Source organism: Mycobacteroides sp. LB1 (assembly GCF_013449725.1).
In the GTDB taxonomy this organism is placed as follows: Bacteria; Actinomycetota; Actinomycetes; order Mycobacteriales; family Mycobacteriaceae; genus Mycobacterium.
Genome location: NZ_JACCFF010000001.1, coordinates 1,652,075 through 1,882,760, shown reverse-complemented (window position 1 = coordinate 1,882,760; position 230,686 = coordinate 1,652,075). Strand labels below are relative to the sequence as shown.

Annotated in this window: 214 protein-coding genes, 1 tRNA gene and 3 pseudogenes (2 of these 218 cut by a window edge); 107 read left to right on the top strand and 111 right to left on the bottom strand. The window is 64.0% G+C overall.

The window, feature by feature from the left end; genetic code table 11:
• On the top strand, positions 1-1,049 hold the 3' portion of the coding sequence (locus tag MLB1_RS09130; protein WP_180749318.1) for a M1 family metallopeptidase. The gene continues 436 nt to the left of window position 1, outside the view; the window shows 1,049 of its 1,485 coding nt (coding positions 437-1,485); its start codon lies off the left edge, out of view; the stop codon is at positions 1,047-1,049.
• On the opposite strand, the gene MLB1_RS09125 is transcribed toward MLB1_RS09130, so the two are convergent.
• On the bottom strand, positions 1,050-2,015 hold the full coding sequence (locus MLB1_RS09125) for a sigma-70 family RNA polymerase sigma factor (RefSeq protein ID WP_180749317.1): 966 nt from the start codon (positions 2,013-2,015) through the stop codon (positions 1,050-1,052).
• 33 nt (positions 2,016-2,048) lie between these two features.
• On the bottom strand, positions 2,049-3,728 hold the full coding sequence (locus tag MLB1_RS09120) for a DUF3556 domain-containing protein (RefSeq protein ID WP_180749316.1): 1,680 nt from the start codon (positions 3,726-3,728) through the stop codon (positions 2,049-2,051).
• A gap of 127 nt (positions 3,729-3,855) precedes the next feature.
• On the opposite strand from MLB1_RS09120, the gene MLB1_RS09115 reads away from it, so the two are divergent.
• The 3 genes from MLB1_RS09115 to MLB1_RS09105 all read left to right on the top strand — a co-directional run bounded on the left by MLB1_RS09115 (position 3,856) and on the right by MLB1_RS09105 (position 6,130).
• Complete coding sequence (locus MLB1_RS09115; protein ID WP_180749791.1) at positions 3,856-4,674, top strand: alpha/beta hydrolase; 819 nt, start codon at positions 3,856-3,858, stop codon at positions 4,672-4,674.
• Positions 4,675-4,880: 206 nt separating this feature from the next.
• Positions 4,881-5,633: a DUF2786 domain-containing protein gene (locus MLB1_RS09110; RefSeq protein WP_180749315.1), complete on the top strand. Its 753-nt coding sequence runs from the start codon at positions 4,881-4,883 to the stop codon at positions 5,631-5,633.
• Positions 5,630-6,130: a TIGR04338 family metallohydrolase gene (locus MLB1_RS09105; protein ID WP_180749790.1), complete on the top strand. Its 501-nt coding sequence runs from the start codon at positions 5,630-5,632 to the stop codon at positions 6,128-6,130. The genes MLB1_RS09110 and MLB1_RS09105 overlap by 4 nt, the downstream gene beginning before the upstream one ends.
• Here the strand turns inward: MLB1_RS09105 and MLB1_RS09100 are convergent.
• Positions 6,127-6,771 carry an O-methyltransferase gene (locus MLB1_RS09100; protein ID WP_180749314.1) on the bottom strand — a complete coding sequence of 215 codons (645 nt, stop codon included), beginning with the start codon at positions 6,769-6,771 and terminating at the stop codon, positions 6,127-6,129. The genes MLB1_RS09105 and MLB1_RS09100 overlap by 4 nt on opposite strands.
• Positions 6,772-6,873: 102 nt before the next feature.
• On the opposite strand from MLB1_RS09100, the gene MLB1_RS09095 reads away from it, so the two are divergent.
• Complete coding sequence (locus tag MLB1_RS09095; RefSeq protein WP_180749313.1) at positions 6,874-7,317, top strand: hypothetical protein; 444 nt, start codon at positions 6,874-6,876, stop codon at positions 7,315-7,317.
• 4 nt (positions 7,318-7,321) lie between these two features.
• Here MLB1_RS09095 and MLB1_RS09090 read toward each other — a convergent pair whose 3' ends face one another.
• A complete protein-coding gene (locus MLB1_RS09090) occupies positions 7,322-9,028 on the bottom strand; it encodes an aldehyde dehydrogenase family protein (RefSeq protein WP_180749312.1) in 1,707 nt (568 codons plus the stop codon).
• 169 nt (positions 9,029-9,197) lie between these two features.
• Between MLB1_RS09090 and MLB1_RS09085 the strand changes: the two genes are divergently transcribed.
• Complete coding sequence (locus MLB1_RS09085; protein WP_371750578.1) at positions 9,198-9,929, top strand: TetR/AcrR family transcriptional regulator; 732 nt, start codon at positions 9,198-9,200, stop codon at positions 9,927-9,929.
• Here the strand turns inward: MLB1_RS09085 and ilvD are convergent.
• Complete coding sequence (gene ilvD / locus MLB1_RS09080) at positions 9,926-11,629, bottom strand: dihydroxy-acid dehydratase (RefSeq protein ID WP_180749310.1); 1,704 nt, start codon at positions 11,627-11,629, stop codon at positions 9,926-9,928. The two genes, MLB1_RS09085 and ilvD, sit on opposite strands and share 4 nt — an antisense overlap.
• Positions 11,630-11,739: 110 nt before the next feature.
• Between ilvD and MLB1_RS09075 the strand changes: the two genes are divergently transcribed.
• The 3 genes from MLB1_RS09075 to MLB1_RS09065 all read left to right on the top strand — a co-directional run bounded on the left by MLB1_RS09075 (position 11,740) and on the right by MLB1_RS09065 (position 14,131).
• Complete coding sequence (locus MLB1_RS09075; RefSeq protein ID WP_180749789.1) at positions 11,740-13,125, top strand: wax ester/triacylglycerol synthase family O-acyltransferase; 1,386 nt, start codon at positions 11,740-11,742, stop codon at positions 13,123-13,125.
• A 74-nt stretch (positions 13,126-13,199) separates the two neighbouring features.
• Entirely contained in the window at positions 13,200-13,823 is a 624-nt protein-coding gene (locus MLB1_RS09070; protein WP_180749309.1) for a DUF305 domain-containing protein, read from the top strand.
• A gap of 5 nt (positions 13,824-13,828) precedes the next feature.
• Positions 13,829-14,131: a metal-sensitive transcriptional regulator gene (locus MLB1_RS09065; RefSeq protein ID WP_180749308.1), complete on the top strand. Its 303-nt coding sequence runs from the start codon at positions 13,829-13,831 to the stop codon at positions 14,129-14,131.
• 36 nt (positions 14,132-14,167) lie between these two features.
• Here the strand turns inward: MLB1_RS09065 and MLB1_RS09060 are convergent, their stop codons facing one another.
• Positions 14,168-14,770, bottom strand: coding sequence for a TetR family transcriptional regulator (locus tag MLB1_RS09060; RefSeq protein ID WP_180749307.1), 603 nt, complete (start codon positions 14,768-14,770; stop codon positions 14,168-14,170).
• A gap of 100 nt (positions 14,771-14,870) precedes the next feature.
• On the opposite strand from MLB1_RS09060, the gene MLB1_RS09055 reads away from it, so the two are divergent.
• The 4 genes from MLB1_RS09055 (at position 14,871) to MLB1_RS09040 (ending at position 20,800) form a co-directional block, all read left to right on the top strand.
• On the top strand, positions 14,871-16,448 hold the full coding sequence (locus MLB1_RS09055; RefSeq protein ID WP_180749306.1) for a carboxyl transferase domain-containing protein: 1,578 nt from the start codon (positions 14,871-14,873) through the stop codon (positions 16,446-16,448).
• A gap of 4 nt (positions 16,449-16,452) precedes the next feature.
• The gene (locus tag MLB1_RS09050; RefSeq protein ID WP_180749305.1) at positions 16,453-18,414 is read left to right on the top strand and encodes a biotin carboxylase N-terminal domain-containing protein; all 1,962 of its coding nucleotides are present in this window, start codon (positions 16,453-16,455) and stop codon (positions 18,412-18,414) included.
• Positions 18,411-19,571: an acyl-CoA dehydrogenase family protein gene (locus MLB1_RS09045; protein WP_180749304.1), complete on the top strand. Its 1,161-nt coding sequence runs from the start codon at positions 18,411-18,413 to the stop codon at positions 19,569-19,571. Before MLB1_RS09050 ends, MLB1_RS09045 begins: the two co-directional genes overlap by 4 nt.
• Positions 19,572-19,795: 224 nt before the next feature.
• On the top strand, positions 19,796-20,800 hold the full coding sequence (locus MLB1_RS09040; RefSeq protein WP_180749303.1) for a L,D-transpeptidase family protein: 1,005 nt from the start codon (positions 19,796-19,798) through the stop codon (positions 20,798-20,800).
• Positions 20,801-20,858: 58 nt separating this feature from the next.
• Here the strand turns inward: MLB1_RS09040 and MLB1_RS09035 are convergent, their stop codons facing one another.
• A complete protein-coding gene (locus tag MLB1_RS09035; protein WP_180749302.1) occupies positions 20,859-22,874 on the bottom strand; it encodes a M13 family metallopeptidase in 2,016 nt (671 codons plus the stop codon).
• 111 nt (positions 22,875-22,985) lie between these two features.
• On the opposite strand from MLB1_RS09035, the gene MLB1_RS09030 reads away from it, so the two are divergent.
• Positions 22,986-23,465: a hypothetical protein gene (locus MLB1_RS09030; protein WP_180749788.1), complete on the top strand. Its 480-nt coding sequence runs from the start codon at positions 22,986-22,988 to the stop codon at positions 23,463-23,465.
• A 68-nt stretch (positions 23,466-23,533) separates the two neighbouring features.
• On the top strand, positions 23,534-24,187 hold the full coding sequence (locus tag MLB1_RS09025; RefSeq protein ID WP_180749787.1) for a hypothetical protein: 654 nt from the start codon (positions 23,534-23,536) through the stop codon (positions 24,185-24,187).
• Here MLB1_RS09025 and MLB1_RS09020 read toward each other — a convergent pair.
• The gene (locus tag MLB1_RS09020) at positions 24,184-24,603 is read right to left on the bottom strand and encodes a CoA-binding protein (protein WP_180749301.1); all 420 of its coding nucleotides are present in this window, start codon (positions 24,601-24,603) and stop codon (positions 24,184-24,186) included. The two genes, MLB1_RS09025 and MLB1_RS09020, sit on opposite strands and share 4 nt — an antisense overlap.
• A 79-nt stretch (positions 24,604-24,682) precedes the next feature.
• On the opposite strand from MLB1_RS09020, the gene MLB1_RS09015 reads away from it, so the two are divergent.
• Complete coding sequence (locus MLB1_RS09015) at positions 24,683-25,918, top strand: GNAT family N-acetyltransferase (protein WP_180749300.1); 1,236 nt, start codon at positions 24,683-24,685, stop codon at positions 25,916-25,918.
• On the opposite strand, the gene MLB1_RS09010 is transcribed toward MLB1_RS09015, so the two are convergent.
• The 3 genes from MLB1_RS09010 to MLB1_RS09000 form a co-directional block, all read right to left on the bottom strand.
• Positions 25,919-26,356, bottom strand: coding sequence for a CD225/dispanin family protein (locus MLB1_RS09010; protein ID WP_180749299.1), 438 nt, complete (start codon positions 26,354-26,356; stop codon positions 25,919-25,921).
• 112 nt (positions 26,357-26,468) lie between these two features.
• Positions 26,469-26,990, bottom strand: a complete 522-nt coding sequence (locus MLB1_RS09005; protein WP_180749298.1) for a helix-turn-helix transcriptional regulator — start codon at positions 26,988-26,990, stop codon at positions 26,469-26,471.
• Positions 26,987-29,767, bottom strand: a complete 2,781-nt coding sequence (locus MLB1_RS09000; protein ID WP_180749786.1) for an MMPL family transporter — start codon at positions 29,765-29,767, stop codon at positions 26,987-26,989. The genes MLB1_RS09005 and MLB1_RS09000 overlap by 4 nt, the downstream gene beginning before the upstream one ends.
• A gap of 354 nt (positions 29,768-30,121) precedes the next feature.
• Between MLB1_RS09000 and MLB1_RS08995 the strand changes: the two genes are divergently transcribed.
• On the top strand, positions 30,122-30,862 hold the full coding sequence (locus tag MLB1_RS08995; RefSeq protein WP_180749297.1) for a hemophore-related protein: 741 nt from the start codon (positions 30,122-30,124) through the stop codon (positions 30,860-30,862).
• A gap of 73 nt (positions 30,863-30,935) precedes the next feature.
• On the opposite strand, the gene MLB1_RS24045 is transcribed toward MLB1_RS08995, so the two are convergent.
• From MLB1_RS24045 to MLB1_RS08975, 5 genes are all read right to left on the bottom strand, one after another.
• On the bottom strand, positions 30,936-31,061 hold the full coding sequence (locus MLB1_RS24045; protein WP_255485624.1) for a hypothetical protein: 126 nt from the start codon (positions 31,059-31,061) through the stop codon (positions 30,936-30,938).
• A gap of 66 nt (positions 31,062-31,127) precedes the next feature.
• The gene (locus tag MLB1_RS08990; RefSeq protein WP_180749296.1) at positions 31,128-31,541 is read right to left on the bottom strand and encodes a DUF3054 domain-containing protein; all 414 of its coding nucleotides are present in this window, start codon (positions 31,539-31,541) and stop codon (positions 31,128-31,130) included.
• Between the two features lie 30 nt (positions 31,542-31,571).
• Positions 31,572-32,111 (bottom strand): YceI family protein, encoded by a 540-nt coding sequence (locus MLB1_RS08985; protein WP_180749295.1) that lies wholly within the window; start codon positions 32,109-32,111, stop codon positions 31,572-31,574.
• A gap of 55 nt (positions 32,112-32,166) precedes the next feature.
• Positions 32,167-33,378, bottom strand: coding sequence for a YbhN family protein (locus tag MLB1_RS08980; protein ID WP_180749294.1), 1,212 nt, complete (start codon positions 33,376-33,378; stop codon positions 32,167-32,169).
• A 27-nt stretch (positions 33,379-33,405) separates the two neighbouring features.
• Complete coding sequence (locus MLB1_RS08975; protein ID WP_180749293.1) at positions 33,406-34,929, bottom strand: adenylate/guanylate cyclase domain-containing protein; 1,524 nt, start codon at positions 34,927-34,929, stop codon at positions 33,406-33,408.
• Between the two features lie 156 nt (positions 34,930-35,085).
• Between MLB1_RS08975 and MLB1_RS08970 the strand changes: the two genes are divergently transcribed.
• The 4 genes from MLB1_RS08970 (at position 35,086) to MLB1_RS08955 (ending at position 39,128) form a co-directional block, all read left to right on the top strand.
• Positions 35,086-35,964, top strand: a complete 879-nt coding sequence (locus tag MLB1_RS08970) for an alpha/beta fold hydrolase (protein ID WP_180749292.1) — start codon at positions 35,086-35,088, stop codon at positions 35,962-35,964.
• A gap of 42 nt (positions 35,965-36,006) precedes the next feature.
• The gene (locus MLB1_RS08965; RefSeq protein ID WP_180749291.1) at positions 36,007-37,206 is read left to right on the top strand and encodes an AI-2E family transporter; all 1,200 of its coding nucleotides are present in this window, start codon (positions 36,007-36,009) and stop codon (positions 37,204-37,206) included.
• A gap of 105 nt (positions 37,207-37,311) precedes the next feature.
• A complete protein-coding gene (macS, locus tag MLB1_RS08960; protein WP_180749785.1) occupies positions 37,312-38,454 on the top strand; it encodes a MacS family sensor histidine kinase in 1,143 nt (380 codons plus the stop codon).
• A 41-nt stretch (positions 38,455-38,495) separates the two neighbouring features.
• Complete coding sequence (locus tag MLB1_RS08955) at positions 38,496-39,128, top strand: response regulator transcription factor (RefSeq protein ID WP_180749784.1); 633 nt, start codon at positions 38,496-38,498, stop codon at positions 39,126-39,128.
• Between the two features lie 5 nt (positions 39,129-39,133).
• Here the strand turns inward: MLB1_RS08955 and MLB1_RS08950 are convergent, their stop codons facing one another.
• Positions 39,134-39,322 carry a hypothetical protein gene (locus tag MLB1_RS08950; protein ID WP_180749290.1) on the bottom strand — a complete coding sequence of 63 codons (189 nt, stop codon included), beginning with the start codon at positions 39,320-39,322 and terminating at the stop codon, positions 39,134-39,136.
• Between the two features lie 464 nt (positions 39,323-39,786).
• On the opposite strand from MLB1_RS08950, the gene MLB1_RS08945 reads away from it, so the two are divergent.
• The 10 genes from MLB1_RS08945 to MLB1_RS08900 are packed head-to-tail and all read left to right on the top strand — an operon-like array spanning position 39,787 to position 51,277.
• Complete coding sequence (locus MLB1_RS08945; protein ID WP_180749783.1) at positions 39,787-40,644, top strand: ABC transporter permease; 858 nt, start codon at positions 39,787-39,789, stop codon at positions 40,642-40,644.
• 1 nt (position 40,645) lies between these two features.
• The gene (locus MLB1_RS08940) at positions 40,646-41,503 is read left to right on the top strand and encodes an ABC transporter permease (protein ID WP_180749289.1); all 858 of its coding nucleotides are present in this window, start codon (positions 40,646-40,648) and stop codon (positions 41,501-41,503) included.
• Positions 41,503-43,002, top strand: a complete 1,500-nt coding sequence (locus MLB1_RS08935) for an MCE family protein (RefSeq protein WP_180749288.1) — start codon at positions 41,503-41,505, stop codon at positions 43,000-43,002. The genes MLB1_RS08940 and MLB1_RS08935 overlap by 1 nt, the downstream gene beginning before the upstream one ends.
• A complete protein-coding gene (locus tag MLB1_RS08930) occupies positions 42,999-44,066 on the top strand; it encodes an MlaD family protein (RefSeq protein ID WP_180749287.1) in 1,068 nt (355 codons plus the stop codon). The genes MLB1_RS08935 and MLB1_RS08930 overlap by 4 nt, the downstream gene beginning before the upstream one ends.
• Positions 44,059-45,105 carry an MlaD family protein gene (locus MLB1_RS08925; protein ID WP_180749286.1) on the top strand — a complete coding sequence of 349 codons (1,047 nt, stop codon included), beginning with the start codon at positions 44,059-44,061 and terminating at the stop codon, positions 45,103-45,105. Before MLB1_RS08930 ends, MLB1_RS08925 begins: the two co-directional genes overlap by 8 nt.
• A gap of 29 nt (positions 45,106-45,134) precedes the next feature.
• Positions 45,135-46,229, top strand: a complete 1,095-nt coding sequence (locus tag MLB1_RS08920; protein WP_358146130.1) for an MCE family protein — start codon at positions 45,135-45,137, stop codon at positions 46,227-46,229.
• Entirely contained in the window at positions 46,229-47,422 is a 1,194-nt protein-coding gene (locus tag MLB1_RS08915; protein WP_180749781.1) for an MlaD family protein, read from the top strand. The genes MLB1_RS08920 and MLB1_RS08915 overlap by 1 nt, the downstream gene beginning before the upstream one ends.
• Positions 47,419-48,669: an MlaD family protein gene (locus tag MLB1_RS08910; protein ID WP_180749285.1), complete on the top strand. Its 1,251-nt coding sequence runs from the start codon at positions 47,419-47,421 to the stop codon at positions 48,667-48,669. The genes MLB1_RS08915 and MLB1_RS08910 overlap by 4 nt, the downstream gene beginning before the upstream one ends.
• A 29-nt stretch (positions 48,670-48,698) precedes the next feature.
• Positions 48,699-49,358, top strand: coding sequence for a TetR/AcrR family transcriptional regulator (locus tag MLB1_RS08905; RefSeq protein ID WP_180749284.1), 660 nt, complete (start codon positions 48,699-48,701; stop codon positions 49,356-49,358).
• 47 nt (positions 49,359-49,405) lie between these two features.
• Positions 49,406-51,277 carry a DUF2339 domain-containing protein gene (locus tag MLB1_RS08900; RefSeq protein ID WP_180749283.1) on the top strand — a complete coding sequence of 624 codons (1,872 nt, stop codon included), beginning with the start codon at positions 49,406-49,408 and terminating at the stop codon, positions 51,275-51,277.
• Positions 51,278-51,316: 39 nt separating this feature from the next.
• Here the strand turns inward: MLB1_RS08900 and MLB1_RS08895 are convergent, their stop codons facing one another.
• The 3 genes from MLB1_RS08895 to trmB are packed head-to-tail and all read right to left on the bottom strand — an operon-like array spanning position 51,317 to position 55,876.
• The gene (locus tag MLB1_RS08895) at positions 51,317-54,346 is read right to left on the bottom strand and encodes an MMPL family transporter (RefSeq protein ID WP_180749282.1); all 3,030 of its coding nucleotides are present in this window, start codon (positions 54,344-54,346) and stop codon (positions 51,317-51,319) included.
• A 37-nt stretch (positions 54,347-54,383) separates the two neighbouring features.
• Entirely contained in the window at positions 54,384-55,064 is a 681-nt protein-coding gene (locus MLB1_RS08890; protein ID WP_180749281.1) for an NYN domain-containing protein, read from the bottom strand.
• Positions 55,061-55,876 (bottom strand): tRNA (guanosine(46)-N7)-methyltransferase TrmB, encoded by an 816-nt coding sequence (gene trmB / locus MLB1_RS08885; protein ID WP_371750597.1) that lies wholly within the window; start codon positions 55,874-55,876, stop codon positions 55,061-55,063. The genes MLB1_RS08890 and trmB overlap by 4 nt, the downstream gene beginning before the upstream one ends.
• A 124-nt stretch (positions 55,877-56,000) precedes the next feature.
• Here trmB and MLB1_RS08880 point away from each other — a divergent pair, with 124 nt between their 5' ends.
• From MLB1_RS08880 to MLB1_RS08860, 5 genes are all read left to right on the top strand, one after another.
• Positions 56,001-57,080 (top strand): hypothetical protein, encoded by a 1,080-nt coding sequence (locus MLB1_RS08880; RefSeq protein WP_180749279.1) that lies wholly within the window; start codon positions 56,001-56,003, stop codon positions 57,078-57,080.
• Positions 57,077-58,582, top strand: coding sequence for a hypothetical protein (locus MLB1_RS08875; RefSeq protein WP_371750577.1), 1,506 nt, complete (start codon positions 57,077-57,079; stop codon positions 58,580-58,582). The genes MLB1_RS08880 and MLB1_RS08875 overlap by 4 nt, the downstream gene beginning before the upstream one ends.
• Positions 58,579-58,935 (top strand): DUF6802 family protein, encoded by a 357-nt coding sequence (locus tag MLB1_RS08870; protein WP_180749278.1) that lies wholly within the window; start codon positions 58,579-58,581, stop codon positions 58,933-58,935. Before MLB1_RS08875 ends, MLB1_RS08870 begins: the two co-directional genes overlap by 4 nt.
• A 169-nt stretch (positions 58,936-59,104) precedes the next feature.
• The gene (locus MLB1_RS08865) at positions 59,105-60,925 is read left to right on the top strand and encodes a phosphoenolpyruvate carboxykinase (GTP) (RefSeq protein WP_180749277.1); all 1,821 of its coding nucleotides are present in this window, start codon (positions 59,105-59,107) and stop codon (positions 60,923-60,925) included.
• A 56-nt stretch (positions 60,926-60,981) separates the two neighbouring features.
• The gene (locus tag MLB1_RS08860; RefSeq protein ID WP_180749276.1) at positions 60,982-61,815 is read left to right on the top strand and encodes an LLM class F420-dependent oxidoreductase; all 834 of its coding nucleotides are present in this window, start codon (positions 60,982-60,984) and stop codon (positions 61,813-61,815) included.
• Between the two features lie 69 nt (positions 61,816-61,884).
• On the opposite strand, the gene MLB1_RS08855 is transcribed toward MLB1_RS08860, so the two are convergent.
• A complete protein-coding gene (locus tag MLB1_RS08855) occupies positions 61,885-62,109 on the bottom strand; it encodes a hypothetical protein (protein ID WP_180749275.1) in 225 nt (74 codons plus the stop codon).
• A 145-nt stretch (positions 62,110-62,254) separates the two neighbouring features.
• Between MLB1_RS08855 and MLB1_RS08850 the strand changes: the two genes are divergently transcribed.
• Positions 62,255-63,205 (top strand): cytochrome c oxidase assembly protein, encoded by a 951-nt coding sequence (locus tag MLB1_RS08850; RefSeq protein WP_371750576.1) that lies wholly within the window; start codon positions 62,255-62,257, stop codon positions 63,203-63,205.
• Here MLB1_RS08850 and mmsB read toward each other — a convergent pair.
• From mmsB to MLB1_RS08820, 6 genes are all read right to left on the bottom strand, one after another.
• On the bottom strand, positions 63,193-64,104 hold the full coding sequence (gene mmsB / locus MLB1_RS08845) for a 3-hydroxyisobutyrate dehydrogenase (protein WP_180749273.1): 912 nt from the start codon (positions 64,102-64,104) through the stop codon (positions 63,193-63,195). The genes MLB1_RS08850 and mmsB overlap by 13 nt on opposite strands.
• Before the next feature lie 4 nt (positions 64,105-64,108).
• Entirely contained in the window at positions 64,109-65,494 is a 1,386-nt protein-coding gene (locus MLB1_RS08840) for an MFS transporter (protein ID WP_180749272.1), read from the bottom strand.
• Positions 65,495-65,573: 79 nt separating this feature from the next.
• Positions 65,574-67,034 carry an aldehyde dehydrogenase gene (locus MLB1_RS08835; RefSeq protein WP_180749271.1) on the bottom strand — a complete coding sequence of 487 codons (1,461 nt, stop codon included), beginning with the start codon at positions 67,032-67,034 and terminating at the stop codon, positions 65,574-65,576.
• Complete coding sequence (locus MLB1_RS08830; RefSeq protein WP_180749270.1) at positions 67,031-68,158, bottom strand: hypothetical protein; 1,128 nt, start codon at positions 68,156-68,158, stop codon at positions 67,031-67,033. Before MLB1_RS08830 ends, MLB1_RS08835 begins: the two co-directional genes overlap by 4 nt.
• On the bottom strand, positions 68,155-69,315 hold the full coding sequence (locus MLB1_RS08825; protein WP_180749269.1) for a phosphotransferase family protein: 1,161 nt from the start codon (positions 69,313-69,315) through the stop codon (positions 68,155-68,157). The genes MLB1_RS08830 and MLB1_RS08825 overlap by 4 nt, the downstream gene beginning before the upstream one ends.
• 95 nt (positions 69,316-69,410) lie before the next feature.
• Positions 69,411-70,181: a class I SAM-dependent methyltransferase gene (locus tag MLB1_RS08820; protein WP_180749268.1), complete on the bottom strand. Its 771-nt coding sequence runs from the start codon at positions 70,179-70,181 to the stop codon at positions 69,411-69,413.
• A gap of 80 nt (positions 70,182-70,261) precedes the next feature.
• Between MLB1_RS08820 and MLB1_RS08815 the strand changes: the two genes are divergently transcribed.
• Positions 70,262-71,494 (top strand): glycosyltransferase family 4 protein, encoded by a 1,233-nt coding sequence (locus tag MLB1_RS08815; RefSeq protein WP_371750575.1) that lies wholly within the window; start codon positions 70,262-70,264, stop codon positions 71,492-71,494.
• An 85-nt stretch (positions 71,495-71,579) separates the two neighbouring features.
• On the opposite strand, the gene MLB1_RS08810 is transcribed toward MLB1_RS08815, so the two are convergent.
• Positions 71,580-73,247 (bottom strand): hypothetical protein, encoded by a 1,668-nt coding sequence (locus MLB1_RS08810; protein ID WP_180749780.1) that lies wholly within the window; start codon positions 73,245-73,247, stop codon positions 71,580-71,582.
• A gap of 85 nt (positions 73,248-73,332) precedes the next feature.
• Entirely contained in the window at positions 73,333-74,514 is a 1,182-nt protein-coding gene (locus MLB1_RS08805; RefSeq protein ID WP_180749266.1) for a DUF3068 domain-containing protein, read from the bottom strand.
• A gap of 214 nt (positions 74,515-74,728) precedes the next feature.
• Here MLB1_RS08805 and MLB1_RS08800 point away from each other — a divergent pair.
• A pseudogene (locus MLB1_RS08800) lies at positions 74,729-75,853 on the top strand (acyltransferase family protein); the annotation flags it as partial.
• On the opposite strand, the gene MLB1_RS08795 reads toward MLB1_RS08800, so the two are convergent.
• Positions 75,799-80,085, bottom strand: coding sequence for an alpha-(1->3)-arabinofuranosyltransferase (locus MLB1_RS08795; RefSeq protein ID WP_180749265.1), 4,287 nt, complete (start codon positions 80,083-80,085; stop codon positions 75,799-75,801). The pseudogene MLB1_RS08800 and the gene MLB1_RS08795 overlap by 55 nt on opposite strands.
• Positions 80,086-80,128: 43 nt before the next feature.
• Positions 80,129-80,302 (bottom strand): DUF2613 domain-containing protein, encoded by a 174-nt coding sequence (locus MLB1_RS08790; RefSeq protein WP_078360726.1) that lies wholly within the window; start codon positions 80,300-80,302, stop codon positions 80,129-80,131.
• Positions 80,303-80,577: 275 nt separating this feature from the next.
• Here MLB1_RS08790 and MLB1_RS08785 point away from each other — a divergent pair, with 275 nt between their 5' ends.
• Entirely contained in the window at positions 80,578-81,579 is a 1,002-nt protein-coding gene (locus MLB1_RS08785; protein ID WP_358145684.1) for a hypothetical protein, read from the top strand.
• A 68-nt stretch (positions 81,580-81,647) separates the two neighbouring features.
• Entirely contained in the window at positions 81,648-83,324 is a 1,677-nt protein-coding gene (locus MLB1_RS08780) for a sulfatase-like hydrolase/transferase (RefSeq protein WP_180749264.1), read from the top strand.
• Between the two features lie 18 nt (positions 83,325-83,342).
• On the opposite strand, the gene MLB1_RS08775 is transcribed toward MLB1_RS08780, so the two are convergent.
• Positions 83,343-83,675, bottom strand: coding sequence for a TfoX/Sxy family protein (locus MLB1_RS08775; RefSeq protein WP_180749263.1), 333 nt, complete (start codon positions 83,673-83,675; stop codon positions 83,343-83,345).
• Between the two features lie 87 nt (positions 83,676-83,762).
• On the opposite strand from MLB1_RS08775, the gene MLB1_RS08770 reads away from it, so the two are divergent.
• Positions 83,763-84,989 (top strand): RNA polymerase sigma factor, encoded by a 1,227-nt coding sequence (locus MLB1_RS08770; protein ID WP_180749262.1) that lies wholly within the window; start codon positions 83,763-83,765, stop codon positions 84,987-84,989.
• Here MLB1_RS08770 and MLB1_RS08765 read toward each other — a convergent pair.
• Positions 84,986-85,789 (bottom strand): alpha/beta fold hydrolase, encoded by an 804-nt coding sequence (locus MLB1_RS08765; RefSeq protein ID WP_180749261.1) that lies wholly within the window; start codon positions 85,787-85,789, stop codon positions 84,986-84,988. The genes MLB1_RS08770 and MLB1_RS08765 overlap by 4 nt on opposite strands.
• Before the next feature lie 170 nt (positions 85,790-85,959).
• On the opposite strand from MLB1_RS08765, the gene MLB1_RS08760 reads away from it, so the two are divergent.
• A complete protein-coding gene (locus tag MLB1_RS08760; RefSeq protein WP_180749779.1) occupies positions 85,960-87,096 on the top strand; it encodes a glycoside hydrolase family 3 N-terminal domain-containing protein in 1,137 nt (378 codons plus the stop codon).
• Here the strand turns inward: MLB1_RS08760 and MLB1_RS08755 are convergent.
• Both MLB1_RS08755 and MLB1_RS08750 read right to left on the bottom strand, forming a co-directional pair.
• A complete protein-coding gene (locus tag MLB1_RS08755) occupies positions 87,093-88,385 on the bottom strand; it encodes a cytochrome P450 (RefSeq protein ID WP_180749260.1) in 1,293 nt (430 codons plus the stop codon). The genes MLB1_RS08760 and MLB1_RS08755 overlap by 4 nt on opposite strands.
• Positions 88,386-88,443: 58 nt before the next feature.
• Complete coding sequence (locus MLB1_RS08750; RefSeq protein WP_180749259.1) at positions 88,444-89,784, bottom strand: cytochrome P450; 1,341 nt, start codon at positions 89,782-89,784, stop codon at positions 88,444-88,446.
• A 361-nt stretch (positions 89,785-90,145) separates the two neighbouring features.
• Between MLB1_RS08750 and MLB1_RS08745 the strand changes: the two genes are divergently transcribed.
• The 3 genes from MLB1_RS08745 to MLB1_RS08735 all read left to right on the top strand — a co-directional run bounded on the left by MLB1_RS08745 (position 90,146) and on the right by MLB1_RS08735 (position 92,836).
• Positions 90,146-91,981 carry a fatty acyl-AMP ligase gene (locus tag MLB1_RS08745; RefSeq protein ID WP_180749258.1) on the top strand — a complete coding sequence of 612 codons (1,836 nt, stop codon included), beginning with the start codon at positions 90,146-90,148 and terminating at the stop codon, positions 91,979-91,981.
• 134 nt (positions 91,982-92,115) lie between these two features.
• Positions 92,116-92,472: a YciI family protein gene (locus MLB1_RS08740; protein WP_180749257.1), complete on the top strand. Its 357-nt coding sequence runs from the start codon at positions 92,116-92,118 to the stop codon at positions 92,470-92,472.
• 1 nt (position 92,473) lies between these two features.
• Entirely contained in the window at positions 92,474-92,836 is a 363-nt protein-coding gene (locus MLB1_RS08735) for a YciI family protein (RefSeq protein ID WP_180749256.1), read from the top strand.
• Positions 92,837-92,838: 2 nt separating this feature from the next.
• Here the strand turns inward: MLB1_RS08735 and MLB1_RS08730 are convergent, their stop codons facing one another.
• The gene (locus MLB1_RS08730) at positions 92,839-93,579 is read right to left on the bottom strand and encodes a MerR family transcriptional regulator (protein WP_180749255.1); all 741 of its coding nucleotides are present in this window, start codon (positions 93,577-93,579) and stop codon (positions 92,839-92,841) included.
• Positions 93,580-93,659: 80 nt separating this feature from the next.
• On the opposite strand from MLB1_RS08730, the gene MLB1_RS08725 reads away from it, so the two are divergent.
• Together MLB1_RS08725 and MLB1_RS08720 are read left to right on the top strand one after the other, a co-directional pair.
• Positions 93,660-94,550 (top strand): metal-dependent hydrolase, encoded by an 891-nt coding sequence (locus MLB1_RS08725; protein ID WP_180749254.1) that lies wholly within the window; start codon positions 93,660-93,662, stop codon positions 94,548-94,550.
• Positions 94,551-94,556: 6 nt separating this feature from the next.
• On the top strand, positions 94,557-95,852 hold the full coding sequence (locus MLB1_RS08720; protein ID WP_255485621.1) for a cytochrome P450: 1,296 nt from the start codon (positions 94,557-94,559) through the stop codon (positions 95,850-95,852).
• Here MLB1_RS08720 and MLB1_RS08715 read toward each other — a convergent pair.
• Positions 95,849-96,736, bottom strand: coding sequence for a TerC family protein (locus tag MLB1_RS08715; RefSeq protein WP_180749253.1), 888 nt, complete (start codon positions 96,734-96,736; stop codon positions 95,849-95,851). The genes MLB1_RS08720 and MLB1_RS08715 overlap by 4 nt on opposite strands.
• Before the next feature lie 176 nt (positions 96,737-96,912).
• On the opposite strand from MLB1_RS08715, the gene MLB1_RS08710 reads away from it, so the two are divergent.
• The gene (locus MLB1_RS08710) at positions 96,913-97,554 is read left to right on the top strand and encodes a TetR/AcrR family transcriptional regulator (RefSeq protein WP_180749252.1); all 642 of its coding nucleotides are present in this window, start codon (positions 96,913-96,915) and stop codon (positions 97,552-97,554) included.
• A 4-nt stretch (positions 97,555-97,558) separates the two neighbouring features.
• Here the strand turns inward: MLB1_RS08710 and MLB1_RS08705 are convergent, their stop codons facing one another.
• The 5 genes from MLB1_RS08705 to MLB1_RS08685 all read right to left on the bottom strand — a co-directional run bounded on the left by MLB1_RS08705 (position 97,559) and on the right by MLB1_RS08685 (position 103,490).
• On the bottom strand, positions 97,559-99,349 hold the full coding sequence (locus MLB1_RS08705) for a SulP family inorganic anion transporter (RefSeq protein ID WP_180749251.1): 1,791 nt from the start codon (positions 99,347-99,349) through the stop codon (positions 97,559-97,561).
• Positions 99,350-100,468: a sulfate ABC transporter substrate-binding protein gene (locus MLB1_RS08700; protein WP_180749250.1), complete on the bottom strand. Its 1,119-nt coding sequence runs from the start codon at positions 100,466-100,468 to the stop codon at positions 99,350-99,352. It abuts the gene before it with no gap.
• 98 nt (positions 100,469-100,566) lie between these two features.
• Positions 100,567-101,127, bottom strand: coding sequence for a TIGR03086 family metal-binding protein (locus MLB1_RS08695; RefSeq protein ID WP_180749249.1), 561 nt, complete (start codon positions 101,125-101,127; stop codon positions 100,567-100,569).
• Between the two features lie 157 nt (positions 101,128-101,284).
• A complete protein-coding gene (locus MLB1_RS08690; RefSeq protein ID WP_180749248.1) occupies positions 101,285-102,127 on the bottom strand; it encodes a MaoC/PaaZ C-terminal domain-containing protein in 843 nt (280 codons plus the stop codon).
• Positions 102,128-102,131: 4 nt separating this feature from the next.
• Positions 102,132-103,490, bottom strand: a complete 1,359-nt coding sequence (locus MLB1_RS08685) for a 3-oxoacyl-ACP reductase (protein WP_180749247.1) — start codon at positions 103,488-103,490, stop codon at positions 102,132-102,134.
• A gap of 110 nt (positions 103,491-103,600) precedes the next feature.
• Between MLB1_RS08685 and MLB1_RS08680 the strand changes: the two genes are divergently transcribed.
• Positions 103,601-104,926, top strand: a complete 1,326-nt coding sequence (locus MLB1_RS08680) for an acetyl-CoA C-acetyltransferase (RefSeq protein WP_180749246.1) — start codon at positions 103,601-103,603, stop codon at positions 104,924-104,926.
• 204 nt (positions 104,927-105,130) lie between these two features.
• On the opposite strand, the gene MLB1_RS08675 is transcribed toward MLB1_RS08680, so the two are convergent.
• A complete protein-coding gene (locus tag MLB1_RS08675) occupies positions 105,131-106,645 on the bottom strand; it encodes a molybdopterin-dependent oxidoreductase (RefSeq protein ID WP_180749245.1) in 1,515 nt (504 codons plus the stop codon).
• 66 nt (positions 106,646-106,711) lie between these two features.
• On the opposite strand from MLB1_RS08675, the gene MLB1_RS08670 reads away from it, so the two are divergent.
• Complete coding sequence (locus MLB1_RS08670) at positions 106,712-107,167, top strand: AAA family ATPase (protein ID WP_180749244.1); 456 nt, start codon at positions 106,712-106,714, stop codon at positions 107,165-107,167.
• Between the two features lie 17 nt (positions 107,168-107,184).
• On the opposite strand, the pseudogene MLB1_RS08665 reads toward MLB1_RS08670, so the two are convergent.
• The 3 genes and pseudogenes from MLB1_RS08665 to MLB1_RS08655 all read right to left on the bottom strand — a co-directional run.
• Positions 107,185-107,826, bottom strand: a pseudogene (locus MLB1_RS08665) (DUF1361 domain-containing protein); the annotation flags it as partial.
• 32 nt (positions 107,827-107,858) lie between these two features.
• On the bottom strand, positions 107,859-108,812 hold the full coding sequence (locus MLB1_RS08660; protein WP_180749243.1) for an alpha/beta fold hydrolase: 954 nt from the start codon (positions 108,810-108,812) through the stop codon (positions 107,859-107,861).
• Positions 108,813-108,893: 81 nt separating this feature from the next.
• On the bottom strand, positions 108,894-110,729 hold the full coding sequence (locus tag MLB1_RS08655; RefSeq protein WP_180749242.1) for an acyl-CoA dehydrogenase: 1,836 nt from the start codon (positions 110,727-110,729) through the stop codon (positions 108,894-108,896).
• A gap of 248 nt (positions 110,730-110,977) precedes the next feature.
• Here MLB1_RS08655 and MLB1_RS08650 point away from each other — a divergent pair, with 248 nt between their 5' ends.
• Positions 110,978-111,553: a DinB family protein gene (locus tag MLB1_RS08650; RefSeq protein ID WP_180749241.1), complete on the top strand. Its 576-nt coding sequence runs from the start codon at positions 110,978-110,980 to the stop codon at positions 111,551-111,553.
• On the opposite strand, the gene MLB1_RS08645 is transcribed toward MLB1_RS08650, so the two are convergent.
• A complete protein-coding gene (locus tag MLB1_RS08645; RefSeq protein WP_180749240.1) occupies positions 111,550-113,316 on the bottom strand; it encodes a serine/threonine-protein kinase in 1,767 nt (588 codons plus the stop codon). The genes MLB1_RS08650 and MLB1_RS08645 overlap by 4 nt on opposite strands.
• Positions 113,317-113,425: 109 nt before the next feature.
• On the opposite strand from MLB1_RS08645, the gene MLB1_RS08640 reads away from it, so the two are divergent.
• Complete coding sequence (locus MLB1_RS08640) at positions 113,426-114,391, top strand: isopenicillin N synthase family oxygenase (RefSeq protein WP_180749777.1); 966 nt, start codon at positions 113,426-113,428, stop codon at positions 114,389-114,391.
• Positions 114,392-114,487: 96 nt separating this feature from the next.
• On the top strand, positions 114,488-114,799 hold the full coding sequence (locus tag MLB1_RS08635; protein WP_180749239.1) for a hypothetical protein: 312 nt from the start codon (positions 114,488-114,490) through the stop codon (positions 114,797-114,799).
• Positions 114,800-114,843: 44 nt separating this feature from the next.
• Here the strand turns inward: MLB1_RS08635 and MLB1_RS08630 are convergent, their stop codons facing one another.
• Both MLB1_RS08630 and MLB1_RS08625 read right to left on the bottom strand, forming a co-directional pair.
• The gene (locus MLB1_RS08630; protein WP_180749238.1) at positions 114,844-115,557 is read right to left on the bottom strand and encodes a hypothetical protein; all 714 of its coding nucleotides are present in this window, start codon (positions 115,555-115,557) and stop codon (positions 114,844-114,846) included.
• 5 nt (positions 115,558-115,562) lie between these two features.
• Complete coding sequence (locus MLB1_RS08625) at positions 115,563-116,360, bottom strand: crotonase/enoyl-CoA hydratase family protein (RefSeq protein WP_180749237.1); 798 nt, start codon at positions 116,358-116,360, stop codon at positions 115,563-115,565.
• A 28-nt stretch (positions 116,361-116,388) separates the two neighbouring features.
• Here MLB1_RS08625 and MLB1_RS08620 point away from each other — a divergent pair, with 28 nt between their 5' ends.
• Complete coding sequence (locus MLB1_RS08620) at positions 116,389-116,877, top strand: flavin reductase family protein (protein WP_180749236.1); 489 nt, start codon at positions 116,389-116,391, stop codon at positions 116,875-116,877.
• Here MLB1_RS08620 and MLB1_RS08615 read toward each other — a convergent pair whose 3' ends face one another.
• Both MLB1_RS08615 and MLB1_RS08610 read right to left on the bottom strand, forming a co-directional pair.
• Entirely contained in the window at positions 116,878-117,312 is a 435-nt protein-coding gene (locus MLB1_RS08615) for a tautomerase family protein (protein ID WP_180749235.1), read from the bottom strand.
• Between the two features lie 35 nt (positions 117,313-117,347).
• Complete coding sequence (locus tag MLB1_RS08610) at positions 117,348-118,043, bottom strand: SDR family oxidoreductase (protein WP_180749234.1); 696 nt, start codon at positions 118,041-118,043, stop codon at positions 117,348-117,350.
• An 89-nt stretch (positions 118,044-118,132) separates the two neighbouring features.
• On the opposite strand from MLB1_RS08610, the gene MLB1_RS08605 reads away from it, so the two are divergent.
• Positions 118,133-118,600 (top strand): helix-turn-helix domain-containing protein, encoded by a 468-nt coding sequence (locus MLB1_RS08605; protein ID WP_180749776.1) that lies wholly within the window; start codon positions 118,133-118,135, stop codon positions 118,598-118,600.
• Here the strand turns inward: MLB1_RS08605 and MLB1_RS08600 are convergent.
• From MLB1_RS08600 to MLB1_RS08550, 11 genes are all read right to left on the bottom strand, one after another.
• Positions 118,597-119,211, bottom strand: coding sequence for a flavodoxin family protein (locus MLB1_RS08600; RefSeq protein WP_180749233.1), 615 nt, complete (start codon positions 119,209-119,211; stop codon positions 118,597-118,599). The two genes, MLB1_RS08605 and MLB1_RS08600, sit on opposite strands and share 4 nt — an antisense overlap.
• A gap of 11 nt (positions 119,212-119,222) precedes the next feature.
• Positions 119,223-119,762: an SRPBCC family protein gene (locus MLB1_RS08595; RefSeq protein ID WP_180749232.1), complete on the bottom strand. Its 540-nt coding sequence runs from the start codon at positions 119,760-119,762 to the stop codon at positions 119,223-119,225.
• Entirely contained in the window at positions 119,759-120,076 is a 318-nt protein-coding gene (locus MLB1_RS08590) for a metalloregulator ArsR/SmtB family transcription factor (protein ID WP_180749231.1), read from the bottom strand. Before MLB1_RS08590 ends, MLB1_RS08595 begins: the two co-directional genes overlap by 4 nt.
• Before the next feature lie 81 nt (positions 120,077-120,157).
• On the bottom strand, positions 120,158-120,313 hold the full coding sequence (locus MLB1_RS08585; RefSeq protein ID WP_180749230.1) for a hypothetical protein: 156 nt from the start codon (positions 120,311-120,313) through the stop codon (positions 120,158-120,160).
• Positions 120,314-120,388: 75 nt separating this feature from the next.
• Positions 120,389-120,997 carry an SRPBCC family protein gene (locus MLB1_RS08580; RefSeq protein WP_180749229.1) on the bottom strand — a complete coding sequence of 203 codons (609 nt, stop codon included), beginning with the start codon at positions 120,995-120,997 and terminating at the stop codon, positions 120,389-120,391.
• An 81-nt stretch (positions 120,998-121,078) separates the two neighbouring features.
• Positions 121,079-121,825, bottom strand: a complete 747-nt coding sequence (locus tag MLB1_RS08575) for a succinate dehydrogenase/fumarate reductase iron-sulfur subunit (RefSeq protein ID WP_180749228.1) — start codon at positions 121,823-121,825, stop codon at positions 121,079-121,081.
• A 1-nt stretch (position 121,826) separates the two neighbouring features.
• Entirely contained in the window at positions 121,827-123,743 is a 1,917-nt protein-coding gene (locus tag MLB1_RS08570) for a fumarate reductase/succinate dehydrogenase flavoprotein subunit (protein ID WP_180749227.1), read from the bottom strand.
• Between the two features lie 32 nt (positions 123,744-123,775).
• A complete protein-coding gene (locus MLB1_RS08565; RefSeq protein WP_180749226.1) occupies positions 123,776-124,585 on the bottom strand; it encodes a hypothetical protein in 810 nt (269 codons plus the stop codon).
• 52 nt (positions 124,586-124,637) lie between these two features.
• On the bottom strand, positions 124,638-124,910 hold the full coding sequence (locus tag MLB1_RS08560; RefSeq protein WP_180749225.1) for a hypothetical protein: 273 nt from the start codon (positions 124,908-124,910) through the stop codon (positions 124,638-124,640).
• Positions 124,911-125,114: 204 nt separating this feature from the next.
• On the bottom strand, positions 125,115-126,170 hold the full coding sequence (locus tag MLB1_RS08555) for an isocitrate/isopropylmalate family dehydrogenase (protein ID WP_180749224.1): 1,056 nt from the start codon (positions 126,168-126,170) through the stop codon (positions 125,115-125,117).
• Complete coding sequence (locus MLB1_RS08550; RefSeq protein ID WP_180749223.1) at positions 126,167-127,630, bottom strand: NAD-dependent succinate-semialdehyde dehydrogenase; 1,464 nt, start codon at positions 127,628-127,630, stop codon at positions 126,167-126,169. Before MLB1_RS08550 ends, MLB1_RS08555 begins: the two co-directional genes overlap by 4 nt.
• A 66-nt stretch (positions 127,631-127,696) precedes the next feature.
• Here MLB1_RS08550 and MLB1_RS08545 point away from each other — a divergent pair, with 66 nt between their 5' ends.
• Entirely contained in the window at positions 127,697-128,941 is a 1,245-nt protein-coding gene (locus MLB1_RS08545) for an aminotransferase class III-fold pyridoxal phosphate-dependent enzyme (protein WP_180749222.1), read from the top strand.
• Positions 128,941-129,438, top strand: coding sequence for a DUF3830 family protein (locus tag MLB1_RS08540; protein WP_180749221.1), 498 nt, complete (start codon positions 128,941-128,943; stop codon positions 129,436-129,438). The genes MLB1_RS08545 and MLB1_RS08540 overlap by 1 nt, the downstream gene beginning before the upstream one ends.
• 1 nt (position 129,439) lies before the next feature.
• Here the strand turns inward: MLB1_RS08540 and MLB1_RS08535 are convergent, their stop codons facing one another.
• Positions 129,440-130,699, bottom strand: a complete 1,260-nt coding sequence (locus MLB1_RS08535) for an oxygenase MpaB family protein (RefSeq protein WP_180749220.1) — start codon at positions 130,697-130,699, stop codon at positions 129,440-129,442.
• A 181-nt stretch (positions 130,700-130,880) separates the two neighbouring features.
• Between MLB1_RS08535 and MLB1_RS08530 the strand changes: the two genes are divergently transcribed.
• Positions 130,881-131,525, top strand: coding sequence for a TetR/AcrR family transcriptional regulator (locus MLB1_RS08530; protein WP_180749219.1), 645 nt, complete (start codon positions 130,881-130,883; stop codon positions 131,523-131,525).
• A gap of 19 nt (positions 131,526-131,544) precedes the next feature.
• On the opposite strand, the gene MLB1_RS08525 is transcribed toward MLB1_RS08530, so the two are convergent.
• Entirely contained in the window at positions 131,545-132,936 is a 1,392-nt protein-coding gene (locus tag MLB1_RS08525; RefSeq protein ID WP_180749218.1) for an amidase, read from the bottom strand.
• Entirely contained in the window at positions 132,929-133,894 is a 966-nt protein-coding gene (locus MLB1_RS08520) for a D-2-hydroxyacid dehydrogenase (RefSeq protein WP_180749217.1), read from the bottom strand. The genes MLB1_RS08525 and MLB1_RS08520 overlap by 8 nt, the downstream gene beginning before the upstream one ends.
• A gap of 123 nt (positions 133,895-134,017) precedes the next feature.
• On the opposite strand from MLB1_RS08520, the gene MLB1_RS08515 reads away from it, so the two are divergent.
• Genes MLB1_RS08515 through MLB1_RS08500 form a run of 4 tightly spaced genes read left to right on the top strand, consistent with a single transcriptional unit; the run spans position 134,018 to position 137,000 of the window.
• Positions 134,018-134,779, top strand: coding sequence for an Asp/Glu/hydantoin racemase (locus MLB1_RS08515; RefSeq protein ID WP_180749216.1), 762 nt, complete (start codon positions 134,018-134,020; stop codon positions 134,777-134,779).
• The gene (locus tag MLB1_RS08510; RefSeq protein WP_180749215.1) at positions 134,772-135,494 is read left to right on the top strand and encodes a maleate cis-trans isomerase; all 723 of its coding nucleotides are present in this window, start codon (positions 134,772-134,774) and stop codon (positions 135,492-135,494) included. Before MLB1_RS08515 ends, MLB1_RS08510 begins: the two co-directional genes overlap by 8 nt.
• 28 nt (positions 135,495-135,522) lie before the next feature.
• On the top strand, positions 135,523-136,215 hold the full coding sequence (locus MLB1_RS08505) for a GntR family transcriptional regulator (RefSeq protein WP_180749214.1): 693 nt from the start codon (positions 135,523-135,525) through the stop codon (positions 136,213-136,215).
• Between the two features lie 29 nt (positions 136,216-136,244).
• Positions 136,245-137,000: an isocitrate lyase/phosphoenolpyruvate mutase family protein gene (locus tag MLB1_RS08500; protein WP_180749213.1), complete on the top strand. Its 756-nt coding sequence runs from the start codon at positions 136,245-136,247 to the stop codon at positions 136,998-137,000.
• On the opposite strand, the gene MLB1_RS08495 is transcribed toward MLB1_RS08500, so the two are convergent.
• On the bottom strand, positions 136,997-137,944 hold the full coding sequence (locus MLB1_RS08495) for a hydrogen peroxide-inducible genes activator (protein ID WP_180749212.1): 948 nt from the start codon (positions 137,942-137,944) through the stop codon (positions 136,997-136,999). The two genes, MLB1_RS08500 and MLB1_RS08495, sit on opposite strands and share 4 nt — an antisense overlap.
• A 97-nt stretch (positions 137,945-138,041) precedes the next feature.
• Between MLB1_RS08495 and MLB1_RS08490 the strand changes: the two genes are divergently transcribed.
• Together MLB1_RS08490 and MLB1_RS08485 are read left to right on the top strand one after the other, a co-directional pair.
• Positions 138,042-138,629: a peroxiredoxin gene (locus MLB1_RS08490; RefSeq protein WP_180749211.1), complete on the top strand. Its 588-nt coding sequence runs from the start codon at positions 138,042-138,044 to the stop codon at positions 138,627-138,629.
• Position 138,630: 1 nt separating this feature from the next.
• The gene (locus MLB1_RS08485; RefSeq protein WP_180749210.1) at positions 138,631-139,158 is read left to right on the top strand and encodes a carboxymuconolactone decarboxylase family protein; all 528 of its coding nucleotides are present in this window, start codon (positions 138,631-138,633) and stop codon (positions 139,156-139,158) included.
• Between the two features lie 61 nt (positions 139,159-139,219).
• On the opposite strand, the gene MLB1_RS08480 is transcribed toward MLB1_RS08485, so the two are convergent.
• The 3 genes from MLB1_RS08480 to MLB1_RS08470 all read right to left on the bottom strand — a co-directional run bounded on the left by MLB1_RS08480 (position 139,220) and on the right by MLB1_RS08470 (position 144,092).
• Complete coding sequence (locus MLB1_RS08480) at positions 139,220-139,948, bottom strand: isochorismatase family protein (RefSeq protein ID WP_180749209.1); 729 nt, start codon at positions 139,946-139,948, stop codon at positions 139,220-139,222.
• An 88-nt stretch (positions 139,949-140,036) separates the two neighbouring features.
• Complete coding sequence (locus MLB1_RS08475; protein WP_180749208.1) at positions 140,037-143,219, bottom strand: cytochrome P450; 3,183 nt, start codon at positions 143,217-143,219, stop codon at positions 140,037-140,039.
• Positions 143,220-143,381: 162 nt separating this feature from the next.
• The gene (locus tag MLB1_RS08470) at positions 143,382-144,092 is read right to left on the bottom strand and encodes a cutinase family protein (RefSeq protein WP_180749207.1); all 711 of its coding nucleotides are present in this window, start codon (positions 144,090-144,092) and stop codon (positions 143,382-143,384) included.
• A gap of 346 nt (positions 144,093-144,438) precedes the next feature.
• On the opposite strand from MLB1_RS08470, the gene MLB1_RS08465 reads away from it, so the two are divergent.
• Positions 144,439-145,407 carry an acyl-ACP desaturase gene (locus MLB1_RS08465; protein WP_180749206.1) on the top strand — a complete coding sequence of 323 codons (969 nt, stop codon included), beginning with the start codon at positions 144,439-144,441 and terminating at the stop codon, positions 145,405-145,407.
• 26 nt (positions 145,408-145,433) lie between these two features.
• Here MLB1_RS08465 and MLB1_RS08460 read toward each other — a convergent pair whose 3' ends face one another.
• Positions 145,434-145,853: an Hsp20/alpha crystallin family protein gene (locus tag MLB1_RS08460; RefSeq protein ID WP_180749205.1), complete on the bottom strand. Its 420-nt coding sequence runs from the start codon at positions 145,851-145,853 to the stop codon at positions 145,434-145,436.
• Positions 145,854-146,001: 148 nt separating this feature from the next.
• On the opposite strand from MLB1_RS08460, the gene MLB1_RS08455 reads away from it, so the two are divergent.
• The 3 genes and pseudogenes from MLB1_RS08455 to MLB1_RS24200 all read left to right on the top strand — a co-directional run.
• Entirely contained in the window at positions 146,002-146,661 is a 660-nt protein-coding gene (locus MLB1_RS08455; RefSeq protein WP_180749204.1) for a VC0807 family protein, read from the top strand.
• 20 nt (positions 146,662-146,681) lie between these two features.
• Positions 146,682-147,362 carry a VC0807 family protein gene (locus MLB1_RS08450; protein ID WP_180749203.1) on the top strand — a complete coding sequence of 227 codons (681 nt, stop codon included), beginning with the start codon at positions 146,682-146,684 and terminating at the stop codon, positions 147,360-147,362.
• Between the two features lie 47 nt (positions 147,363-147,409).
• A pseudogene (locus MLB1_RS24200) lies at positions 147,410-147,982 on the top strand (VC0807 family protein); the annotation flags it as partial.
• Between the two features lie 59 nt (positions 147,983-148,041).
• Here MLB1_RS24200 and MLB1_RS08445 read toward each other — a convergent pair.
• Genes MLB1_RS08445 through MLB1_RS08425 form a run of 5 tightly spaced genes read right to left on the bottom strand, consistent with a single transcriptional unit; the run spans position 148,042 to position 151,903 of the window.
• A complete protein-coding gene (locus MLB1_RS08445) occupies positions 148,042-148,593 on the bottom strand; it encodes a GNAT family N-acetyltransferase (protein ID WP_180749775.1) in 552 nt (183 codons plus the stop codon).
• Between the two features lie 18 nt (positions 148,594-148,611).
• Entirely contained in the window at positions 148,612-149,487 is an 876-nt protein-coding gene (locus tag MLB1_RS08440; RefSeq protein ID WP_180749202.1) for a biotin-dependent carboxyltransferase family protein, read from the bottom strand.
• Complete coding sequence (locus MLB1_RS08435; RefSeq protein ID WP_180749201.1) at positions 149,484-150,119, bottom strand: allophanate hydrolase subunit 1; 636 nt, start codon at positions 150,117-150,119, stop codon at positions 149,484-149,486. The genes MLB1_RS08440 and MLB1_RS08435 overlap by 4 nt, the downstream gene beginning before the upstream one ends.
• 39 nt (positions 150,120-150,158) lie before the next feature.
• Positions 150,159-150,872 (bottom strand): queuosine precursor transporter, encoded by a 714-nt coding sequence (locus MLB1_RS08430; protein WP_180749200.1) that lies wholly within the window; start codon positions 150,870-150,872, stop codon positions 150,159-150,161.
• 56 nt (positions 150,873-150,928) lie between these two features.
• Positions 150,929-151,903 (bottom strand): ABC transporter substrate-binding protein, encoded by a 975-nt coding sequence (locus tag MLB1_RS08425; RefSeq protein ID WP_180749774.1) that lies wholly within the window; start codon positions 151,901-151,903, stop codon positions 150,929-150,931.
• 124 nt (positions 151,904-152,027) lie between these two features.
• Here MLB1_RS08425 and MLB1_RS08420 point away from each other — a divergent pair, with 124 nt between their 5' ends.
• Positions 152,028-153,653, top strand: coding sequence for an AMP-binding protein (locus tag MLB1_RS08420; protein WP_180749773.1), 1,626 nt, complete (start codon positions 152,028-152,030; stop codon positions 153,651-153,653).
• The gene (locus tag MLB1_RS08415) at positions 153,650-155,539 is read left to right on the top strand and encodes an acetoacetate--CoA ligase (protein WP_180749199.1); all 1,890 of its coding nucleotides are present in this window, start codon (positions 153,650-153,652) and stop codon (positions 155,537-155,539) included. Before MLB1_RS08420 ends, MLB1_RS08415 begins: the two co-directional genes overlap by 4 nt.
• Positions 155,540-155,558: 19 nt before the next feature.
• Here the strand turns inward: MLB1_RS08415 and MLB1_RS08410 are convergent, their stop codons facing one another.
• The 4 genes from MLB1_RS08410 to MLB1_RS08395 form a co-directional block, all read right to left on the bottom strand.
• Entirely contained in the window at positions 155,559-156,104 is a 546-nt protein-coding gene (locus tag MLB1_RS08410) for a TetR family transcriptional regulator (RefSeq protein ID WP_180749772.1), read from the bottom strand.
• Between the two features lie 41 nt (positions 156,105-156,145).
• Entirely contained in the window at positions 156,146-157,213 is a 1,068-nt protein-coding gene (locus MLB1_RS08405) for an NAD(P)-dependent alcohol dehydrogenase (protein WP_180749198.1), read from the bottom strand.
• Positions 157,210-157,677 carry a DUF4334 domain-containing protein gene (locus MLB1_RS08400; protein WP_180749197.1) on the bottom strand — a complete coding sequence of 156 codons (468 nt, stop codon included), beginning with the start codon at positions 157,675-157,677 and terminating at the stop codon, positions 157,210-157,212. Before MLB1_RS08400 ends, MLB1_RS08405 begins: the two co-directional genes overlap by 4 nt.
• A gap of 74 nt (positions 157,678-157,751) precedes the next feature.
• A complete protein-coding gene (locus tag MLB1_RS08395) occupies positions 157,752-158,348 on the bottom strand; it encodes a LysE/ArgO family amino acid transporter (protein WP_180749196.1) in 597 nt (198 codons plus the stop codon).
• A 71-nt stretch (positions 158,349-158,419) separates the two neighbouring features.
• Between MLB1_RS08395 and MLB1_RS08390 the strand changes: the two genes are divergently transcribed.
• Positions 158,420-159,292 (top strand): LysR family transcriptional regulator ArgP, encoded by an 873-nt coding sequence (locus tag MLB1_RS08390; protein WP_180749195.1) that lies wholly within the window; start codon positions 158,420-158,422, stop codon positions 159,290-159,292.
• Between the two features lie 37 nt (positions 159,293-159,329).
• Here the strand turns inward: MLB1_RS08390 and MLB1_RS08385 are convergent, their stop codons facing one another.
• Both MLB1_RS08385 and ligD read right to left on the bottom strand, forming a co-directional pair.
• Positions 159,330-159,740, bottom strand: coding sequence for a PPOX class F420-dependent oxidoreductase (locus MLB1_RS08385; protein WP_358145619.1), 411 nt, complete (start codon positions 159,738-159,740; stop codon positions 159,330-159,332).
• A gap of 131 nt (positions 159,741-159,871) precedes the next feature.
• Positions 159,872-161,083: a non-homologous end-joining DNA ligase gene (gene ligD / locus MLB1_RS08380; RefSeq protein ID WP_180749771.1), complete on the bottom strand. Its 1,212-nt coding sequence runs from the start codon at positions 161,081-161,083 to the stop codon at positions 159,872-159,874.
• 120 nt (positions 161,084-161,203) lie between these two features.
• Here ligD and fadD2 point away from each other — a divergent pair, with 120 nt between their 5' ends.
• Positions 161,204-162,874 (top strand): long-chain-fatty-acid--CoA ligase FadD2, encoded by a 1,671-nt coding sequence (gene fadD2 / locus MLB1_RS08375; RefSeq protein ID WP_180749193.1) that lies wholly within the window; start codon positions 161,204-161,206, stop codon positions 162,872-162,874.
• 3 nt (positions 162,875-162,877) lie between these two features.
• Positions 162,878-164,125, top strand: coding sequence for a saccharopine dehydrogenase NADP-binding domain-containing protein (locus MLB1_RS08370; RefSeq protein ID WP_180749192.1), 1,248 nt, complete (start codon positions 162,878-162,880; stop codon positions 164,123-164,125).
• On the opposite strand, the gene MLB1_RS08365 is transcribed toward MLB1_RS08370, so the two are convergent.
• The 6 genes from MLB1_RS08365 to MLB1_RS08340 all read right to left on the bottom strand — a co-directional run bounded on the left by MLB1_RS08365 (position 164,122) and on the right by MLB1_RS08340 (position 170,907).
• Positions 164,122-165,096: an alpha/beta fold hydrolase gene (locus MLB1_RS08365; RefSeq protein ID WP_180749191.1), complete on the bottom strand. Its 975-nt coding sequence runs from the start codon at positions 165,094-165,096 to the stop codon at positions 164,122-164,124. The genes MLB1_RS08370 and MLB1_RS08365 overlap by 4 nt on opposite strands.
• On the bottom strand, positions 165,086-167,269 hold the full coding sequence (locus tag MLB1_RS08360) for an acyl-CoA dehydrogenase (protein WP_180749190.1): 2,184 nt from the start codon (positions 167,267-167,269) through the stop codon (positions 165,086-165,088). The genes MLB1_RS08365 and MLB1_RS08360 overlap by 11 nt, the downstream gene beginning before the upstream one ends.
• Before the next feature lie 28 nt (positions 167,270-167,297).
• On the bottom strand, positions 167,298-168,149 hold the full coding sequence (locus MLB1_RS08355) for an SDR family oxidoreductase (protein ID WP_180749189.1): 852 nt from the start codon (positions 168,147-168,149) through the stop codon (positions 167,298-167,300).
• A gap of 80 nt (positions 168,150-168,229) precedes the next feature.
• Entirely contained in the window at positions 168,230-169,186 is a 957-nt protein-coding gene (locus MLB1_RS08350) for a 2-hydroxyacid dehydrogenase (protein WP_371750574.1), read from the bottom strand.
• A complete protein-coding gene (locus MLB1_RS08345) occupies positions 169,162-170,286 on the bottom strand; it encodes an alpha/beta hydrolase (protein ID WP_180749188.1) in 1,125 nt (374 codons plus the stop codon). Before MLB1_RS08345 ends, MLB1_RS08350 begins: the two co-directional genes overlap by 25 nt.
• Entirely contained in the window at positions 170,287-170,907 is a 621-nt protein-coding gene (locus MLB1_RS08340) for a TetR/AcrR family transcriptional regulator (RefSeq protein ID WP_358145605.1), read from the bottom strand.
• A 177-nt stretch (positions 170,908-171,084) separates the two neighbouring features.
• On the opposite strand from MLB1_RS08340, the gene MLB1_RS08335 reads away from it, so the two are divergent.
• Positions 171,085-171,666, top strand: a complete 582-nt coding sequence (locus MLB1_RS08335; protein ID WP_180749769.1) for a VOC family protein — start codon at positions 171,085-171,087, stop codon at positions 171,664-171,666.
• Here the strand turns inward: MLB1_RS08335 and MLB1_RS08330 are convergent.
• Positions 171,656-172,255, bottom strand: coding sequence for a TetR-like C-terminal domain-containing protein (locus MLB1_RS08330; protein ID WP_180749186.1), 600 nt, complete (start codon positions 172,253-172,255; stop codon positions 171,656-171,658). The genes MLB1_RS08335 and MLB1_RS08330 overlap by 11 nt on opposite strands.
• Before the next feature lie 74 nt (positions 172,256-172,329).
• Here MLB1_RS08330 and MLB1_RS08325 point away from each other — a divergent pair, with 74 nt between their 5' ends.
• From MLB1_RS08325 to MLB1_RS08315, 3 genes are all read left to right on the top strand, one after another.
• Entirely contained in the window at positions 172,330-173,265 is a 936-nt protein-coding gene (locus MLB1_RS08325) for an oxygenase MpaB family protein (RefSeq protein WP_180749185.1), read from the top strand.
• Positions 173,266-173,898: 633 nt separating this feature from the next.
• A complete protein-coding gene (locus MLB1_RS08320; RefSeq protein WP_371750596.1) occupies positions 173,899-175,416 on the top strand; it encodes a sugar transferase in 1,518 nt (505 codons plus the stop codon).
• A gap of 64 nt (positions 175,417-175,480) precedes the next feature.
• Complete coding sequence (locus MLB1_RS08315) at positions 175,481-176,383, top strand: class I SAM-dependent methyltransferase (protein ID WP_180749184.1); 903 nt, start codon at positions 175,481-175,483, stop codon at positions 176,381-176,383.
• Here the strand turns inward: MLB1_RS08315 and MLB1_RS08310 are convergent.
• The gene (locus MLB1_RS08310; protein ID WP_180749183.1) at positions 176,380-177,564 is read right to left on the bottom strand and encodes a prolyl oligopeptidase family serine peptidase; all 1,185 of its coding nucleotides are present in this window, start codon (positions 177,562-177,564) and stop codon (positions 176,380-176,382) included. The genes MLB1_RS08315 and MLB1_RS08310 overlap by 4 nt on opposite strands.
• Before the next feature lie 261 nt (positions 177,565-177,825).
• Here MLB1_RS08310 and MLB1_RS08305 point away from each other — a divergent pair, with 261 nt between their 5' ends.
• From MLB1_RS08305 to MLB1_RS08285, 5 genes are all read left to right on the top strand, one after another.
• A complete protein-coding gene (locus tag MLB1_RS08305; RefSeq protein ID WP_180749182.1) occupies positions 177,826-178,236 on the top strand; it encodes a DUF6188 family protein in 411 nt (136 codons plus the stop codon).
• 104 nt (positions 178,237-178,340) lie between these two features.
• Complete coding sequence (locus tag MLB1_RS08300; RefSeq protein ID WP_180749767.1) at positions 178,341-179,342, top strand: hypothetical protein; 1,002 nt, start codon at positions 178,341-178,343, stop codon at positions 179,340-179,342.
• A 162-nt stretch (positions 179,343-179,504) separates the two neighbouring features.
• Positions 179,505-180,041: a DUF4333 domain-containing protein gene (locus tag MLB1_RS08295; protein WP_180749181.1), complete on the top strand. Its 537-nt coding sequence runs from the start codon at positions 179,505-179,507 to the stop codon at positions 180,039-180,041.
• A gap of 39 nt (positions 180,042-180,080) precedes the next feature.
• Positions 180,081-181,424: a neutral zinc metallopeptidase gene (locus MLB1_RS08290; protein ID WP_255485620.1), complete on the top strand. Its 1,344-nt coding sequence runs from the start codon at positions 180,081-180,083 to the stop codon at positions 181,422-181,424.
• Positions 181,425-181,560: 136 nt separating this feature from the next.
• The gene (locus MLB1_RS08285) at positions 181,561-184,608 is read left to right on the top strand and encodes a BTAD domain-containing putative transcriptional regulator (RefSeq protein WP_180749180.1); all 3,048 of its coding nucleotides are present in this window, start codon (positions 181,561-181,563) and stop codon (positions 184,606-184,608) included.
• Positions 184,609-184,631: 23 nt separating this feature from the next.
• On the opposite strand, the gene MLB1_RS08280 is transcribed toward MLB1_RS08285, so the two are convergent.
• Positions 184,632-185,363, bottom strand: coding sequence for an LpqN/LpqT family lipoprotein (locus MLB1_RS08280; RefSeq protein ID WP_180749179.1), 732 nt, complete (start codon positions 185,361-185,363; stop codon positions 184,632-184,634).
• A gap of 152 nt (positions 185,364-185,515) precedes the next feature.
• On the opposite strand from MLB1_RS08280, the gene MLB1_RS08275 reads away from it, so the two are divergent.
• The 3 genes from MLB1_RS08275 (at position 185,516) to MLB1_RS08265 (ending at position 187,707) form a co-directional block, all read left to right on the top strand.
• The gene (locus MLB1_RS08275) at positions 185,516-185,881 is read left to right on the top strand and encodes a hypothetical protein (RefSeq protein WP_180749178.1); all 366 of its coding nucleotides are present in this window, start codon (positions 185,516-185,518) and stop codon (positions 185,879-185,881) included.
• Positions 185,882-186,529: 648 nt separating this feature from the next.
• A complete protein-coding gene (locus MLB1_RS08270; RefSeq protein ID WP_180749177.1) occupies positions 186,530-187,171 on the top strand; it encodes a DUF5343 domain-containing protein in 642 nt (213 codons plus the stop codon).
• Positions 187,168-187,707, top strand: coding sequence for a hypothetical protein (locus MLB1_RS08265; RefSeq protein WP_180749176.1), 540 nt, complete (start codon positions 187,168-187,170; stop codon positions 187,705-187,707). Before MLB1_RS08270 ends, MLB1_RS08265 begins: the two co-directional genes overlap by 4 nt.
• A 30-nt stretch (positions 187,708-187,737) precedes the next feature.
• Here MLB1_RS08265 and MLB1_RS08260 read toward each other — a convergent pair whose 3' ends face one another.
• The 3 genes from MLB1_RS08260 to MLB1_RS08250 all read right to left on the bottom strand — a co-directional run bounded on the left by MLB1_RS08260 (position 187,738) and on the right by MLB1_RS08250 (position 190,351).
• Positions 187,738-188,745, bottom strand: a complete 1,008-nt coding sequence (locus MLB1_RS08260) for a DUF2971 domain-containing protein (protein WP_180749175.1) — start codon at positions 188,743-188,745, stop codon at positions 187,738-187,740.
• 156 nt (positions 188,746-188,901) lie between these two features.
• Entirely contained in the window at positions 188,902-189,165 is a 264-nt protein-coding gene (locus MLB1_RS08255; RefSeq protein ID WP_180749174.1) for a hypothetical protein, read from the bottom strand.
• 997 nt (positions 189,166-190,162) lie between these two features.
• Positions 190,163-190,351, bottom strand: coding sequence for a hypothetical protein (locus MLB1_RS08250; protein WP_180749173.1), 189 nt, complete (start codon positions 190,349-190,351; stop codon positions 190,163-190,165).
• A 223-nt stretch (positions 190,352-190,574) separates the two neighbouring features.
• Here MLB1_RS08250 and MLB1_RS08245 point away from each other — a divergent pair, with 223 nt between their 5' ends.
• Complete coding sequence (locus MLB1_RS08245; RefSeq protein ID WP_180749172.1) at positions 190,575-190,784, top strand: hypothetical protein; 210 nt, start codon at positions 190,575-190,577, stop codon at positions 190,782-190,784.
• 3 nt (positions 190,785-190,787) lie between these two features.
• Here MLB1_RS08245 and MLB1_RS08240 read toward each other — a convergent pair whose 3' ends face one another.
• From MLB1_RS08240 to MLB1_RS08220, 5 genes are all read right to left on the bottom strand, one after another.
• A complete protein-coding gene (locus MLB1_RS08240) occupies positions 190,788-191,231 on the bottom strand; it encodes a hypothetical protein (protein ID WP_180749765.1) in 444 nt (147 codons plus the stop codon).
• A 56-nt stretch (positions 191,232-191,287) separates the two neighbouring features.
• Positions 191,288-192,385 carry a hypothetical protein gene (locus tag MLB1_RS08235; protein WP_180749171.1) on the bottom strand — a complete coding sequence of 366 codons (1,098 nt, stop codon included), beginning with the start codon at positions 192,383-192,385 and terminating at the stop codon, positions 191,288-191,290.
• Positions 192,382-192,693 (bottom strand): WXG100 family type VII secretion target, encoded by a 312-nt coding sequence (locus MLB1_RS08230; RefSeq protein ID WP_180749170.1) that lies wholly within the window; start codon positions 192,691-192,693, stop codon positions 192,382-192,384. The genes MLB1_RS08235 and MLB1_RS08230 overlap by 4 nt, the downstream gene beginning before the upstream one ends.
• A 499-nt stretch (positions 192,694-193,192) precedes the next feature.
• Positions 193,193-193,438 (bottom strand): hypothetical protein, encoded by a 246-nt coding sequence (locus MLB1_RS08225; protein WP_180749169.1) that lies wholly within the window; start codon positions 193,436-193,438, stop codon positions 193,193-193,195.
• 14 nt (positions 193,439-193,452) lie between these two features.
• Positions 193,453-194,934 carry a hypothetical protein gene (locus MLB1_RS08220; RefSeq protein WP_180749168.1) on the bottom strand — a complete coding sequence of 494 codons (1,482 nt, stop codon included), beginning with the start codon at positions 194,932-194,934 and terminating at the stop codon, positions 193,453-193,455.
• Between the two features lie 251 nt (positions 194,935-195,185).
• On the opposite strand from MLB1_RS08220, the gene MLB1_RS08215 reads away from it, so the two are divergent.
• The gene (locus tag MLB1_RS08215; RefSeq protein ID WP_371750573.1) at positions 195,186-195,335 is read left to right on the top strand and encodes a hypothetical protein; all 150 of its coding nucleotides are present in this window, start codon (positions 195,186-195,188) and stop codon (positions 195,333-195,335) included.
• 83 nt (positions 195,336-195,418) lie between these two features.
• Here MLB1_RS08215 and MLB1_RS08210 read toward each other — a convergent pair.
• Positions 195,419-195,492: transfer RNA gene (locus MLB1_RS08210), tRNA-Gly, on the bottom strand.
• A gap of 437 nt (positions 195,493-195,929) precedes the next feature.
• Here MLB1_RS08210 and MLB1_RS08205 point away from each other — a divergent pair.
• Entirely contained in the window at positions 195,930-197,207 is a 1,278-nt protein-coding gene (locus MLB1_RS08205; RefSeq protein WP_180749764.1) for a trypsin-like peptidase domain-containing protein, read from the top strand.
• Positions 197,208-197,397: 190 nt separating this feature from the next.
• On the top strand, positions 197,398-197,610 hold the full coding sequence (locus MLB1_RS08200) for a CsbD family protein (RefSeq protein WP_180749167.1): 213 nt from the start codon (positions 197,398-197,400) through the stop codon (positions 197,608-197,610).
• Between the two features lie 24 nt (positions 197,611-197,634).
• Here MLB1_RS08200 and MLB1_RS08195 read toward each other — a convergent pair whose 3' ends face one another.
• The 3 genes from MLB1_RS08195 to MLB1_RS08185 form a co-directional block, all read right to left on the bottom strand.
• Complete coding sequence (locus tag MLB1_RS08195) at positions 197,635-198,438, bottom strand: transglutaminase family protein (protein WP_180749166.1); 804 nt, start codon at positions 198,436-198,438, stop codon at positions 197,635-197,637.
• A 117-nt stretch (positions 198,439-198,555) separates the two neighbouring features.
• Complete coding sequence (locus MLB1_RS08190) at positions 198,556-199,443, bottom strand: formylglycine-generating enzyme family protein (protein ID WP_180749165.1); 888 nt, start codon at positions 199,441-199,443, stop codon at positions 198,556-198,558.
• Positions 199,444-199,460: 17 nt separating this feature from the next.
• Positions 199,461-200,825, bottom strand: a complete 1,365-nt coding sequence (locus MLB1_RS08185; protein ID WP_219602595.1) for a DoxX family protein — start codon at positions 200,823-200,825, stop codon at positions 199,461-199,463.
• A gap of 140 nt (positions 200,826-200,965) precedes the next feature.
• Here MLB1_RS08185 and MLB1_RS08180 point away from each other — a divergent pair, with 140 nt between their 5' ends.
• Complete coding sequence (locus MLB1_RS08180; protein ID WP_180749164.1) at positions 200,966-201,385, top strand: MmpS family transport accessory protein; 420 nt, start codon at positions 200,966-200,968, stop codon at positions 201,383-201,385.
• Here MLB1_RS08180 and MLB1_RS08175 read toward each other — a convergent pair.
• Complete coding sequence (locus MLB1_RS08175) at positions 201,378-202,277, bottom strand: alpha/beta fold hydrolase (RefSeq protein ID WP_180749163.1); 900 nt, start codon at positions 202,275-202,277, stop codon at positions 201,378-201,380. The genes MLB1_RS08180 and MLB1_RS08175 overlap by 8 nt on opposite strands.
• An 83-nt stretch (positions 202,278-202,360) precedes the next feature.
• Here MLB1_RS08175 and MLB1_RS08170 point away from each other — a divergent pair, with 83 nt between their 5' ends.
• The 5 genes from MLB1_RS08170 (at position 202,361) to MLB1_RS08150 (ending at position 207,719) form a co-directional block, all read left to right on the top strand.
• The gene (locus tag MLB1_RS08170; protein WP_180749162.1) at positions 202,361-203,017 is read left to right on the top strand and encodes a L,D-transpeptidase family protein; all 657 of its coding nucleotides are present in this window, start codon (positions 202,361-202,363) and stop codon (positions 203,015-203,017) included.
• A gap of 43 nt (positions 203,018-203,060) precedes the next feature.
• Entirely contained in the window at positions 203,061-203,741 is a 681-nt protein-coding gene (locus tag MLB1_RS08165; RefSeq protein ID WP_180749161.1) for a L,D-transpeptidase family protein, read from the top strand.
• Between the two features lie 79 nt (positions 203,742-203,820).
• Positions 203,821-204,390: a dCTP deaminase gene (gene dcd / locus MLB1_RS08160; RefSeq protein ID WP_180749160.1), complete on the top strand. Its 570-nt coding sequence runs from the start codon at positions 203,821-203,823 to the stop codon at positions 204,388-204,390.
• A gap of 113 nt (positions 204,391-204,503) precedes the next feature.
• Positions 204,504-206,270 (top strand): hypothetical protein, encoded by a 1,767-nt coding sequence (locus MLB1_RS08155; RefSeq protein ID WP_180749159.1) that lies wholly within the window; start codon positions 204,504-204,506, stop codon positions 206,268-206,270.
• A gap of 108 nt (positions 206,271-206,378) precedes the next feature.
• Positions 206,379-207,719: a UDP-glucose/GDP-mannose dehydrogenase family protein gene (locus tag MLB1_RS08150; RefSeq protein ID WP_180749158.1), complete on the top strand. Its 1,341-nt coding sequence runs from the start codon at positions 206,379-206,381 to the stop codon at positions 207,717-207,719.
• 18 nt (positions 207,720-207,737) lie between these two features.
• Here the strand turns inward: MLB1_RS08150 and MLB1_RS08145 are convergent, their stop codons facing one another.
• From MLB1_RS08145 to MLB1_RS08130, 4 genes are all read right to left on the bottom strand, one after another.
• A complete protein-coding gene (locus tag MLB1_RS08145; RefSeq protein WP_180749762.1) occupies positions 207,738-209,048 on the bottom strand; it encodes a pyridoxal phosphate-dependent aminotransferase in 1,311 nt (436 codons plus the stop codon).
• A gap of 7 nt (positions 209,049-209,055) precedes the next feature.
• Entirely contained in the window at positions 209,056-212,112 is a 3,057-nt protein-coding gene (locus MLB1_RS08140) for a (Fe-S)-binding protein (RefSeq protein ID WP_180749157.1), read from the bottom strand.
• 157 nt (positions 212,113-212,269) lie between these two features.
• On the bottom strand, positions 212,270-214,708 hold the full coding sequence (gene iniR, locus MLB1_RS08135) for an isoniazid response ATPase/transcriptional regulator IniR (RefSeq protein WP_219602593.1): 2,439 nt from the start codon (positions 214,706-214,708) through the stop codon (positions 212,270-212,272).
• Positions 214,709-214,776: 68 nt separating this feature from the next.
• Positions 214,777-216,630, bottom strand: coding sequence for an Hsp70 family protein (locus MLB1_RS08130; RefSeq protein WP_180749156.1), 1,854 nt, complete (start codon positions 216,628-216,630; stop codon positions 214,777-214,779).
• 181 nt (positions 216,631-216,811) lie between these two features.
• Between MLB1_RS08130 and MLB1_RS08125 the strand changes: the two genes are divergently transcribed.
• The 7 genes from MLB1_RS08125 (at position 216,812) to MLB1_RS08095 (ending at position 224,221) form a co-directional block, all read left to right on the top strand.
• The gene (locus tag MLB1_RS08125; protein WP_180749155.1) at positions 216,812-217,435 is read left to right on the top strand and encodes an IniB N-terminal domain-containing protein; all 624 of its coding nucleotides are present in this window, start codon (positions 216,812-216,814) and stop codon (positions 217,433-217,435) included.
• A 245-nt stretch (positions 217,436-217,680) separates the two neighbouring features.
• Positions 217,681-218,898, top strand: coding sequence for an IniB N-terminal domain-containing protein (locus MLB1_RS08120; RefSeq protein ID WP_180749154.1), 1,218 nt, complete (start codon positions 217,681-217,683; stop codon positions 218,896-218,898).
• Between the two features lie 134 nt (positions 218,899-219,032).
• Positions 219,033-220,925, top strand: a complete 1,893-nt coding sequence (locus tag MLB1_RS08115) for a dynamin-like GTPase family protein (RefSeq protein WP_180749153.1) — start codon at positions 219,033-219,035, stop codon at positions 220,923-220,925.
• Positions 220,922-222,415, top strand: coding sequence for a dynamin family protein (locus tag MLB1_RS08110; protein WP_180749152.1), 1,494 nt, complete (start codon positions 220,922-220,924; stop codon positions 222,413-222,415). The genes MLB1_RS08115 and MLB1_RS08110 overlap by 4 nt, the downstream gene beginning before the upstream one ends.
• Positions 222,416-222,419: 4 nt before the next feature.
• Complete coding sequence (locus MLB1_RS08105; protein WP_180749151.1) at positions 222,420-223,088, top strand: hypothetical protein; 669 nt, start codon at positions 222,420-222,422, stop codon at positions 223,086-223,088.
• Between the two features lie 11 nt (positions 223,089-223,099).
• Positions 223,100-223,759, top strand: coding sequence for a hypothetical protein (locus MLB1_RS08100; RefSeq protein WP_180749150.1), 660 nt, complete (start codon positions 223,100-223,102; stop codon positions 223,757-223,759).
• 78 nt (positions 223,760-223,837) lie between these two features.
• Complete coding sequence (locus MLB1_RS08095; protein ID WP_180749149.1) at positions 223,838-224,221, top strand: hypothetical protein; 384 nt, start codon at positions 223,838-223,840, stop codon at positions 224,219-224,221.
• Here MLB1_RS08095 and MLB1_RS08090 read toward each other — a convergent pair.
• The 3 genes from MLB1_RS08090 to MLB1_RS08080 are packed head-to-tail and all read right to left on the bottom strand — an operon-like array spanning position 224,215 to position 226,185.
• Positions 224,215-224,700, bottom strand: coding sequence for a hypothetical protein (locus tag MLB1_RS08090; RefSeq protein WP_180749760.1), 486 nt, complete (start codon positions 224,698-224,700; stop codon positions 224,215-224,217). The genes MLB1_RS08095 and MLB1_RS08090 overlap by 7 nt on opposite strands.
• Positions 224,701-224,756: 56 nt before the next feature.
• Positions 224,757-225,224, bottom strand: a complete 468-nt coding sequence (locus MLB1_RS08085) for a hypothetical protein (protein ID WP_180749148.1) — start codon at positions 225,222-225,224, stop codon at positions 224,757-224,759.
• 25 nt (positions 225,225-225,249) lie between these two features.
• Positions 225,250-226,185, bottom strand: a complete 936-nt coding sequence (locus MLB1_RS08080; RefSeq protein WP_180749147.1) for an LLM class F420-dependent oxidoreductase — start codon at positions 226,183-226,185, stop codon at positions 225,250-225,252.
• Positions 226,186-226,298: 113 nt separating this feature from the next.
• On the opposite strand from MLB1_RS08080, the gene MLB1_RS08075 reads away from it, so the two are divergent.
• Both MLB1_RS08075 and MLB1_RS08070 read left to right on the top strand, forming a co-directional pair.
• Complete coding sequence (locus MLB1_RS08075; protein WP_180749146.1) at positions 226,299-226,805, top strand: redoxin domain-containing protein; 507 nt, start codon at positions 226,299-226,301, stop codon at positions 226,803-226,805.
• A 16-nt stretch (positions 226,806-226,821) separates the two neighbouring features.
• Positions 226,822-227,673: a cytochrome c biogenesis CcdA family protein gene (locus tag MLB1_RS08070; protein ID WP_180749145.1), complete on the top strand. Its 852-nt coding sequence runs from the start codon at positions 226,822-226,824 to the stop codon at positions 227,671-227,673.
• Between the two features lies 1 nt (position 227,674).
• On the opposite strand, the gene MLB1_RS08065 is transcribed toward MLB1_RS08070, so the two are convergent.
• Positions 227,675-228,391 (bottom strand): MBL fold metallo-hydrolase, encoded by a 717-nt coding sequence (locus MLB1_RS08065; protein ID WP_180749144.1) that lies wholly within the window; start codon positions 228,389-228,391, stop codon positions 227,675-227,677.
• A gap of 17 nt (positions 228,392-228,408) precedes the next feature.
• On the opposite strand from MLB1_RS08065, the gene MLB1_RS08060 reads away from it, so the two are divergent.
• The gene (locus tag MLB1_RS08060; protein ID WP_180747722.1) at positions 228,409-228,780 is read left to right on the top strand and encodes a hypothetical protein; all 372 of its coding nucleotides are present in this window, start codon (positions 228,409-228,411) and stop codon (positions 228,778-228,780) included.
• A 75-nt stretch (positions 228,781-228,855) separates the two neighbouring features.
• Positions 228,856-230,686, top strand: the 5' portion of a protein-coding gene (gene dnaK, locus MLB1_RS08055; protein WP_180749143.1) for a molecular chaperone DnaK. The gene runs 38 nt beyond the window's last position; the window shows 1,831 of its 1,869 coding nt (coding positions 1-1,831); its start codon is at positions 228,856-228,858; its stop codon lies off the right edge, out of view.

Here is a 230,686-nt window from a genome sequence, read left to right as displayed (position 1 = left end):
AGCGTGGGTTGGGCGCGCTGCCCGGTTGGGTGCGCAGCACCAGTGGCGGGTATGCCAAGGGCGGTGAGCCCGATGGTGCCGAGAGCTGGTACCCGTCGAACAACACCCCGGTGAACAAGGCCCCGTTCAAACTCACGGCGACGGTTCCGTCCTCCTGGGTCGCGGTGGGCGGCGGCCGGGAAGGCAAGGCCAGCGAGTCGAACGGCTGGACGACCACCACCTGGAACGAGCCGAACCCGGTTGCCATGTATCTGGTTCCGTTCGCCGTGGATCATTTCTCGGTGTTCCGCTCTACCCTGCCCAGCGGAACTCCCGTGGTGAGCGCGTTTGCGCCCGACGCGGGTTCCGGGAGCGCTGAGGCGCGGCTGCCCGAGGTGCTGAGCTTCCTGGAATCCAAACTCGGCAAGTACCCCCACGTGGCCGCCGGCGGTATCTTCGCCGACCCGATCCGCGAGGACATCGCGTTCAGCGCGTTGGAAACTCAGACCCGTCCGTATTACACGTTCAGCCGGGATGTCGAGGAGGACAAGCGGCTTTCGGTGGTGGTGCACGAGAACACCCACGAGTGGTACGGCGATGTGGTGTCGGTCGAACAGTGGCGCGATATCTGCCTCAACGAGTGCTTCGCTTCTTATCTGCCGTGGATGTGGTCGGAGGAGAAGGACGGCAAGTCCATCGACAAGCACTACCGCGACACCGTCGAGAAGATCTGGGACGAAGACAAAGTGTGGGGAAACCTGCTCTACGACATGTGCCCGGGTGGCGCCGAATGCAGCGCCGAAGAGGTCTTCAATCCGCTGGGTGTGTACGGGAAGGGGCCGTTAGCGCTCCATGCGCTGCGACGCACCATCGGGGACAAGGCGTTCCTGGAGATCTTGCGGTCGTGGCCGACTGCGCATAAGTGGGGCAACGCGACCTGGCCGCAGTTCGAGGCGTACGTGCAGAAGGTCACCGGCAAGGATCTGTCCGGTTTCTTCACCGCCTGGTTCCACAGTACGACCCGCCCGGCTGACCAGTACCTGTTCCCGGGGAGCCTCGCACAGCGGTAGTCAGTCGGTGAGTTCTGAGGGCAGACCGAACTTCTCGAACAGCGAGATATCGAAGAAGCACACCACGTGGGCCACGCCGTCCTGCGTGACGTCCAGGACGTGCATCTGGAAGGGGCGGTGCACCCCGTCGCCCTCGCGCATGTAGAGGCCGATCGCGGGCTGACCGTTGGCGGACGTCTCGACGAGGCGCATATCGCCGGCGTGCTCGGCGGGGCACTGCTCCTTGATGAGCGTGGCGATGCTCTGCCCGCCCTGGTACCAACCGGTGAACGGTGGCATTTCCCAAATGGCTTCGGTGGTAAACATTTTCGCTATGGCGTCGACGTCGTATCGCTCGAACGCGTTGATGTACTGCCGTAGCTGCTCCCGCAGCATCGGATCCTCGGGCTCCAGCAGGGTTTCCTCCTGCGGTGACACCTCCTGCAGCTGTGCGCGGGCGCGTTGCAGCAGACTGTTCACCGCGGCGGTGGTGGAGCCGATGGCCTCGGCGACCTCCTGAGCCTTCCACTGCAGCACCTCACGCAGCACCAGCACCGCGCGCTGTTTGGCGGGCAGATGCTGCAACGCTGCGACAAACGCCAAACGCACCGATTCCCGTGAACCCACGATGCTGGCGGGGTCGGTGGCATCGTCGGGCAGCGGCTCCAGCCAGGGGATCTCGGTGCGCTCGTCCAAATCGTCGAGCGGGTCGGCACTGGGGGCTCCCAATCCGGTCGGCAGCGGCCGACGCTGCTTGCCCTCCAGCGCCGTCAGACAGGTATTGGTGGCGATCCGGTACAGCCAGGTGCGTACCGACGACTTGCCCTCGAAGCGGTCGTAAGCCTTCCAGCCGCGCAGGTAGGTCTCCTGCACCAGGTCTTCGGCATCGTGGATGGACCCCGTCATCCGATAGCAGTGGGCCAGTATCTCGCGCCGATATTGTTCGGTGTGCGAAAGAAATTCATCCTCGATGGCTTGTGCCGTCACGGGCGCGAGGATAGTCGCCCCCACCGACACATGTCAGGTTGTTACTGGGTGTATGTGCACGGGCAGCTCGTCATCCCAAGGTTGGCGGTTCACCATGTCGGAGACCCGTACGTAGCCGCTTTCGAACTCACCGGTGGCAGCGTCCACTAGCCGGTATTGCTGAGTCTGTCGATGGATGGGTTGGGCGTCGAGTAGCACGATGCGCACCTCGCCCGGTTCGAACTGGCAGCGTTCCTGCATCGCGGCGATCAGCTGCTCGTTGTGCATGTGTCCGTCGCCGAAGTTCCAGCCGATAGCGGTGCTGCAGATGCGTTCGCCATCGGTGATGACGTATTCATCTTCGTTCTGCCCGGCCATGGCCCGGTGCGCGAGGGTGAACATGGCGCGCCCATGTGTGTTCATCGCGCGGAATGCGTAGCCGATGTACATGAGCAGCGGTGCTTGTTCGGTGCCGTAGTACCGCTCCATCTGCGCCTGCGGCATGCTCGCGATCGCGACGATGTTCTTGTCGATCTTCTCGCTGGCGGACGGCTTGATGCACCACAGTGTGGTGTCCCAGTTCCCCGCGTAGTACCTCATGCCGGGCAGGAAGGAGATCTTGCGAGGCAACAGGTTTCCGGCAACGACAACTCCGGCGCTCACGGCGAACAAGAGCAGCACGGGCACCGGGTGCTCCATGTTGTGCAGGCCGACGTTCGCATGCGCGACGAAAAGCGACAGCACACCGAAGATCATGAACACATTCCATTCCAACGGCACACCCATCGGGATGGCGGTGAGGATGCCCAGGTGGAAGCACACCATGGCGATAGCCGCGATGGTGGTGACCCACCCGCCATGGCTGAAGAACAGCGCGATGGGCACCAGCATCTCGATGGCGGTGCTCAGATGTGCGACGAGCCGAGACAGTGTTCCTGGACGTAGGTCGTCCGGGAAGTCCTCGAAGAACGCCCGCTTGAGCCGCTTGGCGCGGATGAGCGGGTTATTGGACATCATCGTCGAGATGACAAAAGGAAAGTGGTGGTTGAGCTTTGACGTCGCCGCCCCCATCCAGATGACGACGAAGATGAGTTTGGCGGCGACGATCATGTCGGCCCCGGCGAAGAGGAACGTCACGGTAAGGGCCCCGTACACCTCGCCGCGGGCGGCCAGGAAGATCACCTTGTCGCGCAGGCCGGCGACGGCCAGCAGCCCGAGGATGGTGGCGATCTGCCAGGTGGGTAGCAGCCCCGTCTCCGTGGGGCCGGACAGCAGTGCGTAGAGCGTCGTCACCAGCAGGGCCGCATACAGCGCGATATCGACAGGGGTCCTGGCGGTGCCCTTGGTGAGCGGGACGCGGGGCCAAGGTGGCAGCCGAATAGTGTTGGGGCGCAACCAGTACAAGATCGAACCCAGGGGTGGGAAGAACCTGTTGTTGAGCGGCCCGAAGCCGCAGCCGAGGCCGACGACCTCGAACAGCATGGTGTAGAGCACAACCTTCTGGAAGACGATGGGTTCGGACCAGTCGGAGGTGCCTGTGGCCACCATGGCGAACAACCAGCCGCCCAGGATGTACAGGCCGATTTTCAGCACATAGAACAGGTGCAGGGCGACCGGTGTCCCGAAGCCCACCTCGGCCCAGTGTCGGGCCATCGGTCGGATCTTCTCGGCGCGGGTGCCCTTGCTCCATTCGGCGATATCGACGACGGGCAGCGTGGGCTTGAGGAATCCCATGCGCTCACACTAGAACGTGTTCTAGGGCCGGCGGGCAGGAGCGGAGCGATTAGGGGATTGGCAGATTGATGGTCGGTACTCGCCTGCTCCGAGATTCCGTAGAGTTTCCGGGGTGAGCGGATCTCGGGTGCAGCGCGCCTTCGACGGCGCCGATAACGTGCGAATCGTCTACGACACCTGGACGCCGACGGTGTCACCGCGAGCGGTGGTCGTGCTCTCCCACGGATTCGGCGAACACGCGCGCCGGTACGACCACGTCGCGCAGCGGTTCAATGAGGCCGGATACCTGGTGTACGCCTTGGATCACCGAGGCCACGGCCGTTCCGGTGGCAAGCGCGTGTACCTGAGGGATATCTCGGAGTACACCGACGACTTCGGCACGCTGGTGGACATCGCGGCACGTGAGTACCCGGATCTGAAGCGAATCGTGCTGGGACACAGCATGGGCGGTGGGATCGTCTTCGCATACGGCGTGGACCACCAGGACCGCTACGACTTGATGGTGCTCTCCGGGCCGGCGATCGCCGCGCAGGTGGGGTTGCCGTATGTGCTGACGTTGGTGGCCCCGGTGGTGGGGCGCCTGATGCCCGGGCTGCCGGTCCAGCAGCTCGACGCCAACGGGATCTCCCATGACCCGGCGGTCATCGCCGCGTACAACGCCGACCCGTTGGTGCATCACGGCCGGGTGCCCGCGGGTATCGGCCGAGCGCTGCTGGGCGTGGGGAAGACGATGCGGCAGCGCGCCGCGGGACTGAAGCGTCCGGTGCTGACGATGCACGGCGGGGACGACCGCCTGACGGCGCCCGAAGGCAGCTTGTGGCTCGCCGAATCGGCACCCGATGCGACGTTGAAGATCTGGAAGGGCCTGTACCACGAGATTTTCAACGAGTTCGAAAAGGAACTGGTGCTCGACGAAGTGGTGGGCTGGATCGACGCCCGTCTCTGACGGGCACCTCTGAACCCCGCCCTCTGACGCCGACACGCCGCGTCGTGGCGGTTTCGTATCGCACATGTTCGCCGTAAGGCGGCGTGTCGGTGGCCGGTTGTGGCCATCGAAACACAACCGGAACGACTTGACAACCAAGGTTGTCAGAAATGTGGGGGATGCGGGGGTGCCGCGGCATGTCCCTGCGCTCGCCTAACCTGGCCTTCGTGACAGAGGACAAGCAGCTCTCGCGGATCGCCGCTCTGCTCCGTCAGGCCGAGGGCACCGACAACGCCCACGAGGCCGAGGCCTTCATGGCGGCGGCGCAGCGACTAGCCACCGCGACCTCGATCGACTTGGCGGTCGCTCGTGCGCACTCGGCGAAACGAGACGCCCAGGCGCGGCCCATTCAGCGCACCATCACCATCGGCGAGGCGGGCACCCGTGGCCTGCGGACCTACGTCAACCTGTTCGCATTGATCGCCGGCGCCAACGACGTCACGTGCGATGTAGCGTCCAACTCGACCTACGTGTACGCCTACGGCTTCGCCGAGGACATCGATGCCGTCCACGCCCTCTACGCCAGCCTGGTCGTTCAGATGGTCAGGGCCTCCGACGCCTACATCAGCTCCGGGGCGCACCGCCCGACCCCGACCATCACCGCCCGCCTCAACTTCCAGCTGGCCTTCGGGACGCGGGTGGGACAGCGGCTGACCGATGCTCGGCAGGAGGCGCGCGCCGAGGCTGTCAAAACCGAGAGGCGTGGTACGGGAACCGAACTGGTGTTGCGTGACAAGGACATCGAGTTGCGCGACTTCTACAAGGACACCTCCGTGGCGCGCGGGCGGTGGCGCGCGGTGAATGCTTCTGCAGGGTATTCCTCGCATGCTCGACGGGCGGGTGACCGTGCGGGCCGGCGGGCACGGCTCGGTGCCAGCTCCGAATTGGCTGGTGCCCGTGGCGCATTGGAGCAGACCTGAGCGACCGTCCGCGCGACACCCAGCGCGCCAAGGTGTACGCCGCCGAGGAGTTTGTCCGCGCCATCTTCGAGCGGGCCGCGAGCCACAGTCGGCGCGATATCGACTTCTTCGGGGCCAACCTGACGCTTCCGCCCGAGGCCCGGTTCGCGTCGGTCGAGTCGGTCCAGCGGTATGTCGACGATGTGCTGGCTCTCGTTGGGAGCAGATGGTCCGCTGGACCGCTCACGGTGCGTGCCCGCCGCGGGGCCGCCGCTGCCCACTACGAACGCGACGGAGACCGGGCGGCCATCGCCGTTCCCGACGATCGCAACGGAAGTGTCTGGGCCATGCGTGAACTGGTGATCCTGCACGAGTTGGCGCATCACCTGTGCCCGCAGGACGTTCCGGCGCACGGGCACGAGTTCGTCGCCCTCTATCCCGAGCTGGCGGGGCTGGCGATGGGGCCGGAGGTGGAGTTCATCCTGCGCACCGTCTACGCCCGCGAGGGAGTGCGCTAGCGCACGACGGCGATGGCCAGCCCGTCCCAGCCCTTAACGCCGACTGTCTGCAGCGCGGTGGCATCCAGACGTGGATCAGAACCCAGCCGCTCCAGTGCCTGGCGAGTGCCCTCGGCGTTCGGGCCCTCCTCGGATATCCAGCGAATCACGTTGTCCACCACAATCACTGCCCCGGGCTCTGTTAGTCGCAGCGCCCAATCGAGGTAGCTCGGATTGTTGGACTTGTCGGCGTCGATGAACACCAGATCGAACGGTCCCTCGACCGAGGGAAGTGAATCGAGCGCCGGGCCCACCAAGATCTCCACACGTTCGGCGAGCGCGGCGCGCTCCAGGCTGGACTGAGCGACGGCGGCATGCTTGGGATCGAACTCGAGGGTCACCACTGCACCCTCGGACCCGACCGCCTTGGCGAGCCATGCGGTGCTGTAGCCGCCGAGCGTCCCGATCTCCAGCACGCGGCGGGCCTTGGCGATCGTCGCCAGCAGGTACAGGAATTTGCCCTGCGCGGCCGATACCGCGATATCCGGCAGGCCGCCCTCCTCCTGTGCCTGCCGAATGTGATTCAGCTCGGCGGCGTCAGTAGCGACGGTGCGCTCCAGGTAGTCGTCGGTATCGGTCCACACTGATTGGGAGAGAGTCACTTCCGCGAGGGTACGCCCGATTCCTGAATTTTGAGTTATGCACGCAAACGTCGTGGTATTAACACGTAGCCCGTTCTCGTTGCGGCCAAAAAGGAGCCGGTAATGGCACTTGTCGACTATCGCGACATCTTGGGAAAAGTCATCGTGGGGGTCAGTGTCCCCGCAGTACTCGGCCTAGGCGCGTTAATGGCCAGCCGCTGGGGAAACGCGGTGGCCTACTCTGCCGGCTCCCAGCACATGGCCTTTCTCAACACTTGCCTGTCGATCTTCTTCGTTATCTGTGGAGCGACGGCACTTGTGCTCTTCACGCGAATCGCGTACCGGTACCTCGCCGATTCCACTGGCTCCGCCACATTTGATCCGTGGGATCTGATCCTGCTGGCCATCGGATTGTCACTGCTCGTCGGCGGAATCATGTACTTCATCGACATCTTCACCTACCTGCCGCCACGCCCGCGCACACCAACCCCTACACCCTTCAATTTCCCGCGAATTAGTCCCACGCGGATATTCACCCCGACGACCACCATCAGGTGGCCGTCGTAAATCCTCAGCCCCGCAGCGCGGAGATGAAGATCCGCGGGACTTTCAGCAGGCTGGGCTTACCGGCGAAGTCGACCAGCAGTTGGCCGGTGCTCGCCGCGGTGGCATTGCTCACGAACCACGGCGGCTTCGGGGACAGTGCCCATTCACCGTGCACCACCGACCGCGGGAACGGCCGGAACGGTCCGCGAACCACGGTGCGTTCCGGCTTCTCGACCAGGAAGCCGTTGTGCACCACGCCGATTCCGCTCTGCACATCGTTCAGGGCATGGCCGGGGAATGCGCCCCAGGTGGCGGAGGGGGTCAGGTAACCCACGCCAGTCCAGGCGTTGATGGCGACGGTGCCGTACTGCAGGTCCTCGACCAGGGTGTCGAAATTCGATCCGAGCTGCTCAATGGTGTCGGGGTGCGCGAGGATGTTCACCCCGAGGGTTCCGACGAATTCTTCGTTGGCAACACGTGCGGCCTCCAGCAGGTACTCCGACCCGTCGGAGCTCAGTTCGATGACACCGAGCACCGGCCCGAAATACTCGGTGCGCAGCAGTGCAGTCCGATCCTCGGGATCGACGACCAAGACCCGCGCACCGTTCTGCCCGAGCCGTTCGGCACTGGGATAGGACTGTTGTGCACCTGCCACTCGGTCATCCGAACCGGGGTAGTAGGCGGGACGGGGCGGTGCCTCGTCGACGGCCTTGCGCAGCGCCGCAAGGAATTCCTCGCGCTGCGGCCACGCCCTGGAGAGCACCACGACCTGCGAGGCGATGCAGTTGTACCCGTTGTTGTGCAACCGCTGGGTGGCGACGTGGCGGGCCTGGAACTCGATATCGGAGGAGCTCCATTCGCCGGGCACCACGATTGTTGGCGAAACGCCGCCGAGCTCGCTGGTGATCGCCTTGTCCAGGACCGGTTGATTGGCGGCCTTGCGCTGCGCGCCCTCATCGCCGGTGCCGAACACAATGGCGTCGTGGGTGACCGAGCTGCCGGTCATGTGGACGTGATCCACCAGCTGGTGATGCACCAGGTACGTGCCGACGTCGGCGCCGCCGGTGAGGATCCGCACCGCGCCGATCTCGATGAAGGGCTGAAGTACGGCGGCGAACACCGGTAGCAGCGGGTCGGTGATGGGATTCAGCTTCAGCGCCACCACGCGATTGTTGGCGAACAGTTCGTAAAGGGTGTCCAGCGGCGCGATCGAGGTGATGTTGCCCGCGCCGAGCACCGCGCCCACCCCGTGGGTTTGGCTGGGATCGTGTTGTGCCAGGCCCGCGGTACGCAGCGCCTCGGCCTGGTCCACGCCGGGCTGCAACCACAGCTCGGCACTGAATCCGGACAGCAGCAGGCTGTCGAAGATATTGAGCGGCAATACCGAAACCGTGGTGCGTCCACCGGGGGTGACCCCGAACTTGGCGTCACGCAACGGGCTCTGACCGGCCTGCAGATTCTCGAGGCTTGCGATGAGGGCGGCGATGGCCCCCGCGACGGCGTACGGGCCCGAGATCCATTCCTCGCCGACTAGTGGGGAGTCCGGGTCGAGCTTCTTGATCTGGAACGCCGCGGCCTGCACCCACTGCTCGGCGTTGTCGATCACGCGCTGGCGGGCATCTGCCAGTAGTCGCAACCGTTTTTCCAGAGAGATTTCGGCCCAAGCCTTTTCGCCATCGACCAAGTCTTGCAATGCCTGGTCTACCGGGGATTCGATCTGCACGTCGGTCATATTTGTCTGCTCACGCTCTTGTCGAATTCGAGGAGTGCGTCATGGTCGTTTGACGGTACGGGGTGGGGCCTGGGCTTCTTCCCGGTTCGTCAGGATCGAGCGTACTGCGCACAGGTACGTGGCGTACCAGTGCGCAAATGGTACGCGATGTACCACTTGATTGGCTAGGGTGAGATCCGTGCAGCCAGAGGTGCGGGACGGGGTAGTGAGCAGATGGAGCGGTCAGCGTGAGCGCCGCCGCGTCGAGTTCGTCGACGCCGCTCTCGCCGCCATCGCGGAACACGGCCCGCAGACGTCTACCGAGCAGATCGCGGTGTATGTCGGAGTCACCCGGACCAAGCTGTACCGGCATTTCACCTGTGCCGCGGACCTCCAACGCGCGATCGCGCAGCGCGCCAGCGAGATGATGATTGCCGAGCTCGCACCGGTCTGGCAGCCGCACGGCTCGATGGGGCAGATCATTGAGGCCGGTGTCGGCGCGCACGTGCGCTTCCTCGTTGGGCACCGCAACCTGTACCGCTATCTGGCTCGCTGCTCGCTGGCCGAAGATTCCGACGCCCACGACGCCATCACCGATATCAAGTTCTCGATCGGCACGCAGCTGGGTCAGGTCTTCGGGGTATACGTGGGCGCATTCGGGGTCGAGGCCGATACGGAACTTTCGGCGATGAGCATCGTCGGGATGGTCGAGACCGCCGCGGGGCATTGGCTGGACAACCCGGGCGGCACCTCACAGGAACGCTTGATCGACGATCTGGTCCGCTGGATCTGGCTGCTGATCGATGACACCCTGCGGTCCGGTGGCGTGTACCTCGCTAGGGAGGAACCCCTGTCGGAGCCCGAGGAAATCGCTCGGACCGTGGAGCAATACCGCGATCCGGGGCGAATCGCTCCGGCCTAGCCGCAGACCGCGCCGACGGCGGCCGACTGCACCAGCTTGACGTACTTGGCCAGCACCCCGGTCTTGTACCGCGGCGGGAGCGGCTCGAATCCCTCACGGCGCTTGGCAAGTTCGGCCTCGTCGACGAGTAGGTCGAGATTTCCGTTGGCAACGTCGAGCCGGATCCGGTCGCCGTCCTTGACGAATGCGATGGGTCCGCCGTCCACGGCCTCTGGTGCGATATGTCCGACGCACAGACCGGTGGTGCCGCCGGAGAAGCGTCCGTCGGTCATCAGCAGCACGTCCTTGCCTAGCCCGGCGCCCTTGATGGCGCCGGTGATGGCCAGCATCTCGCGCATGCCGGGGCCGCCCTTGGGACCCTCATAGCGGATGACGACGACGTCGCCATGGGTAATGGTGCCGTCCTCCAGCGCATCGAGCGCTGCCCGTTCCCGCTCGAAAACCCGTGCGGTGCCCTCGAACACATCGGAATCGAAGCCCGCCGACTTGACCACGGCGCCCTCCGGTGCCAGCGAGCCGTGCAGGATGGTGATGCCGCCCGTCGGGTGGATCGGGTTGTTCATCGCGCGCAGCACCTTGCCATCCGGGTCCGGTGGCGCGATGTGCGCGAGATTCTCGGCCATGGTCTGACCCGTGACCGTGAGGCAATCACCGTGCAGCAGGCCGGCATCCAGCAGTGCCTTCATGACCACCGGGACGCCACCGATCTCGTCGACATCCTTCATCACGTGGCGGCCAAAGGGTTTCACATCGGCCAGGTGCGGCACCTTCTTGCCGACGCGGGTGAAATCGTCGAGGGTCAGCTCGACCTCTGCTTCCTTGGCGATGGCCAACAAATGCAACACCGCGTTGGTGGAACCGCCGAACGCCATCACCACGGCGATGGCGTTCTCGAAGGCCTCCTTGGTGAGGATGTCGCGCGCAGTGATGCCTCGCCGCAGCATCTCCACGACAGCGTGGCCGCTGCGGCGAGCGTACTCTTCACGGCGCTTGTCGACTGCGACCGGAGATGCGCTGCCCGGCAATGACATTCCCAGAGCCTCGGCCGCACTGGCCATGGTGTTGGCGGTGTACATACCGCCGCAGGCGCCCTCACCCGGACAGATGGCGCGTTCGATGATGTCGACGTCCGCGCGCGACATCAGACCGCGGGCGCAGGCGCCGACAGCCTCGAAGGCGTCGATGATGGTGACTTCCTTTTCGGTGCCGTCGGTGAGCTTGGCCTTACCCGGCATGATCGAACCGTTGTAGAAGAACACCGAGGCCAGGTCCAAACGTGCTGCAGCCATGAGCATTCCGGGGATCGACTTATCGCATCCGGCCAGCAGCACGGACCCGTCCAGTCGCTCTGCCTGCATCACGGTCTCGACGCTGTCGGCGATCACCTCACGGGACACCAGTGAAAAGTGCATACCCTCATGGCCCATCGAGATGCCGTCGGACACCGAGATTGTGCCGAACTCCAGCGGATAGCCGCCGGCCTCGTGCACACCCTCTTTGACCGACTTCGCGAGCCGCTGCAGCGACATGTTGCAGGGGGTGATCTCGTTCCACGACGAGCCGACGCCGATCTGCGGCTTGGCCCAGTCGTCGTCTCCCATGCCTACCGCGCGCAGCATCCCACGGGCGGCGGTCTTCTCCAGGCCGTCGGTGACGTCGCGGCTTCTGGGCTTGATATCGGGCTGCTGCGGGGCTGACATGGGGTTAAGTATCCCTCGCCGATGCAAGCGCGATTTCTCGGCCGCCGACACGCCGCCTCCTGGCGGAAACGTGCGTTACGAAACCGCCGCAAAACGGCGTGTCGACAGCAATGATGGCGGGTATGCCATTAATGCCGGTCAGTGACTCGATGTTCCTCATCGGGGAAACGCGGGAGCACCCATTCCACGTCGGCAGTCTGCAGCTGTTCAAACCGCCCCCCGATGTCGGCCCCGATTACGCCGAGGTGTTCTACGAACAGCTGATGTCCACCACCGAGGTGTCATCGGATTTCCGCAAACGGCCCGGCCAACCGCTGGCGATCATGGGCAACCTCACCTGGATCATCGACGATGAGATCGACTGGGAGTACCACGTGCGCCGCGAGGCGCTGCCGAGCCCGGCCCGCGTGCGCGAACTGCTGACGGTCACCTCCCGCTGGCACAGCTCCCCGCTCGACAGGCACCGGCCCTTGTGGGAAATGCATGTGGTGGAAGGGCTTTCGGACGGACGCTTGGCCGTCTACACGAAGATGCACCATGCGGTGATCGATGGCGTCGGTGCCTTGCGGATGATGATGCGCTCGCTGACCGATGATCCCGACGCGCGCGACTGCCAGGCCGTGTGGGCCCCGGCGAAACGGCGCGCCAAGAGCAGCATCGTTAGCACCACCAATACCTCGGCGCTGGATCTCGTCAGAGGAGCGGCCGGTGCGATGAAACAGGTCGTCTCGATTCCACCCGGCCTGCTCAAGTACGGACGGCACGCGCTGTCCGACCCCCAGCTGGTCAGGCCGCTGTCGGCACCGCACACGATGCTGAACGTCTCGATCGGGGGAGCGCGACGATTCGCGGCGCAAACCTGGTCGATGACGCGGATCAAGGAGGTCGGTAAGGCGCTGGGCGGCACGGTCAACGATGTGGTGCTGGCCATGTGTGCGGGTGCGCTGCGTACCTACTTGGAGGAGCAGAACGCGCTACCCGATAAGCCGCTGATCGCCATGTGCCCGGTGTCGATCCGGGCGGAGGGTGACCAGAACTCGGGGAACTCGATCACCGCGCTGCTGGCCAATCTGGCGACCGACAAGCCCGATCCGCTGGAGCGGTTCAGTGCGATCCGGGACTCGGTGCAGGCCGCCAAGTCGGTGCTCTCGGAAATGACGCCCATGCAGCGGATGCTGGTCGGCGCCCTCAACGGCGCCCCCGCACTGAGCAGTGCCGTCCCGGGTTTGGTGGACCGGACCACACCTGCGTTCAACGTGATCATTTCCAATGTCCCCGGCCCGCGCACCGATATGTTCTGGAACGGGTTCGAGATGGACGGGTGTTACCCGGCATCCATCCCGATCGACGGAGTGGCGTTGAATATCACCTGCACCAGCAGCGGCTCTTCGATGCATTTCGGGTTGACCGGATGCCGCACGAGTGTGCCGCATCTGCAGCGCATCCTCACTCATCTCGAGGAAGCGCTGACGCAGCTGGAAGAGTCCGTCATCTGAGGGCTAATACCCTCAAGGGGTATGCAAGATCTGAACCTTGTACCCTACGGGGGTATCTGGGTTACGATGGTCGCATGCGAAACCGAACTCGGACGGCCATCATCGCCGGCGTCGCCGCTGCGGCGCTGGTTCTGTCAGCGTGTAGCTCGGATAAAAAGGGCGACGAAACGAAATCCGAGCACTCGGGCCATTCTGGGATGTCCACAACCCTGGACACCAACACCGCATCGGCTCCGGCCTCGGACCACAACGATGCCGACGTGACCTTCGCCCAGCAGATGATCATGCATCACCAGCAGGCCGTCGAGTTGGCCGCGTTCACGGAGGGGCGGACCGCCAACCCCGCGATCCTGGAGCTCGCGAAGAACATCGAGACGGCGCAACAGCCCGAGATCGACACCTTCACCGAATGGCTCAAGAACTGGGGCAAGCCCGTAATGCCCGAGGGGCACGACCCGGCGGGGCATATGCCTGGCATGGTGGACACGCCAGTTTTGGACCGGATGAAGACCCTCAACGGTGAGGCCTTCGACCAGCTGTGGCTGCAGTCGATGATCGCCCATCACCAGGGCGCGGTCGCCATGTCGAATGCGGAACTCTCCGGGGGCCAGTACCCTGCAGCAAAGCAGCTGGCGCAACAGATCATCGATAATCAGCAGCCCGAGATCGATACGATGCAAGGCCTCCTCAAGGGATAATGGACATGACCACCAAGACTTCGACCGGACACGGTTACTCGCTGAAAAAGGATGACTACGCCAAGCGTCTCTTGCGTATCGAGGGACAGGTGCGTGGTATCGCAAAGATGATCGACGATGACAAGTACTGCATCGACGTGCTGACCCAGATCAGCGCCGCACAGAGTGCGCTGCGGTCGGTTGCGCTGGGGCTGCTCGACGAGCATCTCGGTCATTGTGTCTCCAACGCCGTTGCCTCCGGCGGCGCCGATGCCGAGGAGAAGCTGGCCGAGGCCTCCGCGGCGATCGCCCGGTTGGTGCGCAGCTAGAACGGGGTGGGCGCGAGCCCATCTCTCCGCTCGCGCTTAGGAGTTGAGCGCGGCAACCACCATCTGCCGTAACACTGCTCGCGTCTGCGCAGGTGCCGATCGACCGGCGCTGTAGGGCGTTGAGTTCATCAGACCGAAGGCGGCATGTGCCTTGATCCGCGCATCCGATTCATCGAGGTCGTGATCGGTCCGGCAGAGCACCTGGACCCAGACCTCCACGTAGCGGCGCTGGTATTGACGTACCTGACGACGTGCGTTCTCCGGTAGCGAGTCGAGGTCGCGGTCCTGTACCCGGATCAGATCGCTCTCGTTGAGTGCGAAGTCGAGATGGAAGTCGATGAGCCGGGACAGGCTCTCGTGTGCGGTCTCGGCGGTCTCAGCTTCGTTGGTTCCCCCCTCGAGGAGCCGGCGGCTGACATCGGCCAGCAGATCCACCAGCAGAGCCTCTTTATTGGGGAAGTGTCGGTAGATCGCTGGACCGCTGATCCCGACTGCGGAGCCGAGATCTTCCAAGCGCACCCGCGCATATCCCCGCATGGCCACCAAGCGGGCCGCGGCTGCCAGCAGTTGATCTCGCCGATCAGCCTTGGCGCGTTCGCGTTTGTTCGGGGTTTCCGACTCGGGTACCAGGTTGGTCATCAAACCTTCTCAGTGGCTCGATCTAGACAAATCAGTTAACGGAGATTACCTTAGACCAAGTTAATCCTGATTAACTGAAATTTAAACTTCGGAGCTGAGTATGACTCTCGTAGGTGAGCAGAACAGGGCCGAGCATGCCCGTTTGGTCACGGAGTTGCGTGAGCGGCTCGCGCGCGCGGCGCTCGGCGGTAACGAACAGTCCCGGCAGCGGCATGTGGACCGGGGCAAGCTCCTGCCACGCGATCGCGTTGGCGCCCTGCTCGATCCGGGCAGCCCGTTTCTGGAGTTATCGGCGCTTGCGGCCAATGGCATGTACGAGGACGAGGCTCCCGGCGCCAGCATCATTGCCGGTATCGGTCGGGTCTCGGGACGCGAGTGTGTAATCGCAGCCAATGACGCGACCGTCAAGGGCGGCACCTACTACCCGATGACGGTGAAGAAGCATCTACGCGCCCAGGAAGTCGCGCTGCAGAACCGGCTGCCCTGTATCTACCTGGTGGACTCAGGTGGTGCGTTCCTGCCGATGCAGGACGAGGTGTTCCCGGACCGCGAGCACTTCGGCCGGATCTTCTACAACCAGGCCACCATGAGCGCCAAGGGAATTCCTCAGATCGCCGCGGTGCTGGGTAGTTGCACCGCGGGCGGTGCGTACGTGCCGGCGATGAGCGACGAGGCCGTCATTGTGCGCAAGCAAGGCACGATCTTCCTCGGTGGTCCGCCGTTGGTGAAGGCTGCGACGGGTGAGGTGGTGACGGCCGAGGAGCTCGGCGGTGGCGACCTGCATTCCCGTACCTCGGGTGTGACCGATCACCTGGCCACCGACGATAACGACGCTCTACAGACTGTGCGCCGGATCATCTCCACCTTGGCGCCCAAGGCAGAGTCGCCGTGGCCGGTTGTCGAAACGATTGCCCCGGAACGTGATCCGCGCACGCTGTATGACGTGGTGCCCACCGATCCGCGTATCCCGTACGACGTTCACGAGGTGATCGTCCGATTGGTCGACGGCGGCACGTTCACCGAGTTCAAGGCGGAGTACGGAAAATCCGTGGTGACCGGTATTGCGAGGTTGCACGGGCACCCTGTCGGCATCATCGCGAACAATGGTGTGCTTTTCGCCGAAAGCGCCATGAAAGCAGCGCATTTCATCGAGATCTGTGATCAGCGACGGATACCGCTGGTGTTCCTGCAGAATATCTCCGGCTTCATGGTGGGCCGTGATTACGAGGCCGCCGGTATCGCCAAACACGGGGCAAAGATGGTCACCGCCGTTGCGTGCGCGCGGGTGCCGAAGCTGACTGTGGTGATTGGCGGCTCCTACGGAGCCGGCAACTACTCGATGTGCGGTCGGGCCTATGCGCCACGGTTCCTGTGGATGTGGCCGAACGCACGTATCTCGGTGATGGGTGGGGAGCAGGCCGCCTCGGTCCTCGCCACTGTGCGCGCCGATCAGCGCGCGGGCTCAGGACAAGAGCTCACCGAGGCCGAGCAGGAAGCCTTCAAGGCGCCCATCCGCGAACAGTATGAACGCCAAGGTAATCCGTACTACTCCACCGCGCGCCTCTGGGATGACGGGATTATCGATCCCGCCGACACCCGCACGGTGCTCGGGCTGGCGCTAGGAGTCTGCGCCAATGCACCCCTTGAACCGGTTTCCTACGGCATCTTCAGGATGTGACGTGATGACAGTGCGCAGTGTCCTAATCGCGAACCGCGGCGAGATCGCGGTCCGCATCGCGTCAACCCTGCATGCCATGGGAATTCGCTCCATCGCGGTCTATACGGACGGGGACACCGATCACCTCGCTGCCTGCGATACCGCGGTGCGCCTCGGCGCCGATTCCTCGAGCTATCTCGATATCGATTCGATCATCAGTGCCGCCAAGCAGGCGGGGGCCGAGGCCATCCATCCGGGATACGGGTTTGTCTCGGAGAACGCAGATTTCGTGCGGGCATGCCAGTCGGCGGGGATCATCTTCGTCGGGCCGCCCGCAGAGGCGATGGATGCGATGGGTGACAAGATCCGAGCCAAGGACACAGTGGCCGCCGCCGGTGTCCCGGTGGTGCCCGGCAGTGTCGGCGCGCAATCGGATGCCGAACTGATCGCCACGGCGGAGACGATCGGCACCCCGCTGATCATCAAGCCGTCCGCAGGTGGCGGCGGCAAGGGCATGCGGGTGGTGCACGCCCTGGGCGAGCTGCCCGACGCATTGGTCGCCTCCCGGCGCGAGGCTACCGCGATATTCGGTGACGACACCTTGCTTGTCGAGCGCTATCTCGCTCGACCCAGGCATATCGAGGTTCAGGTGTTCGGTGACACCCACGGCAATATGGTGCACCTGGGCGAACGCGAATGCAGTCTGCAGCGCCGACACCAGAAGGTGATCGAGGAAGCGCCGTCGCCGCTGCTGACGCCCGCAATGCGGGCCGCGATGGGCGAGGCGGCCTGTCAGATTGCCCGTAGCGTCGGCTATTTCGGTGCCGGTACCGTTGAATTCATTGTTGACTCGGATGATCCAGAGTCCTTCTACTTCATGGAGATGAACACCCGGCTCCAGGTCGAACATCCCGTCACCGAGATGGTGACGGGAATCGACTTGGTGCAGTGGCAGATTGGTGTGGCGGCCGGTGAGTGCCTGCCGCTCGCGCAAAATCAGATCAGCTTGACCGGCCACGCGGTCGAGGCGCGGGTGTACGCCGAGGACCCCGCTCGTGAGTTCCTGCCGACCGGTGGGAGCGTTGCGCTTGGCCGTTTTTCGAGCAGTGCTCGTACCGATACGGCATTGGCTACCGGATCTGTTGTGGGCTCTCGATTCGATCCGATGCTGGCCAAGGTCATTGTGCACGCTGCCGACCGCGCGTCTGCGCTGGCCGATGCCAACCAGGCGCTGGCCGACACCCGGATACTTGGCGTGGGCACCAATATCGCCTTCCTGCGCGCCTTGTTGACGAATCCTGTTGTGATAGCCGGAGATATCGACACCGCCCTGCTTGACAAGATCGCGGCCGAGTACCACCCGCCCGTCGCGCCACCGTGGGTGTGGGTGGCCGCCGCGGCGCTGTTGGACGGTGCGTCCGCTTCAGACGGTCTTTGGAATGCCAAATCTGGGTGGCGGATTGGCGAACATGCAGCACGTTCGTATCGGCTGCGCATCGGAGAGTCGATCGAGCTGATCCGGCTCTGGAGCGATCCGGTGGCCGGGGTCAGCGTCGGCGACGGCGAGCGGGTTCAGAGCAAGGTGCACAGCACGGCAGGACAGGTGAGCATCGAGTTCGCCGGCCAGCTGTATCGCGCGGATGCCACACGCACAGAGACAGCGGCGTGGATCGCGACCGATGAGGGCACCTGGCACGCGGATATCGCACCTGAACCCCGTCTACGGCATCACGACGGTGAGGACGAGGACGGTGAAATCCGTAGCTCCATGCCGGGAGTTGTGCGTGTCGTGTCGGTGAGCACGGGAACCGTCATAGAGCGCGACGCTCCGGTGGTGGTGGTCGAGGCCATGAAGATGGAACACACCTTGCGCGCACCGCTCGCCGGAACCGTGACCGTTTCGGTGGCCGTCGGCGACCAAGTGGCCGTCGACCAACTCCTCGCCACCATCCACCCGGCTATCGACCCCCAGGAGGGGAGACCATGACGTTCAGCACCGCAGAGCTACCTGACGAGTACGACTCGCTGCGTAAAACCGTTGAGGAATTTGCCAATTCGGTGGTGGCGCCGGTCGCAGCACATCACGATGCGACCAAGACGTTCCCGTATGCGGTGGTGGCACAAATGGGCGAAATGGGGCTGTTCGGTCTGCCGTTCCCCGAGGAGTACGGCGGTATGGGCGGCGACTACTTCGCCCTCTGTCTGACGCTGGAGGAACTGGCCCGGGTGGATCAGAGTGTGGCCATCACCCTTGAGGCCGCGGTCTCGCTTGGCGCCATGCCGATCTATCGATTTGGGAGTGAACAGCAGAAAGAACACTGGCTGCCCGAGCTGGCCTCCGGAAACTCTTTGGCCGCCTTCGGTTTGACCGAGCCCGGTGGTGGTACCGACATCCCGGGATCGATTCGCACGAGGGCCGTCGAAGACGACGGCAGCTGGATTATCAACGGCTCCAAGGCATTCATCACCAACTCAGGGACGGATATCACCGCGGTGGTTGGCGTCGCGGCAGTGACCGGACGCTCCCCGGACGGATCGCCGGAGATCTCCGTAATTCACGTACCCTCCGGCACAACGGGATTCACAGTCGAGCCGAGCTACGACAAGGTCGGATGGCATGCCTCGGACACGCATCCGCTGAGCTTCGACGACGTACGCGTGCCCCACGAAAACCTATTGGGGGAGCGCGGCCGCGGATACGCGGGATTTCTGCGCATCCTCGATGAGGGCCGGATCGCCATCGCGGCGTTGGCAACCGGCGCCGCACAGGGGTGTGTCGACGAAAGCCTGCGGTACGCGCGCAGCCGGCCCGCCTTCGGCAGCGCGATCATCGACTACCAGTCTGTCTCGTTCAAGATCGCCAGGATGCAGGCCCGCGCGCACACCTCGCGACTGGCCTACTACCACGCTGCCGCGCTGCTGCTGGCCGGAAAGCCGTTCAAGACCGAAGCGTCGATCGCCAAACTGATCGCCAGTGAGGCAGCCATGGACAACGCGCGCGATGCCACCCAGATCTTCGGGGGAGCGGGATTCATGAACGAGTCTCCGGTCGCGCGCCAATACCGCGACAGCAAAATCCTGGAGATCGGCGAGGGCACGAGCGAGGTCCAGCTGATGATCATCGCCCGGGCGCTGAGCCGGTAGCCTTGAGTAATACTTAGCTGTATGGGTGACCTGGGGATCCGGTACGACTCCCCAGGTCGTCGGCTATGAACAGATACCCCTGTGGGGTTATCGATGTGACGTTTTCTAATCAACGGCGATAGTGCCTGGTCAAGGACCATTTTCTTGAGCGGGTGAAACACAGTGTCGCCTGGTTGCGACGAACGCTATGACACACTGGATGTGTCGTGTCTACAGGAGTGAGCATGCTTGTCTTAACTCGTTGGTTCCGGCGCACCCTCGTCAGCGGTATCTGTGTCGCAGGACTGTTGGGCGCCGGAGTGGTTCCTGCCCTCGCGGACCCCGATGAACCCGGTGGTCCAGGCATCGAAGAGCCGGGGCCTCCGCCACCGCCCTTCGAGCTACCGCCGCCACCGCCTCCGCCGTGGGAAGTGCCGCCGCCACCGCCGGAGGGTCCGCCTCCCGGCGAGGTTCCGCCGCCTCCGGCGCCGACCACACCGCCGCCTGGGGCGCCTCCCACGGGGGATGTCCCCCCGCTGCCCGTGGGGTTGCTCAAGAACTCGCCCAATAACGGTGATGTCGTCGGTGTGGCCCAGCCGGTGACGATTGTCTTCTCGGCTCCGGTGACGGACAAGAAGGCCGCCGAGGCGGCCGTGAAGATCACCACGTCGAAGCCGGTGCCGGGATACTTCTATTGGTACACCGACCAGCAGCTGCGCTGGAAGCCCACGCAATTCTGGCCCGCGAACACCGATGTGAACGTGAATGCGGGTGGCACGAAGTGGAGCTTTAAGGTCGGTGACGCCTTCGTGTCCACGGTTGACGACGCCACCTACACGATGACCGTGACCCGCAACGGGGTCGTGGAGCGCACCATGCCCATGTCGATGGGTAAGCACGACAAGAAGCACGAGACCAAGAACGGCACGTACTACGTCAGCGAGAAGTTCCAGAAGATGGTGATGGACTCCTCCACCTACGGGGTGCCGGTCAATTCGGCCGAGGGCTACAAGCTCGACGTGTTCTGGGCGACGCGGCTCTCCAACTCGGGCATCTTCGTCCACGGTGCGCCGTGGTCGGTGGGTGCACAAGGTAAGAGCGATACCAGCCACGGCTGCATCAATCTGAGCACCGACAATGCCACCTGGTACTTCAACCAGTCCCACCCCGGTGACCCGGTGATCGTGAAGAACTCACCCGGTGGTCCGTACAAGGACTACGACGGTTACGACGACTGGCAGCGTTTCTGAGATCTGAAGACAACAAGAAAGCCCCCGGCCACGGACCGGGGGCTTTCTTGTTGCGGTGTCAGCTCCAGATGCGTACGCGCTGATCGTCTTCCAGGAACAACTCGTCCTCTGTGGTGAGCGCGAAGGCCTCGTAGAAGGCATCGATATTGCGCACCACGCCATTGCACCGGAATTCCGGCGGCGAGTGCGGATCTACCGAAAGACGCCGGATAGCCTCGGCCTCACGGGCCTTTGTCCGCCACACCTGCGCCCAGCCGTAGAAGACTCGTTGCACACCCGTCAGATTGTCGATCACGGGAGCAGGCTTGCCGCCCAACGAGATCTCGTAGGCGAGCAGAGCGATCGAGAGACCGCCCAAATCGCCGATGTTCTCACCAACGGTGAACGCGCCGTTGACATGCTGATCGGACAGCGCGCGCGGCACGAACTCGTCGTATTGTTTGATCAGCGCCGTCGTACGCACCCCGAATTCGTCGCGGTCGGTGTCGGTCCACCAGTTGACCAGGTTGCCGTCACCGTCGTATTTGGAGCCCTGATCATCGAACCCATGGCCGATCTCGTGACCGATGACGGCGCCGATTCCTCCGTAGTTAGCGGCATCGTCGGCGTCGGCGTCGAAGAAGGGCGGCTGCAAAATGGCTGCGGGGAAAACGATTTCGTTCATGCCCGGGTTGTAGTACGCGTTCACCGTCTGCGGGGTCATGAACCACTCGTCGCGATCGACCGGGCCGGCCAGCTTGGCAAGGCCGCGGTCGCATTCGGCGGCCGTGGCGCGCCGGACATTCCCCAGTAGATCATCGCGGCGGATGGCGATCGTCGAGTAGTCACGCCAGGTGGCCGGGTAGCCGATCTTCGGAGTGAACTTGTCGAGTTTCTGCAGGGCCTTTGTGCGGGTCTCCGGAGTCATCCATTCCAGTTCGGTGATGCTGGCGCGATACGCCTCACGCAAATTATCGACGAGTACCTCCATGCGCGCCTTCGCATTCGGCGGGAAGTGGCGCTCGACGTAGAGCTGTCCGACAGCTTCGCCGAGTAGTGACTCGACCACCGCGACACCGCGCTTCCAGCGGTCGCGGATCTGCTCGGTACCCGACAGTGCGCGCCCATAGAAATCGAAATTCTCGGCCACCAGCGGCTCGGTGAGATACGGCGCGCGGGCACAAACCAGCCGCCAGCCGGCCCACTGCTTCCAGTCATTCAACGGCTCCGAAGCCCAGAGCTCCGCGAAGGTGGTGAGATAGTCGGGCTGCCGTACCACCAATTCGTTGACCTGGCCCGTGGTGGCGCCCAGTCCGGAAATCCAGCCACTCCAATCAAACCCAGGTGCGGTGTGCTCCAGATCGGTGAAGCGCAGCAGGTTGTAGCTCAGCTCGGCGTCCCGCCGCTTGACCACATCCCAATGTGCTGCCGCGATCTTGGTTTCCAGTTCGAGAATCGTTGCGGCGGCGGCATCGTGGTCATCATCGCCGTTGACCAGCGCGAGCATGGCGGCGATATGGGCGCGGTAGTTATCGCGTGTCGCCGCGTGCTGGTCCTCGCGGTAGTACGACTCGTCGGGCAGTCCGAGGCCGGACTGGCTGATGTGCAGTAGGTAGCGCGCGGAATTCTTGGCGTCGGTGTCCACGTAGCAGCCCACGCCGCTGCCGACCCCGGCCCGCTGAAGCGCACCCATGACGGCGGCCAGCGCGGTGGCATTCGGGGCCGAGACGATCCGGTCCAGCTCCTCGTGGAGCGGCGCCAGGCCGATTTCCCCCACGGCTTCGGTGTCCATGAAGCTGGCGAACAGATCGCCGATCTTCTGAGGCTCGGTGCCTTCCGGTGCACCAGAGTTGGCCGCCTCGGTGATGATCCCGCGAACCTGCTCCTCGGCACGGTCGAACAGAGTCCGGAACGCGCCATCGACGGCACGGTCGGCAGGAATGGCGTATTCGGCGAGCCAGTGCCCGTTGACGTGGCCGAACAGGTCATCCTGCGGGCGGATCGATTCGTCGCGATGGCTCAGGTCGATACCGGACTTCGCCGATGAGCCGCTTGCGCGAAGAGCGTCGGGGGAGCTGGTGGTTTCGGTGGTCACCCGTCCATGGTGACATGGGTCGCTAGGGTGAGGCCCGTGAGCAAAGACGACCCGGCGCAGGAAGACGGAGCAGTCTTGTCCCGGTACGGCATGCTGTCCGCTGTTCTCGGAGTGATCGCGGTTGTCGCGCTGGTGTTTTCGATACTCGTCAGCACCGGGCACCGCGGCCAGGTGACCAGTGACCGCTACGATTCGCGTGTTCTCGGCACCGCTGTGAGCTGGGTAAACGCGTTGATCAACATGAACAAGGGCAATGTCGGGCCTAGCGTGCAGGCATTACAGGACGGTGCCGCCGGGAGGCTCAGCGATGAGCTGGGGGCGACCATCGCCGGATTCGTGCAGCTGGCCCGGACCCTCGACACCGATGCCGTGGGCGAGATCGACTCCGTAGCCATTGAAAGAGCGGGACCTCATGACGATGCGGATGTCGGCCTGCCGTCGGCGGAGCGGACTGACCGCGTGATGGTGGTGGCGACCTCGGTGACACGAGCCGCCAACGCGCCCGCGAAGGTCAATCCGTGGTACCTGCGACTTGCGGTGTCCAAGGTGGGCGATCAGCTACTGGTGACGGATCTGAGGGTTATCCAGTGAGCCGGAATGTTTTGCGCGTCATTCTCTTTGATGTGCTGGCACCGTTGGTGGCGTTGCTCGCGATCGTGATGCTCGGTGTAATTCTGGGCTGGCCCACCTGGTGGGTGGCGATAGGCACCGCTGCAGGGCTGCTCATCGCCCAGGGGGTTGCGCTGAACGCCTATCTGGCCAGGCGTGATTCGGTCACCTTCGGCACGGACGACGACGGTCCTGGGTTACGCACCGGGATCGCGGCCCTGGCCGCCGCCGCGGTGGTGGCCGTTGCGGTGGTGGGATACCGAGACTGGACGGTGCCCGATCGTGCGGGAAACGCGGACCGCGCAGCCGTCACCGATGTCGTTGCCACGGTGGCCGAGGCGGTGGTGAACTACAACCCCAGCAGCCCGGACACCTACGTGCACAAGGCCACCGAGCACATGACCCAGGAGCAGGCTCAATCCTTCACGCGTGATTTCGACCGGGCCACCGCCGAGCTGAAGGCCAAGGGGATCTCGCAGAAGGGTGAGGTCATCTCAGTGGGTCTGGAAGCAATCGGTCCGGAGTCCGGAGTGGCAGCCACGCTGGTGCGGCGGACAAGCACCGCGGCGAAGACGCAGTCGGTGGAAGCGGTGCTGGCGCTGCGGATGACGCTTGCCAAACGCGATGGCCGCTGGCTCGTGGACAACATCGCGCCGATCGACCGGGTCGGCGGTCAGTCGCTGAAGGCTAGCGCCGGAAACTAGCGTGAACTGATCCGCGCGAATTCGATTTCGGTGCACCGGTCCATAACGACCTGAAGTCCGGCGTCGGTCGCCTTGTTCGCGGCATCGACGTCAACGAGATCGAGCTGAAACCACAGTGTGCGTGCACCGATGTCGATGGCCTCTTGGGTGATGCCCGCCAGCTCCTCGCGGCGGCGGAACACATCCACCAGATCGGGTGTCTCGGGCAGTGCCTCAAGACTGGGGTAGACGGTCTCGCCGTCGAGCTCGGCGATGGTCGGATTCACCAGGAAGATCCGATAGGAGCTGTGCGAGGCCAGATAGCGATAGACGCCGTGGCTCGGCCGGTCCGGATTGGCTGAAACTCCCACAATCGCAATGCTCTTGGTATCACGCAGAATCTGGGCGATGGTCGCGTTATCGGGGGCAGTCCACACCGAGGTTCCTTTCTGGTAACGCGCAGCACACCGAAAACTCAGGTGACAGGTCTTGGCATGGCACGGTAGACATGGGTATGTGTCTGAGCTGACCCTACGCACCATCCAAGATGAGGACGACTACGAGTCGTACATGACCTCGTCGTATTCCGTGTTCCTGCAGGAGCTACGGAAGGACGAGATCGAGGTCAACCGCAAGTTCACCGAGCTGGACCGGATGATCGGTTTCCACAACGGAAAACGGTGGGTGTCGACGGCGGGTGCCTTCAGCCGTCAGGTGGTGCTGCCGGGCGGTGCCGTCGTCCCGGTCGCCGCTGTCACCGCGGTCACGGTATTGCCGACGCATCGCCGCCGCGGCCTGTTGACGGCCATGATGCGCCATCAGCTCGAGGACATCCGGTCGCGCGGCGAGGCGCTCGCCATGCTGTTCGCCTCGGAAGCGTTGATTTACGGCCGATTTGGCTACGGGGTCGCGACGGAGGCCGCGGACTTGTCCGGGCCGGTGCGCGAGCTGGCATTCCGGCCGGACGTAGACCTTGGCGACGGCACCCTGGAAGAGGTGGATGCGGAGACCTTCCTGGCCTCGGCCCCGGCTGTTTACGATGCCGCTATTGCGGACCTGCCCGGGCAAATGTCCAGAACTCCGGAGTGGTGGGCCTCCTGGACCTTTGACAATGAGGAGCGGCAGAAGGACTCGGGCAAGGTCCGCTTCGTCCTGCACTACGAATCCGATGGAACGGTCAGCGGATTCGCCATCTACCGGCCCAAGTCCGAGTGGAGCGACTCGGGACCCAATAGCGAGCTGCACGTGCAAGAGGTACTCGGCACCAACTCCCGCGCCTACGCCAGAACCTGGCGCTACCTGCTGGATATGGACCTGGTACGCAAGATCAAGTATCACGGTGCATCGGTGCACGAGGAGCTCCGCTACCTGGTGGCCAACCATTCGGCACTGGAATGTGCCGTGGGCGACGCGATTCATGTGCGGCTGCTCGATATTCCACGGGCGCTGTCACAGCGGCGATACGCCGCCGAGGTGGATGTGGTGTTTGAGGTGACCGACCAGTTCCTCCCGGAGAACTCCGGACGCTACCGCCTGCGCGGCGGTCTGACCGATGCCCGTTGTGAAATCACCACGGAGGAAGCCGATATCGCGCTGACCGTGCGTGATCTCGGGTCCGTCTACATGGGTGGGGTGGGTCTGCAGGCGCTGGCCAGTGCCGGCTTGGTCACCGAACTGCGGGCAGGCGCAGTGCGACGGGCCGCCATCGCATTCGGCTGGCCCGTCGCACCCAGTGCGCCCGACGACTTCTAGCTAGTTGTCACGGCCGGGGCGGCCCATTTGTCCGGGGCCGTCCCATCCGTCGTCACTACGTTCCCAGCCGCCGTGTCCGCCGTGGTGGCCCCAGCCACCGCCACCGCCGTGGGTGTGCCACCAGATGGCGCACGCGATACGGAACGCGATGAACAGGAACAGCAGTACCAGGCCGGTCAGCAGGGCGATCTTGCCGAGTAGTTTGGCGCGGTCCGAGGACTCCTGGGCGCGGTCGTACTGGCCGGTGATCCAGAACTGGGTGACGTTCAGCGCGTTCGTGAAGGCGCTGAAGGCCAACGGCCAGAAGAAGACAACGGCGGCCACGGCCCAGCCGACATTCGAGGGCGGGAGCTTTGGTGGTCCCGGGGCGACCGTCGGTGCAGGTGGCGGCGCGGGAGTGGGAGTGGTGGGTTCGTCGGTTTTCGTCTCGTCGGTCATGGCACGAGGTTAGGCCGATTTCAGGAGGGCTGCCATAACGATCCACGGTCTTTCAGGGAACTGGCATTGGTTACGCAGGTACCCGTAAACAATGTCAGCGGAATAGGGATGGCTATCCGCGAGGTCGGGTGCGCCCGAACCGGCGGGCGACTCGGCGCATACGGATCAGCATCGCCACCGAGGGCATGCTCGTACCCGCCAGATATGCGGAGAGCTCACCACTTGAAACACCTATGCGGGAGGCAAACTCGGCCTCGCGTAGACCGGAGGCCTCGAACAACAGGTTGATCTCGTTGGTCGCCTCGCGCCGTTCGGCCTCGGCAAGATCGTCGCGGGCTCGGGTGAGAACTTCCTGCAGTGCGTTTGAAATGCCGTAGAGCTCATCGGAGCCGAGCGCTTCCTCGACCTGGCGTGCGGTTCGTCCGAACGGGTCACGTTTGAGCGCGTGGACGATTTCTTGCCAATCAGACAGGTCGCCGCTTTGCAGGGCACCCAGCATCTCAGCGGTGGTCCAATGAGTGACCGGCTTGCCACCGTGCTGCGGCTGGTCGGAACCAGTGTCCGTGGCGCCGGAACCCGAAGGCTCATCGGGCACTTCGGGGGAGACGGCCGGCGCGTCGCTCGTGACCGTCACCTCGCATCCTCCAACATCGCCACCGCCACGGACAGACACTGTCTGCGCACCGCTGGGCTTTCGATCGTGCCATCGCCGGGCTTCGGGTCAGCGAGCCGGCGCACCAGCTGGCTGGAAACCCACCGCTGATTGGACTGTACACAGTAATGCTGATCGATCCCGGCGAGGACCTTCGCCGCCATCCGTGGTTCCATCAGCGAAGCGAGCCGGGCGAACTCGGTGTAATCGCGTTCGGCATTGCGGCGCATCAATAAAAGTCCCTGCATGCGGAGCGCTTCGGCGTCGGTGGGCACCGCGCATTTCTGTCCGGTCGGCAGCTTGACCTGGGCGATTTCCATCGGTGTGATCCGGGACAGAGGTCCAGGCATTTCGATTGTGTCGGTATGTGTTCCATTTTTGCCGGCCTGCAGGGACTCCAGGGCCACAGTCAAGTTGTCACGCCAGCGGTCCGCGAGCATCGGCTGTGTCTCGGGTACCGCAACAGTGTCATCGGATAGGCGCTTGAGCCTGGCCGCCGAGACGGCAATGGCGTGGTAGTCGATGCGCGGTTCCTCAAATCCGGAACCCTGCAGCCGCAGCGCACTTTCGGTGTGCGGGCCCGGAAGCTCGTCGACACAGGGGGTTTCAAAGTCCACCGTGGGTAGCACCCGATCGAGCCAGCCGGGCAGCCACCAGTTGCGCTTGTTGAACATCGACATCAGCGCTGGTACCAGGACCAGGCGCACCACCGTCGCGTCAACGGCTATCGCCACCGCGCACGCCACGCCCAGCTGCGCCACCAATGGCATTCCGGCGAAGGCGAATCCGATGAACACCGCGATCATGATGAGTGCCGCGCTGGTGATGGTGCGCGCGCTGGTGCGTACCCCGTATGAGACAGCGTCACCGCAGTCGCCGGTACGCAGGTATCGCTCACGTACGCGGGCTAGCAAGAAGATCTCGTAGTCCATGGTGAGACCGAAGGTCAGCGCCAAGGCCAGCGGCGGGATACTGCTGTCGATATTGGCCTGGTGGAAGCCCAAGAATTCCAACCATCCCCACTGGAAGACGATCACCAGGCTGCCGTAGGCGGCGGCGACGGAGAGCACGGTCATCACCACGCCCTTGAGTGCCAGCACCGGCGAGCGCAGGGTAACCAGCAGCATCACGAATGCGAGCACGCAGACGAATGCGAAGACGGCCCAGAGGGAGTGTTCGACCCGATTGTCGTAGTCGAACAGCAGTGCCGTCGGACCGCCGACATTGATCTCGGCTCCCGAATTCTCGAGCGCGTCGGGCACATTCGTGCGCAGCCAGCTGACGGTATCGCGCGCCGCGGTTGCCTCGGGGTCCACCGACAGTACGGCCGAGATGAGTGCGTCGTGACCGTTGGTTGAGAACGCCGGGTCGGAAACCCGCGCGATGTTCGGGGCCTGCGCGATTTTCTCCTTCGCAGTCTCGAGGAACTGTGCGTGCTGAGGATCCTGCGCGTTGCCCTTATCGCCGGTGAAGGTAAGCAGTACCTGCACCGGCCCCAGCGCACCCGGTCCCATGGCTACGGCCGCCGCGTCGATACCTCGGCGGATTTCGTGGGAGGAATCGAATTGGCGCAGCATGCTATTGGAGACGTGCATGTGCAGGCTCGGTGCCGCGAGCGCGAGCAGGAACACCGAAGCGCCCAGCGCGGAAAGCCATGGTCGGCGCATTACCTGCTGGGTCCACTTGCGCCAGAACGGGATCGAATGCTTGCGCAGCGGTGAGACGCGCAACAGCCGGGACTGGTTGGCCGCGGCCTTGCCGAAGATGGCGAGCAGGGCGGGCATCAGCGTGGTGGAGGTGAGAACGGCGATCGCGACGACGATGATGGCGCCGGAGGCCATCGATGCCAGCGCGGGGGTTCCGATCAGGTAGATACCGGCTAGGGCGGCGATCACCGTCAGGCCGGAGAAGGTGACCGTGAGCCCCGAGGTGGCCATGGCCGCGGCTATCGCCTCTTGCCGGTTCTTCCCCGAGTTCAGCTCTTCGCGGTATCGCATGAGGATGAAGAGGGAGTAGTCCACCGCGACGGCGAGACCGATCATCGTCACCGTCGGCAGGGCGAACACCGACATCGTGGTGATGTTCGACAGCGCGAGGACGAGCGCGACGCTCAACGCCACCGTGCACAGACCCAGTAGCAGGGGCAGTGAGGCCGCAGCGAGAGAGCCGAACGCCGCGATCAGCACGATCAGGATGACCGGGATGTTCCATTTCTCGGCCTGCTTGATGTCACCGGCGATCTGTTCGGTCATCGCGGCACCCAGCGCGCCCTGCCCAATCACATACAGGGACACTCGGCCGCCTGCGATCTGCCCCGGCTCGCCGCCGTGCACACCTATCTTCTTGCGGAGCTCCTTGGCGATATCGGTCGCACCGGTGTTGTCGAAGCCGATCCGCAGGGTGACGACGAACGGACGGTCCGGTTGTGGGGTCAGTTGCGGGGGAATCGGCTCGATCGACACCTGAGGAATCTGAGCCGCCACCTGCTTCAGATAGTCGACGGCGGCGGTCATATCGGTGACGCTGGCGTCGGGGCGGGGTGCGGCGACCAGGGCAAGCGGAGAGGCTCCCCGATCGCGGAAGCCGGTCTCCATTGCGTCGTGCACCTTGAGGGACTGCGATCCGGCGACCTCGAAGCCGCCGCCGGTGAGCTTTTCGCCGCGGTCGACTACCAGCCCTACCGCGGCGACAATGAGAATCAGCCAGACAGCGACGGTCAACCAGCGATACCTACGGAGGTAGTCGCTGGTGCGCATCATGACTGACTGCACAGATAGTCCCTGTCGTTCGGTGTGACGCACGCAGTCTCCTGTGGCGTGCTCGTGATGCTACAGCAACGCGACCAACCACGCGTGTTGTCTGTATATATCCCGGCAACCTGCAATGACACGGTTACTAACAGACTGCCTTGGCGAAAAACGAGTGGTGGCTGGACGTGCTCTTCGCGCTCCCTGGCAACGTTGCGTTGGATCGTGAGCGGGATGCGGAATTTCAGAATCTGGCCGACTATAAAGACTCGGTAACTCTCTGGTGACTTGGCGAGTCCGTGTTTCGAAATGCCGCCGAATTTCGATACCTTGGCTGTAATCCCACAAACAAGTAGGAGGAATGTCATGTCAGCCACAACCTCGCGGCGCACGGCCTACGGCTTGCTGAGCGCAGGTGTTCTCGCTGGCGGGCTCGCAATGAGCGCCCTGGCACCCATTGCCGCGGCCGAACCAGTCCCCCCGACTCCCGCTCCGGCTCCCGCGGCCCCCGCCGCACCGGCACCCACCCCGAATGCCGCAGCACCCGCTGCGGCGACGGTGACTCCTGCCACACCCACGCCGGACGGGTGCCAGGCCAGCAAGATGACCAAGACCGTCGGCACCGTGGTGCAGAACGCGGCGGGCTATCTGGAGCAGCATCCAGACGTCGACCAGGCGTTCACCGAGATCAAGGCGGCCCCGCAGGACGAGATCGCCACCAAGACGCAGAGTTACCTGGTGTCGCGGCCCGATGTCGCCGGCTCACTCGGTGGCATCGCTGCACCGCTTAACGACCTGCGCACCAAGTGCGGTCTGCCGCTGGATCTGGCACAGGTTGTCAACGGCGGTGGATTGAACCCCGCCGCTATGGGTGTGAACCCGGCACTGCTGACCGCGCTGTCGCAGAACCCGGCCGCACAGTCGGTGGCGCAGAACCCGGCGGCACAGGCACTCGTGCAGAACCCGGCCGTGCAGTCCGCCATCCAGAACCAGGTGCCGGCTGCCAACTTCCCGCAGGGGCCCGGACCAGTGCCGGGACCCGCTCCAGCCGCTCCCGCTCCGGCCGGCCCGGTCGGAACAGGCCCCGCACCCGGGCCGCGCGTCTAGCCGTAGTCGTTACCAAAAGGCCGTTTGTGCACGACCCTTCTCGGGGTTCGTGCACAAACGGCCTTTTTGGCGTTTAACGCGTCAGGGCTTCGGAGCCTGCTGCCGGGGCGACATCGTCGTGACGATTGAGGTACCGCACAGAGAGCAGTACCGCGGCATAACCGGCGAGGGGAACCAGCACAGCGGCGAGACCTTCCATGCAGCCAGCTTGCGCGGGCCGTGGGCGCGGATCCAAGCGCGCTGACGAGATCCTGACGGTGGCTCTCTACTTTTTTGACGAGCCGTGGGACGTGCGGATCAGTCGTTTCGCGATGACGCGCCACCCGAGCAGGAACAGCGCAGTGACCAGCGATGCGACTATGACAAAGCTGAACGCCACACCCTGATTGCTTAGTCGTCGCAGGATCATCCCGAACAGGACCGTGCAGACCCAGACCGCGATCCCGGTGTGGGCCACCGAGGCCGGGCGGGTCCAGCCCCGGCTGAGGAGCCAGCCGATGCCGGCGCCGGTCAGGAATGGCCACGCCGTCTGCCACACGCCGAGCAGCGTGATGCCTTCGTCGTGACTGCGACGGCCGATGGTGCAGAAGACGAAGATGCCGACGGCATCCAGTACCAGTGAGAACAGTACGGATGCCGCCGGCTTCTGCGTGAGTGAATTCCGTTGCGCGCTGGGCATTCCCCGACCGTAGCGGGTGCCGTGCGGGGATCAGTTGGAGGGTGCCTCCGGGTGACCGGCCTCGATGTTGAAGGTCAGCGTGACCTTCTCGCCGACGAGCCCGGCGCCGCCGGTGACGCCGAAGTCACCGCGGTTGATCTCGGTGCTGGCTTCGAAGCCGGCGACGGTGCCGCCTTGCGCGCCCGGGCCGACACCCTCCAGGGAGAGGTTCAGCGAGACCGGCTGGGTGATGCCGTGCAGGGTCAGCTCGCCGTCGACGACATAGTCGTCACCGTCGGTGCGTACGGAAGTGGATCGGTAGGTGGCGGTGGCGTGGTTGTCGGTGTCGAAGAAGTCGGCTGAGCGCAGGTGAGTATCGCGCTGGTCGTTGCGAGTGCTAACCGAGGCCACGTCGATGGTGGCCGATACCGAGGGGGTGCCGTCTTCGGCGACCACGAGCTCTCCGCTGAAGTCGGTAAATGAGCCACGGACCTTCGAGACGCCCAGATGGCGTACGGAGAAGGTGATATCCGAGTGAACCGAGTCGATAGCCCAGGTTCCGGCGGTGAGTGTGGGGGTGGTCGTGGTCATGAGTGCTCCTCAAAGTCGGGGTGAGACACTCATACCAACCGGACTATGGTCCGGTTTATTTCGGGGGATCCGAAGAATCTTTCGGGGGTTCATCCGGGGGAGGGGCGGCGACGGGTTCGGGCTCCTTGGTTGTGCTGGGGGTGGCGTCGGGGTCGACCTGGCTCTCGTCGCGGAACATGAAGAAGAAGATGACCCAGCCGATCGCGGAGATGAAGATCCAGCTGACTGCCCGATAGATGAGCATCGCGGAGATCGCGTCGGGAAGGGTCATTCCCGAGGACACCAGGCCGGGCACCAGGAACGCCTCGACCACCAGCAGGCCGCCGGGCATGAGCGGAACCGAGCCGGCGGCACGGGCCGCGGCATAGGCCACCATGACGCCGACGAGCGACGGGCGACTGCCAACGGCATAGGCGGCGAAGGCCAAGCACGCCACATCGGCGATCCAGTTGAACAACGACCAGCCGAAGGCCTCCCCGAGGGCCCGCCGGGTCAGGGTCACCGCTTCCATCTGCTTGAGGATCTCGCGCCAGCGGGCCACCCCCATCATCGGGGGCTTGCCACGAACATCGTTGACCCAGCGCAAGACCCGGACACCGATCCCGTCGAGCATCTCCGGCCGAGACGCGACCGCCTGGGCGAGGACCAGGATGGCCAACAGGCCACCGATGCTGAAGATCAACGAGAACGGGTTGGTCTTGGCACCCAACAGGAACGCGCCGCCCAGGCCGAGGATCGCCAGCCCGACCGCCTGCAGCACCCCGGACATCACCAACTGCCAGGACGCGACCACCGGAGTGGCGCCCCATAGCCGCTGCTGCCGATAGATAAAGGTGGCCGAGAGCACGGGACCGCCGGGCAGGGTGGTGCTCAGCGCATTCCCGGCATAGAAGGCCGCCTCGGAGCGCCATTGGCGGATCTTGACGCCCGCCGAACGCAGCAGCGTCCGCTGGATCTGGGCGAAGCTGTGCATCGAGGACATGGCCGCCAGGGCTGCAGCTAGGACCCACCAGGGGTTGGCGGTCGTCAGGCTGCGCCAGGCCGAGGCCAGCTGATCGGACACGAACCCGATCTCCACCGCGAGTACGACCGCGACCACCACGAAGATCGCCCACCGCACCCACCAGTACTTTCCCCGCCGCTTGATGACGGGTTGAGGCGCCGTGGGCGCGTCATCGTCCGGACACGGGCCCGGGATGGAGCCGTCTCGCTCGGGCGGCGTGTTGCCGCCGACAAGAGGCTCACGGTCATCGGGCACGGGCACCACAGTAACGGCGCGAGCCGGTCACATCTTTCAGGTTCCCGCAGGCCACGCCAGGTGTGTCGCCCTGGTGCGGCCCCGGAGCAGCACAGAGTCGCCGTGATCCCAGTGTTTCTGTTCGTCGGGGTCGGCGAAATACAGCGCGTTGGTGGATGCGAGCAGCCGACTGGGCCGGTGTTTGGCGAGTTCGGTAAGCCGCGATGCCTCATTTACCGGATCGCCGATCACCGAATACTCGTAGCGTTCGGGGGCGCCCACGTTCCCGGCCACGGCCAGCCCGGCCGAGACCCCGATCGCGAACTCGAACGGATGCGGGAAATCCGCGGTAAGCCGTTCGCGTAGTTCGCGCGCGGCGGCCAGGCACGCCGTGGTGGCATCCGGGCGGTGCAGCGGTGCGCCGAAGACCGACAGCGCCTCATCGCCGACGAACTTGTTGACGAAGCCTCCCCGGCTGTCGACAACTTCCACCACAATGCGGAAGAAGTCGTTGAGGATCGTCAGCACCTCCTCGGGATCTCGGTCGGCTGCCATCGAGGTTGACCCGATCATGTCGACGAAAAATACTGCGACATAACGGCTTTCGCCGCCTAGGTTGGTGCCTAGCTGCAGTGCCTGGCTAGCCACATCGGCACCCACATGTCTACCGAACAGCTCGCGCAGCTGACGGCGCTCCTCGCCCACCTGCATCATCCGGTTGAACCCGGCCTGCAGGACACCGAGCTCGCTGCCGTCGTAGACATCGACGCGCGTACCGAAATCGCCCTCTGCCACATTGCTGATGGCGGCGCGCAGCTGGCGCACCGGGTCGGCCAACTGCCCGGCGGTCAGCAGGGCCAACCCATAACTTGCGACCAGGGTGGTCGAGACGATGAGTAGGACAGTGAGGGCGAGTCCTCGTGTGGAGGTCAGGTCGTCCGGCTTCCACAGGGCCATACCGCACAGCGCGATGATTCCAATGGCGGGCGCCAACGTGCCGATCCACCAGCTCAGCCGGACCCGTACGAAGACCGAGGGTGCGAAACGTCCGTGGAACTCGCTGGCACTCAAGGCCTTTGCGGCGATAGGGCGCAGGATCCGTTCTCCGAGCAGGTAGGTCAGACCGAAGCTGCCCGTCGCGGACTGCAGACAGCCGATGATGGTGGCCAGGGTCCATTTGGAGTCGTGGGCCGCACCTATGGCAATGAAGACGGCGGCACCGAGTGCCCACCCGCCGAGATGGACCAACGACTGCTGCAGAGGTGCGGTCAACGCGGTGCGCAGCTCCAGGGCTGTCGGTGGCCCGCCCCGGCAGTACCAGCGCGCCAGGCGATGCTCCATGTGCAGTGCCCAGCCGACGCTCGTGACGACCATGAGGCCGAAGAGCGCCCAGAACAAGGGCGGCCCGTTCTCGAAGACCCAGTCATGGGGTGGCTGCTTGAACGGCATCCAGTGGCGCAGGAAGTAGAACAGCAACAGGAGAGTCGCGGAGTTGATGCCGACCATGGACGCCACGAACACCGTCCAGCGTGGGCCCAGCACATGCATGGCCCGAAACCATTCGCGCAGCCGTTCCATCACTCAGGTATTCCGATCGGTCTACTCCCGTTTTACCCCAATTTCTGTGACATCACGAAGCATGCCAGTTCTTCCTGCTCTAGGGCGTGTGTATGCCCTGGACGGACCGGGAAAGGTGGGGGTATCTCGCGGAACCTACTGCGCGGTAGGGTGCCGTGCATGACGCAGCGCAGCATGCCCATCCTGGAGGGCGTGACCCACGAATACGTACAAGCCGGGGACGTGAAGATTCACGTCGCCGTCGCCGGTCCACAGGATGGGCGCCCGGTGGTGCTGCTGCACGGCTGGCCGGAAAACTGGTGGATGTGGCACAACGTCATCCCGGCGCTGGCCGACTCCGGGCACCGGGTGTACGCCATCGATCTGCGTGGCGCGGGCTGGAGCGAGGTCACTCCGAAGGGCTACGAGAAGGAGCAGTTCGCCTCCGATGTGCTCGCCGCGGCGAGTGCGCTGGGGCTGGAGAGCTTCGATTTGGTCGGCCATGACTGGGGCGGCTGGACCGCGCAGCTGGTCGCGCTGAAGGCGCCACAACGCATCCGGCGGCTGGCCATCCTCAACATCCCGCCGGTGTGGCAGGAGCCGGGACGCGTCGCCAGGCACGCCCACAAGCTGGCCTACCAGCTGGTGGTGGGCGCTCCGCTGGTCGGGCCGTTATCGCACCTGTCGCCGACGCTGTGGTGGTTCATCCGCCGCAGCGGCATGCCCAAAGAATCGGTGGACTTCTTCCGGAGCTGCTTCCGGGACCGCGACCGCCGCGTTGCCGGATCCAAGATCTACCGGTCCATGGTCGGCAAGGAGTTCGCCAAGCTGGCGCGGGGACCGTACGACGATCAGAAGCTCGCCATGCCGGTGCGGGTGCTGTTCGGGCTCGACGATGTGGCCGTGCATCCCTCGCTTCTGGAGGGCTTCAGGGATCATGCCGACGATCTGAACATCACCGAGGTGCCCAACTGCGGTCACTTCATCGTCGACGAACAGCCCGAACTTGTGGTGAAGTGGCTGACCGAGGTGCTGGCCGAGCCTGTCGCGCAGGGGTAGATCTACTGCTCTTCGCCTACGTTGCTGGGTTAGGCTCGCCGCATGACGCACGCTGACGCCGCCGAGTCGGTTCATCCATATGTGCGCAAGGGGGCTGCCTGGTCCTGGCGCCTGCTGGTGCTGCTCGCCTTCGGGCTCACATCGCTGTGGTTGTTCTGGCACCTCAAGACGATCACCATCCCACTGCTACTTGCTCTGATGGGCGCGGCACTGTTGGTGCCGACGGTCAACTTCCTTGAACGGCATAAGGTTCCGCGCTCGCTGGCGGTAGTGGTGGTTCTCCTCACCGGTACCGCAGCGGTCGGCGGAATCCTGACGTTCGTGGTGGACCAGTTCATCAAGGGCTTGCCCGACCTGTCGACCCAGCTGACCAACAGCATCGATTCGCTCAAGAACTGGGCCATCAACAGCCGGTTCCACGTCAGCGAAGAACAGATCGGCAAGGCCGGCGATGCGTTGGTCAACAGCATCAAGGACAACCAAGACAAGGTGACCAGCGGGGCGCTGGCCACCGCCACCACGGTCACCGAGATCATCACCGGCCTCGTGCTGACGCTGTTCACGCTGATCTTCTTTCTGTATGGCGGCAAGGAGATCTGGGAGTTCATTACCCGGATATTTCCCACGGATGTGCGGCCGCGGGTGCGCCGTGCCGGTGTTCTGGGCTTCGGCTCGCTGATCGGCTACGTGCGGGCCACCTTCGCAGTGGCGCTCGTCGACGCCGTGGGCATCGGTGTGGGTCTGGCGGTTTTCAGTGTGCCGCTTGCGCTTCCGTTGGCCTCGCTGGTCTTCCTGGGAGCGTTCATCCCGATTATCGGTGCCGCGATATCTGGATTCGTGGCGGTGTTCATCGCGCTCATCACCAACGGGCCCTTCACCGCGGCGATGATCCTGGTGATCGTCATCGTGGTGATGCAGGTGGAAGGCCATGTGCTGCAACCGCTCATCATGGGGCGTGCGGTCCAAATCCATGCCTTGGCGGTGGTGCTGGCCATTGCGACCGGCGGCGTGCTGGGTGGCATCATCGGCGCGCTATTGGCCGTGCCGGTTGTCGCAGTGCTCAACACTGCCATCCGTGCACTGATAGAACGGGACGACTCCGACGATCCGTATCTGATTGAAGGAGAAGAGGAGGCGGAGATCCTCGATCCGGAGATGGTGCCCGACAAGGGCCCGCCGGCGGTCAACGCCGGCCCGGGCAACGGAGTACCGGAATTGGGCCCGGCTCCGCCCAAGGAGTGACGGAGCGTCTGCGATGAACCTCTTGGGTGAAGAGCATCAAATGATGAGCCTCTTGGGTGAAGAGCATTGAGCAGCGCATCCGGACACGGAACCGTCCCACGCTGGGTGAGCGGTAACGATCCGACGGCGTCGCTGTGGCGGGCCGCGCAGGTGTTCCGGCTGGCGAGCTTTGGGTACGCGCTGCTGGCCTCACAGTGGGTGTCCTACACGCACTACGACCGGCAGGCGCTGAGCTGGGCGCTGTACGCTGTCATGGCGATATGGACGGGGTTCGCGGCAGTCGCGCTGTCTCGCAACTGGTTCCGCCGGTGGCAGCTGGTGCTGTGTGACCAGGTGATCGTGATTGCGCTCATGCTCGCCGGACGTCTGGTGGTCGATGTGCAGTGGTACAGCGGGCATCAAGCCCTGCCGACCACGCTGTGGGTGGCCAACGCGGTGGTGTCCGTGGGGCTGCTACGCGGACAGCTGGCCGGTGTCATATCCGGTTTCGTTCTCGCCGCTGTCAGCATCGCGGCGCGTGGACTCCCGGTCAGCGCGCTGTGGCTCGATTCGACCATGCCCGCGTTGGTGGTGGTGGGGCTCGCGATCGGTGCCGCGTCGACTACCGCGAAGCGCACCTTCTACGAACTGCGCCGCGCGGAACGAGCGGCCGCGGCGGCGATCGAACGCGAGCGGTTGTCCCGGCAGGTGCACGACGGAGTGCTGCAAGTGCTGTCCTATGTGAAGCGGCGAGGTACCGAGATCGGTGGCCCGACAGCGGAACTCGCTGCGATCGCCGGTGAACAGGAAGTTGCGCTCCGGGAGCTGATATCGGGTGCGACACAGACCACGCTCGCCGATGACGAATTGGTCGATCTGCGTCCACTCCTGCGCACTCAGGCCAGTACCGCCGTTTCGGTGTCGGCCCCGGGCTCGCCCGTGCTTATCGGTCAGCACATGGGCAGTGAACTGGCCGCCGTGGTGCGTAGCGCACTGTCCAATGTGGCATTGCATGCCGGACCGGAGGCGCACGCGTACGTGCTCATCGAGGATCTGGAGGATTCGGTGGTCGTGACGGTGCGCGATGACGGCAGCGGTATTGCGGACGGCAGGCTGGATCAGGCCGAACGTGAGGGACGGATGGGCGTGTCCCGGTCGATTCTGGGCCGGGTGGCGGATCTTGGCGGCGCGGTCCTGCTGGAGACCGCGCCCGAGGAGGGAACCGAATGGGAGATCACGGTGCCTAAATCTCAGGAGGTGGGGTTATGACCGAGAGTCCCGAAAGCACTGACAACGAGCCTATTTCGGTGATGGTGGTCGATGATCATCCGATGTGGCGCGATGGCGTTTCCCGTGACCTGCAGGCGGCGGGGCTGCGGGTGGTGGCCACTGCCGACGGTGTCGCCTCATCAGGCCGGATCGCGGCGACGGTGAAACCCGATGTGGTGCTGATGGACATGCAGCTGACCGATGGTGATGGCGCACAGGCCACCGCAGCTGTACTGGCGGTTTCCCCGGGCAGCCATATCCTGGTGTTGTCGGCCTCCGCTGAACGCGAGGACGTACTGGAAGCGGTGAAGGCCGGAGCCACGGGGTATCTGGTCAAGAGCGCATCCGCTGTCGAGCTCATCGACGCCGTGAATGCCACGGCCAAGGGCCAAGCGGTATTCACGCCGGGCCTGGCCGGGTTGGTGCTCGGAGAGTTCCGGCGCATGTCGAGCACACCCGCGACGGATACCGATGACACGCCAAGGCTCTCCGACCGGGAAACCGAGGTGCTGCGGCTGGTCGCGAAAGGATTGAGTGCCAAGCAGATTGCGACTCGACTATCGCTGAGCCACCGAACCGTCGAGAATCATGTGCAATCGACCCTGCGTAAGCTCCAGCTGGGCAACCGTGTGGAACTGACCCGGTACGCCATCGAACACGGGCTCGACGAATAGATTATTCAGCCGGTGACGACCTCTGGCGCCGAATGCGCGAATCGATAGTTGTCTAGGCTGAATGTCCTGCTGCGCCAGGCGGTTTCATAGTTGCGATGGGGCGGAGCGTCGTTGTTCTTGTCGAAGTAGTAGCTGTTGACGTGCGCGGAGCTGTCCTGCCAGAAGATCTGTCGATGTCGGCTGTCCGGCAGCACGCGCCTAGCAAATAGTGTCGACATGGGTTTGTGAGGCGTGCGCGATGCGCCCGGCGCTACCTTCTCGGCTATTGCGGGGGAACGGTGAGCGGTAGCGCTGGTGGGGAGTTGGGATCGCGGCATTCCGCTGCCACCGGCCCGATCGACCCCCCGGGCCGAGGTGTAACCCCAAAACTCCCTGATTACTGCATGATTCGTGCCGACAGCGGTGGGTCGATATGGGCCACATTGACTGCGACTACATAATGTGTGATCTGGCGCACAGTAGACCAATCGGTGTGATTTAGGATATGACCGACTATTCAATTAACGATTGATCGTTTATCGTCAACGCTCACTGGCACCGCAGCCCGTGGCTCGTCAGCGAATGCCGGAATCAATGAGGAGTCTGGAATGCGTGGTGCGCCGATCCGTGCGTCACTTCCCGTCGTCGGACGAGAAGTGACGCTGTGTCCAGCTCTGTCGTGACCGCACCTGCCGGACAAGTCGCGGCCGAAGACGGTGCAGCGGTAATCCAGGATTGGGCCACCGGGTATGTCAAGCGGCACCCGCTCGAATCTCTGAGCACGGTCGGTGAGCAGTTCATGCTTGGGGTCCGCACTATCCAGTGGTTCTTCATCGACCTGTTCACCGGACAGTTCCAGTGGCAGGAGTTCGTCAGGCAGGGCGCCTTCCAGGCCTCGACGGCCATCGTTCCGGTCATCCTGGTGACGTTGCCTATCGGTGTCACGCTGTCGATCCAATTCGCCTTGCTGGCAGGCCAAGTGGGTGCGACCTCATTGGCCGGCGCGGCCAGCGGTATCGCGATCATCCGCCAGGCCGCCTCGCTGGTGGCCGCGGTGTTGATGGCTTCGGCCGTGGGATCGGCGATCACCGCGGACCTCGGTTCTCGCACCATGCGCGAGGAGACCGATGCCATGGAGGTCATGGGTGTCTCGGTGATCCGTCGGCTGGTGGTGCCCCGGTTCGCCGCGGCGATCATGATCGCCGTAGCGCTGACGGGTGTGGTGTGCTTCGTAGGATTCCTTGGCGCCTACCTGTTTAACGTTTACTGGCAAGGCGGCGCGCCCGGCAGTTTTGTGTCTACCTTCGCCTCCTTCGCCACCCCTGGCGACATGGTGTTGGCGGTACTGAAGGCAATCATCTACGGAGCCATCGTTGCTGTGGTGTCGTGTCAAAAGGGCCTGTCCACCAAGGGTGGTCCCATTGGTGTTGCCAACTCCGTGAACGCCGCGGTGGTGGAATCGATCCTGTTGTTGATGGTCGTGAATGTCGCCATCAGCCAGCTGTACATCATGTTGTTCCCGCGAACGGGGCTGTGACATGACGGTATCCAGCTATCTGGCGCCAGGGCGTCGGCCGTTCATACTCATCTACAACAGGATTCGTCGACCGCTGATGCGGTTCGGCCACATGGTGGCCTTCTTCTTTCGCACTCTCGGCGCTATCCCGGTGGTGCTGCGGCAGTACCGGAAGGAGTTTCTGCGCCATCTTTCCGATATCGCCTGGGGCAATGGATCATTGGTGGTCGGCGGTGGAACTGCGGGAGTGGCGTTGGTCCTGGGGGTCACTGCAGGCGCACTCGTCGCCATCGAGTCGTACAACTTCCTGGACCTTCTCGGGCTGGGACCCGCCACCGGCATCATCAGCTCGCTGGCCAGTACTCGGGAGCTCGCGCCGATCATGGCCTCCCTGGCATTCGCGATGCAGGCGGGTTGCCGGTTCACCGCACAGCTGGGGTCGATGCGGATCGCCGAGGAGATCGACGCCATGGATTCCGTTGCCATTAGGCCGATCCCGTTCCTGGTGACAACTCGGCTGATGGCGGCGGTTATCGCGGTGATCCCGCTGTATCTGGCCTGCTTGGCGATCAGCTATATGTCCTGCCAGGTCATGGTGGGCATCCTCAGCGGCGGCTCGGTGGGTTCCTATCTGCACTACTTCGGTATTGGTGTCAGCGGTATCGACATCGTGTATTCGATCATCAAAACGGTGGTCTTTGTGTGGATCGCCTCAACGGTCCAGTGCTACTACGGCTTCTACGCCAGCGGTGGGCCCGAGGGCGTGGGAATTGCTGCCGGGCATGCCATGCGTGCCGCCATCACAGTTGTCGTGATGGTGAACATGCTGCTGACCATGGCGCTGTGGAGCGTCGATGCCGGCGCCAGGCTGGGTGGCTGATGCCGAATTCCTTTGAAGTGGATGGGCGCGGCCCTTCCGATAACCAGCTTCTTGCGGTTTCCGTTGTGACAATCGCGGCAATCGCGGCACTCACCGGGACCATGCTGTTGAAGTCTGCGGGGCGGCTCGATGATCACGTCCGAGTGGTGGCCGATCTGGTGAATGTCGGTGACGGGCTGCCGCAGAAGTCGGACGTGAAGTATCGCGGCGTGCTGGTCGGCGAGGTCGACGAGGTCATACCGGCGATCGGCAACAAACCGAACTTCGTACATATCAATCTTAAACCCCAGTACGCCAAGTCAATCGCGGCGACCGCCACCGCCCGCGTGGTGCCGAGCAATGTGTTCGCGGTGTCTTCGGTGCAGCTGGTCGACCGCGGACCCGGTGCCCCCATCCGCGCCGGCGCCCACATCGCCGAGGACCAACAGCTGCCCACCGTGTTGTTCCAGACCACCGTGAGCAAGCTGCGTGATGTCCTCAATGCCACCGGCCGTGGTCGTGAAGACAACTCGGTCGGCATCCTGGCTGCGGTGGGGGCAGCCACCGACAGCCGACGGGTCAAACTGCTCACCGGTGGCGCCCAGCTCAACCGGCTCATCGCCGAGCTGAACGCGATCGTGGCCACCGACGCCGGGCCCTCGACCGCCTCGGCACTGCTCGATGCCACCGAAGGCCTTAAACAAACCGCTCCCGATCTGCTGGACTCACTGCACCAGGCGGTGCGGCCCATGCAGACTCTGGCCGAGAAGCGCGAGCAGCTGACGAGCCTGGTACACGCCGGGCTGACGACAGTGGGCAACACCAGGCAGGCCTTCGACAACCACACCGACCAGCTCATCGGCATCACCACCGGGCTCACCCCTCCGATCGGTGTTTTCGCCAAGAATGCCGACAAGTTTGTTCCGATTTTCCGGAATATGAACAAGCTGTCCCGCAACTGGTTTGAGCAGATGTGGATGGCAGACCGGGACCTCCCGAACATGCCTATCGCCGTGACACTGGCCCCCAGCTACACCTACACCCGTGCCGACTGCCCGCGCTATGGCGAGATAAAGGGGCCGAGCTGCTTCACCGCCCCCGAACAGGTGGTGCGCCCGGATCTTCCCGAGACACTGCTCCCGCAGAACTACAAGCCACCGGCGGATCTGACGCCACCGGCTGGAACGGTAGTGGGTCCCAACGGAAACCTCGTCGCAGTGGGTCCGCCGAATGTCACGCCGCCGGGCGGCCCGAACCTGGTCGACCCCAACCCACCGCTGCCGTGGTGGCAGCCTGTCCCGGCACCTCGCGTGCCCGGCACCTCTGATCCCGAGGACGTGCAACCGCCGACAGCAGCGCCCGCCTCATTTGGCGGGAACGTCGGACCCGTTGGTAGCCGGCGTGAACGGGATCAGCTCGGTGTGCTCACCGGTGGTCCGGCGACTCCCGCCACTCAGCTGCTGCTCGGGCCGGTGGCTCGGGGGACCGCAGTGTCGTTCGTTAAGGAGGTACCGCGGTGAAGTTCCGTGGTCCGTTGATCGCACTGGTGGTCTTCATGACCGTGGCCATGACACTCAGCTGGTTGGTATACGCCACACTGCGCCGCGATGTATCGGGAAGCACCACGGCGTATTCGGCGGTATTCACCGATGTGTATGGCCTGCGTGATGGGGACGATGTGCGCATGGCCGGTGTGCGGGTGGGCCGTGTGCAGAAGATCGAGCTGGTCGACAACGAGCAGGCCAGGGTCGACTTCGTGGTTCAGAACGACCAGAAGCTCTACGGCAACACGATTGCCTCGGTGACGTATCAGAACATCGTGGGCCAGCGTTATCTCGGTCTGTCGCCGGGCAAGTCCGGTGACCCCGCCAGCAGCACAGTGCTCTCCGCAGGGGCGACGATCCCAGTGGAGCGCACCGACCCGTCCTTCGATGTGACGACACTGCTCAACGGTTACGAGCCCTTGTTCAGCACGCTGTCCCCGGAGCAGGCCGACAACCTGACCAAGGGTGTCATTCAGTCGCTCCAGGGGGATAACGCCTCGATTGTCACCCTGGTCAATCAAACCTCGGTTTTGACAAGAACATTCGCGGGCCGCGACCAGGCGCTGGGCAACGTGATCACCAGCATGAACACCGTGACGGGCAATCTCGCCCAGCAGAACGACGGCCTGGACAACATGCTGACCCAGACGCGACAGATGGTGTCGGACCTGGATCGCAAGCGTCCCGAGTTGGTGTCCTCGGTGGGGTCGCTGGCGCAGACCATGCGTCGCCTGTCGAAGATCACCAACGAAGTCAACCCGTCGCTTGACGAGCTGATTACCCGCCAGCCCGGATTCGGCAAGCACGTGGTGAGTATCGAACCTCAATACGCCTTCCTGGGGGACAACCTCCCGATCGTGCTGAAGGGGCTGTCCCGCTTCTACTCCGAGGGTGCGTTCATCAACGTCTACATGTGCGATCTGAACCTCACCGGCTTCTTCCCGGGCCTGAACGACGTGATACCGATCATCGTCAACGCGGCGACACCCGGAAACGTGGCTCAGTACACCCCGCGATGCAGGAACATGGCCAATGGCTGAGCAATCCAGGTGGCAGAGGATCAAGAACCGACCGGTCGAGACCTACAACAAGACCTGGCTGGGGTTCATTGCCATCGCGGTGATCGGAACCCTCGTGGGCGGAATGCTGCTCATCAAGGCCATCGGCCTCGGCTACACGAGCTACACCGCCGAGTTCGCGCAGGCCGCGTCGCTGCGCTCGGGCCAGCCGATCACCGTGGCAGGCATCCCCGTCGGGAACATCACGAGCATGAAGCTGGTCGGCGATCACGTCGAGGCCGGGCTGAGCGTCCGCGACGACATCAAGCTCGGCAAGGACACCAAGGCCTCGATCCGGGTCACCACGATTCTGGGCTCCCGGTACCTGGATTTGCGTCCCAGGGGTGCAGGACCGTTACCCGACAAGACAATTGATCTTGCGCATACCGAGGTTCCCTACGATCTGCAGTCCGCGTTGGCCGGGGCGACGAACACCTTCGATCAGGTCGATTTCGACAAGGTGGCGCAGTCACTGAGCATCCTGGGCAAGCAGCTGCAGGGGCTGCCCGATGTCATTCCACAAGCTATGGCGAACATTCAGACGCTGTCCTCGGTTATTGCCGATCGGCGCGATCAACTTGGCGCCCTGCTTAAGAGCACCGAGAGGATCACCAACACGCTGCGCCGCCAGCAGTCCGGTATCGGCGTTCTGGTCAACCAGGGACAGGATCTACTCGGTCAGTTCGTAATGCGCAGCAGTACCTTCCACACGATGCTGCAGTCGTTCACAAATCTTGTCGAACAACTCAGCAAGGTTGTCGTCAAGGACCGGCCGCAGCTCATCGAGATGCTGAAGACGGCACATGAGCTCTCCGACATGCTGGGTAAACACGATGACCTGCTTCGGAGCCTTTACCCGATTGCACCGGTCTTGTTGCGCGGGATCGCCAATTCCACCGGCACCGGTAACGCCATCGATATCAACCTGACGAACGGTCTGCTGGTCGACTCGTGGATGTGTGCGATCAGCGGTCGGGCAAAGCAATTCGGAATGATCCCGTATTTCAAGGACTGCAAGTGACGAACAAGGGCGACAAAAGAAGTCGGCTGATGGCCATGATCGGCACGTTGGCCGTAATGGCCGCGGCCATTGTTGGTGCCGGCGCGTACTACGTGAAGTCGAAGCTGGATAACATCACGCTGACCGCGCAATTCGAGAATGCCTCGGGCCTTTATGAAGACAATGTGGTTGCGGTGCTGGGCATGCCGGTCGGCAGGATCACGAGGATCACGCCCAAGTCGGGGTACGTGGAGGTGCAGTTCACCGTCGACAAGGACGTGAAGGTGCCCGCCGATGTGCAGGCCGTCACGCTGTCGACGTCGATCTTGACCGACCGCCAGGTGGAGCTGTCCCCGCCCTACCGGGGCGGACCCACACTAAGGGACGGTGACACGATCGGGCTGGGCCACACCAAGACCCCGGTGGAGTTCGATCGGGTGCTGGGCACACTGGACCGGCTTTCGCTGTCCCTCAAGGGAGATGGCAAAGGACAGGGCCCGGTAGCCGATATCATCAACTCCGCCGCCGGAGTCGCCGATGGTAACGGTGAGAAGATCAAGGCCGGGCTGGGGGAGCTGTCCAAGGCGCTGCGGCTGAGCTCGGAGGGTGGGGCGACCACCCGCGAGCAGATGACCACCATCATCAAAAACGTCAGCTCTCTATTCGACGCGGCGGCGGCCAATGACGGCAAACTGCGTGAATTCGCTTCTACCGTGCGTCAACTGAGTCGGATCCTCGATGATGAGGCGTTGGGCACCGGCTCCACCGGCCGCAGGTTCAACGATCTGGTCAAGCAGGCTGGTGACATCGTCGAAGCCAACCGCGGCGACCTCAAACAAACCATCCTCAACTCCAACACCGCCCTCAAGGCGGTGGTCGATAACCAGCGCGAGATCTCCGAGTTCATCGACGTCACCCCGCTGGCGTGGGACAACATGTACAACGTCGTGGACCAGGACAACAAGCGACTGCGCGTCCGGTTCATGACGGATCGGCTGCTGTTCGAGAGTCAGATGGACAAGGAAATCTGCAACATGATGGGACTGCGCCAATTGGGTTGCGGCACAGGAACCCTGCAGGACTATGGGCCTGATTTCGGGCTGACCTACGTCCTGGATGGACTCGCGGCGATGGGACAGAAATGATGGCCGCACGTACGGGGTTGATGGCGTCGGCCGCAGTGGCTGCCACCCTCCTCAGCGGATGCGCGACCAACGGCCTGGGTGACCTGCCGTTGCCCGCTCCCGGGATCGGTGACGGTGGCTATCACCTCACTGCGCTCTTCTCGAATGTCCTGAATCTGCCCGCCAGTGCGAAGGTGAAACTCGCTGGTGCCGATGTGGGGCAGGTCGACGAGATGCGAGTAAGCAACTTCACGGCCATCACCACACTGCGCATCCTCGACGGGGTGCGGCTGCCCAGGGGCAGTACCGCCGAATTACGTTCGGCCACACCGCTGGGTGATGTTTTTGTCTCGATCCGGCCCCCTGCAGGAGTGCCCTCGGACGGACCGGTCCTCAAGGACGGCGATACCATTGGTCTCGACGCGACGACCGCCGCAGCGACGGTGGAGTCGGTGCTGAGCTCGGCCGCGCTCGCCTCCAACGGCGGCGCGGTGCGCAACCTCACCAACATCGTCAATGGATTCGGCAAGGCAACCGGCGATCAGGGCCAGGCGTTCGGCGACTTGATCAAGGACTCCAATCAGCTACTAAGCAAGCTGAATTCACGCTCTGCGCAAATCTCCGAGGCTCTCGCGCAGACCTCGCAGTTGGCCGATAGGCTCGATGCCAAGAACCAGACTGTCGCCGATATCGTGACAGCGGCGGGGCCGGCGACGGAGACTCTGGCCGCCAACACCGCGCAGCTGTCCGAACTCCTGCTCACAGTGGGTGATACGACACGCCAGCTGCAGAAGTTCCCGTCGATCGCCGGTACCGATACCAGCGGTCGCAGCATCATCGCCGATGCCAATACCGTTTCCCGGGCCTGGAACGATGTGGCACAGGATCCCGACACCAGCCTCGCTTCGTTCAACCGAATCCTCCCAACTGCCATCAAAGCAACTGCCGGAAACTCGCTTTCGCTGCAGGCGTCGCTCGACCAGCTGGTCCTGGGGTCAATACCCGATGTCGGCTCGCTCGCCGATATCGGTACCCACGGGCCCAAGCGGTCCAACTGGGCGCAGCTGGCGGGCTCCATCAAATACACGCTCTGGCGCCTGCAGGAGCGCGTCGTGGGCAAGGGTGCGTACGGCCAGGACACTCCGGTGCGCCCCAGCCCCACCGAACCCGGTGTCATCGAGCCTGTTCCGGCGGCCCCAGGTGGTGGACGATGATCAACGCGATCGCCAATCCGCTGGTCGGTGCTGTGCGTGCCGGCCATCGCCAGAAGGTAGCGCTCTCGGGTGTAGCGCTGGCGTTGACCTTGGTTCTGGCAGTGACCTACTTGTTCGCGGGTGCATTGCGGGCCAACCCCTTTGCGTCCACCTATCGTGTCACCGTGAAGCTGCCGGAGTCCGGTGGGCTGCTGCCTCGGCAGGATGTGGCATTGCGGGGAGTCAAGATCGGGACGGTGCAGTCGCTGGAGATTACCCAGCAGGGTGTCGAGGCGACCGCCGAGATCCAGTCGAAGTACACGATCCCCGCGGCGGCCAAGGTTCGAGTGACCGGCCTCTCTGCCGCGGGTGAGCAGTACCTCAACTTCGAAGGCACACCCGATCAACAGGGCCCATTCCTTAAGGACGGCAGTGTGATTGCCGAGGGTGTGCAGGTACCGGTGACGCTGGCCAAGCTGCTCGCTGATGCTGATGGGCTGTTGGCGCAGGTGGACCCCAAGAAGCTGGAGTTGATCAAAAGGGAGCTGAGCCTGAGTAAGGAGGGCCCGCGCAAGCTCACCGAGATCATCGACGGCGGCACCTTCTTGCTCAGTACCTTGGATTCGGTCTTGCCGGAAACCACCAGCATCCTCAAGACCAGCCGGGTGGTGCTGACCTTGGCTGCCGATAAAAACTCCGGTATCAAGGCCACCGCCGACAGTCTGGGCCGCACCCTACGCGGTGTGGACAAGATGCAGAACGGCTACCGCACCCTGGTAGGACAGACGCCCACAACACTGGGCGCGGTGGACAACCTGTTCGCCGATAATTCCGACACCATGGTCACCCTGCTCGCCAGCCTGGCCACCGTTTCGCAGATGCTCTATGTTCGCGCACCTGCCATCAATGCGTTTTTTCCCAACTACCGCGGATCGACGTTCGGCGCGATCGCTGACACCATGCGCGACAACGGCCTCTGGGCCACCGCCGACCTGTATCCACGGTATGCCTGTGATTACGGCACCCCTCGTGTGCCACCGTCTACCGCCGATTTTCCCGAGCCGCCGCTTTATACCCATTGCGTCAGTGATGATCCGGCGGTGTTGATTCGCGGCGCCAAGAACGCACCGCGGCCCGCGGGCGATGACACAGCTGGCCCGCCGCCGGGCGCCGACCTCGGGAAGAGGACCGATCCCACTCCCAAGGGGAGGTTCACCGTCCCGACTCCACAAGGCGGGCCGACGCTGCCCATCGAACCTCCGCGCTGATCGAGATATGCGGTTGGTTGGAGTGCCACATGAGTGACGAGAACAATCCAACCGCACCACGGCAGCGCCTGGCGCGGGGACAGGGGTGGAGGCTGCGGCAGCAGATCGTCGATACGGCGATGGACCTCATCCTCAGGTCCGGCGAGGCCCGCGCTCCCTCGGCCCGCGAATTGACTCGGGAGCTGGGTATCACGGCACCGTCCCTGTACCGGCACTTTTCGAGCACCGATGAGTTGGTGGACGCCTTGTGCTCGAAGTACTTCGAACAACTCGGCGAGGCGCTGCAGCGGGCGACGTTCAACATCTCCACGGCGCTGGAACGACTGCGAGCGCTGGGCCTGGCCTACGTGCGCTTCGCCGCGCAGAACCCGCATTTGTACCGGTTCGCGACCGCACGCCCGCCGCGCCTCGGCAGCGAATCGGACGAGATACTCAGCAGTTCAGCCTTTCTCCACCTCCGCGGCGTTGTTCAAGAACTCGTCGACGAAGAACAGTTCCCGCCGGGTGACACCCTGGAGCCTGCCCTGCAGCTGTGGGCGATCACTCACGGGGTCGCCTCGCTGCTGGTGACGAGGCCACACCTGCCGTGGGGGGAGCAGGAATCCTTTGCATCCCGAACCCTTTACGCCGCGTATCTGGGACATGTAGCGGCAGAAGACCTAGACCGTGCGGGCCCCGGTGATGAGTAGACCTACCTAGCGCGGTGAGAAACCCCTACTCGCGGTAGTAGGTCTACGTGTTCACCTCAGATCGAGTAGCCGTCACGCTGAGAGGCATGACAGATCCACAGTTGCAGCAGATGACCGCGACGTTGGACGAACTCGACGGGCGTGAGCGTGCGCTGCGTGCCGAGCTCGATGCGCTGCGGGGCCGGATGATCGAATGGACCCAGGCCGAATACCATAAGGCTCAGCAGTATTGGGACGAGTGCCGGCGCACTCAAGGCGCCACACCGGCCGCCGCGCCGGTCCCGGTACCACCGGTCCGGATACCCGTGACGGTGCAGGTGCCGGCCGCGCCTAGGACAGCACCTCCTCAGCAGAAACCGTTCTGGGCACGTGAGGGATTCGCCAGCAAGGCGATGGCCTTCGCGGGTGCGGTCGTGACACTCGCCGGGGTGGTCATGCTCCTGGTGCTGGCCGCCAAGAGCGGGTACTTCGGTCCGATACCACGCATGCTCTCCGGTGCCGTCCTCGCGGCCGGTCTCATTGGACTGGGCATCCGGGTGCATTCTCGTCCCGGGGGCCGGATTGGTGGTATTGCCACCGCAGCAACAGGATTCGCGGCCGCATTCTTCGACGTGCTGGCACTGACGGTGATTTACGACAAGATTCCGGTGCTGGCGGGACTGGTTCTCGCGTTGGCTATCGCCGGCGCCGGCCTGGTGCTGGCGCGGAAGTGGAACTCGCAGCCCTTTGCCGTGGGTGTGGTCGCGGCGATCACCTCCTTGGCTCCGTTCCTCACCGATGGGTTCACCGCGGAACTCGCCGCCTTCGCGCTGGTGCTGCTGATCGCGAGCCTGCCCGCTCAGATCGGCCGGAATTGGCCAGTGCTGCACGCCTTCCGGACCGTTGGCGTCACCCTGACGCTCCTCGCGGCCATTCGTGCCGCCGCGGGACATCCGTATGCTCTGCTCATCATGGCGGTGCTGGCACTGCTGGTGACCCTGCTGGGGTCGCTGTGGCTGCTCACCGGCGACCATGCCGGCCAGGGTGACCTGACTTCGTCGGTGATGATCGGTATCGCCTCTATTCCGGTTCTCTACAGTGCCCTGTCCTTCGCGGTGTGGCCGCTCGGAGTGCTGGTACCTGTCGGGGTCGCCGCGGTGATGGGCGCGGTGCTGCTGTTGGTCGGTGGCCTTCCGGTGCATGCGCGCATCACCATGACTGCGGTCGCGGGTCTGGCGCTGCTACAGGCCTCGGTCGAGGGCACACACGCGGCCTTGCTCGCGGTCGTGTTGCTGGCCATTGGGTTGTCCTTCTCCGCCATCGGCTATCAACTGCGGGACCGTATTTCATTGGTAGTGGGTCAGGTGTTCGGCGCGCTGGGCGGTATGGCGTACATCGCGTACGTGCCCCCGGAGCTGCTGACGGACTCGAGCAGCGCCGTGCACGTGGCGGGGCCGCTGTTGATCGTCGCGAGCGTGCTTGCGGCCGTCACAGTCGGCATGGTGATGGCGGCCATGAACCGGGTCGGCTGGGCGAACCCGGAGTCCGCTCCCGTGCGAGGTGTGGTGGCCGGGGTGTCGATGCTGTATTCGGGGACCGCTGCAGTCATTCTGTCGGGCACCGCGCTGCTCGGCAATATCGACGGGTTCCTGCTGGGCCACGGTCTGGCAACGGTGTCTTGGATGGCAGTATCCGTGGCGCTCCTACTCGCCGGACTGCGGCACTACCGCGACCAGAGTTGGGTGACCAGAACGGGATTCGTGCTTGCCGCGATGGCCGTCGCCAAGCTGTTCCTGTTCGACCTGGCCACCCTTGACGGTATCGCACGGATCGGTGCGTTCATCGTCACCGGCCTTCTGCTGCTTGGCGGCGGCACGCTGTACGCGCGTGAATATGCAACTCGCGGTGAACTATCCATAACCGAGCTGCCCGTCAAGTAGCCCATCAGGCTCCGTGAGTGGTGGTGGAGAGGGACGTCGCTAGATGCGGCGTCCCTCTCGGCGCAGCAGATCCTGGGCGCTGACACTGCCACCGCGGCTGCGGCGGGTGGCCTCGTCCGCGTCCTGCTGCTGTTGCGGCGTGCGCTTTTGGTCGCGATCCTGCCCAGGTGCCGGCAGTACCTCCGTCGCATCAGCGGCGGGGGGAGCGGGCTGCGGCGACTGAGGAGGACGCGGAGCCCGAGGTGGACCCTGCCGCGTGGCATCCGGCTTAGCGATCGGCATCGCCGTCGTCGCGTCCTCGCCGGCTGTGCCATTGGCACGGTTCGGCTGTGCCGGTTGCGGTTTGGGCTGAGGCTTGGAGACGGGAATCGCGGTGGTCGCATCTCCCGATTCAGCGGCCGGGCCGGAGCCGGGCTGCTTGGGGCCGCGCAGTTCGCCGAGCCACGACTCGATCTCTCTATCGGCATTGCGGCGGTCCGGGCGATGTGTCCCCGCGACGCTGGTGCGGGCGGTCGGAGCGTCGGGACCGGAAGGGTTCCCACCAGGCACACGGGTAGTGGGCGCATCGGCAGGAGGAACGTTCTTACCGGGTACCGACATCCGTGTCGTCGCGGGTGCGTCCCCACCGTCGTTACCTTGCGACGGCAGGTTGACCGGTGTGGTCGGGGGAGCGGGCGGGGGCGGAGTGGGCCGCGCCGGAGCCGACGGATCGTGCTGGCGCGGTGCGGGTGCCGAGGGCAACCGGGTGCGCTCGGAGGCGATCTGCAGCTTGGTGGTGCGTGCATTGGACCCGACCGGGGATACCGCCGCAGCGATAGCCTGCTCGCGGCCGGTGGGACGCTTGCGCTCGTCGGGGAGGGTGACTTCGCCGAGGCCGAGCTTCACCTGCACACGCTTCATCCACACCGGCGCCCACCAGCAGTCGTCGCCCAGCATCTTCATGACCGCCGGGATGAGCAGCATGCGGACCACGGTGGCGTCCAGGATGAGCGCCGAAATCAGACCGAAGGCCAGGTACTTCATCATCACCAGATCGGAGAAGGCGAAACCGCCCGCCACCACGATGAGGATGAGCGCGGCCGCGGTGATGATTCTGCCGGTGTTAGCGGTGCCCACCCGCACCGCCTCAGCGGTCGACAGCCCTTGCGCTCTCGCCTCAATCATGCGGGACATGAGGAACACTTCGTAGTCGCTGGACAGGCCGTAGATGACGACAATGATCAGGACGATGATCGGCGCTGTCAGGGGTGTCGGCGTGAAGTTGAGCCACTTGGAGAAATGCCCGTCGACGAATATCCATGTCAGGATGCCCATGGTCGAGCCCAGGCCGAGGGCACTCATCACCGCGGCCTTAATGGGCAGCACAAGTGATCCGAATGCCAGGAACATCAGGATCGTGGTAATGCTGATCAGGATCACGATCACGAGCGGCAGCTTGTCGAAGACGCCGTTGATCGAGTCGTATTCGAGTGCCGGGGTGCCGCCGACATACATTGTCACGCCCTTGGGCACGGGCATGTCGCGCAGCGCTTTGACCTTTTCGCCTGCGGTGTTGCGGACGATCAGGGCGTTCTGGATGACCTTGACGCTGGCGTCGCCGTCGGTCGTGACGGCCTTACGTCGCTGCCACATCTGGGTCTTGTCCCCATCGGGCTCCACGAAGCCGGGGACCTTCATGGCTTCGGCACGGATCTGGTTGAGCTGAGAGTCGGTGGCGCCCTTGGTGACGATGGTGATGGTCTCAGTGCGGAAACCGGGGAAGAGCGTATCGAAGTCTTCCTGCGCCATGCGGGTGGAATTAGTTGGCGGCAAGTACTTTTCGCTGAAGCCGCCGAGCTTCAGGTTGCCCAGAGGGATGATGAGTAGCAGCATCACGATGACGATCGGGACGGCGAACGCCACCGGCCGCTTCATCACGAAAACCACTGTGCGGCCCCAGAATCCGTTCTCAAGCTCCTCGCGTGACTTGGTCCGGCTGAACCGCTTGATACTCAGCGCGTCGACATGCCGACCGAGCACGCCCAGACAGGCGGGCAGCACGGTTACGGCCAGAATCGCGGCGAGCAGCACCGAGGCGATACCGGCGTATGTCAGCGACCTTAGGAACTGCTGCGGCACGATCAGCATGGGCATCAGCGCCGCTGCGATAAGGGTGGCCGAGAACATGACGGTGCGGCCCGAGGTGATGACGGTGCGGCGGACCGCGGTCTCGGTGTCGTACCCCTCGGCGATCTCCTCGCGGAAGCGGCTGACGATGAACAGCGAGTAGTCGATGGCGATACCCAAGCCGATGAGCGTGACCACCGGCTGGGCGAAGAAGTGCACCGGAGAAAAGAGGGTGATCAGTCGCATGATGCCCAGGGCGCCGGCGATGGTCAGGCCACCGACCATCATGGGGAGCCCGGCCGCGATCACACCGCCGAAGACGAAGAACAGCACGACGGCCATCACCGGCAGCGACAGCATTTCCATGCGCTGCGTGTCTTTGTCGATGGTTCCGGTGAGCTCACTGGCGACGGGCTGGAGGCCGGCCAGCTGGATATCGACACCGTCGAGCAGGAACTTGTTCTTCGCGGGATCGGGTTTTGTGGCCTTTTCCGGGTTCGCCAGTGCCTTGTAGTTATTGAGGATGGTGTCGTCGTTATCGCCCTTAAGCGCGATCGAGACGAAGGTGTGTTTGCGATCCGGCGTCACCATCCGCATGACGGTGGGGTCTGTCGTCGTCGGCGCGCGCAGCCAGCCGGCCCAGCCGTAGATCTGGTCGGGGTTGTCCTTCTGCAGCTGGTCGAAGTGATCGGTCAGCTTCTTCTGGAAGGCGGGATCATCGACGGTCTTACCGTCGGGAGCCGCGATGACCGCGACAACGTGCGTGGTTCGGTCGCGGCCCAGGGCGTCGTCCGCCATGACCGATGCCTTCACCGATTCGCTGTTGTCGTCGAAGAACCCGCTCTGCGTCACGTGGTCGCCGAGGGTGATACCGAACAGTCCGGAACCCAGGCAGATCGCGACGAACGCGGCAACGACGATGAACCGATACCGGTACACCATTCGACCCCACCAGGCGAACACAGATATCTCCTAACTAGCGACTGTCACGCGCCGGTTTTCATGTCCTGGACGTAAGCAACGCCGACAACGGTCGGAATGGCTGTAACCAGGCGCCTTCGTCGGGGAGCGAATCTAGACCCACCCGCGGCAAGGCTCGGGGGAAAACTCCGGGTATGTCCTCGAGATCGACGAACCCCAGAGTATCCGAGGTTAGCGCCCAACTCGCATGTTCGCGAAATCCCAGCACACTGACGGGGACCCCGTCACCGGCGATCTTCTTCAACGGTTCGCGGAAAGCCTGACCATCTGCCGAGGCCACAAACACCCCGGCCAGGCCTTCATCGGACCGCAGCTCGATATGAGCAAGCATGTCGGCGTCGACGTCACTGTCGTCGTCGATCTTGGGTTTGGCGAATACCGCAAACCCAACGTTACGCAGCGCCTCGACCCATGGGCGTACCACTTCGGCACTCCCCGACGCGATATTGGTAAACACAGTGGCCTCGGGTTCGACGAGGCAATCGGGATGGTCTGCCGAATACTCGGCGGTGCGCTCCAGCAGCCAACGGCCCAGAGCGTCGAACCGCGGTCGGTTCTCCGCCGATGGGCGGCCGCCGATGATGGAGCCCAGTCCCATGTCGAGGTTTGGGGCGTCCCACACCAGCAGCACCCGCAACGACCGGCGGCGGATGGAATCGTCGGCCGTGTTCGGGTCCCGTAAATCTTCGGCGACGCTCACAATCGTTTCCAGACGAAGTCGTTGATCGTGCTGCCGACCGTGTGCGCTTTTCCCTCGAACTTGGTGGTGGGCCGGCGCACCGAGACCGGAACACTCGGATCGTGAACATCGAGTCGGTGCAGTGTCGGCTCCGCGTCCCCGACCTCGGCGATATGTTCCGCGTAATCTGCATGGTCGGTGGCCACATGCAGGGTGCCGCCCGGGCGGAGCCGGTCCGAGAGCAGTGCCACGGTGCCCGCCTGCAGCAGCCGCCGCTTGTGATGGCGGGTCTTCGGCCACGGATCCGGGAAAAACACTCGTGCCGCGGTCAGCGACCCCGATGGCAGCAGATGCTCCAGCACGTCGAGCGCGTCACCGCGGATCAGTCGAACGTTTTCGATGCCCTCACGATCGATCGCCGAGAGCAGCTGAGCGAGCCCTTTGCGGTAGACCTCCACCGCCAGCACGTCGAACTGAGGTTCCTCAAGCGCCATCGCGGCAGTAGACGTTCCTGTGCCGCAACCAATTTCGAGGATTAAGGGGGAGGTTCGTCCGAACCATCTGGCGGGCTCCAGAGGCGGGCAGGAACCGTCGGCTTCGCGGGCGACCCGGCCGTACGTCGACCAGGATTTATCCCAGGCCTTTTGCTGCCCCTCGGAGAGTGACGACCCGCGCGATCGAAAGCTCGACACACGGCGTGTGTGGTGGTGCTGGCCGTCCGCATGGGCACTGGAATCGGCAGTGACGGTGCCCGGGAGCTCGTCGGTGGCTGATCCAGCTACCGCACAGCCCCGCTCCTGGCCGTCACAACGCATCTTTCCATGGTCACCTATAGGAGGCAGATCCCATAATCCCGGCGCGGATTGATACTCAACAGATGCCTACCAGGGTGGAACCTGCCATCGGCGCAGGTGACAATGTGAGCATTTCCGTTGACCGAACGAACTGGAATAGGTGATGACGCGGGGGTTTGAGATCTTCCGGGGAACGCTCGACCGGTTCGCGGCGCGCCCCGAGATTCGGCAGGCACGCGGTGGCCAGCGCATTCACGATGTCGCGGTGCGGGCGGGCGACCCGCTGCGGGTCACGGTTCGGGGCCGCGCCGGTGTGGGTGTCACGAGCGTTATCGGCGCGTTGGGGCGCACCATGCCTGCCGAGGCCGGACCGGGACATGCGCTTATCGAGGTTCCGATCCCCAACCAGGATCCTGCAGATTCCACCGACGCCATGGATGTCCAGATCGTGGTGTTCGCGGAGGTGCTCAAACCCGAAGATCGTGCCGTCCTGGCGGCATCCGCAGCCCCCAAGGTGCTGATCCTCAATAAGGCGGATCTAACCGATCCCGGCGGCGCCCGTGGTCCATGGACCGCCGCGGTGGGGCGCTGTGCCGAATACCGCGCCGAGACGCGGGTTCCGACGCTGCCGTTATCCGCGCACGTCCCGCTGGCCGATCTCGACGAGGGCATCGTCGAGGCCCTCAAGTCGATGGTCGAGCACCCGGCCGACACCAGTTCCGTCGACGCCTTTGTCACCTGCACACATGAGGTGCCGGCAGCAATGCGGCGGCGCTTACTGCATGAGTTGGACCTCTACCCGATGGGCTGCGCGATCGGGGCGCTCCGGCAGGTTCCCGGCCTGGGGGCGCCGGCGCTCACCGCGCTGTTGCGTGACTTGTCGGGTATCGACGCGGTGGTGGACGCCATTCGTGCCGCCATTGCCCAGGGCTGGTATCGCCGGATGCGATCGGTGCTCGCCGAACTTCACCGGATCGGGGTGACGGGTGTCCTGCCTATGCAGGTCGACGCCTTCCTGACCAGCGACGACCTGCTGGTGGCCGCAATGCAGTGCGCAGTGGACGCCGCCACGGCGGCGGGTATACCGGTGGAGTTGAGCGATCATCCCGAGGATCACCGCTACCGCGCCGAGCGCTGGCAGCGATTCGCCGCGGGACCGGTGACCGCCACCTATGCCGCGATGGGCACCGACATCGTGCGTGGGTCGTTGCGGCTGTGGCGCCTGGCCGGAGGTCGAGCGTGAACTTTCCTGTTGATAAACCGGCAGACAAACGGGTCGACGAGTTGGTACTCGCGGTGGACCCCGCGCTCGGCCCGCTGGGCGTGGACCTGCAAGACGTGGTGATGGTGACCGGCGGCTGGCTGGCCGGCGCCTCGACGCTCGCGGGCGGCTTGGCGGGGCGCATGTCCGGAGTGCGCATTGTCGAGCCCGAGGATCTGCAGCACGGGCAGGCGCCGGGAGTGGTCGTGTTCGTGTGCAGCGGGACGGCGCCCTTGACGCCGTCGGATTGCGGTCTGATCCAGCTGGCCGCCGCCAATACCGATGCGCTCATCGCGGTGGTGTCGAAGATCGATGTGCATCAGTCCTGGCGCGAGGTGATGGATCGGAACCGGGAGATCCTGGCCGAGCACGATTCCCGATTCAGCGGTATCACCTGGCTGGGGGTATCGACGCGTGGAGACGCGCCGGGGCTCGACGAACTGGTGCGCGCCGTGCGTAAAGTCCGCGAAGAACCTGCCCGAGATGAGCGAAACAGACTGCGCGCCTGGGCAACTCGCCTGCAGGGCATGTTGAATGTCTCCCCGGAGGCCGGGGAGGGCGCTCGTGCCGATGAACTGCGCAATCAGCGGCAGGCAGCGGTACGACGGACGCGTTCGGGCAAGTCCGAGCGGACCTTGGCGTTGCGCAACCGCGTTGCCCAGGCCCGCATGACGCTGCTGTACTTCGCGCGCAAGCGGGTTGGCTCGGTAGGTGGTGAGCTACGCGAGGACATCGCCGAACTGAAGCGGCGCGATGTGCCGGGGTTTGGTGACCGGGTGCGGCGTCGAATGGCCGAGGTGGTCGCCGAAGTGGAACAGGGCACCGAGGAACACCTTGCTGAGGTTTCCTCCGAGGTGACCCAGCATTGGGTGGCCCCGAGGGCCAGCGCCAACCGCCCGGTGCCGCCTGAGACGAGCGACCCTTCGGTGCGGTCACGCCGTCTGGAGACACGGATGATGGCGCTATTCGGGGTGTTCTTCGGTCTGGGTGCAGCGTTGACGGTGTCGCGGTTGGTGGCGTACGCGCGCCCGGGTCTGGCCCTGGTGGGTTTGGCGGTGGGCCTGGTGGCCGGAGCGTGTATCGCGGTGTGGCTGGTGGCGGTGCGGGGGCTTTTGCACGATCGGGCGGTGCTGGACCGCTGGCTGGGCGACACCATGGGGGAGCTGCGCGGGTACTTGGAGCAGTGGGTGGCTGCGCGGGTGCTGGAGGTGGAGACCAGGCTCAACGCCGATCTGGTCGAGATCGACGAACGCGAGAACGACAAGCTGGCCGCCCGGGTCGGGCAAATAGATACCGCGCTGCGCGAGGCCGCCATGAATACCGCACGGGCAACAGCACTGCGTAACCGTGACCTGCCGTCGGTGCACAAGGCGCTAACCAAAGTCGCCGAACGGCTGGACGCGACCGGCCGAAAAGCTGAGAATAGGTCGATGGGCCGCTTGCGGGGGGCGGGTCAGGCTGAGGAGGATCAGGCGGAGTCATGATCGAAGGTTTTGACCAGGGACTACCTGGGGGACTCGGGGAAGGAGTGCCCGAGCCGGGGCATGCCCTCAGTCCGGACCTGCACGTCGATCACCATATGTACCTGCCCAATGGCGGTGAGCTAATCGACCTGGGGAAAGACCTCATCGACACCGACCACGACGGCATCGGCGACACCGTCGCGCTCCATCCGTCCGACGGGTCGACCGGGCTTTCCATAGTCTCCGATATCGACGAGGACGGTGTGGCGGACAAGGTGACCACGTTTGGCGCGGACGGTACCTACGAGACCTGGGTCCGCGGATCCGGTGCGCACTGGGAGCTCATCGAACACGGTCGCGTCGGGGAAAAGTAGTACCTGCTTCTGGCCGTTGCCTGCTTGCCTTCTATCTGATCTTCGCGCTTTCTGTGACTAACTGTCAGCGACCCCGTTTCACGTCGAACATGGTCGGCGTTAACCTCATATATCAAGGTCCCGCCCGGCGTCGGCGCGGCCCTGCGTACCTACAGAGGAGATGCTCTCGATGACAGCAGCGACCATTCCCGGTCTTGACAACGCTCCCACGAAGCATGCGGGTTTGCTTGCCTGGGTCCGTGAAATCGCTGAGCTGACTCAACCTGATCGAGTGGTGTTCGCTGACGGCTCCGACGAGGAGTTCGCGCGGGTCTCTCAGCAGCTGGTGGACGCCGGTACCTTTCAGCGTCTGAATCCCGAGAAGCACCCCAACTCGTTCCTGGCGCTATCGGATCCGTCGGACGTTGCGCGAGTGGAATCGCGCACCTACATCTGCTCGGAGCGTGAAGAGGACGCCGGCCCCACCAACAACTGGGTGGAGCCCGCCGAGATGCGCGCGACCATGACCGAACTGTTCCGCGGCAGCATGCGCGGACGCACCCTGTGGGTGGTGCCGTTCTGCATGGGCCCGCTCGGCGCCGAGGACCCAAAGCTGGGAGTGGAGCTCACCGATTCGGAGTACGTCGTCGCCTCCATGCGTGTGATGACCCGCATGGGTGCCGCCGCGCTGGAGAAGCTGGGTGATGACGGTTTCTTCGTCAAGGCGCTGCACTCGATCGGTGCGCCCCTGGAGCCTGGCCAGGAAGATGTGCCGTGGCCGTGCAATGACACCAAGTACATAACTCACTTCCCCGAGACGCGTGAAATCTGGTCCTACGGTTCGGGTTACGGCGGTAACGCGCTGCTGGGCAAGAAGTGCTACTCGCTGCGCATCGCCTCGGCGATGGCGCATGACGAGGGCTGGCTCGCCGAGCACATGCTGATCCTGAAGCTCATCTCGCCCGAGAACAAGGCGTACTACGTGGCCGCGGCATTCCCGTCGGCCTGCGGTAAGACCAACCTCGCCATGATCCAGCCGACCATTCCCGGTTGGCGTGCAGAGACTTTGGGTGATGACATCGCCTGGATGCGCTTCGGCGAGGACGGACGCCTGTACGCCGTCAACCCGGAGTTCGGTTTCTTCGGGGTGGCACCGGGCACCAACTGGAGCTCAAACCCCAATGCTATGAAGACCATCGAGGCCGGCAACACCGTCTTCACCAACGTCGCCCGTACCGATGACAACGACGTGTGGTGGGAAGGCCTGGAGGGTGAGCCCGATCACCTGGTCGACTGGAAGGGTAACGACTGGTACATCCGGGACACGGAAAGCAAAGCCGCCCACCCGAACTCGCGTTACTGCACCCCGATGTCGCAGTGCCCCACGCTGGCCCCCGAGTGGGACGACCCGCAGGGTGTGCCGATCTCGGCGATCCTGTTCGGCGGCCGTCGCAAGACAACTGTTCCGCTGGTGACCGAGGCTCGGGACTGGCAGCACGGCGTGTTCATCGGCGGCACGCTGGGTTCGGAGCAGACCGCGGCCGCCGAGGGCAAGGTCGGTGCGGTGCGCCGCGACCCGATGGCGATGCTGCCGTTCATGGGCTACCACGTCGGCGACTACCTGAACCACTGGATCAATGTCGGTAAGCAGGCCGACGAGTCCAAGCTCCCCAAGGTCTTCTTCGTCAACTGGTTCCGTCGCGGCGGCGACGGCCGATTCCTGTGGCCAGGATTCGGCGAGAACAGCCGCGTGCTGAAGTGGATCGTTGATCGGATCGAGCACCGGGCCAACGGTGTTTCCACCCCGATCGGCACCGTCCCAGCCGTCGAGGATCTGGACCTGGCAGGTCTGGACGTCGATGAGGCCGACGTCGCCGAGGCGCTGACCGTGAACGTTGACGAATGGCAGGCCGAGCTGCCGCTTATCGAGGAGTGGTTCGAGTTCATCGGCGACAAGCTGCCGACCGGCGTCAAGGACGAGTTCGACGCCCTTAAACAGCGACTCGGGTAGCGGCTTCCGAACCGATCTGGTCGACGCTCCAGGTACGTGACGCCTAGGGTTGTGGAATGCGCTTCGCGTTCAAGACATCTCCGCAGAACACCACCTGGGACGACATGCTGGCCATCTGGAAGGTGGCCGACGAGATCGAGGTCTTTGAGTCCGGCTGGACCTTTGACCACTTCTATCCGATCTTCTCGGACTCCAGCGGGCCGTGCCTCGAAGGCTGGGTGACCCTCACTGCGCTCGCGCAGGCCACCCGACGGCTGCGTGTCGGGGTGCTGGTAACCGGCATTCACTATCGGCATCCGGCCGTGTTGGCCAATATGGCCTCGGCGCTGGACATCGTGTCCGGTGGCCGCTTGGAACTCGGCATCGGTGCCGGCTGGAACGAGGAAGAATCCGGCGCTTACGGCATCGAGCTGGGCAGCATCAAGGAACGTTTCGACCGGTTCGAAGAGGCCTGCGAGGTGCTCACCGGTCTGCTGAGCCAGGAGACAACGAGCTTCGAGGGCAAGTTCTACCAGCTGAAAGACGCACGCAACGAGCCCAAGGGGCCGCAGAAGCCGCACCCCCCGATCTGCATCGGCGGCAGCGGCGAGAAGCGGACGCTGCGGATCACCGCCAAGTACGCCCAGCACTGGAACTTCGTGGGCGGACCGCCCGAGGAGTTCGCCCGTAAGCGTGATGTGCTGGCCGCGCACTGCGCGGATATCGGCCGCGACCCGGGCGAGATCACGCTCTCCGCCCACATCCGGCTCGGCGAGGATCGCGACTACGCGAAGGTTGTCGACGAGGCCGCCGCGCTGGGCGCGGAGGGTCTGGACTTGGCGATCATCTACCTGCCCCCGCCGTATGACCCCCGTGTGCTGGAGCCGTTGGCCGAGGCGCTTCGTTCCTAACCGCGAGAGCGCAATCAGATACGCAGAATGGCAGTCCCGCGTATCTGATTGCCTTCTCGGCAGGTAGTTCTAGCCGGTCTTGCTCTCCAGGGCCGCCAGCGCCGCGGCGATCGCGAGGTACTTGTTGGTGCCCAGCTCGCGCACGGTTGAGATGTTCAGGGCTTCCTTCAGTGCCGCGTCATGCTTCTCGGTGAGACCGGCGAGAGCCGACGGCGGTGCGTCGAGGACGTCCTTGAGGTCCTTGTTCTCGTAGGCCTTATCGAGTGCCTTCTCGAGATTCACGGATACAGCCATCGTTCCTCCTCTGGTTTGCCCCGCCCGTCGCGCACCCTAGTTAGCGAAGCTGTGAACCAACGCTGTTTGGCTATCCGCGATCCGAATTGCAGGTGAACGGCCCGAATCGGCACCCGGATGGCCATCTAATTCAAATATGCGCATAATGCAATTAATGAATACCCCGGCTGAGCCACCCACAGTCTGGTCTCTGCTGGAGTGGAACCCACCCGCCGTCCCGGTGCTACCGATCGTCGCGGCCCTGCTGGCCGGGTGGTACCTGCTGAGTGTGGTTCGGCTACGCCGGATGGGCCGCAGCTGGCCATGGTGGTCGACGGTGTCCTTCCTATCCGGGTGTCTGATCCTGGCTGCGGTCATGGGACTGTCGATAGAGCGTTACGGATTCCGGTTGTTCAGCGCCTTCATGTTCCAGCAGTTGACGCTGTCGATCCTGGTGCCGCCCTTGTTGGTGCTGGGCTCACCGGGGCGGCTGCTGTTGCGGTCGACACCTCATCAAGGGCCCGGCAGGTGGGTGCTGGCGGCCGCGCTGGCCGGGTTGCGCAGCCGTACTGCCGCGTTTCTACTGCACCCGGCCGTCACCCTTCCGCTGTTCCTATTCAGCTATTACGGTCTGTACTTGTCGCAGCTGTTCGACACCATTGCCGCTACCTGGCTGGGGCACAACGGATTAGAGATCTTCTTCTTGGTCACGGGCATGCTCTTCGTCATCCCGATCCTGTCCACCGACCCTCTGCCGATTCGGCAGACCAACCTCGGCCGGATGTTCGACATCTTCGTGGAGATGCCGCTGCACGTGTTCATCGGCGTCATTCTCATGATGGCGCCCAGGCCTTTGATCGGGATCTTCGCCAACCCGCCCGTCGAGTGGGCCGTTGACCCGGTGCAGGACCAGGCGGTGGCAGGTGCACTGGCCTGGTCGTACGGTGAGCCCATCGCGTTGGCGACCACCCTGATCTTCGCCATCCGGTGGCGGCGCGAGGAACTGGTCGAGACCGAGGTGCGCGAGGCCGATGATGCCCGTCAGGAAGACGAATTAGCTTCGTACAACCGGTTTTTGCGGCAGCTGCACGGTGACCGGCCGGATCAGGGCGCGTAGCCGCGGGCCGATCCGTCGGGGGTTGTGTACTTGACGATCAGCGAGCAGTCCTTGCCGCCCAGTCCTTCGTCGATGAGCTGCTGGAACTGCTCGGTGACCATGGTCGCCGCGGGCAGTTTCACGCCGGTAGCCTCCCCGGCGGCCAATGCCAGCCGGGCGTCCTTGTGTGCCAGGTCCACCGTGAAGGTGGCATCGAAGTTGCGGTTGGCGGCGGCGGATTCGATGATGTCCGGCACCGGGTACCAGGTCTGCTGTGCCCATGACCGTGCCGAGGAGACCGAGCAGATCTCCCAGAACACCTTGGGGTCCAGGCCGAGTCGGTCGGCCAGTTGAGAGCCTTCCGAATTCGCCATCATGTCGATGAACAGCATCATGTTGTTGCAGATCTTGGCCGCCACCCCAGCCCCGCCGTCTCCCGCGTGGATCACGCGTCCGGACATGGGCTTGATGTAATCGGTCGCCTCACCGACGCTTTCCAGGCCGCCGCCGAGCATGAAACATAGCGTGGCTGCGTGCGCGCCGCTGATGCCGCCGGATACCGGGGCGTCGACGAACCGGAATCCGCGCCGTGCCGATTCCGCGTGACAGTACCGAGAGGTTTCGATGTCGACGGTCGAGCTGTCCACCAGAAGCGTTGACGGCGAGGCGTTCTCCCAGATCCCGTAGGGGCCTTCGAACACAGAGCGAACATGCTCGCCCTTGGGCAGCATGGTGAACACGACTTCGGCGCCGGCCAGTGCCTCGGGGATGCTGTCGACCGCGGTCACGCCATGGGCTTCGGCGCCGGCGAGCGCATCACCCGAGAGATCGAAACCGCGCACCGTATGTCCAGCCGCTACCAGGTTGGCAGCCATCGGGCCGCCCATGTTCCCCAAACCGATCCAGCCGTATGTCGCCATCTGTTCAACCTAGCCGTGCGCGATCGGCGGCATCCAGCTCATGCAGTGAACTGCCCTTGGTCTCGGGCAGGGCCCAGACGGCGATCAGGGTGATGGGAGCGACGGCCGCCAGATAGATCGCCACCGGCACCCAGCTGTGGTACCTGCTCAGCAGCGCGGTACCGATGACCGGAGCCAGTGATCCGGCGAAGATCGAAGTCACCTGATAACCCACCGACACCCCCGAGTACCGCATTCGGGTGGGGAACATCTCCGCCATGATCGCCGGCTGCCCGGCGAACATCAGTGAGTGCACCAGCAGCCCGATCACGATGGCCGCCAGGATCACCCAGTCGTTGCGGGTGTTGAACATCGGGAAGGCGATGAAACCCCACCCCGCCGCCAGCAGAGCTCCCAGTGCATACGGTGCGCGTCGCCCGACGATATCGGTGTACCGGCCGACGATCGGAAGTGCGATCGCCTGAACTACGTGACCGATCAAGAGCAGCAACAGGATTCGCTTGGTGTCTATATGCAGCTGGGTCTTCAGATAGGTGATGGAGAAAGTGACAACCATGTAGTAGAGGATGTTCTCGGCCACCCGCAGCCCCATGGCGGTGAACACCCCACGTGGGTACCGGCGGAACACCTCGATGACGCCGTAGGAGGTCGATGAGCCGCTTGCGCGAAGAGAATTCGGCAGGGCCTTGCTCTCTTCCAGTTCTCGGCGGGCTTCCTGGAAGATCGGTGCATCGGATATCCGGGTGCGGATGTAATAGCCGATCGCGACGATGATGACCGACAGCCAGAACCCGACGCGCCAGCCCCAGGACAGGAACGCGGCGTCGGAGAGGGTCCACGACAACATGAGCAGCACGAGGGTCGCCAGCAGGTTGCCGAGCGGTACGGCCGCCTGGGGCCAGCTCGCCCAGAAACCGCGCTCCTTGTCGGGGGAGTGCTCGGCCACCAGCAGCACGGCGCCTCCCCATTCACCGCCGACGGCGAAACCCTGGAGGAACCGCAGGGCGACCAGCAGGATCGGTGCGGCGTAGCCAACCTGGGCGAAGGTCGGCAGACAGCCCATGAGGAAGGTGGCGACGCCGACAAGCACGATGGCGATCTGCAGTAGGTGCTTGCGGCCGTAGCGATCTCCGAAGTGCCCGAACACGATTCCGCCGATGGGTCGGGCGACGAACCCGACCGCGTAGGTGAGGAACGCCTTGATGATGTTGTCGAGGTCGTTACCGGCCGCCGGGAAGAAGACCTTGTTGAAGACGAGGGTGGCGGCGGTGGCGTAGAGGAAGAACTCGTACCACTCGACGACGGTGCCCGCCATGGATGCGGCGACGACCTTACGCAGGCCGGTCGGTGTGGGGTGGGGACCGCCATCGGGCGGGGCGGTCAGCGACATGGCGCCAACCTAGCGGCGACACGCCGTCTCGTGGCGGGATTGTGCGAGACGTATCCGCCAGGAGACGGCGTGTCGGCGGCTAAACGCTTTCGAGGCTGACGCCCATCGGCAGCAGCACGCTCTTGAGCTCGCAGTACTCCTCGATACCCTCGGGCCCGTTCTCCCGGCCGATACCGGACTGCTTGTACCCGCCGAACGGGCAGCTGGGGTCGAACGCATACCAGTTGATGCCGTAGGTGCCGGTGCGGATCTGCGCCGCGACCTCAAGGCCCTTGTGGACATCTGCGGTCCACACGCTGCCCGCCAGGCCGTAGTTGGAGTCGTTCGCGATCTTGATGGCCTCGTCCACCGAGTCGTACGCGATGACGCACAGCACCGGGCCGAAAATCTCCTCCTGCGCGATGGTCATCGAGTTGTCGACATCGGCGAAAATCGTTGGCTGGACGAAGTATCCGGAGTCCAGGCCCTCGGGGCGCTTGCCGCCGAAGGCCAGTCGAGCGCCTTCCTCGATGCCCTTGGCGATGTAGCCCTCGACGCGGTCGCGCTGTTTGGCGGTGATCAGTGGGCCGACCTGGCTCGCCGGATCGGTAGGCAGCCCGACCGTCATGATGGATACGAAGTTCACGATGCCGTCGACGACCTCGTCGTACCGCGACCGCGGCGCCAGGATGCGGGTCTGGTTGACGCAACCCTGCCCGGCATTCATCAAACCGGCGAACACCAGCATCGGCAGGCTGGCGGCCAGATCGGCGTCCTCGAGGACGATGGCCGCGGACTTGCCGCCCAGTTCCAGCGTGACCTTCTTGAGGTTCTTGGCGGCGATGCCGGCGATCTCCTTGCCGACGGCGGTGCTGCCGGTGAAGCTGAACACGTCGATGCCGGGGTGATTGGTGAGGGCGCGGCCGGTCTCGGCCCCGCCCGGCACCACCGACAACACGCCCTCGGGCAGGCCGGCCTCTTCGAACACCTCGGCCAGGATGAAGCTCGACAGCGGCGTCTCGGCGGCGGGTTTGAGAACCACCGGGCAGCCGGCCAGGAACGCAGGGCCAATCTTGTTGAGCGCCAGGAACAGCGGAACATTCCATGCCGCGATGGCGGCCACCACACCGGCCGCTTCGCGGGTCACCAGTGTCTGTCCGTAGGCACCATTGCGCAGCTCACGCCACTTCACGGCGTCGGCGGCGTTGGCGTAGTACTGCAGGGCACCAAATCCGCCCATCCACTGCAGCGTCTCGACAACCGGTGGGGGAGCACCGGTCTCATCGGAGATGACGGCGCAGACCTCGTCCTTGCGCGCCTCCAGCAGCTGCACCACCTTCTGCAGCACCGCCTGGCGCTCGTGTGGGGTCATCCGTGGCCACGGGCCGTCCTCAAAAGCGCGGCGTGCGGCGGCGACTGCGCTATCTACGTCAGCGGCGGTGGCGAGCGGACACTGGCCCACCTTCTCGCCGGTGGCGGGAGAGAAGACCTCAATCACGTCGTCGGTGGCGGGTTCGGTCCAGGCGCCGCCGATGAAGAGCTTGTCGAAGTTGTGCGTCATGAATCGCTGTCTCTCTCTTGGTGTGTATCAATAAATCCAGTGAATCCGGAGGGAGCGTGGGGGCCGATGGGTCCAAATTCGAATAACCCCGTGCCGTGCACCTCGACACCGTTCTCGGTCGCCGTGAACGCGGCCAGGTTGTCCACGGGGCAGAGCATCTTGAGCGTCGGGTCCAGCTCCTTGACGTTGTAGCGCTTCCCTTGGACCACCTGCTCGCCCTGCCACATGCCGTGCCGCCAATCGGGATCCAGGCCGTAGCCGGTACCGAATCCGAAGTAATGCGGCAGGAGGATCTCGGCCTTCACCGTGATATCGCCCAGCTGTAGCGTGGCTTCTGACGCTTCGCGGGTGCCCGGGATCAACGTGATGTCGTGTTCGACGGCGGGCAGCTCCTCGACTTCACGGGACGGGTCCCGCCAGACTCGGCGCGCACCGGACACGACCCGGTCGCCTTTTTCGTTCTCCTGGTTGATCAGGATGATCGAGTACTCGGGGAAATCGATCACGTTGTAGAGCCAGTAGAAGCCGCCCGCCAACGTGGCTCGGCGGCCGGCGGGTTCACCCTCGCCGACCGGACGGATGCCCCAGGAGCGATCGCGGTTACCCGACCAGTTCACACCGTCGAGCTCGTGCCGCTGCCCATCGACTGTCAGATGCCCTGCCCAGGTGCCGGTTTGGGCAAAACGAGAGGTGTCGAACATGACCCGGCCCAGCTGGCGCTGATAGTGCCCCGGCTCCAGGGAGGCGGGGATGTGCCCGGTATAGGTGATATCGAAGCTCAGGTCGTAATCATCGCCCGGCTCCAGAACCACCCGAATCTTCTTGAGGCCTTCCAGCACCTCGATCCGGTAGGGCCCGACGGCGAGGTCGGCGCGGTCGGCCCCGAGCGCGCGGGATGCCCGGAACACCACGATGTCATCGCCGTGGCGCACTGAGGCGAATGCGTCTGTCACCCCGAGATTGGGATAAACCCCGAGCCCGGTGATCAGATAGGGGAGGTCGGCTTGCCCGCCGTGGCAGCCGAAGTAGTAGCGGTCGTAGAAGTTTCGGTCGGAGGTTCCGACATGCCGGATCACATCGGCGATCTGATGGATCGGGTAGTCGTCGAACGCGGAAAGGCTCATGCGCCGATCCCCTCTCCCAGCTGGGACCAGTACGCTCCGTCGAGCATCTTCTCCAGTGTGGCTCTATGCAGGATCAGGTCGTCGGGATCTTTGGGCATTTGTGCCTGTCCGAATGCCATGGCGCGCATCTGGATTCGTGCCATGATGATGGCGTGTTGCAATGCTGCGTAGGCGGTGTAGAAATCCAGGTCGGCGGCGTGGTGTCCGGTGAGCGCGGCGTACTCGGCGGCAATATCCTCGCGCCGGCAGAACGTGGGTAATCCGGCCAGTCCGGCGATTTCAGCCAAGTCCTGGAAGAACCTGTGCAGGAAGATGATCCAGCCCAGATCCAGCTCGCGTGGTCCGATGGTTGCCATCTCCCAGTCGAGCAGTGCCACCGGTTCGAAATCACGGTAGATGACGTTGCCCGGGCGCGAATCGCCCCAACTGACAACATCTTTAGCTCGCAGGGAGTCGTGGGGCCAGTTCTCACGTAGCCAGTCGAAACCGCGATCGATCAGCGGAATGGTCGGCCCGTCACCGCGCACCCACTCGTAGAGCTCCCGGGTGCCGCGCACATGGGCGTCCAAACCGGTCTCGTCCTCGCGGGCGTCATTGAGAAACGCGAAATTCTCCACCGGCGCGGTGTGAATGCGTGCGAGCTGATCCACGGTGAGCCGCTGCATCTTGCGACGGTCGGCCTCGGAGGCCTCGGTCACCCAGGAGCCGAAGGTGTAGGGCATGCGATCGGGCGGTACCTCGCCGTCCACCCGATCCATCACGAAGAACTCACCGCCGAGCACCGCGGTGTCGTCGCAGTACCACCTGACCGGCGGAACCAGGGCCTCGGAGTGCTGGCCGAGTTGGTCCATCACGTCGAACTGGCGGCGCATGTCATAGGTGGGGAAGACCGGGCTCGAGTCGGGCTGAGGTGCCGTTCTGATCACCAGGCGGTGGGCCGCGCGCTCGCCGTTCTCGGTCCATTGCGCATCGGCCAGGATCGTCTCGCTGGACATGCCGTTGGCGCTGGGCAGCTCCGCGTGGTCCACGCTGAGCGCGGCATCGGCCGGCAGTTGGGCTGATATCCAGTCGGTAAGTGCGCCGCGCAAGGTTTCCGGGTCGCGTTGTGATTCCGCGGGGCGTGCAACGTCCTCGTGCGTCGCTGTCTGCTCAGTCAAGGTGTCGTGACTTCCGTTTCATGTCCGCCTCGTTGCGTGACGCACGCAACACTACCGGGCAGTCAGGGGAAGTGGAACCTGTTGCAATTCTGGAATCAGTGGGGGCGCAGGACAAGCACCAGATTACTCACCAGAACCTCCCGCACAGCGGGAACTTTGGCTATCCACCATGCCCATTTGGGGTGGTAGCGGGGAAATGCGGCAACCAATGCGCCTGTTCCGTGGGCCCACTCAAGCCCGTCGCGCGCCGATACCGGGAAAAGTGACGACCCGTAGTTGTTCTTGGGCGGGTGACCGTGCTTGCGGGTGTACCAACGGGCGGCGCGGGCGCCGCCGAAGTAATGGGTCAGGCCCATTTCGTGGCCGCCGAAGGGACCGAGCCAGACGGTGTAGGACAACACCGTCAGCCCTCCGGGTCGAGTGACCCGCAGCATCTCCGCACCGAGCCGCCAGGGCTCCGGTACATGCTCGGCGACGTTCGAGGACAGGCAGATATCAACACTGGCGTCGGCGAGTGGTAGAGCCATGCCGGACGCCCGCAGATATGCGGCGCGCGGGTCCCTTATGCCGTCTCCTGCTGCGTGCATCTCCCGTGGATCGGGTTCGACACCCAGGTACCGGGCTCCGGCGTCGGCGAAGGCCGAGGCGAAGTAGCCGGGCCCGCCGCCGACGTCCAGCACGGTACGGCCCTGCAACCCGTCGCCGGTTGCCTGTTGCCATAAATCGGTGACCAGGTGAACTGTGTCCTGCGCCACGGCACCGTAGAACCGCTCTGGCGCACTCTGCTCGTAGCGAAACGAGGCCAACAGGCTGGCTGAACGCCGAATAGTGGCTCGATGCGCAAACAGATCGGTGATATCCGGCACGGGTTCTCGTTCTGCTCGGTCTTCATTTACGGAACACGGAATTTCTGGAGGCCCACCCTAACGGCCTAGGGTGCTTAGCGGTGTTAAGCGAAGTGTCAGATCAGCCGGGCCTCCCGCGGGAGGTCCTCATGTTGTGCTGGCGTGACACCGACCATCCGCAGGGCGGCGGTAGCGAGACCTACCTGCAGCGCATCGGCGCGGAGCTGGCGGCATCCGGGGTGAAGGTGACATTGCGATGTGCCGCCTACCCCGGCGCGCCCCGCCATGAGGTGGCGAACGGAGTGCATATCTCGCGCGGCGGCGGGCGATTCACGGTGTACCCGCGTGCACTGCTGTCGCTGCTGGCCAGTCGCGTCGGCCTGGGGGCGCTGCGTGATGTGCGCCCCGATGTCGTCATCGATACCCAGAACGGCATCCCCTTTTTTGCCAGCACCGTGGTGACGGCGCCCGTGGTGATGCTGGTACACCACTGCCACCGAGAGCAGTGGCCGGTGGCAGGCCAGCTCATCGGCAGGCTGGGCTGGTGGCTGGAGTCGCGGTTGTCTCCGCGGATGCATCGGCGCAATCAGTACTTGACGGTCTCGCAGCCATCTGCGTCCGACTTGGTGGCGCTCGGTGTGGAACCCGGACGGATTGCAGTGGTGCGCAACGGTATCGATCAGATACCGGATCCGTCGGTGGTCGACTCGCTGGAGGGTGTGCGCAGTGAAACGCCCCGAGTCGTGGTGCTCTCGCGCTTGGTGCCGCATAAGCAGATTGAGCACGCACTGACCACGCTCGCATTGCTGCGTGACCATGTGCCCCATGTGCATCTTGATGTTGTCGGAGATGGCTGGTGGATGGATCCGCTGGTGGGACATGCTGCACGGCTGGGTATTTCAGAGTCCGTGACATTCCACGGGTACCTCGGTGAGGAAGCCAAGCATCGAGTGCTGCAACGTGCCTGGGTGCACCTGATGCCGTCACGCAAGGAGGGCTGGGGCCTGGCGGTCACCGAGGCTGCGCAGCATGGGGTGCCCACTATTGGCTACCGCTCCTCCGGTGGGCTTACCGATTCGGTCACCGACGGCATCACCGGTCTGCTGGCGCGCGACCAGGATGAGTTTGTCCGGCATACTGCGACGCTGTTGGCGGACAACAAGCTTCGTTACCGAATGGGCGAGGCGGCGCGGGCTCGCTGTGCCGATCTATCGTGGCAGCGCAGCGCGGCCGGTGTGTGGACCGTGCTTAAGGCGGCGGTGCTGGGCATCCCGGTGTCGGGGATTGTCGGTGACGAGCCGGTGGTGGCTGCGCCCGTCGAAGTTCCCGCCTGACGTACCGATCAGTCCGCGGAGAGATGCCGGGCTGCGAGGGTAGCCCCGATGCGGGTGCGGACGGTCGATCTCGACGACTACAGCTTCACCTCTGGTGGCGGCGCTCCCGCAGCCCGGTGACGGCCGCGGCGCCGCCCGCCAGCAGGAGCGTGACCCAAACCAGATGTGCGGCGATGACAGCGATGCGGCGGCTCAGGGAGGCCGCAATTGGTGCCCACGGGCCAGGTACTCGGTAAAGCGCGATATCGCCGTCCCGGTACACCGGTTCCAACTGGGCCAGCGTCCTCGACGAAAGCCCTTGTTCACCAGGAGTGTTTGCCTGCACCACTACCCAGCCGATGCCCTCGGCGGACAACTCGCGGGGCGCGGCCCCGGCGCGTAACAGCTCCGCGACGCGACGTCCACGGCCGCCGTCCCCGCGCACATCCTGTCCGTCAACGCGGAGGTCGCCGCTGGTCACCGTGTCCGCGCGGATCCAGCGGGGGAATGGATCCAATACCGGGATCGACGAAGGGCCCCAGGGGTATTGCCGCAAGGTCTCGGGTGGCAGCACGGCTACCGGATGCGGTTCGGCATTGATTTTGGCGGCGATCGCGCCCCATCCTGCGGGGTACGTCACCGACTCCACCCGGCCGCCGACTCCCCACGCCAGATCGGGCAGCGTGAATACCAGTGCCGCGCACGCCAGCCCGGCCGCTACCCACTGAGAGGGTCTTTCGCGCAGCGCGGTCACCGCAGCGGCACCGGCTACTGCGTACGCCGGCATCGCCAATGCCACCCATTTCTGGCCGTCGCGCAGTATGCCCAGCCCGGGCACCTCGGTGATGAGCCAGGTGGTCAGCGTCAAACCCGGCCCCGTCGCCAGCAGTGTTGGAATAACCACGGCCGCAATGGCAATGCCGATCAACCCGAACGCCGTTTGGGTGCGCCACAGGACCGTCACTCCAACCACCACCACGATGAGCAGCACCGCGGAGAAGGCCAGCGCGAACAGTGTCGAGCGTGAGGCGGGTACCGCCGAGGCATTCCACATGCCGCCCAGTGAGGCCAGGCTGCCGAGTGTGCTCAGTCCCGGTTCGGCGCGGGCCGCGAAGGCATGGACACCGGCCTCGTCGCCCGCAGGTATGGCGGTTCCGAGCCCGGATGCCACCAGCCACGGCATCGCGGCCAGAATCGCGACAATGGACACGCTGCCCGCCAATCGTCTACGGGAGCAACCAGTCCCGTTGCCTGGTGCGGCAATAGCAGCCATACCGACGATCAGTGCGAGCACCGTACCGGTGGGTGTCAACCCGGCCAGCGCGATCCAGAACGCGAGTATGCACCATGCCCCGACATCCGTCGCCGAGCGCAGCCGGGTGACCGTCAACGCGATCCACGGCAGGCAGCCGTAGCCGACCAGCAGACTCCAGTGCCCCTGTAGAAGCCGCTCGGCCACAAAGGGATTCCAGACCGCGATGGTGGCCGCTACTAGCTCGCCGGGGACCCCGGCGGCCGGAACCAGGCGGGCCGCCAGGCGCGCCGCTCCCCAACCGGCAAGCCATAAGCCCACCGCGAGAAGGGCCTTGACGAGAACTCCGCCGTCGACAAGCACCGTCATGACCGCGATGAAGAAGTCCTGGGGCACGGCGCGTGGCGCCGCTTCGGTGACCCCCAGTGCCGTATCGGTCAGGTACGACCGCGGTGTCGAGACGGCGTCGCGGATCAGCAGATAACCCGGTGCGGCCAGCGGCGCGGTAATCGACGCCGCCAAGACCAGTGCGTACAGCGGTGCAACGATGACGCGCTTGTGCGAAGAGCGTCTGGTCGAGTGGCCGGTGCGGCGCAAGACGTCCCGGCTAGAGGTGGTTTCGAGGAGACGGGAACTTGTCGGTGTCCGCCTCGCTGGCGGACGGTTTCTCCGGGCCACGACGGCCGAAGAAACCATGGTCGACCGTGTCGAGCCCAGGATCGATCAGCGCCGACTCGGCCCGCAGGCTGAACGAGCCGAGCAGGCCGCCACCGACCAGTGCAACGACGCCCAGGGCGGCGAAGGTGATAGGCAAGATGTTCGACCAGATCGACAGGCTGTCGCGCGTATTGCGAGCCGCCTTCACCTGGTTCTCGACGGTCTCGTCATTAGACTGCACCGTGTAGTCAACCATCGTGACCTCGGGCTTGACCGCATCGCGTGAGTAGTACTGCATCGCATGCTGTTTGCTCTTGACGATGATCCCGCTGACCGGGTCGACCCAGAACTCGCGCTGCGCCGCGTAATAGCGGGTCATGGTGATCTCTTCGTCTTCGTGCTCGGCCTCGACGCCCCACTGCGAAGCGCGGGCCGTCACCTTGCCGTCCTCGTCCTTGTCGTATAGCGACGGGTACGCGACCGGCTCCACCAGCTTGCCGTTGGCGTCGTAGCCCACGTTCTGGGTGAAGTGATACGCGGTGAGTCCGTTGACATCCTCTTCGCCGGTGTAGTTGGCGTCGAACGCCTTCTGCGCGATCACGTCGAAGTACTGATACGTCTTCTTCTCGGTGTCGAAGGGGAACCGATAGCTCAACCCCTCGTGCTTGAGCGCAATGGTGGTCGGCGGTGTCTCGTCCTCGATGGCGCGCGGCTTCTGCACACTGCCACCCGGGTTGTCATCGCTGGCGATGGCCTCGGCGGAGTGACGGTCCACGGTGACGGTGTCGACGGTGGCGAGGATCAGCCCGGCGTCGCCCTGCTTGTCGGTCCGCCTCAGGGTGATACCGGCCTGCAGGCCGACCTTCGTGGCGTCGGCAGGGCTAACGGTGCTGATCTGTTCCTGCAGTGCCAGCGGCCTATCGGGATCCGTCACGAACTTTTGGCCGGACAGCGACGCGGGATCCAGGGCACGGCCCTTGCCCTCGCTCACCAATGTGGCGTCCCAGTCGAGCGGAATCTTCGCAAGCCGGTTGCTGGTGTAGGTACCGAGCAACAGGGCGGCGATGATGAGAGCCGAACCGAGTCCCAGCAGCCCGCACGCTGCGATACGCATCATGACTCCGCGGTTCACGGCTGCTGACCCTCTTTGCGCAAGCGGCTCATCGGTCGCCGAACCCTCCTTAACGTGCAGTAACCCCGTGCTTGACGGCATGTCATGCCCAGGGCAAATCTGTTTGACCCTAACAGCCGCCGCCGCAGGGTGGTCATTTGGCGATCGTACGGATTCAGGGTTCAGGTTCTGGTCAAATGCCGCCGGATCGACTTAGAACCGTACCCTCGGCGGGGTGACAACAGCGCAGTCATCGGCTCCGGCCGGCTCGGCCGTCCATGCGCGGGGCTTCGTACCTGCGTTGGAAGGTATGCGTGCCTGTGCCGCGATGGGGGTTGTGGTCACGCACACCGCGTTCCAGACGGGCCACAACGGTGGCGTCGACGGCCGCATTCTGGGTCGCTTCGACCTGGCTGTGGCCGTGTTCTTCGCGCTATCGGGATTCCTGTTGTGGCGGCCCCATGCACTGGCAGCGCACGGCGGGCCCGCGCCCGCTTCCACCGGCCGGTACTTGGCGTCGCGGTTCGTTCGTATCGTTCCGGCCTACCTGGCCGCTGTTTTCGTGGTCCTGTTGCTGTTGCCGGACGCGGCGGGAGCCCGCGGAATCGTCTGGCTGGCCAACCTGACGCTCACGCAGCTGTATATCCCGCTAACACTGACGGCGGGTCTGACGCAGATGTGGAGCCTGGCGGTGGAGGTCGCGTTCTATCTGGCGCTGCCCATTATCGCGCTCCTCGTGCGGCGGATGCCGGTCCGGTGGCGTGCCCCGGTGCTGCTGATGGCCGGGGTGGCCAGCCTGGGTTGGTCGTTCATCCCCTTCCACACCGCCGTCGGTATCAATCCGCTGACATGGCCGCCCGCCTTCTTCTCGTGGTTCGTCGCGGGCATGCTGCTGGCCGAGTGGAGCGCCGCCCCACCCGCCTGGACACTGCGTTTGGCCCGCCGCCGGGTACTGCTCGCGGGCGTCGCCCTCGTGGCGTTCGCAGTGGCGGCATCACCGCTGGCCGGGCCGGAAGGGCTGATACAGGCACCGCCGCACCAGTACGCCATCAAGATTGCGATGGGTGCGACGCTGGCCTGGGCGCTGCTCATGCCGCTGACCCTGGATGCCCCCGGCACCGGACACCGCGTGCTGGGCAGCCCGCTCATGGTGACCTTGGGACGTTGGTCGTACGGCCTTTTCATCTGGCATCTGGCCGCGTTGAACATGGTCTTCACCGTCATCGGGAGGTTTCCGTTCAGCGGTCACTTCCCGCTGGTGCTGATCCTCACCCTGATATTCGGCTTCGCGATGGCCGCCGTCAGTTATGCGTTGGTCGAATCGCCGTCACGGGAGGCGTTGCGGCGCTTCCAAAAACGGCGCAACGGTACTCGGGAAGGCAACCGTACTGCGGCCACTGACACCGTGGTCACCGAGATGAGCGCCAGTAACTGAATCCACCACGAGTGTCCGGTGTAGCCGCCCACCGATCGCCACGGATGACGTGAGAGAGCCGCCCCCGCCAGCAGGAGGGAGCCGCCCGCGATGTACGCCCCGGCCGCGGTGAGCGCGCGTAGCGATATACGTGTCCACACCTTTACCGCCAGCACCGTCAAGCCCACTGCCGCGCCGGCGATGCCACTGACGGCGGTGAGAGCCGCCAGCACCGCGACACCTGCCGCAGGTCCGGAACGCCATGGAATCACTAAGGGTTTCAGGGGAAGAACGACTTTCCGTCGCACCGGCAAGAAGGCCAACAGCGCGAGGAGTGGAAGCAGGGCCAGCCCGCCCACGAGGCCCATTCGGTACCACGTGTTGAGGCCGAAGGTCAGTGTGATCGGTCCGCCGTCGCCGGCCGGAACAAGCCACCCTTGCTGCCAGCCGTTGACGCGTATCGGTGTGAGCGTGTGCCCGTCCTCATCGCGGGCAACCCACCCGGGGTTGATGCTTTCGGGTACGACAAGTACCCGGTCGCGGGGTGCCGGTTCCGCCGTGACCTCGCGCCGGTCCGGCCCCCACGTACCCTTAGGCGCGGTTGTTGCAGTGGTGGCGGGCGGGATGACGCCGGGGGCGGTGAGTTGCACTCCGTCGACCAGGAACTGCTGGCGCGGGTTGACGGTCACCTCTTGTGGCCCAGCGCCGGTCGCAATCGGGATGGCATCACAGGGCGTGGCCGCAATGACGTTTCCTGCCAACAGATCGCGCACCGTCGTCGTGATGGACATGGGTATGAAGCGCCCCGCGAGCGCCAATACCGGTCCGCGATCGCATCCAATGATGATCGTGCGGTTGCCGTTCGCCTCGGCGTTGGTGGGGGCAATAGGCTGGGCGTTGGTGTCCAGCGCAACCACCTCGGCGATACCGGGCGGCTTGAGCTGATCGAATCCGAGTGCGGTGCGGTCGATGATGTCGGTCCAGTCCATGACCGTGATGGTGATCGTGTCCGTGACGGCCGGATGCAATGCCAGCGTGGTCTCTGAGGCCTTCGGGTCGACGTTCCTTACCTGAGGTCCGTCGCCGAGGTTTATGGCCACCTGTTTAGGGTGCGTGGGTACCTCGGTCCTGCTGGGCTGTAGCCGAATACCGCCGACTGCAACGGGTTTCGGTAACTTGATGATGAGCGAGGGCAGGTGCTGGCGCAGCACCGAATTCTGTGGTGCCGTCCAGACGGTGCCCGGATCGCCGTCGGTGGCCGCGTACGACGAGCCCCGCGGATCGATCACATCAGAGTCCCCGGACGCGACGGTGGTGCCCGGCTGCTGGGTCAGATCACGCAACTGTGGCCCCGGGCGGGACCGCACCCAGACCTTCGGTAGGAGCGAAAGAGGTTGGGGGACTGTCAGTGTCCTGATGAAGGTGCCGGGCTCCTCGGGTGCAAGCGATAGCGTCGCCGCGCAACGCAGCCGCTGCGGTGAGGGGGCGCATCCCGATCGGCCCTCCAGCGGCGAGCCCAGGTCCCAGCCGAGCACACCGGCTCCTGCAGGGGGTGTGGGGATGGTCGCGCTATGGCGGAGATCAACGGAGTGGGCGTACCCGGCGGCATCGTATTGAGTGAGGGATAGCTCGGTGATGCCGAACTGCACCCCGGAGGTGCCGTCGTCGGTCCCGGTGGCGGTGACCTTTACCCAGGTGGTTTCCCCTGGCCGCAGCGCGATATCGAGGGGCTGGCCCGGCTTGTCGTACCGCACCGACGTCGTGCCATTGTCGGTCTCGACCTCCAACCGGCGCACCTGGGCGCCGAGGGCGGTAGCGCTCGGCGTGACGGTGAGGATCGCGTTGGTGATGGGCCGATCCAGGTCTACCCGGATCCATTGCCCCAGAGCGGCTTCGAGGGAGTTGCTGACCCAGCTGGTCGCATTGTCCCTGTCGATGACGGCGGCCGTGCTGGTTCCCGGCGCCACATTGGGCAGGCCCGTCGAATCCGATGCGGAGCTGGATGCCGTGATGGTCCCACCCGTCCAGCTGCCGTTCACGGAGGGAACGCCGGTGGCCGGGTAGTCGGGCACCCGGTTGAAGGTGCGGCGTTTGTCACCGGGTGCGCGGATGGCTGAGGAATGGTCGTCAACACGTCCGTAGTCGGTCTCGCGAGCCAGCGGACTGTCGGTGACCACCGTCGCCCCTGGGCGCAGGCCTGCGTGGGTGGCATCGGTCGCCAGTAACGCGGGTCCCAGCGGTTGTTGGCCGAGCTGACGGCGGCGCTCATTCAACCGAAGCAGCGCCTCCGGTCCGCCCGCGACCAGAGGCATGCTGTTCAGATCGGCGAAATAAGGGTCACCGTAGTGCTGTAGGTAATAGGGCAGGTCTGGATGTCGCCGGCCCTGCGGCTGCACGGCATAGATCTCTATGGCCGGATACTGGGGGCGCAGGTCGCTGTCGGCGACAAAGCCCTCCACCGTTCCGGCGCCGACCGGATCGCCGAACTGGGTGACCTTGGTGAGGCCGGGGGATCCCTCGATGGTGCGGTGCACCAGTATCGGCCGCGCCGAACGGGAGGTGTCGGGGTCAAGATCATTGCGCACCACCAGATAGGAGATGCCCTGCTGTGCCAGGGTGTCGGCCAGCCCGTCCGAGGAGCGACCGGCGGCGAACAACTGCTGCACCGAGTCGATGGCGCGGATTGTCTCCGGCGGTGTCAAAGGAATGGAATCACGTACACCCCAAGGTGTTTGACCCAATACCTGTAGGGGCTCATCACGGGTAAGACCCCAGGTCTGGATGGCAAACGGGGCCCCCGGCACCACAAGTGCTCGCCCGCCGTCGTCATGATCGGCCAGCCAGCGGGCCGTGTCCTTCCAGTAGTTGGGGATCTCGTCGAACCCGCCGCGGGGTACCAACCGGCCCGTCCATGCCAGCGATGTGCTCGCGATGAGTGCGACCAGCAGCGCGATCCCGAAGGCGACCCCCCGGTTGCGTTCTGGACGTGCCAGTGCCGCGAGCCATTCCCGCGCGGAGACGCTGGCGGGCAGTGGTGTTCGTGATAACGCATGAGCCAGGCCGAGAATCAAGGGCAAGCGGATCAGTGGTTCCAGCTTGTGTACGTTGCGCAACGGAGTGCCGCTTGCATCCAGGAAGAATTGAATCTGTTGGGCCACAGGCGATCCCATTGCGCCGGTGTATCCGGCCGTGAGCAGCACCAGACCCACCAGAAGTACAGCGACAAGGCGTCCGCGAGCCGGCATACCCCGCATCGCCAGTCCTGCCATGCCGCCAGCCGCCACCATCGCGGTGGCGATGACCATGGCCGACTGGGTGACCAGCGAGGCACCCGCGGTCGCGTCCGGGGCCACAAACGGCGTCCAACTGTCGGTCCCACGCAGCACCTCGGTGAGTGAGGTCCACTGTGTGGTGACCCCGGAGGACTCGATGAAGTCGAGGAAACGTGGGCTGATCTTGCCGAAGATGAGCAGCGCGACGATCCACCACGAGGTGGCCAGCGCCAGACCGGGAATCCACCATGCCGTGAATCGCCACCAGGTCCGGTTTGGTTTGTGCGCCAGCCACCAGATGACGGCAACGCCACACGCGAGAGCGGTGGCGACGGCATTGACCGCACCCATCAACGCCACCGCGAAAGCCGACAGCGCCGCCGCTCGGCGAGGGGACACCCGGCCCTGGAACGTCAGGATGACCGGTAACAGCACCCACGGGGCCAACATCATGGGCAGCGTCTCGGAGGAGATGGCTCCCAGGGTTGTCAGCACCCGTGGTGAGAGCGCGAATGCGACCGCGGCGAAGATCCGGGAGCCGCGGGTGCCGATACCGAGCGCTTCGGCGACCCGGATGACGCCCCAGAAGCCGGCCACTATAAGTAGCGCCCACCACAGTCGTTGGGTTACCCAGGCCGGCACCCCGAGGAGATGCCCCAGTGAGAACACGGCGCCATGCGGAAAGAGGTATCCGTACGCCTGGTTCTGCGCCTGCCCGAACGGCAGGTCACTGCTCCACAGGTTCAGTGCCCGTGCAGCAAACCGCAGCGGATTGATCGCCAGATCCAGTTTGGTGTCCGGGGATATCTGTCCGGGTGATTGGGTGAAGGTCAGCAGCAGCGCGAGCGCCGAGGCGACCGCGAGCCATCGTCGGCTTAGCGGGGAGGAGTCAAGGCGATGAGTCAAGGCATATCGAATGCGGCGGGGTGTCGTCGGTCGCCGCGGAAGGTCAGCTCCGGTTGCCGTAATCGGGCCGGTTGAGGATTGCCGTCGAGGGATCGATTCCGGTCACGGCCGGCTTCTTGTCCTGCTCGACGGAGAGCGTCACGCCGAAGACGGCGGCGGCGCCCAGCAGCAGACCGATCAGCACGCTCGCGGCGGCCGGCACCACAAATCTGGTCATCGGAGCTCCTCTGGGTCGTGCAGATACCAGCGGCCAAACTAGCACGTTCGATATTGGTCCCGATTATGGCGCGACAACCCGACCTGATACTGCAACGATCAGTTGGGTATCGCAGACGAGGGTAAGAGGATGGCAAATGAGCCTTTCGTGGCCCCCTTTAACCACGTCGATGCGCTACTGCGTACCGGCCCGATCATGGTGAACGGTGAGAGCCTGGCCCGGCGGATGGCCGCATATGGTCGCCGATACCTTTTCGTGCGGAATAATGGGCGCCCATGACCGGTCCATACAACTACGGACCGGCGCCGGACTATGACGCGGAGTTCGCCGCCGCACGCAACCCGGCGCTACCGCAGGATCAGTTGTTGCGGCTGTGGCACACGCGCCCCGATCTACGTGAGGCCCTGGCCCAGCTGCCCGCCTGTCCGCCCCATCTGGCGGCACAGGTGCAGTTCTCCGATCCGTGGCGTGACCCCAATGCACGATCGCATCGCGGCATCGTCATGGCATTCGCGACGTTGGCCGGTCTGTTGGTGATCGTCGGACTCGGTTACGTCGGCTACATGGCAGTACGTCCCACTGGTTCCACCGAGCAGACACACGGGATGCTGCCGCCGGACGACCCGAAGACGACGAGCAGTTCCGCGGTGACCTCCACGACGGCTCCCGCGCCTCCATCGGGCCCCCTCAAGGCGGTCGACGTGTCCACCAATTGCGTTCAGGCTGAGGACGGCACCGACAGCAATGGGGCGAAGTACATCTACGACCCCGCTAAGGCATTCGACAACGATCCGCTCACCGCTTGGCGATGCCAGTGGAAGGAACAAGACGGTCAGTCGATCACGACGAAGTTCGACCATCCCATGCTCGTCACCGCGGTCGGTTTGATTCCCGGTTACGCCAAGACCGATATAGACGGATCCGACCGATTTGCCCAGAATCGCAAGATCACAAGGGTGCGTTGGGAATTCAGTGACGGTAGTTCGGTCAAGCAGCAGGTGCCGGTGAGCCGTGCGCTGGCAAGCATCAAGGTGAATGTGGTGACCGATTCGGTGACCATGGTCATCGAGGCCACCGAACCCGGTGTGTCGATCGTGAACAAGAACGGGCAGCGCCAGGATGCCTTCAACGGTCTGGTGTCGGTGAGCGAGATCGAGATCATGGGCACCCAGCCTCCGGCCGGCCAGGCACCTCCACCGGCACCCGCGCCCCAGCCTGGTCAGGTAGCACCCCCGGCTCAGACGCCACCGCCGAATCCGGCGCCCGCGCAGCCGTAGCGCGGCGTATCCAAAACCGGCTGGGTGCTTAAGGGTTCATTGCCAGGAATTGCGGTTACGTTGGACGCATGGCTGAGCTCAACCGCAGAACTGTGCTGACCGCCGGTGCCATCACCGCAGGAGCTGCCGCGGTCGGTTTCGGAGGATACGAGATGCTCCGCAAGCCGGGACGCAGCGACTCGTCGGCATCCGAAGAGGGTAAACCGAACATCCTGGTGATCGTCGTGGATCAGATGCGGGCCCCGCAGTGGTTCCCTGATATCCAGAAACTCACCAGCATTTTGCCGAATCTCAGCAGATTGCAAAGGGACAGTGTCACTTTCGCATCGCACTACACCGCGTCGAACATGTGCACCCCATCCCGAGGCGCCATGACCACGGGGTTGTATTCGCATCAGACCGGATGCCTGTTCACCGGGGAGGGGCCGAGCGAATCGAGCCTGGCCCCGCAGTTCCCCACCTGGGGCACCATGCTGCGCCAGCAGGGCTATCGAACCTGGTGGTGGGGTAAGTGGCATCTCGGTCACTGGAGCGACAACACGCCCGAAGGTCTTGATGCACACGGCTTCTCCGGCGGAACCTTCCCCTCGCCGAACGGCATGCCGAATCAGGGCCTGCAGAAGGATCCGGGCATCGTCGATCAGTTCGCCGGATGGTTCGACGCCGAGGCAGGCAAGGGCCCCTGGTGCACCACCGTCTCCCTGGTGAACCCGCACGACATCTGCTGGTGGCCGAAAAATCCGCTCCCCGAAGATGTTCCGCACTGGTTCGATGCCGTGCCCGTCAATTTCCAGACGCCCGATGAGCTGCGGGCGCGGCATAAGCCGCAGTTGCAGATCGACTATGCAAATTTCATGTCGCCGATCATGACGGGGGCGATGACATATGCGGGCCCGGATGTCGCTCGCCAATGGGCTCGCTGCCTGGACATGTATCTGTGGCTGCAACAACAGGTGGACGCCCAGATCGGGCGGGTGCTCGAGAAGTTGGCATCGCGTCAGGAGGTGGAGCGCAACACGGTGGTCGTCTTCACCTCCGATCATGGGGAGTACGGCGGTTCACATGGGTTGCGCGGCAAGGGGGCGACGGCGTACGAGGAGGCCATCCGGGTTCCGCTGTACATCCGCGATCCACGTGGTGTGCTCACTCCCAAACCGGGGGAGACGCGCAATCAGTTGACCTCGAGCGTCGACCTCGCACCCCTGCTGCTGACGATCGGTTCCGGTGGCAACGGCTGGCGCTCGGATCCGCGCTACTCGTACCTGGCCGCGCGCGCCGATATCGCCGATATCGCTAAACGCAATGCGGCAGGGCGTAGGTGGATCGCACACGTCACCGACGATATGTCGGTGGAGGAGATGGCCACCCTACTCAAGGATCCCCGGATCCGTGCGGTGATGGGGGAGAACGCTCCCACCGAGATCCCCACCTCGGCGCCGAGTCATATCGTCGCGGTCCGAACCGCAGAAGCCAAGCTGGCCACCTATTCGTACTGGAAACCGGGCGGCATGCAGATCGACACCTCGCGGCCGACGGACCACGAATTCTATGACTACTCAACACCTTCCGGACAGCAGGAAGTCGAGAACCAAGCGGGACGTGGCGGAAGGGAAGCCGAGCTGCAGGCACTTATCGACAACGAGGTGCTGCCCGAGGTGCAGGCCCCTTTGCCGACATTCCTGGGTGCGGCGCAGGAGCAGGGCCTGGCCGATATGCAGAAGCTGATGGTGCTGCGCGGCGGGTAATCCTTGTTCGCCGCGTGCTCATTTGGGTGGAAGCGAACCGGCGTAGACCACGGCACGTTTCACCCACGGTTCCAGCTGCCGCTTGGTGCGCACGCTCTCGGCATCAATGCTCAGCCAGCCGTCCATTTCGCGTCCACCCATCACCATCCGAGTCACATGTGACTTGCTGACCAGTGTGTCGGTGTCGTGGGGGTCGCAGCGTGCCAGCAGACCGTCCCCGCGTTTCGCGGCGACGGTCATATGCCCGTCCACTAGGAACGCCAGCCCACCGAACATCCGTTTCTCGGTGACACCCCTGGTCGTGGCGATCACTTCGCGGATGCGCTCAACAAGGTCCTCGTCATAGGCCATGGGCCAATTGTCCCGCGCTGTCGATTTCGGTACCTGCCGTTCGTGGTACTTGCAGAACTCCCGACACCTGAGAGGCACCATTGGCCCGTGGCGCAAGACGATATCGGCCGGATCTTTCGCGAGGAGTACGGCCGTACCGTGGCGACGTTGATCCGTTACTTCGGCAGCATCGACCTGGCCGAGGACGCCGTGCAGGAGGCGTTCGAGGTGGCCATCGCGAAATGGCCGCAGGATGGCATCCCGCCCAATCCCGGTGCATGGATCACCACGACGGCCCGCAACCGCGGCATCGACAAGCTGCGTCGCGACCAGCGGCGCGACGAACTGTCCGAAGAGGCAACAACTCTCTTGGAACAGTCGCGGGAACAGCCGGAACCGCAGGAGGTGGGTCCGGTGCAGGATGACCGCCTGCGGCTGATCTTCACGTGCTGCCACCCGGCGCTGTCCCCTGAAGCGCAGGTCGCGCTGACACTGCGGTTGCTCGGTGGGCTCACCACGGCGGAGATCGCCAACGCGTATCTGGTGTCGGAATCGACCATGGCAGCGCGTATCACGCGCGCTAAGAAGAAGATCGCATCGGCGGGAATTCCGTACCGGCTGCCCGCGGATCACGATCTGCCGGACCGGCTGTCGTCGGTGCTCGCCGCCCTCTATCTCGTCTATAACGAGGGCTACGCGGCCTCCTCGGGTACCTCACTGACGCGCACGGACCTCTCCGGTGAGGCGATCAGGCTGGTGCGGGTGCTCACAGATCTCATGCCCGACGAACCAGAGGCGGTGGGACTACTGGCATTGGTGCTGCTTACCGAGGCCCGCCGGCCTGCACGTACCGATACCGGTGGAGCGCTCGTGCTGCTCGCCGATCAGGACCGCACTCAGTGGAACCACGAGATGATCGACGAGGGCCATGAACTGGTACGACGCTGTCTGAGGCGCAACGCGCCGGGCCCGTATCAGATCCAGGCCGCCATCAATGCCGTCCATGACGATGCACCCTCGGCCGCGCGTACCGATTGGGGTCAGGTCGTCGCGCTGTATGACCAGCTGACGGTGTTCACCCCCACCACCGTCGTAGCCCTCAATCGTGCGGTGGCCATTGGTGAGCGCGATGGCGCGCAGGCCGGGCTGGATGCGATCGAGTTGCTGCGGCAGGATCTCGATACCTACTACCCGCTGCATGCCGCGCGCGCCGATCTGCTCACCAGACTCAGCCGAAATCGGGAAGCCGCAGACGTCTACCGAAAAGCGTTGGTACTCACGGATAACGAGGTGTTCCGCGGGTACCTCGGTGACCGGCTGGCCCGGCTGGATTAGGCGATGCCCTTACGGTCCAGCCAGGCAAGTGAGTCATCGATGAGCTGTGCTGTTCCGCTGTCCACGATGAGTGAATGCCCGCGATCGACATACGGGAGGTACTCGGTGTCGGCGCTGGATTTCCGGTACTGCTTGAACGTGGAGCGAGTCAGGACATCGGGGACCGTATGGTCCAGCTTCCCGGACATCAACAGCAGTGGGCCGCGCTGGTTGTTCTGCGTGTTGACGGCCGCAGCGGAATTCGGTGTGAAGTTTCCGAGCGCGAGTTGGAACAGTGGGCGTGCGGGGCTCGGAATCGTCCATTGGTCGAATAAGGAGTCGGACTCGTCCTGAGACACCGCATTGGCGAACGCGTACCGGAACTGTTTCCGGTCGAGTGACACCGCGCGGTGCAGGTTCCTCGGGTCACTTAGGAAGGCGATGGTCGATCGGGCCTGTGCCGGTCCGATTGCTTTCACACCTTTGATCTGCCCCGGGCCGATGGCGATTGCCGCTGACCCGAGGTCCTGGCCGAGCAGGTGCTGAACGATGAAACCGCCGACCGAGTGACCGATCAGGATGGGCTTGGCCGGAAGGGTCTTGATCAGGGTCGCGTGATGTGCGGATATCTCCGCCAGCCCGACGCCGGCTTGTGCCTCTGGCTGCCGGCGGGCCGCAGTCAGAGCATCCGGCACCCCGGGCCATTCGGCGAGTATCGGATCGAATCCCGCCGCACTGAAACGGTCGGCCCATAATTCCCAGCTCGTCGAGTGCAGCCACAGGCCATGGACAAAGACGACAGGTGTTCTTGTTGTGCTCATTGACGGCCTCTCCGAGGGTATTTCGGGCTGAGTGGAGTGCACAAGATTCTGGTTACGGGCGTGGCTATAACTTACGGGAAGGCGGCGAGATCCACTGGGAATCCTCAACCGAGCTCGTCTGTGCGGCGGTCAGTCTGACTACGGGTCCATGACACGATGGCCCCATGAGAATGCGTGCAGGGGTAGTACTGACCGGTCTCGTCATCACGGCACTCACGGCCTGTGGTGGCAACACCTCGGAGTCGCCGAAGGATTCCGCGACGCCGTCGTCATCCCCGAAGGCGCAGGCCCCGGCTACGGCCGCACCCGCGGAGGACCTGGCCTGCCTGAGCACCCGCGACAGGTTGGCACAGCTGCTCATGGTGGGCATAAAGGATGCCGACGATGCCCGCAAGCTGGTACGTGACCATCACGTCGGCGGGATCTTCGTCGGCAGCTGGACAAACAAGGAGATGCTGCAGGACGGCTCCCTGCACGACATCATCACCGGGGGCCCGATACCGGCCGCGGTGAGTGTCGACGAGGAGGGCGGCCGGGTGTCGCGGCTCAAGGATCTCATCGGTCCCGCACCGTCCGCCCGCGAACTGGCTGCGACCCAGACACCGGAACAGGTGCAGGCACTGAGCCAGGAGCGCGGACAGAAGATGAAGGACCTCGGCGTCACCATCGACTTCGCCCCCGATGCCGATGTGACCGACGGCGATCCCGACGGTGCGATCGGTGACCGGTCCTACAGCGGTGACCCGGAGAAGGTCACCGAGTACGCCGAGGCCGCCGTGCGCGGATACCAGGCCGGGGGCGTACGTACCGTGGTCAAACACTTCCCGGGTCACGGCCATGCCTCGGGTGACTCGCACACCAACGGCGTAGTGACGCCGCCGCTGGATCAGTTGCAGGACAACGATTTGGTGCCCTACCGCGCGCTGGTGACCAGCGGTGCCGCCGTGATGATCGGTCACATGCAGGTACCCGGGCTCACCGGTGACGACCCGGCCAGCTTGAGCCCCGCCGTCGTCGACTTGCTGCGTAAGGGAACCGGATACGGAGCGCCGGCGTTCGACGGTGTCATCTTCACCGACGACCTATCCTCGATGGCCGCCATCACGGACCTTTTCCCGATCGACGAGGCAGTGCTCAAGGCCATCAAGGCCGGGGTCGACTGGGCGCTGTGGGTGAGTACCGAGAAGGTTGGCGCGGTTCTCGATCGTCTCGAATCGGCCTACAACGCAGGCGAACTGAACGCCGACGCGATCAACGCATCAGTGCGCCGGGTGTTGGCCTTCAAGGGCGTTCCCGCCTGCGGTTAGGCCGGCCCCAGGGAGACCGGAAGACTGGACAGCCCGTGGATACCCATCCCGTCGAAGTACTCCGGCTCGCCGACCAGTGTCAGCTGCGGGAAGCGCTCGAAGAGTGACTGCAGGGCGGTATGTAGTTCGACACGCGCCAGCACCTGACCCAGGCACACGTGAATTCCCGTGCCCAGCGTGATGTTTTCGCGCGCGTTGGGGCGGGTGATATCGAAGACATCCGGGTTATCGAATACCGCAGGATCGCGGTTGGCGCCGCCGAGAAGCAGCAAGGCCGACTGGCCCGCCTCGATGGTGTGTCCCTCGATCTCGACGGTCTCGGTGGCGACGCGGGCTGACCACTGATTCGAGGTGTCATAGCGCATGAGTTCCTCGATGGCATTGGGCCACAGCTCCGGGTCTGCACGAAGCGCCGCCAGCTGCTCGGGGTGGCGTAGCAGTGTGACGATCGCCTTACCCATCAGGTGCGTGGTGGTGACGAATCCCGCCCCCAGGAACACCGCGAGGAACATCTTCAGCTCGAAATGGCTCAGATCGCTGTCGAGGAGTGCTGCGGCCAGCTCACTCTCGGTTCCCTCGCGGCGCAGCCGGGCGACATGGTTCTCAAGGTATTCGTCGATCTCACGTAAAGCCGTTGTGCCGTCCTGGTATTCACGCCAGGACGGTGCGGTGGTCGCGATCAGCCGGATCGCTCGATTCATCTCCGTGTAGAGCAGCGAATAGTCCTGCGGGGGGACGGCGATCATCTCGCCGATCACGGCGATCGGGATCTTCGCGGTGTAATCGGGGATCAGATCCGGATGTGGACGCTGCTTCAGCGCATCAAGGTGGCCGTTCGTCACCTCCTGAATGCGTCCGCGGAGGCTCTCGATGGCACGCGGGGTGAACGGGGCGGCGACAAGACGCCGCAGCCGCCCGTGGTCCGGCGGATCGGTGATCAGGATGGACGGGGGCTCGGCGGGATTGAGCAACTGCGGATCGCTCCACGCGGCCAGCCGCTGAATGAGTGGCGATGAGGATCGATGTTCGGGCTTGAAGGTGACGAACCGGTTGTCGCGAAAGATCGTTCGGACGATCTGTGCGTCCGCGGTGATCCAGCCATCCCCGAACTGCGACATCCTCCCGCGGTTACGGATCCGGTCGATGATGTTGTAAATGTCCGCTGCCCGGGCGGTATCGATCCCCAGCTCCGCGACCGGTTCACCCTGGCGGACAGCCCGTTTCAGGAACGCACGGGCTATCCCGTGCGTCACCGCCCAATGCGTGCGCTGTTTGATCCGGTCCCGCATACGTCCGATCCCCGTGTCGGCTCACTCGATGCCGAACGGACACCGAGCAATATCGAGATTAGCTGCTGGCCCGCACTCGGGCACGGCCGAGGTTCACCGGCAGGCTTCCGAAGCCGTGCAGGTTGACGTGATGACCGGGGGTGGGCTCGGCGGTCAGGGTGAGCTCGGGGAACCTTTCGAAGAGGGACTGCAGCGCCACCGCCCCCTCCATCCGGGCCAGGCTCGCACCCAGGCAGACGTGGATGCCGCTGCCGAAGGCCACGTGCTCACGCGCGTTGGCGCGAGCCACGTCGAAGACATCGGGCTGATCGAAAACGGCCGGGTCGCGGTTGGCTCCACCGAGTAGCAGGATGGCCATGGAGCCGGCGGGCAGTGTGTGCCCTTCGAATTCGACGGTCTCGGTCGCCACCCGCCCGGTGACCTGCACGGGGGAGTCGTAGCGCAGGACCTCTTCGATGGCGTTGGGCCAGCCCTCGGGATTCTCGCGCAGGTAGGCGAGCTGTCCGGGGTTGCGCAGCAGGGCCACGATGCCGTTCCCGATGAGGTTGACCGTCGTCTCGAATCCGGCACCGAGCAGTAACGCCATGGTGGCCTTGAGCTCACGGTCGTCCAGGTCGCCGTCACGCACGATGCTCGCCAGGATGCCGTCGATAGTGGGGTCCTGCGCGAGCTCGCTGCGGAGTCGGATCAGGTGGGCGTCGAAATAGCGGTCGATCTCGATGAGTGCCTGGGTGGCGTCTCGGTAGGCCGACCAGGTCATACCGATATCCAGCAGTGCGGCCCCGTGGTTGCCCCACTGGAGAAGGAAGGGAGCATCGGCGCGCGGTACGCCGAGCATCTCGGCGATGATTGCCACGGGCAGTTGAGAGGCGTAATCGTCGAGCAGGTCGGCGTGCTCTTTCCGTTCCAGGTTCTCGAGCAGTTCGGTGGTCACCTCGCGGACGCGATCCTCCAGCTTGCGCACCGCGCGTGGTGTGAACGCCTTGGAGACCAGCTTGCGGAACCGGGTGTGTTCGGGCGGATCGATGGCCAGCATGGCGGGCGGCTCCACCGGGTTGGGTAGACCGGGTTCTGTTTTGGCGAAGATCCACCGGCTCAGCGCCTGGGGGAGAACCGGGGAGGGAATGTTGTTGGGCGCCAGGGTGATGAAACGGCTGTCCCGCAAGATCTCGCGGGTTTGCATCAGGCCGGTGAAGACGAGACCCGTGGCGCGGGCCGGAGCGATCGGCCCATGAGATCGGATCTCTTCGATGTACCGATAGTGGTTCTCGGCGCGGTCCGGACTGAGGAACAGGGCGGCCAGCGGCATCTTGCCTACCTGGGTCAGTAGTCCAGCGCGACTGATGCCATGCATGGTCACCCACCGCGACCAGTACTTGATTCGATCCCTGGCCCGCATATTTGCCTCCCACGCTGGATGCTATTTGTCACGAGTCTAATAGTGTGCGGGCGGGAAGGGAATGCCGAAAACGCCCGCACCTTCCAGGGAGTCCAGAGTGGGGACGGCCCAGATCTGTTACCGAGGCGCATCAAGGTGGTCGTACTCGTCACATCACTTCGCCGAGGTGTTTAAGGGCACAGTGAACAATTTGCTCCAAGGCCCCTCTCTGCACCGCTTCCTAATGAGACTTCTAGTACCGTTTAGCACTGGTACGTCACGTACCATCTGCGTTCGGTCGGGACCGTAGCAAACCGTGATGCAATGATTCATTGCTGCTTGTTTGACCGGCCATCGTAGTTACGGCTACGCGGAGGTTGCGATGAAGTCACTAGTGGCAGGGTTGCGTGTCGAGGAGTATCTGGACGAGACGGGCGCTATCTCCTTACCGGATGGCTATACCGTCAACCACTATCTCGAGTGCGCTGTTGACGGGGAACACGACACTTTTGCCTACCGTTATGTGGATTTCAGCAACGACCCTGACGGCGAACCGAACGACCTGAACTGGCCGCAGCTTCGTGCCCGCTCCCGCGCGGTCGCGGCGAGGCTGCAGCAAGTGACCAAGCCGGGTGATCGGGTCGCGATTCTGGCCCCGCAGGGCCTTGACTATGTGATCGGCTTCTTCGCCGCTATCGAGGCCGGGAACATTGCAGTACCCCTCTTTGCCCCGGAGCTTCCCGGCCACACCGAGCGGCTCGACGCGGTGCTCACCGATGCCCAGCCGACGGTTGTGCTGACCAACGAGGCGGCCGCCGAATCGGTCAGCAGCTTCGTGCGCAGGCTGCCGCGCGAGCGCCGCCCCCGGATTGTCGCGGTGGATGGCGTGCCCGATTCGGTGGGTGCAACGTATGTCCCGGTGACGCCGGATACCGATGACATCGCGTACTTGCAGTACACATCGGGATCTACGCGGGTGCCTGCCGGGGTGGAAATCACCCATCGCGCGGTGATGACCAACGTGCTGCAGATGGTCATCTCGGTCGGCCTGGATGTGGATGTCCGGGGAGCGAGCTGGCTGCCGCTGTACCACGATATGGGCCTGCTGATGCTCATGTTCCCGCTGTGCGGCGGCCGGATGACGCTGATGTCCCCGATGTCGTTTGTGCGCCGGCCCGGCCGCTGGATCCAAGAGCTAGCGGCCGCAGCCCATCTGGGCCGCACCTTCGGTGCCGCGCCCAACTTCGCCTTCGAGCTCGCCGCCGAGCGGGGTCTGCCCAAGGACGACCAAACCCTGGACCTGAGCAATGTGGCCGGGCTGATCAACGGTTCCGAGCCGGTGAGTATCTCCTCGATCCGTAAGTTCAACGAGGCTTTTGGCCCATATGGACTGCCGCCCACCGCGATCAAGCCCTCCTATGGCATGGCCGAGGCGACGCTGTTCGTCTCCTCCATCGCCCCCGACGCGGAACCCTCGGTCATCTATATGGATCGTGAGCAGTTGGGCGCCGGTCACGCCGCCCGGGTGGATGCCGCTGACGCGAATGCAGTGCCGCAGGTGTCCTGTGGGCAGATCGCGCGCAGCCAGTGGGCGGTCATCGTCCACCCGAACGCCGACAGCGAACTACCCGACGGACAGGTCGGCGAAATCTGGTTACACGGCAACAACATCGGGCGTGGGTACTGGGGCCGCCCGGAGGAGACCGACCTCTCGTTTCGTAACAAGCTGCAGGCACGGCTGGACGAGGGCAGCCACGCGGACGGCACCGAACCGGGGGCCAGCTGGTTCCGCACGGGCGACCTCGGCGTCTATGTGGACGGTGAGCTGTACATCACCGGGCGGGTCAAGGATCTGGTGATCGTGGACGGCCGTAACCACTACCCCCAGGACATCGAAGCCACCGTCGAAGAAGCCTCCCCAGCGGTGCGGCGCGGTTTCGTGGCGGCGTTCTCGGTGCCTGCGGGCTTCGACGCGGGAGATGGGTTCGCCGAGAAGCTGGTCATCGTCGCCGAACGGGCTGCGGGTGCCGGCCGGGCCGAACCCGGGCCCGTCATCGTCGCTATCCGGGCTGCCGTTTCTCGTCGGCACACCTTGCCCATCGCCGATGTCCAACTGGTCCCGGCCGGTGCTATCCCCCGTACCTCCAGCGGAAAAATCGCCCGCCGCGCCTGCCGCCAGGAGTATCTGGACAACAAAATCGGGACGCACGGCTCGTAGATCGGCTGGCAGCAGCGAGGTCTTCCGGCGATCTCTTGCCGATTTTTCGATGAGGTGTCGATTCGGGGGAGGTCTATTCGTGGTGAGGTTGAAGGGCAAGCCGACGGGGCGCCCGCCAACAGATAGGAGACGCCATGAAGCAATACCTGCTCACCGTCCACAGCTACCGAGATAACGCGACCCGGTGGAGTGATGAGGACGCACAGCGGATGTATGCCCAGACCGGTGTGTTCAACGAGAAGCTGCAGGCGGCCGGTGTCTGGGTGTTCGCCAACGGGCTGACCGAACCCTCGGACGCAACGGTGGTCCGCAGTGTGGGTGGCAAGGTGACCACCACTGATGGGCCGTACCTGGAGACCAAGGAACATCTCGGTGGCTTCTGGATCATCAACGTCCCGGACCTCGACGCCGCCCTCAAGTGGGCAGCCGAGGGGTCGGAGGCGTGCGGGGAGCCTGTCGAGGTACGTCCCTTCCATGACGAGGAGGCATGAGATGAGCCGCTACCTGCTGTCGCTCGTTTATGCACCAGGCTCGGTGCCGCCCGACGAATCCGCGCTGGAAACGATCGCTGTGGACGTGCAGGCCGTCACCCGCCGTATGCAGGAGGCGGGGGTGTGGCTGTTCGCGGCGGGACTGCAACCTGCCGATACCGCCACCATGGTGACCGCCAACGCCGGTGGGCATACGGCCACCGACGGGCCGTATTGCGAAACCAAGGAACAACTCGGCGGGTTCAGCATTATCGATGTGCCTACCCTGGCTGAGGCGCAGCGATGGGCCGCCGAGGTGTCCCGCGCTGTGTGGTGCCCCATCGAGGTCCGTGGCTTGGACCGGGGCTGCGGCGAGGTCGACTGAGGCTAGGCCGACGAGGCCGGGCGGTTGTTTTCCAGTACCGCTTCGGCCTCTTTGGCCTGTTGCAGAAGAATCGGGTCGACCGTGTCGTCCAGCGCCCTGGCCAGCATTCGCGAGGCGAGCGTGACAGTCAATTGTTTTGCCTGCGCGGCATTTTCGGCGATCTTTTCCCAGTTCCCGGAGGTGTAGCCGGACTCGGCGAAAGGCTGCCACACGTCGGCCACATAGGCGCCGAGCAGCAGTTGCGCAATCTGGTGTTGCAGCCGGTCGACCTCACGGAGTGTTTCGGACATGCGGGCCAGGGACATTCCGGCTGCCGCTAGTAGCCGGACGGCATCGAGGGTCTCCGCGTCGCGGACCGAGACTGTTTTCTCGTCTACGTCGGAGGCCAGCCCCGCGGCGATCAGCGCCGTATCGGCACCCTCGCCGACCCACATCACCAGCTCCTCTCGGGGCGTGACCACCGGCTCTCCGGTCGCGAATGGGCTGAGGGCCTCGGTGACCATCTTGCGGACGCTGTCCTCCGAGCCGCCGCCCGAGTCGATGACCCGACGGATTACGTCCAGCGGAAAACCCTGGGATTTAAGGGTTTTGACGTGGTTGATGATCGCGACGTGCTCGTCGGAGTAGATGCCGACGCGGCCGCGTTTTTCCGGCGGGGGCACCAGCCCGAGCGTCTGCCACTCGCGGATATTGCGCGCGGTCATCGCCACGCGCTGCGCCAGCTGGTCGATCGTCAGGTCCATCAGGGGAAAAGATTACCCCATTGTCCGTTACGGAAACTTCCGTTACGTTTATGTCCGGAACGTCAACGGAGAGGATTCCCATGACCGTCGCTGCCCAGACGAGCTACCCGAAGACCCGGCGGATTGCCTTCCGCTTCGATGAGTCGGAGTCCGCGAAGCGGTATTTCGCGAACGATGACATGGTCTTCAGTCATGCCGTGGCCTTCCTGTCGGCCGTGTTCCCGCCGGGGGAGGACATCTTTGTGCGGTCAGTGCGCCGGTACCGCGACAAGATCACCGATCCGGACCTCAAGAAGCGGGTGGCCGGATTCATCGGCCAGGAGATGACGCACGGGCTGCATCACCGTGAGCTCAACGAGCAGCTTTCCGGGATGGGTTACCCCACAGCGTGGTTCGACTTTCTGCTGGACAGCACAGAGCGAACCGAGGACTTCCTTGACGCGCAGTTCCCGGACCCCGATCGGCTGCGGCTGATACGGCATCTGCTGCTGGCCTTCACTGCCGGGGCCGAACACTTCACCGCGGTGCTGGCCGAGCACGTGCTGGGCCGCCCGAAGCTTCAGGCCATGATGTCGGACCCGGAGATCAAGAACCTGCTGAACTGGCACGCCATCGAGGAACTGGAGCACAAATCGGTGGCCTTCGACGTCTACCAAGCCGTCGGTGGCTCCGAGCGCATGCGCATAGGCATGATGCACCTGCTCTCCAATATCGCCCTGCCGTTCATCGTGCTGGGCAGCTGGGTGTCCATCGCGACAACTGACGAGACGGCCCGGCGCCAGCCGGTGCGAGTGCTCCGCGAGACGGTGAGGATGGTTCGGGGGCTGCTCTTCCGTGGCTTCTACTCTGCGATGAAGCCATACAAGCGCAAAGGTTTTCATCCCGATGACATCGACACCACTGCCCTGATGGCACAGTGGCAGGGCAGGCTCTTCGGGACCGACGGCGAACTTGTCGGTCACCTTAAGTAGCGCGCCATGACACTCAGGCATGACGCCCGGCTGGTCTATACGACTACCAAACCCGTTGTGCGGTCCCTAATCACCAATGCGGGGACCGAACTTCGGGCCAAGGTGTCCAGCCGCATGTTCCCGGGCGCGCAGGAGACCGACTTCGATCCCATGGATCCGGAGACCGCAGCCAATCCTTACCCCGGATATCGGCGCCTGCTCACCGGCGGACGAGTCCACTACAACCGGAAGCGCAACATCTTCATTCTGTGTCGCTACGAGGATGTGCGGGCGGCTGCACGCAATGACGCGTTGCTGTCCAACCGGGATGGCGTGGTGCGGGCCAGATTCGAGGTGCCGATACTGCTCAACATGGACCGGCCGCGGCATACCGAACTGCGCCGCAAGGCGCTGCCCGGGTTTACTCGCGGAGCTCTCGAGGGTTGGGCGCCGACCGTCGACCGGCTGGCTGCAGAGCTGGTGACCGGGCTCCTCGGCAACCCCGGCGCGGATGTTGTTGAACACCTTGCAGTTCCGTTGCCCATGCGGATGATCGCGCACATTCTCGGCATTCCGCCGGAGGATGAGGCGTTCTTCCGCCATTGGTCCAACGAGTCGGTACGCGTCGCCAACGTTGAGTTCAGTGCCAAGGGGCTGAGGCAGGTTCCGGGGACGCTCAACGGGGTTCGGCATCTGCACGATTACTTCATGACTCAGCTCGGCAAGGGAAATCTGCTGGGGTCCGACACCGTGCTTGGCAGGCTCGTTGCGAATGCGGGCGAGGGGGAGATCAGCCACGACGAGCTGTTCTACTTCGCGTTACTACTCTTGCTAGCCGGTAACGAGACCACTACCAACCTACTGAGCACCATGTTTCTGACGATGTCGGAGAACCCGGACCAGTTCGGGCTCATCAGGTCCGCCCCGCGGCTACTCCCCGGCGCCGTGGAGGAACAGCTGCGTTACTCGTCGCCGATTCAGAACTTCTACCGCACCGCAGCGGCGGACTACCCCGTCGGGGGTGTGGTGATCCCCGCCGGTGCGCGGGTGGCGCTGTTGTGGGGCGGGGCCAACCGCGATCCGCGCGAATTCGATGATCCCGACCGATTTCTCGCTGCCCGTGCGGTCAGTCACCATGTGGCCTTCGGGTCGGGGATACACCTGTGCCTGGGTGCGGGTTTGGCTCGGATGGAGGGACAGGCGGTACTTCGAGAGCTCGTCAATCGTGTCGATCGGATCGAGATCGACGGCACGCCGCGGTGGACGACCAACAGCTCGCTGCGGGGCCTCGAAGAGCTGCGCGTTCGGCTCGTGCCGCGCTAGCCGAGGCCGGCGCGGGTATCGCCTCCCTTTCCGTCCACCGGCTTACGGGACAGGCCCACTGAACCGGCCTCCGGGCTGGTGGACGTGGCCGCCGCTATCGCGACGGACTCGTCGACACCCGGATAACTGGGCCGCAGGGCAACGGGCTGATGAGTCGTGTTGCCTTGCCGGGCCTTCCGTGCCGCGGCAAGCAGGTTGAGTGCCTCGACGAGGATCGCGAACGCCATCGGGCCATAGATCATCGCCTTGTCGATCTTGACGCCGAATCCGTCGGCGATGAGGAAGACGCCGATGAGCAGGAGGAAGGACAGCGCGAGCATTTTGACCGTCGGATGCCGATTCACGAACGCAAAGACGAAGCGGGATGCGAACAGCATGATCGCGAAGGAGAGCACCACGACGGTGACGATGACGATCATATTGCTCGTCATGCCCACGGCGGTGATCACCGAATCGAGAGAGAACACCAGGTCCAGCAGCAGGATCTGAACCAGGACGGATTTGAATGTCGCTGCCCCCGCGGATGATTCGCTCTCGTCTCCCGAGCCTTCGAGCTTGAGATGTATTTCGTGAACGGCCTTGTACACCAGGAACAATCCGCCTGCGATCAGGATGAAGTCCTTGACCGAGAACCCATGGCCGAACAGTTCGAGAACGTCCTCCTTGAGTGTGATGATCCAGCCGGCCAGGAACACCAAGCCAACGCGCATCACCATGGCCAGGGTGAGGCCCAGATTGCGCGCCCGTGCCTGCTGGCCGCTGGGCAGCTTGCTGGCGAGGATCGAGATGAAGATGACGTTGTCGATACCGAGCACTACTTCCAGGACGAACAGGGTGAGGAAGACGGCCACCAGGTCGGGTGTCAGCGCAAGAGTGAAGTCCACGCGCAGGATCGTACGGGGTGGGGGTATCTGGATAGTGACGTTTGCGCGCTACCCTGCGGTCGGAGAAAGAAACTCTTCTTCTTGCCCACGGTTTCCCGGGTGTATGCAATAGTCGAACCACTCAGTAGCTTACTCTGGAGTAAGTTCGCGTGGACGTCCCAACCTCGGAGGCATGCATGGCCGGTGGTACCAAGCGGCTGCCCCGTGCCGTCCGGGAGCAGCAGATGCTGGATGCCGCTGTGCAGGAATTCGCGCTCAACGGCTTCCGGGACACCTCGATGGACGCCATCGCCGCGGCCGCCAAGATCTCCAAACCGATGCTCTATCTGTATTACGGCTCCAAGGAAGACCTCTTCGTCGCGTGCCTGCGCCGCGAACTCGGCCGGTTCGTCGAGGCGGTGCGCGGCGATATCGACCTCACCAAATCGCCTCGAGATGTGCTGAGCACCACGGTCGTATCGTTCCTGAACTACGTCGACACCCACCGGGCCTCCTGGATCGTCATCTACGGGCAGGCCACTAGCACACAGCTTTTCGCCAAGCAGGTGCGTGAGGGACGCGACCGCATCATCGAACTGGTCGCGCGGCTGATCAAGGCCGCCTCGCCGGAGATCGACCCCGACACCGATTACGACGCCATGGCCGTTGCCCTCGTCGGCGGTGGCGAGGCCGTGGCGTCCCGGGTCGCGACCGGTGATATCAAGGTCGAGGACGCCAAGGACACCCTGCTCAACCTGGGTTGGCGCGGTCTGCGCGGCCGTCCCCGGGACGAGGCCCCCGCGAGCGGCAGGGACCCCCAGGTGGCCAAACGCGCCTAAGGCGTCACACCAGGTAGTAAAGCTTTTCCTGGTTCGTCGTCGGGGCCGAAGGTGCTTCATCCAACCGGGTCTGTGCGTACCGAACGGCCTTCAGCGTCGCCGAGAATTCCTGGTCCTCCTCCGGGAAGACCTGCTCTGCCGGGAGCCATTCCGTGAATCCGATGTTGTGCAGCAAGGCAAGTGAATCCGGACGTACCCCGGCGAGCAGGATGGTCACGCCGCGCTCCTGCTGCTCCCTGATGAAGTGTTCGAGACGTTCGATGCAGACGACATCAGGGTGGCGCACCCGTTTCAATCTCAGGATCGCGACCTTCAGATTCTCGTCGCGGATCCTCGTGTGCAGCGCGTCGAGATAGCGGTCGAGTTCCGGTGCCGCGCCGAAGAACAGCTCCCCTTCCAGGTCGTAGATGACGGGGGAAGCGGCGTGGTGGGGATCGCTCGTGCTGGCTGCATCGTCCTGGGGAATCCGCTCGCGGATGACGCCCTCGTCGGTGACGATGAGCTCGGCGGCCGTGAGTTTGGCTGCTCGCGGTACGAACAGCAGGACCGACAGCACCACACCAACCAGTACCGCGGTGTCCAGATTGACGGCCACGCCGACCACCGCTGTGATGATGACCAGCCCGGCGTCATACCGTGACGCCTTCACCGCGTACCTGAGCCGCCGGAAGTCGACCAGCCGCACCGCCGTTACCAGCAGCAGGCCCGCCAGCGCCGCCTGCGGGATATAGCGGAGCAGCGGTGCGAAGAGCAGCAGCGCGATGGTTACCGTTGCCGCACTGACGATCCCGGAGAACCTGGTCGCGGCGCCGGACTGGTAGTTGATGGCCGAGCGGGACAACGAACCAGAACCGGGCAGGCATTGGAAGAAGCCGCCGGCGAGATTGGCCAGGCCCTCGGCAAGGATCTGACGGTTGTAGTCGATCTGCTGCCCGGTGTGGTGGGCGATGGCCTTGGCGATCGACAAGGCCTCGATCAGACCGATGAATGCAATGGCCAGCGCGCCATGGGACAGCTCGCCGAGAGTGCTCACCTGGACGTCGGGAATGTGGAACTCCGGGAGGCTGGCGGGGATCTTGCCGGAGATCTTCACATCGGTATGCCCCGCGCCGTCCGGCACCGTCCAGCCATAGGCGTAGGCGATGACGGCGGTGACGACAAGCACCAACAGCATGTCGATCTGCGGCAGGCCGTAGCGCTGGACCAGTCGACGCAGCAGCACCGCCAACACCACCGCCGAGGCGCTCAAGACCAACGCGTGGTAGTTCACGGCATCGCCGTGGAACAAGGTGAGCCAGGCGCGCTGCAGCACCTGCATGTGTCCGTCTCCCTTGTCCCGCACACCAATTGCGTTGGCGATCTGGCCGATTGCCAGCAGCAGGGCGGCGCTTGCCATGAATCCGATGATGACGGATTCGGAGATGTACCGGGTGAGGTCGCCGAGCTTGAAGACCGCGATGAGGATCTGGATCGCACCCACCAGCACACCTAGTAGGAACAGTGCTTCGAACAGTCCGGTCCGGTTCTCCGGGTCCAGGAATGCCAGCGAGCTGAACACCAGTAGCGAGATCGCGCTGGTGGGTCCGTTGATCAGATGGGACGATGATCCGAATATCGATGCGATGGCCGCGACCACGATCGCGGAGTAGACACCATATTTCGGATCGACCCCAGCGATGAGCGCATAGGCCATGGCCTGGGGCAGCGATATCGCCGCCACCGTCAGACCGGCAATGATGTCGCGACGGGCCTTGATGGCGTCGTAGTTCTCGAATATTCCTAGTGCCGAAGACATCTAGCGTCCTTGTCTGTCGGAGGCGAAGGTGGTGGTGCCCCGGTTGGCGGTGCGCGGGATGGTTTCGTAGATTCCGTTGTCCGAGAAGAACTTCTGGCGCGCGTCATCCCAACTGGACGCGATCGCCGTGATGGGGAACAGGTTTATCGCGGGCAGTGTATTACCGTGGCGAGCAAGGATTTCGGGCTTGAACGGACGGTAGCCGCGTTGCGCCGCGACCTCCTGGGCCTCGTCGGTGAAGAGGTACTCCAGATACGCCTTGGCAATCGCGGTCCGCTTGGGATCGTTCAGGTTGGCGTCCACCCAGGCGACCGCAGGCTCGGCGCGAATGCTCACCGGCGGATAGACGATCTCGAGTTCGCCCTTGTTGGCATCGACCTCGTTGATCGCCTCGTTCTCCCACGTCAGATGCACGTCGCCGAGTCTCTGAACCGAGAACGTGTTGGTGGCTCCGCGTGCTCCGCTGTCGAGTGCTGCGACGTTTCGGAACAGTGACGTGAGATAGGTTCGCGCGTCCGCCTCGGTTCCGCCTCGCGTCACGACCGAGCCCCATGCCGCGAGCACGGAGAGCTGTCCGTTGCCGGAGGTGCGGGGGTTCGGCGTGATGACGGCGACGTTCTCTTTCGCCAGGTCCGGCCAGTCGTGAATGCCGTGCGGGTTGCCCTTGCGGACGACGAACACGATCGTCGACGTGTAGGGAATGGAGTTGTTGGGCAGTCGTTGACGCCAATTGGGCGCGATCAGCCCGCGGAGGCTCAGCGTGTCCACATCACTGACGGATGCCAGCGACACCACGTCGGCGCGCTGGCTGCCGTCCAGGACGCTGCGGGCCTGCCGTCCCGATCCGCCGTTGGTGCGCTTGATCTCGATCGTCTTGCCGGTCTTGTCCTTGTACTGCTTGGTGAAGGTGCCGTCGAGGACGTTGTAGAGCTCACGCGTCGGGTCGTAGGAGACATTGAATAGCCGGTCGGTGCTGTGGTCCGGCAGGTTCTTGACCACCACTAGGGTCGTCGCCACCAGGACGGCGACCACGCCGAGGATGTTCAGCAAGGGGAGCTGTCGCAGCAGCGCCCGCCAATCGACAGGTGGTGCTTCTTGGTGGGCTTCGTCCGCTGACACGACGTACTCCTCGAATTTGCTGCAGGCAAGTGACGAGCGATCTTAACGATCGATTCGCCGAAGTACAGCCGTCGAGATCAGCGTGAGTAATACTCGGGTTAGCTTGCCGGTGACCAGTCGGGGTCGCGGCCGGTGAAGGCGATGAGCTTCACCAGGTTCGGGGAGTCGTCCGAGACGGACACCTCGTCGGCGAAGAAGTCCCCGTCGCGCCTCTCAGGCTGAATGATCATCCGCACCGACTCCAGCGCGCTCGTGGCAAGCGCCTCGGAGGGTGCGAAATCTTGGCCGGTGGACACGGCGTAGTCCCAGGCGTGGACGAGCAACTCCGAGGTGAGGATGCGCACGGCCACCTCAGCCGGGAATTCGCCGATCGGCATGGTCACCATCCCCGCGGTGCCGCGACGCTGCCAGGCATCGACCGCTGTCTGCGCCTGCGGAAGCAGGCGGTCCGCGGCCGAACCCTCGGAAGCGATCTCGATATCGGCACCGGCGGCACCGCCCAACAGTGTGATTGAGTTCTGCAGGTGTTCGGTGAGCTGTGCAACCGTGAACTTGGCGTTCGGGGTCTGTTTGTCGTTATCGGCCGCGGCGAGTCGGCTGACGACCTCATACAGGGCGGAGCGGGCTTCGTCGACGTTCTCGAGCAGTGATGTGGTCATGGTGGCTCCAATCTCAAGGGATTCTCTCTACCCATCAGACGGATAGACCATGCCGGATCCGACATCTCATCGGATGAAAAAACGCGAGTGTGCGTCTAGGCAGAAGATCTCGGAGAAATCTCTGCGTAGACGCACACTCGCGCCAGAAGTACAGGTATCAGAGCGGGGTGATGGTTCCGTTCAGGTGCGGGTCACCCTTCTTCGGGTTGCGAACGGCAATATCCCAGCCGTTGCCATCCTTCTCGATCCACACGCCCACCGAGGCGGGCAGCAGGATCGGCTTGCCGAACTTGATGTCATAGCGCACCGCATCGGGGATCTCGCCCTGGATGTTCCCGAGAACAGCTGCAGCGGTGAACATTCCGTGAGCGATTGCCTTCGGGAAACCCAGCACCTTCGCGCCGATCGAGGAGGTGTGAATCGGGTTGTGGTCGCCGCCGACTGATGCGTACCGACGAATCTGCCCACCGCTGATCCGCAGCGTCGAGTTCGGCGGCGGCAGCTTGACGGCCTTCGGCGGTTCGGACTTGGGCCCGTCGGACAAGCTGGTGCGCTGCTGGCGCAGGAACGTCATGGTCTGCTGCCAGACCGTCTCGGTGCCGATGGTGATATCGGTGAGGACGTCCACCAGTAGACCCTTGCGATGCTCGCGCAGGTTCTGTGTGCGCACCTCGATATCAACGGTGTCGGTCGCGGTGATGGCGCGGTGCTGGGTGATGTGGTTCTCCAGGTGCACCGTGCCGATCGCCGGGAATGGGAAGTCGAATCCCGTGACCAACTCCATCACCGAGGGGAACTGCAGCACGAACGGATAGGTCACCGGCACTTTGTCGGTGAAACTCAGGCCGGTCACCTTGGCATAGGCGGCGACATGCGCGGGGTCGATCCGCACACCGTGTGTCCGAACAGCCCTGCTGGGCAGGGTTGTCGGGCGCGGGATGAATGGCAGTGCACCGACAGCGGCCATGGCCATATTGCGAAGGCCCGAGGGTTGCGTCATGTTGTTACGCCCCCAGCCAGGACTGGCCGCAGACCCGAACCACGTTACCGGTCACCGCGTTCGACGCGGGGCTGGCGAAGTAGGCGATGGTCTCGGCGACGTCCACCGGCTCGCCGCCCTGGTTCAGCGAGTTGATGCGGCGGCCGACCTCGCGGTTGGCCAGCGGGATGGCGGCCGTCATCTTGGTCTCGATGAAGCCCGGCGCGACGGCGTTGATGGTGATGCCCTTCTCTGCCAACGACGGGGCCAGCCCCTGGGTGATACCGATCATGCCGGCCTTGGTGGCGCCGTAGTTGGTCTGTCCGCGGTTACCGGCGATGCCGGCGATGGAGGCCAGGCCGATGATGCGTCCACCGTCGCCGATGGTGCCGTTCTCGATCAGGCCCTCGGTAAGACGCTGCGGAGCAAGCAGATTGACGGCGATCACAGAATCCCAGCGGGCGTCGTCCATGTTGGCCAGCAGCTTGTCGCGGGTGATGCCGGCGTTGTTGACCAGGATGTCGGCCTTACCGCCGTGGTGCTCCTTGAGGTGCGCGGTGATCTGGTCGACGGCGTCGGCCGCGGTGACGTCCAACGCCAACGACGTTCCGCCAACCTTCTGTGCGACGGCAGTGAGGTCGTCCGACGGCATGTCGATCGCGACGACGGCGGCGCCGTCGCGGGCGAACACCTCGGCGATGGTCTCACCGATACCGCGGGCGGCACCGGTGACGATGGCGACCTTGCCGGCCAGCGGCTTGTCCCAATCGGCGGGGGCGGTGGAGTCGTCGGCGCCCACGTAGAACACCTGGCCGTCCACATAGGTGGACTTGGCAGACAGGATGAAGCGCACGGTCGACTCCAGGCCCGTCGCACCGGCCTTGGCATCGGGGTGCACGTAGACCAGCTGCACGGTGGCGCCGTTACCGAACTCCTTGGCCAGCGAGCGGGTGAAGCCTTCCAGCGCGCGCTGGGCGATGCGTTCGTCGGTGGTGGCGGCCTTGTCCGGGGTGGTGCCGATGACCAGCAGGCGGCCCGACTTGCCGACATTGCGCAGCAGCGGGGTGAAGAACTCGTGCAGGCCCTTGAGCTCGACCGCGGTGGTGATGCCGGTGGCGTCGAAGACCAGGGCGCCGAACTTGTCGGCCCAGCGGCCGCCGAGGTTGTTGGAGACCAGCTCGTAGTCCTCGGCCAGGGCGGCGCGCAGCGGCTCGGCGAGGCGGCCCTCGCCGCCGATCAGCACGGGACCGGCCAGTGCGGGCTGGCCCTTCCTGTAGCGGCGCAGATTTTCGGGCTGAGGGATACCCAGGCGACCGGCGAGCAGGTTGCCGGGCCCGGAGTTGACCAGCAGCGCATAGAGGTCGTCAGTGAGCTTGGGGGACATGTGCCGTTCCTTAGTGGTCGCCTGTGATTGGTCTAGGGTGAACTCGACAAAGAACTTACTCCAGAGTAAGAATGCTCGGTAATCCTGCCCCCTTAACAGTGGAGAGACAAGTGGCAACCAGCTCGACACGCAAGTCAACTGCGTCGCAAGGCCGCCGCCGCGTAGCGGTTCTCGGCGGCAACCGCATTCCCTTCGCACGCTCGGACGGCGCTTATGCGAATGCCTCTAACCAGGACATGCTGACGGCCGCTATCACCGGCGCCGCCGACCGCTTCAACCTCAAGGGTGAGCGTCTGGACGCCGTCATCGCCGGCGCAGTCCTCAAACTGAGCCGTGATTTCAATCTCACCCGTGAGTCGGTGCTGGGCAGTCCGCTGTCGCCGTACACCCAGGCCTTCGACCTCCAGCAGGCTTGTGGCACGGGTCTGCAGGCCGCCATCGTCGGTGCCGACGGCATCGCCCTCGGCCGCTATGAGTCTGTGCTGGCCGGTGGCGTGGACACCACCTCCGATGCGCCCATCAACTTCGGCGATGACCTTCGCCACACCCTGCTGGCGATCCGCCGCGCCAAGGACAACGTGACCCGGCTCAAGCTGCTTGGCAAGTTGCCGGCTGCCCTCGGCGTCGACATCCCGCAGAACGGCGAACCGCGCACGGGCCTGTCCATGGGTGAGCACGCCGCCATCACCGCCAAGAAGATGGCCGTCAAGCGCACCGAGCAGGATGCCCTGGCCGCCGCCAGCCACCAGAAGATGGCCGCCGCCTACGACCGCGGTTTCTTCGACGACCTGATCAGCCCATTCCTGGGCCTGTACCGCGATGACAACCTGCGGCCCAAGTCGAGCGTGGAAAAGCTGGCGACGTTGAAGCCGGTCTTCGGCGTCAAGCACGGCGACGCCACCATGACCGCCGGTAACTCGACCCCACTGACCGACGGCGCCTCGGTGGCGCTGCTGTCCAGCGAGGAGTGGGCCGCCGAGCACAACATCCCCGTGCTGGCCTACTTCGTCGATGGCGAGACCGCGGCGGTGGACTACATCAACGGCCCCGACGGTCTGCTGATGGCCCCGACCTACGCGGTGCCGCGCCTGCTGGCTCGCAACGGTCTGACCTTGCAGGACTTCGACTTCTACGAGATCCACGAGGCCTTCGCCTCGGTGGTCCTCGCGACCCTGCAGGCGTGGGAGTCCGCTGACTACTGCAAGGAGCGCCTCGGTCTGGACGCTCCGCTCGGTGCGATTGACCGGTCCAAGCTCAATGTCAACGGCTCCTCGCTGGCGGCCGGACACCCGTTCGCGGCCACCGGTGGCCGCATCGTGGCGCAGCTGGCCAAGCAGCTCGCCGAGAAGAAGGCCGAGACCGGGAAGCCGGTGCGCGGACTCATCTCGGTCTGCGCCGCGGGTGGCCAGGGTGTGACCGCCATCCTCGAAGCCTGAGTGGTCTAGACGGCATTACCGGGACCCCCGGCTGCGGGCACTATGCCTGTGACCGGGGGTTTCGTCTTTTTTGGGGCATGTTCAAAAAATATTCGAAATGTGTGTAACGCTCCCGGAGTGGGTGTCGATACATGGGTAGCCTCGCGCCACCGTCCGACCCCCCGACCCGACGGCGGCGCGAGGCTACCTAATTTCTAGGGTCCGTTACGCGTCGACCCTGACCAATGTTCGTGGCCAGCCGGTCGCTCCATCCGGTGCGGGTGGGGCACTTTCTTCTGTCTGAACTTCACCGGTTCCGTCGGTTGCCCGCGCGGTGATCACGTGCTCGCCCGATGTGGACTGCCCGGATGCGAACTGCAAAGGAATCCACCACTGGCGCCAGGTGTCGATCGAGTACTCCGGGGCTAGTCGTGCCTCTTGCCACGGCTCCTGGTCGACGCGCACCTCCACCTTCGTGATTCCGCGATGCTGGGCCCATGCGGTCCCGGCGATGATCTGAGTGCCCGTGCCCAGGCGACCACCCGCCCGGGGTGCGTCGATGCGGCAGCCGGTCTTGATGGGGCCGCGTGCCGACCAACCGCGGACGGTCCAGTAAGCACGGGCCTTGTCGAAACGTGTGATCTCCCAGTCGACAACCCACTTGGTCGCCGACACGTAGCCGTACAGTCCGGGCACCACCTGCCGTACCGGATATCCGTGCTCAACGGGCAGCGGCGTCCCGTTCATCGCGATGGCGAGGATGGCATCGCGGCCGTCGATAAGCACATCGAGCGGGGTACCTGCCGTCCAGCCATCTGTGCTCGTGGACAGCAACATATCCGCATCGTGGTGAACCCCAACGGATTCGAGGATCGGCTTGATCGGAAAGCCGGTCCACATCGCATTGCCGATCAGATCCCCGCCGATCTCGTTGGAGACGCAGGTCAAGGTGACCGCGCGCTGGGTCGCCGCCATGGCGTTCAGGTCAGTCCATGTCAGGGTGCGTGGACGGTCGACCATGCCGTGGATGTTGAGCTGCCACTCGGCGGTGGTCACCTGGGGCACGCGTAGGGCCGTGTCGATTCGGTAGAAGTCCGCATTACTCGTGATGTAAGGGACCGCTCCCTTGACGTCGATCCCCGCGGGCAGCGGCGCAGTGGGTGCGACGGGTGCGGGCAGCGTGGCCTCCCGACGTTCCTCGGCGACGACGGCGCCCTTGCTCCAGCGGCTGCCGAGCCAATAGGCACCCGCTGATGCGGCCGCGAAAACCGCTGCGGCCCCGAAGAACTTGCGTCGATCCGGTGCATCCTCATGGGCGTCGTCCGAGCGGCCGACTAGTACGCGTAACACCAGCACCCCCGCCACGGCGGCGATCGCAGAGGGCCAGACCCAGGTAAATCCCCCGGTCGGGCGGGTTGCGGCGGCCAATGCTCCGATGACGCCGAGCGCCGCGATGAGGGCCGAACCGTATCGTCGCTCGCGCTCGACGAGACCAGCCGCCGCGGCGAGAGCCGCGATAACCGCGGATAGGCAGGCGAACAGCACCGCCTTGTCCGAGGTGCCGAAAACCCCGATAACCCATTCGCGCACGGCTGCTGGGGTGTGGTCGACGACCATGTTTCCGACCGCGAAAAAGGGCGCGGAATCCGGTGCGACCGCTGCGGCGGTGAGTTGTCCGGCCGCGAGTGCGGCCCCCGCGGCGATAAGACCCGCGATGATCCGTCGTGCTGCCTGCTCCATCGTCACCTCCGTTGGGGTTCACTCTTCTCCTGCTGTCAACGACGCGCCACCGCATATGGTTCAGCTGTGGGACGGGTGTTGGTGACGGGCATGTCGGGAACAGGGAAGACCACGCTGCTGGAGGAGCTGGCGCGTCGTGGCTTTCACACCGTCGACACCGATGACGACGGCTGGACGCTCGCGGATGGCTCCTGGGACGCGATCCGGATGGCGGCGCTACTGGACCGCCATCCCGATGTCATCGTGTCCGGCACCGTGGATAACCAAGTGGACTTCTATGACAGGTTCGGCAACGTGGTGCTGCTCAGTGTGCCGCTGGATATCGCCCTGCAGCGGGTGAGCACCCGCGTCAACAACCCCTACGGTCGAACCGAGCCCGAGAGGATCGAGATCGCGCGGTACACCGAAGAAGTGGAGCCGCTGTTGCGTCAGAGCGCCACGGTGGAATTGGATGGGCGCCTGCCCGTGCCCGAGCTGGCGGATCGAGTCGGAGCTCTGGCAGCTCCCAGTTCCTCACCGTGAGGAGTCGCCTTTTTCTGGTCGGGCGTCTCGTCGGGAGGCGACAGTGACCACACGGTGAGGTAGGCCAGCCCGAAGAATGCGGCGACGGCCACGGCCACACCGGTATGGGCCACAAACGAAAACGGGGAGCTCACCCACTCGAGGGTGCTCGCGGCGACGGCGCCGGGACGGTGAGTGAGATCCCAGGAGTTCCAGCGCTGGAAGCGTCCGATCACCACCCCCACCGCGCACAGGCCAACGGAGATGATGACGGCTATCCAACCGGTGACCCTGCCGAAGTCACGCTGGATTCGCCTGTGCACCAACCGTAGTGACACGACGCCGAGGATGATTCCGGTCCACGCCGCGACCCCGTACTGAAGAACGTGACGCCAGAAGGCGATGCCGTCGATCAGGTGCACCAGATCGGTGACGAGATAGGGCGCGTTGGGCAGGAACACGAGCCACACCAGCCCAATCGGGATCAGCCAAATACGTCGTCGCACAGCCGAAAACGCCAACGCCGCGAAGACGGGGAGCCAGGCCAGGAACAGATTCCAGATGAGGAATCGGGTGGGATAGAACATCGGGGCCGCGGGATCGGTGACGCCGAGCAGGACCGTCAACAGGCTGGTTGCGACCAGTGAGAGAACCAGCACGGCACGTCGGGCTTCGGTCATGCGTCAAGTTTGCCCGAAAGCCGAGCGAGTTGTCAGCCGGCGATGGCCCGGATGAATCCGACGGCCGCGTCCTGTAATTGCTGTAGCCCCGGATCCTCCAGCGGATAGTGCCCGGATCGCTCCAGCGGCACCACTGTCACCGGCACCTTGGTGATGGGATCGAGCACCGGTCGGCTCAGCTCGTAGGGCGTCCAGCGGTCCTCGTCGGGCTGGGTGAGGATGATCGGACACACATCGAAATCGGCGGGTTCGATCGCCGGCGCGTAGCTCATGTACTCGGCCAGGAACTTCACGGTGACCCAGTTCGCCGCGGAGCTGCGGTCCTTCATAAAAACCTTCATCGCCGCGCGGTTGTTCGCGAGTGTGCTCATCTTCGATGCCAGCCACATGGGGTAGCGCACTCGCCGGGCCGGTGTCTTGGCCGCGAGCCGAAGGAAGGGCACGCCGACCCGAGCGGTCAGCAGATCGTGCGCGGTACCGTCGGCCACCTCGCGTACCCGCTGGTCCAGGAAAGTCATGCCGATGATCCCGCGCACCGTGTCACGCGGCGCCTTCGCAGCGACGTGGTAGGCCAGCATGCCGCCGGCGCTGAGCCCGTACAGCACGATCGGCCGCACATCGCGCCGTCGCTCATAGTCCAGGTAGTCGACCACCAGGTCCACCCAGTCGCCGTACCCCGGCACCGATCCAGGTGCCACATCGGTAAGCCCATAGCCCAGGTTGTCGATGGCGATGGTCTCGAAACCCTTGCGCGCCAGGGGTGCACCGAGGATGAGGGACATCTGCCGGCCGTTGGTGCCGACACCGTGAAGCAGCACCACCTTGACTGGTGCCGCGGGATTTGCGTACCGGTCAAGGTGTACCTGATTGCCCCGCCAGTCCCAGAACTCCTCCTGAGGTGCGGTCGAGTCGTCGAGGCGCAGCCGCTCCGGAAGGAACATCTGGAGGTCTTTCCACGCCTGCTGGTCGCGGTAGTAACGAGGCATGCAGCAACCCTATGCCGGGGGAGAAACAGACGAAGCCCCCGGCTCCCAGAAGAGGGAAACGGGGGCTTCGTTGTCAACGAATCAGAATGCGGCTTCGTCGAGCTCCATGATGTCGTTGTCGACGTTGTCGAGGATCGCCCGAGTCGAGGTCAGCTGCGGCAGCATGTTCTTGGCGAAGAACGATGCGACCGCGATCTTGCCCTCGTAGTAGGACTTATCGGCGCCGGTCGCGCCGGCGTCCAATGCCTCGATTGCCACGGCGGCCTGACGCTGCAGCAGCCAGCCGATCAGCAGGTCGCCCACGCTCATCAGGAAGCGCACGGAGGCCGTGCCGACCTTGTAGACCTGGGTGATCTCCTGCTGTGCGGCCATCAGGTTCGTGGTCATGGTCGCGGCCATGCCCTGTACGTCCTCCAAAGCCGTTGCGAGCAGTGCGCGCTCGGCCTTGAGGCGGCCGTTACCGGTCTCGCTATTGACGAACTCATCGATCTTGCCGGAGATGAAGGCCAGCGACTTGCCCTGGTCCTTGACGATCTTCCGGAAGAAGAAGTCCTGGGCCTGGATCGCGGTGGTGCCCTCGTACAGCGAGTCGATCTTGGCGTCGCGGATGTACTGCTCGATCGGGTAGTCCTGCAGGAAGCCGGAGCCACCGAAGGTCTGCAGGCTCTCGGTCAGCTTCTCGTAGGCGCGCTCCGACCCCACACCCTTGATGATTGGCAGCAGCAGATCGTTGAGCTTCACCGCATCCGAGGCCTCGACACCGTTGATGACATCGGCGGTCACGGTGTCCTGGAAGGTGGTGGCGTAGAGGTACAGCGCGCGCAGGCCCTCGGCGTACGCCTTCTGGGTCATCAGTGAGCGGCGCACGTCCGGGTGGTGGGTGATGGTGACGCGCGGCGCGGTCTTATCGGTCAGCTGTGTCATATCGGCGCCCTGCACGCGGGTCTTCGCGTACTCAAGTGCGTTCAGGTAACCGGTCGACAGGGTGGCGATGGCCTTGGTGCCCACCATCATGCGGGCCTGCTCGATGACGTCGAACATCTGCGCGATGCCGTTGTGCACCTCGCCGACCAGCCAGCCCTTGGCGGGAACGCCATGCTGGCCCAGGCTCAGCTCACAGGTGGCCGAAACCTTCAGGCCCATCTTGTGTTCGACGTTGGTGACGAAGACGCCGTTGCGCTCGCCCGGCTCGCCGGTGGTGAAGTCCGGGATGAACTTGGGCACGAAGAACAGCGACAGGCCCTTGGTACCGGGACCGGCGCCCTCGGGGCGGGCCAGCACCAGGTGCAGGATGTTCTCGAACATGTCGTCGGAGTCACCCGAGGTGATGAAGCGCTTCACGCCGTCGATGTGCCAGGAGCCGTCCTCCTGCTTGACGGCCTTGGTGCGGCCGGCACCGACATCCGAACCGGCGTCGGGCTCGGTGAGCACCATGGTGGCGCCCCAGCCGCGCTCGGCGGCGAACTCGGCCCACTTCTTCTGCTCATCGGTGGCCACGTTGTAGAAGATCTGCGCGAAACCGGCACCGCCGCTGTACATCCAGACTGCGGGGTTGGCGCCCAGGATCATCTCCTGGATGGCCCACATCAACGCGCGTGGAACCGGGCTACCGCCGAGTTCCTCGATCAGGCCGAGGCGATCCCAGCCGGCGTCGGTAAGCGCCTTGACGGACTTCTTGAAAGCCTCGGGGATGGACACCGAGTGGGTCTCGGGGTCGAAGACCGGTGGGTTGCGGTCACCCTCGACGAAGGAGTCGGCGAGCGGCCCCTCGGCCAGCGTGCGCATCTCGGAAAGGAAAGTGCGAGCGGTGTCTTCGTCCAGCTCAGGGAAGGTCTCGGATCCGAATACCTGCTGGATTTTGAAGAGCTCGAAGAGGTTGAACTCCAGGTCGCGGACGTTCGACTTGTAGTGGCCCATGTGCGTCGTTGCCTTTTCTCGTGGGGCTGTTCTGATATTCGGTTGGGTTCTTACTGCTGATTAAGTTACCCACCGGTAACAAGTGAACTATACCGCCGACCGCCGTGTGACAAAAGTCCTGGCTTTGTGGTTGTCATCACAATCTGATATCGCAGGTCAGTGGTGGTTTTCCGCTGTTCTCGTGAGTGATGTCGGTGGTGTGGTGTTGGCTTGTGCGTGCCAGCTCACAGCCCTGAGAGGAACGTTGTATGCCTGCCTTAGCTTCGCCGCCGAAACCCAATGATCGTGACGGGTTGATCGGTTTCCTGTCCCAGCAGCAAGACGCGTTTCGGATCGTGGCCTTTGGTTTGACCGATGAGCAGGCCAGGCTGACGCCCACGGTGGGAACGCTGTCGGTCGGTGGCCTGATCAAACACATCACCAATGTTCAGCACTCGTGGACCGACAAGATCATCGCTGCGCCGGGTAGTGGGTCGGCCGGTGAGCGCGCGGCCGACGAGTTCACGCTGCGTGATGAAGAGACGCTCGCGGGCGCCCTGGCGGCGCTGGCCGCGCAGAACGCCGCCACTCTGGCCGCCATCGCCGAGGCCGACCTTGACGCGGCGGTCCCGGTGCCGAGAAGCGCTCCATGGTTTCCCAAGGACCTGGACGCCTGGAATGTGCGCTGGGTGGTGCTGCATCTCATCGAGGAGGTGGCCCGGCATGCCGGGCACGCCGATATCGTTCGCGAGTCCATTGACGGCGCAACGATGTACGAGCTGCTGGCGGCCGCTGAGGGCTGGGAGCCCACGGATTGGCTCACGCCGTGGACGCCGAAGGGCTAACGGCCGTACCGCAGGATCTTCATGGTGGTGGCGAAGTTCAGCGCTGTCGCGCTGAGGGTGCCCGCCGCGTCGTTCCGGTTGGTCGCACCGCTCACCAGGATGTACACGAGTAGTCCGCGCACGACGTTGAACGACACGTGCTGCCGAACACCGTTCGCCCCTGACGGAAACATGAAGCACGATTCCGTTGTGGTGAGCTCCTTTTGGCCATTCTGGGCCGGGGGCGACTCGTCGAACTCGAATGAGCATCGCCAGGTGGTACTCGCGCCGGGGATGGTGTACGCGACGGCGTCGCACTTCTTCAAGGCATCGGATGTGCCGTCTGTGGATAGGGCATCGGATGCCGGGACAACCCTGATCAGGATTTCCCGCTGGGGTTTGTTGCGGTCGTGCAGATAGAGAGTCGAGATCTCCCGGCCTTTGGAACGTAGCGCCCAGATGGGGTCAATGGTGTTGCAGCCCGCGGGAGTTCCACCGATATTGGTGGCAGCACCGGGTGGTACCGCCGGATTGAACTCGCCTGATCTGAAGATCGGTGCCGGGTTCTTCTCCCATCCGTCGGGATAGTCGAATTGTCCGGGCAGCAAGGTGTCGAGGATGCTGTTCGGCTGTCCGGCCAGCGACTCTCCCGGCTTCACCATGGGGGCGCTGGACCCGGACTGCGTAGTGTTTTTTGTTGTGCTGTCATGGCGGGGCCAGATCACGACGGCGACGACAGCCGATGCGACCACCAGCACAGTGGTGCCGACGAGAGCCGCAATCCGCTTGTGCTTACGCAGCATTCGTGCCGAATCCGCTGCGGCAGGGGGAGCGGTGGTCTGCGCGAAGTGCGATGTCGTGGTGGGCACGGGTTGGGTCAATGTCTGCCGGTGCTGGGCTGGGTCCGTCAGGAGATGTTGTGCGGCGAGGGCGAACTCTCCGGCGCTTTGATACCGATCGGCCGGATTCTTGGCCATCGCCTTGGCGATCAACGCATCCATCGACTCGGGGACCGCGGCGAACTGTGAGATGCGGGGCGGAGGCGCCGAGAGGTGTGCGTTGATGATCGCGGGTAGGGAGCCGCCGGAGCCGAATGGTGGTTGGCCCGTCAGCATCCGAAAGAGCGTGCAGCCCAGGGCGTAGACATCGGCGCGGCCGTCGACCGCCGCGCCGGACAGGACTTCCGGTGCGGCGTATCCGATGGTCGCGGTCACGTTTCCCGCGGAGGTGACGGTGTTGCTGTCGTCGAGCGCTCGGGTTACACCGAAGTCACCCAACATGATTCGGCGATCTCCCGCGGAGATCAGAATGTTGGCCGGTTTCACATCGCGGTGTACCAGACCACGGGCATGCAGGTAGTCGAGCGCCTTGGCCACCTCGCTGACGATGTGGATGGCCCGGTTCAGCGTCATGCGGCCATTTACGGACTCGGAGTGCGCATCGCTGCCCTGGACGTACTGCATGGCGATCCACAGATCGCCCTCCGGCGTCTCGCCGCGGTTGTGCACCGTGACGATGTTCGGGTGGTCCAGGGAGGCGGCGAGCGAAGCCTCCCGCATGAACCGTGCCCGGAAGGACGGGTCGCGTGAGGCTTGGGCGTTGAGGATCTTCAGAGCCTCGGGGCGTTGCAGATTCGGATTGGCGGCGAGATACACGGTGCCCATGCCGCCGCGGCCGAGGACGCGCTCCACCTGATATCCGGATACGACCGTCCCCGATGGTAGGTCGCCGGCTTGTGCGCGCTGGCTACCCGGACCCGGTGAGGGCCTCTCCGATGACGTCATTTCCCCTGTGCGTCCCTCTCGCCCGACGGTTTGGCCATCGTACTTGGGATATTTCCTCATGACGGTCAAGACCGTGGCCGCGGTGAGGCCTGCCGAGGACCATGGAGGCATGGGTGAGCTTCCCGTCGTCGACCTATCCGGCGATCCGCACCAGCTACGCGCGAAGCTGCGAGAGGTCACCCATGAGGTCGGGTTCTTTTACCTCACCGGTCACGGTGTTGCGACTCGGCTTGTCGAGGAGGTGCTGTCGGCTGCTCGCAGACTTTTCGCTCTACCGGAGGCGGACAAAGACGCGATCGCCATGGTGCGAAGCCCGCATTTTCGCGGGTTCACCCGGCTCGGTGGAGAGCTGACAGGCGGGCTGACCGATTGGCGTGAGCAGATCGACATCGGGCCGGAACGTCAGGCGAATCTTCACGGGGACGGCGACGACTACATGTGGTTGCAGGGGCCCAACCAGTGGCCGGATGCTGTTCCCGAGCTGCGGACGGCGCTCACGGCCTGGGATGCCGCCCTTGCTGCCGTGGGGCGAAAGCTACTGCAGGAGTGGGCCATTGCCCTTGGTTCGGCGGGCGGCGTGTTTGACGAGGCATTCGGTGCCGAACCCGCGACGCTGATCAAGGTCATCCGGTACCCCGTCAGCGGGACGACCACGCAGGGGGTGGGTGCGCATCGCGACTCCGGTGTGCTGACCCTGCTCCTGGCCGAACCCGATGTCGGAGGTCTTGAGGTCGAGGTGGATGGGACGTGGCTGGAGGCGCCAGGGCGTGCGGGTGCGTTCATCGTGAACATCGGCGAACTGCTCGAACGGGCCAGTGGTGGGTATCTGCGTGCCACCCGTCATCGGGTGAGACTGACGGGGGAGCCCCGCATCTCGGTTGCCTACTTCTTCAATCCCAGGCTTGACGCGCGCATCCCCACGCTGGAGTTGCCACCGGAGTTGGCGGGCCGGGTGCGAGGTGTCACGGTCGATCCCGATGATCCGATTCACGCGACGTACGGCGCCAACGCGTGGAAGAGCCGGCTGCGGGCCCATCCCGATGTGGCCAGCGCGCATGGACACGTAAACACCTAGCCTCCTGGCGATCCTCTGGTTCCGCTCCGCGAACCGCCGATGCGCGTAATACTCGGGCTGTGGCAAACTATCGCCATAAACCGAGGAGGAGGAACCATGCGGACAATCTGTTCGATGGCTGCGGGGATCGGACTGGCGGCGATGATGTTCGCTGCACCCATCGCGTCGGCAAACCCGGGGGAGGGCCCCGTTGCGGTCCAGTGTCAGGTGTATGCCGACAACAACTTCGGCCCACCTGGTTTCGGTCCGGGAAGCATGCCGGGTATGGGCTTCGGCATGAAGCAGTGGGCCGGCGCCGTGATTGGCCGCGGAAGTAACGAGGCCGAGGCGCGACAGGATGCGGAGCGGCAGATGTGGGGCCCGTACGGTATGGCGCCCGAGCTCCGCGACTGCGTGCCTGCAGCGTAGTCAGCGAAACAAGATCACGGCAGACGCGAATTTGTAAGCAACCCTCAGCGGGGGGCGCCGATTCCGTCGCGCAGCTTACGGATCGTGAGTCCTAGTACGCCCTCGCCGGGTCGGGGGTCATCACCCGAGGCGTTCACCGACACCACTCGTCCTTGGACGATGCCGTAGTACGTCAGGTACCGGAAGTCGAAGCTGCCACGGCAGTGCGATTCGACGGCGATGAGATCGTCCGCCGGAACCGGCGGGACCGGCTGGTGTGCGGTATCCGTGCACTTGATGCCTGCACTGTCTTGATCGGGGCATTGCGCGAGCCGGGTGCGGATGGCGGAAAGGTCCTTCCAGGTACCCGCCTCGGCGATCATGATCGTCAGACTCGCCCCACCAGGAGGGCCCATGTTCGAGAGGTGCAGTTGCGCCGGGGTATCTGCGGCAGGTGGCTGCGCGGGCATCGCACCCTCGGGATCGCACGGCGCGGCGGTCGCCTCACCGGGGCTCGCTGTGGTGAATACAAATTCGGCCCGGGCGATCCCGCCGTCGTGGGTGGGCACGGTGAATCCGGGCGGGTACTCGGAGGGGTCGGGCAGATAGGCGGCGAGATCCATCGGCGGTCTCGCGACCGTCGGGCTTGTGGGTGCCTCGCCGGCCACCGGAGCGTGCGCACGCGGCCAGATGAGGGTCACGGCCAAGACGGCGCCGGCGGTGGCCAGCAGCAAGGCAAGGCCGGTCAGCACATGCCGGGTGGGGCTCTGGGCGCTCACGGGCGCTAGATGCTGCGGGCCTTGAACTGGGGCTCGGTCTTGTCGATGCCGGCCTTACGCGCGATAGCGAAGTTGGGTCCGCGCATGAGCCGCAGCTGCAGGCGGCGTTCCAGCCCGAAGGCTCGCCGCGGCACCATGGACCAGGCCTTGTCGAAGAGGGTTTTGGTGGCCGCCACCGAATCGGGGGAGCGGGACAGAATCTGGTCGATGAGTTCCCGCGCATCCGCCTCGGGGTCAGCGCTCACCTGGGTGACGAGTCCGATCTCCTTGGCGTAGAAGCCGTCGAACGTCTCGCCGGTCATCGTCAGCCGCTTCGCGATATCGATCCCGATCAATTGACTCAGCGTGACGCTGCCTGACATATCCGGAATCAGACCCCACTTTGCTTCCAGGATCGAGAACTCGGCGTCGGGGGTGGTGAACCGGAAATCGGCGCCCAGCGCCAGCTGCAGCCCGCCTCCATAGCAACGGCCGTGGATGACGGCGATCACCGGAATGCGCAACCGCCGCCACGCCCAGCACGCTTCCTGAAAACCATTGGTGCCCAGCCAGGGCAGCGGAATGAAGTTCGCGACGATGCGTGCCGGCTCCTTCCCGGCGGCCGCGAAATCCAGCCCGGTGGAAAATGCGTCCCCCTCACCGGACATCACCACCACCCGAATCGAGGTGTCCGCGGCAATATGGCGGGCGACGGCGGTGAGCCCGTTGAGCATGTCGATGGTGAGTCCGTTGAGCTTCTCGGGGCGCGCCAAGGTCACGCGGGCCACCTGGCCATCGACGCGTAGGGTCACATGTGACGTCATGGAGCAAGACTAGAGGTGACAACCATTTATGACGAGCGATACCAGTTTGGACGCGGCCACGCTGCGTGAAGCGTTCGGACACTTCCCGACCGGCGTGGTCGCGATTGCCGCCGAGATCGGCGGGACGCGAACCGGATTGGCAGCCAGCACCTTTGTGCCGGTGTCTCTGGACCCGCCGCTGGTGGCGTTCTGTGTGCAGAATTCCTCGACGACCTGGCCGAACCTGCGGGTGGCCCCACGCCTGGGTATCAGCGTGCTCGGGGAGGCGCATGACGACGCCGCCCGGACGCTGGCTGCCAAGACCGGCGATAGGTTCGCCGGGCTCGACACCTCGACCACCGACACCGGTGCGGTGTTCATCGGCGGCACCACGGCCTGGCTCGAGACGTCCATCGAGTCCGAGGTGCCCGCCGGTGACCATGCGATCGTCATTCTCAACATCCACGGGTTGACCGTGCACTCCGCTGTGGCGCCGATCGTTTTCCACCGCAGCAAGTTCCGTAAGTTGCTCAGCTGATCAGACGTTGACCGGGTAGGGGTCGGATCTGTTGGTTCGAGCCCACTCGCGTTCGGCCTCGGAGTTCATTGGCGGCGGCACCAGCCCGTTGATCATCCAGAGTTCCTCGCTGGTCTCGTCGATATGGAACTCCCAGTGCAGGTCCGCCTTGTCCATATGTGGTGCAAGCACGCTGCCGATGTACTGGGTGATGCGCTCGCGCCCGGCCTTGTCGGGCAGGGTGCGAGCGATGTGATCCACGACGATCCGTACTGCTGTCTCGGTTCGTTCACCGCCAACGTAGAAGTCGGACGGTTCAATCTCCTTGAACACCGTGACCACATAGAACCGTGGGAGCCCCACCGCGACGTATACCTTGGTGATGCTCTTGGCGAGTTCGGATTTCTCGTTGCCGGAAAACACATTTGGCGTGTGATAGATCGTCCACAGCGGCATGGCTTGCTCCTCACTGTCGCTTCCGTAAGTAGTGGTCAGTGGCCGGGGCGGTAGGCGAGGTTCTCGACGGGGCCGGACAGCAGCGACTTGATCTGCGTCGTGAGGTCGTCGGTCAGTACTTCGTTATCGCCCTTGTCCAATGCGTCCATGATTCGTTCGGCGATCACGCGCGGTGGTGTCTTGGGAACGTCGAGCACTGACACCATGTCGGTGTCGATGAACCCGGCATGGACGCCGAGCACGTGGGTGTTCTGCGGTTCCAGCTCCAGGCGCAGCGAGTTCGTCACCGACCAGATGGCGGCCTTCGACGCCCCATAGGCGCCGGATCCGCCCAGCCACGAGAGCACCGAATGGATGTTTACGATGGCTCCGCCACCGTTGGCCTTGAGGATCGGGGCGAATGCCCTGACGATCCGGAGTGGACCGAACACGTTGGTCTGGAAGGTTGCGTCGATGCCGTCGAAGTCACCGGTGAGAAGCGAATCGGGATGGAGCACACCCGCGTTGTTGACCACGATTTCGACGTCGGAGAGGTCGTGGGCCAAGGCGCTTACCGATGCCTCGGAGGTCACCTCGAGTTGTTTGGTCACCACGTTCTCGCGCGGGTCTTCAAAGGGTTCGCGCGCAGTGCTGTAGACCTTGCGCGCTCCGCGGGCCAGCACCTCGTCGACGATCGCCGCGCCCAGACCGCGGCGTCCTCCGGTGACCAGAACTACCTTGCCTTCGATCATGCCTCACTCCTAACTAACGATTACGTTAGTTAGAACGGTAGCGGCCCTAGCTGGATAACGCAAGCGTTAGTTACAATGTGCTGGTGACCATGGAATTCGAGGGAGTGCTGCAGGACCGCTCGCGGTGGAACACCGGCGCGTGTTCGATCGGGAAGGCGCTAGACCTCCTCGGGACCAAAACCGCATTCTTGATCGTCCGCGAATGCTTCTATGGCTCAACCCGATTCGACGATTTTTCGGGACGAATAGGGGTGTCTGCGCCTGCGGTATCCCGCGCACTCAGGCAACTGGAGGCCGCGGGGGTCATCGCGAAGGTGCCCTACCGCGATCCCGGTCAGCGGGAGCGAGACGGGTACGTCCTGACCCAAATGGGTGAGGATCTCCTCCCGGTGCTCATCGCCCTGCTCAAGTGGGGAGACGAGTACTTGCAAGACGGTCACAAGCCGCTGGCCTTGATCGACAAGAAGACCGGTCGGGAAGTCGAGGTGCAGGTGACGTCCCGGCCGGGTCAACAGGTTGCCGCAGGCGGTATCGAGATTCAGTGGGCGGGTCGTTAGACGGCTGCCGCAAGCCGTCCCGCGACCAGCTGCCGCGTCACGGTGGCGACGCGTTCCCCCAGGTGGCGGCAGGTCTGCAGGTCGGCGGGATGGACTTGGTCCGCATTGGCGTCGACATCGGTCTGTGCACCCGCGCCCAGCCAGAAGCCGAGCCGGTTGAGATCGTGCTCGCTGCCGGCGGCGCTGTTCCATCCGGCGCCGAGTCCGAGGCTCACCCAATGCATATGGTGCTGTGCGGCGAATACGGCCAGCGAGGTCAACGCATGCAGCTTGTCCCCGGCCTTGGCGCCGGAATTCACGAATCCCGCAGCCACCTTGTCTTGCCAGGCCCCGGCCTGGCATCGCCGGCCCGTCTTTTCGGCGAAGGCCTGGAAACCCGCGGCCACGTTTCCCATGTAGACGGCGCTGCCGAAAATCAGGGCATCCGCGGAGTCCACGGTGTCCCAGTCGGCGTCCGTCATGGAACCTGCAGAAATCAGTGTTACATCTGCGCCTCCGTCGCGGGCGCCGTCGGCGACGGCATGGGCCAGGGTGGCGGTATGGCCGAAACCGGAGTGGTACACGATGGTGACGCGGGGTCCGTTGTTGCCTGGAAAAGCACTGGGGGACATGGTTATTCCTTTCAGTTCGCCGCGTCTGCGGCAATGAGGGCGGCGATTTCCTGATAGCGCTGTCCCCATTCCGGCATCGGCTCGCCGTCGAGGTAGGCGATGAGGCGGTCGAAGAAGGCATGGGTTCCCGGGCGGAAACCGTTGGCGTGCTGCACGCTCAGACCGCGGTGAGTGAATCGCAGCAAGGTCCCGTCGCCGTCGGCGCTCAGCTCGTATCGGACCACGCTATGCGCGGGTTCTGATCCTCTTCGCGCATGCGGCTCATCGAGGATCGCCTGTTTCCACTCGTGTTCGAGGACGTGCGGCGGCTCCCAGACCAGAACGCGACCGGTAACCCGCTTGGCCTCGGTTGGCAGGGGTGGACCGGACGGGACCATCTGGAATTGCCCGCCCGTGCGGGTCTCCAAGGTGGTCTCGCCGATCCAGGCGCGACGCTGTTCGGGGTCCGCGATTGCCGACCACACCGTCTCCACCGGGTAGGGCAGGCGCCGTTCGAAGGTGAGGGCGGCGCGGTCGCCATCCACGGTGAGTTGTCCGAATCGGTTGTTCACGGTTTCTCCTTGTGGGTGCGCGCCAGGTGCTTTTCCAGTGCGTCGAGGTGGGTGTTCCAGAAGTGGCGGTATTGCTCGATCCATTCGTCGATCTGCACCAGGCCATCGGCGCGCAGTGCGTAGATCCGGCGCTGCGCGTCCGGTCTGACTTCCACCAGGCCCACTTCGCGCAGTACTCGCAGGTGTCGCGAAACGGTGGGTTGGGTGAGGCCGGGCAGTGTCGCGACGAGCTCCCCAGCTGTGCGTTCGCCGGTGGCCAGGGCATCGAGCAGCACGCGTCGGCTTGGTTCGGCGACCGCTTCGAAGACGTCCATGACGCCAATATTACATTTCATCTATATAGATGCAACCGCATACAAAGGGCCTGCGCCGATACATCCCAGGGGCGCTACGGCCTAGGGACGCTTGGCGAGTTCTTCTTGGTATCCGCGGACGCGATCGCGTAGCTCGCGTGAATCATCGGCGCGACCTTCGCGATCGGCGAGATCGGCGCGCAACAAGAGCTCCTTGATGGCAGTGCGAATATCTGCGACGCTCACGGTGTCACCCATATTTCGATGCTGCTCGCATTACCCAGGGGTGAGCATTGGTCGCAGGCCACAAAGTCCCGGGCGACTACTTGGAGCTCAGCGTCCGCCCATGATGGAACTGAGCTTGCCGATCTGCCACTTGGCCACCGGACGAACGAAGGGTGCAGCCCAGCGCAGCGGTAGCCAGCCCACCCACTTCGGGGTGCCGCCCACGTTCCAGGTGAGCCGAGTGCCGCCCTGTCCGTTGGCGGTCACTTCGAAGATCTCGGCGGCCGAATCCAGCACCAGCGGAACGGAAAACCCGGTGATGGTGACACCAAGGCGCTGGTTGGGTTCGTTGACGACGATCTGTTCGGCCAGCACGGCGAAGGTGTTGACGAAGGCCCGCTTGGTTCCGACCTCGCGGGATGCGGTGCCTGCGTAGTCGACACCCTTGGTGAGCGGGACCCAGCTCATGAATCGCTCGTCGAGGAGGGCCTTGAACACCTGGTCGGGCGGGTTGGGGAAGTCGCGTTGCACGGAAATCGCGAATGAGGCCCCTGAGGCGAGGTATTCGGGCAGCTGATCGGCGGACACGGTGGTGAGGTTGAACCGTGCCGCCGAGATACCGCCCGCGGCAAGGACCGCCAATAAGATCAAGCCCGCTATTGCTCCGGCGCCGGCCAGGCACACGGCCGCGATGACAATGACCTGCCAGTTTTCCATGGCACCAAACCTAGCGAACGAGTATGCGGTTACGTGCCGGGTTCGGGGTTGTGATCGGACACCAGATTTTCGCCATCCGCTCTATCGGCGGAACAACTTGTTGCCCAACCATACGATCGGGTCGTACTTACGATCGGCGATGCGTTCCTTCATCGGGATCAGCGCGTTATCGGTGATGTGTATGCCTTCCGGGCATACCTCGGTGCAGCATTTGGTGATATTGCAGTAGCCGAGGCCGAGTTCTTCCTGCGCCGCTTCGCGACGGTCGGCGACGTCGAGGGGGTGCATTTCCAGCTCGGCCACGCGCATCAAATAGCGCGGTCCGGCGAAGGCCTTCTTGTTCTCCTCATGGTCACGCACCACGTGACAGGTGTTCTGGCACAGGAAGCATTCGATGCACTTGCGGAACTCCTGCGACCGCTCCACATCCTCCTGCTGCATCCGGTACTCGCCAGGCTGCAGATCTTTGGGCGGAGTGAATGATTGGATTTCCCTGGCCTTTTGATAGTTGAACGACACGTCGGTGACCAGGTCTCGGATCACGGGGAAAGCGCGCAACGGGGTGACCGTGACGGTATCGGACTCGTCGAATGTCGACATCCTGGTCATGCACAGCAGCCGGGGACGGCCGTTGATCTCCGCCGAGCAGGAGCCACACTTGCCTGCCTTGCAGTTCCAGCGCACCGCCAGGTCCGTGGTCTGAGTCGCTTGCAGGCGATGGATGATGTCGAGCACTACCTCGCCCTCGTTCACGGGGACGGTGTAGTCGACAAGCTCGCCGCCATCGTCGTCGCCCCGCCAGACCCGGAGATGCGCGTCGTAGCTCACGTCAGGATTTCCTCTCGGAGTGTTCTGCCAGTTCTTCGGGCGTGAAGTACTTCTCCAGTTCGGTGATCTCAAAAATGTCCAAAAGATCTGAACGCAAAGGAATTTGGGGCTCCGGGGTGACGAGTACATCGGGAACCGCCGGATCGCCGCCGGTGGTGCTACACACCAGTAGCGTCTTGCGCCAAGTGGCGTCCATGCTTGGGTGGTCGTCGCGGGTGTGCCCGCCGCGGCTCTCGGTGCGCAGCAATGCTGCCTTGGCCACGCATTCGCTGACCAGCAGCATGTTGCGCATGTCGATCGCCAAATGCCAGCCTGGGTTGAACTGCCGATGCCCCTCTACTGCAACGCGTTTGAAGCGTTCCTTGAGTTCGTTCAGCTTGACCAGGGCCTGCTCGACTTCCTCCTCCTTGCGGATGATGCCGACGAGGTCGTTCATCGACTGCTGCAAATCGGTGTGCAGGGTGTACGGGTTTTCGAAGGCGCCGCCGTCGGGGGGGCCGTTGAACGGGACCAGGGCGAGTTGGGCGGCCTTATCGATGTCGGTCTCGGACACCTGTGGGCGAGACGCGAGCGTCTTGACGTACTCGGCGGCACCGAGGCCGGCACGCCTGCCGAACACCAGCAGGTCGGAAAGGGAGTTGCCGCCCAACCGGTTTGAGCCGTGCATGCCACCGGAGCATTCACCGGCCGCGAAGAGGCCGGGCACAGTCGCGGCGCCGCTATCGGGATCGACCTCGATACCGCCCATCACGTAGTGGCAGGTCGGCCCGACTTCCATATCGTCTTTGGTGATGTCGACCTCGGCCAGTTCCTTGAACTGGTGGTACATCGAGGGCAGCCGCTTCTTGATCTCCTCGGTGGGGATACGCGAGGCGATGTCCAGGTAAACGCCGCCGTGCGGGGTGCCGCGGCCGGCCTTGACTTCGGAGTTGATGGCCCGGGCCACCTCGTCACGGGGCAGCAGGTCGGGGGTACGTCGTGCGGAGTCGTTGTCCTTGAGCCACTGGTCGGCTTCTTCCTCGGTTTCGGCGTACTGGCCCTTGAACACCGCGGGGATGTAGTCGAACATGAACCGCTTGCCTTCGGAGTTCTTGAGCACGCCACCGTCACCGCGTACACCCTCGGTGACCAGGATGCCTTTGACCGAGGGCGGCCAGACCATGCCGGTCGGGTGAAACTGGATGAACTCCATGTTGATCAGCGTCCCGCCGGCGCGCAGCGCCAGGGCATGCCCGTCGCCGGTGTACTCCCAGGAGTTCGAGGACACCTTGAATGACTTGCCGATACCGCCCGTTGCCAAAACCACTGCGGGAGCCTCGAACAGGATGAAGCGCCCGCTTTCGCGCCAGTATCCGAACGCGCCGGCGATCCGGTCGCCGTCCTTGAGCAGGTCGGTGATGGTGCATTCGTGGAAGATCTTGATGCGGGCCTCATAGTCGCCGGTTTCGGCGAAATCCTCCTGCTGCAGAGAAACGATCTTCTGTTGCATGGTGCGGATGATCTCCAGGCCGGTGCGGTCACCGACGTGTGCCAGCCGCGGGTAGGTGTGGCCGCCGAAGTTGCGCTGGCTGATCCGGCCGTCCTTGGTCCGGTCAAACAGTGCGCCATAGGTTTCCAGCTCCCAGACCCGGTCCGGCGCCTCCTTGGCGTGCAGCTCTGCCATCCGCCAGTTGTTCAGGAACTTGCCGCCGCGCATGGTGTCGCCGAAGTGCACCTCCCAGCTGTCCTTGGCGTTGGCGTTACCCATTGATGCCGCGCAGCCGCCCTCGGCCATCACGGTGTGCGCCTTGCCGAACAGCGACTTGCAGACCACAGCGACCTTGAAGCCCTGCTCACGTGCCTCGATGACGGCGCGCAGTCCGGCGCCACCGGCACCGATCACGACTACGTCGTATTGGTGCCGTTCGAGTTCAGCCATGGATTAACCCCACTACGTTGTGAATTTGATTGCTAACCAACAAATCTAAGGTCGGAGATGGTTCCGCTGGCCACCAACATGATGTAAAAGTCGGTGAGGATCAGCGTGCTCAGGGTGATCCAGGCGAACAACATGTGCCGGGTGTTGAGCTTGCTGACCTGTGTCCAGATCCAGTACCGGACAGGGTGTTTGGAGAAGTGCTTGAGTCGTCCGCCGGTGACGTGCCTGCAGGAGTGGCACGAGATCGTGTACACCCACAATAGGACGACGTTGGTCACCAAGATCACGTTGCCCAAGCCGAACCCGAAACCGCCGGTCTTCTCGGAGTGGAACGCGACGACGGCGTCGTAGGTGTTGACGATCGAGATGAGTGCCGCGGCGTAGAAGAAGTACCGGTGAATGTTCTGCATGATCAGCGGCAGCTTGGTCTCACCGGAGTACTTGGCGTGCGGCTCGGCCACGGCGCAGGCCGTCGGCGACTGCCAGACCGACCTGTAGTAGGCCTTGCGGTAGTAGTAGCAGGTCAGCCGGAATGCCAGCAAGAACGGCAGCGAGATGAAGGCCATCGGGATGAACCACGGCAGCTCACCTACCCAGTGGCCGAAGTGACTCGACCCCGGTAAGCAGGCGGTACTGACGCAGGGCGAATAGAACGGCGTCAGGTAGTGGTACTGCGGCACCCAGTACGCGCTACCCCAGAACGCCCGCACGGTGGCGTAGACGACGAAGGTCGCCAGGCCGAGGTTGGTGAGTAATGGTGCGAGCCACCATTTGTCGGTGCGCAGCGTGCGCTGCTGAATTTTGGCACGCGAAGGCGAGAAGACCCCGGTGGCTTGGCTCATCTGATTCCTTGCTCTTCGCGCAAGCTGGGGGTACCTCCCGCTAGCGGGGGCCTCATCGATAGCCCCCCACGCCTTCGTCGTCGATATCGCCCCAGAATTCGCGGTCGTATTCGGTATCGGGGATCTGAATCTTCTCGTTGCTGCCATGGCGGTGCTCATGCGGCGCGAGGTCCAGGTCCGCGGCGTCGATGTCCAGCCGCTCTACGTCGTTGACGATCCGGCGTACGGCCGGGAGGTCGCCGTAACGAGATTGCAGGGAATGGACACACCGGCGCAGGCTGCCAAGTGCTTGGTTGAGCTCGGTGAGCTCCGTCTTTGTCGACATCGGACTCCTTGGGCTGAAGGTGTCGTGGATCACAGGCTACGACACCCATCTTGCCAGCAGAGCCGAACGGGAAGTGACACAAGTCACTGATGTCTTGGTTAAATCACGATCACCGCGCGGATTCGGCGATTGCCACCGCATGCCGAGTGTGGGTGCTATGTACGAAAATCGCGCCGAATACGTGCATACCCCCCACGCTCGACGCTAAGGCAGTGCGCGTTCGGCGATTGCAGTGCCGAGCTGTTCGGTGGTGGCGGTTCCTCCGAGGTCGGGGGTGCGGACGCGCCCTTCCGACAACACCTGGTCGACTGCATGGCGGATCTTGTTCGCCGTCTCGGACTCGTGCAGATGATCCAGGAGCATGGCGCCGGCGAGTATCTGCGCGACGGGATTGGCGATGCCCTGTCCGGCGATATCCGGTGCGGAGCCGTGCACCGATTCGAACATCGAGATGGCCGTGCGCTCGGGGTTGATGTTTCCGGATGCTGCAAGCCCGAGTCCTCCAGTGACGGCAGCCGCCAGATCCGAGAGGATGTCGCCAAAAAGATTGGAGGCGACGATGACATCGAGGCTGCCCGGGTCGCTCACCATCCGCGCGGCCAGGGCGTCGACATGTATCGATGTGGACGGTATCTGCGGGTACTCGGCTGCTATCTGGTTGAAGATGCTGTCCCAGTACGGCATTGAATGAATGATGCCGTTCGACTTGGTCGCCGAGCAGACCCGGACACCCGCCGAGGCGGCCAGCTCGAACGCGTACCGGATGATTCGCTCGCATCCGATGCGGGTGAAAATTGATTCCTGTACCGCGAATTCGTTGTGGCTGCCGCGGTTTTGCACGCCGCCGATCGTCGAGTACTCGCCCTCGGTATTCTCGCGCACGATCACCATGGAGAGTGCGTCGGCGGGGACTCCGGCCAAGGGTGAGGCGATACCCGGCAGCAGACGCACCGGTCGCAGGTTCACGTACTGGTTGAAGGCGCGCCGCAGCGGGATCAGCAGGCCCCACAACGACACATCGTCGGGGACTCCTGGATAGCCCACGGCGCCCAGCAGAATCGCGTCGAACGTGGCCAAAATCGCGGGTGCGTCGGCGGGCATCATTGCGCCGGTCTTGGCGTATCTCTCGCAGGAGTAATCGAATTCGGTCCAGTCGATGCGGGCGCCGGTGGCGGCGTCCATCACCTTGACGGCCTCCCGGGTCACGTCGACGCCGATACCGTCGCCGGGGATGCTTGCAACTCTTATCCGGCCGCTCATATGGCTGCTCCTATGTACTTGGTCTCGAGAAACTCCTCGATGCCGGCGAAACCGCCTTCGCGCCCGATCCCGGACTGCTTGACACCCCCGAACGGGGCGGCAGGGGTGGACACCACCCCTCTGTTCAGGCCCACCATGCCGGTCTCCAGTGCCTCGGCCACTCGCCATCCGCGGCGGGTGTCGTTGGTGTACAGGTATGCCACCAAACCGAATTCGGAGTCATTAGCACGGGCGATCACTTCCTCCTCGGTGTCGAAGGTCGCAATGGCCGCGACCGGCGCGAAGATCTCGGTGCGCATCATGTCGCTGTCATCGGGCACATCGGTCAGCACCGACGGAGGATAGAAGTAGCCGATGCGGTCGGGGATATCTCCGCCCAATCGCACAGTGGCGCCGCGGTTCCGGGCATCGGAGACCAGCCGGTCTGCCTTGGCGACGGCATCCAGGTCGATGAGCGGACCCACGTCCACCCCGGATTCGGTGCCGCGTCCCATGTGCAGCGCGGCCATCTTCGCGATGAGTGCCTCGGTGAAGGATTCCGCGATATCGCGCTGCACGTAGATCCTGTTGGCGGCGGTGCAGGCCTGTCCGATGTTGCGCATCTTCGCCGTGAAAGCGCCGCCCGCGGCTTCTTCGGGGTCGGCGTCCGCGAAGACGATGAAAGGCGCGTTGCCGCCGAGTTCCATCGAGGTGCGCCTGACGGTGGGCGCGCACTGCGCCAGCAGGTAGCGACCCACTTCGGTGGATCCCGTGAAGGAGAGCTTGCGTACCCGAGGGTCGGCGAGTAGCGGTGCCATGGTGGCTCCGGGATCATCGGTGGTGATCACCGATACGACTCCGTCGGGGACTCCGGCCTCGCACAGGATGCCCAGCAGCGCGAGGATCGACAGCGGGGTCTGCTCGGCCGGTTTGAGCAGGCAGGTGCAGCCCGCGGCAAGGGCAGGGCCGATCTTGCGGGTCCCCATGGCCAATGGGAAGTTCCACGGGGTGATCAGCAGACACGGTCCCACCGGGCGGTGTGTCACGATCAGCCGCGACCCACCGTCGGGCGCCAGCATCAGGCCCCCGTCCAAACGCACCGCTTCAGCGGCGAACCAGCGGAAGAACTCTGCCGCATAAGCGACTTCGCCACGCGATTCGGCCAGGGGCTTGCCCATCTCCAACGTCATGAGCAGGGCCAGGTCCTCGGTGCGCTCGATCATCAGCGCATACGCGCGCATCAGCACGTCGGAACGCTGCTGCGGTGTCGTTGCGGACCAGGATCGTTGGGCGGCAACGGCATTGTCCAAAGCGGTGAGAGCGACGCCGCCGTCCTGATTGGCGACATCGGCAAGCACTTCCTCGGTGGAGGGGTCGAGCACCGGGAAGGTGGGGCCGCGGCGGGCCTGCTGAGCGACCGCGTTGGCGACCACCGATGTCTCGGTGGTGGACAGGGGGGTAGACACTGTGCCGGGATGCATGCCACCATGCTAGGTAGATTGTCTACAATCGACAATAGTTCCGGACGTATGGAGTTGAGGGGTGTCATGACCGCGTTATCGCCCGTGCTCAAGCAGGCCACCGCGGTGGTGGCGGCGCGAGGCCAGGGTTGCTATCTGTACGACGAAAGTAACCGTGAATACCTGGATTTCACCGCAGGCATCGGGGTGGTGAGCACCGGCCACTGTCACCCGCGCGTGGTGGAGGCCGCGCAGCGCCAGGTGGCCACGCTGATCCACGGGCAATACACCACCGTGATGCACCGCCCGCTGCAGAATCTGGTACGTCGCCTTGGTGACGTGCTGCCCCCGGAACTGGATTCGCTGTTCTTCGCCAACTCCGGCAGTGAGGCCATTGAGGCCTCCGTGCGGTTGGCGCGGCAGGCCACCGGTCGCCCGAATATCGTTGTCTTCCAGGGTGGATTTCATGGACGGACACTGGCCGCCGCCACCATGACAACCTCAGGACCGCGATTCTCCTCGGGAATCGGCCCCCTGATGGCCGGCGTCTACACCGCGCCATTCCCGACGGCGTATCGGTACGGCTGGAGCGAGGCCGAGGCCACCCGATTCGCGTTGCAAGAGCTCGACTACCTGTTCGCGACTGCGACGGCACCTAACCAGGTGGCGGCCATGGTCGTCGAGCCGGTGCTGGGGGAGGGCGGATACATCCCGGCCAATACCGAGTTCCTGACCGGCATAGCAGCGCGGGCTCGGGAGCATGGCATCCTGCTGGTGCTCGACGAGGTGCAGACCGGATTTGGGCGCACCGGAGAATATTTCGGGTATCGGCACTTCGGTGTCATCCCGGATATTCTCGTGATGGCCAAGGGGATTGCGAGCGGATTCCCGATTTCGGGTATTGCGGCCTCGGCCGAGTTGATGGGGCGCGCCTGGCCCGGATCGCAGGGTGGCACCTACGGGGCCAATGCCGTCGCATGCGCGGCGGCGCTGGCCACCCTCGATGTGATCGACGAGGAAGGGCTCGTCGAGAACTCCCGGGCCCGAGGGCAGGAGTTGCTCGACGGTGCGCGAAAGATCGCCGCTGAAAATGGAATTGACGGTGATGTGCGCGGACTCGGTCTCATGGTCGGCGTGGAGTTCAGCAAGGACGCGCAGCCGGCGTCTCAACTCGCTGCGCGCGCGCAGGCCGCCGCCGCCGAGCGGGGTCTGCTCTTGCTCATGTGCGGTCCGCATATGAATGTGGTGCGCATGATCCCACCGTTGGTGGTGACGGCCGATCAGATATCCGATGCCCTCGGCATTTGGACTTCCGTGCTGGCGGGGCTGTGATGGATCGCTACATCTCCATCACGCTGACCCAACGAGGCATCACCTGTCGCGCTCGGCTGCTGGATGCCGAGGCACCGAGAACCTGTGAGACGGTGTGGAATTCGCTACCGTTGACGGGTCAGGCATATCACGCCAAATACGCGCGCAACGAGGTGTACACCCTGCTGCCCCCGCTACTGCCCGCACCCGGCCGTGAGAACCCCACGGTTACCCCGATCCCCGGGGACGTGTGCTTCTTCGGTTTCGAGCCGTGGGAGATCGGGAATCCGGCATACGGTTACGAGCCGGGGTCGGAAGCGCATTCGGCGCAAGGTGCCACCGATCTGGCGATCTTCTACGGTCGGAACAATCTGTTGATCAACGGCGATGCCGGTTGGGTGCCGGGCAATGTGTTCGCGACCATCGAAGAGGGACTGGCCGATATCGCCGCGGCGTGCCAGGACCTGTGGCTTACCGGGGTCCAAGGAGAGCAGCTGGCCTTCGCGCGCGTGATGTGATCTAGTTCGCCACCGCCAGATGCGGGGCATTGGCGGCGACCGCGATATCCCTGGGTTTGGATTCGTCGCGCGTGAATGCGAGATTCGACTGTGTTCGTTCAGCCATCGCCTTGAGTGCCTTACGACGTTGAGCTGCCCCCTTGATCGAGCGACGGCGGGTAGCGCCCGGGGTGATGATGCGTAGGGCATCGGAGAGCAGATTGACGCCCACTATGACAGGCAACACCGCAACGAGGGGGCTTAGTGGCGGTAATCCAAAGGCCTTGCGGTAGAACGGCCCAAACACCATGGTCGCGATATCGGCGTGAATCTGGCGGAAAGCCCATCGTATTGCCGGGGCCAGCGGGCCTGTTGTTGGCAGCCCGTACAGAACGGGTACCGCATCGAGAGCAGCCTTGGTCAATCGTGGCGATGATGCGTCCGGGTCGAACTCAGACCAGATCGCGAGCCAGATGAGGCGCAGCAGCTCGTCGAACGAGGTGATTTGTAGCGCCGGGTGCACGCCCATGACATGGGCCATGTAACGCAGCAAGTGCAGTACCGCATCGTTCTCGCGTGGGGTATGTAGATGGCCAAACAAGAGTGTCAGCAGCGACGACAGCATGATCGGAATCAGCGTCACCGTGTAGTGCGACTGATTGACGGGATGGCCCCACTCTTCGTAGTTCCAATCGTCGAGACTGTTCATTCCAGATCGGATGAAACCGTGAATCAGCCGGACGCGCGCCGTGATCTTGAATCCTTCGCCGAATCGGTCCATGCCGCCCGGCAGTGCGCACTCGCAGAACCACACGTTGGTTTCCGCGAGCCGTGACGGTGCCTTGAGATCGAGGTCCCCTGCCCGTACGAGTACTTGATTCACTCTGGAGGATACGTAGCTGACAGGGAAGGCGATAGAGGTAAGCAGCATCACCTGGGTGCGCATCGGAATCCTCGATACCGTCCGCTGTGCCAGCAAAAGCTTGTCGAAATCGACCCAGAACGGCACGTTCTCAAGCTCTTCGATGAATGCCACGAGCTCCGGAATCGGACTTTCGACAGCCTCGATACCTGATTCCAGGGCCGTCTCGAATTGAGCACGCCCTTCACCCTTGGGCAACTTTTTGATCGCTGCGATCAGCTCGTCGACTATGGGGTCGCTCACTGTCTGGTACTTCCGGAACGCGGCCGCCTGCGCCTTCGTCGGCCTTACCGAGTCGGATCCGAAGATCGCCAGGGCAAGGCGTGCCGGGCTTTTCTTGATGAATGCGGGAGTCTCCATGCGGTCAGAAGATTGCTTTTGCGCCCAGATAACCATTTTTACCTGCACTTTCGTTGTCGTCGGCAAGCGGCCGCAGGGCCAGTTAGGCCCTGCATGAAGAAACATACCGCACAGGCGGGCGGTATATGAAGGCGGAAGTCGAAACATCGACTAGGTCGCGATGACCGGTAGATTTCCTCCGATGCGTGGAGTAACAGACTCGGAAGGTGTCGATTCCACGAGTGCGGGTCGGCGGACTCAGGCGCAGCGTCGCGCTGAGACACGCGCGAAGCTCATCGACGCGGCGATCGCTTCGGTGCTCGAAGTCGGGTATAGCAAGACCACGGTTCGCCGAATCAGCGACCTCGCCGGTGTGTCATCGGGAGGTAGTCGTCACTTTTTCCCCCGGAAGATCGACCTCGTCGTTGAGGCGCTCGAATACTCGATCAGGCAACGCACCGCGGCCGTGCGTGAAAGCCTCGATGTCCTCCCGATAACCGAACCGGAGCGCGCCGAAGCAGTGCTCGACCTCGTGTGGAAGGACTACACGGATCCGCTGTTCGAGTTTGGACTCAAACTCTGGGTGACTGCGGCGGATGATCCGGAGCTTCGTAAACGCCTCTTGCCCGCAACCGAGTTAATCGTCTCGTCCTTTGGCGAGATATTCGTCAAAGCTCTCGGTGAGCAGACGGTCGCGGTCGAAAACATAGCGCTGCGAACATCGCTGGCACTCAATGCGATTAGGGGGATCGTCTTCGCGAGAGCTTTTGAACCCCGGCAGCTTCACATGACCGGCAACGATTGGCCTGCCATACGAGCAGAACTTGTTCAATTACTGCTGCGCTGACGCCAATCGCAGTTCGCGGCTAGCCCGCGAGCACCCGTTCCGCGAAGTGGCCGACCGCCAGCACCAGGTCGTCACTGTGTCGCGGGCCCACGATCTGCATGCCGACCGGCAGCCCCGCGGAGGTCCGGCCCACCGGAATGGAGAGCGCGGGCTGTTGAGTCATGTTGAACGGGTAGGTGAATGGTGTCCATTGGGCCCACCAGCGCATACCGGATTCCGGCGGTACATCGGCTCCCACCGGGAAGGCCGGGATCGGCACCGTCGGAGTGATGAGCACATTGTGCATCTCGTGGAAGTCGCCCATCGCAATACCTAATTGCACACACGTGTTGCGTGCCGCCAGGTAATCGGTGGCGGAGGTCCCTGCTCCTGCGCCCCACATGGCTGCCAGTCCCGGATCGATGCTCGCACCGGCCTCGCCGATGGATCCGTAGTTGTTCAGGCTGGCGGCCGCACCCGCGGCCCATAGGGTTTCGAATGCGTCGATCGGATCGGTAAAGCCTGGGTCGGCGTGTGTGACAGGGAGCCCGGCCGCGTCGAGCGCGTTCACCGCGTCTTCAACCAACCTGGCGACCTCGGGATCGACGTCGACATAACCGAGGGTGGGGGAGTAGGCGATATCCAGCCCGGTGATATCGCGGTATACCTGCGAGCGGTAGGTGGTGAGCGTCGGTGACAGCGAGGTGGGGTCGCGGTGATCCGGCAGGCTGATGATGTCCATCAGCAATGCGGTGTCCTCGACCGTGCGGGTGATCGGACCGCCATGTGCCAGTGGACCAAAGGGGCTGATCGGGTACATCGGGACTCGGCCGTGCGTGGGTTTGAATCCGACCACGCCGCAGAAGCTGGCGGGGATCCGGATGCTGCCCCCGCCGTCGGTGCCGATGGACATCGGTGCCATACCTGCGGCCACGGCGGCCGCGCTGCCTCCGGAGGACCCGCCGGCGGTACGGCGCGGATCGACGGGGTTGTGGGTGGTCCCGCGCTGGTGGCTGTCGGTGACTCCCTTCCACGCAAACTCGGGTGTGGTGGTCTTACCGACCATGACCATGCCGTCGGCCCGGATGCGGTGTACGGCAGGGCTGTCCACCTCCCACGGGCCGGCGGGATCCACCAGATCGGAGCCTCGCAGGGTGGGCCAGTTCTGGGTGAGGAAGACGTCCTTGATGGAGATCGGCACACCGTCGAGTAGGCCGCGGGTGTAGTTGCCGCGCCAGCGTTCTTCGGATTCGGTGGCCGCCGCCAGGGCTGCCTCCTCGTCGACGAGGCAGTAAGCATTGATAGCGCTGTCTGTTTGGGCGATGCGAGACAGCACCGCAGCCGTCGCCTCGACGGGTGACAGTTCCCCCGAGGTGTAGGCGGTCACCAGTTCGAGGGCCGTCATCTCGGTGGGGTCGGTCGGTTCATGCATTGCGGTGCATCCTGTCCTTGTCGACGATGTTCAGGAGTTCCTCGCCGCGGAGGTACCGTTCGAAATTGGCGATGAACTGGTCCTGGAGACGATCGGACCAGCCGTGGACGTCACCGCTGTTATGTGGGGTGATGTGTGTATTCGGTGTGCGCCACAACGGATGCCCGACGGGCAGGGGTTCGGGGTCGGTGACATCCAGCGCGGCTCCGGCGATGGTGCCCTGGTTCAGCGCAGTCACCAGGTCCCAGGAGCCGACCAGCTCACCGCGGCCCACGTTGATCAGCCGAGCGGTAGGACGCATCGCCGTGAGCACCTGTGCGTTGACGATGTAGCGCGTCTGTGCCGTGAGTGGTGCCGCCAGCACCAGATACTCGATATCGCCCACATAGGAAGGTAGGTCAGCGGATTCGGCCCTGCCAATTACCGTGACCTGCATACCGGCGGCGGTCAGTAGTGCGGCGATTGCGCGCCCGATCGGCCCGGTGCCGAGCACCGCGACGGGGACCCCCTCGATGCCTTCTGATTCGAAATGCCGCCAGCTCAGGGCGGCCTGTGCCCGGGTGGAGCGGCGGATGTCCTTGGCGAAGGCCAGGATCTGTGCCAGTACGTACTCTGCGATGGGTCGTTCGAAGATGCCGCGGGAGTTGGTGAGCACCACATCACTCTCGACAAATTCGTCGAACAGCACGGGGTCCACACCCGTCGACGCGATATGCACCCAGCGCAACGAATCGGCAGCGGGCCAGGCCTCACGAAACGCCGAGGACCGAAAGTCGTAGACCAACAGAATCTCGGCTCCAGGCAACGCCGTCGTCAGTTGATCGGATTTCACCAGTCGTAGCTCCGCGGCCTTGGCCACCGGGGCGAGCCTGTCCGGAACGGAGTTGGAGGAGTGCTGCACAGTGACAACTGGTCTTCGCGCAAGCGGCTCATCCCCGACAACTGGACGCGCACTCACGTTGACACCGTATGGAGATATCGTATGATTGTCAACAATCTGAGTTGCGATGATCCGCTTGCGTGAAGGGCGTTGGACGCAGCCTCGGGGGACGAGCGATGCTGCGAGTGTTAGGTCCTGCCGGTGGATTTCACGTCACTTCCCGACTTCGCGGAGTCGGCCGACCAGCGTGGCATCGGGATCATTGCACCCTTTGATCTGGCGCTGGAGCGTGAGCTGTGGCGGTGGGTTCCCGCGGAGGTGTCTTTGCATCTCGCCCGCACCCCGTATGAGCCGGTGCCGGTGAGCCGGGCCATGGCGGAGCTGGTGTCCAATACCAGTCACCTGCAAGCGGCCACCCGCGATGTGTTGCATGTCGAGCCGGAAGTCGTTGCGTATCTGTGTACTTCGGGCAGCTTTATCCGGGGAGTTGAGCACGAACGGTCGTTGGTCGAGGCGATCATGGCGGCCGGCGCCAAGTCCGCCGTCACCACGTCGGGTGCGCTGGCCGAGGCGGTGACGGCACTGAATATCAGCCGGATCAGCGTCATCACCCCCTATGACGCCGAGCTGACCGAACTGCTCGTGAAGTTCCTGGGGGAGTTGGGCGTAACGGTGGTGCGGACAGATCACCTGGGCCTGGGCGGTGGGATCTGGAAGGTCAATTACCGGACCGTGGCCGAGCGGATCTTGGCCGCCGATACCGACGAGGCCGAGGCGATCTTCGTCAGCTGTACCAACCTGCGCACCTATGACGTGATCGAGCCTTTGGAGGGCCTGTTGGGCAAGCCGGTACTGACGGCCAACCAACTGACCATCTGGGCGTGCCTGGACCGGATGAGTCTTCCCATGATGGGACCCGGTAAGTGGCTTCGCGATGTATTCGGAGGAGGTTCGAGTGGCTAATGCACGTCCGACCGTGGGTTTCATCTATCCCGACCACGCCGCGGAATCGGATTACCCGTTGGTGGCGCGGCAGCTCGATATGAACTTCCCCGTCGTGCACATCTACGGCACCGACCTGCACGCCGTGCCCGAGCTGCTCGATCTGGGCAGCCCGGACAGGCTCGCCGAGGGGGCACGGCTGTTGCGGCCGCACGAGCCGAGCGCAGTGGTCTGGGCGTGTACCTCGGGCAGCTTTGTGTACGGGCCGCAGGGTGCGGCCGAGCAGGTGGCAGGGCTCTCGGAGTGCAGCGGAACCCCCGCATCGAGCACCTCCTTCGCATTCGTCAATGCTCTTGCCGCCTTGGGTATTTCACGTGTGGCTGTAGCCGCCAGCTATCCACGGGACATCGCCGAGCTGTTCGTGGCCTTCCTGGCGGCGCATGACATCGAAGTGGCGGCGATGGGTGAGGCGGGTATCGACACCGCTGCCGAGGTGGGCCGGCTCGCCGCAGATCAGGTCGACGAGCTGGCGGACGCCAATGACCACCCTGATGCCCAGGCACTGCTGATCCCGGACACGGCCATGCACACCATCGCGCATGTCGAGCGGCTCGAAGCACGCCTGAGTAAGACGGTCTTGACCGCCAACCAGGTGACGGTGTGGGAAGGTTTGCGATTAATCGACGAGGTGCCCGATATTCCGGGTTTGGGGCGGCTTTTCAGGAGAGAACGATGATGGTCTTCGCGCGAGTGGCTCATCCACGATGACGACGCTGGTACCTGAGGAATTCGCCCCGCTGGAACGGCAATCGACGGCCGAGCTGATTGCCGAGCGGCTGCGGATCGCCATTATGCGGGGTGTGCTCGCGCCGGGCGCGCAGCTGGGCGAGGCCTCGTTGGCGGCGCAATTCGCGGTATCCCGAGGACCGCTGCGCGAGGCCATGCAGCGGCTGGTTTCGGAGGGTCTTTTGCGCAGCGAGCGCAATCGCGGCATCTTCGTCATCGAGCTGACCGATGAAGACGTCCAGGACGTCTACCGGGCGCGGGCCGCCATCGAGCGGGCGGCCTTGGAACGCATCATGTCCGGGGATACCGTCACCACCTATCGTCGGCTGGTCGTGCCGGTGGCAATGATGACCGAGGCTGCCACTCGGGGCGATGTCGTCGCCGTCACCGATGCCGATCAAGAGTTTCATCAGGTGCTGGTCGATTGTTCGGGAAGCCCGCGGCTGCGCCGCGCCATGCGCACTCTGCTGGTGGAGACGCGCATGCTGCTGGGCGAGCTGCAGGGCACGTACGCCGACCTCGGTGAGCAGGTCCGCGAGCATGAAGTCCTCTGCGCGGCGATCGGCGCCGGTGACGCGCCCGCGGCGTATCGATTGATCGAGGAGCATATGCGCGATGCGGTGGCGCGTCTGATGGCGCATCGTGGTTCGGCGGGCGGACCGGTGGAGTAAATCCAGACGAACCGGGGTTGGATGTAGGCATGTCTACTGATCTCGCTGCCAAGGCGTCCCTGCTGAAGTCCCTGCACGTCCCCGGCGATCCGGTGTTTCTGCCTACCGTGTGGGATGCCTGGTCGGCGAAACTCGCTGTGGAGGCCGGTTTCGTGGCCTTGACGGTGGGTTCGCATCCGCTCGCCGATTCGTTGGGAAAGCCCGATGAGGAGGGGATGTCGTTCGAGGACGTACTTACCCGGGTCGCACAGATCACCGCGGCGGTCGACGTGCCGGTATCGGTGGATATCGAGTCCGGTTATGCGCAGACAGCGCAGCGTCTCGTTGAGGGACTGATCGAGGCGGGGGCGGTTGGCCTGAACATCGAGGACACCGTGCACAGTGAGGGCGGCCGGATCCGCGAGCCGCAGGAGCACGCGGATCTCGTTGGCGCACTTCGGCTTGCGGCCGACCAGGCGGGCGTGCCGGTGGTGATCAATGCGCGTACGGATGTCATCCTGCGACAGATCGGGGATGAGTCCGATCGGGTGGATCGCGCCATCGCACGGCTGAAGCTCGCCGCCGAGGCCGGTGCCGACTCGCTGTATCCGGTGGGCAGGCATGCGCCGGATGTGCAGCAGCGCTTGACATCTGAGCTGCCTCTTCCGGTGAATGCCATTGCGGTGCCCGATGTGGATGATCCGGCTTCGTTCGGTCCGCTGGGTGTCGGGCGGATCAGCTTCGGGCCGTTCCTGCAGCGGGCATTGTCGGCGCGGGCCGAGGAGATCCTGGCGCGCTGGCGCTAGACGATCTCTGCCAGCGAGTCGGTGACCGGGTGCACCGCTGAGACGAGCTGGGTCAGCAGGCCGGCTAGCCGTCGATAGGCGTCCTCGCGTCCACTGATCGCGCGGTACACCAAGCCGATCCGGCGACCCGGCACCGGCGCGGCGAAGGTCGCGGTGGCCAGCCCGCCCCTCGCGGTTTCGGCGGTGACGGCGGTACCGGGGATGAGCGTGACCCCGAGTCCGCCCTCGACGCACTGCACGGCGGTGGCCAGGGAGGCAGCGCGGGTGTGGCCCAGATCGGGTCGCACTCCAGCGAGCTGGCACACCTCGAGCGCCTGATCGCGAAGGCAATGGCCCTCGTCCAGCAACAGCAGTGGCATATCGGCCAGGTCGGCGGGCTCGACGTTTTTACTGCCTGCGAGCGGATGTCCGGCCGGGAGGGCGAGAACGAAGTCCTCCCGGTACATGGGTATCTCTGCCATGCCGTGGGTTTGCGCGGGCAGCGCCATCACCGCGACATCCAAGGACCCGTCGGCGAGAGATCGCAGCAGTCGCGAGGTCTGGTCCTCGGTGACCCGCAACGACATCTCGGGGAATTCGCGGGCCAGGCCGCTGAGCACCATGGGCAGCACATACGGGGCCACGGTGGGGATCAGGCCGAGTCGGAGCGTCTGTGCGAAGGGATCGCGCACCCCGCTTGCGGCGGAGGTGAATTCGTCCACCGCATCCAGCGCGGCTGCGGCCTTCTCCAGTAGGGCCTCACCCTCGGGTGTGAGCAACACCTTGCGGGTGTTGCGTTCGATGAGCTGCACCCGCAGCCCCTCTTCGAGCATGGACAGGGCCTGTGAGAGCGAGGGTTGACTCACTCCGAGCTCGGCGGCCGCGCTTCCGAAGTGGCGTTTACGTGCGATAGCCACAAAAGCGCGTAGGCCGACCACCGTCGGCTGATAACTACGATCGGACATACCTATCAATATAGTGCGAACAATCACGTTTTGTTTTGGAAGTATTTCCGGCACGATGGTGCCAGTAAGCAAATCAGCGAATACGTGAAGGAGAATCGTGACTCTGCGGACCATCGGCGATGAATTCCCGGCCTACAACCTGACTGCGGTGATCGGTGGCGATCTGTCAAAGGTGAACGCGCAGCAGCCCGACGACTACTTCACCACCATCACCAGCGACGACCACCCGGGCAAGTGGCGCGTGATCTTCTTCTGGCCCAAGGATTTCACCTTCGTGTGCCCCACTGAGATTGCTGCCTTCGGCCGTCTGAACGACGAGTTCGCCGATCGTGACACTCAGGTGCTGGGCGCCTCGGTGGACAACGAGTTCGTGCACTTCCAGTGGCGCGCCCAGCACGAGGACCTCAAGACTCTGCCGTTCCCGATGCTCAGCGACCTCAAGCGCGACCTGGCCGAGGCCGCCGGAGTGCTGAACTCCGACGGTGTGGCCGACCGTGCCACGTTCATCGTCGATCCCGACAACATCATCCAGTTCGTCTCCGTCACAGCGGGTTCCGTGGGCCGCAATGTCGAAGAGGTGCTCCGCGTGCTCGACGCGTTGCAGTCCGATGAGCTGTGCGCCTGCAACTGGCGTAAGGGCGACCCGACGATCGATGCGGGCGAGCTGATGAGCGCAGGCGTCTGACGTGGGCATTGACAACCTGAAAGAGGCGCTGCCCGAGTACGCCAAGGACCTCAAGCTCAACCTCGGCTCGGTGTCTCGCACTACCGTGCTGTCGCCGAGCCAACTCTGGGGCACCCTCGTGGCGACGGCAGCGGCCACTCGGAACGAGCGGGTGTTCAAGGAGATTCGCGAGGAGGCCGCGGGCGTACTCACTCCCGAGGCCCTCGATGCCGCGCTGGGTGCGGCGTCCATCATGGCGATGACCAACGTGTTCTACCGTGGCCGTGGCTTCCTCGACGGGGCCTACGATGACCTGCGTCCGGGGTTGCGGATGAACATCATCGGCAACCCGGGGGTCGACAAGGCGGAGTTCGAGCTGTGGTCCTTCGCGGTATCGACCATCAACGGCTGTCACTACTGTGTCGGCTCGCATGAGAAGGTGCTGCGTGAGGCCGGTCTGACCCGCGAGCAGGTGCTCGAGGCGCTCAAGATCGCGGCGATTATCGCCGGGGTCGCGCAGGCGCTGGCCACCGCGCCCGCACTCGTCTAAGCAAAGGCAAAGGGCCGCCCGCACGAGTTGTGCAGGCGGCCTTTGTCGTTGCCGTCAACTGCTACGAATTGCCAAGTACTGCTAGCGCTGACCGTGTGGTCATTATTCTCGCCGTCCGCTCCGCGCACCAGGCCAGCGCCTGGTTGTGCAGCGCAGCGGTGTAGTCCGCGACGGCATCGGAGACGATGAATGCCTGGATGTCGTTCTGGACTGCATCGGTGGATGTAGCGGTGATCCCGGAGAAGGCGTAGACGCCGACGATGATCAGCTGGTCCCGGCCGGCATTGTGCATGATTTCCAGGAGATCCGAGCGAAAGAACTCGCTGTACTTCCATTTCGTGAGAACGGTATCCGTTGTGGTCGGCGCGAGAGGGTCGACAATTGCCCGCTCGGCATCATCGTCTGGCATGCCCGGCCCGTAGAGCCTGCCGAAGAGCCCGCGCTGCTCCGCTGTCATGCCTCCTGGCTGAGCGGAGTAGAGCACGGGCACGTCATGTGCGTGCGCCGTGTCGAGCAGGCTCTTGATGTTCTTCAGCACGGTCTCGACGGGATCGGCGTTCGGCTTATAGGCCTTGATGAAATAGTGCTGCATGTCGTGGACCAAGAGCATGGCGCGGCTTGCTTCGAGTGTCCAGGGTGCGCTGGTCGCTGGTACTTCAATTGTGCTGAAGGGGTATGCAATTGAACCGGTCGGCCGAACGTCGGCATGGGCGCTCCCAGAGCCCGTGAGGCCCAGCGCTGCCGTGGACAGTGCCACGGTGCCGGAACCGAGAAATGTGCGTCTACGCATTCAAGGCACTCTCTCACTTGTGACGAGTCGGGGGAACCGCAAGGAAAACACTACGTGTACCGCGCCGGCGACGCGGGCCCCGTAAGCCTTACTCCGTCCAGACATCCTCGACGTAGCGATCGGTCTCGACCAGGTTAATGAGCCAGTCCCGGGCCTGAGAATCGTTGGCGCGGGTGCGTTCCCGGTAGATATGCAGGAACGCCTCACGGACGGCGGGGGCCATCTTGCCGCCATCGCCACAGACGTACACGTGCGTTTGCTTGGCCGGATCGCCAAGCAGATCCCAGACGTCGTCCGCGTCGGCAGCAATCCGGTCTTGCACGTACCTGATGCCGTTCTCAGCTGCGCGGGAGAACGCCGGACGCATGTGCACCACACCCGCCTGCTCCGCCGTCTCGAACTCCTCGCGGAAGAGATAGTCCACTTCCGGGTGTCGAACGCCGAAGAAACAGAGCGCTGGTGCGTACGGCTCGCCGGCACTGTGCGCGGCGACCCGGTCACCGACAAAGCCCCGGAATGGTGCGACGCCGGTACCGGCGCTCACGAGGATGACGTTCCGGGCGGGGTCGGCCCCGGCGCGGAATGCCTGCCGGGCCTGGTCGACCCGTGCCCGGATCTGTTGTCCCGGTATGGCATTGGCGAGATAGTTCGAGGCCACGCCCTGGAAGTCTCCGAATCCAGACCGGGCTGGGGCGTCGAGCACGCTGACCACCAGTTCGACGACTCGCGGACTCTGTCGGGCCGAGGAGGCTATCGAATAGTGCCGCGGCGTCATCGGCTCGAACAGTTCGAGTAGTTCGGCGCGGGACAGCTTGGTGGCGGGGAACTCCAGGAGACAGCCTGCGATACCGAGCGATCGGCTCTCCGGATGTTCGGCGAGTGCCTCCAATGCGGCTCGTTCCGGCGGGCAGGGGTTGGCCGCCGCCAGCCGGAGCAGCTGGGTTCTGGTGGCCGGTTTGCGTAGCTCGAGGAAGTGCGTGAGCAGCTCGCGCACACTCACTTCGCGGTCAAGCGCAATGGCCCGGCGGGTGCTGCGCCGGGTGTTGACGGAGATGCGCCTGTCCAGGATGAGGCCGAGCAGTTCCCCTGCCTTGTCCACGAGCTCCGGCAGGTTATCCGCGAGGACCGTGAGATGGTCCCCGGTGCGGTAGTCGAGGTCTTCGGGCAGCGCGACTCGTACCAGCCTTTTGGCCTGCCCCAGTGAGTTGTCGGCACTGACCAGCTCCCGGTTCTCCAGGACGGTCATCGGTATCACCTCGAACCGGGCATCGATCGCCGCCGTGACCGGTCCGTCGATGGCGCGCAGTTCGTAGAGAGGTCCGTCGGCCGGGGCGGTAGAAATGTCCGGACCGGAAACACCGCCCAACGAAGTCCAGAGGGCTTGCGAGAAGGCCTCGACGGTGCCCGCGAAATCACCGGAGGTGTCTGCCTCACCTCGGGGAAGAATTGGTGTTCCCCCGGCCGCGGCGAGGCGCTCGTCGATCCTCTTCGGCACTGCCTGGTAGGTCTCCGCCCAATTCCGGTCCCCGACTCCGAGTACCGCGTAGCGCAGCCCGCTGCAGGTATCAGCCTCTGCGCTATCGAGCCAGGCGAGAAACTGCCGGGCGTCATCGGTCGGCTGACCGTTGTAGGAGGCCGCAACCACGAGCGTCACGCCCTCGGTGGGTAGCGCTGCGGCCGCATCATCGAGGGGTGCGACGGTTGTCTGATAGCCGAGATCGGCCGCTTCCTCTGCGAGCTGGTGCGCTAATGCCCGGCAGGTGCCGAGATTTGAGCCGTGGAACACGGCCAGTGCCGATCCTGGCGCGGCGGTGGCAGCCGGTTGTCGCGTCTCCTGTGTAGTCGCGGGAGCAGCGGTCAGCTCATGCCGACGGTCCTGGGAAGTGCGCCGCGCCAAACCAATCCGGAAGCCGACTGGTTTCCGAAGGAGATCGCTATGGGTGCGTAGTTGGTAGTGCTCAGAGTCGATAAAGCGGTATCTGTGTACCAGCGTGGCGATCGCCATCGTTGCCTCGTGCAGCGCGAACTGCCGCCCGATGCACGACCGGGCACCGGTGCCGAAGGGTTTGAACAGGTTCACCGGCCGCGCGGATGACCTATCCGGCGAGAACCGGTCGGGGTCGAAGATCTCCACGTTGTCACCCCATTGTGGCTGCCGGTGCAACGCGGTGGTGAGGACGGTGACAACCTCGCCCTTCTGCACTGGATAGCGCCCCGCGAGCAGGGTGTCTTCCGTGGCCATCCGGTCGAATTCCCGGACCGGCGGCGAGAGCCGCAACGTCTCGTCGACAATCTGGCGGATGTACCGGAGCTTGCCAATCTCGTCGAATGTCGGGGTGTGTTCGTCCTCGGGCCCGAACACCCCGTCAACCTCGGCCTGAGCCCGGTGCAGCACGGCAGGATTCTTCACCAGGCTGTAGAGCGCGGTAGGCATCATCGTGGACGTAGTGTCCTGCCCGGCAATCAAGAATGTGAGGACCTGAGAGTGAATGCTGCTCAGCTCCAGCGCCGGAGTCTCAGCGGAAGCGGGCGCGAGCATCAGTCCGAGTAGATCTTCGTGCGCGGCGGCGCTCTCGCCGTGCCGGGCGATGAGCTCATCGATGAAGGTATGCAGTTTCCGCTGTTCCGCCGCGAACAGATCCTGCTCGCCACCTTCCGGGGTCATCATCTGCTGCATCGCAACCGCGAAGCTCGACGGGATTGCCGCGAGCCCCTTGTGCCGGTAGGAGTCGAACCTTTCCCCGAAACCAGCCAGCCCGACCGTATCCATGGCGAGCTTGCCCAGATCCTCGGCCACGTCCACGAGGCGCTCTCCGGCACTGTCGTCCCAATTGGCAATGAGCTGACGGTTGATATCGAGCATGGCGGGGTGGTAGTTGCGTATACCGCTATAGCTGAAACCGGGCAGCAGGACATCGTGGGCTTTCTGCCAGTTCGGCTCACCCGGGTAGGCGGTGAACAATCCGTCGCCCGCAAGGGGGCGGAACCGGTCCAACCGATCGGTGATGCCCTTGATGAACCGGCTCTCGTCGCACAGCTCCTCGACCAGTGCCAACGAGCAGGCATACAGCCGACGCGAGACCCCGAAGTTTGCGTAGAAGAGTGGCCCGAACTCCTCGACGAGCAGATCCGCCGGTAGGGCATAGGGCCGGCCAGGCAGCGGACCGGATGGCAGCACGCGTCCGTCGGCGCAGGGAATGCCATCGATTTCCGGAGGGTGGGCGGGCGAAGTGTATTCGCCCGATTCCGCCACGCGAATATCGCTGCTCATGCGTTTCCCCTTCACTTCCGCAGGTGTAGTCAGATGTCTACACCATGGCCGTCCATAACTGTACACATGTGACTACAGCCCCGGCAATGTCATGGTTGGGGTGATGCGATTGTCCTGCGTCTGGGCGTTCGTCCGCGTCGTAACCGATGAAACGGACGGTGTCTACGCCGCTTGCGGGGTATTGCCGCCCATCGCAGCGACCAGCCGTTCGACGACGGTCTGGGCCGCGCCATCGGTGAGCTTGTCCTTGGCGTAGGTGGTGTGAGACACGATGTCCCCGCCCTCGGGATCGCAGAAGAAGTCTCCCGGATTGCACACGTCAATGACCTTGTGCAACAAGTCGTCTCGAATCGCCAAATTGACGTCCACGCCGGGCGGCCGAATGTTCTTGGGGTCCCCGAAGAGCACGATGGAGACGATGCGCTGCTCAAGACCCGCGGGCAGTGGATTCGTGAACGTGTAGGTGCCCGGCGGGGTATTGCCCAACAGCACATCAACCACCGCTGCGCCCTGGGCGTACCCGCCGACTACGAACTTCATCTTCGGGCAGTCGGCGGCCGTCTTCTGGATGTGCTTGCTCAGATCATCCGACCCCTTGCCGGCCTGGACGAAGTCGATACTGGCGGGGTAGTTGACCCCGTACGTGTCGATGCTCATTCCCTTGGCGCCCTGCAGCCGCTTTTTCACCGCGTCGGTGAACAATTTCCCGACATCGCCGAGACCTGCGGGTTCGTTTGTGCCGCGTGCAAAGGACAGGTCGATATCGGCGCAATCCGATGCGTGCGCTAGTTGCGGCGAGTGCAGCCCATAGCCACCGAACATGACCAAGAATGCAATGGCGGTGCCTGCCACGTGGCACTTTGCAGTTCGCATTACTGCACCTTTCGTGATGTTCGAGATCGTTGTGCCCCAAAGTACCGGCCGGCCAGGGGGGTGTGCCCGGTGCAGAACTGGCGAAGGGATTGCGCCGCGCCACAGTTTCGGGTTTGCGGCATCGCACGTGCCGGCTTCAGAGTGTGGGGGCTTTGGGCTCGAGTTTCCGCGCCCTCCGAGTCGCTGTCCAGTTGCGATAGCTGAAACGGAGGTACTAGCCCGTTTATTTGGGCAGTTGGCGCGGAGGTTGCTTGCTATCGTCTAGTAACGAACGTCGGGAATGGCATTGCTCAGGTAAGTTACGCTGTCTGGAGGCTCGGGTTTCCAACGCGAAAGACAAGGTGTGATGTCGAGAGAGCTAACCGATCTGGAGATGCTCAGCGAGTTGGAGCCAATTGCTGAAGCCAATCTCAATCGGCATTTGTCGGTGACCACCGACTGGCATCCGCATGACTATGTTCCCTGGGACCGCGGCCGCAACTTTGCGCAGATGGGCGGCGAGGACTGGGATCCCGAGCAGTCTCAGCTCAGCGATGTCGCCAAGGCGGCGATGATCACCAATCTCCTCACCGAGGACAACCTGCCCTCATACCACCGCCAAGCTGCCAAGTACTTCGGTCTCGACGGCGCCTGGGGAACCTGGGTGGGCCGGTGGACCGCCGAGGAAAACCGCCACGGCATCGTGCTCCGGGACTACCTCGTCGTTACTCGCGGTGTAGATCCGGTGGCGCTGGAGCAGGCTCGCATGGAGCACATGACCGCTGGGTTCAATACGACCGCGGAAGAGGAAGATGCGCACAAGACCGATTTCCTCCTGTCGGTCGCGTACACCACCCTGCAGGAGCTTGCGACCCGCGTCAGCCATCGCAACACCGGCAAGGCGTGCAATGACCCGATCGCAGACCGGATGCTGCAACGCATCGCGGCCGACGAAAACCTGCACATGATCTTCTACCGGAACATGTGCAGCGCGGCACTGGATCTGGTCCCGGATCAGGCATTGGAAGCCATTGCGGCGGTGGTGGAGAACTTCCGGATGCCCGGCCAAAACATGCCGAATTTCCGCCGCAACGGCGTGCTGATGGCCAAGCACGGTATCTACGATCCGCGTCAGCATCTCGAAGAGGTTGTGACGCCGAATCTACGTAAGTGGCAGATCTTCGAGCGCAATGACTTCAGCGCCAAGGGCGAACAACGACGTGAGCAACTTGCCGCCTACGTCGAAGACCTCAAGGGTCAAGTAATCAAGTTTGAAGAACAGCGCGATCGTCTGCTCGCGCGTGAAGCGAAGAAGAGGGAAGCCCGCGCCGTGTAGCGCGGGCCCTCCTCTCGACGTGTCGGTTACTTGGTGATCTCGATCTTTTGGGCCTCGGCGTTGGCGTACGCGCCGGTGACCTTGACCGTCAGGATGCCTGCGTCGTAGCTCGCGGATATCGCGTCGCCCGTCACATGGGTCGGCAGCGTGAAAATGCGGCGGAACGTGCCGTAGCGGACCTCGTTCCGGACGCGTCCCTCGGTGCGCTCGTCGCGGCGTTCACCGGATACCGCCAACTTGCCGCGCTCCACCTCGACGGTGACGTCCTTATCGACGTCGACGCCGGGGAGGTCGAGACGTACCAGTGCGTCATCCCCGTCCTTGACGATCTCGGCCGCCGGCACGAAACCGGGGGTCGGCCAGGTTGTGGCCGGGCCGAAGGACTGGCGGACCAGGGCGTCGAATTCGGCGAACGGGCTGCGTCGCGTCCACACCAGATTGCTCATAGTTGTCTCCTCATGCCGGGCCGGATTCTCAACCGGCCGTCACTTGTACAAACTTGAGTGATGGGCGCTGAAGTTCCGTTTCCCGTACGCCCACGGTGAACATGCGCGCCGGCCCGGGATTCCCAGGTTCGTCACGTAGCCTCGCGCCGTGCCCGAGCAGCCCGAAGAAAACCAGAAGGCACCTGCACGCGAGGTGTTGAGACAGGTCCTCGCCAGTGTCGGGCCGACGCTGGGCACGTACTACGCGATGCGCGCGTTGGGCCAGTCCGAGATCCACGCATTGATCGCTGCCACGGTTGTTTCCGGCATTCAGGTGCTGTTCAAGGTGGCCAAGAACCGCAAGTTCGACGTCTTGTCGGGCTTTCTGATGTTCAACTTCGGGCTGAGTCTGGTTATCGCCCTGGTCACCGAGGACGCGCGTATGGCGCAGGTGTCCAACACCATCCCCGGCATTCTGCTCTCGCTGTTCCTCATCGGTAGCGCGCTGATCGGTAAGCCGCTGACCGAGCTGATGATCGCCAAGGCGAGGCCCGGACGAGTGGAACAGCTCGCGGCCGAACATCAGTGGACCGAGGACGACTTCCGCTCGTACCACCGGATGCATGTGCACGTGAGTTTCTGGTGCGGTGTCATCAGCGTGCTGCTCTCGGCGCTGTCGATCGTCATCATCTACAGCTTCTCTGTTGACGTTGCGCAGGCAGTCAACCAAGTCTTCTCTCTGGTAACGACAATTGGCCTGATCATCGGCATGATTGTGGTGATCCGCCGCTACCTGCAGCGCCTGACGTACGACTCGCCTGCGGCCTGACGACCGGATACAGTCGCGCGGTGACCGTCACCAGTGAACGGCCTGACGGGGACACCGCGACCGAAACCGCCATGTCTCCTCGTCAGCTGCTGCTGGAAGGTCTGTTTAACGTAGGACCCGCGCTGTGCGCCTACTTCGGATTGCGTTTGGCCGGATTCTCGGAGCTGCATGCGCTGATGGCCGCGACAGCGGTATCGGCCACGCAGGCATTGGTCAAGATGGCGTGGAAGAGGGCCCTCGACCCGGTTTCGCTGCTGGTGGTGCCGATCTTCGGGGTCAGTCTCGTCATGGCGTGGCTGACCCGCGACCCACGCCTGTCGCAGGTCACCAACGAGGTACCCGGCATGCTGTTGGCCACGTACTTCCTGGTCAGCGCGCTCATCGGTAAACCGCTGACGGAGTTGCTGGTCACCAAGTTGTGGCCCGGCGGCGTCGAGAAACTGGCCGAGGAACAGGGCTGGACCGATGCGGATCAGCGCTCGTATCACCGGCTACATGTGCATGTCAGTTTCTGGTGCGGTGTCTTCAGCCTGCTGTTCTGCGCCCTGATGGTGGTGATCATTTACAGCTTCTCGGTCGACGTCGTACAGGCCGTCAACCCGGTGGTGTCGATGCTGACCACCGGCGGTCTCATCGTGGGCGTCGTCGTTGCGATCCGGATGTACCTGCGCCGCAAGGAACGAGCGGTGGTCGGCCGGTAGACGCGTTTTCTCAGGGTCTCTCAGATTGCATCGGTACCGTCGCTGTAGTGAGCGGGTTGGGTAAGGGCGCAAAAGAATTCGGCTCAGGGAAATTCACGCTTCGGCATGCGTTGGTGAGTGCCGGGCTCGGACTAGGAACGTACTACGGGATGCGCCTGTTGGGTGCTTCGGAGTTGCATGCGCTGATGGCCGCGGCGGTGGTGTCGGCGATCCGCGTCGTCTACACAGCCTTGCGGGATAAGCGATTCGATATCGTCGCCGGCTTCATCATGCTGATGCACGGCGCGACTCTCGTGGTTGCGCTGCTCACCAGCTCGCCGCGGCTCGCACAGCTCACACACGTCGTCCCGGTGGTGCTGTTCGGGTTGTTCTATATCGGCAGCTGCCTGACGAAACGACCGCTCACCGAGATCGTCGTCGACATGATTCGCCCCGGGTGGGTGGCACGTCATCACTGGAGTGATGCGGACCTGCGCGCCTATCACCGGATGCATGTGCGGCTCTGCCTGATTGTCGGCGCGCTGGAGTTGGTACAGGCCGCGGTGATGGCGGGCATCATCCTGCGTTACTCGGTCGACGTCGCGCAGGTGCTCAACGGGCTACTCGCGACCGCGGGTAGCGCCGCGCGGCTGGCGTTCGTGATCGCGGTGATCTGGATCTTCCTACGCCGCCGAGGCCATCACCAGGCGTCGCCGCCGCGCCAATCGCAGGTCAGCGAGCCGGAGGGGTCGACCCCGGAACTCATCGGCAGCACATGCACGCCCTCGCCCGCGGCGGGCACAATGCCGTCGGCCGTCAGGACGGGAGTGGTTCCGAGCCAAGGAACCCAGCCGCGGGCGCGATAGAACGGGGCAACCTCGTCGTCGGCGCTCAAAGCACCCAGCTCGTAGGCGCCACGCAGAACTTGTTCGGCCGCATCCATGATCGCCCTGCCGAGTCCGTGTCCACGCCAATCGCTATCTACTGCAACGCCTTCCACATAACCGGTGCGTAGCGCACGCCCCTGGTGCAGTAGCCGACGCTGGATCACCGCGGCGTGCGCGATGAGTGTTCCGTGATACCAGATGAGTGCGTGCATCCCGCCCAGGCAGTGTTCCCAGTCTTCCTCGGTGAAATCGCCCTCAAATGCCTCGACCAGCAATTCCCTTGCTGTGAAGCGTGTTTCGCTATCCAGATCGGCGGTGTGGATGAGTCGCGCGGTGTGGGTTCGGATAACGGGGACGGTCGGCATGGTCGACACGGGGTGCTCCTAGCTGAGGCGCGGTCGTGACCAATGGAATCGAACGGTTTGTCCTGGCCGTACCTGTGCGGCCAGATCGGCGTCGTGATCAGTGATCACCCCGATCACGGGATAGCCTCCGGTCACCGGATGGTCCGGACCCAGGATAACCGGCTGGCCGCCGGGCGGTACCTGGATTGCACCACGCACCACACCCTCGCTGGGCAGCTGCCTGGCGGGGTCTCGCATCTCGAGAGGCTTGCCGATCAGTCGGGTGCCCACTCGATCGCTGCGGTCGGAGACGATCCAGTCTCCGTGGACCAGTGCATCCGGGTCGACGAACCAGTCATCGCGCGGGCCCGGCACCACCTTGAGCTCGACGATGTCATCGGTGATGGTGGCCACCGGCGCCTGCTCGATCTCCGGGAATGACGGGGACCGCGGTCCGACAGGCAGCCTGTCCCCGGCCTGTAGCGGCTTGGGGCCGATGCCGGACATGATGTCGAAGCTGCGCGAGCCCATCACCGGCGCCACGCTGACTCCTCCACGCACAGCCACATAGCTGCGTAGTCCGCTGCGCGGCGTGCCGAGTGATACCACATCGCCATCCTGAACCTGGGCAATGCTGTTGGTGCCAAAGGGAATTCCGTTGACGGACGGATCGGTATCGGCGCCGGTGACGGCCACAACCGCGTCACCGCCGGATACCCGAAAGGACATACCGCCCAGGGTCACCTCGATGGTGGCCAGATTGTCTGGATTGGCCACCAGCCGATTGGCCAGGGCATGCGATCTGCGGTCCGCGGCCCCCGAACGACCGACGCCCATGGCTGCCTTGCCGATGCGGCCGAGGTCCTGGATCAGGGCGAGGGGGCCGGTGCGCATGACCTCCAGGGTGGGCCTCATGCCGTCACCTCCCGGAACTTGACGTGGGTACCGGGAGTGAGAAGTGCCGGTGGATTGCGGTCGAGGTCCCAGATGACGGCTTCGGTAGTGCCGATCAGTTGCCAGCCACCGGGGGATTCCCGCGGGTAGATCCCGCTGAACTCCCCGGCGAGCGCGACCGCCCCGGCGGGCACCTTGGTGCGTGGCTCGGCGCGACGGGGGATGGCGAGGCGCGGGTCTCCGTCGACGAGGTACGCGAAACCCGGTGAAAATCCGCAGAATCCGACCGTCCAGACGGTTCCGGTATGCGCGGCGATGACACCGTCCACACCCAGACCCGTGTTCTCGGCGACCTCTTCAAGATCGAGGCCGTCGTATCGGACCGGGATTGTTACCGGTGGCGATTCGGCGGCCTCTGCTACTCCAGCGGCTACGGTGCGCTGTGTTAGCCGGTGACGGACCCTGGCTTGATCGGTGGGGCTGTGCAGTTTCAGCAGGATGGTGCGGGAGGCGGGAACGATATCGGTGACGCCGTCGATAGGGGCGGCTTGCAGCGCTGATGTCCAGGCCAGCACTTCCTGCACAGACGTGTACTCGAGCAACAATGCCCGGTCCCCGTGATCCCGCACCTTCAAATCTGTTGCGGTACTCATATTTCGACGGTACCCCCGTGGCCGCGGCTAGGGGTGCATTTATCCGGCCTGTGTATAAGTGGGCTCGTTCTTCTTGATGTAGGCGATCACCCGATAGGTAACGGGCAGCATCACGATCTCTACGACGGACTTGAAGATCCAGCCCAGCGCCGTGTACGTCGCCAGCTGGCCGAAGGTATGGATACCCAGCGCAGTGGCCGCAATCGAGCAGAACACCAGCGAGTCGGCGAACTCTCCGATGACCGTCGAGCCGATCAGACGCGCCCACAGGTGGCGTTCCTTGGTGCGCTTCTTCATCCACACCACGACAAGAGAGTTAAGCGTTTGTCCGACAAGGTATCCCGCGAGCCCAGCGACCATGAGGGTGGTGATGCTCTCGACAATGGTGGCGAAGGCTTCTTGGTGGGGATAGAAGTCGGCGGCCGGCATGATCTTGGCCGCCCACAACACCAGGCATGCCAGTGCCTCCATCGCGAACCCGAGCAGGATCACCCGGTTGGTGGCGCGATACCCGTAGACCTCGCTGAGTACATCGCCGATCACATAGCTCAGCGGGAACAGCACAAACGCTCCGTCGGTGATCAGGGACCAATCTCCGATAACGGGACCAAAGCCAATTGCTTTGGTGGCAGCCACATTCGAAATCAGCACCACGCCGACGAAGACGGCCGACAGGAGCGGGTAGTAGCTTCGCCCCACCTGCGCGAAGACCACCTGATCCTGGGGACTTTTCTCGACCTCGCTTGTCTGCATTCCGCGAAGTCTAAGGTGCTGGCGGGCACGTGGTCTGCCCGCCGGGGCCGGTCACGTCAGCCGAGCACCCGGGCTAGCTGGGGGACCAGGTTGTCCACCACGTAGGTCAGGCTCAACGGCGAGCTGAAGTTGATCGCACCGGCCAGTTCCTTCCCGGCGAAGATGCTGCGATTACGCACGTCGAGCTTGGTGATCGTTGGATCGGCCTGCAGCGCGGCGGTCTGCTCATCGGATTCGGTGCCCCACAGCAGCACATCGGCCTGGCCGAGCACGGTGGAGAGCTGGTCGAGCGGAAGGTACGCGAGTTGGTCACCCTTGGCGAAGCCGTCCAGCGCGGTGGACACGGTCAGCCCGAGGGCGGTGAGGAACCCGGTACGCGGTCCGGACCGGTACGCGATGGCCTGCCCGTCGAGCAATTCGCCTTGCAGATAGATGACCTTCTTGTCTTTGAAGCCGGTGTGGGCCGATGCGGCGGCGGTGAACTTGTTGTCGACGGCCTGAACCAACGCGTCCATCTCGGCGGCCTTGAACACCGCCTGGCCGATGGCCCTGGCCTCGTCCTTCCACGGCTCGAAGAAGGCGTACTTGCCCGACTGCGCGACGGTCGGCGCGATACCCGAGAGCTTGGTGTACGTGTCCTGGTCCAGCCCGGCGTCGGTGGCCAGGATCAGGTCGGGTTTCAGGGATGCGATCTTGTCGATCATCAACCCGTCAGTGAGGTTGAGCACCTCGGGGGTGGCGGCACCGAGCCGCTGCGTGGCCCACGGCCAGGTGGCGGAGGGGAAGCCGCCGTACCACTCGGTGACCGCGATCGGGATGACGCCGAGCGCCAGCAGATAGTCGTGTTCGGTGTATCCGGCGCTGACGATGCGCTGCGGCGGTGCCTTGACCTCGGTCTTACCGAATGCGTGCTTGATGACGACGGCACCGTTGGGCTCCGGTGCGGAGGCTGAGTCGTCCGAGCAGGCGGCCAGCGCGGTCCCCGCGGCGAGGGCGGCACCGGCAGCAAGGAACCCGCGGCGGGTCAGTATCGCGGGCTGCACATATCGAGAGTAGCTGCGATCAGTGTTCGCGGGGGCTTCGCAGTTTCACGACAACCGCGGTGTCCGGGTCATTAAGGTCGTCTTCGACCGTGAGCTGGTGAAGCGAGAGTTGATGAAGTCCTATGACGCGGGGCCGTCCGCCCGTCCCGTTCTTGACGAGACGATCGGCCAGAACTTCGAGCGCACCGCCACCATGTACCCGGAGATCGAGGCCCTCGTTGACGTGGCCGGAGACCGCCGGTGGACTTATCGCGAGCTCGACGAGGAGGTCAATCGCGTTGCGCGCGGGTTGATGTCATTGGGCGTTGTTCGCGGCGATCGGGTCGGAATCTGGGCACCCAACTGCGCGGAATGGGTGTTGACGCAGTACGCCACCGCGAAGATCGGTGCCATCCTGGTCAACATCAACCCCGCCTACCGCATGCATGAGCTTGCGTACGCACTCAATCAGTCCGGGGTCCGGACCCTTATCTCGGCGACGGCCTTCAAATCTTCGGACTATGCGGCGATGGTTGAGCAGGCGCGTCCACAGGTGCCGTCGCTGCGTGAGGTGGTGTTCATCGGTACCGCGGACTGGGGGCAGCTGGTCGGGGGCGCGGAACAGATTCCCGTCGAGCGGTTGCGTGCCGCGATGGCGGAGCTGTCCAACATCGACCCCATCAACATCCAGTACACCTCGGGTACAACGGGTTACCCCAAGGGTGCGACCCTCTCGCATCGCAACATCCTCAACAACGGGTTCTTTGTCACGGATCTGATCAACCTTGCACCCGGTGATCGCCTCTGCGTTCCGGTGCCGTTCTATCACTGTTTCGGGATGGTGATGGGAAACCTGGGATGCACCACGCACGGAGCCACCATGGTTATCCCGGCACCCGGATTCGACCCGGCGGCAACCTTGGAGGCCATCGAGCGCGAGGCTTGCGTCGGTGTCTATGGCGTGCCGACGATGTTCATCGCGATGTTGGAGCACGCCGACTTTCCCCGCCGGGACCTGTCCTCATTGCGCACCGGGATCATGGCCGGATCGGTCTGCCCCATTGAGGTCATGCGCCGCTGCGTCGACGAGATGCATATGACCGAGGTCGCCATCGCCTACGGCATGACCGAAACCTCGCCGGTGTCATGCCAAACGCTCATCGACGACGATATGGAGCGGCGCACCGCAACAGTGGGGCGCCCGCACCCACATGTCGAGGTCAAGATCGTCGACCCCGATACCGGTGCCGTGGTAGATCGCGGCAGCCCCGGCGAGTTGTGCACGGGGGGTTACTCGGTGATGCTCGGTTACTGGAATGAGCCGGACAAGACCCGCGAGGTGCTCGTCGACGGATGGATGCACACCGGCGATCTCGCGGTGATGCGAGAAGACGGCTACTGCACCATCATCGGGCGCATCAAGGACATGGTCATCCGCGGCGGCGAGAATGTGTACCCGCGCGAGATCGAAGAGTTTCTCCTGTTGCATCCCGATATCGAAGACGTCCAGGTGATCGGGGTTCCTGACGAGAAGTACGGTGAGGAACTCTGTGCCTGGATTCGCATGAGAAGCGGGCGGAAGCCTCTTAATGCGGATTCGGTGCGTGCGTATGCGAGTGGCCGTCTCGCGCATTACAAGATTCCCCGCTATATACAGATCGTGGAGAGTTTCCCGATGACCGTGACGGGGAAGGTACGCAAGATTGAGATGCGCGAGCGAACCGTTGAGCTACTCGGACTGAGGGAGACGGCGACGTGAGCGAGAGTACGTACACCCGGTTTGTCGAGTACGCGTCGGCACACTACGGCGCACCGAACGGCGACTACTCCGAGGTGTGGCGTTGGTCCGTCGAGGCCATCCCGCAGTTCTGGCGAGCGTTGTGGGAGTTCTATGGCGTCAGCGGCACGGGGCTGCGGGACGGTGATGGCGGCATCCTGCCTGAATCCGTGATGCCTGGAGCGCAATGGTTTCCGGGTGTACGGCTCAACTATGTCGACCAGGTCCTCCGGCATGCAGGCAGGCCGGGGCCGGCCATCGTGGGTGTTGACGAGACGGGGCGCCGTACCGAGATCAGCTGGAAAGAGCTTCCACAACGGATCGGCGCGGTGGCCGCTGAACTACGCCGCCTGGGCGTGCGGCGGGGCGATTGCGTCGCCGCCTACCTCCCGGATATCCCCGAGGCGATGATCGCCTTTCTTGCGACCGCCGCCCTTGGGGCGGTGTGGTCGGGTTGCGGCCAGGACTACGCCCCAGAGGGTGCGGCCGCTCGTCTGGGCCAGCTGAATCCCGCGGTGTTGTTCGCCAGTGCGGGATATCAGTACAACGGGCGTTGGGTCGACAAACGCGCCGACGTCGAGGAGCTTCGTCGGCTACTCCCGGGCAACCCGCCGGTGATACTCGAGTTACCCACGGGTGCAGCAGAACCGACCACTGAGCCGGTGCCGTTCGACCATCAACTGTGGGTGCTTTTTAGCTCCGGGACCACGGGTAAACCCAAGGGTATCGTGCACGGTCACGGCGGGGTGATTCTCGAGCATTTGAAAGTAGTTGGCCTGCATGGTGATATCGGACCGGGCGATGTCTTCTATTGGCAGACGGCGCTGTCCTGGATGATGTGGAACTACCGGCTGGGTGGACTGTTGGTGGGGGCGACCGTCATGTGCTTCAGTGGCCACCCGATGTTCCCGGATGCCGGACGGCTATGGGAACTGATCGAGGCGGAGAAGGTCACCTACTTCGGAACCAGTCCGGGGCATCTGCAGGCGTGTCGCAAGGCTGAGACCACACCGGCGTCCACGCACGATTTGCGTCGGCTGAGAACTGTCGGCAGCAGCGGGTCACCGCTGTCACCTGAGCTCTTCCATTGGGCCGGTACATATATTGGCTCGGATGTGGCGGTGTCCTCGTTATCGGGCGGGACCGATGTCTGCACTGCTTTCGCCGGTGGCACCACGGGTGTCCCGCCCCGGCCGGGTGAGCTTTCCGTGCGGTACTTGGGGACGGATCTGCACAGTTGGTCGCGGGAGCGTCGCGCGCTTGTCGACGAGGTCGGTGAGATGGTGATCCTGAGCCCGATGCCGTCCATGCCGGTCGCGTTCTGGCAAGACGAAGACGGGTCACGGTACCGGGCAGCATATTTCGAGCATGAATGGGCCGACGGATTGGCGCCGGGCGTGTGGCGGCATGGCGACTGGGTGACGGTTACCGGTCGCGGCTCGTTGGTGATCCACGGCCGCAGCGACGCCACGCTTAACCGCAACGGCATCAGGATGGGTTCGGCCGATATCTACGAGGTTGTCGAATCCCTGGACGAGATTGCCGAGGCATTCGTGCTGGGGGTAGATGGACCCGACGGTGCCTACTGGATGCCGCTATTCGTCACTCTCGCACCAGGAACCCGTTTCGATGCGGAACTCGCGGGCAAGATCGCGCAGCAGATCCGAAAGCGGCTGTCACCCCGGCATGTTCCCGACGAGGTGATCGAGGCGCCCGGGATACCGCATACCCGCACCGGCAAGAAGCTTGAGGTGCCGATCTGCGGTGTGCTCGCGGGGCGTACCGACGTGTCGCTGGATCCGCGGTCAGTCGATGCTCCCGAGCTCATCGATTGGTACCGTGACCGGGGGCGCGAACACCGCTGGTAGTCCTCGCACCGTCGGTGTCTTATCGACGGCCCACCAACCGTCGCGCCGCCTCCGCGGCAGCGGCCCGGCGATCCGCGACACTGTCGGCACGCGGCTGTTCACCGACAATCCGGTCGATACCAAACCCGCTCGCCGCCATCGAGTAGGCGATATCGATGAGCATCATGAGCAGACTCATGGGGTCCCACGCCGGGTCGATGATCCCGGCCTGCTGCCCCTGGCGGATGGCATCGAGCTTCGCCTGAAAGATGTGGCGCAGCACGTGGTCGCCGAACATCCCGTCGGGGGCTTCCAACTCGATCCAGCGCTGCAATCGTGCGCCCTGCGGGTCGGCGACGATATTGTCGAATAGTCCCGCGACGTAGCCCGGCACGTCCTCGGCGCGCAGCGGAACCTTATACGGCGCGTCACTAATCCATTGAGCCACAACCGCTTCGAAGAGTTGTTCCTTGCTCTCAAAGTAGCTGTACAGTCGCTCCTTGCTCGCCTTCGCGTTGGTGGCAATCCGGTTCAGCCGAGCGCCGGCGAAGCCGTACTCGGTGAACTCGGTCTTGGCCGCGGCCATGATTCTGTCGTGCGTGGCCTGCCCGGCCGCCCGCATGGCGCTCACCAGATCAGCACCGGTTTGATCGCGCTACCGGATCGTGCGTCCGCGACGGCGCGATCGATATCGCGCGCCGCGTAGGTGCTGATAAGCGATTCCATGGGGAAGCGACCCTGCGCGTGCATCTGCAGCAGTTCCGGAATGAACTCCTTTGGGTTGGCGTCCCCTTCGATGCACCCACGAATCGTCTTGCCGCCGAGCATCAGATCGTTGAGGTCGATTGTCCCGGGCGCAGCGCCCAGTCCCACCAGAACCAGTACCCCGCGTTGCCGCAGCAGGCCGAGCGCGGTGGCGATGACGCCGGGGTTGGCGGTCGTGTCGAGTGCATGGGTGGCACCGCGTGCCACCTCGGCCACGTCTTCGGCTGTCGGGTCGAGGGTGTGGGTTGCACCGAGCTCGGCGGCCTTGGCGCGGCGGGAGGCCACCGGGTCTACGGCGATGATCGTCTCGACACCGAGCGCGTGCGCGGCCATCACCGCGGCAAGGCCCACGCCACCTGCGCCGAATACGACCAGGCGTGAGTCGGAGCTGGGTGCAAGAACATTCAGCACCGCACCGGCACCCGTCTGGAATCCGCACCCGAGCGGTGCGGCGACGGCGAGGTCGGTCGACGGGTCTACGACGACGACGTTGTCGTCGGCGGCGAGGGCGTACTGGGCGAAGCTGGATTGGCCGAAAAAGGAACCGAAGAGCGGGGCCCCCTTCTGAGACAACGTCGATGAACCGTCTGCCCGCGTACCCGATAGGTTGAGCCGGGCGGAGCGCGAACAGTACGCACGTTCGCCTGCGGCGCATTGCCGACAGTGCCCGCAGCTGCGGTAACTGAGCACCACCCGATCGCCCGGTTGGATTCCGTCTACCTGGTCGCCAACCGCCTCAACGATGCCAGCGCCTTCGTGACCGAGCACGGCGGGGCCGCGAACCTGGGACTTGAAGGCCAGGTCGGTGTGGCACAGGCCGGTGGCGTGAATTTTGACCAGCACCTCGTCGGGGCGCGGCTCGTCCAGTTCCAGCTCTTCCAGGATGAAGGGAGAATCCGGCGAATGACTCAGGGCTGCAGTGATCTTCACCGGTCGCGTTCGAGGATGAAGTAGAGGTAGCTGCCGCTGGCGCGCTGGCGCTTGCCGTTCATGATGCCCATTAGGGTGTTCTCGTCGACCCGCTTGAAGTGATCGAAGACGGGCTGCCCGTCATACACCATCGTGGCGGTGAGCTCGGAGCGGAACTCGATATCCCATAGTGTCGCGCCACCGAGACTTAACTCGTTGTTGGAGAAGAGGTTTCCATCCTCGCCATAACAGACGATGGGCTCGACATCGTTGATGGATTTGAAGATCTTGCCGTACCAGCGCGCGGCCTCCAACTGACCATTCATCTTGTGCCCGGTGTGGAACTCGTCGCCCTTCCAATTGCCGAGCATCTCCTCGAGACGGACGGTATCGAGGGCCGCCCAGATTTCGTCGAGGTCAGCCGGGCTGACGTCTCGCTGGTCACGAAGTTCGGCGAAGCGGGTGCGGGCCTTCTCGGCGTCCATGATTTCTCCCAAGTCAGTTGGTTCGGGAACGACGCTAACACCGAACCAAATGGTTCGGCAAGGGCGGATTTCACTCAGTTGACCAGCAGCGAGATCCCCAGCGCGATCATCACGAGCGCAATACCGGCGTCCAGCACCCGCCAGGTTCCGGGGCGCTCGAACAACCCGGCGAGATGCCGTGCGCCATAGCCGAGTCCGACAAACCAGATGACGCTCGCGGTCAATGCGCCCGCGCCGAACAGCCAGCGCGCGTCCTGGTGCGTATTGGCGATCGACCCGAGGAGCACCACGGTGTCGAGGTAGACATGCGGGTTCAGGAAGGTGATCGCCAACGCGGTGAGAACCGCGGCGCCCAGCCGCGAGGGGTTGGACTCCGCGGGGACCAGGGTGCCCGGGCGCAGCGCGCGCCGGGCCGCGATGAGCCCGTAGCCGATGAGAAATGCCGCTCCGCCCATTGTGGCCACGGTGAGCAGGCTCGGGTTCGCGGTGATGAGCCCGCCTAAACCGCCGATCCCGGCGGCGATAAGCAGGAAGTCCCCGGTGATACAGACCGCGACGACCGGCAGCACATGCTCACTGCGGATCCCTTGGCGGAGCACGAACGCGTTCTGGGCGCCGATGGCGGCGATGAGGGACATTCCAGTGAGGAATCCAAGGAAGAGGACGGTCATCTCTGTGACGTTAGGTCCACTGTAAAATGTAGTACAGCTAATTTTTCTTACTCTAGATTAGAATTACTAATGTGAGTCTGGATTCGCAACAGCTGGTGGCCTTCGCCGCCGTCATCGAAGAGGGCAGCTTCGATGCCGCTGCGCGGAGGCTCGTCATCACCCCCTCGGCGGTGAGCCAGCGCGTCAAGGCGTTGGAGCAAGCGGTGGGCCAGGTGCTCGTTCGTCGGGAAAGGCCCTGTGTGACAACCGACGCGGGTGCCTCGCTGATGAGGCTGGCGGCTCAGGTCAGCACTCTGGAACGTGAGGCACTGCGGGAGATGGGCGCCGATGGCGCCCCGATACGCGTTGCGGTCGCGGTGAACGCCGATTCGTTCGGGACCTGGATGGGCCCGGTGTTGGCACGGGTTCCCGACGGCGTGCTGATCGATATTCGTATCGAGGACCAGGACCACTCGGCAGAGCTGCTGCGCGCAGGGGTCGTCATGGCGGCGGTGACCACCGAGCCGAAACCCATTGCGGGGTGCCGTTCCGAGGCGCTGGGCGCCATGCGCTACTTCGGGATGGCATCGCCGGGTTATGTGGAGCGGTATCTACCGGGCGGGCTGGTCGAGGCAGGGATAGACCGGGTGCGGCAAGCACCGTTGATCAGGTGGGACCGCCGTGATGCTCTCCAGGATCAGTTCCTGCGCAAGCTGTTTCGCCGGGATGTCACCGTCCCGGAGCACTATGTGCCCACGACGGGCGGAAACACCGAGGCGCTGCGGGTCGGATTGGGCTGGGGAATGATGCCCGAACAGCTGAGCCGCGATGGGCTCGTCGATGTGGCCCCGGGCCGGTATCTCGACGTGCCGCTGTACTGGCAGCATTGGAAATTCGAGTCGGTGACGCTGACCGCGATCACTGCGGCGGTACGCAAGGCGGCGGCCGTTCTGCGAGGTTCTTGAGACAGGGGCGTGCCCGGTGTTTGAGAGCTGAGCCGGATTACGGCTGCGCTGGCGCGCGGGGGGATATCTCGATGGCGAACGATGCCTGCTGACGCCGGGTTATCCAAACACCAAATTGGCTCAATGGCCCCAACAGCCAGTACTTGCGGTTGACGATCTTGCGGACCCGCGGGGTGTCTTCGAAGTTAAGGATCCGCGCGGTGCCCGCGACCATTGGAGAGTCAGCGGTGAGCTTCCCTCGAACATCGCACGGCTGCAAGGTCACGTCCGCATTCCGGCGGATGCGTTTGACCTTGTATGCGGAGACCTCTGAGAAGAAGTAGAGCTTGCCCTCGGCGGGGGCAATCCAGACCGGGGCAGAAACTGGGCTGCCGTCCTTGCGATAGCTCGTCAACGACACATAGCTGGCTCGGCCGACCACATCCCAATCCGGTGAATTCGCCGTCACAGCGCGGCCGCCCCGGACTGACGTTTCGGCATGGTGTCGGTCATTGTTGTCTCCCTTGCTCTTAGCGCCGATGCTAGGTGGCATGGCGGGGGAGCGCTCGTCAACGTGGGTTCTCCGAGGCTAACTCTCGTTCACAGGTGGGGCTGAGAGCCCCATGGCGAGTAGTCGGCGATCAATTCCTCCTGCGCGGGCCGTTGCGCCTCGGGGACGTGGACCAGATTGATCCGTACCCGATACCAGACCGAGCTCGGACCACGCATGCCGTCCAACAAGATGTCCTGTGGCTCAAGGTATTTCTCGACATCGGAGTGACGGCTGTTCCACAGCACGATCGCGGCCTCGGCTTCCGGACGGGTCTTCGTGCGGGCGATCTCGATCAAGGGCATCGTCGACTGACGCTGCCCGTCACGGGAGGCACCCTTCGGTGCCTTTTCAGCCGGACCCAGCTCCGTGGCCAACTCAAGCAGCTGATCCAGCGTGCCGGTGGCAGCTTCCCTCTCCAAGTCCATGCCTCGCCACGGATCGCCGATAGCGGCGAACCTCTCCCGGACCGTGGGCATCGTGAAGGATTCGGGACGGCAGCCCGCGACCTCGTCCCAGCGCAGCGGCGTCGACACCCGGGCGTCCGGAGTCGCACGCACCGAGTAGGCGGAGGCCACCGTGCGATCCTTCGCGTTCTGGTTGAAGTCGACGAACACTCCGTGGCGTTCCTCCTTCCACCACCGGCTGGTCGCCAGCTCCGGGGCGCGGCGCTCCACCTCGCGAGCCACCGTCTCGGCGGCCAGCCGCAGCTCCCGGAACGTCCATCGCGGTGCGACGGGCGCATAGATGTGAAAACCCCGGGAGCCGGATGTCTTGGGCCACGCGGTCAGTCCGTGGTCCTCCAGGACTCCCCGGACCACGAACGCGACATCGAGGATCTGGCTCCACGGCACCCCGGGAACCGGATCGAGGTCGATGCGCAGCTCATCGGGATGTTCCAGATCTTCGGCGCGCACCGGGTGCGGATTGAGATCGACACACCCTAGGTTGACCACCCAGGCCAGGGAGGCCGCGTCGGTGACGACAGCTTCCCTGGCGGAGGTCCCGCGCGCGTAGTGCAGTTCTGCGGAGGCGATCCAGTCCGGCCGCTTCTCGGGTACGCGCTTCTGAAACACGGCCTCCTGCGAGATGCCCTTGACGAATCGCTTCAGGATCATCGGGCGGTCGCGCACCCCACGCAGCGCGCCCTCAGCGACATCCAAGTAGTACTGGACCAGGTCGAGCTTGGTGATCCCCGAATCGGGAAAGACCATCTTGTCGGGGTGCGTGATAGTGACATCACGCCCTGCGACCTGCAGCACCACCTCCGACATGGCGTCATCGTAGGGCTGCAGACCGATTTTCCCGGGGTAGTTGGTGCCGTGCCCTCGACCGACCGGTTGGCCGTGACGCTGAGAGCGAGGTCACATAGGCTGTCGAACATGTCGATCACCGCCGAACGGCCGCTCTTCTCGAAGCTCCAGAATCTCGCGAAGCGCGGGGGTGCTGAGCTGCACTATCTCCGCAAGGTCATCGAGGCCGGGATGCTCAAGCTGGACCCGCCGAATGTGCTCGCCGCGATTGGCCGCGATCTCTACCGGTTCGGCGAGATCGGTGCTGTGCCGTCATTTGCCGCGCACCGTAGCCCCACCCAGACCGCGATAGTCGACGACGAGGGCTCCATCACCTACGCCGAACTGAACGACAGCATCAATGCACTCGCGCACGGGCTGATCCGCCTGGGCATCAAGGGCGGCGACGGGGTCGCGATCCTGGCGCGTAACCATCGCTGGTTCATCATCGCCAACTACGCCGCACACCGCGCCGGCGCCCGCGTCATCCTGCTCAACACCGACTTCTCCGGCCCGCAGACCAAAGAGGTTGCCGACCGTGAGGGCGCCCGCCTGCTCATCTACGACGCGGAGTACACCGAATTCCTGGATGGGTACAGCCCGGAGCTGGGCCGGCTGACGGCGCTGTCCACCAACCCGGAGAACCCTGACCAGGTCGCCTCCGATGACGAGACCGTCGAGTCCGTCATCAAGCGCAACAGCACGACGCCTGCGCCGCGTCCCGCGAAGTACTCGTCCTTGGTCATCCTTACCAGCGGCACCACCGGCACTCCAAAGGGTGCGCCGCGAAAGTTGGCACTCACGCTGGCGCCGGTCGGTGGCATGTTCTCGCATGTCCCGTTCCGGTCCGGTGAGATCACGTCGGTGCCCGCACCCATGTTCCATGCGCTCGGCTATCTGCATCAGAGCCTTGCGCTATCGCTGGGCTGCACCCTCATCCTGCATCGGAAGTTCAAGCCGGAGAACGTGCTTGCCGATATCGAGAAGTATCGAGTAACCGCGATCGTGGTGGTGCCCGTGATGTTGAACAGGCTGCTCAACGCCCTCGACGAGACCGAGACCAAGCCCGACTTGTCCTCTCTGCGTATCGCTTTCGTATCGGGCTCGCAGCTGGGCGGCGAACTTGCCAGCCGTGCCCTGGACACCCTGGGACCGGTGATCTACAACCTGTACGGTTCCACCGAGGTGGCGTTCGCCACCATCGCGCGCCCGCAGGACCTCGCCATCAACCCGGCCACAGTGGGGCCCGTGGTCAAGGGTGCCACCGTGAAAATTCTTGACGACGACGGAAAGCCGGTTCCGCAGGGAACCATCGGCCGGATCTTCGTTGGCAATGCCATCCCCTTTGAGGGATACACGGGCGGGGGCCATAAGCAGATCATCGACGGGCTCATGTCCAGCGGTGACGTCGGCTACTTCGACGAGCACGGGCTGCTGTATGTCTCCGGGCGCGATGACGAAATGATCGTCTCCGGCGGCGAGAACGTGTTCCCCGCCGAGATCGAGGACCTGATCAGCGGGCACCCGGATGTCGTCGAGGCCACCGCGCTCGGCGTCGACGACCCCGACTGGGGAGCGCGGTTGCGCGCCTTCGTGGTGCGCCACCCGGAGTCGACGGTAGACGCAGATGCCATCCGCGCCTATGTCCGCGACAACCTGGCCCGGTACAAGGTGCCGCGCGATGTCGTCTTCTTGGATATCTTGCCGCGCAACCCTTCCGGGAAAATTCTCAAGCGCCAGCTGCGCGAACTGGAGGTGTAGCAAATGTCTCGGGAACACGACATCGTTCTGTACGGGGCGACGGGTTACGTCGGGAAGTTGACCGCGCTCTACCTGGCCGGACGGGTCGAGGCCACCGGGGCGCGCATCGCGCTGGCCGGTCGAAATACCGAAAAGCTTGCCGCGGTGCGTGATGCGTGTGGTCCCGCGGCACGAGACTGGCCGCTGATCGAGGCCGACACGACGAGGCCGGCGACGTTAGCGGCAATGGCGGCGTCCACCCAGGTGGTCGTCACCACCGTCGGGCCGTACACGAAGTACGGGCTGCCGCTGGTGGCGGCCTGCGTGGAGGCGGGAACCGACTACGCGGACCTCACCGGTGAGGTCAACTTCATCCGGGAGAGCATCGACGTCTACGGCAAGCAGGCTGCTGATACCGGCGCCAGGATCGTGCATTGCTGCGGATTCGATTCCATCCCATCGGATCTGAGCGTGTACGCGCTGTACCGGCAGGCTCAGGAAGACGGCACCGGCGAGCTGCTTGAGACAACTTATGTGCTGAGCAAGTTCCGCGGCGGTATCAGTGGTGGTACGGCGGCATCGATGGTCGAGGTCATGGAGGCAAGCGCCGAAGACCCGGAGGTGCGCCGCAACTCTCAGGACCCGTACTCGCTGAGCCCCGACCGCCCCGCCGAGCCCGAATTGGGGCGCCAGCGTGAATTCCAAACACTCCGTGGCGAATCCATCGCGCCGGAGTTGAAGGGCAAATGGCTGGGTGCCTTCTTCATGGGACCGGTCAATACTCGGATCGTGCGGCGTAGTAACGCGCTACTGGACTGGGGCTATGGCACCCGCATGCGGTACCGGGAGGCAATGAGCCTGGGTAGTTCGGTGGTCGCTCCGGTTGCCGCGGCGGCCATAACAGGTTTTCTGACGATGGGTTTCGGGTTGGGAACGCGGATGCCGATGCCGAAGTTCATTGCCCAGCGCCTGCTGCCGAAGCCGGGCTCCGGTCCCAGCGAGCGCACCCGGGACAAGGGTCACTACCGCGTCGAGACCTACACCACGACAACCGAGGGTGTGCGGTATCGAGCGGTGATCGCACAGGAAGGCGATCCCGGGTACAAGGCAACCGCGGTACTGCTCGGTGAGAGTGCCTTGACCCTGGCGCTCGATCGCAGCGAATTGCCTGACCGGTTAGGGGTTTTGACGCCTGCGGCCGCTATGGGCGACCCGCTGCTGAAACGGCTCCGCGTGGCGTCGGGTGTGACGGTCGAAGTCGACCGACTCTAAATCGCAGCCTCGCCGGCGCCAACGGCAGCGACTCCGGTCCCCATCGCTTCGAGCACGGTGACAATCTCGTTGACCACCTCGCAGGCACGTTCATTGGGCAGCATATGGCCCGAACCGGGATACGTGCGCAGCTCCTTGGTATCAAGCATGGCCGCGATAGTGCGGGAATCACCTGCCGGAGTGAGGAAATCGCGTGCGCCCGCAAGTACCGCGACGGGCTTGCCGCGGTACGTGTACAGACCCTCGGTCAGGTCTTCGTGAAGCACCATGCTCTCGGCGGCGTCTTTGTAGCTTCGCGGGGTGCCCGAGCGGATCTGGTCCCATACCCGGCTCACGTCATAGGGTCGTGGGTCACGCCCGAACACCAGCGTCGAGATGATGGGGCGCATCAGGTAGCCCTGCTTGAGGAACCACCCCTGCGCCACGACACCGAGGACCACCGCCTTGACGACCTCGAATACCGGCGGGACCACTCGGAGTTGGTGTAGCAGCCGCCCTGCCGAGGTGGCGACGAATATCGCACCGGAAACACGTTGCGCCACGAGGTCGGGATGATGCTCTCCGAGACCCATCATCGTCATGCCACCCATCGAGTGACCGACGATCAGGATCTGTCCCGTGGGAATCTCGGTGTTGATGAAGTCGGCGACATCCGTGGACAGTTGGGGAACGTTCACGGTGCCTTCGGGCGCGGGATCCGACTTACCGTGTCCGCGATGGTCGATCCCGATGATGCGCAGCTCCGGGTTGCGTTCGTGCAGCGGCCCGGCGACGTCGTCCCATGCCTCGCGGTTTTGTGTCCACCCGTGCAGGAACAGAACTGTTACCGGGGATGAGCCGCTTGCGCGAAGACCATCGTGGCCCGCCGCACGATTTGCGGTGTCGGAGAAACCGATCCGGGTGCCATCGGAGGTGCTGAAGAAATCCTCGTGTGCACGCCAGGCGGTTTCGGTAGCGGAGTTACGGGTCACGCGGCAGTCCTAACAGTCGCTCGGCAATGATGTTCAGCTGCACTTCGGAGGTGCCGCCATAGATGGTGGTGGCGCGGCTGGCCAGAAGATAGTCGGCCCACCGTCCGGGTTCCTGCGAGGAATCGCCGATGGCACCGTCCTGTCCGAAGTGATTCACCACGAATTCGGCGTAGCCCTGTCCGGTGCGCATGCCCAGCAGCTTGGAGACAGCGGCCGAAGGCATGGGGTCACCGCCGGCGAGGGTCAGGAGTGTGGAGCGCAGGTTCAGCAGCCTCACCCCGTGTCCTTCGGCGATGAGCTGCCCCGCCCGGTCACGCGCGACCTCGCTGAGCTCGTGCTCACCGACGAACTTCACCAGATCATCCAGGCTCGCCAGGAACGGCAGATCGGAACTGCCGATCGAAACCCGTTCCGCCGTAAGGGTGTTACGGCTGACCTCCCAGCCACGGTCCACCTCGCCGACAACCAGCTCATCGGGCACGAACACATCGTCGATGAAGACCTCGTTGAACAGCGCGCCACCGGTCATCTCGCGCAGCGGCCGTACGGTGACGCCCTCGCTCTTCATGTCTATGAGGAAGTAGGTGATGCCATTGTGTTTAGGGGCGCTTGGGTCCGTCCTGGCCAGGCAGGCGCCCCAGTCGGCGAACTGGGCCACCGAGGTCCAAATCTTCTGGCCGGTGAGACGCCAGCCGCCGTCCACCTTGACCGCCTTGGTGGACAGAGCCGCGAGGTCCGACCCGGCACCGGGCTCGGAAAACAGTTGGCACCAGATCATTTCGCCGCGGAAAGTGGGAGGCAGGAACCGCTCCTTCTGCTCCTCGGTGCCGTACGCGACGATGGATGGCACCAGCCAGGTGGCGATGCCCAACTGGGGCCGGCGCACCTTTCTGGTGAGGAATTCCTGCGAGATGATGACCTGCTCGATGGGCGAGGCGGCCCGTCCCCACGGCACGGGCAGGTACGGCAGCACCCATCCGCCTTCGGCGATGGCCGCGTTGCGCTTGCCGGACGGGATCTCCTTCAGACCGGCGACCTCGGCACGAATCTCTTCGCGTAGGGCCTCGGTTTCCGGTGCCAGGTCGATATCAACCTTGCGCAGTCCGTGCTCGAGGGCCGTGCGAACCACACCCGCCGGTGCGCCGCCGGAACGGCCCAGGGCCGCAATGAGACCCAGTGCCCTGCGGTAGTAGATGTGGGCATCGTGCTCCCAGGTGTAGCCGATACCGCCGTGCACCTGGATGCAGTCCTGAGCGCACTGCTGGGCCGCCGCCGGGGCGAGTGTCGCTGCCACTGACGCCGCGAACTCCACCACCCCGGGTGTTTCGTCGGCGTCATCGAGAGCGCGGGAGGCATCCCACACGGCCGCGGTGGCGCGCTCGGTGAGGGCCGCCATGGTGGCGCACTTGTGCTTGATGCCCTGGAACTGCCCGATGGGTCGGCCGAATTGTTCACGCACCTTTGCGTATTCGGATGCGATATCGGTCGCCCAGCGGGCGACACCGACGGCCTCGGCGGACACAATCGTGGAGATGATGCTGGTGGCGCGAGCGTCGGTGAGGTTGGCCAGTACGCGATCGGCGGGAACCTGCGCCCCGGCCGCCGTCACATGCGCGACCGGTCGCAGCGGATCGACGCTCTGCTGCGGGTCGAGGGTGACGTCATCGGCGCTCAGGACCACCCACACGCGATCGGTGCCGACAGAGACTGGAGCCACCACGTAGGCCGCCGATACCGCCGATGGCACCGAGCGTGCCTGTCCATCGATGGTGAGACCGTCGCCGGAAGGCGTTCCGGTGAACAACGAGCCTGCGGAGAAGGTGGCGATGGATGCGCCCGAGGCCAGATCGTTGAGTAGCGGATGGTTGGCATCGTGGGCGCTGATGAGGGCGCTGGCTATCACCGAGGGAACGAACGGTCCGGGTACGGCGCCTCGTCCGAACTCGGCCACCACAATCGCCAATTCGAGCGCGCCAAATCCTTGGCCACCAACAGACTCGGCGAGGTGAACAGACGTAAGACCCTGATCGGCGGCGGCCTTCCAGAACGGGGGCGGCCACGGCAGCGGCGTCTCAAGCGTCTCGTGGAGAAGTTCGGAGGGCACAACACGTTCGACGAACGCATGTGCGGAATCCGCGAGTGCTACATGCTCACTGTTGATGGCGATCGGCATCGAATCGATTCCTTACTCTTTTGTCGAACTATTCGGAGCTGGGCTCGCTATGGCCGGCGCGGTCTTCGTAGGCCTTGCGGGCCTCCGAGCCGTGCGCGGCGAGCATGAAGTTCTCGATGCCGAGCTTGCGGGTCAGGAACTTACCGGTACTGCGCGGCAGCACCGACAGGGTCCGGTACATGCCGCCGAACGTCTTGGGCACGAACACGGGAAAGGTGCCCTTGCGAACAGCCTTGACGACGGCATTAGCAATATCTTCCGGCTCAACGGTTTTCAGCAGCCAATGCTTGTCCAGGCCGGAGATCAGTTCGGTATTGACCATCCCGGGCATCACGCACACCACTGAGATTCCGTCCGGCTCGTACTCGAGGCTCAAGGTCTCGCTGAGGCCGACTACGGCATGTTTGGTTGCACAGTAGGTCGCCAACCCGGGGAAACCTGCCTTGCCCGCTGCCGAGGCGAGGTTGACGATCGCGCCGCCTCCGCGCGGTTTCATCCGTGTGATGGCGAGTTGGCTGCCCCACATGACGCCGCGCACGTTGATATCGAGCTGGCGCTGGATGGAGTCGAGTGACTCCTCGTCGAACGGGGTGATCGGCATGATGCCCGCGTTGTTGACGATCACGTCGACGGGCCCGATAGTGGCTGCGACGGTGTCGAAGAAGGCCTCGAAGCTGCCGTGATCGGTGACGTCGAGCGGAAGGCCGATCGCACCGTTTCCGATCTCGGCAGCGGTGTTCTCACACAGCTTCTTGTCGATATCGCCGATCGCCACCTTTGCGCCTTCGGCGGCGAAAGCCGTGGCTATGGCCCGGCCGATTCCGCGTGCTCCGCCGGTGACGGCGACGACCTTGCCCGCGAGTTGCACGGCTGTTCCCATTCGTCCTCCCACGCCATTGTGGTTTCGTTGTACGAATCTTCTTTACGAATACTGCCTAGTGTAAATCTTAGGGCGCTAGCCTAGCGCACGCGGTCAGCTAGCGGCATCCCCTCATGTATACGCCGGCAGTTGTCGATCGCATGGTTGAGGTAGCGCGTAATGGTGTCGGCGGTGAACCAGGTGACATGCGGCGTGAGCACCACATTGGGCAGTGCCAGCAACGGGTTCTGCGATGAAACAGGTTCTTGTGCAAAGACATCCAACCCGGCTGCGGCAAGTGGGCCGTATTGCAGGGCGTTGACCAGTGCCACCTCGTCGACGATAGCGCCGCGGGAGGTGTTCACCAAGACCGATCCGGGTTTCATCCGGGCGAGGGCCGCGGTGTCGAGCAGACCGGTGGTCTCCGTGGTCAGCGGCAGATGCAGCGAGACGATATCGCTGCTGGTCAGCAGGTCATCCATGCCGCGCCAGCCGGTACTGCCGTCGTCGCCGGTGCTCGTGTGCAGCACGTCGGCTCCTATGGCCCGCAGGATCCGTTCCAGGGTCTTGGCGATATTGCCGTAGCCAACCAATCCGACTGTGCAGGAACTGATATCGCGCACGGTGTCGCCGAGCGATTGATCGGTGGGCCAACCCCGCCCGGCCCGGGTTTCCCGGTCCAGCCGCGGCAGCTGCCGCAGCGCCGCCAGCATCAGCAGGAGGGTGCCCTCGGCGACCGATGGGGCGTTGGCCCCGGGCATATTCGCGACGGCAACTCCCTGTGCGGTCGCGGTGTCCAGTGCGATGGTGTTTACCCCGGCGCCGAACTTATGGATCAGCCGCAGCCGTTCACCCTTCGCGATGTCGTCGGCGGACAGTGGACGGAGCACATGCCATAGCACCTCGGCGTGCGGCAGCTCGGCGTAGAAGGCGTCGTCGTCATCCTCGGCGCAGAAATGTACGTCGAGCCAATCGGCATGCGGTGCAAGCTGTTCGCGAACCCTGGGACCGCCCGGAAAGTGGGCGAGAACTCTCAGCCCCACCGCTTGCTTGCCCACTCTGTGATGGTATCGGCCTGCTCCTTGCGAGCGCCCGGGTTCTGGAAGTAGTGGTCGGCGTCGATGGAGGCCTGGGACTTGTCGGTTGAGCCCAGGGCGTCGTAGATGCGTTGGGCGTCCGACGGGAAGACTCCGGTATCGCCATCGGCGTTGATGACGAGCGCCGGGACGCTGACATCGGCCAGATGTGGTTCCGCGCGGGTCTGGGCATGAGAAAGGCTCCACATACCGAGCCAGTTCTTCAGCGTGGTGGCGCAACCGATTCCGAATGTCGAGCGGTTGGCCTTCACGGGCACTCCCGCGTAGCACAGGTTGGCCGGGCGCTTCGTGGGCTCCAGCGTGGGATCGACCATGCGCGGGTCGGCCCAGGTGCGGTGCACGGTGAAGGCGCTGTCGCTAAAACCGGCCGCGCGCACCCGCGCGAGCTCGTCGACAGCCCAGGCGGTGATCCGGTGATTGCGTGCCACCTGTGCCTCGCGGTAGGCGGCGACGAATTCGGGGGAGTAGGCCGGCCCGTTCTGCTCGTTGAACAGATCGAGTGCCGGGTCGGTGGAGGCCGGATCGCTCTCATCGATCACCGAGGCGTCCATCCAGTCGGTCAGGACATCGGGACGGCCGAGGTGTGCGGCGCTGGCGACATAGCCCGCAGCTGCGGGCAGGCTGTCGAGACCTTCGGCCGGACGCATGCCCGCCAGTGGCGTCACCTTGGGAGCCACCGCTTGCGACTGGTATGCAGACATCAGCGATCCGCCACCCGAATTGCCCAGCAGCAAGACGGTTTCCACACCGGCCTGCTCCTGCAGCCAGCGGACGCCCACGCCGATGTCGACCAGCGCGTGGTCGAGCAGGAAGTGACTTTCGAATCCGCGAAATCGGGTATTCCAGCCCAGGAATCCGTACCCATGGCGGGCCAGGTATTCAGCGATGTAGTGCTCGGAGAAATCGATCTGATAGTGGGTGGCGATGAAGGCAATTTTGGGCTTGGTCCCGGCCGCCCGGTGGTACAGACCCTGGCACGGATGCCCGCCGGCGCCGTTGCGCCCGGCGGTTGGCGAGGGCAACCCGATGAACTCTCGCTCGACGGTCAATTCGGTGGGCATTCAGCAGACCTCCTTGGAATAGATGGCGCGGTAACAGATTCCGGCCAGGGTGTCGATGCAGGCATCGTCGTCGACGTTGGCGGCATTGCCCTGACTGAGCTGGTGGTAGGCGAACTGGTTCATCATCGAGACGATCGCGGTGGCCATGAGGTGCGAATCGTTGCCGGGGCTGTAGCCGTCGCGCTGTGCGCGCTTGATGGTGGTGGTGAGGAAATCGATGGGTTCGGAACATATTTGGCTCCAGAACTCGGCGAATTCGGCATTGATCATGGCCAGCTGCGACACGCTGATCATCTCGGCCAGCTGGTGGCGCCAGGTGAGCCAGTGCGCCGTGGCGATGTCACGTGCGCGCTGTTTATCCGTCTGCGCCCGTGGCTCCGCTACAAGCGAAGACACCCGCTGCTGAGCCTCGGTACGAAATCGCATGGCCCACTGCGCGACCATCGCTTCTTTGGAGTCGTAATAGTTGTAGAACGATGCCGTGGATCGGCCGGCCTCCGAGGCGATATCGGCGACGGTGGCGGCGAGGATTCCCTTGCGGGCAATGACAGTTCGTGCGGCCTCGTCGATGGCGGCCTGCGTTTGACGGCCTCGTGCGGTGGGCTGGACCGGTTGAGTCACGCAGCGCCTCCACTTCATTCGGCGAGCAGACGCTTAGTGCACAGGGATCGCTGGATATGTGTGCATTACGTGTCTGCTCGGCAGGGTATTGACCCGTTTCTGAATCTGATGTTAGATTCAGGTTAGCGTAAAACGCAAGGCGATCATGTGGTCGGATCAAGGAGGCTCCCCATGACGATGATCAAACCCAACAACCCCAACTCCGAATTCGAGTTCGGTGGTTTCAACCATGTGGCGCTTGTGTGTTCGGATATGGCGCGCACCGTGGACTTCTACACCAACGTGCTGGGCATGCCGCTCATCAAGTCGCTCGACCTGCCCATGGGGCAGGGCCAGCATTTCTTCTTAGATGCCGGCGGTGGCGACAGTCTGGCCTTCTTCTGGTTCAAAGACGCGCCGGATGGAATTCCGGGGATATCGGCCCCCGCGGCCATTCCGGGAATCGGTGACATCGTGAGCGCGGTCAGCTCCATGAACCATATCTCGCTGCACGTTCCTGCCGAGAAGTTCGACGAGTACCGCGTCAAGCTCAAGGCCAAGGGCGTACGGGTGGGGCCCATCCTCAACCACGACGAGAGCGAGTTCCAGGTCTCGAGGGAGCTGCACCCGGGCGTGTACGTGCGGTCGTTCTACTTCCTCGATCCGGACGGCATAACACTTGAGTTCGCCTGCTGGACAAAGGAGTTCACCGCCGCGGATATAGGTGTTGCGCCGAAGACGGCCGCGGAGCGCACCCCGCGGGAAATCGCTAACGCCTGATCGGTTCCAGGAGTCGGGTGAGTATTTCGGCGAGTTCTTCTGTGCCCAGGTTCAGCTGGCCGGATACCCAGGCGGCCAGCGTCTGCCCGACGCCGCCGACCGCGAAATAGGCTGCAGCGCGCATTGATTCGTCGTTGGCGAGCTGATAAGTCTTGTTCAGGTGTTGGCCGGAGAGGGTCGCGAACAGCTGCTCGGCGGCGCTGCGACGTTGTGCGATAACCGAATTAGCCGAATTGCTGCCGAAGAGTAGGCGGCCTATCCGAGGGTCCTCGGCGATGGCGTGCACGATATTGGCGATACCTGCCGCAGTCTTCCCGCGTAACGGCGCGGCGTCTACGGCCTTTTGTGTTGAGGTGGCGACCTGGCCGATCACACCGTCGTACACCTGCGCAGTCAGTTCGTCGAGGTCGGTGAAATTCTCATAGAAGTACCGCGCCACCACACCTGCCTGCTTGCACACGCCGCGGACCGTCAGGTTCGGTGCGGGACCGGACGTGAGCAGGTCAAGGCCGGCCTCCAAGAGTCGGTTCCGGCGCTCGGCCCGGCGATCTGGAGCCTCCACGCCCCCGTACACCCGCGATGACGTCACCCATACATCTTGACAGCCGGACACACTCTGGACGATATTTGAGAACAAGCGTTCGCAGATATAAGGGGTCAACGATGACGATCGAACGGGCACTGGACATAGGCGAGCAGGCTGTTGGCGATGGCGGACCTGGCTCGCGTACCCGTCGCAACGAGCCGGTGCCACCGGTCGCGCGTCTCTCGCCGTGGTGGTCCTGGCGGCGTCAGCCCACGATGGTCGACAACATGATGGGGTTGGCCCTGTTGGCGGGTCCGGCCAACGTCATCATGCAGTTGGCGCGCCCCGGCGTGGGGTATGGCGTGGTCGACAGCAAGGTCGAGAGCGGCCGTGCCGATCTGCATCCCGTCAAGCGAGCCCGCACCACCTTCACCTATCTGGCGGTCGCGACGATGGGCTCCCCCGAGCAGAAGGCCGCATTCCGGAAGGCGACCAACCGGTCACACGCGCAGGTGCGTTCGGCCCCCGAAGACGCGGTGCAATACAACGCCTTCGACCCCGACCTGCAGAAGTGGGTCGCGATCTGCCTCTATAAGGGATTCGTCGACGTGTACGAGGCATTCGTGGGTCCGATGACGGCTGATATGGCCGAGCGGTGTTTAAAGGATGGCGCCGTCATGGGAACCACGCTGCAGATGCCCCTGGCGATGTGGCCGAAGTCGTGCGAGGAGTACGACACGTATTGGGAGCAGTCGTTGGACCTCGTTCACATCGACGATCACGTGCGCCCGTATCTGTACCGGATCGCGTCGGCGGCAGTCGCGGTGCCGCCTTTCCTGCGTCGGCCGGTGGGTACCTTCTCGCGACTCATGACGACGGGATTCCTTCCGCAGAAGTTCCGGGACGAGATGCGGCTGCCCTGGAGCCCGTCGCACGAGCGAACCTTCGGGGCCATCATCGCGGTCCTGGCGATGATGAATCGTCTGCTGCCCAACGCGCTGCGGCGTTTCCCGTTCAACGCCCTGATGATCGATCTCAACTGGAGAATTCGCACCGGCCGCGACCTCGTCTAAACGCTATTGAGCTAACAAGCGTATCCAGTTAGCGGTGTGGTGTGGAACACATCGGACCGCTAACCGTGTGGTTATAGCCGTTACCAGATGTATTTGGAATCCCCGTCTACTTGCGAGCAAACCTGTCAGTTCATGATCGGGTATCTGGTGGCTGTTCTGGACAGACTGCTGCGTGCTGGCAAACATGTTGCACAGCGGCCAGGATTAAGTCAGCTTTCTCATTGCTGGACCATCGCTACGTAACGTCGGGGCGAGCTAAGTATGTACTTGATGAACTTTTTATTGACATGACAGAGTTCTGTATTTGTCCAGTTCAAGGCGCTTGCTGCCGCGATATGACCCTTCCTGGGATAAGTACCAGCTGTACATTTACCACCGAGCCTCGTGAGCTCAATCACAATTGCCCACCTTCGTGGGTGAGATGTTGCCCGAGGGCGAATCTGTGGATACATTTCGTTCCGAACGAAACTGGTAACGGGCGTTTACCCCTTTAGCGCCGCCACCGATCCGAGTCGTTCGCGCGATGGTTGTCATTGCAGGGCTGTGCGGAATCTCCCGCACCCGATGCTCCATGACACGAGCTGCTTGATTTTGCTGTTGGGATTGTTCTGAGAGGACACGCTCGTGGTCGCGGTGAACGAAGGCTCGCCTGCGCCTACTCGGCTGAGGGGCCGGGTCGGCAGCGTGCGCAGGCCGCGCCGGTCGGAAGCGTCAGTCGGCCACGTCTCGGCGGGGCATCGCGCGGCGCATTGGGGAGACCGTTACACCCGCTGGCTGCTGACCACGGACACCCTGATCGTCGCGGTTGCCGGCTGGACCTGGATTGAGCTGCGCAACGCCACCAACCCGATGACTCCCGCCGAGCTGTGGATCAGGATCGGGTTCTTTTGCTACTGGGCACTGTTACTGGGCGTGTACCGCAGCAGGGACCCGTACCTCATGGGCAGCGGTGGCGAGGAATACCAGCGGGTGCTGCGCGCGACGTTCCATATGTTCGGCCTGTTCACCATCGTCAGCGTGCTGTTCAAATTCAACGTCTCGCGTTTCGCGATGGGGATGTCCCTCATCGTCGGAATCGTCTTCCTGCTGCTCAACCGGAAGCTCAGTCGCAGTTGGCTTAATCGGCAGCGTGCCCGCGGCAAGCAGATCTTCAAGGTCGTGGTGCTTGGCGGTGACGCCGCAGCGCTCAACCTGGCCGAGAACTTCGGGCGCGACACCGCGCTCGGGTACCGCGTCGTCGGCGTGTGCGTCCCCGGGTATCTCGGCGCGCCGGGCCAGAACATCGAGGTCGTCGACCGGGTGATTCCCATCCTGGGTTCGGAGGACCGCATCGTCGCAGCGGTGATGGAGGCAGGCGCGGATACCGTGGCGGTCACCGCCACCGAACAGCTCGGTCCGGAGAAGATGCGCGAGCTCGCCTGGCGCCTCAGTGAGATCGGGGTCAACCTGCTGGTGTCACCCGGCGTGTTCGACGTCGACCAGCCGCGGGTACGGGTGCGTCCGGCCGGGTCGATGCCGCTGATTCATCTCGCAGAGCCCCAGTACGAGGGTGCTTCTCGGCTACACAAGGTTCTCTTCGACCGGCTCGGCGCCCTGCTGCTCATCATTGGATTCAGTCCCGTCCTGCTGGCCTGCGCCCTTGCGGTGAAGCTGGAGTCGCGCGGACCGGTGTTTTACACGGCCGAGCGCATCGGCGTGCGATCCAACCCCTTCCGCATGATCAAGTTCCGGTCCATGGTGGCCGGCGCGGATCAGATGGTCGCTACGCTGATGACCCAAAATGACGGCGCCGGACCGCTTTTCAAGATGCGTGAGGATCCGCGGGTCACCCTGGTGGGCCGGTTCTTGCGCCGCACCAGCCTCGATGAACTGCCCCAGCTGTTCAATGTGCTGCGCGGTGAGATGAGCCTGGTGGGCCCGCGGCCGCCACTGCGCCGCGAGGTGGAGGAGTACACCGACGTCATCAAGCGTCGCCTGCTGGTCAAGCCCGGTATGACCGGTCTGTGGCAGGTCAGCGGACGGTCGGACCTGCCGTGGGATGAGGCGGTGCGTCTGGACCTGTCGTACGTCGAGAACTGGTCCATGGTGTCCGACGTGTCGATCTTGTGGCGCACATTCCGTGCGGTGGCGCGCAGCGACGGGGCCTACTAGCTCGTCATCGCTGCGCCCATGCATGTCAAGCTGGTTGTCACACTTGGGGAGTACGCTCGCGGCCATGCGCACCGATCGGGACACCTGGGACATCAACACAAGCGTCGGCTCGACCGCCCTATTCGTGGCGGCCAGTCGGGCGCTTGAGGCCACGAAACCTGCTCCTCTGGCGGTCGACCAGTACGCGGAGGTGTTCTGCCGTGCCGCGGGCGGGGAATGGTCCGACCTCGTCGCGGGCGGCGTGCCCGAACACCCGTTACGTTCCGAGGAATTCGGGCAGTATTTCGTGAGCTTCCAAGGGGCTCGCACACGTTACTTCGACGCGTACTTCGGTAGGGCGATTGCGGCGGGGGTAAAGCAAGTGGTGATCCTGGCCTCGGGGCTGGACTCGCGGGCCTACCGGCTCGACTGGGCTCCGGAGACGACGATCTTCGAGCTCGACCAGCCTCTGGTGCATCAGTTCAAACGCGAGGTGCTCGCGGAGCACGGCGTCGACGCCAAGGCGACCCGCCAGGAGATCTCTGTTGACCTCCGCGAAGACTGGGGTAAAGCGCTACAGGACAAGGGCTTCGATCCGTCGGCTCCTTCGGCGTGGATTGTTGAAGGACTGCTGATCTACCTGCCTGCAGACGCTCAGGAACGACTCTTCGAGTCCATCGACGAGCTCGCAGCTCCGGGTAGCTTCGTGGGTATCGAGCAGATGACGACCTACGCCGACGTGGTCTTCGACATGCTGGTGGCGGGCGCCAACGAAAATGGCGACCAGGCGAATTCGGATTTCTTCTCGCTGATCTACAACGAGCAGCGCAGTGAGGCCAGAACCTGGTTCCATTGCCATGGTTGGGATTCGGAACGAACCGAGCTGTTGGACTTCCTTCAGCAGTCCGGACGTGCGCTGCCACCGCCGACCGAGGGCGCCTGGTACATGTTCAACTCGATAAGTCTGGTATCGGCCGTCAAGGGCTAGGTGTTCAGATACCGGCCCAGGAAGTCGGTCATGTGATGCAGATAGTCGCCCTGATTCACATGCAGTAGGTGATTTCCGGGGAACCAGTGCAGCGCACAGCGATCCCAGTGTTCCCACAGCATTTCGGCTTGCTCCGGGGGCGCTAGGCGATCGCCCAGCCCGGTGATGATCAGACGTCGCTCCTTGGGCACCACCGGCTGATAGGTGAGCGGTGACGAGTAGGACAGCGCTCCGTTGAGCTGGTCCTGATCCAGGTGACCGAGTTTGGTGGCGAGCTTGATCATGGGTTCCGCCGGAATCCAGCTATGCAGCAGTGATTTCACGTCCACCACGGGGACATTGGGAATGGTGACATCGATTCGGGGCTCGACGGTAGAGATCAAGCCGGTGGTATAACCGCCGAGGGACAACCCGGTGAGTCCGATCTTCTCAACTCCGGTGCCGCGCAGGTAGTTCACGAATATCCGGAAGTCGTGCACGGCCTGGCACATTGATTCGGAGAAGCCGGTGAACCCGTGGCTGAAGTATCCGGCCCCGCTGAACGGCGAAAACTTCTCGGCACGCCGTCCATGAAAAGGTAAGGTGTACAACAGAACATCGTATCCATTGCGGAAGAACCAGGGCAACGTGAAGAACACCCCGTTCAGCAGATACGGTGACCCGAAGAACCCATGGATCACGCACAGGGTGGGGCGTGGCCCGTCGTCATGCCGCCAGTGCTGGGCGCGGGCAATGCTATTGTGCGGGAAGCGTTTCCAATAGTCGCCCAGGGCGGGGTTGCGCGCCTGGTAGGGGCTCTCGAAATCCAGGTTCTCGACGGTGCCCTTCGCGAATGCTTGTGCCACCGGGCCTGCGGGGCGGGAGAAGACCACAGGCGTGGACTCCGGTGCCGGGAAGGACAGATTGGCATCGCCCATGGCGGCGAGCTCGCCGTAAAACGCCAGATTATCGCGCTCGCGGGCCACGAACTCCCGGTCGAGGACGATGCTCGGGGCCACGACTCCGATGACCGACAGCGCGCCGACGGTGCGTAGGGCGATATCGGTGAGTGCGGAGGCTTCGGTCAGTGTGCGTTCCCGCAGGGTCAAGTCACCGGGGCGGGGCAGCCGGGGACTCGCTGTCGGCGCTGGCCGCGGGGTGATTCGTGGCCGTCCCACAGGTTCCGATAGCTCCGCTGTCATGAGTGTCCCTCCGGCACGGTGCTAGCCACGCTGCTAGCTCACAGCGAATGCTAGGCCACGGCAAAGGATGTCACCACAGGTACCGGCATCGGCATGGCGAATCCGGGGAAGCCTGGAGACGATGCCCGGACTACACACAAGGAGTAGCTGCCGACGGTTCACGGGCAGCACAAATAACGTTTACGTTTCGTCTAGTTTCGACAATAAAACTTGTGTAGTCAACCCCTTGTGCTGGCCCAGTGGCGGGTTCAGAGTGAAGGTATGTCCGAAGCATGGATTGAGGGTTGTCCAGTCCAGCGGATCATGTTCCGCGACGGATTGGTAATCAGCATGGGTGACTACAACGAGGTGGTTGTCGGCGTGCCGATGTGGCTCACGCTGCCCCCGGCAGGGAGGTGGCCACGGGAAATCGTCTGCGTCGATCCGAAGGCAGTCCTGGATGAGGAGCGTCCGCTCTTCAACATCTCGGGTTCTACATGTACCGAGGCCAGGTGGAACGACCAGGGTGACCTGCACATGGAGTTCTCCGACGACCATGTGATCGACGTGCCGCATGACGACTTCGACACGGCGTGGGAGATCTACGGCAAGTACCACGGGTATGTGGCCAGCCTGCCGCGCGGCAAGGTCCGGGTGGTACGCCACGATGTGCCGGAGGAAGCCGGGGCTTAACCGGTTTCTCCCCGATCGAACCCGATGGCGGGTTGGTTCGTGGTTACTGCGTGAGACTTCTCGCGGTGGCATATGCGTCAGCGGTACTCGCGACGGCCGTAGGAGTGAATGCTCCGCCGGGGCCGTCCGTGCGCAGCGCAGGGTTCGACGTCGATCTCACCGCGGCGTCGGTGCAGCCTCCGCCCGGCGCATTGATTACCCAGTTCTTGGCCAACCAGGTGCAGAACTGCTCGCTGATCTGTCCCTTCGTCGTCCAAGGTGCCGTCCAGGTGCCGACGGCGGTTCTGCTGTCGCCGGGGACGTTTGTGACGCAGCTGCAGTCCGGTCAGCCGCTGGTACAGGCGCTCGGATTGACGGGCGCGACGGTGAGCGGCGCGGCCAACGATGTGTGGACCGGGCTCATCCGCACCGATCTGGATCAGGTGGTGCCGCGTACACAGTTCGGTACCGAGGTGATCGCGGTGGGGCTCGTGCGGATCGGGGAGGCGGCGCTCACCCAGCCCGGCCAGCTCCCGGGGGTTCTTGGGCAGGCGCGCTCCGATCTCTTTGACGCGTTGACCAACCCGCCGGGGCCGGAGTCGGTGCCCGTCGTACACACGCCGTTAGAGGCGGCCGCGGTGCGCGGCACTGAGGTCTTTTGGGCGGTGGCGTTTCATTCGACAGAGCAGCTCACGCTCGTCGTGACGCGGGTGCCCAATGCATTTCTCACGACGTTGGGCAGCACGGGAAATGTTGCGACGGCGGTGCAGGCGACGGGGGAGGCGGTGGCGACAACGGTCGCGGAATCGGTCGCGCCGATCCGTGAAGCGCTGACCAGGCCCATCCCGATCACGCCGCGTGCGGCCGCCACGACAACGGAAGCCAAAGAAGCCACCCCGCAGACGAAAACGCCCACAGTGCGGCCCGGCCTAAAGCCGAAGCAGCAGACGATGTTGACGAAGGCGCCGGCCGTGACGTCGAAACCCGAGCCTGGGATGTCCACGACGACCAAGCAGCCGAACGTGATGCGCGGGCTGGGCGGGGCAATCAGGAAGGTGCTGGGAGACGTCTCGGGGAAGAAGCCGAGCGTCCCGGATAAACCCGCGAAGAAACCTACGGGCGACTAAACCCCACGTTCGACCAGTTGGCCTCCTAGCGATCTCCAACCGACGGTCCAATCAATTTCCAACGGCGCTGCGCAAGATCGGTTTGTGTCAGCGGCGTGGGCGTCGCTGCGCGCCATGGTGATCCGGGCCGGAGAACCATCGCTCAGTACAGGAAGGGCCGTTATGACCACCTCAGTCGCACGCACCCTGCTCGTATCGGGTATCGCAGCCGGGCTGTTCGCCGGTCTGCCTGGTTGTTCCTTCTCCATCGGTTCGGGAGATGTCAAGAAGTCAGATGTGGTCGGCCAGATCACGGCCAAGATGACCGACGCCGACGGCAACAAGCCCGAAACGGTGACGTGCCCCGACGCGCTGAAAGCAGAAGTGGGGGCGCAGACCAACTGCCAGATGAAGGTCAAGGACAAGCCCTACAACGTCAACGTGACGGTCACCCAGATCAAGGGTGACAGCGTCAATTTCGACATGGTCGAGACCCTCGACAAGGCTGCGGTCGCTTCGGGCATCAGCGACCAGATCACGCAGCAGTTCCATAAGCCGGACTCGGTGACATGCCCCGACAACCTGAAGGGCGCCAAGGGCGCGACGCTGCGGTGCGAGATCAAGGACGACGGGCAGGCCCATGGCGTGACCGTGACGGTCACCGATGTCCAGGGCGGGGACGTTCTCTACGACTTCAAGGTCGACGAGCAGCCTAAATAGTTGTCCGACAAAGTCATTCGATCACCCAGGGAGCATGAGATGCGAATGGTTGGAGTGATGTACAGGACGCTCGCGGTGGTTTCGGCCGTTGCGGTGGCGAGCGCCGGATGCACGAAACCGGTGGCGGAGGTATCTGGAACCACCTCGCCGACGCCGACCGTGCAGATCCACGGTGATGCGTCGACGCCGGTGAATAAGATCGCGCTCCAGGCGATCTCGGATCTTCAGCAGTTCTGGGGCGATGAGTTCCCGAAGCTCTACGGTCGCGACTACACACCCGTCAAGGGTGGCTTCTTCGCCGTTGCGCCGTCCTCGGGTGACCTGCCCCCGTGCGCGGCCACGGCCGCGGATATCGCCGGAAACGCCTTCTACTGCCCCAAGGCCGACGATGTCGCATGGGACGCCGAGGGATTGCTTCCCGATCTGCGTAAGCGATTCGGGGATTTCGTCATACCTGTGGTTCTCGCGCACGAATGGGGGCACGCGGTACAGGCGCGCGCCGACTTCGAAGGTGCCACGGTGACCAGGGAGATACAGGCCGACTGCTTCGCCGGGGCCTGGGCGGCGCACGCGAAAGCCGATACCTTCAAGCCCACCGAGAGCGAACTGGATAAGGCATTGGCCGGGTTTCTGTTTTTGCGCGATGAACCCGGCACCGAGAAAGCCGATCCGAGCGCGCACGGGAGCGGATTTGACCGAGTGAATTCGTTCCGCACCGGATTCGATAAAGGGACTCAGGCGTGCAAGGGCTATCGCAACGGTGATCCTGTGGTGGTGGAGGTTCCGTTCCGGAACGTCGCCGATGCGGCCGCCGGAGGGAACGCTCCGTACGAGGACATCATCGTGGGCGTGCCAGCAGACCTCGAGGACTATTGGTCGCAGGTCTACCCGAAACTGACGGGGGAGCAGTGGATTCCGCTGCAGCCGATGCGCGCATTCGATCCGTCGCAGGCGCCTCCATGCGGCAGTGGGTCAACAGCCGGCTACGTACTGTTCTACTGTGTCCCGGAGGATTACGTCGGGTTTGACGCTACCGGGTTCATGCCCCAAATATACAGTCAGGGAGGTGATTTCGCGGTCGCTACACTCGTCGCGACGCAGTACGGGCTGGCCGTGCTCGCTCGGATGAAGCAGGACTCCTCGGACAAGAAGGTGTCGCTGCGCGCGGACTGCCTCGCCGGGGCATGGACTGCCAGCATTCTGTTGGAGGACCGTCCGGGGAGCATGTACCACCTGTCTCCGGGCGACCTGGACAAGGCGGTATCGGCGTTACTCCTCTTCCGCGGCGCCGGAGACGTTGAACGGCAGGGGCAGGGTTCCGATCGTATCGACGCGTACCGCGACGGTGTCTACAACGGCGTCAAGAGCTGTCTGATGCACTGATCGGGCATTAACAGGAGTCACACAGGTAACCCACGGCTGCGATCTTGTGTGAATTCAAGATCAACTTGCCCCACCAACCGCCTGACCTCGGAGTATCGTCTCAGCGCGTGAGAACAGTCGCCGATAGTCAGGGTTGATGGTCGAGTACCTCCTGTCGGGTGGGATCGAAGCCCACGTCGACAGTTGTGTCGCGTCACTCGGGGGGCCGAAACAGCGATGCGTGCTGGCTGCGCTCCTGGCTAACCACGGCACCGTCGTGAGCATCGACAGATTGGTCGACGCTATCTGGGCAGACGATCCACCCGCAAAATCCGTTGCCTCCCTTCGCTCTTACGTTGCAAATCTACGCCGGGTGCTTACCTCGGCCACGGAGCTCGATGGTCCCCGCTTTGAATCGCGGCAGCACGGTTACCAACTCAACTTGTTGGCCGGCGACACCCTGGACCTGCACAGGTTCGAGCAGCTGGTCAACGACGGACGCGGCGCCCTGATCAGGGGTGAGGCGCAGCCGGCAGCGGAAACCCTTGGGACGGCGCTGACGCTGTGGCGGGGAGATCCGTTCGGCGAGTTCACTCACCACGATTTCGCGCAGGCCGACACCCAGCGATATGTGGCGCTGCGCACCACCGCTATCGAGGCGCGGTTCGACGCGGTGTTGCAGGTCGGAGACGGCGGGGCCTGCATTCCCGAGATCGAGGAGGCCCTTGCGGAGGAGCCGTTGCACGAGCGGCTGTGGGGGCACCTCATGCTGGCGCTGTACCGGACGGGACGCACCACTGAGGCAATCCGTGCGTTCGACCGGGCGCGGATCATCCTCGAACAGGAGATCGGAACGCGGCCGGGAGAGGGACTGCAGACCCTCTACCGCCAGATATCCCGCGACGCTCCCGAACTCAAACTGAATCTGGCCGGACGCCGGATGATTACGACGACCGGTCGACGCCCCGGAAAGCGGGAGACACTGGTCGGGCGGGACTCGGAGCTGTCTGCCATTGCCGGCGCGGTGGACCGAGCGCGAGCCGGATCGGGAGGGCTGGTTCTGCTCGCCGGGGAAAGCGGTATCGGGAAGACGTCACTGGCGCAGGCTGTTTCGGAGCAGGCCCGTGTCGACGGGTTGGCCACGGCATGGGCCACTCATCCGATGGGGATACGACTGCCGGTGCTATGGACCTGGATCCAGATTCTCCGCCAGCTGGGCCGTGCGCTCGGGCCTTCGGCCCGGGAGGCGGTGGTGCGTGCGGTGCCGGGTGTCGTCGACGCGCTCGTGCCCGAGTGGAACGGCACGGACGCACCGGCTCCACAAGCGCGGGCCGCCGCCACCGGCTTCCCGCTGGTGGAAGGTCTCGTGACGGCAATGAGCGAATTATCCTCTGCGCAACCACTTCTTCTGGTCCTCGACGATGTGCAGCGGGCAGATCCGGCGTCGTGCAACGCGTTGATCCTGTTGCAGGAGCAGCTGCCGAGGCTGCCCATCCAGGTAATCGGAAACTGGACCTACTTCGGCAGCGACCGCCCGGTGAACCGGCATTCTTTCGAGCGGGTTGTGCGGACCAGTGCGACCACCACCATCCATCTCGACGGGGTGGACCTCGATGCAACCGTCGACCTCGTCGAAAGCCTCACCGGCTCGGTGCCCTCGACGGTGAACGCGAACCTGATCTGGGAGCACACCGGCGGAAATCCGCTTTACATCACGGAGTTCGTCCGTGTTCTCGATGCCAAGACCCGTTCCCAGAGCACCTTGGTGCCCGACGGCGTGACGGTGCCGGATGCCATCTCGGCCGCGGTCGGCCGACGGCTGTCGGTTCTCGACGGTGCCTGCCGCCACACGCTTTCGGCGGCAGCCGTGGTGGGCCCGGTGTTCGATGTGGCGGCCCTGTCCGACATCGTCGATCTGCCGGTGTCGGTAGTGCAGCGGCGTCTGCGCCCCGCCTACGAGACCGGACTGCTCGACGAGATGCCGGGTAACCCCGGCGTGTTCCGCTTCAGCCACGGCCTTGTGCGGGATGCGGTGCTGGCGCATATGCCGGGCACAGATCGCATGGGCGTACACGCCGCCACTGCCCGGAGCCAGTCTGCGGGCATCGTCACCATGGCCTACGAGGAAGCCATCGCCACGGCCGATCATGCCTGGCGCGCCGGGGTTGAGATCAACCCGCACACCGCGTTGGAAATCCACGAGAGTGCGGTGCAGCGCGCCCTGGATCGGTCCGCGTACGAGGACGTCTCCGTTCTCTGTGAACACGCCATAGCGATCTGCCGACGCTTGCCGCCCAAGCCGGAACTACTGGGGCGGCAAGCCACGCTGTGGCTGCACCTCGCCGGGGCGCGCGGTATCCGGGAGGGACATTCCAGTGAGTCGGCCGTGGACGCCGTGCAGCGTGCCTTCGAGCTCGGGGGTGCCAGCAGTGGTCGGAACTTCTACGGAGCCTTCGTGTTACAGATCATGATGCTGTGCGCACGCGGACGCTTGGACGAGGCCCAGGTTATGGCTAAGGGGCTCGATGACGAGCACGCGGCGACCGGTGATTCGGATATCGGCGAGGCGAGTCACTTTGTGCGCGTGATGATTCACGGCCTGCGCGGCGAGTTTGAGGATGCGCTGTCCGCGGCCAAGAGCATGTTCGCGACGTTCCCCGCGCCCGTGACTGTCGCCGACCCGATGCACTTCCTGCATCCACGGGCGTACTGCCTCGTCGCGGTCGCCGAGGCCAACCGTGGCGACCGGGAGGCCGCGCGGCGAAACTGCCACCTGAGCCTCGACCTCGCGCGGTCGCGGGGCGATGTGTTCAATGTGCTTGCCGCCAAACTCACTCTGGTCGAGGTGGATGCCATCCTCGGGATCCACGATGGCATCGCGGGCGAGGCCGATGTCGTCTACAACGAGATGACCGCCGCCGGGGCGCATCAGTGGGCCGCATGTGCCCGGTTGGTGAGTCTGTGGGCGCGCACCCTGACCACGGGCGAGGATGTGGTGGCCGAGGCTTTCGAAGCGCTGGATGCCATCTCCTATGACGGCAGCACCGTCATGATGCCGTTCTGGTTGTGCCTGATGGCCGATATTGAGAAGCGGCACAACCGCATCCAGCACGCACGTGACCTCCTCTCCCGCGCGCACTCGATTGCGCGGGCCACCGGCGAGCATGCTTGGGACGATCACATCTCGCGGCGGTTGGCCGTTTAGCTTTCGCCCGTGATCGGTAATCGTCAGGGGGTGATGGTGATCGACTTATCGATGGCGCTCATGGCCGTGAACAGGGCCTCGCTCTGTTCCTCGTTGCTGGTGGCGTTCATCTGCAAGATGTACAGCGCGCCGTTGCTTGTTATCAGCACGGTCTCCTGGCCGGAGGCGGCCTTGATCTGGTCCAAGTTGTAGGAACCCGCGATGCGATAGGCGGGATATCCCGATACCTCGGCGGATCCGTCGCCGACGGGCACGAATTCGGGGAGATTCTTCATCTCACCGCCAGCTAATGCCAGCAGCTGCTGGGGGTCGACATTGCCCTCGAGCCGGGACAAGATCGCGATGATGTTGGGCGTGTAGTTGGCACCCTGTGCCTCCGGGCCCGTGTACACGATCGCGCCATAGGCATAGTCCGGTGTGTCAGGCCCGGCACTGACCCAGCCGTCCGGGAACTGGATATCGACCTGCGGTGCACCCGGATCGCCTTGGTGGATAAGTGTTTCGGTGATGCGCTGATCCTTGATGTAGTCGGCGATGGTGTAGTTCGCCGCACCGGCCTTGCTCTGCAGATTGCGCGGTGACAACTTGCTCTTGTCCGGCTGGGCCACCGCGGAGGTAGTAGTGGACGAGGACGAGCTCTTCGATGACGACGACGTCGCCGAGTTGTCCTTGGAACCGCCGCCACACGCGGCGAGCGTGACGGACAGACACAGTGCGGCGAATACAAGTGCTACCGGGGGGCGCTCCGTACGCATGGTGATTCTCCTGATCATCTGACCGGCGGACGCCGCGCGCGTCCAGGGAACGCCACCATAAGAAGGGGTGATTGGAAATCGGTTGGATCCCGTCTGGGCGCCGTATGCAGGCATTCAATGGATCTCCAACGTGGGCACTTAGCGTCAATGACATGACTGCCTATGAGCCCACCGGATCCGCGGGTATCGAGCCTGTTTCGACAGCCTCCGAGCAGACGTCCGCGCAGACCGAGGACGCGGCCACCGCGCCGAAGCCCGCCGGCAAATGGATTCTCGAGGCCATGCGGCCCAGGTTCCTGATTTCCATGGCTGAGGGGCAGCCGGTGGGGATCAAGCAATTCGCCCAGTTCTGCCTGATCTTGATCTATCCGGGCTGGCTCTTTGCGTTGATGATCATGCTGCCCATCTACTGGGCGGGGTATGGCGTGCTGTGGGTGCTGTTCTGGCCGGTACGTGCCTGGGTCAAACACACAAATCCGGAGGAGTACGAAGCCACCATGAGGAAGTACCGGAAGTAGTGGAGCCGATGACGGGAATCGAACCCGCGTATTCAGCTTGGGAAGACGGTTGAGATCGTTTCAACGGGATGCGTGTCAGTACGTAAAAGCACTGTGTTGCAGGTACTTTCACGAGTTGCCGTCCAGTACGATCTGGCGCGCCGTGCGGAATGACTTGTGACATCCTCGTGACACCTCACGCCCATCGCAGCTGGCGGCGACGCTCCAACCTTTGGGATTGCGCCCGAGATCTCTTACTCTCCTTCGGCCCAACCCGAAGGAGAACAGCGGGACTACACCAGCGGCTACCCTGACCACAAAGGATGTCGCCGAGAAGATCGGCACCGACTCCAAGACGTTGCGTGTGTTCCCGCGTGCGTTATCGGACTACGACGCTCCCGACTCTTGTGGTAGCTACAGCTTCACGGCCAAGTACGCGCAGACGCTCAAGCGCGGTTCAACAAGTGGGTGGCTGAGCGCGAGGCGTCAAATGAATCTACGGAGGACGACGCGAAATCAGCATGACTACACCGCCCGGTGTTGGCCCGGCATCCATCTCGGGTGCGGGGCTGTCTAGTTGTCCTTTTCCTCGACACCGTCTGTTGCTATCAATTTTGCGCTCCAGACTGCGTAACATGTTGACTTCGATGACACAGCCGAGGGGGCGTCATGGTCGATGGTGAACCGAGCTACACCACAGTGCCGGGCAAGCTGGTGCCACTCTTGAAGAAGATTCGAGAGACCGGGGTCCCTCCAAAGGTCACGGTTGCTTGGCTTAAGACGCTCGGATTTACCTCCAGCAATGATCCTTCACTGCTTAATGTCCTCCGTTACATCGGTTTCACAGACCCGTCGGGGGTGCCTGCGCCCGCATGGAAGGAGTATCGGGGCCGCGACTACAAGGAGATCCTCGGGCGCGCGATAAAGAGTGGATACGAGGGTCTCTATGCCGTCTACCCCGACGCTCATAGCCGACCTAACGCTGATCTGTCGCACGTCTTCAGTTCGCAAACTACGGCGGGGAAACAGACTGTCGACAAGATGGTGTCGACATTCAAGGCCCTCGTAGCGGAAGCGGATTTCTCGTCAGATAACGCAGCGACAACATCTGCGGCGTCGGAAGTGAGCACCGCGACAGCTGCCCTGGTTTCACCTGACGGCGCTACTGTCCTTACTCGAACTCCGAGCACCGCGAATGGGCTAACGGTCAACATCAACGTGCAGCTGACTCTTCCTGACGGCGCCGACGAAAAGACATACGAGGCCTTCTTCAAGGCGATGCGAACCCACCTGCTCACGGACGCAGAGTGACACCTGCGCTTGAGCGGTTACAACGACGAGTTTCAAACTTCGAGCGGGCAGCGCACACACTGCTCGCTACTCAAGAAGCTGCGCCGTCCCGTATCGTCACGCTTTCCGAGACACGTAAGCAGATCACCATCCTGAACCTAAAGCAGTCAGAGCTCTTAAACGAGTCAATCCGGGCGATGGAAGCTTCCTTGTTCAGAGCTGCGATCGTTATGGCGTGGGCCGCATTCATTGATTTCCTACAGGACAAGCTTGCATCTGACAATCTTGTCGCCGTACACACCGTCCGGCCGAGCTGGTCCAAGTGGGGCACGCTTGACGAGTTACGGGAAAACCTTCCCGAAGCTCAAATGCTGGACGCTGCAAGAGACGTCAAGCTTTTGAGCAAGTCGGAGACTAAGGGCCTACACGGCTTACTGTCGAAGCGCAACGAGTGTGCTCACCCGAGCGGGTACTCCCCAGGTCTTAACGAGACCCTTGGGTATGTCTCAGAACTGCTCAATCGCATCCCGAACATCAACCAGAAATCACCGAAGTGACTGATGAAGGAGCGCGTGGGCGGCACGTGGCTACAGGGGCCTGAACGGAATCGTCGACGGCTCAGCTTGAACATTCGGGTACGTGTCCCAGTGCACGTCGAAGTAGTGCTCAAGTGACCTAACGCGAAGGTCCTGCTGCTCGCCCGGCCCGACCGTTACAGCCGTGACGCATCCAGGATCAAACGAAAGTCTCAGGCGAGGAATGAGCCCGATGCTGGAACTTGCATGGAAACAACCGTCCGTGTCCCAGTGATTGTCAGGTGGATGAGCGACAATCCGGAACTCGTGCTCCTCTTCGAACGCTGGGTCCTTCATGACCGCAATCGCGCCTTGCAGTTCGATCAACGAGAATTCATACGGGAAAGTTGCTCCGTCTCGCGAAGAATTTTCCGGTTGGTGAAGCTGCGCATTGATTGCGTCGGCGAGTCTGTCGAGGATGCCCGAGAGATAGACGGATGCTTCGTCGGGCTGATAAGCGATCTGCTGCAGCAGGTATTGCTCTCCATACACGTGGGGGCCATCAAGCCCCCTGAGCCGCACCGTCTTTTGAAGCAGCTTGGTATCGAAATGGATGGCGTAGCCGCCGGTGCCTCCGTAACCTCGCCACTGACTCAGTCGATCTCCCTTTGCGGATAGACATGTGACGTACGGGTGCTTGATCAGAGACTGATGGTCCTCAGATGTAAATTCTGTTCGCAGCTGGTTGATTCCGTCCGCTACTCGGATACTGTGCTCGGGATACCGAGCCGCAATGCTGGCCACTAGATCGGATGACGCGCATAGCAGCTTCTCGATGTGCTTTACGCCATGCTTCAGTTCTTGCGCGTCATTCAGATAGCCGATATGTGTGGCGAAAAGTGTTGAACTGCTGAGGATTCCCTCCAGTCCAGACGCTGTGGTGTAGTGGTACAGAGTGTCAGGCGCTACGTTGAAGGTGCTAGGGAACGGCAAGAGCATGTTGCGTAGTAAATCAGCCGCCGGACGGTTGCAACAGCGGTCGGCGAAGTGTTGACGTGTGGCTATTGCCTTTTTCGGCATCCCGTGTCCAGGACTTTCCCAAAGCCGTAATTTTCTCGAGCGCCAAGCCGTTACGTATGGCGGCCTGGCTTTGTGGGGTGTAGCCCCCGGGGTCTTGACCATCAGAAAGTCCTCGACTCAGGAGGAAGGTTTGAGCCGAGAGGCCTCCTGTTTCTATTAGGCGATGCTGAGCTTCACGCCAGCGCCTTGCTGAATCCCACACTGAACCGCAGTGTTGCGCGGATGCCGATGGCTGTCGCTGCCGAGGTAAACCTGATCTGGCACGGTGACATTGAGTGCGCCGTACGCGGACAAGGCCTTGGTCATGTCGAGGATCGGAATCTTCTTGGCCGGCACGGCCATCTCCAAGGTGTATCCATCGGGGTCATCGCCGCATGGATCGGGCACAAAGACGCGGTCGCTGACCAAGAGGCTCCACACGCATTCGCAAGATCACGAGCTGAAGCTCGAGGCGTCGGCTGTTGACTACATGTGACATCGGGCGTGACACGGAGCCATTGTGTCCAGCGAAGTAATGCACCGCTGCGGTTTCGTCGTGGAGCCGATGACGGGAACCGAACCCGCGTATTCAGTTTGGGAAGTCGAACGGGCGAATATCGGTGAGTATCAGCGGGTTTCCCTAGAGTTGCGACCTGGGGAGACGCGTCTATGGCAGTGTCATCGAGCGCACGTAAATCCATTCGACTTGTGACCCGCACGTGACCCTCAGCCGTCACGATGATCGTGCCCCCTTCTGCCGATGTCTCTGACCACCGTGTCACCAAGGGTCACTTGGGTGTGAATCGCCGTACACACCCCCGAGAAACTTTATCCAAACGGATGAAGTTCGGAGGGTGTCGACGGCCACCGACACCCTTCGGCCCATAAGGCGCCTGAGCGCAACCGACACCTCCTGGGTGACACCCTTTTCATGAGATCCCATGAAAAGGGTGTCCATGAACACGGACACCCTTCCGCTTACGCTCGACCAACTGCGGTGAGCAGCCTTTTCATGTGTTCGGGTAAAAAGCACTGATGAGCAAGATTGCTTACAACCGCAAGGAAGCCGCTGAGGCCCTCGGTATCAGCGTCCACAAGCTGGATGAACTCAAGCGCAACGGCGAGCTCTGCCCCGGTATTCCGGCGGTACACCATGACCGAGCTGGAACCCGCAGATCCGCCGTTCAAGACCTGCTCCCTAGCCGAGGTCGCCGCGATGGTCCTCCCGCCCGACTTGAAGGAACCCGAAGGGTGGCTGGCGCGGCACCTAAGGGCCGGCAAGATCCGCGGTTATAAGGTCGGACGTGCTTGGCGTATGACTGAAGACGACATAGCGGACTTGATTGAGCGCCATCGCAACCGAGCCGACGAGCCCGACCCTGAGCCGCGTCCTACGGGCTTGAGCGCACGGTCGCTGCGTCTAAGACAGCAGGCCAACCTATAACGGCCACTTCGTCGCCCGCACCGCCACTTCGTCGATGGGGACATCTTGGTGCACCGCAATGAGACCACGGGCCATCTCTTCGACCTCGCCCTGGCTGCGGGCTTGAGTCAGTTGGTCGATCTCGGGGACGTGGATCATCCACCACTTGCCGTCTCTGGTTACTTGTATGTCGTAGGTGTGCATGAGGTTCCTATCCTCGCCGATACTGCCAAGGCGGTGGGCTGGATTTGATGACGTACACCTCGCCGCGGCTCAGGGTTTCAGCGACAAGCTCCGCGGCCCCAGTTGTGGCGCATGATGCAGCGCATCTGCCCGGTGGAGAGCTTGTCGACGTGGAGCTTGACCACACCCCGGACGGTAGGCCGTGGGTATGACAAAAGCCCCTCCGTAAGAGAACCTTGGGGATATGTCCGCTCTGCTGTCCCTGCTGGGGTTACTCGTCTTCGGTGTGGTGCTGTTCGTGGTGTACAAGACTCGCAACGTCCGCCCGACGTGGAAAAACCCCGATATGCCGCATCCCTACTTGTACGGTGGCGCACCGGAAATGCCCGCCGTCCCACGACCGCCGTGGCCGATCGACGAAAACGGCAACCCGATCGAGGGTGAGCGCCACTGAGCACTACAGCTTGGTATCGGAAGACCCGACCGGGCAGTGTGTCTTCAACTTGGCCTCGGCATCTTTGACCTTGCGCCCAGCTGCGACGATGTTGTCCGTCGACTCTTGTAGGTGCTGTTCTCGGGTCTGCCCTGGTGCTGGCTTCCCCAGGAATTGGATCTCCCGCTCGGTAACCTCGTCGGCAGCGTCAGCCATCTGCACCGCGATAGTTTTCACCTCCGGGTCGGAGACCTTCTCGGCGTAGTCCCTGAGGGCAGTGGCCCATTTCTGGTACATCGGGATCGCTTCGTCTTGCCGGTCTGCGTCCCGTGTCTCGGCTACCTCGTCGTTGTGCTTTTTAATGCGCACCATCGCATCATCGGAGTACTTGAGCAGTTCCCCAACGGTCTGGCAGCTTGAGTCTGGCGTGGCCTCTGTTGGGCGCAGTAAGTACACCCCGCCCAACACCAGGGCGGTTGCGGTGATGAGCCCCGCAACCGCTATAAGCACATTTTTGCGTGACACTAGTAGACCTTCTTTACGGCTCCGTTTGCGAGTTCAACGACGCCACCGCTAGGCATTCCGTTGTACTCAGGGAACCGCCATGGTTGCGCGATCGGATACCGGAAAGTCTCGTTGGGGAACCTCTTAGAGAGGTCGGTTATCTCCGTCATTGAGGTGCGCTTCCATTCGCCGAAATCTGTTTGAGTCAGCGGTTCAAAGCCATCGACGACCGGCTTGTAGTTGTGTCGCATGTCGTACACGTTGTCCACCCATTGGGCCGTGACGTAATGGCCGTCCAGGGGAATAACCTTCTTGATGTCCGTGTAGTCGTGGCCGGCAAGCCGGACATCGTAGGACTCTTCCAGGACTGTGGGCGGCTTCGATGAGTCCTGTATCCAGGGCTTGTTGGACGTGAACCAGTCGGTGCCCACGGTGGGAGGCTTATCGAAACCGTTGACACTCTTACCCGGCTCGAATGGCTGAAATCCCATGGGGCTGGTTGGCTCTGACAGATCGCCCGTGTGATTCTGCCTCAACACCCAATGCCCGGAATTCTCTGACTTGCCTGGAGGCACAGGAGGTTTCAGCGAATCGGGTATCGGGTAGTCCTTGATCTCGTCAGGACTCTTGAAACCGCCCTCTGGCATTCCAGATGCGAATTGCTTATCCGTCGCTCGTCCGTTATCGAGTATCCGCTTAACTTCGTCTTTAATATCTTGGTACTTACGCCATGCCCGGTCGAGGGCTTCCTTATGCATGTTGCTCATGTCTGCGGGCTTGACCTCGTTGGTCGAGAGGTTCACTTCTACCGCAGGATATGCATCGGCCTTATCGAGCATCGCCCGAATGTCTTGGGCGTTCTTAGTGGCGCTTTGTAGCGCGACTTCGGCCATCTGAGCAAGACCGAGATCGGCTGCTTTCGACTGCTCGAATATCGACACCGTTCGGTTGGTGTAGGTAGTAGCGGCCTCTGCGCTAACACCTTCCCATTCGGACAGCTTGCTTACCGCATCGGCCTCTTCGGCTGCGTTGGCTGTTCCCTTCACCCGGAGTCGGGCAGCGTCGGCTACCTCTTGATACATCTGTGGAGCCCGCAACATCAGCTCCAGTGAGATCACTGGTTGCCTACGTTCTCGCCCGTGGCTTTGGCGTCGAGCTCGTCGGCGGCGACGAACTTGTTCGCGATGCGGACGTGTTTCTCGGCGTGGGTCGTCAGATGCTGGTGGTGAGAGCGGGTTTCCTCTTCCCACTGCTCGAGCCTCGCTGCGAGTGCCGAGCGTGACTCGCTCTCCCCGAACCCCGCAAGCAGATCCGACACGGCACCGTGGGCTTGCTCGTGCTGGTCCTTCAGGTTCCGCGCGATCTCGTGCAGCTTGGCGGCTGACTGGTGCATCTGCTCCGGTGGTACCCGCAAAACTCCCGACATATCGGCCTCCCGTCCGACTTGGTGACACCAATCACCTTGTTAGCCAGGCAGTCTAGCACTGCGTCCATAGTGGCAAGAGGCTGTTCCCCCGACACAAAGCCCCTCCGTAAGAGAGCAACCGGAGGGGCCTGATCGGCCGGTACCGCAATACCCGCGGGTTGACGCCATAGCATGGTTTGTCAGCGGTGTTTCTGAACCAGGGACTCTCCGCAGCACGGTCCTAATGAACAAGCTCTCGTACAACCGCAAGGAAGGCGCCGAATGCCTCGGCATCAGGTTCCGCGGCCCCAGTTGTGGCGGCAGGCCTATTTGTCATTGTTTGACGGTCTGCTCAGTTGTCGATACAGATATATCGCTACGGCCAGGCATACTGCGCCTACCACTCCTGTCGGACACACGAAGAGCAGCTTCGATCCCGAAACAAGGCCCACGATGGATCCAATTATCGTCAGAACAGACCCAACCGCTATTAGGGCGACCGGCAGTCTTGGATTCGACTTCACCGAACGTGGGCGCCGCCAGGCCGCCGGCGGAAGAATCGGATAGCGCCCCAGACGCACCCCGCTACCAGGGCGATTCCGAGAGCACTGACTCCCCACCATAGGTATGAGGATGTGGTGGGGTGATGGTCGAACCTGAGCATCGATTCTCCGTAGCCCTGCAACACGATTCCCAACCCGGTCAGGTAGACACCAACGAGCAGCCCGATCAGCAGCAAGGTCGCCGTAATGATCTTCTTAACCACGTTTGAGACCCCTTCTATTTGATGACGACAGTCAGCGCGCCGGAGATGGCTGCTGTGTGGCAGTTTTCGAGCACATCGGCCTCTGTGGAGTTCTCACCGTATGCGATGCCCGCGGCGTTGTTCGCCAGGTCCATCTTGACACTGGGGCTGTTTTGGTCGTTGCCCTCTTCATGTCGGTTGGTGAACTCTCGAGCCTTGTCGGCACCGTGCTTGATGGTTATCAACCCCGCCCAGGCGCAGTGCCTGAAAGCATCCGCCCTGTCGTCTTCTCCCTTATCGTCTGGGAACAACGCCCGTTCTTGCTCTTCCGCTTTATCTCCCAAGCTTTGAACCGAGTCGCATATCTTCCACCGGGACGGTGCCGAGCAGTACCGCCACTCAGGCCAATTCGCTCCACCGCCCGGAAAGTCCTGTGTCTCTGGGGCATTCTGTCCACAGCGAGCGCCATCGGAGCCCAGCTCGGCGTAGTTGGCGGCATCAGTGGGAGTAATGGTGTCAGCCTGACCACTCATCAACGCTCCGGGCGAGCCTGTGTCGGGCAAGCCCACGGCGTGGCCCAGCTCATGCAGCAGCACCTTTGCCATGTCAGCCGGCGCCACCTTGGCGACATTCACCACGATCGTGGCCGGTTTCCCATCCTTCGCTGCGGTGTAGCTGCTCGGGCTGCCGGGGTGATTGGGTTCGGAAATCTCTTTGATCACCAGATCGGGTGCCCCACTGGCCTTTTCAAACAGAAAGCGCCCCATCTTGTTCCACTTACCGATCGAAGATCCGAACGCATCCAGGGCCGAGCCCTGGTAGTCGTAGGCGATGCGCCCGTTGCGGACAGCGCTGGTGTTCGTCGTGGCCTGCGCGCAATCCTGCTTTTTGTCATCAGAAGGCCGAGCCGATTCCGAGGGCTGACTCGTCCGCTGGGTTTGACTCGGTTGTTGAGTCTGGGTCGGCTGCTGTGTCTGCGTGGGAGCCTGGGTTAACGTCGGCGTAGGTGCCTGACTCTGGGGCTGCTGGTTGCCTTGTTGAGGCGCATTCTGCTGCGGTGCTTGGTAATCGGGGTTGGCTTTACCCGGCCCTTCCGTGTACGGAGTCGCCGTCTGGTAGTCGGGAATCTGGGTCCCGTGCTGAGGTTGCTGCCCTTGCGGTTGCTGCCCGCCTTGCTGGCCAGGTGCTTGCTGAGGCGCCCCTTGGGCACCCGTGTTGTAGATGGAGATCCCGCTGTTCTGGTCCAACGGCGGCTGATTGATACCGCCCTGGTAGTCCGGCTGTTTAGGGGGCAGCCCCGGAGGCTGGAACTGACCGCCATTCATTCCGCCTGGGTCAGGCCCGCCTGTGGGGCCCGTTGGGTCTGCCGCGCCCGTGGCGATCATCGAGAAGCCGCTACCCGGGGTTGTGTAGTCGCTGGTCACCTTGACCCCACCAACGATTACAACCGCCACGGCCGTCACTGCCAGCGCTCTGCGCAAACCTGTAGACACCTGCCAACGATGCTTAATGACCACGAGATGAACCCCTCCGCGTAAAACCCCACAGGCGACTTCAAGTAGCCGCAGTAGGACTATCTCACACCATAACGGCGATTGTCTAGGAACTAAAAGTTTGCTAGACCGGTTTGAGTTGCCCCCAGCCGTGAGTGTCGCATGCGGATTAGGCGAATCGGCCAGCAATCTGCCAGGATCGTCGCTGGTGCCGCTCCCGTCGTTCCTCGGACCCCCCAGATCGGGGGCGGCGCCCTCGGCTCCGGGAATACACCGTGGTGGCCGAGGAACTGGGGATCGACGCGGCACAGCAGTCTCTTGGGCATGCGCAGCGGGAGACCACCGAGCGGCATTACGTCCAGCGATCTACGTCGGGGCCGGATACCCGTGCGGTACTGGATAATTGGGCTGGCACACAGAACTGAAGATCGAATGTACGGGTAAAGTACGGAAATTCGGAGGTGTGCGGTCAGCTAGCTAACTCAAAAAGCTTGTTTACCCGCATGTTTGGAGCCGATGACGGGAATCGAACCCGCGTATTCAGCTTGGGAAGCTGATGTTCTGCCATTGAACTACATCGGCGATGCTGAAGTGTGAGCGTAGCGGATGGCCAACGAATGGCCAGACTCCGGGCTTTAGTAGAGACGGAGGGCATGCGAGTCGCGGGGCGGATCCGGTGACGACGGATGCCCAATTGTCTGTTTCGGCCTCCCCGAAAAGTCTTGGGTTGCAGAGAGGAAATTCTCAGCCTGACCTCAGTGGATGCAGGCACTCTGACAGTGCGTACCAGAGGCGGACAGTGCCCTGACTGCATCTTGAGGAAGAAGGAACTATCCATGAACTACCAGCCTGGGCATCCGCCGTACGGAAACGAATTCCCATTGGGGCAGCACGGCTATCGGCAGATACACGGTGCATCGCCTGATACCCGGACACGCTACGCCTATGGCGAGACATTCCCGGACCGTGCCGAACTGGCTCCGAACCCCCTGCGCCGGAAACGTCTTCGCGCCATGGGGTTGACTTGCGGCGCCGTTGTGGTGGCCATCGCCGCCAGCGCCACCACGGCCGTCGTCGTGGTGAGCCGCTCCGGGCACCCCGCCCCCGTAGCGCAGGTATCGAGCCCAGGAGTCCCCGGAAAGCCATCACTGCCAACGGGTTCAATAGTTGGACAACCGGGCGGCACGCCTGCAGGCAACTCGGTCGAAGAGGTCTCGGCCAAGGTGTTGCCCAGTGTGGTGCAACTCAAGGTCCAAAGTGGGCAGCAGGGCGAGGAGGGGTCCGGCATAGTCCTGAGCGCCGACGGGTTGATCCTGACCAACAATCACGTCGTGGCCGCAGCCATGTCGGGTAGCGGCGATCTGGCGCCCTCGGCTCCCGCGCCCCGCGGGCCGCGCTCTAACCTTCCGCCCGGCATCCTTCCCGGCGAACAGCTGCCCGGCGGTTACCGGGACGGGCACGACGGCCAGGAACCGGATGGCTCCGATGGGCCCAGCACCCGGCCTTCTGTCCGCTCTAGTAACGGCGTCAAGGCGACGGTGACCCTCGCCGACGGCCGTACGGTGCCGTTCACCGTGGTCGGCGCCGATCCCGCCGATGACATCGCGGTGGTCCGTGCCCAGGGCGTTTCCGACCTCACCCCGATCACCATCGGTTCGTCGAAAGACCTGAAGGTCGGACAGAACGTTGTCGCCATCGGCTCGCCCCTGGGTCTGCAGGGGACGGTGACAACCGGCATCATCAGCTCACTCCGTCGCCCGGTCGCTACCGGTGATGAGCAGAGCGGCCAACATTCGGTGATGAGTGCCATCCAAACGGATGCGGCTATCAACCCCGGCAACTCCGGCGGCGCGCTCGTCGACATGAACGGTGCGCTCATCGGTGTGAACTCGGCGATTGCTTCGCTGTCCGGGGGTCAGGACTCGCAGGGCGGCGGCCAGGCCGGCTCGATTGGCCTGGGCTTCGCCATCCCGGTAGATCAGGCGAAGCGCATCGCGGACGAACTGGTTTCCACCGGGACTGTGCGGCAGGCCTCGCTGGGCGTGCAGCTCGGCTCCGACCAGAACACACCTGGCGCGCTCGTGGCAGGAGTTATCCGCGGCAGCGCGGCGGCAACAGCCGGCCTGCCCAAGGGTGCCGTGATCACCAAGGTCGACGATCAGGTCATCGACGGCCCCGACGCTCTGGTGGCCGCGGTTCGCTCCAAGGCTCCAGGGGACAACATGACGCTCGTCTACGACGACCCATCGGGAGCGTCGCGGACGGTCCAGGTGACCCTGGGGCAGTCGGAAACGTAACGGTCGCTGACGACTCAGTCCCGCGCGAAGGCGGCCTGCGCGTCCGCGTCGTCAGTGAGGCGGACTCATGGCACCGGCGGGATTCCGTGCGTAGTGTCGAAGATGGCGTTGACGATAACTGCCGGAAATCGATGTGATGAACCTTCGGCTCACGCCTGTCTAGGGTGGAATACAGAAAGGGTTGAAACACATGGGAATTGCTGACGACGCAAAGAACACGGCGGATGACCTCAAGGGCCGTGCCAAGGAAGCTGTTGGAGCGGCGACCGGTGACGAAGATCTGAAGGCCGAAGGCCAGGTCGATCAGGGGATCGCCGCGGTCAAGCAGAAGGTGACCGATGCGGCGGACAAGCTCAAAGAAGGCGTGGACGCCCTCAAGGACAAGTTGACCGGGAACGCCTAGCGCTTCCGGCTGCTTGCCCGGGTGTCATCGCATCGAGATGAGTTGATCGATGTGATCCTCGGGTAATTCACCGTCAACCACGGCGGTAACGAACGTTTCGTTCAACACGATTTGTCCGCCGTGGTTGTCGAGGAATGCCGTGTCGGCGGCGTCCCGTCCGGTGGTAATCCGAACCATTGTTTCTCGGGGTGCCAGGCAGGTGGCGTCCACTACTCGCCATCGGTTGTCGACGACGGCCTCGGCGACTGCGTGAAAGTCCATGGGATCACAGCCCGGCGCGTACACCGCAACAAGCCGGGCCGGCACTTTGACGGCTCGCAACAGCGCCACCACCAGGTGTGCATAGTCGCGGCAGACTCCCGCCGCCGCCAAGAGGGTATCGACGGCACCGTCGATGGGGTCACTCGATCCTGGTGAATACGTCAGACGTGCACCGACCCAGGACGAGACCTTCTCCAAGAGAACTCGGGGTTCGGTGTGCTCACCGAATTCTGTTGCCGCGAAACCATAGAACTTGTCGGCCTCGGCGTAACGACTCGGGCGCAAGTACGTCGACAGGTCCGCGGCCTCGACAGGTACTTCGTCGGCCTGTCCGAGAATGGTTGCCGCATAAGAGACTTTGAGATTGCCCCCACCGACGTAGAGTCGGTGGATGCGGTTGCCGTGTTCGCCCGCGACCTCCTGGGCCTCCACCTGCTGTCCGTTCAGCTCCAGCGACAAGCTCTCCGTTACCTGGGCGCCAGGTAACGGCGCCACAGCGATCTGGAACTCCAGTGTCGATGCCGCCAGGACGTCCACGTTGAGCTGGGCTCGAACATCGCGCTTCATACCGTTCCTCCCCATAAAGTCAGTGGGCCCGCTTGTCGTGTCGAGCTACAAATGTGCTGGTTGGGACGACCGTACCGGCTGAGTGCCCTATTGGCACAAGTGGCGGCGACGGGCCCACTAGGACCGGTCGACCACGCAGCGGAAACCGATATGGGTGGTCGCGCTGTCTTGCGACTGTGGTGAGCGTGCGGCGGGCCGGTAGCGGTGGCAGTACTCGGGCGCGCACAGATGCGAACCGCCCTTGAGCGTCTGGTTCACCGAGGGATCCGGGTCGTTGGATGGGCTGCAGCACGATTTCGGCGCGGCCACCCCCGGCTCGAAACGGGTCGACGTCCATTCCCACACGTTGCCGATCATGTCGACAAGGCCAAACCGATTGGGTGGGAAGGTGCCTACAGGAGAGGTACCGCGCCAGCCCAGTGCCCCGTCGTTGCGATACGGGAACTTGCCCTGCCAGGTGTTGGCCATCAATTGCCCGTCCGGGGCCACCTCATCGCCCCAGGCATAGATCGTGGCACTGCCGCCGCGTGCGGCGTACTCCCATTCGGTTTCGGCAGGCAGCCGCCGGCCCGCCCAGCGGGCGTAGGCCACCGCGTCGGTGTAGGCCACCTGCACCACTGGATGATCTGTGGCGCAGTCGATATCGCTGTCCGGACCGAATGGGCGCCGCCAGCAGGCGCCCGGAACCCAGTCCCACCATTGCTGCCAGTCGCGGAGATTGACGGGGCCGCCCGTCGCGCGGAATGTCATGGCCCCGGGTACGAGATCGTCGGGCGCGGCACCGGGGTAGAGGGCTGGGTCCGGGGCCCTTTCGGCGACGGTCACGTACCCGGTCTGCGCGACGAACTCGCCGAACTGAGCGTTGGTGACGGGGTGGCTTTCGATCGCGAAGGCATCGACCGAAGCGATGCGCTCGGGCATCTCCTCGGGGTAGAAGGTGTTGCAGCCCATGGGAAATGACCCACCCGGTAATTCGATCAGTTCGGTCAGTGGCACTGCCGCCATGTATTGGTTCTATCAGATCACCGGTTGTAGGGCGCTTCCTGCACCCAATTGAAGCCGCGTTCCACGAGTGGGAACGAGTTTGGGTCCATCCTGGTGACGCGCAGATGGATCGTGTGCCCCGCGTAGTCGTCGCCGTCGACGATCATTTGGTTCGGTTGCCCCGGCCACCAGTACGTCAGCCTGATCCGCACCGGGCTCTCCTGGTAGGTGCCCAGCTCGATTTGGTGGGTGAGATCGATGAGGTGTTTCCGTGTGTCGATGGTGCCGCCGAAGACCTCGAACGAATCGTCCATACGCTGCACCGTCACCATCACCGGGGCGGACACATGGAATGGCTTATCGAATATCACTCTGCGCCAACGGATCTTGTCGGTTAGTAGCGGATCGCGGGAATAGCCCTCGGCGGAGAAGGTCTCCACCTGCCAGATGCCGTAAAGGTTGGGTGTGGGTCTGGTGAACTGTTGCCATCCCTGCCCGCCGAACGCGGCAAGCAGCGCCAGGCCCACGCACATCTGTGCGGCGAGCGCGATCCGGTTGGCCCGAGGGTGCGTGAACAGCTGCATTGTCGTGGCCGCTGGAACCGCGCGATCGGTGAAGAAGGCCGTCAACAGCCGCCGTGCGTAGGGAGCCAGTAGGAAAAGACTCAACAGCAGCAGCTGTGAGGACACCGTTTTGAGGCGGATGTCGTAGGTCATGTTGAGGATGAAGACCTGTGTCAGGTCGACGACACACACGAGGGCCCCGGCAGCGGCGGTTCGGGGCAGCAGCAGGAGCAGACCGCCGAGTACCTCGGCGAGACCGAGCAAGATTTGGTACGGCTGGGACACTCCTACCTGCGCCCACAGCACTCCGGCGGGGCTGAAGTTGCCGTACGGCTCGACGAGCCGGTTGAGCACGAAGGGCATCTGCGTCGGGATTACCTTCGCCATCCCGAAATAGAACATCGCGGTGGCGAGCACAAGCCGCAGGACCGTCCAGACCCATGCCTGTAGGCGGTCGTAGTGTTGCCGGTTTCGGTCGAGCACCGTCCAGATCGCCGTCGCGATGGCAGCCAAAGCGGCGATGCAGATCAGCGCCGTCCATTGGAATGCGCTGTCGCTGCCTACCTGGGTGCTCTGGACGCTCAGGCCGAGCAGATGTTCTCCGATCCACGCGATGGGCGCGCGGACCGCGTGGAACAGTCCGCGGATAGCCGACCATGGCCCGTCGATTCCAATGCCCGCCAGGATGATCGGGACGAGCCCCACCACTACCGCCAGGCCGAACGCGCCGAAGTAACAGGTCCCGAACCGGAAAGCGACCAGCGTCGCGGTGCCCCACCCCGGCCGCACGTGGCCCTCGCCCTCATCGCCGACTAGCGCGGCGCCCCCCTCGTTGCTCATCACCCCATAGTCCGGACGGAGAGGGATTTGCTCAAGTATTCGCCGGACAAGTGCTCTCGATCACGGCCTCAGCTGGCGCCCAGAAATCGCTGTAACCTGCCTAACCATCTGTAACCCGAACTGACATCACGAGGTGTTCCATGACCGTCCGTCAACTACTCGCCGCGTCCGCCGTGGCCTCAGCCTGGGCGCTCAGCTTCCCGGCATCGGCACACGCGGACGACAAGACGGTGACCTACGAGATCGTCTCGTCGACGGCGACCACCGCCAATGTCCAGTACTACGACGGCACCGAATTGCAGGCGACCGACAATGTCACCCTGCCGTGGAAGGTGGACGCGACCGTCGGCGATCTGTCCCGTGGCGCCAAGAAGCCCAACCACGCGGAGGTCAAGGCCGACTGGCGTTCCGGCTCGACACCGGATGCGGCCGTCACGGTCCGCATCTATCTGAACGACAAGGTGGTCTGCCAGAGCACGACCGGTACCGGTGAAGCCAGCTGCAATTACGCGACCTTCTCGTCCTACCTGGACACGGCCCCGCCGGCACCGCCTAAGTAGTCACCCGGTCGATGTGTTCGAAGAAGTGCGTCAGCACCGCCTCGGGCGCCTCGATCTGCGGCCAATGGCCGATGTTGTCGTCAAGTAGCACCACGTCGGGGTCGTGAATGACCTCGAGATAGCGCTCGGCCATATGCCGTCCGGAGTTCGGGTCGATGGGCCCGTCGATCAGCCGCATCGGTACGCCGGTTTCGCGCATGGCACGCACCCATCGGCTCCGGTTGGTGTACCGGTCGGTGATGAACCGGCCCACCTGATGCGTGACGCGCGCGCCGTCGTTGTACTCCAGCACCTGCTGAAAGAGAGATAGCAGCCGTGACGACGGTTTGGTGTCGGGGCCGAACATCTCGCTGACGGCGGCATCCAGAATGCGGCGCGACAGCGGCGTGCCCTGGAATCTGCTTGTCAAGTCGCCCAACGGTGTTCGTGACATCAACGTCTGTACGATCCGGGGGCGATAGGCCTCGATGAAAAGGCCGCCGTTGAGCCATGTCACCGAATCAATAGGCACCCGACCCCGCGACTGTTCCTCGAATTCGAAGCGCGCCAACAATTCCTGGCCCACCGAGTTCCCCAGGTCATGGGTGAGCAGGTGCACCCTTTCGATGCCCAGATAGGACAGCAGCGCCTCATGCATATCGGCGTGATCGAGAACCGAGTATCCGTACTGAACGGGCTTGTCGGAGAAGCCCATTCCGATCATGTCTGGGGCGATGACGGTGAACCGCTCCACCAGCTTCGGCCAGATGAGGGCCCAATCCCATGAGTTGAAGGGATAGCCGTGAACGAGTAACAGGGGAGGCCCGCTGCCCTCGACGCGATAGAAGATGTCGAAACCCAAATAGTCGAAGTAATGCCCGGCGGCTTTCCATTCTTCGAGCTCAGCGTCCATCGCCGAAGTATACCGATCGGTCTGTGGCGTAACCGTGTCCCAACCTTGACGGGCTGGAGAACAACATCGGCCAGGATGGAGTCGTGTTCCGTCTTCTGACGCTGCCATGCGCCGCCCTCCTTGCTCTGGCCACCGTGCTTGTCGCACCCCCCGCCTCCGCTGAGCCCTTCGTGCCCTGGTTCGCCCAGTCCGTCGGCAACGCGACGCAGGTGGTCGCGGTCAACGGCGCTGGCGGCTCCAAGGCCAAGATCGACGTGTTCCAGCGCAGCGGCAACGAATGGAAGGCCGTGTCCACGGGAATCCCTGCGCATGTGGGCTCGGCCGGATTCATCGACAAGGCACGCGAAGGGGCGTCGGCCACCCCCAACGGCGTCTACTCGCTGGACTGGGCCTTTGGTACTGCACCGCCGCCCCCGAGCGGGCTGCGCTACGTCCAGGTCGGACCGAACGACTGGTGGGACGGGGATAGCAACAGCCCCACGTACAACACGCATCAGCAGTGCGCCAAGGCCGAGTGCCCGTTCAACACCTCGCAGAGCGAGAACCTCCCGATCCCGCAGTACAAGCACGCCATCGTCATGGGTGTGAACAAGGACAGAGTCCCCGGCGGCGGCTCGGCCTTCTTCGTCCACACCACCGACGGCGGCGCGACCGCGGGCTGCGTATCTCTCGACGACGCCACCCTGGTCCAGTTGATCGGCTGGCTGCGGCCGGGAGCGGTTATTGCCGTTAAAGGTTAGTTACTAACAGGCGTTTTCCAGGTTGAGCCATCACCATGGTTGGGTGTCCGCAATCCGCCTGCTGCCGTTGAGCGTTGTGCTGCTGGCTGCGGCATGCGGGACCGGCCCCGGGGTGCAGCCAGCCGCGGTGGTTCCGGCCGCTGCGGCGCAGGCCACGCCACCGCCGTGGTTCGCACAGTCCGTCGGTACCGCAGCGCAAGTGGTGTCGGTCCAAGGGACAGGTGGCACCAAGGCGGTTATCGGCATCTGGCAGCGTGCGGGTGACACCTGGGAACCCGTCGAGCAGGAGATCCCCTCCGATATCGGGGCGGCCGGGTTCGCGGATACCGCGAGCGATGACAGCCCGGCGACCCCCACGGGTGTGTTCAGCCTTGACTACGCCTTTGGTACCGAACCGTCGGTGGCCCGCAGCCTGGACTACCTGCACGTCGACGCCGACGATTGGTGGGATGGCGATCCGGCCAGTGCCGGCTACAACACCCACCAGCGGTGTGCGGAATCCACCTGCACATTCGACACATCGCTGAGCGAGGAGCTCGACGGCTACTCGCGCGCGATCGTCATGGGCGTCAACAAGTCGCACAAACCCGGCGGCGGATCGGCGTTCTTTGTGCATGCATCTGACGGCGGACCTTCCGGCGGTTGCGTGACGCTCGATGACGCCGCACTTGTCCGACTGATCGGCTGGCTACGACCGGGCGCAGTCATCGCCATCAAGGGATAGTCGCGGCGGGCATCGGTCCCGCTCGACGCCACCCGGCCCGAGCCGCTTCGCACAAGCGGCTCATCGGTACGCTCGCCGGGTGCTGCTATCCGATCGCGATATCCGTGCCGAGCTTGACGCCGGACGCCTCGGCATCGACCCGTTCGACGCCACCCTCATCCAGCCGTCGAGCATCGACGTGCGACTCGACAGCCTGTTCCGGGTGTTCAACAACACCCGTTACACGCATATCGACCCCAAAGAACGCCAGGACGAGCTGACCAGTCTGGTCGAGCCGGGCGAGGGGGAGTCGTTCGTGCTGCATCCCGGCGAATTCGTGCTCGGATCCACGCTGGAGATCTGCTCGCTACCCGATGACCTCGCGGGAAGGCTGGAAGGAAAGTCCTCGCTGGGACGTCTGGGCCTGCTGACCCACTCCACCGCGGGATTCATCGACCCCGGTTTCTCCGGACACATCACCTTGGAGCTTTCGAACGTCGCCAACCTGCCGATCACGCTGTGGCCGGGTATGAAAATCGGGCAACTCTGTCTGCTGCGCCTGACGTCTCCGGCCGAACATCCGTACGGCAGTGCGGGGGTAGGGTCGAAGTACCAGGGGCAGCGCGGTCCGACCCCGTCGCGCTCCTACCAGAACTTCATCAACCCCTAGCCGGGGTAACGCGTCAGCCGGCATGGCCGATACACAATCGGCGGCAATTTGAACTTTTTGGTGGCCCTGACGCGTTGATCGTGTGACGGTCGATTGGTAGCGGAGGATCTGACGTGGACGTCGTACTTGGTGTCTCGATGACACCGACGACTGCCCGGCTGGTGCTCGTCGAGGGCGCGGGTGCAGACGGCAGAATCGTCGACACCGACACCATCATCGTCTCCGAGGGCGAAGGTAGCGCCAGCGACCAGGTGCTTTCCGCGATAGTGGGCACCCGCGACGGCATGATCGACGGGGGTCATCAGCTGATCTCCACCGGTGTGGTGTGGAGCGATCACGCCGAGGCCGCCGCGCTACGTGACTCCCTGGCCAGCCGCGGGATCGACGGTGTCGAGTTCTTCTCCGCACTGCATGCCGGAGGTGCACTCGCCAAGGCCGCCAGCAATGTCACCGGATACGAGAAGTCGGCGCTGCTGGTCATCGAACCGGAGAACGCGACCCTCGCCGTGGTCGACTCCGCCGACGGATCGATCGTCGGTCTGGCCAGCGAGCCGCTCATCACCGGGGTCACCCCCGGGGTCTTGGCAAGCCTGGTGAATCCGCTCAAGGGCCAGGAGAACGCACCCGACGGGGTGTTCTTGCTGGGCCTGGGCACCGACGTCTCCGATCTCACCGATCCGTTGGGAGAAGCGATCTCCCTTCCGGTGAACGCCCCGGACCAGCCCGAACTGGCCTTGGCCCGCGGCGCCGCGCTGGCGTCGGCACAGGAACCGGATTTCGAGGCCAGTACCGCGCTTTTGGGACAGGCCTACTCGCTGGAGGGGCCGACGGGGTCGGGCTTTGTGCACCCCGGAGCAAGCACAGTGGTCACCGAAAGTGCCGGTGGGTTCGGGGACGCGAAGACCGAGCTGCGCGAACTCGAGGACTTCGATGACCAACCGGCCGAGCGTAAACCGTTCCTGCTGGTCGGTGCGCCGCTGCTGCTGGTTTTCGGCATCTGCTCGATAGCGCTTGCCGTCTCGTTGACGGTGACGGTGCGCTCCACGGTGGACCAGGGACCGTCCTCGCCGGACCGCGCCGTCGTCCAGAACCCGGTGCAGAACGCCCTACCGCCCGAGGGGCCCAAGCAACCCCCACCGGCACCCGTCGAGGTGCCCGCACCCGCCCCCGTACAGCAGGTGGTGGCGCCGGCTCCGCAACACAACCCCGCGCCTGCGGCAGTCAAGCCCGCCGCCCCCGTCCAGCCCGCTCCGCAGGCACCCGCGCCCGCGCCGGAGGCGCCACCACCACCGCCGGCGGCACCGGCCCCGGAGGAGCCCGTGCCGGTCGCACCGCCGCCCGCCATCGTGCCGGTGCCGATTCCGTTGTTCCCGCCGGTCTGGGAACAGCCGAGGCGCCAGGAGAATCCGTGGTGGCCGCCGCCGCGCACCCGGCCGACCTACGCACCGCCCACCTACACCCCGACGTGGTCGCCTCCCACTCAGACGTGGACCCCGCCGACACAGACGCAGCAGCCACCCATCATTTCGATTCCCGGCCTGCCACCCATCGGGGGCGGCGATTCCGATAACGGTTCCTCGGGAGGCTCCCGCGGCGGCTCGCGCGGAGGCTCCGACAGCAGCTCCGGTCGTGGTGGCTGGGGTGACAACGACTCCGGCAGCAGCCGCGGGGGCTGGGGAGACAGCGGGTCTTCCCGCGGCGGCTCTGACAGCGGTTCTCGTGGTGGTTCCGACAGCGGTTCCTCGCGGGGCGGCCGGGGCGATAGCGGCGGGTCACGGGGCGGTTGGGGCGATAGTGGTGGCTCGCACGGGGGCGGTTCCGGCAGCGGATCCAGTGGTGGATCGAACTCGGGATTCCCCTGGCCGTTTGGCGGGCGTTAATATCCGCTAAATCCTGAATTCACTGTGCTTTTCGCCGTACATCCGGCGTTAGGGCACCGATGGTGCGGCGTATCCAGGTTGCTAACCCTGTAGGCCTATATAGACAGTATGAGATGCACCGTTTTTGGAACCGGGTACCTCGGAGCCACCCATGCCGCCTGCATGGCCGAGCTTGGCCACGAGGTGCTTGGCATTGACATCGACCCGGGCAAGGTCGCCAAACTCTCGGGCGGCGACATCCCCTTCTACGAGCCGGGTCTGCGAAAGATACTGCAGAGCAACATCGCAGCCGGTCGGCTGCGCTTCACCACGAGCTACGCCGAGGCCGCCGAATTCGCCGATGTGCACTTCCTGGGTGTCGGTACGCCCCAGAAGAAGGGGGAATACGGGGCGGATCTGAGCCACGTCCACTCGGTGATCGACACCCTGGTCCCGCTGCTGACCCGGACGGCGGTCATCATCGGTAAGTCGACGGTCCCTGTCGGCACCGCGCGCGAATTAAGCCAGCGGGCAGATGGATTCGCGGCCGAAGGCGTGGACGTCGAGATCGCTTGGAACCCGGAGTTTCTCCGCGAGGGCTACGCCGTCAAGGACACCCTGCACCCGGACCGCATCGTGCTGGGCGTGCAGCGGGATTCCGATCGCGCCGAGAAGCTTGTCCGCGAGCTGTACGGGCCGATCCTCGACGAGGAAGTCCCGTTCATCGTCACAGACCTGGAAACCGCCGAACTGGTGAAGGTTTCGGCCAACGCCTTCCTGGCCACCAAGATCTCGTTCATCAACGCCATCTCCGAGGTGTGCGAGGCGGTGGGCGCCGACGTGACCACGCTGGCCGACGCGCTCGGGCACGACCCGCGCATCGGTCGCCGATTCCTCAACGCGGGCTTGGGTTTCGGCGGGGGATGCCTGCCCAAGGACATTCGGGCATTCATGGCGCGCGCCGGCGAGCTGGGCGCCAGCCACGCCCTGACCTTCCTGCGCGAGGTCGACAGCATCAACATGCGGCGGCGCACCCGGATGGTGGAGCTCGCCACCAAGGCGTGCGGCGGATCGCTGCTCGGCGCCAATATCGCGGTGCTGGGTGCGGCGTTCAAGCCGGAGTCCGATGACGTCCGCGACTCTCCAGCGCTGAATGTTGCGGGCCTCCTGCAGCTCAACGGTGCGGCGGTCAACGTCTACGACCCGAAGGCGCTGGAGAACTCCCGGCGGCTCTTCCCGACGTTGAACTACGCCACCTCTGCGCTGGAGGCCGCTGACCGTGCCGATGCCGTCCTGCTGCTGACCGAATGGCAGGAGTTCGTCGATATCGATCCCGATGAGCTGGCCAAGGTGGTGCGCACCAAAGTGATTGTGGACGGCCGCAATTGCCTGGATAACGCCAAATGGGTAAATGCCGGATGGCGAGTGTTCTGCCTGGGTAAGCGTGTGGACGAGCTGACGCACGCCTGACGTGGTGCGCCGGGGACGCTACTGGCGATAGCTCACCAGGAAGTTGCCCAACCGCTCGATGGCGACCGCGAGGTCACGTGCCCACGGCAACGTGACGATCCGAAGATGATCGGGCTCAGGCCAATTGAAGCCCGTGCCCTGCGTCAGCAGGATCTTCTCGTTCAACAGTAGATCGAGCACCAGCTGGTCGTCATCGTGGATCTCGTGCACCTCGGGGTCGAGCCGCGGGAATGCATAGAGCGCACCCTTCGGCTTGACGCAGGAGACCCCGGGAATCTCATTGAGCTTCGTCCAGGCCACATCGCGCTGTTCCAGGAGACGGCCACCGGGCAGCACCAGGTCGTCGATGCTCTGATGCCCACCGAGGGCCACCTGAATCGCGTGCTGGGCAGGCACATTTGGACACAAGCGCATATTGGCCAGCAGGTTGACGCCCTCCAGCAGGCTGGCCGCGTGGTCCTTGGGACCGGTGATGGCCAGCCACGCGGACCGGTAGCCCGCCACCCGGTATGCCTTGGACAGGCCGTTGAACGTGAAGCACAACAGATCCGGGGCCAGTGACGCGACGCTGATGTGCTCGGCATCGTCGTAGAGGATCTTGTCGTAGATCTCGTCGGCCAAGAGCAGCAGCTGATGCTTGCGTGCCAGATCGACCATCCGGGTGAGGATTTCGCGGGTGTACACCGCGCCGGTTGGGTTGTTCGGGTTGATGATGACGAGAGCCTTGGTGCGCTCGGTGATCTTGGATTCCAGATCCTCGAGATCCGGCATCCAGCCGTTGGTCTCGTCGCACATGTAATGCACCGCGGTGCCGCCCGCGAGTGAGGTCGCGGCCGTCCACAGCGGGTAGTCGGGTGCCGGGATGAGCACCTGATCGCCGTTGTCCAGCAGCGCCTGAGTGGTCATGGTGATGAGCTCGGACACTCCATTGCCCAGGAAGACGTCGTCGACATCCAGATAGGGGAACCCGTCGACCAGCTCGTAGCGGGTGACCACTGCGCGCCGCGCGGGGAGGATGCCCTTGGAATCGGAGTACCCCTGTGCGTACGGGAGGGCCTGGATGATGTCGCGCATGATGACATCGGGCGCTTCGAAACCGAACGGTGCCGGGTTGCCGATGTTGAGCTTGAGGATGCGGTGCCCCTCGGCCTCCAGCCGGGCGGCGTGAGCGTGTACCGGACCCCTGATCTCGTACAGGACGTCTTGCAGCTTGGTGGACTGCGCAAAGACCCGCTGTTGCTGTCTCGGCGAGATGCCGGGTACGCGCGAAGGCACGCCAGTCGGCAGGTTATCGGTACTCACGGTCCCAATGGTCGCAGAGCTGTCCAGCCAATATCTAATTTCGGCGGCCTGGGCGGCGTGCCCCTGGAGCCACACCAAGTCCCTTGACCGGCGGCTCCGGCTGGGGTTCGGGAGCAGGCGCCTCTTCCTTGGGTGCGGGCTCGGTGGTTTCCGATGCAGTAGCCGGCTGCTCAGGTTCGGGAGCAGGAGCGGCAGCCGGGGCGGCAGCCGGGGCGGGAGCGGCCGCGGCAGGAGCTGCCTTCTTGGCTCCGGGACGCCTGGCACCCGCGGCAATGCCGAGGCCTGTCACCGGTGGTTCGGGTGCCGCAGGAGCGGCCGGCGCCGCTGCCTCGGGCTCGGGCGCCGCGGCGGGAGCCGATTCAGCGGGCGCTGTCGGGGCTGCTTTCTTGGCTCCGGGGCGTTTGGCTCCGGTGGCCATGCCGAGTCCCTTGACGGGCGGCACGGGTGTGGCAGGTGCGGCTGGAGCCTCGGACGTCGGCTCGGCTGGAGCGGCCGATTCGGCAGGTGCCGTCGGGGCTGCTTTCTTGGCTCCGGGGCGTTTGGCTCCGGTGGCCATGCCGAGTCCCTTGACAGGTGGCGCGGGTGCCGCGGGTGCGGCCTCTGTGGCGGGTGTCGCTGTAGTTGCCTCGGCAGCGGGTGCCGCCTTCTTGGCTCCGGGACGCTTGGCCCCGGTGGCCAATCCCAGGCCCTTGACCGGTGCGGCGGGGGCCTCGGCGGCCGGTGCTGTGCTGGCGGCAGGAGCCGAGGCTTTCTTGGCTCCGGGACGTTTGGCCCCGGTCGCCATCCCCAGGCCCGATACGGGTTTTGCGTCAGCTGTACCGGTTTCGGGGGCGGCTGCCTCGACGGTCTCTTCCGCCGGTGTTTCCACCTCGGCCGCAACGGGTTCGGGTTCTGCGACCTTGGTTGCCGCGGATGCGGCCGCGGCCGCTGCGGCAGTTCCCTTGGCGGGCAATACCTTCCGAACTTCCTCGGTGCGGCCCACGGATTCGAGCAACAGCTGTGCGACGTCCACGACCTCCACGGCGCCGGAATCGTCGCGTGCGGTCACACCGTCGGTCAGCATCACTCGGCAGAACGGGCAGCCCGTCGCAATCTTGGACGCCGGGGTGGCCAGGGCCTCGTCAACACGATCGATGTTGATGCGTTTACCGAGCTGCTCTTCCATCCACATGCGGGCGCCGCCGGCGCCACAGCACATGGAACGCTCTCCATGCCTTGGCATTTCGGTCAAGGCGGCGCCGGAAGCGCCGATCAGCTCACGCGGTGCGCTGTACACCTTGTTGTGGCGGCCCAGGTAGCACGGGTCGTGGTAGGTGACATCTTGTGAGACTGGAGCAACGGGGACCAATTTCTTGTCGCGTACCAGCCGGTTCAACAGCTGCGTGTGGTGCACCACCTGGTAGTCGCCGCCGACTTGCGGGTACTCATTGCCGAGCGCGTTGAAGCAGTGCGCGCAGGTCACCACGATCTTGCGCTGCTTCTGCTCGACACCCTCGAACACCGAATTGAGCAGCTCGATGTTCTGCATGGCCAGCTGTTGGAACAGGAACTCGTTACCGGCGCGGCGGGCGGAATCACCCGTGCAGGTCTCATCGGCGCCGAGCACCAGGAACTTCGTCCCGGCGAGGGCCAGCAGCTCGGCGACGGCCTTGGTGGTCTTCTTGGCGCGGTCCTCGTAGGCACCCGCGCAGCCCACCCAGAACAGGTACTCGTAATCGGCGAAGCTATCGACGTCCTGGCCGAATACCGGGACGTCGAAGTCGATTTCGTCGATCCAGTTGAGGCGGTCCTTGGCGTTCTGACCCCAGGGGTTGCCCTTGTTCTCCAGGTTCTTGAACAGGCCCGCAAGCTCGCTGGGGAATTCCGATTCGATGAGCACCTGGTAGCGGCGCATATCGATGATGTGGTCGACGTGCTCGATATCGACGGGGCACTGCTCGACGCAGGCACCACAGGTGGTGCAGCTCCACAGCACCTCGTGGTCGATAACAGCACCTTCACCGCCCACCAGCGGCCGCGTGCCCTCTGCGATCTCGGCCTCGGAAAGTTTCGCGAGCTTGGCTTCATCTCCACCGGCCAGCAGGTATGGCGCCTTGGCATACGTGTGGTCACGCAGCGAGGTGATCAGCAGCTTCGGGGACAGTGGCTTACCGGTGTTCCAGGCGGGGCACTGGCTCTGGCAGCGGCCGCACTCGGTACAGGTCGTGAGGTCCAGCAGGTCCTTCCAGCTGAAGTCCTCGACCTTGCCCGCGCCGAACGCGTCGACATCGGGATCGGCGTTCTCCATTTCCAGCACCTTGCCGCCGGACATCATCGGCTTGGCCGCGCCCAGCGCGACGCCACCATCGGCCTCACGCTTGAAATAGATGTTGAAGAACGCCGCGAAGCGGTGCCACGCCACGCCCCAGACCAGGTTGCGCCCGACCAGCAGCAGGAACAGCCCGCCGAAGAACATCACGGATAGTGAGAGGGCCGACACCAGCAGCGGGCTTTCCGGCAGCAGCTTGGCCACCTGCGAGCTGACCGGGTCCGAGTACGGGTTGCTGTGGTGGTAGGTCGCGATCTTGCTGGATTTCACCAGCAGCATGCCGAGGCCCTCGCTGAGCACGACCATCTCGATCGTGTACGCGGCGATGAAGTTGGAGCCGCCGAAGCGCGACAGCCGCTCGGGCTTGCGAGGGTGGTTGAGCTGCCGGATCACGATCATGGTGGTGATACCGACGATGGTGCCGACGCCGAGGAACTCGATCCAGAGCTCCCAGGCGAAGGAGGCGCCGAAGAAGGGCCAGTGAAACTCGGGATTGAACGTCTGTCCGTAGGACTCGAAGTAGTGCAGGAAGCCGCCGAGGAAGCCGACCATCACCAGCCAGTGGGCCCAGCCGACGGTGCGGAACTTGTTCATCCGCGTATGCGCGACGACTTCGACGATGACCGTCTTGACGCGCGGGAGGACCGGGCGCCACCTGGTGCCGTCGGGCTGCCCGGAGAGGATGACGCGGAGCATCTTGACGACGCCGCTACCGAACGAGCTCCATGCAGCCAGGCTGTAGATAACGCCGATGATTCCGAGAATGATCGTCGCGGTGCTCACGGTGGTGCTGACCTCCCGGTCCCGAGAAGTTACTCGTCAGTAACAAGTGTAATGTTACTCGTCGGTAACTTATGTCCGATGCCAGGTCATCGTCGCATTGAAGGAGTCGAAAGTCCTATTCAGGCTTACCTAACCCGCCCGACACGCTGAACTTTGATCAGTTCGAGTTCACGATCGTGCGCAGCATCGAGAACATGTCAGAGCGTGATTCGGCACCGAGGCGTCGCCTGATACGTGCCACGTGATGCTCGACCGTCTTAGCCGAAATGAACAGTTGCGCACCGATATCGCGATACGGAAGCCCACGCAGCAGCAGCTCGGCGACCTCACGCTCGCGATCGGAAAGACGTATCGACGAGCCGCTTGCGCGAAGAGGATCAAGCCCGGACGCCGGGGAATCGGGGGCTGAGGACGGTTGGGTTGTCCCGTCGCGGCTGTCGGTCGTAGCCGATGGCGCTCGTAGATCACGGGCCAGTGCAAGCATCGCGGCAGCGACCTTCGGGTCGTTCGCGTGCAGCGCGGCCTGGCTGGCCAGCCGGGTGGCATCCCAGCCCAGACCGGTATCTGCCAGCATTCGTGCGGCGCTGTCCACCTCCGCCCCATCCACCTGATTGGCAAGCACGCGCAGCCAGGTGCGCCCGGCCGTTGCCAGGGTGCGCGCATAGGTGCTGGATCCGGCGGCCGCAGCAAGCGCCTGCCCGTGTGGGGCGAGGTTCTCCGGTGAATTGGTCAGGATCGCGGCATGCACGCCGGCCCACCGCAGTGGCGCGGACCACGCGATCGGATCGCCGAGATGCGCCAAAACAGAGAAGGCGCGGTCGACGTGATGCGCCATGGCGTCCAGGGTGCGCAACCGCGCAGCTGCCACCCACAGTTCGCCGACCGGCAGCAGTGTGTAGAGGTCGATCGAATACGCAGACAAGGCATCCATGGAGGCTTGCCAGTGCTGACGAAGCGGACCGGTGTCCCCGTGACGCCGCGCGATGCCGGTTCGCAATGACTCGGAGAACAGCCTGTCGCGGCGGGAGAGCTCCGCGTCAGTCCCGGGTAGCCACTGAGTGGCACCGGTCAGATCGCCGGACAGCATGGCGATCCAGGCCACGAGCAGCCGGTGCCGCACACCGAACGCGTCATGCGGCCGATCGGTGCGGACCGCGTCGGTGAGAATGCTGCGGGCCCGTGCCACCTCGCCACCGTGCAGCATGGTCAACGCCGCGAGAGCGACGGTGCTGTCGGGGGTGAAGGACGATGTGGATGGCTGTTGTGTGACCGCTTGCCCCAGCAGAGACAGTGCTTCCTGGCTACGGCCCTCAACGGACGCGATGACCCCCAGTGCGGCATTCCGTGTGGCCGTGGCGGATGTTGTCGGCGGAGCTCCTGTGTTGTCTTCCAAGGATTTTCGCGCACGTGCCAGCTGGCCGGTGCCGACGAAAATCGGCGCCGCGGACAGGGCTGTCAGGCCGTCCATATCGGAACCCAGCCAGTCGTACAACGCCGCCGCCTGGCCGGAGTCGCCGTTGTGGCATGCGATGGCGGCCGCGATGCGGACGGCTGCGGCGCGATGTCCCGGGTCGGTGGAGGTGAGCACCTCATCCAACTGCGCGGCGGCAGCGGCCAGGTCACCCGAACGAGCCAGGGATTCGGCCAGTGGCACTCTGAGCGGGCCCGGCTCGGCACCTGCGGACAGGGCGGCCTGGTACAGGTCGGACGCGCCGAGGGGATCGGATTCGGCTGCCGCCCATTCCGATAGCAACCTGGCGATCTCCGGATCACGCAGTCCGTGCGCGACCAGGGCCAGGGCCAAATCGATGGACACCGAACCGATGTCGAGCTGTGTGCGCAGTAGCGATCGTTCAAGATCGAGGTGCCGCGCCGCTCCGAGCAGTCGTGCGGCGCAGCCGTGCACCCTTGCCGCGAACGCGATCTGACCGGGGCTGGGAATCAGTCCACTCGCCAGCGCCTCGTCGAGCAGGTCTTCGGCATCGGAAAGGGCAAGCGCCACAGCAATATCGGAGGCACCGATGCCGGCGTCCAAAGACATCAGCAGCACAGCGGCCTGGGCGAGCGGGGAGAGGCGACGCAGCTGCTCGTCGATGCGGGAATCGATCGCGCGTAGCGCCGACCCAAGCGGATCCACCTCGCCGAGATGGTCGATGGCCGCCGCCGCAAGGGCCGGCACACCGCCGGTGGCGGAGGCGATTTCATCCGAAAGGACAGATGACCGAGGTGAAAGCCGGGCGATATCGCCCGCGTTGACAGGGTGAAGGGCGATTGACGGGGATTCGCGTTCCAAGGTCTGGAAGAGGGCGCGAAGGGCGGGATTGCGTCGAGGTGACGCCGCCACCACGACGATCGCGGCCGGATCGTTCTCCACGACCCCGCGCAGAGTATCGAGCTGGCGATCGGTCAAGGACTCCGCGTCGTCGATGACGAACGGACCGGCATTTCCGCTCGGCAAGGTCTCGGGGACATGGTTTACCGGAGGTGTGCCGGCGGTGCTCAACGCGTCCCGAACCCGGGTCAACACGGACGTCTTGCCGCTACCTGCGGTCCCGGTGATAAGGACCTTCACGGTACCGCCCGCAGACAGCGCCATTGTGATAGTCGTTATCGCCGAGGCGATTCCATCGAATGTCCCGGAGAGCCCGTTGTCGCGAGGGGTGTTCAGTTGGCTGGACCGATCGGGATCGGCGGCAACCCCGGGATCGTGATCGCCGGACGCGATACGGATGTGGAGACGGGCTGCGTCGTCGTGGTCGTCGGCGTAGTTGTCGTCGGCGGGGTAGTGGTGGTGGTCGGGGGTGTCGTAGTCGTTGTGGTGGTCGTTGTCGTTGTGGTGGTCGTAGTTGTGGTGGTGGTCGGGGGTGTCGTTGTCGTTGTGGTGGTCGTTGTCGTTGGTGGTGGAGGCGGCGGCGGTGGTGGCGCGACCGACTGCGAAACGGTATGTGTCTGCGGCGGCGGCGGGGGTTCCGGCGACGGAGGTGGCGGCGGTTCGGACGGAGCATCGCCCGTGCTCGGCACCACGCTGACACTAGGTGTCGTCGGGGCCGGGGCTGGCGATTCGCTGCTGGTCAGCGACACCATCATTCCGGTGAAGGCGATACCGGCCACGGCGGCCGCCGCGATGAACCACACCAGTGGTCGGCGATACCACGGCAGCGGTGGGTAGTCGTCGTAATCGTCATCGGCCTCATACGGTGCGTGGCCAAACTGAAGCTCGGGGCGCGCGGTGGTCGGCTCGGCGGGGCCATGGAACTCGTTGTCGAGGTCGACGGCGTATCCGGTGCTGTACGGGCTCTGGTAACCCGTTTCTTGTAGCGGTGACAGATCGGGAGCCGAATCATCTTGAGACCACGCTAATTCCGGCTCGTCACTCGCGGCCGCGGCCACCGGAGCGGCAAAGGTTCCGGTACCGGTTGGTGCCGGGCGCATCATGGTGGCATCGCTCTGCGGTTGCTCAACCGGCCGCATCGCTGTGGCGTCCTGAGGCGGCAGATCCGGCCGGGTGGCAAGCAGGGCCACTCCGCGCGCCGCCGCGAGCTGCGGCTGGGGGGCGGTGATGACGGGTACCCGCATCCGCTCGGAAAGCTGTTGGGTGACAAGCGGAATGCTGGCACCGCCGCCCACCGAGGCGACGGCGGCGATGTTCGCCGGGTGAATTCCGTTGCGCTCCACGGTGTCCTGTATCGCGCTGATCAGGTTGGACAGCGGGCCACGTAGGTGGTCCTCAAGCTCGGCGCGAGTGAGCCGGACATCTGTGGTGATGCCGGGCAGTTCCACCGGCACCGAGGTCGCGGTCTCGCCGGAGAGCCGCTCCTTGGCCAAACGGCACTGATCACGCAGCCGCGTCAGTGCGCCCATCGACGTAGTGCCCTCGGGGTCCTGGTTCAGGTCGGTAAGCACCTGAGTCAGCAGCATCTGGTCGACCTGCTGGCCGGAGAACTCGACAGATCGGACGGTCTGCCCGATCTGCTGGAATCCGCGTGCCGCGTCGGCGAGGGTGATGCTGCTGCCTGAGCCGCCGAGATCGCACACCACCACAACGCCGCGGTCTGGCACTCCCGGCCCTGCCGCTAGTGACTCCAGGGCGGCGCGCGCATCCGGGATCAGCTTCAGCTGCCTGCCGCCCGGAGCGAGAGCTGGAACGCGGTCGATCGCGTCACGGAGCGTGCTGACGGTCTGAGGGCTCCAGTGAGCGGGAATAGAGGCGGACAGCACGGGAGGCGCGGTGAAGTCAGCACCGGCGGCTGCATCGGCGATCAGTACGCGCATAGCCTCGGTGAGTGCCCATTCGGCCCGGTGGACCGATCCGTCCGCCGCGACGATCCCCACGGGGTCGCCGACCCTGCCGACGAAACCGGTGAGCGTCAACCCCGGGTGACTGGGGACACCCACCTCGGGCGGACCGTCCTCGTGGAGGGTGAGAATCGAACTCCGGACGACGGGTTGGCTCTGCGGGTCGTCGGGTGTCGCGACCAGTTGAGTGGCGCCGATCGACAGTCCCAGTGCGTTGGCCATACCTATCCGTTCGTTCTGCGGTGCTGTGATGTTTCACCCCGCGGCCCAACAGTAGGGGATGACGCCCGTCACACCCCCTAATGACGAGACATCCCCTAACGCGCGTCCCCCAATGGGGTACCGGCCAGCAACGGGTCGCTCCCCGTAGCCGGGGCTCGGGGCGACTCCTACCATCGCAGACATGGGCAATAACCTGCTGGATTTCGTCATGGCACTGGTCCGTGACCAGGATATGGCCGCGCAGTACGCGGCCAATCCCGCGCAAGTCATCGCCGACGCGCATCTGGACGGCGTCCAGCCCGCGGATGTCTCCGCGCTTATCCCGGTGGTCAGCGAGTCGATACCGGCCGCCCTGGGAACACAGGCCGCACAGCTCGCCGCCAACCCGGCGGCGGCCGATCTATCGCAGACGGTGCATACGGCACTGCCGGCCGACAACATCTGGGCAAGTGGTGCGGCGGTATCGGCCTTCGATTCACCGTTCACCGCGCCGACGCACGACCCGAGCCTGGATGCAGGCCTACATGCCGTGACGAATGCGGTATCAGACCTGAGTACTCGGCAGGACGCGATCACCATCCCCGACGAGTACGGCCCGTCCGCGGGCAGCGCCGTTTCGGCGATCGACCAGTTCCAGGCCCCGCTGCACACTCCCGATAGCGGGTTCGAGAGCACGCATTCCGGTGTCATCGGCGACGAGTTCGGAGCCGGTGCCGCGTCCGGGCTGCATGATCCGTTCCTGGATCTGGGGCAGGACACCGCGATCGATCACGGGCACCACGACACCGGGATCGACCACTTCTGACGTTTCCTGACCAAAAACCGCCCGGCCAACCCCCTCTGGCCGGGCGGTTTTTGTTGATTTACCAGCCTCTTCACAGCACCCCCTAGCGTTCCCCTAATCCCCTAATGGAGATGGACTCAGACCCCCATGGGGGATCGGTCGAGAAGGGGATGTTCTCCCGTTTTCAGGGGTCTTCCAGGTCCATAGGTTTGTATTCAGTTCGACCGGACAGACCGGTTGACTCCGATCACCAAAGGGAGACCTCAATGTCCATCATCGACTTCATCCTCAACCTCTTCCGCGACCCGGTTCAGGCCGCAAGCTACGTCGCCGACCCGCAGACCTCCCTGGCCAACGCCGGGCTCTCTGCCGTCACCGCCGCTCAGGTCGGCGCCGTGATGCCGGTTGTCGCCGAGTCGGTCGCCTCCAACTACGGCTACCAGTCGCAGTGGGTCAGCACCGGTAGCCCGATGAACGATCTGTCGGGCAACCTGCAGAACTACTACGCCGCGCAGCCCGATGCCCCGAGCATCCTGTCGCCGTCGCTGCTGAGCCCCCGGGACAACTTCAGCCCCCGTAACAACGACTTCATGAGCCACAACGACACCGAGTTCGCGAGCCACAACCCAATCGCGAGCGGCAACCAGGTCATGAGCCCGAGCGGGAACGTCGACAGCTTCAACCGCGGTCCGCTGCTGGACCTGAGCTTCGGTGATCTGCAGTTCGGTAACCGCGACACCAACGCCATCGGCGACGGCGCGGTGGCCGTGGGCGGAAGCAACTCCGGTCCCATCGCCTCCGGCAAGGGATCCACCGCAGTCAACGGTGATGTGCGCGACAGCAACATCATCAACGCCGACCACGGCGGAAAGGTCAACGTGGACCAGAGTGACACTCGGGTCGGCGGCGACTACACCAACGTCAGCGGGCACGGGTCTGCAGGCATCGACAAGAGCGTGACCGTCGTCGACGATCACTCGCAGCGGAACACCACCAACATCAATGACTCGTTCAACACCGATCGCTCGACGAACATCGGCTCGGGTAACACCACCCACACCGATATCGCCTCGCACAACCAGGTGAAGACGCAGACCGATATCGGCTCGCACAACCAGACGAGCACCAGCACCGATATCGCCTCGCACAACAAGGTGAACACCGATATCGCGTCCAACAACCAGGCGCACACCGGCACCTCGTTGAGCAACTCGCACACCAACGCGATCAACGACTCGCTGAACACCTCGCACTCCGCATCCAGCAGCGCAGCGGTGAGCAACTCGCACTCCAGCGCCATCAACGATTCGTTGAGCAGCCCGCTCAACGCCTCGCACAGCTCGGCGGGCTCGATGAACCAATCCTTCGATTCATCGTTGGGTTCGCACGGCGCAGCCGGCACCGGGTTCGAGGCGCAGGCTCAGGCGCAGGGACACGGCGCGGTCGCAGACCACACCACCCTGCCGGGAACCGAGCACCACTGATTCAGGCCGGCGCGATGCCCCGCACCACAAGTTCTCCGGAACGGTGCGGGGCATCCGCACGGGCGCATCGACGGTGCTGGCCCCCAGAAATGGCACAGTAATGAGGAACTTCGAGCAAGAAGGGTTACGGGACGTTGTCTGACACCGCACAGGACGGCCAGCAGCAGCTTGCGCTCATCAACGAGCTGCTCGGGCACGTGCGCAAGATTGCGGGGGAGAACGATCGGGGCGATCTGATCGATCGGCTGGACCGCGCCGGCGAAATTCTCCTTGACCGACCACTGCGCGTGGTGGTGGCCGGGCAGCTCAAGCAGGGCAAGAGCCAGCTCGTCAACTCGCTGCTCAACATGCCGGTCGCGCGGGTCGGCGACGACGAAACCACCTCGGTGACAACCGTTATCAGTTACGGCGACCAGCCTTCTGCGGCGCTGGTGGTGGCTCCCGCCGAGCAGTACGACGGCGGCGGGCTCGCCGGAGAGCCCGAGATCATTCCGATTCCCGTGGCCGATATCGGCAAGGACCTCAAGCGGGCGCCGCAGGCCCAGGGCCGCGAGGTGCTGCGGGTGGAAATCAAGGTGGCCAGCCCGATGCTCAAAAGCGGTCTGTGTCTGGTGGATACACCGGGTGTCGGCGGTTTCGGACAGCCGCACCTGTCGAGCACGCTGGGGCTGCTGCCCGACGCCGACGTCATGCTCATGGTCAGCGACCTCAGCTCCGAATTCACCGAACCGGAGCTGGTTTTCATCCAGCAGGCACTCGATCTGTGCCCGATCGCGGCGATCGTCAACACCAAAACCGATCTGTACCCGCATTGGCGGGCAGTGATGGCCGCCAACTCCGCGCACCTGCAGCGCGCCAAGATCACCGTCCCTGCCATCACGGTGTCGTCGACGCTACGTTCACATGCATTGCAGCTCAACGACAAGGAGCTCAATGCGGAGTCGAATTTCCCGGCGCTGGTGACCTTCCTCAGCAATGCCATCGCGGACCAGCAGGCCAATTCGCGGTTGCAAGCCGCGGCCGAGATTGGTTCGGCTGCGGAGCATCTGACGCTGACCCTGGATGCGGAGTTCAGTGCCTTGCAGGATCCGCAGAGCCGCGATGAGCTCACCTCGGATCTGGAGCGACGCAAGCGTGAGGCCGAGGAGGCGCTCGCACATACCGCGCTGTGGCAGCAGGTTCTCGGCGATGGCATCGCCGACGTGTCCACCGATGTCGAGCACGACCTGCAATCGCGCTTCCGGCGCATCCTGCATCGCACCGAAGAGGTCATCGAGCGGACCGATCCCACCAAGAACTGGGCCGAGGTCGGTGCCAAACTCGAACAGGCAGTCGCCAACTCGGTCGGTAACAACTTCGTCTGGGCACACCAGCGGGCAATGCATCTGGCCGCGCAGGTGGCCGAGACCTTCGCCACGGCCGGGATGGACTCGGTGAAGATGCCCCGCCTGCGGGCTAGCGAGATGGGCGCCGACCTCAATGACCTGCAGTCACTGTCCAAGTTGGAAGCCAAACCGATCAAGTTGGGGCACAAGGCGATCACCGGTCTGCGTGGGTCCTACGGTGGCGTCATCATGTTCGGGATGCTGACCACTGTTGCAGGGCTTGGGATGTTCAACCTGATCTCACTTGGCGCCGGTGCGATGCTCGGAAAGAAGACCTACACCGAGGACATGGAGAACCGGATGCTTCGCATCCGCGGTGAGGCCAAGACAAATGTTCGCCGCTTTCTCGATGACGTGTCCTTCGTGGTGCTCAAGGAATCGCGTGATCGGCTGCGGCTGGTGCAGCGTCAGCTGCGTGATCACTTCCGCGACATCGCCAACCAGACCACCCGTTCGCTCAACGAATCGCTACAGGCCGCCATCGCATCGGCGCGGCTGGAAGCCGAGGAACGTGACTCACGCACCCGCGAGGTGGAGCGTCAGCTGCACATTCTTCGCCAGGTGAACACCCATATTGAAGGACTGGAAGGGCTTCGACCTGGCGATGAGCCGCTTGCGCGAAGAGCAATGGGGGAGGCATGAGCACACTCGACCAGGCGCGCGTCATCATCGGCGACGCGATCCGGGCCTACCAGGACGATCCGCGGTATGCCCGGACTGCCGAGCCGCACGACGAACTGAGGCGCATCGCCGCCAGGCTGGACGAACCGATCCGGGTGGCCATCGCCGGCACACTCAACGCCGGTAAATCCACTCTGGTCAACGCGCTTGTCGGAGAAGACATTGCACCCACCGACGCCACCGAGGCCACCCGGATCGTGGCGTGGTTTCGCCACGGCGCCGCCCCGCAGGCCATCGCTAACCTGAGAGGTGGCGCACGTCAGGACATTCCGATTCGTCGCAACGGGGGACTTTCGTTCGAGCTTGACCGGCTTGATTCAGCGTCGGTCGTCGACCTCGACGTCCGCTGGCCTGCACCGGAATTGAATGACATCACCCTGATCGACACCCCGGGGACGTCGTCCTTGTCCACGGAGGTCTCCGAACGCAGCCTGGCGCTGCTGGTACCCGAGGACGGCGTGCCCCGGGTCGACGCGGTGATATTTCTGCTTCGCAGCCTGAACGCCGCCGATATCGGGCTGCTCGCCCAGATCGGCAAGCTCGTCGGTGGGGAGCGCGGCGGCGCGGTCGGGGTAGTCGGTGTGGTGTCGCGCGCCGACGAGATCGGGGTGGGCCGGCTCGACGCGATGTTGTCTGCGCGCGAGGTGGCCGCCCGGTTCGCCGGGGAGATGGAACGCACGGGGATCTGTCAGGCCGTCGTGCCGGTTGCGGGCCTCCTGGCACTCACCGCCCGTACTCTGCGTCAGGCGGAGTTCGTCGCGCTGCAGAAGCTGGCCGAATTGGACCCTCAGGTGCTGGCCAAATCCTTGCTGTCGGTGGACAGGTTTGTGCGCGAAGACGATTCGCTTCCGGTTGATGCCCAGACCCGGACTGCGCTGCTGCACCGATTCGGGATGTTCGGTATCCGGATCTCGGTGGCCGTTATCCGGGTCGGCGTCGCCGATGCCACCGGGCTGGCAGAGGAGCTACTTGAACGCAGCGGTCTGGTGGAGCTTTACAACGTCATCGCGAATCAGTTCGGTCAGCGCGCCGGCATCCTCAAATCGCATACCGCGCTGCTATCCGCTCGGCAGGTACTGACCACCTACCCGGTCCAGGGTGGCCGCCTGGTCATCGACGGCATAGACCCGTTGTTGGCCGATACTCACGCCTTCGACGAGCTGCGGTTGTTGGCGGAGCTGTCCTCACGGACCACCACGCTCACCGAGCACGAGACGGTGCTTATCCGCAGATTGTTGGGATCCTCCGGCACGGACGCCGCGGCCCGGTTGGGTCTTGATGAGACGCGGCCGGATCCCCGTCGCGCAGCCCTCGACGCGGTGGGTCGCTGGCGTGCCCGGGCCGAATACCCGCTCAATGATCCCTTCACCAGCCGGCTGTGTCTGGCGGCGGTCCGGAGTGCCGAAGGCATACTCACCCAATTGCCTCAGCGCGACCGCCCGGCATACTGAGCACATGATGACGCGTCTGTTTGTCGCGATTTGCGCCCTCATGGCCGGGTTTGGCCTGGGTTTCGGCACCGGGACGGCGGCCGCCGAACCCACCCCCAACCCCGCAGCTCCGGCGCCCAAACCCGTACCCGCCGGTGCGTGGATCAGCCCCGGCGATATCCCGATGAGCAGTGAATACCACTGGTCAGCGGCCAGCCCGACCGCAACCGGGAGGGCATCGTTCCTCAGCATGCGGCTCTGCGGTAGCCCGTCGGCGGACCTGCTGCCGCCGGCATCGGCCATTGCGACGCAGACCGCCTCGGGCACCGCGGCGTCCGTCGTACAGGCGGCGGGGCAGTGGCCCGAAGGGACCTCGGATGGGGCCTCGGCCTTCCAGAGCGGTATTCGGTCCCAGCTCAACTACTGCCCGGGAATCGGGGACGTGATCAGCGTCGATCTGCGCCCGGCGCCCTCCTGGTACGGCTTCGCGGCGACGCTGCTGGTCGGCAAGGACCGTGACAACCCCACCAGCGAGGTGCACATCTACAACGTGGTTCCCCCGGAATCGGGCACCATCTCCGAGCTGGCGGTCACCGTGCCCCGCACCGGCCGCGAGCCCTCGCCGTGGAAGCCCGTCGATGACGTGACGGTGCTCCGCGCTCTGGCCCAGCCGTTATGCAAGGGCTCCTGCTAGGGAGGATGTCGGTGACAGTGCGCGGGTGGCTGCGGGCCGTTTCGTCGATGGTCGTGATTATCGGTCTGGGTACCGCGGCACCGGCCGCCGCGGATCCGAGGCCGTTGCCCGACACTGTATGGACCAACGCCCGGGACATCCCCATGGATCACGTGTCGCACTGGGCATCCTTGTCCCGCAACGCAAGCTCAGTGGATCGCCCCGCCTTCTGGTCGGCAAATCTCTGTTTCTCGCTTGGGGAGAATCTGCCGCAATCGCCCGAATCAGCCTCCTCGACAGTAAGTTCCGACGAGTCCGGGTGGACGGCGGTGCAGGTGATCTCGCACTGGCCGGGCGACACCTTGGTCACTGATCAATATGCGTCGACGGTGTATCGGTCGCTGCGCGCGAGGCTGGATCACTGCTTCAACGCCGTCGGCGCTCAGGTCAGTGTGACGGACCTCGCCGCCGGGCATGCGGCCACCGTGACGCTACCGTCTCAGGGCGGCAAGCAACCTCAGTACCGGCTGTACGTGGCGGCGCCCCCGGGCACCGGGACGGTGACCGAACTGACCGTGACGAACGCCGTCACCGGCGCCGCCGGCGCGCCCTGGTTGGACGTCGACGAGCAGCAGATTCTGCGAAACGTGGCAGCACCAATCTGCCGGACTGCCAAGAGCTCTGCCTGCTGAAGATTCGTGCGCAATTTGTACCGATGCAGATGCCGAATCACCATCAATGCGTGCCCTTGACGGCGTAGCGTCCGGGGTATGCGAGGGCGAGGTTGCCTATCAGTCGTCTGCGGTATCGCGACGATTGCGGCGATGGCTGTGTTGTTGACACCGGTGTCGATTCAAGTCGAAACGGGTGGCGCAACACAGTCGGTGACATGTGGCATGCCGGTCGGGCCGCGGCTGGCACGGTCCGCGGAGCTCGACAGGGCCTATTCCGCGGGCCAACAGTCGACCAACTATCACGATCAGTGCGCCGCGAAACTTGATACGCGGCGCGTGTGGGCCATTCCGATCGGTGTGCTGTGCTTCGTGGTCGCGATGTGCGCGGCGGGCCACCTATGGAATGAGGCCTCCCCCAGCAGTCCCGGCAAGACCCATCAGGGCATGCCGGGTCCGCCGGGAATGCGGATGGCTCACTGACCCCCAACGGGTACTTCGACGTTGCCGCCGCCGGGAATCGGGACGACTACCGAGCGCCCAGGGGTCGTTGTGGTCGTCGGCTGGGTGGTCGTAGTGGTCGGCTGAGTCGTAGTCGTAGTCGGCTCAGTCGTGGTGGTGGTAGTTGTCGGCTGGGTGGTGGTCGTCGTTTCGGTGCTCTGACTCGGCGACTCGGAAACGGTCGGCGTCACGGTCATCGTGGAGTTGCCACCGTCGTTGCCGGATCCGCCATGTCCCTCATGGCCGCCGCCGGAGGCCGGTGCCGAGCTGCTGGTCGTTGACGAGGTCACCGAGCTGGTACTCCCGGCGGGGGCCGGCTTGTCACTGCGGGTGATCACGAACGCGATGATCACCGCGATGACCGCAACGGCGGCGCCTGCCAATGCAATGAGCACAGCCGGCTGCTTGTACCAAGGGTTGGGTTGCTCAGGTTCCTGGTCGTGGTACTGCTGGTTGTATATCGTCGGATCTTCTGGCGGCTCCGGGTATGACATGACCGGAGCGTAACCCAACCGTCTTAGAGCCCGGGGATTTGCGGGATCTGTGGAATTTGCGGGATTGGGGGTATCGGCGGGATCTGCGGAATGGCCGGCGGAGACGGAATCGGCGGTGCCTCGTACCGGTACGTCGGCGAGGTCGGGGTGTCGTAGTACGTGGGCTCGGATGTCTCCGCGGGTGTCACCGGTTCTGGCGACGATTCGGTCGTGGTGGGGGCGGTCGTCGAGGACCCCGAAGAGGCCCCGGTTGGTTCGGTTGTGGTGGTGCTGGGAGTCGACGGCGTCGATGTCAGCGGTGTGTCGTCGTTGACGACGCGCTTATCCGTGGACAACACGATGGTCATGAGCACGGCAACGATGGCGATGATCGCGGCTATGGTGCCCACGATTGCCGGCCCGGTTCGGTACCACGGCTTAGGCTGCTCGTCGTCCTCGATCATCCCCGACAGGAAGTTCTCGTCCTCGGGTGCGTTGGGTGTCTGGCTCATCAAGTGCGGAGCCTAACTCAGAATGTCAGCCGAATTGTGGGATCACCGTCGAGGCGAAGAACTCCAGTTGATCCAGATCGCGGATATCGAGTAGCTGAACGTAGACCCGCTGAACGCCGGCCTCGACGTAGGCGCGCAGCTTGTCTGCCACTGCGTCGGGAGTGCCTGCGAGCGGACTGTTCTCGGTGATCTCGTCCACCGCGCGGCCCGCGTTCGCCGCGCGGTGGACGAGATCGGCATCCGTGTCACCGATGCATACCGCGAAGGCCGCTGAGTAGATCATCGAATCCGCGGGCCGTCCAGCAGCTTCCACCGCGTGCGCCACCCGCGCATACCGGTCGGTGATGATGTCGACGGGCTGGAAGGGCAGGTTGAACTCGGCGGCAAATCGGGCGGCGAGGGCCGGGGTGCGTTTGAGCCCGAGACCGCCCATGACGATGGGCGGATGAGGCTCCTGTACCGGTTTGGGCAGCCCGGGGGAGTCGGTCACCGTGTAGTGCTTGCCGGTATAGGAGAACGTGTCGCCGGTGGGTGTGGTCCAGAGGCCGGTGAGGATGTCGAGCTGTTCTTCAAGCCGGTCGAACCGTTCGCCCAGCGGTGGGAAAGGAATCGCGTACGCCTCATGCTCCTCGCTGAACCACCCCGCACCCAGGCCGAAATCAACTCTGCCGCTGCTCATCTCGTCGACCTGCGCGACGCTGATCGCCAGCGGACCCGGATGGCGGAAGGTCGCCGAGGTGACCAGGGTGCCGAGCCGAATGACGGTGGTCTCCCGCGCGATCGCGCCGAGCGTCACCCATGCGTCGGTGGGCCCGGGCAGCCCGTCGGCACCGCCCATCGCCAGATAGTGATCGGATCGGAAGAACGCCGAGAATCCCAGTTCTTCGGCCGCTTGTGCCACCCGCAGCTGGTCGGAGTAGGTGGCGCCTTGCTGCGGTTCAACGAATACCCGGAAGTCCATGACCGCCAGCGTACGTAAGGCCGCGTACCCGGGCGCGGGTGACTTGCCTAGGCGGTTACGGTGGGTGGACAGGATGTGTGTGAGTTGGTGAGTACGCAGCGAAACGAGGGAAAGTGTTATCACGCGTTGCCGTTTCGGCCATTGCGGCAGTGGCTCTGGCTTTAGCCGGTTGTTCCGGGGCGGACAGGAACGAGACGTCAGCCGGTAGTTCCTCGGTGCAGTCGTCACGACTGCTGAACTTCACCGCCAAGACCATCGACGGCGCCGACTTCGCTGGTAGCAGCCTGACCGGAAAGAAGGCAGTGCTGTGGTTCTGGGCGCCGTGGTGCCCGACCTGTCAGAAGGAAGCGCCGGATCTGCAGAAGGCGGTTATCGCGCATCCAGATGTCACCTTCGTCGGTGTCGCCGCGCAGGACCAGGTTTCCGCGATGCGCGATTTCGTGACCAAATACGGCCTCACCTTTATTCAGCTGGCCGACTCGGACGCCAAGGTGTGGGCTCTGTACGACGTCACCCATCAACCGGCTTTCGCGTTCCTGGGATCAAAAGGCAAGGCCGAGGTTGTCAAGAGTCCGCTCTCAGGGCCGGAGCTTGACAAGCGGATCAGGCAGCTGGGTTGACCCACAATCTAACATCGTGATCGATACCGCAGCAATCACTTTCGCATTGGGAGCCGGGCTAGTGGCCGCGCTCAATCCGTGTGGCTTCGCCTTTCTGCCCGGCTATCTCGGGCTGGTGATCGCCGGGAGCGATGGCACGACGTCGAGGCTGACTGCGGTCACGCGGGCGGCGACCGCGACTGTGGCGATGGCCGCAGGGTTCCTGACGGTGTTCGGGGTCTTCGGACTTGTCATCTCGCCGGTGGTCGCCTCGGCCGGCCGGTACATGCCCTTCGCGACTGTGGTCATCGGTATTGGGCTTGTGGCGCTGTCGATTTGGTTGCTGTCCGGGCGTGAGCTCACGGTGATGCTGCCGCGGGTCTCCGGTGGAGTGCCGACCTCTTCGCTGTTCTCGATGTACGGGTATGGGCTTACTTACGCGGTGGCATCGCTGTCCTGCACTGTCGGGCCGTTCCTCGCGGTTATCAGCACCACCTTCAAACAGGGCTCCATCGTGTCGGGGGTCCTGGCATTCATCGCGTATGGGGCTGGTATGGCGGTGACCGTCGGGGTCGCGGCATTGGCCGTTGCGCTGCTGGGAAATTCGGTGCAGACGACCATGCGCAAGGTCCTTCCGTACGTGGGTCGGATCGCCGGTGTGATCGTGCTGCTGACCGGCCTGTACATCACCTATTACGGCTACTACGAGATCCGGCTGAACTTCGGTGACGGGAGCGCCGACGATCCGGTGATCAACGCGGCGAGCACGGTGCAGACCTGGCTCGTGAGTGTGGTGGATGCCACCGGGGTGTGGCCGCTGGTGGCCGGTCTCGCGGTGATTGTCGTTGTTGCGGCGGTGAGTTCGTACGCCGTCCGGCGAAGCCGCTGAGCTACCCGCTCGTGGCGAGCTCGGTGTATCCGTCCCGCAGCGATCGCAGTTGCGCGGCTCCCTCACCCGCGTAGGACGATCCGTGCATGATGGCCAGGGTGGTCGGTTCCAGGTCGGCGAGCTGATCGAGTGTCGGCGCGAGCGTGGTGGTCAAGCCGGTCGCGTGGAAGAGCCCCTCCGCCGCTAAGGCCGGTGCCACGCAATCGGATTCGGTGAGTGCCGGACACTGCCCGGTATGGGTAAACAGGTCGCCGGAGAACAGTGTTGCGGTGGTTTCATCGAACCAGAGCCCGGCCTCCCAGTTGTGGGGGATATGGGGGGTTGCAAGGAATCGAAGACGGTGCCCACCGATGTCATGCGGCTCATCGCCCACGGCAACGGGCGGTCGGTCGCACATGTCATTGAGCGAGAGCATGCATGCCAGCGGGCTGTGGATAACCTCGGCGTTCGGGGCGGCGGCAAGGAACTGGTTTACCGAGCCGCATTCGTCAGCCTCGACATGGCCGAAGGAGATCCAGCGCAGCGACTCCAGTGGGATAACACGCGAAACAGCTTGGGAGACATTGGAGTACAGGAACTTTTGGCCGGTATGAAATAGGAACGGCTGATCACCGGTGAGGAGAAACTGGTTGAAGGTGAAGCCGTGTTCGGTGATATCCGGAACCCAGGTGGAGAACCGAAAGATACCGTCCGCGATCTCATCGACGGTTGTTTCCATCGTTCTAGTCTCTACCCATGCGCGCTGCGGCGCTGGGGAATTCGCGTGGTGCAGCGATACCCGAGGCTGTCGACGTCGTGAACCGCAAGGCGCTCGCCAAGATCACCTCCATTGAGATATGCAGCGTCGACGACCTCGGGAGGATGTCCACGCATGACCCCAACGGACTGGGCGTCAAGATCTCCCCGATCTCCTTCCTGTTCGAGGATGGCCAGTGGAAGGTATGCACCCCCGCCGTCGTGAGCGTTTGCCGGCACTGTGCTGCCGGGACGCTGGCGCCTGCTTGTGCGTTCGCGAGAGGCCAGTTAGTGGCCTCGGGAACAAACCTGGAAGGCCGCCCGTTGAGCTGTATGTCGAACTTGAGTCAAATGGACTCAACTCTGGCTTGACGAAGTGATCCGGGCGAGGCAAACTTGAGCGGATCTCACTGAAGGCAATGAGGTAACAAACAGGAGGAATGAACTATGGCTCGTGCGGTCGGAATCGACCTCGGGACCACTAACTCCGTTGTCGCCGTCCTCGAAGGCGGCGACCCGGTAGTTGTCGCGAACTCGGAAGGCTCTCGCACCACCCCGTCTGTCGTCGCGTTCGCGCGCAACGGCGAGGTGCTGGTCGGGCAGCCTGCCAAGAACCAGGCGGTGACCAACGTCGACCGGACCATCCGTTCGGTCAAGCGGCATATGGGCACCGATTGGTCCGTCGAGATTGACGGAAAGAACTACAACCCCCAGGAGATCAGCGCGCGCACGCTGCAGAAGCTGAAGCGCGACGCGGAGGCGTACCTGGGTGAGGACATCGTTGACGCGGTCATCACCGTGCCGGCGTACTTCAACGACGCCCAGCGTCAGGCCACCAAGGAAGCCGGCCAGATCGCCGGTTTGAATGTGCTGCGCATCGTCAACGAGCCGACCGCGGCCGCCTTGGCCTACGGCCTGGATAAGGGCGAGAAGGAACAGACCATCCTGGTCTTCGACCTCGGTGGTGGCACCTTCGACGTGTCGCTGCTGGAGATCGGCGACGGCGTCGTCGAGGTCCGTGCGACCTCCGGCGACAACCACCTCGGTGGTGACGACTGGGATGAGCGCATCGTGACCTGGCTCGTCGATAAGTTCAAGGCCAGTGCCGGTATCGACCTGACCAAGGACAAGATGGCTCTGCAGCGTCTGCGTGAGGCTGCCGAGAAGGCGAAGATCGAGCTGTCCAGTGGGCAGAGCACCTCGATCAACCTGCCGTACATCACAGTGGACGCGGACAAGAACCCGCTGTTCCTCGATGAGCAGCTGACTCGTGCCGAGTTCCAGAAGATCACGCAGGATCTGCTGGACCGCACCCGTAAGCCGTTCCAGTCGGTCATCAAGGACGCTGGTGTCTCGGTGGCCGATATCGACCACGTCGTGCTGGTGGGTGGTTCCACCCGTATGCCCGCGGTGACCGATCTGGTCAAGGAACTGACCGGTGGCAAGGAGCCCAACAAGGGCGTCAACCCGGATGAGGTTGTTGCCGTGGGTGCCGCGCTGCAGGCCGGTGTGCTCAAGGGTGAGGTGAAAGACGTTCTACTGCTTGACGTCACCCCGCTGTCCCTCGGTATTGAGACCAAGGGCGGCGTGATGACCAAGCTCATCGAACGCAACACCACGATCCCCACCAAGCGCTCGGAGACCTTCACCACGGCGGATGACAACCAGCCGTCGGTGCAGATCCAGGTGTACCAGGGTGAGCGCGAGATCGCTTCGCACAACAAGCTCCTGGGCTCCTTCGAGCTGACCGGCATTCCGCCGGCCCCGCGCGGTGTGCCGCAGATCGAGGTCACCTTCGATATCGATGCCAACGGCATCGTGCACGTGACCGCGAAGGACAAGGGCACCGGCAAGGAGAACACGATCAAGATCCAGGAAGGCTCCGGCCTGTCCAAGGAGGAGATCGACCGGATGATCAAGGATGCCGAGGCGCACGCCGACGAGGACAAGAAGCGTCGCGAAGAGGCGGATGTCCGCAATCAGGCCGAGTCGCTGGTCTACCAGACGGAGAAGTTCGTCAAGGAGCAGCGTGAGCCCGCCGAGGGCGCGGAGAAGGTCGTCTCCGACGAGACCCTCACCAAGGTCGACGACGCCATCGCCGATGCCAAGAAGGCGCTGGAAGGCACCGATATCGGTGCCATCAAGGAGGCCATGGAGAAGCTCGGCGAGCAGTCGCAGGCGCTGGGTCAGGCCATCTACGAGGCCGCGGCCGCCAAGGCCGAGGCCCAGGGAGGCGGAGCCGAGGGTTCCGCTGCCGGCGCTGATAGCGATGTCGTGG

Excerpts from the sequence above, each read along its gene's own strand:
- MLB1_RS09120 (WP_180749316.1), bottom strand. The coding sequence starts at position 3,728 with ATGGGATTCCTCAAGCCCACGCTGCCCGTCGTCGATATCGCCGAATGG.
- MLB1_RS09095 (WP_180749313.1), top strand. The coding sequence starts at position 6,874 with ATGGCACTTGTCGACTATCGCGACATCTTGGGAAAAGTCATCGTGGGG.
- MLB1_RS09090 (WP_180749312.1), bottom strand. The coding sequence starts at position 9,028 with ATGACCGACGTGCAGATCGAATCCCCGGTAGACCAGGCATTGCAAGAC.
- ilvD (WP_180749310.1), bottom strand. The coding sequence starts at position 11,629 with ATGTCAGCCCCGCAGCAGCCCGATATCAAGCCCAGAAGCCGCGACGTC.
- MLB1_RS09075 (WP_180749789.1), top strand. The coding sequence starts at position 11,740 with ATGATGGCGGGTATGCCATTAATGCCGGTCAGTGACTCGATGTTCCTC.
- MLB1_RS09070 (WP_180749309.1), top strand. The coding sequence starts at position 13,200 with ATGCGAAACCGAACTCGGACGGCCATCATCGCCGGCGTCGCCGCTGCG.
- MLB1_RS09065 (WP_180749308.1), top strand. The coding sequence starts at position 13,829 with ATGACCACCAAGACTTCGACCGGACACGGTTACTCGCTGAAAAAGGAT.
- MLB1_RS09060 (WP_180749307.1), bottom strand. The coding sequence starts at position 14,770 with ATGACCAACCTGGTACCCGAGTCGGAAACCCCGAACAAACGCGAACGC.
- MLB1_RS09055 (WP_180749306.1), top strand. The coding sequence starts at position 14,871 with ATGACTCTCGTAGGTGAGCAGAACAGGGCCGAGCATGCCCGTTTGGTC.
- MLB1_RS09050 (WP_180749305.1), top strand. The coding sequence starts at position 16,453 with ATGACAGTGCGCAGTGTCCTAATCGCGAACCGCGGCGAGATCGCGGTC.
- MLB1_RS09045 (WP_180749304.1), top strand. The coding sequence starts at position 18,411 with ATGACGTTCAGCACCGCAGAGCTACCTGACGAGTACGACTCGCTGCGT.
- MLB1_RS09040 (WP_180749303.1), top strand. The coding sequence starts at position 19,796 with ATGCTTGTCTTAACTCGTTGGTTCCGGCGCACCCTCGTCAGCGGTATC.
- MLB1_RS09025 (WP_180749787.1), top strand. The coding sequence starts at position 23,534 with ATGCTCGGTGTAATTCTGGGCTGGCCCACCTGGTGGGTGGCGATAGGC.
- MLB1_RS09010 (WP_180749299.1), bottom strand. The coding sequence starts at position 26,356 with ATGACCGACGAGACGAAAACCGACGAACCCACCACTCCCACTCCCGCG.
- MLB1_RS09000 (WP_180749786.1), bottom strand. The coding sequence starts at position 29,767 with ATGATGCGCACCAGCGACTACCTCCGTAGGTATCGCTGGTTGACCGTC.
- MLB1_RS08995 (WP_180749297.1), top strand. The coding sequence starts at position 30,122 with ATGTCAGCCACAACCTCGCGGCGCACGGCCTACGGCTTGCTGAGCGCA.
- MLB1_RS24045 (WP_255485624.1), bottom strand. The coding sequence starts at position 31,061 with ATGGAAGGTCTCGCCGCTGTGCTGGTTCCCCTCGCCGGTTATGCCGCG.
- MLB1_RS08990 (WP_180749296.1), bottom strand. The coding sequence starts at position 31,541 with ATGCCCAGCGCGCAACGGAATTCACTCACGCAGAAGCCGGCGGCATCC.
- MLB1_RS08985 (WP_180749295.1), bottom strand. The coding sequence starts at position 32,111 with ATGACCACGACCACCCCCACACTCACCGCCGGAACCTGGGCTATCGAC.
- MLB1_RS08970 (WP_180749292.1), top strand. The coding sequence starts at position 35,086 with ATGACGCAGCGCAGCATGCCCATCCTGGAGGGCGTGACCCACGAATAC.
- MLB1_RS08965 (WP_180749291.1), top strand. The coding sequence starts at position 36,007 with ATGACGCACGCTGACGCCGCCGAGTCGGTTCATCCATATGTGCGCAAG.
- MLB1_RS08955 (WP_180749784.1), top strand. The coding sequence starts at position 38,496 with ATGGTGGTCGATGATCATCCGATGTGGCGCGATGGCGTTTCCCGTGAC.
- MLB1_RS08940 (WP_180749289.1), top strand. The coding sequence starts at position 40,646 with ATGACGGTATCCAGCTATCTGGCGCCAGGGCGTCGGCCGTTCATACTC.
- MLB1_RS08935 (WP_180749288.1), top strand. The coding sequence starts at position 41,503 with ATGCCGAATTCCTTTGAAGTGGATGGGCGCGGCCCTTCCGATAACCAG.
- MLB1_RS08925 (WP_180749286.1), top strand. The coding sequence starts at position 44,059 with ATGGCTGAGCAATCCAGGTGGCAGAGGATCAAGAACCGACCGGTCGAG.
- MLB1_RS08920 (WP_358146130.1), top strand. The coding sequence starts at position 45,135 with ATGGCCATGATCGGCACGTTGGCCGTAATGGCCGCGGCCATTGTTGGT.
- MLB1_RS08915 (WP_180749781.1), top strand. The coding sequence starts at position 46,229 with ATGGCCGCACGTACGGGGTTGATGGCGTCGGCCGCAGTGGCTGCCACC.
- MLB1_RS08910 (WP_180749285.1), top strand. The coding sequence starts at position 47,419 with ATGATCAACGCGATCGCCAATCCGCTGGTCGGTGCTGTGCGTGCCGGC.
- MLB1_RS08905 (WP_180749284.1), top strand. The coding sequence starts at position 48,699 with ATGAGTGACGAGAACAATCCAACCGCACCACGGCAGCGCCTGGCGCGG.
- MLB1_RS08880 (WP_180749279.1), top strand. The coding sequence starts at position 56,001 with ATGACGCGGGGGTTTGAGATCTTCCGGGGAACGCTCGACCGGTTCGCG.
- MLB1_RS08870 (WP_180749278.1), top strand. The coding sequence starts at position 58,579 with ATGATCGAAGGTTTTGACCAGGGACTACCTGGGGGACTCGGGGAAGGA.
- MLB1_RS08865 (WP_180749277.1), top strand. The coding sequence starts at position 59,105 with ATGACAGCAGCGACCATTCCCGGTCTTGACAACGCTCCCACGAAGCAT.
- MLB1_RS08860 (WP_180749276.1), top strand. The coding sequence starts at position 60,982 with ATGCGCTTCGCGTTCAAGACATCTCCGCAGAACACCACCTGGGACGAC.
- MLB1_RS08855 (WP_180749275.1), bottom strand. The coding sequence starts at position 62,109 with ATGGCTGTATCCGTGAATCTCGAGAAGGCACTCGATAAGGCCTACGAG.
- MLB1_RS08850 (WP_371750576.1), top strand. The coding sequence starts at position 62,255 with ATGCAATTAATGAATACCCCGGCTGAGCCACCCACAGTCTGGTCTCTG.
- mmsB (WP_180749273.1), bottom strand. The coding sequence starts at position 64,104 with ATGGCGACATACGGCTGGATCGGTTTGGGGAACATGGGCGGCCCGATG.
- MLB1_RS08840 (WP_180749272.1), bottom strand. The coding sequence starts at position 65,494 with ATGTCGCTGACCGCCCCGCCCGATGGCGGTCCCCACCCCACACCGACC.
- MLB1_RS08835 (WP_180749271.1), bottom strand. The coding sequence starts at position 67,034 with ATGACGCACAACTTCGACAAGCTCTTCATCGGCGGCGCCTGGACCGAA.
- MLB1_RS08830 (WP_180749270.1), bottom strand. The coding sequence starts at position 68,158 with ATGAGCCTTTCCGCGTTCGACGACTACCCGATCCATCAGATCGCCGAT.
- MLB1_RS08790 (WP_078360726.1), bottom strand. The coding sequence starts at position 80,302 with ATGACCAGATTTGTGGTGCCGGCCGCCGCGAGCGTGCTGATCGGTCTG.
- MLB1_RS08785 (WP_358145684.1), top strand. The coding sequence starts at position 80,578 with ATGACCGGTCCATACAACTACGGACCGGCGCCGGACTATGACGCGGAG.
- MLB1_RS08780 (WP_180749264.1), top strand. The coding sequence starts at position 81,648 with ATGGCTGAGCTCAACCGCAGAACTGTGCTGACCGCCGGTGCCATCACC.
- MLB1_RS08775 (WP_180749263.1), bottom strand. The coding sequence starts at position 83,675 with ATGGCCTATGACGAGGACCTTGTTGAGCGCATCCGCGAAGTGATCGCC.
- MLB1_RS08765 (WP_180749261.1), bottom strand. The coding sequence starts at position 85,789 with ATGAGCACAACAAGAACACCTGTCGTCTTTGTCCATGGCCTGTGGCTG.
- MLB1_RS08760 (WP_180749779.1), top strand. The coding sequence starts at position 85,960 with ATGCGTGCAGGGGTAGTACTGACCGGTCTCGTCATCACGGCACTCACG.
- MLB1_RS08755 (WP_180749260.1), bottom strand. The coding sequence starts at position 88,385 with ATGCGGGACCGGATCAAACAGCGCACGCATTGGGCGGTGACGCACGGG.
- MLB1_RS08750 (WP_180749259.1), bottom strand. The coding sequence starts at position 89,784 with ATGCGGGCCAGGGATCGAATCAAGTACTGGTCGCGGTGGGTGACCATG.
- MLB1_RS08745 (WP_180749258.1), top strand. The coding sequence starts at position 90,146 with ATGAAGTCACTAGTGGCAGGGTTGCGTGTCGAGGAGTATCTGGACGAG.
- MLB1_RS08740 (WP_180749257.1), top strand. The coding sequence starts at position 92,116 with ATGAAGCAATACCTGCTCACCGTCCACAGCTACCGAGATAACGCGACC.
- MLB1_RS08735 (WP_180749256.1), top strand. The coding sequence starts at position 92,474 with ATGAGCCGCTACCTGCTGTCGCTCGTTTATGCACCAGGCTCGGTGCCG.
- MLB1_RS08730 (WP_180749255.1), bottom strand. The coding sequence starts at position 93,579 with ATGGACCTGACGATCGACCAGCTGGCGCAGCGCGTGGCGATGACCGCG.
- MLB1_RS08725 (WP_180749254.1), top strand. The coding sequence starts at position 93,660 with ATGACCGTCGCTGCCCAGACGAGCTACCCGAAGACCCGGCGGATTGCC.
- MLB1_RS08720 (WP_255485621.1), top strand. The coding sequence starts at position 94,557 with ATGACACTCAGGCATGACGCCCGGCTGGTCTATACGACTACCAAACCC.
- MLB1_RS08710 (WP_180749252.1), top strand. The coding sequence starts at position 96,913 with ATGGCCGGTGGTACCAAGCGGCTGCCCCGTGCCGTCCGGGAGCAGCAG.
- MLB1_RS08705 (WP_180749251.1), bottom strand. The coding sequence starts at position 99,349 with ATGTCTTCGGCACTAGGAATATTCGAGAACTACGACGCCATCAAGGCC.
- MLB1_RS08695 (WP_180749249.1), bottom strand. The coding sequence starts at position 101,127 with ATGACCACATCACTGCTCGAGAACGTCGACGAAGCCCGCTCCGCCCTG.
- MLB1_RS08690 (WP_180749248.1), bottom strand. The coding sequence starts at position 102,127 with ATGACGCAACCCTCGGGCCTTCGCAATATGGCCATGGCCGCTGTCGGT.
- MLB1_RS08685 (WP_180749247.1), bottom strand. The coding sequence starts at position 103,490 with ATGTCCCCCAAGCTCACTGACGACCTCTATGCGCTGCTGGTCAACTCC.
- MLB1_RS08675 (WP_180749245.1), bottom strand. The coding sequence starts at position 106,645 with ATGGAGCAGGCAGCACGACGGATCATCGCGGGTCTTATCGCCGCGGGG.
- MLB1_RS08660 (WP_180749243.1), bottom strand. The coding sequence starts at position 108,812 with ATGCCTCGTTACTACCGCGACCAGCAGGCGTGGAAAGACCTCCAGATG.
- MLB1_RS08655 (WP_180749242.1), bottom strand. The coding sequence starts at position 110,729 with ATGGGCCACTACAAGTCGAACGTCCGCGACCTGGAGTTCAACCTCTTC.
- MLB1_RS08650 (WP_180749241.1), top strand. The coding sequence starts at position 110,978 with ATGCCTGCCTTAGCTTCGCCGCCGAAACCCAATGATCGTGACGGGTTG.
- MLB1_RS08645 (WP_180749240.1), bottom strand. The coding sequence starts at position 113,316 with ATGACGTCATCGGAGAGGCCCTCACCGGGTCCGGGTAGCCAGCGCGCA.
- MLB1_RS08640 (WP_180749777.1), top strand. The coding sequence starts at position 113,426 with ATGGGTGAGCTTCCCGTCGTCGACCTATCCGGCGATCCGCACCAGCTA.
- MLB1_RS08635 (WP_180749239.1), top strand. The coding sequence starts at position 114,488 with ATGCGGACAATCTGTTCGATGGCTGCGGGGATCGGACTGGCGGCGATG.
- MLB1_RS08625 (WP_180749237.1), bottom strand. The coding sequence starts at position 116,360 with ATGACGTCACATGTGACCCTACGCGTCGATGGCCAGGTGGCCCGCGTG.
- MLB1_RS08620 (WP_180749236.1), top strand. The coding sequence starts at position 116,389 with ATGACGAGCGATACCAGTTTGGACGCGGCCACGCTGCGTGAAGCGTTC.
- MLB1_RS08615 (WP_180749235.1), bottom strand. The coding sequence starts at position 117,312 with ATGCCGCTGTGGACGATCTATCACACGCCAAATGTGTTTTCCGGCAAC.
- MLB1_RS08610 (WP_180749234.1), bottom strand. The coding sequence starts at position 118,043 with ATGATCGAAGGCAAGGTAGTTCTGGTCACCGGAGGACGCCGCGGTCTG.
- MLB1_RS08605 (WP_180749776.1), top strand. The coding sequence starts at position 118,133 with ATGGAATTCGAGGGAGTGCTGCAGGACCGCTCGCGGTGGAACACCGGC.
- MLB1_RS08600 (WP_180749233.1), bottom strand. The coding sequence starts at position 119,211 with ATGTCCCCCAGTGCTTTTCCAGGCAACAACGGACCCCGCGTCACCATC.
- MLB1_RS08590 (WP_180749231.1), bottom strand. The coding sequence starts at position 120,076 with ATGGACGTCTTCGAAGCGGTCGCCGAACCAAGCCGACGCGTGCTGCTC.
- MLB1_RS08585 (WP_180749230.1), bottom strand. The coding sequence starts at position 120,313 with ATGGGTGACACCGTGAGCGTCGCAGATATTCGCACTGCCATCAAGGAG.
- MLB1_RS08580 (WP_180749229.1), bottom strand. The coding sequence starts at position 120,997 with ATGGAAAACTGGCAGGTCATTGTCATCGCGGCCGTGTGCCTGGCCGGC.
- MLB1_RS08570 (WP_180749227.1), bottom strand. The coding sequence starts at position 123,743 with ATGGCTGAACTCGAACGGCACCAATACGACGTAGTCGTGATCGGTGCC.
- MLB1_RS08565 (WP_180749226.1), bottom strand. The coding sequence starts at position 124,585 with ATGAGCCAAGCCACCGGGGTCTTCTCGCCTTCGCGTGCCAAAATTCAG.
- MLB1_RS08560 (WP_180749225.1), bottom strand. The coding sequence starts at position 124,910 with ATGTCGACAAAGACGGAGCTCACCGAGCTCAACCAAGCACTTGGCAGC.
- MLB1_RS08555 (WP_180749224.1), bottom strand. The coding sequence starts at position 126,170 with ATGAGCGGCCGGATAAGAGTTGCAAGCATCCCCGGCGACGGTATCGGC.
- MLB1_RS08550 (WP_180749223.1), bottom strand. The coding sequence starts at position 127,630 with ATGCATCCCGGCACAGTGTCTACCCCCCTGTCCACCACCGAGACATCG.
- MLB1_RS08545 (WP_180749222.1), top strand. The coding sequence starts at position 127,697 with ATGACCGCGTTATCGCCCGTGCTCAAGCAGGCCACCGCGGTGGTGGCG.
- MLB1_RS08540 (WP_180749221.1), top strand. The coding sequence starts at position 128,941 with ATGGATCGCTACATCTCCATCACGCTGACCCAACGAGGCATCACCTGT.
- MLB1_RS08535 (WP_180749220.1), bottom strand. The coding sequence starts at position 130,699 with ATGGAGACTCCCGCATTCATCAAGAAAAGCCCGGCACGCCTTGCCCTG.
- MLB1_RS08530 (WP_180749219.1), top strand. The coding sequence starts at position 130,881 with ATGCGTGGAGTAACAGACTCGGAAGGTGTCGATTCCACGAGTGCGGGT.
- MLB1_RS08525 (WP_180749218.1), bottom strand. The coding sequence starts at position 132,936 with ATGCATGAACCGACCGACCCCACCGAGATGACGGCCCTCGAACTGGTG.
- MLB1_RS08505 (WP_180749214.1), top strand. The coding sequence starts at position 135,523 with ATGACGACGCTGGTACCTGAGGAATTCGCCCCGCTGGAACGGCAATCG.
- MLB1_RS08500 (WP_180749213.1), top strand. The coding sequence starts at position 136,245 with ATGTCTACTGATCTCGCTGCCAAGGCGTCCCTGCTGAAGTCCCTGCAC.
- MLB1_RS08495 (WP_180749212.1), bottom strand. The coding sequence starts at position 137,944 with ATGTCCGATCGTAGTTATCAGCCGACGGTGGTCGGCCTACGCGCTTTT.
- MLB1_RS08480 (WP_180749209.1), bottom strand. The coding sequence starts at position 139,948 with ATGCGTAGACGCACATTTCTCGGTTCCGGCACCGTGGCACTGTCCACG.
- MLB1_RS08475 (WP_180749208.1), bottom strand. The coding sequence starts at position 143,219 with ATGAGCAGCGATATTCGCGTGGCGGAATCGGGCGAATACACTTCGCCC.
- MLB1_RS08470 (WP_180749207.1), bottom strand. The coding sequence starts at position 144,092 with ATGCGAACTGCAAAGTGCCACGTGGCAGGCACCGCCATTGCATTCTTG.
- MLB1_RS08465 (WP_180749206.1), top strand. The coding sequence starts at position 144,439 with ATGTCGAGAGAGCTAACCGATCTGGAGATGCTCAGCGAGTTGGAGCCA.
- MLB1_RS08460 (WP_180749205.1), bottom strand. The coding sequence starts at position 145,853 with ATGAGCAATCTGGTGTGGACGCGACGCAGCCCGTTCGCCGAATTCGAC.
- MLB1_RS08445 (WP_180749775.1), bottom strand. The coding sequence starts at position 148,593 with ATGCCGACCGTCCCCGTTATCCGAACCCACACCGCGCGACTCATCCAC.
- MLB1_RS08440 (WP_180749202.1), bottom strand. The coding sequence starts at position 149,487 with ATGAGGCCCACCCTGGAGGTCATGCGCACCGGCCCCCTCGCCCTGATC.
- MLB1_RS08435 (WP_180749201.1), bottom strand. The coding sequence starts at position 150,119 with ATGAGTACCGCAACAGATTTGAAGGTGCGGGATCACGGGGACCGGGCA.
- MLB1_RS08430 (WP_180749200.1), bottom strand. The coding sequence starts at position 150,872 with ATGCAGACAAGCGAGGTCGAGAAAAGTCCCCAGGATCAGGTGGTCTTC.
- MLB1_RS08420 (WP_180749773.1), top strand. The coding sequence starts at position 152,028 with ATGAAGTCCTATGACGCGGGGCCGTCCGCCCGTCCCGTTCTTGACGAG.
- MLB1_RS08410 (WP_180749772.1), bottom strand. The coding sequence starts at position 156,104 with ATGGCCGCGGCCAAGACCGAGTTCACCGAGTACGGCTTCGCCGGCGCT.
- MLB1_RS08400 (WP_180749197.1), bottom strand. The coding sequence starts at position 157,677 with ATGGACGCCGAGAAGGCCCGCACCCGCTTCGCCGAACTTCGTGACCAG.
- MLB1_RS08395 (WP_180749196.1), bottom strand. The coding sequence starts at position 158,348 with ATGACCGTCCTCTTCCTTGGATTCCTCACTGGAATGTCCCTCATCGCC.
- fadD2 (WP_180749193.1), top strand. The coding sequence starts at position 161,204 with ATGTCGATCACCGCCGAACGGCCGCTCTTCTCGAAGCTCCAGAATCTC.
- MLB1_RS08370 (WP_180749192.1), top strand. The coding sequence starts at position 162,878 with ATGTCTCGGGAACACGACATCGTTCTGTACGGGGCGACGGGTTACGTC.
- MLB1_RS08360 (WP_180749190.1), bottom strand. The coding sequence starts at position 167,269 with ATGCCGATCGCCATCAACAGTGAGCATGTAGCACTCGCGGATTCCGCA.
- MLB1_RS08355 (WP_180749189.1), bottom strand. The coding sequence starts at position 168,149 with ATGGGAACAGCCGTGCAACTCGCGGGCAAGGTCGTCGCCGTCACCGGC.
- MLB1_RS08345 (WP_180749188.1), bottom strand. The coding sequence starts at position 170,286 with ATGCCCACCGAATTGACCGTCGAGCGAGAGTTCATCGGGTTGCCCTCG.
- MLB1_RS08335 (WP_180749769.1), top strand. The coding sequence starts at position 171,085 with ATGATCAAACCCAACAACCCCAACTCCGAATTCGAGTTCGGTGGTTTC.
- MLB1_RS08325 (WP_180749185.1), top strand. The coding sequence starts at position 172,330 with ATGACGATCGAACGGGCACTGGACATAGGCGAGCAGGCTGTTGGCGAT.
- MLB1_RS08315 (WP_180749184.1), top strand. The coding sequence starts at position 175,481 with ATGCGCACCGATCGGGACACCTGGGACATCAACACAAGCGTCGGCTCG.
- MLB1_RS08310 (WP_180749183.1), bottom strand. The coding sequence starts at position 177,564 with ATGACAGCGGAGCTATCGGAACCTGTGGGACGGCCACGAATCACCCCG.
- MLB1_RS08305 (WP_180749182.1), top strand. The coding sequence starts at position 177,826 with ATGTCCGAAGCATGGATTGAGGGTTGTCCAGTCCAGCGGATCATGTTC.
- MLB1_RS08295 (WP_180749181.1), top strand. The coding sequence starts at position 179,505 with ATGACCACCTCAGTCGCACGCACCCTGCTCGTATCGGGTATCGCAGCC.
- MLB1_RS08290 (WP_255485620.1), top strand. The coding sequence starts at position 180,081 with ATGCGAATGGTTGGAGTGATGTACAGGACGCTCGCGGTGGTTTCGGCC.
- MLB1_RS08285 (WP_180749180.1), top strand. The coding sequence starts at position 181,561 with ATGGTCGAGTACCTCCTGTCGGGTGGGATCGAAGCCCACGTCGACAGT.
- MLB1_RS08280 (WP_180749179.1), bottom strand. The coding sequence starts at position 185,363 with ATGCGTACGGAGCGCCCCCCGGTAGCACTTGTATTCGCCGCACTGTGT.
- MLB1_RS08275 (WP_180749178.1), top strand. The coding sequence starts at position 185,516 with ATGACTGCCTATGAGCCCACCGGATCCGCGGGTATCGAGCCTGTTTCG.
- MLB1_RS08270 (WP_180749177.1), top strand. The coding sequence starts at position 186,530 with ATGGTCGATGGTGAACCGAGCTACACCACAGTGCCGGGCAAGCTGGTG.
- MLB1_RS08260 (WP_180749175.1), bottom strand. The coding sequence starts at position 188,745 with ATGCCGAAAAAGGCAATAGCCACACGTCAACACTTCGCCGACCGCTGT.
- MLB1_RS08250 (WP_180749173.1), bottom strand. The coding sequence starts at position 190,351 with ATGCACACCTACGACATACAAGTAACCAGAGACGGCAAGTGGTGGATG.
- MLB1_RS08245 (WP_180749172.1), top strand. The coding sequence starts at position 190,575 with ATGTCCGCTCTGCTGTCCCTGCTGGGGTTACTCGTCTTCGGTGTGGTG.
- MLB1_RS08230 (WP_180749170.1), bottom strand. The coding sequence starts at position 192,693 with ATGTCGGGAGTTTTGCGGGTACCACCGGAGCAGATGCACCAGTCAGCC.
- MLB1_RS08200 (WP_180749167.1), top strand. The coding sequence starts at position 197,398 with ATGGGAATTGCTGACGACGCAAAGAACACGGCGGATGACCTCAAGGGC.
- MLB1_RS08195 (WP_180749166.1), bottom strand. The coding sequence starts at position 198,438 with ATGAAGCGCGATGTTCGAGCCCAGCTCAACGTGGACGTCCTGGCGGCA.
- MLB1_RS08190 (WP_180749165.1), bottom strand. The coding sequence starts at position 199,443 with ATGGCGGCAGTGCCACTGACCGAACTGATCGAATTACCGGGTGGGTCA.
- MLB1_RS08185 (WP_219602595.1), bottom strand. The coding sequence starts at position 200,825 with ATGAGCAACGAGGGGGGCGCCGCGCTAGTCGGCGATGAGGGCGAGGGC.
- MLB1_RS08180 (WP_180749164.1), top strand. The coding sequence starts at position 200,966 with ATGACCGTCCGTCAACTACTCGCCGCGTCCGCCGTGGCCTCAGCCTGG.
- MLB1_RS08175 (WP_180749163.1), bottom strand. The coding sequence starts at position 202,277 with ATGGACGCTGAGCTCGAAGAATGGAAAGCCGCCGGGCATTACTTCGAC.
- MLB1_RS08150 (WP_180749158.1), top strand. The coding sequence starts at position 206,379 with ATGAGATGCACCGTTTTTGGAACCGGGTACCTCGGAGCCACCCATGCC.
- iniR (WP_219602593.1), bottom strand. The coding sequence starts at position 214,708 with ATGGCGCTGTCTGCGGGCGGTACCGTGAAGGTCCTTATCACCGGGACC.
- MLB1_RS08130 (WP_180749156.1), bottom strand. The coding sequence starts at position 216,630 with ATGGCCAACGCACTGGGACTGTCGATCGGCGCCACTCAACTGGTCGCG.
- MLB1_RS08125 (WP_180749155.1), top strand. The coding sequence starts at position 216,812 with ATGGGCAATAACCTGCTGGATTTCGTCATGGCACTGGTCCGTGACCAG.
- MLB1_RS08120 (WP_180749154.1), top strand. The coding sequence starts at position 217,681 with ATGTCCATCATCGACTTCATCCTCAACCTCTTCCGCGACCCGGTTCAG.
- MLB1_RS08110 (WP_180749152.1), top strand. The coding sequence starts at position 220,922 with ATGAGCACACTCGACCAGGCGCGCGTCATCATCGGCGACGCGATCCGG.
- MLB1_RS08105 (WP_180749151.1), top strand. The coding sequence starts at position 222,420 with ATGATGACGCGTCTGTTTGTCGCGATTTGCGCCCTCATGGCCGGGTTT.
- MLB1_RS08095 (WP_180749149.1), top strand. The coding sequence starts at position 223,838 with ATGCGAGGGCGAGGTTGCCTATCAGTCGTCTGCGGTATCGCGACGATT.
- MLB1_RS08085 (WP_180749148.1), bottom strand. The coding sequence starts at position 225,224 with ATGAGCCAGACACCCAACGCACCCGAGGACGAGAACTTCCTGTCGGGG.
- MLB1_RS08080 (WP_180749147.1), bottom strand. The coding sequence starts at position 226,185 with ATGGACTTCCGGGTATTCGTTGAACCGCAGCAAGGCGCCACCTACTCC.
- MLB1_RS08065 (WP_180749144.1), bottom strand. The coding sequence starts at position 228,391 with ATGGAAACAACCGTCGATGAGATCGCGGACGGTATCTTTCGGTTCTCC.
- MLB1_RS08060 (WP_180747722.1), top strand. The coding sequence starts at position 228,409 with ATGCGCGCTGCGGCGCTGGGGAATTCGCGTGGTGCAGCGATACCCGAG.